Origin of the sequence: Desulfovibrio sp. Fe33 (assembly GCF_028532725.1) — a bacterium.
Taxonomy (GTDB): Bacteria; Desulfobacterota; Desulfovibrionia; order Desulfovibrionales; family Desulfovibrionaceae; genus Pseudodesulfovibrio.
This window is the reverse complement of sequence record NZ_JAQKGU010000001.1, coordinates 1-226,905: the sequence shown is the minus strand read 5'-3', so window position 1 is coordinate 226,905 and position 226,905 is coordinate 1. Positions and strand designations below refer to the sequence as shown.

At 60.9% G+C, this 226,905-nt stretch carries 220 protein-coding genes, 4 tRNA genes and 2 pseudogenes; 114 read left to right on the top strand and 112 right to left on the bottom strand.

Features of this window, described 5'->3' with window-relative positions; all coding sequences use genetic code 11:
* Nucleotides 1–31 precede the first annotated feature (31 nt).
* The 3 genes from PSN43_RS01120 to PSN43_RS01110 all read left to right on the top strand — a co-directional run bounded on the left by PSN43_RS01120 (nt 32) and on the right by PSN43_RS01110 (nt 2,354).
* Nucleotides 32–466, top strand: a complete 435-nt coding sequence (locus PSN43_RS01120; protein ID WP_272698870.1) for a 4Fe-4S binding protein — start codon at nt 32–34, stop codon at nt 464–466.
* Nucleotides 459–2,213: an aldehyde ferredoxin oxidoreductase N-terminal domain-containing protein gene (locus PSN43_RS01115; protein ID WP_272698869.1), complete on the top strand. Its 1,755-nt coding sequence runs from the start codon at nt 459–461 to the stop codon at nt 2,211–2,213. The genes PSN43_RS01120 and PSN43_RS01115 overlap by 8 nt, the downstream gene beginning before the upstream one ends.
* 65 nt (nt 2,214–2,278) lie before the next feature.
* Nucleotides 2,279–2,354 (top strand) — tRNA-Phe (locus tag PSN43_RS01110).
* Nucleotides 2,355–2,522: 168 nt separating this feature from the next.
* Here the strand turns inward: PSN43_RS01110 and PSN43_RS01105 are convergent.
* The 7 genes from PSN43_RS01105 to PSN43_RS01075 form a co-directional block, all read right to left on the bottom strand.
* Complete coding sequence (locus tag PSN43_RS01105) at nt 2,523–3,485, bottom strand: hypothetical protein (RefSeq protein WP_272698868.1); 963 nt, start codon at nt 3,483–3,485, stop codon at nt 2,523–2,525.
* 25 nt (nt 3,486–3,510) lie between these two features.
* Entirely contained in the window at nt 3,511–3,804 is a 294-nt protein-coding gene (locus PSN43_RS01100; protein ID WP_272698867.1) for a hypothetical protein, read from the bottom strand.
* On the bottom strand, nt 3,791–4,024 hold the full coding sequence (locus PSN43_RS01095) for a hypothetical protein (RefSeq protein WP_272698866.1): 234 nt from the start codon (nt 4,022–4,024) through the stop codon (nt 3,791–3,793). Before PSN43_RS01095 ends, PSN43_RS01100 begins: the two co-directional genes overlap by 14 nt.
* Before the next feature lie 273 nt (nt 4,025–4,297).
* On the bottom strand, nt 4,298–5,458 hold the full coding sequence (locus PSN43_RS01090) for a DnaB-like helicase C-terminal domain-containing protein (protein ID WP_272698865.1): 1,161 nt from the start codon (nt 5,456–5,458) through the stop codon (nt 4,298–4,300).
* Nucleotides 5,459–5,680: a helix-turn-helix transcriptional regulator gene (locus PSN43_RS01085; RefSeq protein WP_272698864.1), complete on the bottom strand. Its 222-nt coding sequence runs from the start codon at nt 5,678–5,680 to the stop codon at nt 5,459–5,461.
* A gap of 109 nt (nt 5,681–5,789) precedes the next feature.
* Entirely contained in the window at nt 5,790–6,359 is a 570-nt protein-coding gene (locus PSN43_RS01080; protein WP_272698863.1) for a hypothetical protein, read from the bottom strand.
* Nucleotides 6,359–7,381, bottom strand: coding sequence for a tyrosine-type recombinase/integrase (locus PSN43_RS01075; protein ID WP_272698862.1), 1,023 nt, complete (start codon nt 7,379–7,381; stop codon nt 6,359–6,361). The genes PSN43_RS01080 and PSN43_RS01075 overlap by 1 nt, the downstream gene beginning before the upstream one ends.
* A gap of 376 nt (nt 7,382–7,757) precedes the next feature.
* Between PSN43_RS01075 and PSN43_RS01070 the strand changes: the two genes are divergently transcribed.
* A tRNA-Phe gene (locus PSN43_RS01070) sits at nt 7,758–7,833 on the top strand.
* Nucleotides 7,834–8,048: 215 nt separating this feature from the next.
* Complete coding sequence (locus tag PSN43_RS01065; RefSeq protein ID WP_272698861.1) at nt 8,049–8,675, top strand: hypothetical protein; 627 nt, start codon at nt 8,049–8,051, stop codon at nt 8,673–8,675.
* Nucleotides 8,676–8,702: 27 nt separating this feature from the next.
* On the opposite strand, the gene tnpA is transcribed toward PSN43_RS01065, so the two are convergent.
* The 9 genes from tnpA to PSN43_RS01020 form a co-directional block, all read right to left on the bottom strand.
* Complete coding sequence (tnpA, locus tag PSN43_RS01060; RefSeq protein ID WP_272698860.1) at nt 8,703–9,134, bottom strand: IS200/IS605 family transposase; 432 nt, start codon at nt 9,132–9,134, stop codon at nt 8,703–8,705.
* Nucleotides 9,135–9,361: 227 nt separating this feature from the next.
* Nucleotides 9,362–12,499, bottom strand: a complete 3,138-nt coding sequence (locus tag PSN43_RS01055) for a type I restriction endonuclease subunit R (protein WP_272698859.1) — start codon at nt 12,497–12,499, stop codon at nt 9,362–9,364.
* A 20-nt stretch (nt 12,500–12,519) separates the two neighbouring features.
* Nucleotides 12,520–13,566, bottom strand: a complete 1,047-nt coding sequence (locus tag PSN43_RS01050; RefSeq protein WP_272698858.1) for a toll/interleukin-1 receptor domain-containing protein — start codon at nt 13,564–13,566, stop codon at nt 12,520–12,522.
* A gap of 2 nt (nt 13,567–13,568) precedes the next feature.
* On the bottom strand, nt 13,569–14,918 hold the full coding sequence (locus PSN43_RS01045) for a restriction endonuclease subunit S (RefSeq protein WP_272698857.1): 1,350 nt from the start codon (nt 14,916–14,918) through the stop codon (nt 13,569–13,571).
* Nucleotides 14,908–15,957, bottom strand: a complete 1,050-nt coding sequence (gene rhuM, locus PSN43_RS01040) for a RhuM family protein (RefSeq protein WP_272698856.1) — start codon at nt 15,955–15,957, stop codon at nt 14,908–14,910. Before rhuM ends, PSN43_RS01045 begins: the two co-directional genes overlap by 11 nt.
* A 44-nt stretch (nt 15,958–16,001) precedes the next feature.
* Nucleotides 16,002–16,715, bottom strand: a complete 714-nt coding sequence (locus tag PSN43_RS01035) for a RipA family octameric membrane protein (protein ID WP_442874858.1) — start codon at nt 16,713–16,715, stop codon at nt 16,002–16,004.
* Nucleotide 16,716: 1 nt separating this feature from the next.
* Nucleotides 16,717–18,369, bottom strand: a complete 1,653-nt coding sequence (locus PSN43_RS01030) for a class I SAM-dependent DNA methyltransferase (protein WP_272698854.1) — start codon at nt 18,367–18,369, stop codon at nt 16,717–16,719.
* A gap of 126 nt (nt 18,370–18,495) precedes the next feature.
* A complete protein-coding gene (locus PSN43_RS01025; protein ID WP_272698853.1) occupies nt 18,496–19,380 on the bottom strand; it encodes a hypothetical protein in 885 nt (294 codons plus the stop codon).
* Nucleotides 19,381–19,398: 18 nt separating this feature from the next.
* On the bottom strand, nt 19,399–19,878 hold the full coding sequence (locus PSN43_RS01020; RefSeq protein ID WP_272698852.1) for a hypothetical protein: 480 nt from the start codon (nt 19,876–19,878) through the stop codon (nt 19,399–19,401).
* A gap of 268 nt (nt 19,879–20,146) precedes the next feature.
* Between PSN43_RS01020 and PSN43_RS01015 the strand changes: the two genes are divergently transcribed.
* The 16 genes from PSN43_RS01015 to PSN43_RS00940 all read left to right on the top strand — a co-directional run bounded on the left by PSN43_RS01015 (nt 20,147) and on the right by PSN43_RS00940 (nt 36,099).
* A complete protein-coding gene (locus PSN43_RS01015) occupies nt 20,147–20,827 on the top strand; it encodes an ERF family protein (RefSeq protein WP_272698851.1) in 681 nt (226 codons plus the stop codon).
* A complete protein-coding gene (locus PSN43_RS01010) occupies nt 20,817–21,377 on the top strand; it encodes a hypothetical protein (RefSeq protein WP_272698850.1) in 561 nt (186 codons plus the stop codon). Before PSN43_RS01015 ends, PSN43_RS01010 begins: the two co-directional genes overlap by 11 nt.
* A gap of 99 nt (nt 21,378–21,476) precedes the next feature.
* Complete coding sequence (locus PSN43_RS01005; protein ID WP_272698849.1) at nt 21,477–22,034, top strand: hypothetical protein; 558 nt, start codon at nt 21,477–21,479, stop codon at nt 22,032–22,034.
* Nucleotides 22,035–22,142: 108 nt separating this feature from the next.
* A complete protein-coding gene (locus tag PSN43_RS01000; protein ID WP_272698848.1) occupies nt 22,143–22,271 on the top strand; it encodes a hypothetical protein in 129 nt (42 codons plus the stop codon).
* Between the two features lie 30 nt (nt 22,272–22,301).
* Complete coding sequence (locus PSN43_RS00995; RefSeq protein WP_272698847.1) at nt 22,302–22,439, top strand: hypothetical protein; 138 nt, start codon at nt 22,302–22,304, stop codon at nt 22,437–22,439.
* A 47-nt stretch (nt 22,440–22,486) separates the two neighbouring features.
* Nucleotides 22,487–24,787, top strand: coding sequence for an ankyrin repeat domain-containing protein (locus PSN43_RS00990; protein ID WP_272698846.1), 2,301 nt, complete (start codon nt 22,487–22,489; stop codon nt 24,785–24,787).
* An 88-nt stretch (nt 24,788–24,875) separates the two neighbouring features.
* Complete coding sequence (locus PSN43_RS00985; protein WP_272698845.1) at nt 24,876–25,865, top strand: AAA family ATPase; 990 nt, start codon at nt 24,876–24,878, stop codon at nt 25,863–25,865.
* A complete protein-coding gene (locus PSN43_RS00980; RefSeq protein WP_272699202.1) occupies nt 25,771–26,619 on the top strand; it encodes a DUF3150 domain-containing protein in 849 nt (282 codons plus the stop codon). The genes PSN43_RS00985 and PSN43_RS00980 overlap by 95 nt, the downstream gene beginning before the upstream one ends.
* Nucleotides 26,620–26,943: 324 nt before the next feature.
* The gene (locus PSN43_RS00975) at nt 26,944–27,924 is read left to right on the top strand and encodes a glycosyltransferase family 2 protein (protein WP_272698844.1); all 981 of its coding nucleotides are present in this window, start codon (nt 26,944–26,946) and stop codon (nt 27,922–27,924) included.
* Between the two features lie 184 nt (nt 27,925–28,108).
* Complete coding sequence (locus PSN43_RS00970) at nt 28,109–29,632, top strand: ArnT family glycosyltransferase (protein ID WP_272698843.1); 1,524 nt, start codon at nt 28,109–28,111, stop codon at nt 29,630–29,632.
* 466 nt (nt 29,633–30,098) lie between these two features.
* The gene (locus tag PSN43_RS00965; RefSeq protein WP_272698842.1) at nt 30,099–30,848 is read left to right on the top strand and encodes a hypothetical protein; all 750 of its coding nucleotides are present in this window, start codon (nt 30,099–30,101) and stop codon (nt 30,846–30,848) included.
* Nucleotides 30,849–31,098: 250 nt separating this feature from the next.
* Complete coding sequence (locus PSN43_RS00960; RefSeq protein WP_272698841.1) at nt 31,099–32,091, top strand: BMP family lipoprotein; 993 nt, start codon at nt 31,099–31,101, stop codon at nt 32,089–32,091.
* Nucleotides 32,092–32,247: 156 nt separating this feature from the next.
* The gene (locus tag PSN43_RS00955) at nt 32,248–32,658 is read left to right on the top strand and encodes a cytidine deaminase (RefSeq protein WP_272698840.1); all 411 of its coding nucleotides are present in this window, start codon (nt 32,248–32,250) and stop codon (nt 32,656–32,658) included.
* Nucleotides 32,655–33,443, top strand: a complete 789-nt coding sequence (deoC, locus tag PSN43_RS00950; RefSeq protein WP_272698839.1) for a deoxyribose-phosphate aldolase — start codon at nt 32,655–32,657, stop codon at nt 33,441–33,443. The genes PSN43_RS00955 and deoC overlap by 4 nt, the downstream gene beginning before the upstream one ends.
* An 89-nt stretch (nt 33,444–33,532) precedes the next feature.
* Entirely contained in the window at nt 33,533–34,879 is a 1,347-nt protein-coding gene (gene deoA, locus PSN43_RS00945) for a thymidine phosphorylase (RefSeq protein WP_272698838.1), read from the top strand.
* Nucleotides 34,879–36,099, top strand: a complete 1,221-nt coding sequence (locus PSN43_RS00940) for a phosphopentomutase (protein ID WP_272698837.1) — start codon at nt 34,879–34,881, stop codon at nt 36,097–36,099. The genes deoA and PSN43_RS00940 overlap by 1 nt, the downstream gene beginning before the upstream one ends.
* A 103-nt stretch (nt 36,100–36,202) precedes the next feature.
* Here PSN43_RS00940 and PSN43_RS00935 read toward each other — a convergent pair whose 3' ends face one another.
* Together PSN43_RS00935 and PSN43_RS00930 are read right to left on the bottom strand one after the other, a co-directional pair.
* Nucleotides 36,203–37,186, bottom strand: coding sequence for an SPFH domain-containing protein (locus PSN43_RS00935; protein WP_272698836.1), 984 nt, complete (start codon nt 37,184–37,186; stop codon nt 36,203–36,205).
* A gap of 2 nt (nt 37,187–37,188) precedes the next feature.
* Nucleotides 37,189–37,644: an NfeD family protein gene (locus tag PSN43_RS00930; protein ID WP_272698835.1), complete on the bottom strand. Its 456-nt coding sequence runs from the start codon at nt 37,642–37,644 to the stop codon at nt 37,189–37,191.
* Nucleotides 37,645–37,857: 213 nt separating this feature from the next.
* Here PSN43_RS00930 and PSN43_RS00925 point away from each other — a divergent pair, with 213 nt between their 5' ends.
* From PSN43_RS00925 to PSN43_RS00910, 4 genes are all read left to right on the top strand, one after another.
* Nucleotides 37,858–38,304, top strand: coding sequence for a hypothetical protein (locus PSN43_RS00925; protein WP_272698834.1), 447 nt, complete (start codon nt 37,858–37,860; stop codon nt 38,302–38,304).
* 216 nt (nt 38,305–38,520) lie between these two features.
* Nucleotides 38,521–38,823 (top strand): ArsR/SmtB family transcription factor, encoded by a 303-nt coding sequence (locus PSN43_RS00920; protein WP_272698833.1) that lies wholly within the window; start codon nt 38,521–38,523, stop codon nt 38,821–38,823.
* Nucleotides 38,824–38,973: 150 nt separating this feature from the next.
* On the top strand, nt 38,974–40,071 hold the full coding sequence (locus tag PSN43_RS00915; RefSeq protein ID WP_272698832.1) for a permease: 1,098 nt from the start codon (nt 38,974–38,976) through the stop codon (nt 40,069–40,071).
* Between the two features lie 22 nt (nt 40,072–40,093).
* Nucleotides 40,094–40,324: a thioredoxin family protein gene (locus PSN43_RS00910; RefSeq protein WP_272698831.1), complete on the top strand. Its 231-nt coding sequence runs from the start codon at nt 40,094–40,096 to the stop codon at nt 40,322–40,324.
* 95 nt (nt 40,325–40,419) lie between these two features.
* On the opposite strand, the gene PSN43_RS00905 is transcribed toward PSN43_RS00910, so the two are convergent.
* Complete coding sequence (locus tag PSN43_RS00905) at nt 40,420–41,763, bottom strand: glutamine synthetase family protein (RefSeq protein ID WP_272698830.1); 1,344 nt, start codon at nt 41,761–41,763, stop codon at nt 40,420–40,422.
* A gap of 405 nt (nt 41,764–42,168) precedes the next feature.
* Here PSN43_RS00905 and PSN43_RS00900 point away from each other — a divergent pair, with 405 nt between their 5' ends.
* Entirely contained in the window at nt 42,169–43,047 is an 879-nt protein-coding gene (locus PSN43_RS00900) for a THxN family PEP-CTERM protein (RefSeq protein ID WP_272698829.1), read from the top strand.
* Between the two features lie 231 nt (nt 43,048–43,278).
* Here the strand turns inward: PSN43_RS00900 and PSN43_RS00895 are convergent, their stop codons facing one another.
* From PSN43_RS00895 to purD, 8 genes are all read right to left on the bottom strand, one after another.
* Entirely contained in the window at nt 43,279–44,094 is an 816-nt protein-coding gene (locus PSN43_RS00895; protein ID WP_272698828.1) for a substrate-binding periplasmic protein, read from the bottom strand.
* A 33-nt stretch (nt 44,095–44,127) separates the two neighbouring features.
* Nucleotides 44,128–44,547 carry a universal stress protein gene (locus tag PSN43_RS00890; RefSeq protein WP_272698827.1) on the bottom strand — a complete coding sequence of 140 codons (420 nt, stop codon included), beginning with the start codon at nt 44,545–44,547 and terminating at the stop codon, nt 44,128–44,130.
* A gap of 101 nt (nt 44,548–44,648) precedes the next feature.
* A complete protein-coding gene (locus PSN43_RS00885) occupies nt 44,649–45,248 on the bottom strand; it encodes a glycosyltransferase (RefSeq protein WP_272698826.1) in 600 nt (199 codons plus the stop codon).
* A gap of 42 nt (nt 45,249–45,290) precedes the next feature.
* Entirely contained in the window at nt 45,291–46,037 is a 747-nt protein-coding gene (locus PSN43_RS00880) for a hypothetical protein (protein ID WP_272698825.1), read from the bottom strand.
* A 3-nt stretch (nt 46,038–46,040) separates the two neighbouring features.
* The gene (locus PSN43_RS00875) at nt 46,041–46,538 is read right to left on the bottom strand and encodes a hypothetical protein (protein WP_272698824.1); all 498 of its coding nucleotides are present in this window, start codon (nt 46,536–46,538) and stop codon (nt 46,041–46,043) included.
* Between the two features lies 1 nt (nt 46,539).
* Complete coding sequence (locus tag PSN43_RS00870) at nt 46,540–47,064, bottom strand: hypothetical protein (protein WP_272698823.1); 525 nt, start codon at nt 47,062–47,064, stop codon at nt 46,540–46,542.
* Between the two features lie 154 nt (nt 47,065–47,218).
* Nucleotides 47,219–47,701 carry a 5-(carboxyamino)imidazole ribonucleotide mutase gene (purE, locus tag PSN43_RS00865; protein ID WP_272698822.1) on the bottom strand — a complete coding sequence of 161 codons (483 nt, stop codon included), beginning with the start codon at nt 47,699–47,701 and terminating at the stop codon, nt 47,219–47,221.
* Between the two features lie 310 nt (nt 47,702–48,011).
* Nucleotides 48,012–49,289 (bottom strand): phosphoribosylamine--glycine ligase, encoded by a 1,278-nt coding sequence (gene purD, locus PSN43_RS00860; RefSeq protein ID WP_272698821.1) that lies wholly within the window; start codon nt 49,287–49,289, stop codon nt 48,012–48,014.
* A gap of 340 nt (nt 49,290–49,629) precedes the next feature.
* On the opposite strand from purD, the gene PSN43_RS00855 reads away from it, so the two are divergent.
* Nucleotides 49,630–49,890, top strand: a complete 261-nt coding sequence (locus PSN43_RS00855) for an RNA recognition motif domain-containing protein (protein WP_272698820.1) — start codon at nt 49,630–49,632, stop codon at nt 49,888–49,890.
* A 103-nt stretch (nt 49,891–49,993) separates the two neighbouring features.
* Here PSN43_RS00855 and PSN43_RS00850 read toward each other — a convergent pair whose 3' ends face one another.
* Complete coding sequence (locus PSN43_RS00850; RefSeq protein WP_272698819.1) at nt 49,994–51,547, bottom strand: transglycosylase SLT domain-containing protein; 1,554 nt, start codon at nt 51,545–51,547, stop codon at nt 49,994–49,996.
* A gap of 162 nt (nt 51,548–51,709) precedes the next feature.
* On the opposite strand from PSN43_RS00850, the gene PSN43_RS00845 reads away from it, so the two are divergent.
* Complete coding sequence (locus PSN43_RS00845) at nt 51,710–51,880, top strand: transcriptional regulator (RefSeq protein WP_272698818.1); 171 nt, start codon at nt 51,710–51,712, stop codon at nt 51,878–51,880.
* Nucleotides 51,881–52,416: 536 nt separating this feature from the next.
* Here PSN43_RS00845 and PSN43_RS00840 read toward each other — a convergent pair.
* Together PSN43_RS00840 and PSN43_RS00835 are read right to left on the bottom strand one after the other, a co-directional pair.
* Nucleotides 52,417–53,055: a LysE family translocator gene (locus tag PSN43_RS00840; protein ID WP_272698817.1), complete on the bottom strand. Its 639-nt coding sequence runs from the start codon at nt 53,053–53,055 to the stop codon at nt 52,417–52,419.
* Nucleotides 53,056–53,057: 2 nt separating this feature from the next.
* A complete protein-coding gene (locus PSN43_RS00835; RefSeq protein ID WP_272698816.1) occupies nt 53,058–53,501 on the bottom strand; it encodes a PACE efflux transporter in 444 nt (147 codons plus the stop codon).
* A 236-nt stretch (nt 53,502–53,737) separates the two neighbouring features.
* On the opposite strand from PSN43_RS00835, the gene PSN43_RS00830 reads away from it, so the two are divergent.
* Genes PSN43_RS00830 through PSN43_RS00810 form a run of 5 tightly spaced genes read left to right on the top strand, consistent with a single transcriptional unit; the run spans nt 53,738 to nt 57,173 of the window.
* Nucleotides 53,738–54,682 carry a DUF134 domain-containing protein gene (locus tag PSN43_RS00830; protein WP_272698815.1) on the top strand — a complete coding sequence of 315 codons (945 nt, stop codon included), beginning with the start codon at nt 53,738–53,740 and terminating at the stop codon, nt 54,680–54,682.
* Nucleotides 54,679–55,548 (top strand): ATP-binding protein, encoded by an 870-nt coding sequence (locus tag PSN43_RS00825; protein ID WP_272698814.1) that lies wholly within the window; start codon nt 54,679–54,681, stop codon nt 55,546–55,548. The genes PSN43_RS00830 and PSN43_RS00825 overlap by 4 nt, the downstream gene beginning before the upstream one ends.
* A complete protein-coding gene (locus tag PSN43_RS00820) occupies nt 55,536–56,414 on the top strand; it encodes an ATP-binding protein (RefSeq protein WP_272698813.1) in 879 nt (292 codons plus the stop codon). Before PSN43_RS00825 ends, PSN43_RS00820 begins: the two co-directional genes overlap by 13 nt.
* A gap of 23 nt (nt 56,415–56,437) precedes the next feature.
* Entirely contained in the window at nt 56,438–56,812 is a 375-nt protein-coding gene (locus tag PSN43_RS00815; protein WP_272698812.1) for a NifB/NifX family molybdenum-iron cluster-binding protein, read from the top strand.
* Nucleotide 56,813: 1 nt separating this feature from the next.
* Nucleotides 56,814–57,173 (top strand): response regulator, encoded by a 360-nt coding sequence (locus tag PSN43_RS00810; RefSeq protein ID WP_272698811.1) that lies wholly within the window; start codon nt 56,814–56,816, stop codon nt 57,171–57,173.
* Nucleotides 57,174–57,567: 394 nt separating this feature from the next.
* On the opposite strand, the gene PSN43_RS00805 is transcribed toward PSN43_RS00810, so the two are convergent.
* From PSN43_RS00805 to PSN43_RS00790, 4 genes are all read right to left on the bottom strand, one after another.
* Nucleotides 57,568–59,103: a YifB family Mg chelatase-like AAA ATPase gene (locus tag PSN43_RS00805; protein ID WP_272698810.1), complete on the bottom strand. Its 1,536-nt coding sequence runs from the start codon at nt 59,101–59,103 to the stop codon at nt 57,568–57,570.
* An 85-nt stretch (nt 59,104–59,188) separates the two neighbouring features.
* Nucleotides 59,189–59,770, bottom strand: a complete 582-nt coding sequence (locus PSN43_RS00800) for a flavin reductase family protein (protein ID WP_272698809.1) — start codon at nt 59,768–59,770, stop codon at nt 59,189–59,191.
* 240 nt (nt 59,771–60,010) lie between these two features.
* The gene (locus tag PSN43_RS00795; RefSeq protein ID WP_272698808.1) at nt 60,011–60,544 is read right to left on the bottom strand and encodes a MarR family winged helix-turn-helix transcriptional regulator; all 534 of its coding nucleotides are present in this window, start codon (nt 60,542–60,544) and stop codon (nt 60,011–60,013) included.
* Nucleotides 60,545–60,689: 145 nt separating this feature from the next.
* On the bottom strand, nt 60,690–62,681 hold the full coding sequence (locus tag PSN43_RS00790; protein WP_272698807.1) for an alkyl/aryl-sulfatase: 1,992 nt from the start codon (nt 62,679–62,681) through the stop codon (nt 60,690–60,692).
* A gap of 352 nt (nt 62,682–63,033) precedes the next feature.
* On the opposite strand from PSN43_RS00790, the gene PSN43_RS00785 reads away from it, so the two are divergent.
* Nucleotides 63,034–64,950, top strand: a complete 1,917-nt coding sequence (locus PSN43_RS00785; protein WP_272698806.1) for a methyl-accepting chemotaxis protein — start codon at nt 63,034–63,036, stop codon at nt 64,948–64,950.
* 84 nt (nt 64,951–65,034) lie between these two features.
* Here the strand turns inward: PSN43_RS00785 and PSN43_RS00780 are convergent, their stop codons facing one another.
* Nucleotides 65,035–65,589 carry a sensor histidine kinase gene (locus tag PSN43_RS00780; protein WP_272698805.1) on the bottom strand — a complete coding sequence of 185 codons (555 nt, stop codon included), beginning with the start codon at nt 65,587–65,589 and terminating at the stop codon, nt 65,035–65,037.
* Between the two features lie 39 nt (nt 65,590–65,628).
* Nucleotides 65,629–66,000, bottom strand: coding sequence for a hypothetical protein (locus PSN43_RS00775; RefSeq protein WP_272698804.1), 372 nt, complete (start codon nt 65,998–66,000; stop codon nt 65,629–65,631).
* A 167-nt stretch (nt 66,001–66,167) separates the two neighbouring features.
* Between PSN43_RS00775 and PSN43_RS00770 the strand changes: the two genes are divergently transcribed.
* The 8 genes from PSN43_RS00770 (at nt 66,168) to PSN43_RS00735 (ending at nt 73,037) form a co-directional block, all read left to right on the top strand.
* Nucleotides 66,168–66,698, top strand: coding sequence for a hypothetical protein (locus PSN43_RS00770; protein WP_272698803.1), 531 nt, complete (start codon nt 66,168–66,170; stop codon nt 66,696–66,698).
* A gap of 363 nt (nt 66,699–67,061) precedes the next feature.
* Entirely contained in the window at nt 67,062–68,066 is a 1,005-nt protein-coding gene (locus PSN43_RS00765; RefSeq protein WP_272698802.1) for a helix-turn-helix domain-containing protein, read from the top strand.
* Nucleotides 68,067–68,128: 62 nt separating this feature from the next.
* Nucleotides 68,129–68,668 carry an aminodeoxychorismate/anthranilate synthase component II gene (locus tag PSN43_RS00760; protein WP_272698801.1) on the top strand — a complete coding sequence of 180 codons (540 nt, stop codon included), beginning with the start codon at nt 68,129–68,131 and terminating at the stop codon, nt 68,666–68,668.
* Nucleotides 68,634–69,908, top strand: coding sequence for a chorismate-binding protein (locus PSN43_RS00755; protein ID WP_272698800.1), 1,275 nt, complete (start codon nt 68,634–68,636; stop codon nt 69,906–69,908). The genes PSN43_RS00760 and PSN43_RS00755 overlap by 35 nt, the downstream gene beginning before the upstream one ends.
* Nucleotides 69,905–70,675, top strand: coding sequence for an aminotransferase class IV (locus tag PSN43_RS00750; RefSeq protein ID WP_272698799.1), 771 nt, complete (start codon nt 69,905–69,907; stop codon nt 70,673–70,675). Before PSN43_RS00755 ends, PSN43_RS00750 begins: the two co-directional genes overlap by 4 nt.
* A gap of 156 nt (nt 70,676–70,831) precedes the next feature.
* Nucleotides 70,832–71,329, top strand: a complete 498-nt coding sequence (locus PSN43_RS00745; protein ID WP_272698798.1) for a rubrerythrin family protein — start codon at nt 70,832–70,834, stop codon at nt 71,327–71,329.
* A gap of 113 nt (nt 71,330–71,442) precedes the next feature.
* Nucleotides 71,443–72,165, top strand: a complete 723-nt coding sequence (gene ftsE, locus PSN43_RS00740; protein WP_272699201.1) for a cell division ATP-binding protein FtsE — start codon at nt 71,443–71,445, stop codon at nt 72,163–72,165.
* Nucleotides 72,162–73,037: a cell division protein FtsX gene (locus PSN43_RS00735; RefSeq protein ID WP_272698797.1), complete on the top strand. Its 876-nt coding sequence runs from the start codon at nt 72,162–72,164 to the stop codon at nt 73,035–73,037. Before ftsE ends, PSN43_RS00735 begins: the two co-directional genes overlap by 4 nt.
* A 329-nt stretch (nt 73,038–73,366) precedes the next feature.
* Here PSN43_RS00735 and PSN43_RS00730 read toward each other — a convergent pair whose 3' ends face one another.
* Nucleotides 73,367–73,528 carry a hypothetical protein gene (locus PSN43_RS00730; RefSeq protein WP_272698796.1) on the bottom strand — a complete coding sequence of 54 codons (162 nt, stop codon included), beginning with the start codon at nt 73,526–73,528 and terminating at the stop codon, nt 73,367–73,369.
* A gap of 175 nt (nt 73,529–73,703) precedes the next feature.
* On the opposite strand from PSN43_RS00730, the gene PSN43_RS00725 reads away from it, so the two are divergent.
* Nucleotides 73,704–74,585 (top strand): LysR family transcriptional regulator, encoded by an 882-nt coding sequence (locus PSN43_RS00725; RefSeq protein WP_272698795.1) that lies wholly within the window; start codon nt 73,704–73,706, stop codon nt 74,583–74,585.
* A gap of 72 nt (nt 74,586–74,657) precedes the next feature.
* Here PSN43_RS00725 and PSN43_RS00720 read toward each other — a convergent pair whose 3' ends face one another.
* Entirely contained in the window at nt 74,658–75,539 is an 882-nt protein-coding gene (locus PSN43_RS00720) for a LysR family transcriptional regulator (protein ID WP_272698794.1), read from the bottom strand.
* Nucleotides 75,540–75,745: 206 nt separating this feature from the next.
* On the opposite strand from PSN43_RS00720, the gene PSN43_RS00715 reads away from it, so the two are divergent.
* The gene (locus PSN43_RS00715; protein ID WP_272698793.1) at nt 75,746–75,922 is read left to right on the top strand and encodes a hypothetical protein; all 177 of its coding nucleotides are present in this window, start codon (nt 75,746–75,748) and stop codon (nt 75,920–75,922) included.
* Between the two features lie 428 nt (nt 75,923–76,350).
* Here PSN43_RS00715 and PSN43_RS00710 read toward each other — a convergent pair whose 3' ends face one another.
* From PSN43_RS00710 to PSN43_RS00670, 9 genes are all read right to left on the bottom strand, one after another.
* On the bottom strand, nt 76,351–77,115 hold the full coding sequence (locus tag PSN43_RS00710; RefSeq protein ID WP_272698792.1) for an enoyl-ACP reductase FabI: 765 nt from the start codon (nt 77,113–77,115) through the stop codon (nt 76,351–76,353).
* Between the two features lie 75 nt (nt 77,116–77,190).
* Nucleotides 77,191–78,351 (bottom strand): glycosyltransferase family protein, encoded by a 1,161-nt coding sequence (locus tag PSN43_RS00705; RefSeq protein ID WP_272698791.1) that lies wholly within the window; start codon nt 78,349–78,351, stop codon nt 77,191–77,193.
* The gene (locus tag PSN43_RS00700) at nt 78,351–78,944 is read right to left on the bottom strand and encodes a histidine phosphatase family protein (RefSeq protein WP_272698790.1); all 594 of its coding nucleotides are present in this window, start codon (nt 78,942–78,944) and stop codon (nt 78,351–78,353) included. The genes PSN43_RS00705 and PSN43_RS00700 overlap by 1 nt, the downstream gene beginning before the upstream one ends.
* A 5-nt stretch (nt 78,945–78,949) precedes the next feature.
* Nucleotides 78,950–80,059 carry a glycosyltransferase family 4 protein gene (locus tag PSN43_RS00695; protein ID WP_272698789.1) on the bottom strand — a complete coding sequence of 370 codons (1,110 nt, stop codon included), beginning with the start codon at nt 80,057–80,059 and terminating at the stop codon, nt 78,950–78,952.
* 62 nt (nt 80,060–80,121) lie between these two features.
* Entirely contained in the window at nt 80,122–80,946 is an 825-nt protein-coding gene (locus PSN43_RS00690; RefSeq protein ID WP_272698788.1) for a tetratricopeptide repeat protein, read from the bottom strand.
* 6 nt (nt 80,947–80,952) lie between these two features.
* Nucleotides 80,953–83,400 carry a DNA gyrase subunit A gene (gene gyrA / locus PSN43_RS00685; RefSeq protein ID WP_272698787.1) on the bottom strand — a complete coding sequence of 816 codons (2,448 nt, stop codon included), beginning with the start codon at nt 83,398–83,400 and terminating at the stop codon, nt 80,953–80,955.
* Between the two features lie 242 nt (nt 83,401–83,642).
* Complete coding sequence (gene gyrB, locus PSN43_RS00680; protein ID WP_272698786.1) at nt 83,643–86,036, bottom strand: DNA topoisomerase (ATP-hydrolyzing) subunit B; 2,394 nt, start codon at nt 86,034–86,036, stop codon at nt 83,643–83,645.
* The gene (dnaN, locus tag PSN43_RS00675; protein ID WP_272698785.1) at nt 86,037–87,206 is read right to left on the bottom strand and encodes a DNA polymerase III subunit beta; all 1,170 of its coding nucleotides are present in this window, start codon (nt 87,204–87,206) and stop codon (nt 86,037–86,039) included. It abuts the gene before it with no gap.
* 147 nt (nt 87,207–87,353) lie between these two features.
* Nucleotides 87,354–88,652, bottom strand: coding sequence for a DnaA ATPase domain-containing protein (locus PSN43_RS00670; RefSeq protein WP_272698784.1), 1,299 nt, complete (start codon nt 88,650–88,652; stop codon nt 87,354–87,356).
* A gap of 369 nt (nt 88,653–89,021) precedes the next feature.
* On the opposite strand from PSN43_RS00670, the gene PSN43_RS00665 reads away from it, so the two are divergent.
* A complete protein-coding gene (locus tag PSN43_RS00665; RefSeq protein WP_272698783.1) occupies nt 89,022–90,191 on the top strand; it encodes a homocysteine biosynthesis protein in 1,170 nt (389 codons plus the stop codon).
* 257 nt (nt 90,192–90,448) lie between these two features.
* Here the strand turns inward: PSN43_RS00665 and PSN43_RS00660 are convergent, their stop codons facing one another.
* The 6 genes from PSN43_RS00660 to queA form a co-directional block, all read right to left on the bottom strand.
* Nucleotides 90,449–90,895 carry a hypothetical protein gene (locus PSN43_RS00660; RefSeq protein ID WP_272698782.1) on the bottom strand — a complete coding sequence of 149 codons (447 nt, stop codon included), beginning with the start codon at nt 90,893–90,895 and terminating at the stop codon, nt 90,449–90,451.
* 374 nt (nt 90,896–91,269) lie between these two features.
* A complete protein-coding gene (locus tag PSN43_RS00655) occupies nt 91,270–91,812 on the bottom strand; it encodes a 2-oxoacid:acceptor oxidoreductase family protein (protein WP_272698781.1) in 543 nt (180 codons plus the stop codon).
* Complete coding sequence (locus PSN43_RS00650; protein WP_272698780.1) at nt 91,812–92,582, bottom strand: thiamine pyrophosphate-dependent enzyme; 771 nt, start codon at nt 92,580–92,582, stop codon at nt 91,812–91,814. Before PSN43_RS00650 ends, PSN43_RS00655 begins: the two co-directional genes overlap by 1 nt.
* Entirely contained in the window at nt 92,583–93,653 is a 1,071-nt protein-coding gene (locus PSN43_RS00645) for a 3-methyl-2-oxobutanoate dehydrogenase subunit VorB (RefSeq protein WP_272698779.1), read from the bottom strand.
* A gap of 1 nt (nt 93,654) precedes the next feature.
* Entirely contained in the window at nt 93,655–93,888 is a 234-nt protein-coding gene (locus tag PSN43_RS00640) for a 4Fe-4S binding protein (RefSeq protein ID WP_272698778.1), read from the bottom strand.
* A 42-nt stretch (nt 93,889–93,930) separates the two neighbouring features.
* Nucleotides 93,931–95,013, bottom strand: coding sequence for a tRNA preQ1(34) S-adenosylmethionine ribosyltransferase-isomerase QueA (gene queA, locus PSN43_RS00635; protein WP_272698777.1), 1,083 nt, complete (start codon nt 95,011–95,013; stop codon nt 93,931–93,933).
* A 158-nt stretch (nt 95,014–95,171) separates the two neighbouring features.
* On the opposite strand from queA, the gene PSN43_RS00630 reads away from it, so the two are divergent.
* The 6 genes from PSN43_RS00630 to PSN43_RS00605 all read left to right on the top strand — a co-directional run bounded on the left by PSN43_RS00630 (nt 95,172) and on the right by PSN43_RS00605 (nt 100,682).
* Nucleotides 95,172–95,858, top strand: coding sequence for a hypothetical protein (locus tag PSN43_RS00630; protein WP_272698776.1), 687 nt, complete (start codon nt 95,172–95,174; stop codon nt 95,856–95,858).
* Nucleotides 95,859–95,898: 40 nt separating this feature from the next.
* Nucleotides 95,899–96,360 carry a hypothetical protein gene (locus tag PSN43_RS00625; RefSeq protein ID WP_272698775.1) on the top strand — a complete coding sequence of 154 codons (462 nt, stop codon included), beginning with the start codon at nt 95,899–95,901 and terminating at the stop codon, nt 96,358–96,360.
* 1 nt (nt 96,361) lies between these two features.
* Complete coding sequence (gene coaBC, locus PSN43_RS00620) at nt 96,362–97,588, top strand: bifunctional phosphopantothenoylcysteine decarboxylase/phosphopantothenate--cysteine ligase CoaBC (RefSeq protein ID WP_272698774.1); 1,227 nt, start codon at nt 96,362–96,364, stop codon at nt 97,586–97,588.
* Nucleotides 97,589–97,590: 2 nt separating this feature from the next.
* Nucleotides 97,591–98,313, top strand: a complete 723-nt coding sequence (locus PSN43_RS00615) for a hypothetical protein (protein ID WP_272698773.1) — start codon at nt 97,591–97,593, stop codon at nt 98,311–98,313.
* Between the two features lie 349 nt (nt 98,314–98,662).
* Nucleotides 98,663–99,670 (top strand): NAD-dependent epimerase, encoded by a 1,008-nt coding sequence (locus PSN43_RS00610; protein ID WP_272698771.1) that lies wholly within the window; start codon nt 98,663–98,665, stop codon nt 99,668–99,670.
* Nucleotides 99,671–99,908: 238 nt separating this feature from the next.
* Nucleotides 99,909–100,682: a ParA family protein gene (locus PSN43_RS00605; protein ID WP_272698770.1), complete on the top strand. Its 774-nt coding sequence runs from the start codon at nt 99,909–99,911 to the stop codon at nt 100,680–100,682.
* 64 nt (nt 100,683–100,746) lie between these two features.
* Here PSN43_RS00605 and PSN43_RS00600 read toward each other — a convergent pair whose 3' ends face one another.
* Nucleotides 100,747–101,172 carry a hypothetical protein gene (locus tag PSN43_RS00600; RefSeq protein WP_272698769.1) on the bottom strand — a complete coding sequence of 142 codons (426 nt, stop codon included), beginning with the start codon at nt 101,170–101,172 and terminating at the stop codon, nt 100,747–100,749.
* 90 nt (nt 101,173–101,262) lie between these two features.
* Between PSN43_RS00600 and PSN43_RS00595 the strand changes: the two genes are divergently transcribed.
* The 3 genes from PSN43_RS00595 (at nt 101,263) to PSN43_RS00585 (ending at nt 104,687) form a co-directional block, all read left to right on the top strand.
* On the top strand, nt 101,263–102,180 hold the full coding sequence (locus PSN43_RS00595; protein WP_272698768.1) for a ParB/RepB/Spo0J family partition protein: 918 nt from the start codon (nt 101,263–101,265) through the stop codon (nt 102,178–102,180).
* A gap of 163 nt (nt 102,181–102,343) precedes the next feature.
* The gene (gene rfaE1 / locus PSN43_RS00590) at nt 102,344–103,357 is read left to right on the top strand and encodes a D-glycero-beta-D-manno-heptose-7-phosphate kinase (RefSeq protein WP_272698767.1); all 1,014 of its coding nucleotides are present in this window, start codon (nt 102,344–102,346) and stop codon (nt 103,355–103,357) included.
* 34 nt (nt 103,358–103,391) lie between these two features.
* Nucleotides 103,392–104,687, top strand: a complete 1,296-nt coding sequence (locus tag PSN43_RS00585; protein WP_272698766.1) for an ATP-dependent 6-phosphofructokinase — start codon at nt 103,392–103,394, stop codon at nt 104,685–104,687.
* A 376-nt stretch (nt 104,688–105,063) separates the two neighbouring features.
* Here PSN43_RS00585 and PSN43_RS00580 read toward each other — a convergent pair whose 3' ends face one another.
* The 3 genes from PSN43_RS00580 to PSN43_RS00570 form a co-directional block, all read right to left on the bottom strand.
* Nucleotides 105,064–105,468: a hypothetical protein gene (locus PSN43_RS00580; protein WP_272698765.1), complete on the bottom strand. Its 405-nt coding sequence runs from the start codon at nt 105,466–105,468 to the stop codon at nt 105,064–105,066.
* Between the two features lie 10 nt (nt 105,469–105,478).
* Complete coding sequence (locus tag PSN43_RS00575) at nt 105,479–105,733, bottom strand: helix-turn-helix domain-containing protein (RefSeq protein ID WP_272698764.1); 255 nt, start codon at nt 105,731–105,733, stop codon at nt 105,479–105,481.
* Between the two features lie 474 nt (nt 105,734–106,207).
* Nucleotides 106,208–106,687 carry a MarR family winged helix-turn-helix transcriptional regulator gene (locus tag PSN43_RS00570; protein ID WP_272698763.1) on the bottom strand — a complete coding sequence of 160 codons (480 nt, stop codon included), beginning with the start codon at nt 106,685–106,687 and terminating at the stop codon, nt 106,208–106,210.
* Nucleotides 106,688–106,880: 193 nt separating this feature from the next.
* On the opposite strand from PSN43_RS00570, the gene PSN43_RS00565 reads away from it, so the two are divergent.
* From PSN43_RS00565 to PSN43_RS00520, 10 genes are all read left to right on the top strand, one after another.
* Nucleotides 106,881–108,281, top strand: a complete 1,401-nt coding sequence (locus tag PSN43_RS00565; protein ID WP_272698762.1) for an MATE family efflux transporter — start codon at nt 106,881–106,883, stop codon at nt 108,279–108,281.
* A 31-nt stretch (nt 108,282–108,312) separates the two neighbouring features.
* On the top strand, nt 108,313–109,068 hold the full coding sequence (locus PSN43_RS00560) for an asparagine synthase-related protein (RefSeq protein ID WP_272698761.1): 756 nt from the start codon (nt 108,313–108,315) through the stop codon (nt 109,066–109,068).
* Nucleotides 109,065–109,826: a nickel pincer cofactor biosynthesis protein LarB gene (gene larB, locus PSN43_RS00555; protein WP_272698760.1), complete on the top strand. Its 762-nt coding sequence runs from the start codon at nt 109,065–109,067 to the stop codon at nt 109,824–109,826. The genes PSN43_RS00560 and larB overlap by 4 nt, the downstream gene beginning before the upstream one ends.
* Nucleotides 109,823–110,569, top strand: coding sequence for a LarC family nickel insertion protein (locus PSN43_RS00550; protein WP_272698759.1), 747 nt, complete (start codon nt 109,823–109,825; stop codon nt 110,567–110,569). Before larB ends, PSN43_RS00550 begins: the two co-directional genes overlap by 4 nt.
* A 17-nt stretch (nt 110,570–110,586) precedes the next feature.
* Nucleotides 110,587–111,252: a DUF3431 domain-containing protein gene (locus PSN43_RS00545; protein WP_272698758.1), complete on the top strand. Its 666-nt coding sequence runs from the start codon at nt 110,587–110,589 to the stop codon at nt 111,250–111,252.
* Nucleotides 111,253–111,264: 12 nt separating this feature from the next.
* Entirely contained in the window at nt 111,265–112,485 is a 1,221-nt protein-coding gene (locus PSN43_RS00540) for an ABC transporter permease (protein WP_272698757.1), read from the top strand.
* Nucleotides 112,486–112,772: 287 nt separating this feature from the next.
* Nucleotides 112,773–113,564 carry an HAD hydrolase family protein gene (locus PSN43_RS00535; protein WP_272698756.1) on the top strand — a complete coding sequence of 264 codons (792 nt, stop codon included), beginning with the start codon at nt 112,773–112,775 and terminating at the stop codon, nt 113,562–113,564.
* Between the two features lie 221 nt (nt 113,565–113,785).
* Nucleotides 113,786–115,210 carry a DNA integrity scanning protein DisA nucleotide-binding domain protein gene (locus tag PSN43_RS00530; protein ID WP_272698755.1) on the top strand — a complete coding sequence of 475 codons (1,425 nt, stop codon included), beginning with the start codon at nt 113,786–113,788 and terminating at the stop codon, nt 115,208–115,210.
* A gap of 16 nt (nt 115,211–115,226) precedes the next feature.
* Nucleotides 115,227–115,454, top strand: coding sequence for a competence protein ComEC (locus tag PSN43_RS00525; RefSeq protein WP_272698754.1), 228 nt, complete (start codon nt 115,227–115,229; stop codon nt 115,452–115,454).
* A gap of 168 nt (nt 115,455–115,622) precedes the next feature.
* The gene (locus tag PSN43_RS00520; protein ID WP_272698753.1) at nt 115,623–118,172 is read left to right on the top strand and encodes a methyl-accepting chemotaxis protein; all 2,550 of its coding nucleotides are present in this window, start codon (nt 115,623–115,625) and stop codon (nt 118,170–118,172) included.
* 51 nt (nt 118,173–118,223) lie between these two features.
* On the opposite strand, the gene PSN43_RS00515 is transcribed toward PSN43_RS00520, so the two are convergent.
* The 5 genes from PSN43_RS00515 to PSN43_RS00495 all read right to left on the bottom strand — a co-directional run bounded on the left by PSN43_RS00515 (nt 118,224) and on the right by PSN43_RS00495 (nt 122,653).
* Nucleotides 118,224–119,351, bottom strand: a complete 1,128-nt coding sequence (locus PSN43_RS00515) for a hypothetical protein (RefSeq protein WP_272698752.1) — start codon at nt 119,349–119,351, stop codon at nt 118,224–118,226.
* Between the two features lie 39 nt (nt 119,352–119,390).
* A complete protein-coding gene (locus PSN43_RS00510) occupies nt 119,391–120,437 on the bottom strand; it encodes a GGDEF domain-containing protein (protein ID WP_272698751.1) in 1,047 nt (348 codons plus the stop codon).
* 603 nt (nt 120,438–121,040) lie between these two features.
* Nucleotides 121,041–121,307: a hypothetical protein gene (locus PSN43_RS00505; protein WP_272698750.1), complete on the bottom strand. Its 267-nt coding sequence runs from the start codon at nt 121,305–121,307 to the stop codon at nt 121,041–121,043.
* 87 nt (nt 121,308–121,394) lie between these two features.
* Nucleotides 121,395–121,820: a DUF2784 domain-containing protein gene (locus PSN43_RS00500; protein ID WP_272699200.1), complete on the bottom strand. Its 426-nt coding sequence runs from the start codon at nt 121,818–121,820 to the stop codon at nt 121,395–121,397.
* On the bottom strand, nt 121,817–122,653 hold the full coding sequence (locus tag PSN43_RS00495) for an alpha/beta hydrolase (protein WP_272698749.1): 837 nt from the start codon (nt 122,651–122,653) through the stop codon (nt 121,817–121,819). Before PSN43_RS00495 ends, PSN43_RS00500 begins: the two co-directional genes overlap by 4 nt.
* Nucleotides 122,654–122,725: 72 nt before the next feature.
* On the opposite strand from PSN43_RS00495, the gene mobA reads away from it, so the two are divergent.
* Nucleotides 122,726–123,331: a molybdenum cofactor guanylyltransferase gene (mobA, locus tag PSN43_RS00490; protein WP_272698748.1), complete on the top strand. Its 606-nt coding sequence runs from the start codon at nt 122,726–122,728 to the stop codon at nt 123,329–123,331.
* Nucleotides 123,332–123,435: 104 nt separating this feature from the next.
* On the opposite strand, the gene PSN43_RS00485 is transcribed toward mobA, so the two are convergent.
* The 7 genes from PSN43_RS00485 to PSN43_RS00455 all read right to left on the bottom strand — a co-directional run bounded on the left by PSN43_RS00485 (nt 123,436) and on the right by PSN43_RS00455 (nt 127,576).
* Nucleotides 123,436–123,645, bottom strand: coding sequence for a hypothetical protein (locus PSN43_RS00485; RefSeq protein ID WP_272698747.1), 210 nt, complete (start codon nt 123,643–123,645; stop codon nt 123,436–123,438).
* Nucleotides 123,646–123,729: 84 nt separating this feature from the next.
* The gene (locus PSN43_RS00480; protein WP_272698746.1) at nt 123,730–124,368 is read right to left on the bottom strand and encodes a TPM domain-containing protein; all 639 of its coding nucleotides are present in this window, start codon (nt 124,366–124,368) and stop codon (nt 123,730–123,732) included.
* A 17-nt stretch (nt 124,369–124,385) separates the two neighbouring features.
* The gene (locus PSN43_RS00475) at nt 124,386–125,165 is read right to left on the bottom strand and encodes a TPM domain-containing protein (RefSeq protein ID WP_272698745.1); all 780 of its coding nucleotides are present in this window, start codon (nt 125,163–125,165) and stop codon (nt 124,386–124,388) included.
* A gap of 12 nt (nt 125,166–125,177) precedes the next feature.
* On the bottom strand, nt 125,178–125,777 hold the full coding sequence (locus PSN43_RS00470) for a LemA family protein (protein WP_272698744.1): 600 nt from the start codon (nt 125,775–125,777) through the stop codon (nt 125,178–125,180).
* A 103-nt stretch (nt 125,778–125,880) separates the two neighbouring features.
* Nucleotides 125,881–126,327, bottom strand: a complete 447-nt coding sequence (locus PSN43_RS00465) for a hypothetical protein (protein ID WP_272698743.1) — start codon at nt 126,325–126,327, stop codon at nt 125,881–125,883.
* Nucleotides 126,328–126,420: 93 nt separating this feature from the next.
* On the bottom strand, nt 126,421–127,032 hold the full coding sequence (locus PSN43_RS00460) for a YigZ family protein (protein ID WP_272698742.1): 612 nt from the start codon (nt 127,030–127,032) through the stop codon (nt 126,421–126,423).
* Nucleotides 127,033–127,261: 229 nt separating this feature from the next.
* Nucleotides 127,262–127,576 (bottom strand): cereblon family protein, encoded by a 315-nt coding sequence (locus tag PSN43_RS00455; RefSeq protein WP_272698741.1) that lies wholly within the window; start codon nt 127,574–127,576, stop codon nt 127,262–127,264.
* Nucleotides 127,577–127,699: 123 nt separating this feature from the next.
* On the opposite strand from PSN43_RS00455, the gene PSN43_RS00450 reads away from it, so the two are divergent.
* Complete coding sequence (locus PSN43_RS00450; RefSeq protein WP_272698740.1) at nt 127,700–127,987, top strand: hypothetical protein; 288 nt, start codon at nt 127,700–127,702, stop codon at nt 127,985–127,987.
* 43 nt (nt 127,988–128,030) lie between these two features.
* Here the strand turns inward: PSN43_RS00450 and PSN43_RS00445 are convergent.
* Nucleotides 128,031–128,400: pseudogene (locus PSN43_RS00445) on the bottom strand (LysE/ArgO family amino acid transporter).
* A 159-nt stretch (nt 128,401–128,559) separates the two neighbouring features.
* Here PSN43_RS00445 and PSN43_RS00440 point away from each other — a divergent pair.
* Both PSN43_RS00440 and PSN43_RS00435 read left to right on the top strand, forming a co-directional pair.
* Nucleotides 128,560–129,453, top strand: a complete 894-nt coding sequence (locus tag PSN43_RS00440) for a LysR family transcriptional regulator ArgP (protein WP_272698739.1) — start codon at nt 128,560–128,562, stop codon at nt 129,451–129,453.
* A 65-nt stretch (nt 129,454–129,518) separates the two neighbouring features.
* Complete coding sequence (locus PSN43_RS00435; protein WP_272698738.1) at nt 129,519–130,160, top strand: DUF2959 domain-containing protein; 642 nt, start codon at nt 129,519–129,521, stop codon at nt 130,158–130,160.
* Between the two features lie 80 nt (nt 130,161–130,240).
* On the opposite strand, the gene fumC is transcribed toward PSN43_RS00435, so the two are convergent.
* From fumC to phnG, 11 genes are all read right to left on the bottom strand, one after another.
* Nucleotides 130,241–131,629 carry a class II fumarate hydratase gene (fumC, locus tag PSN43_RS00430; RefSeq protein WP_272698737.1) on the bottom strand — a complete coding sequence of 463 codons (1,389 nt, stop codon included), beginning with the start codon at nt 131,627–131,629 and terminating at the stop codon, nt 130,241–130,243.
* A gap of 311 nt (nt 131,630–131,940) precedes the next feature.
* Nucleotides 131,941–133,044, bottom strand: a complete 1,104-nt coding sequence (gene phnE / locus PSN43_RS00425; protein WP_272698736.1) for a phosphonate ABC transporter, permease protein PhnE — start codon at nt 133,042–133,044, stop codon at nt 131,941–131,943.
* A gap of 5 nt (nt 133,045–133,049) precedes the next feature.
* Entirely contained in the window at nt 133,050–133,934 is an 885-nt protein-coding gene (gene phnD, locus PSN43_RS00420) for a phosphonate ABC transporter substrate-binding protein (RefSeq protein ID WP_272698735.1), read from the bottom strand.
* A 71-nt stretch (nt 133,935–134,005) separates the two neighbouring features.
* Nucleotides 134,006–134,827: a phosphonate ABC transporter ATP-binding protein gene (gene phnC / locus PSN43_RS00415; protein ID WP_272698734.1), complete on the bottom strand. Its 822-nt coding sequence runs from the start codon at nt 134,825–134,827 to the stop codon at nt 134,006–134,008.
* A gap of 156 nt (nt 134,828–134,983) precedes the next feature.
* The gene (locus PSN43_RS00410; RefSeq protein ID WP_272698733.1) at nt 134,984–136,147 is read right to left on the bottom strand and encodes an alpha-D-ribose 1-methylphosphonate 5-triphosphate diphosphatase; all 1,164 of its coding nucleotides are present in this window, start codon (nt 136,145–136,147) and stop codon (nt 134,984–134,986) included.
* 1 nt (nt 136,148) lies between these two features.
* Nucleotides 136,149–136,847 (bottom strand): phosphonate C-P lyase system protein PhnL, encoded by a 699-nt coding sequence (gene phnL, locus PSN43_RS00405; protein ID WP_272698732.1) that lies wholly within the window; start codon nt 136,845–136,847, stop codon nt 136,149–136,151.
* Between the two features lie 8 nt (nt 136,848–136,855).
* Nucleotides 136,856–137,638, bottom strand: coding sequence for a phosphonate C-P lyase system protein PhnK (phnK, locus tag PSN43_RS00400; RefSeq protein WP_336314019.1), 783 nt, complete (start codon nt 137,636–137,638; stop codon nt 136,856–136,858).
* Nucleotides 137,635–138,573, bottom strand: coding sequence for an alpha-D-ribose 1-methylphosphonate 5-phosphate C-P-lyase PhnJ (locus PSN43_RS00395; RefSeq protein WP_272698731.1), 939 nt, complete (start codon nt 138,571–138,573; stop codon nt 137,635–137,637). Before PSN43_RS00395 ends, phnK begins: the two co-directional genes overlap by 4 nt.
* Nucleotides 138,570–139,679 carry a carbon-phosphorus lyase complex subunit PhnI gene (locus PSN43_RS00390; RefSeq protein ID WP_272698730.1) on the bottom strand — a complete coding sequence of 370 codons (1,110 nt, stop codon included), beginning with the start codon at nt 139,677–139,679 and terminating at the stop codon, nt 138,570–138,572. The genes PSN43_RS00395 and PSN43_RS00390 overlap by 4 nt, the downstream gene beginning before the upstream one ends.
* 1 nt (nt 139,680) lies before the next feature.
* Nucleotides 139,681–140,277: a phosphonate C-P lyase system protein PhnH gene (gene phnH, locus PSN43_RS00385; protein WP_272698729.1), complete on the bottom strand. Its 597-nt coding sequence runs from the start codon at nt 140,275–140,277 to the stop codon at nt 139,681–139,683.
* A 9-nt stretch (nt 140,278–140,286) separates the two neighbouring features.
* Nucleotides 140,287–140,766 carry a phosphonate C-P lyase system protein PhnG gene (phnG, locus tag PSN43_RS00380; protein ID WP_272698728.1) on the bottom strand — a complete coding sequence of 160 codons (480 nt, stop codon included), beginning with the start codon at nt 140,764–140,766 and terminating at the stop codon, nt 140,287–140,289.
* Nucleotides 140,767–140,847: 81 nt separating this feature from the next.
* Between phnG and phnF the strand changes: the two genes are divergently transcribed.
* The 6 genes from phnF to PSN43_RS00350 all read left to right on the top strand — a co-directional run bounded on the left by phnF (nt 140,848) and on the right by PSN43_RS00350 (nt 146,322).
* Nucleotides 140,848–141,567, top strand: a complete 720-nt coding sequence (phnF, locus tag PSN43_RS00375) for a phosphonate metabolism transcriptional regulator PhnF (protein ID WP_272698727.1) — start codon at nt 140,848–140,850, stop codon at nt 141,565–141,567.
* Between the two features lie 217 nt (nt 141,568–141,784).
* Nucleotides 141,785–142,435, top strand: coding sequence for a DapH/DapD/GlmU-related protein (locus tag PSN43_RS00370; RefSeq protein WP_272698726.1), 651 nt, complete (start codon nt 141,785–141,787; stop codon nt 142,433–142,435).
* Complete coding sequence (locus tag PSN43_RS00365; RefSeq protein ID WP_272698725.1) at nt 142,432–143,151, top strand: DUF1045 domain-containing protein; 720 nt, start codon at nt 142,432–142,434, stop codon at nt 143,149–143,151. Before PSN43_RS00370 ends, PSN43_RS00365 begins: the two co-directional genes overlap by 4 nt.
* Entirely contained in the window at nt 143,148–143,717 is a 570-nt protein-coding gene (gene phnN, locus PSN43_RS00360) for a phosphonate metabolism protein/1,5-bisphosphokinase (PRPP-forming) PhnN (RefSeq protein WP_272698724.1), read from the top strand. Before PSN43_RS00365 ends, phnN begins: the two co-directional genes overlap by 4 nt.
* A 98-nt stretch (nt 143,718–143,815) precedes the next feature.
* Nucleotides 143,816–144,379 (top strand): Hsp20/alpha crystallin family protein, encoded by a 564-nt coding sequence (locus tag PSN43_RS00355; RefSeq protein WP_272698723.1) that lies wholly within the window; start codon nt 143,816–143,818, stop codon nt 144,377–144,379.
* 209 nt (nt 144,380–144,588) lie between these two features.
* Nucleotides 144,589–146,322, top strand: a complete 1,734-nt coding sequence (locus PSN43_RS00350) for a PAS domain-containing sensor histidine kinase (RefSeq protein ID WP_272698722.1) — start codon at nt 144,589–144,591, stop codon at nt 146,320–146,322.
* Nucleotides 146,323–146,352: 30 nt separating this feature from the next.
* On the opposite strand, the gene PSN43_RS00345 is transcribed toward PSN43_RS00350, so the two are convergent.
* The 6 genes from PSN43_RS00345 to PSN43_RS00325 all read right to left on the bottom strand — a co-directional run bounded on the left by PSN43_RS00345 (nt 146,353) and on the right by PSN43_RS00325 (nt 154,555).
* The gene (locus tag PSN43_RS00345) at nt 146,353–147,090 is read right to left on the bottom strand and encodes a LutC/YkgG family protein (protein ID WP_272698721.1); all 738 of its coding nucleotides are present in this window, start codon (nt 147,088–147,090) and stop codon (nt 146,353–146,355) included.
* Complete coding sequence (locus tag PSN43_RS00340) at nt 147,083–148,534, bottom strand: LutB/LldF family L-lactate oxidation iron-sulfur protein (protein WP_272698720.1); 1,452 nt, start codon at nt 148,532–148,534, stop codon at nt 147,083–147,085. Before PSN43_RS00340 ends, PSN43_RS00345 begins: the two co-directional genes overlap by 8 nt.
* A gap of 2 nt (nt 148,535–148,536) precedes the next feature.
* Nucleotides 148,537–149,283: a (Fe-S)-binding protein gene (locus PSN43_RS00335; protein ID WP_272698719.1), complete on the bottom strand. Its 747-nt coding sequence runs from the start codon at nt 149,281–149,283 to the stop codon at nt 148,537–148,539.
* Nucleotides 149,284–149,641: 358 nt separating this feature from the next.
* On the bottom strand, nt 149,642–150,766 hold the full coding sequence (locus PSN43_RS15940) for a methyl-accepting chemotaxis protein (RefSeq protein ID WP_336314018.1): 1,125 nt from the start codon (nt 150,764–150,766) through the stop codon (nt 149,642–149,644).
* Nucleotides 150,767–150,769: 3 nt separating this feature from the next.
* Nucleotides 150,770–151,669, bottom strand: coding sequence for a hypothetical protein (locus PSN43_RS15935; protein WP_336314017.1), 900 nt, complete (start codon nt 151,667–151,669; stop codon nt 150,770–150,772).
* 180 nt (nt 151,670–151,849) lie between these two features.
* Complete coding sequence (locus PSN43_RS00325) at nt 151,850–154,555, bottom strand: cation-transporting P-type ATPase (RefSeq protein ID WP_272698718.1); 2,706 nt, start codon at nt 154,553–154,555, stop codon at nt 151,850–151,852.
* Between the two features lie 240 nt (nt 154,556–154,795).
* Between PSN43_RS00325 and PSN43_RS00320 the strand changes: the two genes are divergently transcribed.
* From PSN43_RS00320 to PSN43_RS00300, 5 genes are all read left to right on the top strand, one after another.
* A complete protein-coding gene (locus tag PSN43_RS00320; protein WP_272698717.1) occupies nt 154,796–155,704 on the top strand; it encodes a universal stress protein in 909 nt (302 codons plus the stop codon).
* 140 nt (nt 155,705–155,844) lie between these two features.
* Nucleotides 155,845–156,495, top strand: coding sequence for a TetR/AcrR family transcriptional regulator (locus tag PSN43_RS00315; protein WP_272698716.1), 651 nt, complete (start codon nt 155,845–155,847; stop codon nt 156,493–156,495).
* Nucleotides 156,492–157,568, top strand: coding sequence for an HlyD family secretion protein (locus tag PSN43_RS00310; protein WP_272698715.1), 1,077 nt, complete (start codon nt 156,492–156,494; stop codon nt 157,566–157,568). The genes PSN43_RS00315 and PSN43_RS00310 overlap by 4 nt, the downstream gene beginning before the upstream one ends.
* A complete protein-coding gene (rbbA, locus tag PSN43_RS00305; protein ID WP_272698714.1) occupies nt 157,565–160,306 on the top strand; it encodes a ribosome-associated ATPase/putative transporter RbbA in 2,742 nt (913 codons plus the stop codon). The genes PSN43_RS00310 and rbbA overlap by 4 nt, the downstream gene beginning before the upstream one ends.
* A 1-nt stretch (nt 160,307) precedes the next feature.
* A complete protein-coding gene (locus PSN43_RS00300) occupies nt 160,308–161,447 on the top strand; it encodes an ABC transporter permease (protein ID WP_272698713.1) in 1,140 nt (379 codons plus the stop codon).
* Between the two features lies 1 nt (nt 161,448).
* Here PSN43_RS00300 and PSN43_RS00295 read toward each other — a convergent pair whose 3' ends face one another.
* Entirely contained in the window at nt 161,449–162,342 is an 894-nt protein-coding gene (locus PSN43_RS00295) for a LysR family transcriptional regulator (protein WP_272698712.1), read from the bottom strand.
* Between the two features lie 88 nt (nt 162,343–162,430).
* Here PSN43_RS00295 and PSN43_RS00290 point away from each other — a divergent pair, with 88 nt between their 5' ends.
* The 4 genes and pseudogenes from PSN43_RS00290 (at nt 162,431) to PSN43_RS00280 (ending at nt 165,252) form a co-directional block, all read left to right on the top strand.
* Nucleotides 162,431–162,832, top strand: a complete 402-nt coding sequence (locus PSN43_RS00290) for a CidA/LrgA family protein (RefSeq protein WP_272698711.1) — start codon at nt 162,431–162,433, stop codon at nt 162,830–162,832.
* On the top strand, nt 162,825–163,532 hold the full coding sequence (locus tag PSN43_RS00285) for an LrgB family protein (protein ID WP_272698710.1): 708 nt from the start codon (nt 162,825–162,827) through the stop codon (nt 163,530–163,532). The genes PSN43_RS00290 and PSN43_RS00285 overlap by 8 nt, the downstream gene beginning before the upstream one ends.
* A 415-nt stretch (nt 163,533–163,947) precedes the next feature.
* A pseudogene (locus PSN43_RS15955) lies at nt 163,948–164,118 on the top strand (tyrosine-type recombinase/integrase); the annotation flags it as partial.
* 228 nt (nt 164,119–164,346) lie between these two features.
* Complete coding sequence (locus tag PSN43_RS00280) at nt 164,347–165,252, top strand: virulence RhuM family protein (protein WP_272698709.1); 906 nt, start codon at nt 164,347–164,349, stop codon at nt 165,250–165,252.
* 395 nt (nt 165,253–165,647) lie between these two features.
* Here the strand turns inward: PSN43_RS00280 and PSN43_RS00275 are convergent, their stop codons facing one another.
* The 3 genes from PSN43_RS00275 to PSN43_RS00265 all read right to left on the bottom strand — a co-directional run bounded on the left by PSN43_RS00275 (nt 165,648) and on the right by PSN43_RS00265 (nt 167,562).
* Nucleotides 165,648–167,186: an anti-phage dCTP deaminase gene (locus PSN43_RS00275; protein ID WP_272698708.1), complete on the bottom strand. Its 1,539-nt coding sequence runs from the start codon at nt 167,184–167,186 to the stop codon at nt 165,648–165,650.
* Between the two features lie 218 nt (nt 167,187–167,404).
* Nucleotides 167,405–167,480, bottom strand: a tRNA-Glu gene (locus PSN43_RS00270).
* A 6-nt stretch (nt 167,481–167,486) separates the two neighbouring features.
* Nucleotides 167,487–167,562 (bottom strand) — tRNA-Lys (locus tag PSN43_RS00265).
* 200 nt (nt 167,563–167,762) lie between these two features.
* On the opposite strand from PSN43_RS00265, the gene PSN43_RS00260 reads away from it, so the two are divergent.
* Nucleotides 167,763–169,028 carry a phenylacetate--CoA ligase family protein gene (locus PSN43_RS00260; RefSeq protein ID WP_014322828.1) on the top strand — a complete coding sequence of 422 codons (1,266 nt, stop codon included), beginning with the start codon at nt 167,763–167,765 and terminating at the stop codon, nt 169,026–169,028.
* Between the two features lie 148 nt (nt 169,029–169,176).
* On the opposite strand, the gene PSN43_RS00255 is transcribed toward PSN43_RS00260, so the two are convergent.
* The gene (locus PSN43_RS00255; protein ID WP_272698707.1) at nt 169,177–170,160 is read right to left on the bottom strand and encodes an arsenic resistance protein; all 984 of its coding nucleotides are present in this window, start codon (nt 170,158–170,160) and stop codon (nt 169,177–169,179) included.
* 22 nt (nt 170,161–170,182) lie between these two features.
* Nucleotides 170,183–170,401 carry a hypothetical protein gene (locus tag PSN43_RS00250; RefSeq protein ID WP_272698706.1) on the bottom strand — a complete coding sequence of 73 codons (219 nt, stop codon included), beginning with the start codon at nt 170,399–170,401 and terminating at the stop codon, nt 170,183–170,185.
* Nucleotides 170,402–170,503: 102 nt separating this feature from the next.
* Between PSN43_RS00250 and PSN43_RS00245 the strand changes: the two genes are divergently transcribed.
* The 3 genes from PSN43_RS00245 (at nt 170,504) to PSN43_RS00235 (ending at nt 173,057) form a co-directional block, all read left to right on the top strand.
* Nucleotides 170,504–171,148, top strand: a complete 645-nt coding sequence (locus PSN43_RS00245) for a Crp/Fnr family transcriptional regulator (RefSeq protein ID WP_272698705.1) — start codon at nt 170,504–170,506, stop codon at nt 171,146–171,148.
* 288 nt (nt 171,149–171,436) lie between these two features.
* Complete coding sequence (locus PSN43_RS00240) at nt 171,437–172,501, top strand: RHS repeat domain-containing protein (protein ID WP_272698704.1); 1,065 nt, start codon at nt 171,437–171,439, stop codon at nt 172,499–172,501.
* A 130-nt stretch (nt 172,502–172,631) separates the two neighbouring features.
* Nucleotides 172,632–173,057 (top strand): hypothetical protein, encoded by a 426-nt coding sequence (locus PSN43_RS00235; RefSeq protein WP_272698703.1) that lies wholly within the window; start codon nt 172,632–172,634, stop codon nt 173,055–173,057.
* A 639-nt stretch (nt 173,058–173,696) separates the two neighbouring features.
* Here PSN43_RS00235 and PSN43_RS00230 read toward each other — a convergent pair.
* Together PSN43_RS00230 and PSN43_RS00225 are read right to left on the bottom strand one after the other, a co-directional pair.
* Nucleotides 173,697–174,632: a universal stress protein gene (locus tag PSN43_RS00230; RefSeq protein ID WP_272698702.1), complete on the bottom strand. Its 936-nt coding sequence runs from the start codon at nt 174,630–174,632 to the stop codon at nt 173,697–173,699.
* 10 nt (nt 174,633–174,642) lie between these two features.
* Nucleotides 174,643–176,067 (bottom strand): SLC13 family permease, encoded by a 1,425-nt coding sequence (locus tag PSN43_RS00225; RefSeq protein WP_272698701.1) that lies wholly within the window; start codon nt 176,065–176,067, stop codon nt 174,643–174,645.
* 153 nt (nt 176,068–176,220) lie between these two features.
* On the opposite strand from PSN43_RS00225, the gene ilvN reads away from it, so the two are divergent.
* From ilvN to PSN43_RS00205, 4 genes are all read left to right on the top strand, one after another.
* The gene (gene ilvN, locus PSN43_RS00220) at nt 176,221–176,700 is read left to right on the top strand and encodes an acetolactate synthase small subunit (protein ID WP_272698700.1); all 480 of its coding nucleotides are present in this window, start codon (nt 176,221–176,223) and stop codon (nt 176,698–176,700) included.
* Entirely contained in the window at nt 176,701–177,645 is a 945-nt protein-coding gene (locus tag PSN43_RS00215; RefSeq protein WP_272698699.1) for a bifunctional enoyl-CoA hydratase/phosphate acetyltransferase, read from the top strand. It begins immediately after the preceding gene.
* Entirely contained in the window at nt 177,642–178,727 is a 1,086-nt protein-coding gene (gene buk / locus PSN43_RS00210) for a butyrate kinase (RefSeq protein WP_272698698.1), read from the top strand. The genes PSN43_RS00215 and buk overlap by 4 nt, the downstream gene beginning before the upstream one ends.
* A gap of 279 nt (nt 178,728–179,006) precedes the next feature.
* Nucleotides 179,007–180,224, top strand: coding sequence for an HDOD domain-containing protein (locus PSN43_RS00205; RefSeq protein WP_272698697.1), 1,218 nt, complete (start codon nt 179,007–179,009; stop codon nt 180,222–180,224).
* Nucleotides 180,225–180,281: 57 nt separating this feature from the next.
* Here the strand turns inward: PSN43_RS00205 and PSN43_RS00200 are convergent, their stop codons facing one another.
* A complete protein-coding gene (locus PSN43_RS00200) occupies nt 180,282–181,043 on the bottom strand; it encodes a TrmH family RNA methyltransferase (protein WP_272698696.1) in 762 nt (253 codons plus the stop codon).
* Between the two features lie 236 nt (nt 181,044–181,279).
* Between PSN43_RS00200 and PSN43_RS00195 the strand changes: the two genes are divergently transcribed.
* Nucleotides 181,280–182,875: a lytic transglycosylase domain-containing protein gene (locus PSN43_RS00195; protein ID WP_272698695.1), complete on the top strand. Its 1,596-nt coding sequence runs from the start codon at nt 181,280–181,282 to the stop codon at nt 182,873–182,875.
* Nucleotides 182,876–183,211: 336 nt separating this feature from the next.
* Here the strand turns inward: PSN43_RS00195 and PSN43_RS00190 are convergent, their stop codons facing one another.
* Nucleotides 183,212–184,117, bottom strand: a complete 906-nt coding sequence (locus PSN43_RS00190; RefSeq protein WP_272698694.1) for an HD-GYP domain-containing protein — start codon at nt 184,115–184,117, stop codon at nt 183,212–183,214.
* A 284-nt stretch (nt 184,118–184,401) separates the two neighbouring features.
* Between PSN43_RS00190 and PSN43_RS00185 the strand changes: the two genes are divergently transcribed.
* Nucleotides 184,402–185,163, top strand: a complete 762-nt coding sequence (locus PSN43_RS00185; RefSeq protein WP_272698693.1) for a substrate-binding periplasmic protein — start codon at nt 184,402–184,404, stop codon at nt 185,161–185,163.
* A 128-nt stretch (nt 185,164–185,291) separates the two neighbouring features.
* Here the strand turns inward: PSN43_RS00185 and murI are convergent, their stop codons facing one another.
* The 5 genes from murI to hcp all read right to left on the bottom strand — a co-directional run bounded on the left by murI (nt 185,292) and on the right by hcp (nt 191,543).
* Nucleotides 185,292–186,131, bottom strand: coding sequence for a glutamate racemase (gene murI / locus PSN43_RS00180; protein WP_272698692.1), 840 nt, complete (start codon nt 186,129–186,131; stop codon nt 185,292–185,294).
* A gap of 102 nt (nt 186,132–186,233) precedes the next feature.
* A complete protein-coding gene (locus tag PSN43_RS00175; protein WP_272698691.1) occupies nt 186,234–187,484 on the bottom strand; it encodes an EAL and HDOD domain-containing protein in 1,251 nt (416 codons plus the stop codon).
* 48 nt (nt 187,485–187,532) lie between these two features.
* The gene (locus PSN43_RS00170) at nt 187,533–188,444 is read right to left on the bottom strand and encodes an HD domain-containing protein (RefSeq protein ID WP_272698690.1); all 912 of its coding nucleotides are present in this window, start codon (nt 188,442–188,444) and stop codon (nt 187,533–187,535) included.
* A 4-nt stretch (nt 188,445–188,448) separates the two neighbouring features.
* On the bottom strand, nt 188,449–189,687 hold the full coding sequence (locus tag PSN43_RS00165; RefSeq protein WP_272698689.1) for an HD domain-containing phosphohydrolase: 1,239 nt from the start codon (nt 189,685–189,687) through the stop codon (nt 188,449–188,451).
* Between the two features lie 248 nt (nt 189,688–189,935).
* A complete protein-coding gene (gene hcp / locus PSN43_RS00160; protein WP_272698688.1) occupies nt 189,936–191,543 on the bottom strand; it encodes a hydroxylamine reductase in 1,608 nt (535 codons plus the stop codon).
* Between the two features lie 319 nt (nt 191,544–191,862).
* On the opposite strand from hcp, the gene PSN43_RS00155 reads away from it, so the two are divergent.
* The 3 genes from PSN43_RS00155 (at nt 191,863) to PSN43_RS00145 (ending at nt 197,891) form a co-directional block, all read left to right on the top strand.
* Nucleotides 191,863–195,357 (top strand): PAS domain S-box protein, encoded by a 3,495-nt coding sequence (locus tag PSN43_RS00155; RefSeq protein WP_272698687.1) that lies wholly within the window; start codon nt 191,863–191,865, stop codon nt 195,355–195,357.
* Nucleotides 195,358–195,451: 94 nt separating this feature from the next.
* Nucleotides 195,452–196,621 (top strand): alcohol dehydrogenase-like regulatory protein ErcA, encoded by a 1,170-nt coding sequence (gene ercA, locus PSN43_RS00150; protein WP_272698686.1) that lies wholly within the window; start codon nt 195,452–195,454, stop codon nt 196,619–196,621.
* Nucleotides 196,587–197,891 (top strand): PAS domain-containing sensor histidine kinase, encoded by a 1,305-nt coding sequence (locus tag PSN43_RS00145; RefSeq protein ID WP_272698685.1) that lies wholly within the window; start codon nt 196,587–196,589, stop codon nt 197,889–197,891. Before ercA ends, PSN43_RS00145 begins: the two co-directional genes overlap by 35 nt.
* Nucleotides 197,892–197,912: 21 nt before the next feature.
* On the opposite strand, the gene PSN43_RS00140 is transcribed toward PSN43_RS00145, so the two are convergent.
* Complete coding sequence (locus tag PSN43_RS00140; RefSeq protein WP_272698684.1) at nt 197,913–198,428, bottom strand: thermonuclease family protein; 516 nt, start codon at nt 198,426–198,428, stop codon at nt 197,913–197,915.
* Nucleotides 198,429–198,489: 61 nt separating this feature from the next.
* On the opposite strand from PSN43_RS00140, the gene PSN43_RS00135 reads away from it, so the two are divergent.
* A complete protein-coding gene (locus PSN43_RS00135) occupies nt 198,490–199,326 on the top strand; it encodes an MBL fold metallo-hydrolase (protein WP_272698683.1) in 837 nt (278 codons plus the stop codon).
* A gap of 125 nt (nt 199,327–199,451) precedes the next feature.
* Here the strand turns inward: PSN43_RS00135 and PSN43_RS00130 are convergent, their stop codons facing one another.
* On the bottom strand, nt 199,452–199,697 hold the full coding sequence (locus PSN43_RS00130; RefSeq protein WP_272698682.1) for a hypothetical protein: 246 nt from the start codon (nt 199,695–199,697) through the stop codon (nt 199,452–199,454).
* Nucleotides 199,698–199,731: 34 nt separating this feature from the next.
* The gene (locus PSN43_RS00125; protein ID WP_272698681.1) at nt 199,732–200,565 is read right to left on the bottom strand and encodes a phage capsid protein; all 834 of its coding nucleotides are present in this window, start codon (nt 200,563–200,565) and stop codon (nt 199,732–199,734) included.
* 255 nt (nt 200,566–200,820) lie between these two features.
* Here PSN43_RS00125 and PSN43_RS00120 point away from each other — a divergent pair, with 255 nt between their 5' ends.
* The 13 genes from PSN43_RS00120 to PSN43_RS00060 all read left to right on the top strand — a co-directional run bounded on the left by PSN43_RS00120 (nt 200,821) and on the right by PSN43_RS00060 (nt 212,623).
* The gene (locus PSN43_RS00120) at nt 200,821–201,867 is read left to right on the top strand and encodes a tRNA dihydrouridine synthase (RefSeq protein ID WP_272698680.1); all 1,047 of its coding nucleotides are present in this window, start codon (nt 200,821–200,823) and stop codon (nt 201,865–201,867) included.
* 11 nt (nt 201,868–201,878) lie between these two features.
* A complete protein-coding gene (locus tag PSN43_RS00115) occupies nt 201,879–202,514 on the top strand; it encodes a cyclase family protein (RefSeq protein ID WP_272698679.1) in 636 nt (211 codons plus the stop codon).
* Between the two features lie 198 nt (nt 202,515–202,712).
* Nucleotides 202,713–203,954 carry a ChaN family lipoprotein gene (locus PSN43_RS00110; RefSeq protein WP_272698678.1) on the top strand — a complete coding sequence of 414 codons (1,242 nt, stop codon included), beginning with the start codon at nt 202,713–202,715 and terminating at the stop codon, nt 203,952–203,954.
* The gene (locus tag PSN43_RS00105) at nt 203,955–204,431 is read left to right on the top strand and encodes a hypothetical protein (protein ID WP_272698677.1); all 477 of its coding nucleotides are present in this window, start codon (nt 203,955–203,957) and stop codon (nt 204,429–204,431) included.
* 63 nt (nt 204,432–204,494) lie between these two features.
* On the top strand, nt 204,495–205,208 hold the full coding sequence (locus PSN43_RS00100; RefSeq protein WP_272698676.1) for a DUF6125 family protein: 714 nt from the start codon (nt 204,495–204,497) through the stop codon (nt 205,206–205,208).
* 285 nt (nt 205,209–205,493) lie between these two features.
* Nucleotides 205,494–206,312, top strand: coding sequence for a bifunctional DNA-formamidopyrimidine glycosylase/DNA-(apurinic or apyrimidinic site) lyase (gene mutM, locus PSN43_RS00095; RefSeq protein WP_272698675.1), 819 nt, complete (start codon nt 205,494–205,496; stop codon nt 206,310–206,312).
* 176 nt (nt 206,313–206,488) lie between these two features.
* Nucleotides 206,489–208,033, top strand: coding sequence for a murein biosynthesis integral membrane protein MurJ (murJ, locus tag PSN43_RS00090; protein ID WP_272699198.1), 1,545 nt, complete (start codon nt 206,489–206,491; stop codon nt 208,031–208,033).
* Nucleotides 208,030–208,791 carry a tRNA1(Val) (adenine(37)-N6)-methyltransferase gene (locus tag PSN43_RS00085; RefSeq protein ID WP_272698674.1) on the top strand — a complete coding sequence of 254 codons (762 nt, stop codon included), beginning with the start codon at nt 208,030–208,032 and terminating at the stop codon, nt 208,789–208,791. Before murJ ends, PSN43_RS00085 begins: the two co-directional genes overlap by 4 nt.
* On the top strand, nt 208,792–209,307 hold the full coding sequence (locus PSN43_RS00080; protein WP_272698673.1) for a C-GCAxxG-C-C family protein: 516 nt from the start codon (nt 208,792–208,794) through the stop codon (nt 209,305–209,307).
* 29 nt (nt 209,308–209,336) lie between these two features.
* The gene (locus PSN43_RS00075; protein WP_272698672.1) at nt 209,337–210,695 is read left to right on the top strand and encodes an AAA family ATPase; all 1,359 of its coding nucleotides are present in this window, start codon (nt 209,337–209,339) and stop codon (nt 210,693–210,695) included.
* Nucleotides 210,685–211,644, top strand: a complete 960-nt coding sequence (locus tag PSN43_RS00070) for a metallophosphoesterase family protein (protein WP_272698671.1) — start codon at nt 210,685–210,687, stop codon at nt 211,642–211,644. Before PSN43_RS00075 ends, PSN43_RS00070 begins: the two co-directional genes overlap by 11 nt.
* Complete coding sequence (locus PSN43_RS00065; protein WP_272698670.1) at nt 211,637–211,957, top strand: hypothetical protein; 321 nt, start codon at nt 211,637–211,639, stop codon at nt 211,955–211,957. The genes PSN43_RS00070 and PSN43_RS00065 overlap by 8 nt, the downstream gene beginning before the upstream one ends.
* Nucleotides 211,958–212,623: a hypothetical protein gene (locus PSN43_RS00060; protein WP_272698669.1), complete on the top strand. Its 666-nt coding sequence runs from the start codon at nt 211,958–211,960 to the stop codon at nt 212,621–212,623.
* Between the two features lie 374 nt (nt 212,624–212,997).
* Here the strand turns inward: PSN43_RS00060 and PSN43_RS00055 are convergent, their stop codons facing one another.
* A complete protein-coding gene (locus tag PSN43_RS00055) occupies nt 212,998–213,186 on the bottom strand; it encodes a Trm112 family protein (protein ID WP_272698668.1) in 189 nt (62 codons plus the stop codon).
* 133 nt (nt 213,187–213,319) lie between these two features.
* On the opposite strand from PSN43_RS00055, the gene PSN43_RS00050 reads away from it, so the two are divergent.
* Together PSN43_RS00050 and PSN43_RS00045 are read left to right on the top strand one after the other, a co-directional pair.
* A complete protein-coding gene (locus PSN43_RS00050) occupies nt 213,320–214,180 on the top strand; it encodes a PHP domain-containing protein (RefSeq protein ID WP_272698667.1) in 861 nt (286 codons plus the stop codon).
* Between the two features lie 95 nt (nt 214,181–214,275).
* A complete protein-coding gene (locus PSN43_RS00045; RefSeq protein ID WP_272698666.1) occupies nt 214,276–215,673 on the top strand; it encodes a peptidase U32 family protein in 1,398 nt (465 codons plus the stop codon).
* Between the two features lie 193 nt (nt 215,674–215,866).
* Here PSN43_RS00045 and PSN43_RS00040 read toward each other — a convergent pair whose 3' ends face one another.
* Both PSN43_RS00040 and PSN43_RS00035 read right to left on the bottom strand, forming a co-directional pair.
* Complete coding sequence (locus tag PSN43_RS00040; protein WP_272698665.1) at nt 215,867–219,124, bottom strand: efflux RND transporter permease subunit; 3,258 nt, start codon at nt 219,122–219,124, stop codon at nt 215,867–215,869.
* On the bottom strand, nt 219,124–220,254 hold the full coding sequence (locus PSN43_RS00035) for an efflux RND transporter periplasmic adaptor subunit (protein ID WP_272698664.1): 1,131 nt from the start codon (nt 220,252–220,254) through the stop codon (nt 219,124–219,126). Before PSN43_RS00035 ends, PSN43_RS00040 begins: the two co-directional genes overlap by 1 nt.
* Before the next feature lie 183 nt (nt 220,255–220,437).
* On the opposite strand from PSN43_RS00035, the gene PSN43_RS00030 reads away from it, so the two are divergent.
* Together PSN43_RS00030 and PSN43_RS00025 are read left to right on the top strand one after the other, a co-directional pair.
* Nucleotides 220,438–220,851, top strand: a complete 414-nt coding sequence (locus tag PSN43_RS00030) for an Hsp20/alpha crystallin family protein (RefSeq protein ID WP_272698663.1) — start codon at nt 220,438–220,440, stop codon at nt 220,849–220,851.
* Nucleotides 220,852–220,864: 13 nt separating this feature from the next.
* Nucleotides 220,865–221,233, top strand: a complete 369-nt coding sequence (locus PSN43_RS00025; RefSeq protein ID WP_272698662.1) for an Hsp20/alpha crystallin family protein — start codon at nt 220,865–220,867, stop codon at nt 221,231–221,233.
* 79 nt (nt 221,234–221,312) lie between these two features.
* Here the strand turns inward: PSN43_RS00025 and PSN43_RS00020 are convergent, their stop codons facing one another.
* The 4 genes from PSN43_RS00020 to tolR all read right to left on the bottom strand — a co-directional run bounded on the left by PSN43_RS00020 (nt 221,313) and on the right by tolR (nt 226,853).
* Nucleotides 221,313–221,993, bottom strand: a complete 681-nt coding sequence (locus tag PSN43_RS00020; RefSeq protein WP_272698661.1) for a response regulator — start codon at nt 221,991–221,993, stop codon at nt 221,313–221,315.
* 1 nt (nt 221,994) lies between these two features.
* Nucleotides 221,995–224,862, bottom strand: coding sequence for a PAS domain-containing sensor histidine kinase (locus PSN43_RS00015; RefSeq protein ID WP_272698660.1), 2,868 nt, complete (start codon nt 224,860–224,862; stop codon nt 221,995–221,997).
* Between the two features lie 89 nt (nt 224,863–224,951).
* A complete protein-coding gene (locus tag PSN43_RS00010) occupies nt 224,952–226,418 on the bottom strand; it encodes a hypothetical protein (RefSeq protein WP_272698659.1) in 1,467 nt (488 codons plus the stop codon).
* An 18-nt stretch (nt 226,419–226,436) separates the two neighbouring features.
* Nucleotides 226,437–226,853, bottom strand: a complete 417-nt coding sequence (gene tolR / locus PSN43_RS00005; protein WP_272698658.1) for a protein TolR — start codon at nt 226,851–226,853, stop codon at nt 226,437–226,439.
* Nucleotides 226,854–226,905: the final 52 nt, after the last annotated feature.

Here is a 226,905-nt window from a genome sequence, read left to right as displayed (position 1 = left end):
AACCCGACTTTCCCCGCCCGGAGGCATGACGATGAAAGCTCTCAGAGCAGCCCGCATGGAACGATGCATCGGCTGCCATTCCTGTTCGCTGGCCTGTGCGAGACAGGTCCACAAGGTTCTTTCCTGGAACAAGGCGGGCATCCGCATTTCGTCCTCGGGCGGGCTGACCACGGGCTTCGAAGCGCGCGTCTGCCTGGCCTGCCGCCCCGCCCCCTGCGCGGCGGCCTGTCCGACCGGCTCCCTTTCCCAGCGCAGGGACGGCGGCGTGATCCAGAAAAAAGACCTGTGCATCCGTTGCGGCCAATGCGCCGAAGCGTGCCCTGTCGACGCCATCTTCCTGGACCACCAGGTCAACCCGTACGTCTGCATCCACTGCGGCCAGTGCGTGGCCTACTGCCCCCACGACTGCCTCGAAATGGTCGAGCTGCCGCGCGCGTCGGCGAAGGAGGAAGAAAGCGATGATTAGGGACTTCTTCCGCGTCATGGTGGTCAACCTCACCACGGGCAGGACCAACATCGAGAACATCCCCGGCCGGGACGAGTTCCTCGGAGGCTCCGGCCTGGCCGCCCGGCTCTTCCAAAAATACGGCTTCGTCGACCGCGACTGGGACGACCCCGAGCAGCCCCTGATCTTCGCCATCGGCCCGCTGACCGGCTATTTCCCGCTCATGAGCAAGACCTGCTGCGCCTTCCGCTCGCCCTACCACAACCAGTACACCGAAAGCTACGCGGGCGGGAAATCCGCCCTGTCCCTGCGCTTCGCGGACCTGGACGCCCTGGTGATAGTGGGCAAGGCCGAACGGCTGACCGCCCTGTGCGTGGGGTCGCGCCGGGTGGAAACCCGCGACGTGGAGTATCTGCGGGGCTTCGACGCCCTCCAGACCGGCCGCGTGCTGCGCAAGATATTTCCCGGCTCGGGCCGCCGCTCCATCATGCGCATCGGCCCGGCAGGAGAAAACCTCTCCGCGTACGCCTGCATCAACGTGGACACCTTCCGCCACTTCGGACGCATGGGCGGCGGCACGGCCATGGGCGTCAAGAACCTGAAGGCCATCTGCATCCTCGGCGACCGGGGCTTCGCTCTGCCCGAAGGCAAGGCGTACCCCAAGCTCTACAAGCACATCTACGAGCAACTGACCACCACGGAGATGATGGCCAAATACCACGGCCTGGGCACGGCGGTGAACATCAACCCGCTCAACGCGCTCCAATCCCTGCCGTGGAAGAACCTGCAACAGACTTCGAGCCCGGACGCTGTCAAGATCTCGGGCGAGACCTTTGCCGACGACACCCTGTTGCGCAACGCGGCCTGTGCGGGCTGCCCTGTCGGCTGCATCCATGTGGGCTTCGTGCGCGAACAGTTCCAGACCAACAACCAGTATCTCTACCGCCAGGTGGGCTATGACTACGAGCCCATATTCTCCTGCGGCGGTATGCTCGAAGTGACCGACGCCTCCGAGGTCCTGCGCATCCTGGACGTCATCGAAAAGGAGGGGCTGGACTGCATGTCGGCGGGTGTGGCCCTGGCCTGGGCCACCGAAGCGCTGGAAAAGGGCGTCATCACCGAAAAGGAGACGCTGGAGCCGCTCAAGTGGGGCGACTCCGAAACATACATGCGGGCCGTGGAGCATCTCGGCCGGCCTGAGAACGACTTCTACCGGCTGTTGGCCCAGGGGACCATGAAATGCGCCCGGGTATACGGCGGCGAGGACTTTGCCTGCGTCCTGGGACAGGAGATGGCGGGCTACGCCACGGGCGAGGTTTTCTTCGTGGCCGAGGGGCTGGGCTTCCGCCACTCCCACCTGGACGCTGGCGGCTACGCCTACGACCAGAAGCACGACGAGAAGGACGTGGACAAGGCCCTGGGGTTCCTGCTCAAGGACGGCCGGGAGCGGATCGTGCTCAACTGCATGGTCGGCTGCATGTTCTCGCGAGGCGTATACAAGGAGGACCTCCTGGCCGAAGCCCTGACATCGGTCGGCTACGGCGAGCTGAACGGCTCCCTGGACGACATCGGCAAGCGGGTCCAGCGAATGCGCTGGCGTCTGCGGCTACAGATGGGCTACCGCCCTGACGAGGCGAAAATTCCCAAGCGATATACCGAGATAACCACCTGGAAAGGCCCGGTTGACGTCGAATACATGGAAGCCCTGCGCCGCGCCTACGCGGCCAGCATTCTTGAAATGGGGGCGGACCCGGAAGAAGAGAGCTGAAATATACTGAAAAAAGGACTTGCCAACCCCGTCCCATTTCGGTAAATCCCACTTCTCGACCGGTTGCTCGGGTAGCTCAGTCGGTAGAGCAGGGGACTGAAAATCCCCGTGTCGGCAGTTCAATTCTGTCCCCGAGCACCATAGAAATCAAAGGCTTACAGAACCATCTGTGAGCCTTTTTTCTTTTCCTCCCTCCGTGGTCCCCCATCTGTCCCCCATTTGAATAAAAAACCGCCACCCAAAAGAAAGGGCCAGCCTAGCGTTAGCAGGACCGGCCCCATGCCACGGAGGAGAAGCGCGGGCGGTGGACTATGCCGCCAAGTCGAAATCCTCCACAAGACTTTCAGTGTAGGCCCGTGCGATGCGTCCGCAGTCGGGCCGGTTGAACTTGATGGATTGATTCCCACGACGTTGCAAAACCGAGTGGCACGCCGTCTGAAAGATCAACTCGACGAGTGTGTCAATGCGCCCGGCAATCCCGATAAGCAATCCGGGCTCAGTGTCGAGCCAGAATTTCAGGGCAGGGTCAATCTTATGAGCCAGGGCGGTGCGGGTGCTTCGCTCAAACTCCGGGGCGAGAGGGCGGCCCATAGGGTCATCGGCAAGTGCGGCCAAGCCCTCATACGATTCGCTGAGGCTCAGGGCGTTGAGGAACGCCGCCTGTTCGCCCTTGGTCTTTTTCTCGCGGAACAGGGCACGGACCTCGGCCGCTCGCATTTCACGACGCAGCGCCTCATAATTCTCGGCCACCGGCAGGGCCACGGCGTTGACGAGCACATTCTGGACACCCTCAAAACGCCTACCAGGTCCAGCCAGGAACAGGATTCGCAACTTCTCGCTCAAGCCGTCCAGGGCGGTGACAATGGTTTCAACTCCACGCGCCATTGCCCGCTCCGGAATCAAGTCGCGGTCACGGACAGTCCTGCCCGCGTTCGTAAAGGCCGGTGTCATCACTTCGGCGCTGGTGGCGGCGATTGCGTCGTAGATCCCGCGCCAAGCATCGCGCTCATACCTGGAATCGGTATCAGTCAGGTTGGCAAACTGTTTCTGGTGGCGGCGTGCGCGGTCCTCGGCGGTCTGGCCCACGTCGGAGGGCACCCCGGCCAGGATGGAAGCGAAGAGGCTTCCGAGAGGGCCGATTTCCATGCCGCTTTGGGTAGCGTTGACGGTGCCGTCCTGCTCATATGCAAGCAGGTCAGGGAGTTGCACAGTCCCGTTCATTGTCGGCCCGACGACGCGGGCAGCCGATCCGTTGACTTCTCGTGTGAACATAGAATTTCTCCTTTATTTCAGTCTATTAGCTGTTGATATGCGTTGCGTTGTTTGCGTGGTATTCTTGGGCAATCCGCTCCCACTCGCCATTGGTCAGGCGCTTAAACCCGTGAAGGCAGGGGCAATCGGTCGAAGCCTCCACGCGGGCCATGAATGCCTCTTGGGTTTCGTCTGCCTTTCGGTGGAATACTTCGCCAGGGCGACCCTCGGCGTAGGTCAGCTCGCACCATGAGGGGGTGATCCAAAAACGGGGCATGTCTTGCGGCACGGCCTGGGCCTCAAGACGTTCAAGGCGGGCATGGATGTTACGCGGCTTCATCGGGAACCTCCGGGGCGGGGCGGCTGCCGTCCACGACGTTGACCACCACGATCGGGCCTGTGTGACCCGGATATGCGCCCTGGGCATCCTCTACGCTGGCGAACACCTGACCGTTGACGGAAAATCCGTCTGCCGTTGCAAAACCCACGATAGAGGGTGCCGGGGGTTGCTTGTCCTCCTGGACACGTTCCAACTTATCCAGGCGTGTTTTCATCTTCATCGTCCCTCCTGCGCGGCCTCAAGCGCCGCAATTCGTTTTTCCAAGTCGCTGCCTTCCATGATCCGCACAAGCGTCTGTGCGACGTATGCGCGGGCCTTGGTCTGATTTTCGTCCAATTCGCCATTTTCAAGCCGAGTCAGACATCCAGCGAGGTATGCGCGGACGCTCTCAATCGAAGTCAAGCGCAACCGTTTTTTCCGGGGGGTGGGGGTGTCGGTAGATTTTGTTGTCATCACTGTGTTCCTTGGCTGTTTACGGTGCCGTGAAAAGCCCCTAGGCGGCATCTTCAGCACTGTTGCGTTGCCACTCTCCTTGCGGGCGCAAATCGCAGCCGTTGACAGTCTTGAAGCGTCTTTCAAGGCCGTTGGGGTTGCGGTCTGTCTTCCAGTTCTTGGCTTTCACGATTTTGAGCTTGTTCGGCTCAAGGGCCAGGTAGAGGCGGGGTTTCTCCAGGCTGCGACCACCACCAAGGCCGAGGTCCGTACCCCGGTTCTTTTGCAGGGCAACAATAGCCAAGGCTCCGTCCAGTTTGTCGTGGATGGCCTTGAGCATCCCGCCAACCTTGAAGAAGTCCTCAGAGACTTCCAGGAAGTCGATGATGTTCAGCTTTCCCTTTCCGGGCCTGATTGCGTCGTGGAAATTGTCGGTGCGCTCCCATGCGTTGAATCTCCACTCAGACATGGGGCAATCGAATTTGCTGAGGCGCTTTTTCAGTTCTTGCGCGCCCATTTCGCTGTTGAAGTAATGAACTTCCATACGATCTTGATTCATGCGGACGGCGTTCAGCAAAAAGGCGGTCTTTCCCGCGTTTGGCTCACCGGCAACAATGGCGATGTTACCCGGCATCAACTCCACCATGAGATGGAGTCCGAAGGGCAGCCGGATATCAACGGGGTCTTCCTCATCGGCCATGAAGTTGATGGCTTCACATTCGCTCTCGACCCGTCGCCAGTTGCCAGAGCGCGACCCAACGCGCTCTATCTTGTTCTTTTGTCTTTCTCTTAAGAGTTTAGAGCTGACGGCGTTGCGCTGTAATCGATCAGTCAACCCGCACCACTGGCACAACTCGGAAGTTGTAAATGTTCCAGTAGATTGCGCGATAAACTCATCCACGAAAGCGCTGATATCTGCTGACGAAGTGCTGACGAAGTGCTGACGATCTGCTGACGCGGAGATGACGTGCGCTGATGCTGCTGACGATGCTGACGGCGCTGACGAATTGGGCTGATTGCTGACGGTGCTGACGCGCTCGGCTGCTACAATTTCCATCTGCGCTTGGGCGATGTTGAGCAGGTCTTCAAAAGGGATTTCTGGCCCTGTAGCTTTGGCAAACTCCTGGGCCATACTCACGGCCTGAGCCATTGAATGGCCGTCCCAAAGGAGCTGGTACAGCTTTGCGCCAACGGCGACAATGTAGGGATCAGGAGCGGGCATCTACGCCGCCTCGGACGTGCGGCTGGCAAGCCATGCCGTGAAGTCGGAACGCAAATAGGCGACCTTGCGACCAACCCGGATTCGTTTCGGGCCTTGGCCGAGGCTATCCAGGTTCGCTAAACGTCCGGTGGAAATCAGCCCCCCGGTGAGTTGGTGGACTGCGGTTCTGGCAATGATCGGCGGAAGGGTCCGCTCCAATTCTTGAATCTGATCGGGATGCATAATCACTCCTTCATCCGTTTGATTACGGGCTATAGAGTGACTGTTAACACACTGAAATTGTGATTGTATTTATGAATAAATTGCGAATGAATTTATTCATTGAATCAGGTCAGAGGCCGAGAGTCTTGCGAGATACTGAAACACATTCCCCATCGGACATTTGGACAGAGGGGACACAATAGCCGTCCGGGTCGATCGCTACGGCCTTCCGTACATAATCAGCCAAATAACTCTCGATTTCTTCACGGGTGATCTCCGGGCCCTTGGATTCAATCTTTTTCAAGGTTGCCAGCCATGCGCTGGTCAATTGCCTCTCTTGGTTTACCCAACTTTGAAATTTTGGATCATCCTTCATATAGCCAGAAAGGGCGCGAGCCTCTTTGTGTTCCATCCCTAATGTTTCTGCGGCGGCACGTTTTGCCTCTGTGTCATTGCGGAACACTGTCCCGACTAGAGCTAGGTTTTTCCCGTACTCTTGAGCAAGCACCAATTTGTTAACACCATCGGCAGCCTTTCGCCCTCCTTTACGGCGCAACCCACCCTCAAAAAATAGGGCAATGTCGGTAAAACTTTCTGGAGGCAAAGAGTTGCTGTGTCTTCTAAGAAACTTGGCAATGCCGGTCTTGTTTTTGTCATAGAGAAGCTGGAAAAGTTGTGCACGTGCGTGTTTTGAATCCATCACTCACCTCCTGCGCGTTTGATGTTAACGACTTTACCCCGGCCTCTCTTCTCGGCGGCGTCGGCTTTCTCGCCCCGCTCCATGGCCTTGACCGCGTTGGTCAGGTCTTCGCTCGCCAGCTTGGAATATCTGGTGGTCAGGACCGGCGTACTGTGGCCCAAGAGCCGTTGGACATGGAGAAGGCCCGCCCCCTGTTTGACAAGACGGCTGGCGTAGGAATGCCGCAAAACGTGAAAGCTGACTTTCATCTTCGGATCGGTCACGCCTTCATTCAACTTGGAGTCGGCCACGCCCCGGACAAAGGCGGTGGGGACTTGCGCGTGTTTGGTGCCAAGGCCGGTTGGGAACACAAGTTCGCCGTCGCCGCTCTGTTCCATGCCTGACAGGAGTTCATGCAACCGCTCGGTCATGGGGACAACTCGATCTTTCCCGCCTTTGGTGTTCATGGCGAGAAGGGTTCGGGCTTCAAGGTCAACCGCCCCCCAAGTTAGTGCGGCGATCTCCCCGAAACGGAAGCCGCTTTCTAATGAAACCAGAGCCATGTCCGCCGCCTGTTCATTCTTTGCGCGTACACAGGCCAGCAAACGCTCGGCCTCTTCCGGGGATAGATATCGTTGTTTTTCGTTGTCGATCTTCGGCAGCTTGAAGGACTTGAGGGTGGTGGGACATTTGCCCTCCACGATCCCGGCATCACGGGCCGAGGTCCATATCATGCTGAAAGTGCGGAAAACCGCTTGCATGGTCCTCGGTGCGCGTCCAGCCTTGAGCATGGCGGACTTGACCCTGTTGGCGTGGCTAATCGTGATCTCGCGCAATGATACGTCGCCCATATGCGGGTAGAGCCAGGTCTTGCAATGCTCTTCATGCTTGCGGCCCGTTTCCGACTTCCAGGTGGGCAGAGCGACAGGGAAATACTGGTCCTCGGCGAAAGACTTGAATGTGACGTTGCGCCGTGCTTCGGCCTCGGCAACCTTCTTTTCTTCGAGGCGCTTTACCTCGGCCTTCTCCCGCTGTTCATTCATCGTGCGGGGGCCTTCCCCCCTTTTGGCGGCGGCCAGGAGTCCAGCACGGACACGGGATGCTTTTTCTGCCGACCACTTCTCTTTTGGGTCGGAAGCCCAACCTAACCCCTCCTCGATGCGCTTGCCGTCAACGTAGAATCTGATGGAGAAATACCGATCTCGCTGAACGCCATTCTTGCGGGTGGGGTGAAGCCGGTATCTCACGCCCTTGAACGAAGTGCTTTTCCATTTCTCTTTCATGTCTGCCACCTTTTGTCCCCCATTTGTCCCCCATTTTGGAGGTGAGACAAGGTTGTGCTAGGTGATGGAACGTGAAATTCATATAATGGACAAATCAACGTATGACAAGGGCTATAGTCCATTTTGGGGGATAAAAAGTTAAGCCGAGTGAAACATAAATTAGGGGACTGAAAATCCCCGTGTCGGCAGTTCAATTCTGTCCCCGAGCACCATAGGAATCAAGGCCTTACGAAGAATTCTTCGCAAGGCCTTTTTCTTTTTTGGCCGTTTTGAACTAGGATAGCACTAGTTTTTAGGGAGACAGGACGCCTCGCAAGCCTTTTGGGGAGAACCATTTATGTCTGAGAACTCGACCTCATCCATCGATTTGTATGATGATATTCTGTCGAAAGACTTTTTTCATATGAGCTAGTTGCGGCGGAAGGCAATGGCAGAGGAGCCTCAAAGATATGCTCGTGCCACTGAGGCTATTAAACATATCAAATCATTACTGGAAGATATTGACTCCGAGACTTTCGAAGATTTGATACGATCCATTTCACTGCTAGGATCGCAAGCTTCTTCCTCTTTTATTCACCAATATAAGCATGACGCATGCACCGAGTACAGAAGCAAGCTATGCTCCATTCTTTTTACTCAGGAGTTTGCCGACACTCTTACTACCATCCATGAGTTCTCGAAGGATTACGTTTATGACGCTTTGTTATTGACTGATGAAGTCTCCATGGATTCGTACATCGAGGCCATCGATGACTATTGGCAGTTGTTGGATCAGTATCTACATGATGTACACGAACTTCCTGAAGATTTGAACGAAGTCAATATACTGTCAACTTACCCTAAGGTTACCAAGCTCTTTACTCAAAAAGGATATAGCGTAGCCACTGATGGGAATGAGGTTATCATGCGTGCTAGTCCTTGCTGTCCTGAGTTTGAATTCGAGAAGATGTTGGAGTCCGTACTGGAAAAAAATTTTTGCTTCGGGATCAAATTGAAGACGTTTTCACGGAGAAAAGTCATGCCCCTCCGGCAAAGCCGGGTCTTGAACTTGTGAGCAACTCAAAGCGACTTTAAGCACCGCCTAAAGGCGGAATTTCAATTGCTCCATCCGCTTTGTTTCATGCTCCTGCCTGCGGATGTACTCCCTTATCACTTTCTCATCGCGGCCGACTGTCGTGACATAGTATCCATGTGCCCAAAAGCTCTGCCCGGCAAACACTTTTGCCCGACCCTCTGCTTCTCGCGCTATGTGGATCGCACTCTTGCCTTTTATGTACTCCACAACTTTCGACACGGAATATTTGGGAGGAATCGCGATATACATATGTACGTGATCAACGCACAAATGCCCTTCCAGTATTTTTCTCTCACGCTGTGCTACCAGCTTATGGAACACATCTCCCAAATAATTTCTCAGTTTCCCAAACAATACCTTTCGTCGGTACTTCGGTATCCAGACAATGTAATACTTACAGTCCAATTTCGTATGACATAGGCTTGAATTGCTCTTCATGAAGCCTCTCCCTTGCTCACTTTGAGCAGCTCACAAATGGGGGAGGCTTCATGCTATTGCAGCATAAGCCAAACTCTTTCGGTAGAATTTAACTTCAGGAAAATACAGAGAAGAAACCTTAGTATCCCAGAATAAATCACAACGTATAAGTGAACGTTCAAAATCTAGATTATAGATTCCATCAATAAGAGCTGTCAGGGGCACTTCATGTCAGCCATGCCTAGCCTCTACGCCGCCTCACTCCAGTCATCCGCCAGACTCTCGGCCTGTCGCAGTACCTCAGCTACTGCCTCTTTCTGAGCATCCGGCGGATACTTGTACTTCTTCAGAATCCGGCGAACTAGGTTCCGCATCTTCGCCCGGACGGAATCCTTGTGCTGCCAATCAACGGTCACGTTCTTCCGCAGCTTTTCGGTCAGCTCCTTGGCTATCTTCTTGAGGACATCGTCGCCTAACTCCCTTACGGCGGATTCGTTTTCTTCCAGGGCGTCATAGAAGGCCAGCTCGCGGGGATTGAGGCCGAGCTTGTCGCCGCGCTTGAGGGCTTCGTTCAAGTCCTTAGCCATCTGTATGAGTTCTTCGATGACTTGGGCGGTCTCGATGGCGCGGTTGCGGTATTTGAGCAGGGATTCCTTGAGCCGCTCGGAGAACTTGCGCTCCTGCGTCGTATTGCGGCGTGAACGGGCGCTGATTTCGCCCCTGAGCAATTTTTCGAGCAATTCGACGGCCAGGTTGCGGTGCTCCATATTGCGGACGTCGTCGAGGAATTCTTCGGACAAAATGGAGATATCCGGCTTGTCGAGGCCTGCCAGGGCGAAGATGTCGTCCACGCCTTCGGGGACCACGGCGCGAGCGAGGAGCTGATTCAGGATCGCGTCCTTCTCCTGCCGTGTTTGTTTGCCCTTGGTGGCTGTCGTTTTGTCAATGAAGATCTTCACGGCCTGAAAGAAGGTGATCTCATCCCGTATAGCCACAGCTTCGTCCAGGGTACCGCAAAGGGACTGGGCGCGGGTCATGGCTACCACGACATCAAAAAACTCTTTCTTGCGCTCCTCGGTGGCGACGACAAAGTCCGCAGCAGGGGGTAGCAACTCGACAGCCTTGGTCTTGTAGGCTGAGTAATCGAACTTGTGGAAGATGTCGCGTGCCGTCTGGAGCTTCTCTTTCAGCACATAGAAGGCCTCGTACACGTCAATAGTCGGCTGACCTCCACGCCCTCCGCTTCGGGTGTAGGTGTGCAGCGCGTTTTTCAGCTCGCTGGCAATGCCGATGTAGTCGACAACCAGACCGCCTTGCTTGCCCTTGAACACGCGGTTCACGCGGGCGATGGCCTGCATGAGGTTGTGCCCCTTCATAGGCTTGTCGATGTACATGGTGTGTGCGCACGGCGCGTCGAAGCCGGTCAGCCACATATCGCGGACGATGACGATCTTCAACGGGTCATCCAGGTCCTTGAACCGTTTCTCCAGCGCCTTCTTCTGGGTCTTGCTGTAGTGGTGGTTCTGTAACTCTCGCCGATCGGATGCACTGGCCGTCATGATGATCCTGATTGCCCCGTCCGAGGGATCATAGGTGCCGTCAGCCAATTGGTTTCCTGCCCACTGCGGACGCAATTTCACGAGCGCATTGAACATCTCAACGCAGATATCACGGCTCATGCAGACAATCATGGCCTTGCCGTCCACGACCTCCAGGCGGGCTTCAAAGTGGTCGACCAGATCTTCTGCTACCTGCCGGATACGCGGTTCCGCGCCGACAAGCTTGGCCAGGGCAGCCCACTTGCCCTTGGTTTTTTCGGCCTGAGAAGTCTCTTCATCCTCCGTTACCTCGTCTACTTTTTCGTCGATCAGCGGCAACTCATCCTGATTGAGATCCAGCTTGGCCAGACGGCTTTCGTAGAAGATAGGGACGGTCGCGCCATCAAGCTGGGCCTGCTCGATGTCGTAGATGCTGACGTATTCGCCAAATACCGCCTGGGTGTTCTTGTCCTCTTCGGCTATGGGCGTGCCGGTGAAGCCGGTGAACGTGGCGTTAGGCAGGGCGTCGCGCATGTGCTGGGCATACCCGGCAACGAAGGCGTTTCGCTTTTCATCCAGCTTGCCCTTGAACCCGTACTGGGAACGGTGGCATTCGTCGGCTATGACGATGATGTTTCGTCGGTCGGACAGGACCGGGAATTTGGTCTCGTCCTTGTCGAGGGAAAATTTCTGGATGGTGGTGAACACGATGCCACCGGACTGTTTCTCATTGAGAATTTGGCGGAGTTCGCTCCGGTCGTCCGCTTGTATTGGACTGTCTGCCAGCAGGTCTCCTGCCTTGCAGAACGTCTCGTAGAGCTGTCCGTCCAAGTCGTTTCGGTCCGTAATGACAACGAGGGTCGGATTGGCCAGATCGGGATGGCGGATGAGCTTTCCGGCGAGGCAGCACATGGAGATGGATTTGCCGGAACCCTGCGTGTGCCAGATGACGCCGCCGCGTCCTTTCAATTCGTTCGGTGCATGTTCGGAGGCCGCTTTCACGGCTGCGGCCACGGCCTGGCGTACGCCGTGGAACTGATGATAACTGGCGATCTTCTTTATCGTGCTGGAGTCGTCGGCCTCGAACAGGACGAAATCGCGGATGTATTCCAGGAGCAGCGTCCGGTCGAAGAAGCCTTTCACAATGCCCTTGAGTTCATACTCGAAGGACGGGCGGTCCTCTTCCGACTTCACCGCTCGCCACGGCAGGAACCATTCACGATTGGCGGTCAGGGAGCCCACGCGGGCCTGGATACCGTCCGAGGCCACCAGCGCCTCGTTGAACATGGCAAGGTCCACTAATTCGTGCTTGTAGGTCTGGAGCTGATGAAAGGCCTCGTCCACGCCTACGTTCTCTTTAACGATGGATTTTAATTCGATGACGGCCAGCGGCAGGCCGTTGATATACACGATCAGGTCGGGACGACGATTGCCCTTGCTCCCCCGAATCGTGAGCTGATCCACAATCCAGAACGTGTTGGCGTCCACGTCGTGAAAATCGATGAGGAACGCCCTGTCTTCGATATTCTCCCCGTCCCGCTTGTAGCTGACCTCCACGCCCTCGCGCAACAGCCGATGGAATGCCTGGTTCGCCTTGACCGTGATCGGGTGGGACAGCTTCTGGACAAGGTGGAGCACCTCGTCGACCGTGCCCGCCGGGAGTTGGGGATTGATCCGCTCTATTGCCGCACGCAAGGGCTTCAGCAACAACACGTCATCCAGCCGAGCTCTCGCTCCGCTCCCGTCCACCTCGGGGTTTAAGTCGGGGCCGTGAACGCTGGTGTAGCCTTCCTCTTCAAACCAACTGATGGCGAGCTTTTCGAGAGCGTCTTCGTTGATATCGGGCATAGCGCTATTCCCTTTTGAGCTTAAGAACTGGCTTTTTCTATCTTACTGTAAGTTTTGATATATTTATCACCGGTTATACGCTCTAGAGTTTTCTGAAGTCCTGGACCGTATACATCTGGATGCTCTCCCTGAAAACCGTGACTCCCGCTGACTTGACTGTTGGCGTTAAAAGCTTCAATCAGCCGGTTTGCCTGGGCCAGTGATAATTGTTCAATATGAGGAAGTAATTGTGCGAGGGTGTTGCCTTCATTAAATGATGAACATTTTTCAACAACGCCAATATAGGCATCCAACACTTTTTCTTCATTTATCAGTAACGGTACAATCTTTTTGGGCGCTTCTTCCCATGAGCAACGAAGAGCCTGGAATTTTCCTATGAAGCCATATGGTGTCTTTCCCAAATCTATCGCGATCATGGGAACTTGAAGTCCATAAGCCACTCCAACCTCTTGATCTGTCCACGCACTGTCGGAAAAGTTATCCGTCATCAAAGCTATGAACGCATCCATGGAAAAGAGCGCATTTTCGATTTCTTCCTGCCATTCTTTCGTTGGATGGATATCCTCATGGGCCACAAAGCAATCTATCCCGTACGCTGCCAGCTCGGCCTTAAGCTTGGCTGTTTGAACTTTGTATTGAACTTTGTGGCTCAAAAAGACGCGGTATTTTCCTTCTTTCCAGATTCTGCTTTTTGCAACGGCTGGTATCGGTTTTGTTCTGCTTTTAGAGGCTACAGGTTGCTGGTACTCTTCGTAAGCAAGGATAGACAAATTTTCCACGTATTCTCGATCATTACGAGAAAACTTGCTCAAGGCTTCAGAAAGGTACTTTTCTACCTCTTCCTGCCTGTCGTAAATTGTACGATACACAGACTGCGGGATATTGAACTTGAAACTATACAAGTGCCCACCTGCGAAATCGTCGAAATAAGGCTCTGTGTAATCAACCCTAGCTTTCCTGATAACTTCTGCGATTTCCTGATTCCCTTCCAGAGAGCACTTTTCAGCTATCGTAAAAAGTACAGCGTCTAGATTACGTGCAAGGTGATATTTATCCTTCCAGCTCATTATTAAACCTCAAGTTCACCGGACATCAATTTAGGGAGTAACGTATCGCGGACTTTGCCTAAATGCCCAGAGGACTCAATAGCTAAAGCCTCTTTGTCTTGCAAAGGTAGAGCTAAAAGATTGAAGGCCTCTAAGACCGAACGAGTTGGGACAACAATAGGAAGAACTGCAATTTCTTTGGGCTTAACTCGTTGCCTACTTCCCGTTGAGCCGGTTGCTTTGTTGATTATCACCTCTTGCATCCTTGAAGACCGAAACAACTCATATAAAAATGGCCGATCAGAGGACTCCTTTGGGACAAAAGGCATAAATTCCGTTGAGCAAATTGCCGACTCTGTTCTTTGCACTTTAGGAAGCCAAACTCTTGGGAATTGAGGGTTGAGCTTGGATGCTAAAACACAATTAGGTGGAACTGCATATTTATTGCTTTTTATCTCGCCACCTGTCTCATTTAGCGGCAATTTGTCAGTATCAAATGCGGGGATACTGTAGTGCTCCCAGGTCCTGCCCGGTTCGTTGAAGGGCTTAACCGTTGTAGTCTCAAGCGTTGCAACTTTTTTAAGACTACCGACCTGCCATCCCTCAGGAATCAGGCCAAGCTCGGACTCCACCAGCTTGTCGGGGAAGAGGGCCGCTGTTTCCGCATCCATGCCTTCGGGCTGCCTGCCTTCCATCTTCGCCTTGACCGGGTCGAAGTCCACGAACCAACTCTTGAACAGCGCCTGCGCCATGGCCTCCAGCGTCTCATTCATGCGCCGGTTCAGCTCTATCTTGTCGTCCAGCGTGCCGAGGATGTGGGCAATGGCTTTCTGGGTTTCAAGAGGGGGGAGAGTTACAGGTAAGCCATGCTGATTCGTTATGCTTAAATAAGCACGAGTTGAACCTCCGCCTGCCCAGTTTCCAAGAATAGACTGGAACTCCGCCGAATCGAAGTAGTACTTGAGAAATTTGTTCGACAGCTTAGACTGATCTTTAACCCGATAGTAAGTCACTTGAGGGGTTAGCACGATTAAGGGATATTTATGTTTGGGAACAATTGCAGTTCTCCCAATCGTAGCCTTGTGTGTTAATAGAACATCTCCTTCTTCAGCAAATCCCTTTCGCAACTGACTTGCTTGACTTTGTTTTATGTATTTGCAGGTTCGAAAGGAGAGGCTTCCATTGTTTATGTCTGAAGCTGCAACGAATGGTACGCCACTAGAAACGAAATCATCACCCTTAGGATGAATTCCTCCATGATTTCCATCCATTGGTTTCTCAATAATACCCAATTTAATTAGGTCACCAATTGTATACTGCTGAACGTTGTCAGCATTTCTTTTTTTCAGAATTTTTTGCTCTTTACTTCCCATCACGCCCCGCCTTCCGTTCCCGCTCCAAAACCTTGGCAGAAGCCCTCAAGTCCTCAATGTAGGCCTTGTCCGCCTCCAGCTGCTCCTCAAGACGCCGCTTCTCGGCAAACTTGTCGTATTCCGTTTTTGCGTGGGCAACTGCGTCCTTGTGGCGCACGCTTCCCGCTCCCTCAAGGACGGGGAGATCCACATCACCCAGGAACTTGTCGAGGAAACCCTGCCAGTCTTCCATAAAAATATTCTGCCGACGCTGGGCACGGAATTCCGCCTGATCCAGGAACATCACCGTGATACGGTTGAGGGTGTCGATCTCTTTTTCGTCGAGGTAGTTCTTGGCCGTCTCGACATCCCTTTTCAGCACCCGCGAGCCTTTGTAATTGGTCAGCCCCATATCGCGCAGTTCCGCATTAGCTCGGTTCTTGACGATTTCTGCCGCAGTCAGCCCAGTGGCGGCATAGTGCATCTTGTTCTGCATCGTTGCGAAGAAGAGCTGGGTTTCCTTTTCGCCCTCCCGGTAGTCGTTCGCCAAGGAAAAGATGTTGCGAACCATCAGGTAAACACGGGCCTCGCTGGCTCGAATCTCCCGTATCCGCGCCAACAGCTCTTCAAAATAGTCAACGCCCCCAGATACGCCCTTGAGACGTTCATCATCCAGCGTAAACCCTTTGACGAGATATTCGTTCAACCGATCTGTCGCCCACCTTCGGAACTGGCTGCCCAGCTTGGAGCGGACCCGAAAGCCAATGGCAATGATCATGTCCAAATTGTAGTGGTCAATCAGCCGCTTAACATTTCGCCCTCCCTCGGTTTGAACTATTAGATACTTTCTAATAGTTGCCTCAGGAGACAGTTCTTCTTCCTCGAAAATATTGGTGATGTGGTGATTAATCGTAGGGACGGACACCCCATACAATTCCGACAACTGCTTTTGAGAGAGCCATACGGTTTCGCCCTCAAGCCTCACCTGAAGCGGTTTAGCCAGCCCCTTGCCTTGATAAACGAGCAATTCACCCTGAGGGCGTTCATTGTTAATCGGCATAATAAACTGAGATAGGCTGAGTTGCTTTTTGAAAGTTGTTGTAATTACTCACTGCTTGTTTCCACGGGCGCTATCACGGTATTCGCATTTGCTTCTCTGTAAATGCATTCGATGTCATCGGATAAAGGCTGTATCCAGCCGGTTAGATTGGTCCTCAATGAATATGGATCCCAGATCCAAAGCAGAGTCGCGACCAGATAAACGGGTGCTAGCAAAAGGACCATACCCCACACCCACTCTTCATGTGGGACAAGTTCTTTTAGAAGAGAACCAACAAATGTCGTAGACCAAATGAGCATGAACAAATAGGTTATTCGTTCGTTAATACGGCTTACAGAATAAAAATTACCTTTCTTTTCCTTTCTGTATAGGACGGTTTTGTATAAATTCCCAGAGAAGCATTCTTCCAAAAAATCAATATGCAACTCCCAGTTTTCCTGCCATTGCTTGCTTCCTTTTAAGGCAAGACTCCATAAATATGTAAAGCAAAGAGCAAAGAGGCTAAGGACTGCTAAATAATAGAACTGGCCATCAACGTCCGTACCCTTAGCTAGGATAATGCCGTATGCAGTCAGAAAGGCACCTTCAAATGCCCAAAAATAAAGGGCTCTTTTCCAGTAAAGATCTATTTCAAACTTACGTACATCGTGCGCTTTTTGGTAAGCTTCCTTTGCACGGTTCTTACCTTCGAGGGTTAAACCTTGACCAGTGGTCGTCCCCTCCTCGAACATTATTTCAGCGTATGTTCTTGGGGGCATATCAATCACCGAATCCTAATATTTTTAGATTCTCTCGAATCCGGCCATCCAACCGCTGCCCCTCGGCCATCTGTTCAAACAGTGTCGAGGTCAAAGCCGCCATCTTTTCTTCAAATGGGACGCCGTCGTCCTCTTCCTCGGGAGCGCCGACATATCGGCCCGGCGTCAGCACGTAGTCATGCTTGCGGATATCCTTCAATTCGACCGAGGCACAGAATCCGGCCTCGTCCGCATAGGGCGTCTCTGCCTTGTCGCCCATCTGCCAGTTGAGCAGGGTCTGCGCTATCCGCAGGATGTCCTTCTCGCGGTCAAAGTCGCGCAATACGCGGTCGATCATGTAGCCGCATTTGCGGGCATCAATGAACAGCACCTCGCCGGTACGGTCCCTCAACGTCTCGATGTTCTGTCCGTTGGATTTGTCCTTATTCAGGAACCAGATGCAGGCCGGGATCTGCGTATTGGTGAAAAGCTGTCCAGGCAGAGCCACGATGCACTCCACGAGATCCGCATCGACAATCTGACGGCGGATGTCCGCTTCACCATTGGTCGCGGTGGACATGGAGCCATTGGCCAGCAGCAGGGCCATTTTCCCCTTGGGGCCAAGGTGGTGGATCATGTGCTGCATCCACGCGAAGTTTGCGTTGCTGTCCGGCGGCACCCCGTACTTCCAGCGCACGTCGTCGGCCAGTTTGTTTGCGCCCCAGCCGCTGATGTTGAACGGCGGGTTCGCCATGATGTAATCAAAGCGCTTGTCGGCGTGCTGGTCGTTGCCAAACGTATCGGCAGGCTCCTTGCCGAAGTCAAACTCAATGCCCCGAATGGCCATATTCATGGCCGCCAGCTTCCACGTGGTCGGGTTGGATTCCTGGCCGTAAATGGACAGGTTGCCGACCCTCCCGCCATGGGCCTCGACGAATTCCTCACTGGAAACAAAAAAGCCGCCTGAACCGCAAGCCGGGTCATATACGCGGCCCTGGTACGGGCGGAGCATCTCGACGATCAGCGTAACAATGGATTTCGGCGTATAATACTGGCCGCCCTTCTTGCCTTCCGCCGCCGCGAACTGCCCCAGGAAATATTCATACACATGGCCCAGGATATCCTTGGCCTTCAGGCTTTCGTGCTCAAATGGGATGGTGTTGATCAGGTCCATGACCTCGGCCAGCTTGGAGCTTTCCACCTGAAGCCGCGCAAAGTCCTTGTTCAATACATTCTTGAGGACCGGGTTCTCCTTCTCGATGGCATCCATGGCATCATCAAGCAGGCTGCCCACGCTCTTGAATTCAGCCCCCCAAGGCAGCTTGGAACCAGGGTTGAGCTTCACGCATTCAAGCAACGTGGACCAGCGCCCTTTCTCCGGCACCCAGAACACGTTGGCTTCGGTGTAGTAGTCGCGCTCCTCCAGCTCGTCATTCAACAGCTCTTCATCTTCCAGGTCGTCATCGAGGAAGTACTCATGATCAGGATCAGCGAACTGAGCCTTCAGCTCCTCCTGCCGTTGCACGAAGCTGTCGCCGACATATTTTAGAAAGACCAACCCGAGCACGACGTGCTTGTACACAGCCGCATCCAGGGAAGGCAGGAGCTTGCAAGCAGCCTCCCAGAGGCGCTTCTCCATTTTCTTAAGAAAAACATGTTGTTCCAACGCGGTCATCTTCGTATCCTGTTAAAATTGATAACATTTGAAATGGCATAGTACATCGAATGAGAAAAGTGAATGCTCAAGGGCTTGCCCGGTTGGTCGAGACAGGGGTGCAAATAGGTGTCCCGAAATCGCCCCCTATTTCCCCTTCACATAGCACGTGATTTCAAGCGTATCTGCCAGGTTGGCCAGCAAGGTAGGCAACTCCCGCTCGGAGACCAACACCGCCCACGCCGTAGCAGGGCGTCGCATGGCTCTTTGCTCTGCACGCAGCAAGGCTTGATATTTGATACATTGAAAGAGTCCCCTGTTTAAATCCGCTTCGTTCGAAATCCTGGATTTCACTTCAACCCCAACCAGGGATGTTTCGGTTTCAATAACAACATCCGCTTTGTCGCCTGATGCAAATTGATACTCCTGGTGGACGTTCACGATATCATCAAGTTCAAAAAACGATGCCGCATTTCTGGCGCAATACTCTTTCAACCGCTTATGTTCTATGCTTTCGCCTTCATTCGACCACCCTCCCCGTGCGGGAGAAGCATTTGTTTTAAGCCGTGTACTTGTGGGACCTCTTTTAAGGGGTTTAAGGGAGCATGCTTCAAGAACATCATCCCAATACTGATATGCGAACACGTCAGCGTGAACTTCTTGGACGACAGAGAGCCTTTCCCTATTATTTAGGTCAGGAATGTCATCGCGCTCGCAATATCTTTCGAGGTAGTAATTGACTCCTGACCCAGGAAGGCCCGTCGCTGCATTCACTACAATAGCATTGAGCGGGGGCACTTCTTCTTTCCATTCTTCAGAGAGATCAATCAGTACGTCACCGATTGTGCCAGCGGGTTTCCCGTAGTTAACCGCCATCACAGAGTGACTCCAGCCACGCTTTACTACCTCGGCATCTAACTCTCCATATGTAAGAGACCTGCCAGCCTTGGCATACCAAACAAGGAGGGGAAAGATCTTGCGGGCGACTTTTGAGGTCCAGGTTTCGGCTATCAATTGTTCAGGAAGTGACATAGGGCCTCCTTTGGCAGTTTATTCAGTTTCATAGGTTGGAGTTCCAAATTGCATTCCTCCATCGCCAGTGATTTCACCGTAGAAGTCTTTTATTCCAGAAACGAAAGTGGAGCAGTTCGATATTACCTTATGATCTTCATCAGCCCCCAGCGGTCCAATATTAATTGACAACTCGACATCCTCTGAAGCGGCCTCTTTAATAGTTTTTAGCTCACTGACGGACCGGCCAAGCGCATCTGCTGCTTTGAACAGTTTAACAAATAGATCCATGATAACTTGGACCTCGTCTCTCGTTTTGGCTCTGCAAAGAGTCTCCTTGCAAACATTATCGTCAAAGAATAACTCTCCTTGCATATTTAAACACAGGCCCGCAGTTTCTCTATAGTCAAGCTGCTTGAGGTGTGCCAACAAGATCTCCCTTCCGTTATCATTTTGCATGGAGTTAAAAATATTTACCAGTGTTTCAACATATACCGGCACAGTGTTAGCATTCTTCATACGGCCTTCCTTAACAATACTTCGACTTAAACAATATCCAATAATCCGATATCGCTTTAGCCGTCCAGCTAAAAGAGATTATTGACTATACATGATAGCAGGAACTTTGGGCTCGACCTGTGGTTTCACCCTGTATGCTTTTCAATTTATTTGAAACATATATTATCAAACTGAACTTCGATATTTTTAGTTTCATTTTCCAAATCACCACATTGCCCCTGTGCTGCCCATCGCGGCACAGGGCTTTTGTCTTATCAAGGAGGTTTCGATGGAACTGCAGATGAGCTCTCCAGAAATCACGGAATTGGCTGAGGCAATGATTCAGATCCAGCAAAGTCTATCACCTGCACTCAAAGATGCTGAAAACACATTCACAAACAGCCGCTACGCCACGCTTCATTCGGTCATGAATGCGTGCCGCGAGGCTCTGCTTGAACACGGCGTCTGGTTGACCCAGTATCCTGTGTCGGTTGATGCTAATCAACTCGGCTTTGTTACCAAGATCGTCCATGCTGAAACAGGTCAATGGCAGGCGTCGTTATTGACCATGCCGCGGCCGAAGAATGATCCCCAAGGATACGGATCGGCTATGACCTATGCCCGTCGATATGGATTGTCGGCTTTGATCGGGATCGTAACGGAAAGTGACGATGATGGTAAATTGGCCTCGCATCAAAGAGAGCCGCACAACACCGGTTTTTCGCCCCGCAATCACGAGATAAATTCACCCGCTACACAGCCAAAATCAATGCCAAAGGATAATCCCCTTGGAGCTGTCAATCTTCCTCGTCTTGATGGCGTACAATACCGGAAGGGTACGGCCAATGGCGGCAAGCAGTGCGTGCTAGCAACCGGCGACACCCATTCCAAGAAGGAGTTTCTGCGCAAGGCCGGATTCCAGTGGAATGGCTCCCGCAAAGTCTGGTGGAGGTACGCAGATGCAGCCTGACGACACAAAAGCACAAGGATTGATACGGCTGCTGACCCAAGGCCTTCTGACGCATGCCGAACAAAAAACGGCCTGTGAGCTTGGGGATCGCAGCCAGTACATAGGCATGTCCGACATCGGCAAGGGCATGGAGTGCATACGGGCGTTTGTGGCTAGCAAGCTTGGCATAACCTCTATTCCCGCCGCATCCGCCATAAATAGATTAGCTACCAAGGAACTAGCCGAAATCCTTGGGCGTCAGCTTGTCCTACCGCGAGGCCATTGGCAGGAGTATGAGATCGAGAAGGCTCTTACAGCTAGTGACGTGAAGCTGCTCTCCTTGCTTCAAATCGGCGTCGAGCACGATGGCGTTCCCATCAAGGCACATTTGAACTTCACCCTGGTATGGGGCGTGCAGCGGCCTGCCATGCGGGTTCTGGAACTGAAGAGCAATGAGCGTATCCCAGATTCGCTGTATGCGTCGTACGAGGCACAATTGTACGGCCAGGTCGGGCTGCTCAAGTCCTGTTGGACCGAACCGTGCTTTTCCGCTCCTGGCACTGGCCTGTAATCGGTCACGTTCCCGCAGATAATTCAAGGCCTATTCAGTGTGGCGCTCCCCGAATTCCCGGACAATGTGGACATCGAGGCCTAGGTGTTATCCATCTCCATGGCCGAGGTCAGACCATTCGGGCCATATTTGCCGGATGAGGCCATGCTGGAGATATGTCTGCAAACAGCTGTGGGCATATGGCGTACTACGGAAGACGTGCACTCCGACAACCTGGGATTGAACGACCTGGATTACTGCCGGGGGTTCCATCCCTTGTGCGACTGGTGTAATGTCAACGCGGACTGCCCGAAGTTTCAGGCGGCGAGCATCCCCTCGGATTCCGCTTGCGGTCTGGAGCTGGAAGAGCTTGCCATGCTTAAGGAGCGAAAGACCGCTTTGGAAGGACGTATCGCAGATGCAGAAGAACGTATCCGACAGACATACAATTTGATCGGAACACAGGACTGGATCTCAACCGGAGACCACCGTTTCCGGGTCGCAACCGTAGCAGGCCGAAGGACGCTCGACCGCTCCTTGTTGGTGGACAAGTTGACCTTATTAACTGGCGATGAACTCCGGGCGCAGGCAGCTTTGGAGCAGTGCGAACAGGCTGGCAGAGCACACGAACGGCTGTACATCGGCAAGGTTCACAAGCCACTGAATCCTGCTGCGTAGTCCTGTTAAGCCCTCACATTCTGCTTAATGAAAAATATTGTCCGCCCGGATATTCGCCACCACTCGTCTCAATGGATAAGGAGGATAAAAATACCCCAAGGAGGATTTATGAAACCGGCAGACAACAAAGCGAATCAAAGCAATTCCAACAAAGGAAGTAAAGGCACCAACCGTCAGTACGATCAGGTGCAAGGGAATCGCGGAACGCAAAAGAATCCCAACAAAAAAGCCAAGTAAGAACCATTTCAAGCATAAGGAGAATACGTTATGGATACTTCGAACATGAGCCAGGAAGAACTCGACATTTGGTCGGACATCAACAACCCCAACAATGATGCCGATATGGACGACTGGGCCGACGCCCACAATCCGAACAACGACAGCTATATCGGCGACGAAGAATAATCACACTCGGGCGGGCTGGAGACAGTCCGCCCGTCAACCCGAATACCATGACACAAGAACGAACATACTACTCCCCTGTCGCGTCAGCCATCAAAACGTTTTTTAAGGCTTCTGATTTACAGCACTTCCTCGGAGGCTCTCAGAGAAAGCAACTCGAACGTTTTCTTAGAGACGAGGCCATAGTGGGACATGATGAGTTCGAAATTCTGATGGCTCAGCTTTTCGGCCACAAGGATATTCGATCAATCATCCTCAGTATTGTCTGCGTAGAACTTCTGCACGAAGCGAACTGGTGTCGGCGTATGGCTTTTCCCAGCACCAATTGGGTTGATTCGAAGCAGGCATGGGAATCGCTTTTCAGAGAATATCTTTCGAAAATCCTCGCACATACCGCTTTCAGAATTGCGTTCACCAGTTGCATCTGCGGCGGTCCTGTAGAAACACCTCTCCCACGTACCCCAACATGGTTTCTGCCTCGCAAGGGGAAATCAGCAGTTGGCCGCTTCCTGAACTGGTGGTGCCGCCGAGCCCAAATGGATAAGGAGACCTTCTGGCTCTCCAACGACAATATAATTAAAGAAGCACAGACTATTGCCAAATGGGAAATGGGATCTTCTTCTCCATCAATGGCGACGATTCTTGCCATGGCCGAAGCCCAGTACCTCTCTGGGAAAGTTACGCAAGAACTCCGCTGCTCCCTGAGGACTGGACTTATCATAGCCAGTACTGTGGACAACGCTCGCCGCTTTCTCTCACGTGAATACGAAAAGCAGGCCAACGAGCTATGGGACTCTTTTGAAACGGCATATCTTGAGCTTGTGAGAAGCTCTTTCACTCAATGCATACGGACATTCATCGACATGCCTGTTCATGCCGAGGCTTCATTCTATAACCGTACTAAAATTGCTAAGCGGATCATCATTGAGCAAGTGGAAGAACGACAGCCACCTTTAAAAATAATCGCTGAGCTACATGAAGAACGTTTTTGGTTCGCACCTTATGAAGAAGAGAAGAAACAGTTTGTCGAATGCCTGAAAGTACTTCCTCCTTATGGACGTAAAGGCACGCCATCCACATCCAGGCTTCATGATCTAAGAACCGCGCCAGACAAAGGCGGCTTTCACTCGTTCAGCCTTCCTTTTACGGACGGCCTCAAAGCCATCGAAAGCAATGACGTGGAAGGCGGGTACGACCTTCTCTGGGAAGCATTTTGCAATGCCCGCTATCGGGCTGGAAAACTCATGCCCCTTATACTTGAGATGACACATTCCACGGCATGCTATCTGCTTTCGCTCAAACAAAGCTCCGGAAAGTCCCGTCACAAGTACTGGCTACATATCAAGAAAATGCAATCTTGGTCCCAATGGCATGACCAATGTGCCGCACTCTGGGATGTTTCCGTCAGACAGGATGAATTCTCCAAACATGATCTCGACGACAATGAGTATCGACGACGAGTTCTTGAAATCGGACGACGCCGTTTCGAGGGATTGTTCGGCGATTGGATTCCAGAAATTGTCGCTTCTCCTGAGGCGCAAACAGATAGCAAAGCAAAATACAAAGGGCAGCTTGATGCCATCATAAAAGCCTACACGACAGACAACAACAAACTATGTTCAGCCATCAAGGACCATGACTGTGATCGGGCCATTCAATACATCACGAAAGGAATCAATCTCAATTTTCGCACTGTACTGGAAAGCAATGCATTTTATGAGACCATGGCACAGGAAGCCTGGGGCAACAGATATAAAGTTGCTGAAGCCATTCTGAGCCGTGACGACAACCCCATCTCAGCCGAGACATTGATGACACCCATGCGTCACATCCCGAAAGGCTTGCTCCCTGAGGCGCTGATTACGGATAAGGGTCAACTCAAACATACCGCTCTTCATATGGTCTTGGTTCATCGTAATCCCATTTTGCTGAAGCTGTTGATCAAGCGAGGCGTTGACATGAACCAACGGATTCCGACTGAATATGGAGAGCTGTCACCGCTGCTTTATGCGGTACTGAATTGCGCTTCCAACACCGCAGATCGCCCATGGCCAGGATGCTGTAGAGACGGCTATGGGACATCAGCTGGAGCGATTGAAAACGTCAAGATCCTCCTTGCTGAGGGAGTTGACGTGAACGATGTGCACCGTGACGGAATGACACCACTTTTTCAGGCTGTTTTGCTCAACGATATCGAACTTGTTCAACTCTTGCTCGCGCATGGAGCAAAAACAAATTGCCCACTTGATATGGGGCTTACTTTGACAGACGCCTGTAGTTCGTTGCCAATGCAAACCCTTTTGAACCAAGCGGCAAAGCTTAAGGAGGCGGGCGGCTACACATATCATTAACATGCCAGTTGGCATAAATAGTTCAGTTGGTCCAACCCCGGTTCTGCGCATGCAGGGCCGGGGTTTTCTCATTCTAAGGAGGAAAACAATGAATGATATTTTGAAAGAATTACAAACTCTGCAACCTGCTGACCATGATGCTGGCGAAGTCTTCAGTGGCAAGAAATCCAAACGTACTGTGCGCGGCTTTGCGTCCTCGTCTTCGTTCACCCCTGGCATCAACCCGGAATACCTGTTCCATGACTCCAGCCGGAATGCCGTAGTGTGGTTCATGGATTCATCCGATCCGCTCTACGTGTTTGGCCCTGCAGGGAGTGGCAAGACCAGCCTTATCAAGCAACTTGCGGCCAAGCTAAATTATCCAGTGTTCGACATCACCGGCCATGGACGGCTGGAGTTCCCAGACCTGGTCGGACATCTGACCGTGGAGGACTCGAATATGTCCTTCCAGCACGGACCGTTTGCACTCGCCATGAGATTTGGCGGGCTCTTTCTGCTGAACGAGATCGATCTGCTTGATCCGGCAACCGCCGCTGGCCTGAATGGCATCCTCGACGGCGACCCGCTGTGCATTCCTGAAAATGGCGGTGAGATCATCAAGCCTTATCCTCTGTTCCGGTTCACCGCTACCGCCAATACGAATGGCGGTACGGACGAGACCGGTCTCTATCAAGGGACGCTTCGGCAGAACCTGGCGTTCATGGATCGCTTCTGGCTGTGCGAGATTGGCTATCCAAGCCCCAAGGCGGAACGGGAACTGCTGTTCCACAAAGTTCGGGGGCTTCCCTCGGAAGTGCGCACCAAGATGGTCGAGTTCGCCAACGAGGTGCGCAAGCTCTTCATGGGTGAAGCGGACGGAAGCTTTCGCGACACCATTGAAGTGACGTTCTCCACTCGTACTCTGATTCGTTGGGCAGATTTGACTGTCCGATTCCAACCCCTTGCAAGGCAGGGCATCCAGCCCGTCACCTACGCGCTTGATCGTGCGCTTGGATATCGTGCCTCACCTGAGATCCGGACCGTGCTGCACGAACTCGCACAACGCATATTCCCCCATCAAAAGGAGAAAGCATCATGAAGGATACCAATATCACCGTCTTCGACAACCTCATGGCCCTGAATCTGAACGTAAGCATCTGGACTGCCCGCAAGAAGCTGACGCCCGCCGACTTCAGTGTGCGAAACTGCCGCCGGAGGAGCTTGCTTCGCTTGGCAGCAAGAAGATTTGCGATCCCAAGGAACTGCGCATCTTCGGCACCCTCAAGGCTCGCGCCGTTAACCTCCTGGACCGGACCGGCGTCCGCTTTCTCGGCGGCTGGGGCATCCCTGAAGATATGGCCGACGACATAGTTATCGAGTTGAACGCCATCCGCGACGACTTTCTGGCCGCAAAGGAGCAATCCCTCAGCCGCCACGACGAGGCTGTGCGTGGCTGGATATCTCAACATCCCGGCGGGAAAAGCCTTATCGGGAGTTCCCAGGTCAGTGCGGATTACGTTCGCAGTCGGTTGGATTTCCGGTGGCAATTCTTCAAGCTCGTCCCGCCCACGGATAACGTCGTCGGGCATGGCTTGCAGAACGAAGTAAGTGAACTCGGCGACACGCTTTTCGATGAGGTCGCCAAGGCCGCTGCCGACACGTGGAAGCGTTGCTTCGAGGGCAAGGACAAGGTCACCCACAAAGCACTCTCTCCCCTGCGTTCCATCCATAGCAAGCTGGCTGGGCTGAGCTTTGTGGAGCCCCGCGAGATGTCCGTCGTGGACCGGCTGGATACGGCGTTCAACAGGATGCCGAAGCTTGGTCACACTGAGGGGGTACCCCCCCATTTCTAGGGGAGGGCTGAAAGAAAAGCATATGCCGCCACATCCAGCCCTGCTCTTGGTGGATATCCCCCAAGAGCGGAATGTAACCGTTCGCTGTTGTAAGTTCAAAACCACCTGGCGGCATAGCCCTGGATCAACAATAACTATGTGAACTTATTTAATACAACACCTTGCCATTCAGCAAAACGAGGAATAACGTCTTTGCGCACCTCAACACAACAATACAAATAAACAATAGTTATTATTTATTCGCACTAACGCAGCCTGCTCCGACGCAGACGGACTCGAGGAAAGAGCGCGGCCTTCGGACAACAGCGAGCCTATTAAAGAAAAATGAATAATTTTAACAATCTATCAATCATAGTCAAAACATTTTTCCGCCCCGACATGTTGGAAAGATTCTTACAATCCACATCCGACTATCAAAAACAGCATTCAATCAGATTTGCAGAAGTCTTGATTGGCGACGATAGCGATGATGAGACTATAAGGAAAAACGCATCGGTCGTTCATAACTTTCCGGACATAAACACCAATTACCAAACCTACGAATTCAATATAGGAAGCGGGGATGGAAGGAACAGGCTCTTGAAAGAAGTCAAGACCCCATATTTCCTTTACTGCGATGACGACTTCATACTTGATAATCGCTGTGACATTGACAGTGCAATTAACATCCTGGAAAAAGACGACCTCGACATTTTAGGCGGATGGCTGGAGGATGAATACAAACTTGAAACAGGCAAGTATTCCGAAAGAGCCTTCATCGCCAAATTCATGGAGGCAGATGACACGCTCATGATGGATGTAAATGAATTTTACATTCCCAATTTTGCTTACACTGACTGCATGATGAACTTTTTCATCGCCAAAACAGATTCGGTTAAAACGTTTGGTTGGGATTCTGAAATGAAAACCCAAGAACACTACCTATTCTTTTACCAAGCGTTCAAACACAATTTAAAGATGGCAGTTTGTCGAGATCTCTTCGCAAAACACACGCAGCACAACGCCAACAAAACATATGACAAGTATAGAGAGAATATAAATAAAGATGAATTTGTCAGCAAGATGGCGATCAAAACAGGATTTGACAAATTAATAATCTCTTACTTCAAAAAAAATGGCGCTGTCAGATGGTCCATTAATGGAAAGAAAAAAACTTCCGAAGTTGAAAGATTTTACAAAAAGGACTCCGGCAAATCACATACGTTTTTTTCTTTCAAATCCATTCGGCGTTGGTTAATCCGAATCCGGTGGCGGAAGGATCAAAAAATAATACGGCTATTCGGGATCTACATTATCAACAAGTAAGGTAGGGTCTGTTTGATATACAATACATTTCGATCATATCCGCGTGCAGACATAAACAATCCTTTTTGAGGCTAGTGTCGGCTTTCTTTATAGTTCATTTTGTTTCGAATAATGCCACAGAATGGGAATGCCCCCTCCCATTCTTCTCCATCTGTTGACGAATGAGGAAAACTGAAAGGTACCAATGCAAGACTCGACAATCACTGAAATCAACAATAAAAACCGCCCTTTTCTTCTTTATGGCTGCCTACTGTTTCTCGCCGTTTTTTCCTTCCTCTTCCGTTACTTTGCGTCTGACACTGTCGAAACTGGTGGCGACGCCATCTACAAGTGGTCGCTGATCAAGCAATTTATCCTCTTCGGCGACATTCCTCTTGGACTCAATCACCACACATGCCGATGGGCGATAAACATTCCTTTGTCCCTCGTTGCAAAGTGCTGTGGGACAGAACCGACCGGCTACTATATCTGGCCTTTCATTGCCTCCACCCTTTCGGCCATTTTTAGCTTTCTGCTGGTGGAGAGATTACGCACGTGGCGCGTTGGCTTGGCTACAGGCATTCTTGTCATTCTTTCCGGCCCCATGCTGCGACAGGGGACACAGCTTCTGCCCATGGGAACGGCTTTACTTTTTCTATTGGGAGCCCTCTATTTTCTGGTTCGATGGCGGGACAACAGGCACGGGTTGAACCTCTTGGCCAGCGCCCTGTTCCTTTTCCTTGCCTACGGAGCCAAAATTACAATCGTCTACTACCTTCCTTCATTTCTTGTCCTTATCTACATGTTTTCGAAGGACAAACAATCGCGGCTTGTCAATATCCTGTTTTTTCTCGGCATCTTCCTGGCATGTTTCGCCATGGAGACCATGCTGTTCAACGCTCTGGCGGGCTCGTCGTTCGGCAGGCTGGAGCTTGTCCAATTATCGCACCACCCGATTCGAGCCGCCCAAATCGCCCCCCGATCCTGGCAATCACAATCCAATACCCTACTCCAATACCTGGCCAACTTTTTCGTATACTTCAAATACTCATCCAATTGTTCGGCAGCGCTTTATTATACGGCCTTCAGCGTGGCCGTCCTGGCACTAGTCCGGAAGTGGCGAAGCGTCTATATAACGGCCATACCATTCCTGTTCGGATTCATTGGACACGCCTACGCCATCACCTCCGTTTTCCCCTTTCACCGGCCTGAACAAATTCTCCCCCGATACCTAAGTGCCATATTCGAATTGGCGCTGATCACCATCATATTGTTCTTGTCGGCCCCTCGCTTCAGACAATTGACGGCAACATTGAAGCTCCCGTTCAGCCTGGATGATCGGAAAATACGGATGCTGCTCTTTTTGCTCCTTGCCATTCCCATTGTTGCCTACGCAGGCAAACACCTTCACATGGACAGCGGCTACGCAAAGACTGCACGCGCGATGAAAGAAGTTCGCGAGGCCAGACAAAACGGCGTTCCGGTGCTGATCCTGCTGCCGAGGGATAGCGACAAACGGGCTTATCGGAGGAACAAGCTTATCGTGAAATTCCGCGCCTTCTACACCGACGCCCGGCATTTCGGGAATACGCATTGGCCCACCGACCCCAATATTGATTTGGATGATTTCCCCATGGTTGCCAGGAAGGGAAAAACGTTCTTGTTGGTCGAACGAAACGGCTTCAAAGGCGACTTGGCAGACAAGGGACTCTATTTGGTCGACTATTGACCGGGTTGCAGACGGGTTGCGACCAACTGCAATTGAAGTCGCTGGTCTCCTAAAGGGGGTAGCCCCGAAACGCGCACCCGAATAGCCGGTTTAAGCGCAATGGTTCTAGTCCCTTCGAGCAGAATTCCCCTTGCCCGATTTATTAAGGCCGTCGCAGGCAGCCGAAGCGGCGGCAACTGAATCAGAAACGACCCAATCACCCTTGAAGACGTTTGACGGAACTTCCGTCGAGCGTCTTCACTTCTTTACGGAGACACTCGAGGAGGGACAGGCTTCCCTTGGCCCCCCCCCGCAGAAATTGCGGGGCAAAAAAGCTGTGAGCCGACTACCCAATGCAAACAATATTATGCTATCAGGAGCCGTATTCTGATTTTAGAGGGAAAAGCTCGGGAACCGTTCCGAAAACACAGCGAGGAGAGAAAAAAAGATGCGCAGGATAGCCCTTCTACTCTGTTTTGTCCTGGCGATGCCGGCAGCCGCACAGGCAGCGTCCGACATCGTCGCCACATACACCTATACCGACGGGGCCATGGTCACCATCTGCACCAGGGACGCCAAGCACGTCCGCATGGACACCTCGCCCACGACCTACACCCTGCTCACCGACGGCAAGGTCTATTCCGTAAACTGCGATGAGGGCCAGTGCCAGGTGTACGATATCGGCGCCATGGCTTCGAGCATGTCCTCCAGCGGCATGACCTCCATGTTCGGCGGCGGCGATTCCGACCCGGACTACGAAGTGCGCTATGAAAAGACCGGCAAGACCGAGACCGTGGCCGGGTACAAAGGCACGGTGTACAACGCCGTGATCTTCGAAAACGGCAAGATCTTCCGCCGCGACGAAATGGTCATGTCCTCTGACGCCGACATCAAGAAGCTCACCGAGGCGTGGATGGCCATGTCCGAGGCGCTGACCCAGTCCATGGGCCAGTCTTTCCAGGATTCCCTGAACGAGGCGAAAAAGATGGGCTACGGCGGCATCCTCCGCTACGGCAACGAGATGCGCCTGGCCAGGATTTCCAAGAAGAGCCTCGACGCCTCCTACTACAAGCTGCCCAAGAACTCGCATATGGTCCAGATGCAGCAGCCCCCGCAGCAGAACGGCGATATGGGCCTCGGCGACGACGCCAAGGAAATCGGCCAGGACGCCAAGGAATCCACCAAGGACGAGATCAAAAGCAGCATCCGCGACGCCATCAGCGACATCTTCAATTAGTCTGGCGCGAAATGCCGACGCCGCGTCCCGCAAAATCCTCTTGCGGGACGCGCTGTTTTTTCAAGCCCCGCCCGTAGCCGCCCGAAACGACGGCCGCTTCCGCCCTGCCAATCATCTTCGGGTTGGCGTCCCGGCCTTGATGACGTATTGTCACATACCGTCCCGCTGCATTGCGGGAGGCCGGGCCGTCCGGCGGCCGCCGCCGTTGCGGGGAAAGGGGAATTTCCCGCGAAACCGTTTGGAGGGAAGCATGTTCCGCACTCTGATCACGCCCACCCTGGTTGTCCTGGCCCTGACGCTGTCCGCGGCCACCGCGCTCGCCCTGAATCCCGCCGTCATCTACGATCTGGGCGGAAAGTTCGACAACGCCTTCAACCAGGCCGCGCACAAGGGAGCCGAGGAATTCTCAAAGGAAACCGGCACCCGGTATCAGGACTTCGAACCTAACGACGAATCCCAGTACGAGCTGGCCCTGCGCAAGTTCGCCTCCAAGGGCTGCGACCTTATAGTGGTGATGGGCACTCCCTTCGCCCCGGCGCTGGAAAAAGCCGCCCCGGATTTCCCCGACACCAAATTCGTCATCATCGACTCGGTGGTGGACGGGCCCAATGTGCAATCCGTGATTTTCAAGGAGCACCAGGGGGCGTTCCTGGTAGGCATGGTGGCGGCCCTGAAGTCCCGAACCGGCAAGATCGGCTTTGTGGGCGGCATGGACGTGCCGCTCATCCGCAAGTTCGCCCTGGGCTACGCGGAAGGCGCGCGCTACGTGAACGGGAAGATCGTGATTTTCGAGGACATGACCGGAACCACCTCCGACGCCTGGGGCGATCCCGACAAGGCGGGCGAGCTGGCTCGCGCCCAGTTCGCACGGGGCGCGGACGTCGTTTTCGCCGCAGCGGGCGGGTCGAACATGGGCGTGCTCCAGGCCGCCGCCGACATGAAAAAATTCGCCATCGGCGTGGACTCCAACCAGGATTGCATCCACCCCGGCAGCGTGCTGACCTCCATGGTCAAACGCGTGGACCTGGCCGTGCTCCAAACCATGCGCGACGCGCGCAACGGCGATTGGAAACCCGGCGTGAAGGTTCTGGGCCTGGCTGAAGGCGGCGTGGATTACGCGCTCGACAAATACAACGAAACCCTGATCTCCCCGGAGATGCGGGCCCGCGTCGACCAAGCCAGGGCGGACATCGTCTCCGGCAGGCTCAAGGTTACCGACTACCTTGAAATCATGGACAAATAACCTGTATTCACGCACGAGACACAAGCCGGCTCACGGCGGACGGAATCCCGATCCGGTTTATCCTCATGCCGCCCGGGCCATGGCCCGAATCAGATCGGCCAGAGGGTGGGAGAACGATCCGATGCGGACCGCATATCCTGCGCGGAGGAGCGTTAGATGACCCGAACAGACGAGCTCATACGAATGGCGACCAAGGCCCGCGACAACGCCTACGCGCCTTATTCCGGCCATCCGGTGGGCGCGGCCCTGGTCACGGAGCAGGGCCGGACGTTCTCCGGCTGCAACGTGGAGAACGCGGCTTATCCGCTGGGCTGCTGCGCCGAGCAATCGGCCATATCGGCTATGGTGCTGGCCGGGGGCGGCGTCATCCGCGAACTGGTGGTGGTCGGCCCCTCGGACGAACCCTGCACCCCTTGCGGCGGCTGCCGACAGCGAATCCGGGAATTCGCCGGGCCGGACACGATCGTCCGCGCCTGCAACGAGCGCGGCCCGCTGCTGACCATGACCGTGGACGAATTGCTGCCCGAGTCCTTCGGGCCGCACAACCTCAACCCGCGAAAACGATGAACGACGAATTGAAAGAACTGACGCTTGAGGCCGAAAAAGCCCGAGCCGACGAGACATGCGCCCTGCGCATCCTGGCTTCCATGGACCTGACCTCCCTAGGAGAGGACGACACCGACGGAAAGATTCGCGACCTGTGCGCGCGGGCGGTCACGCCCAAGGGGCATGTGGCCGCGGTCTGCGTGTACGACAAGTTCGTGCCGCTGGCCCTGTCCGAACTGAGCGGAACCGGCGTGCGCGTGGCCACGGTCTGCAACTTCCCCCACGGCCTGCCCGATGCGGCGAACGCCGTGGCCGAGGCCAGGGCGCAGGTGGCTGCCGGGGCGCAGGAAATAGACGTGGTCCTGCCGTACAAGCGGTACAAGGCCGGGCATCGCGACCAGGCCATCGCCCTCCTCCACCAGGTGCGTGAGGTCTGCGGCGAGGACGTCCTGCTCAAGGTCATCCTGGAAACGAGCCAGCTCCAGTCGCCGAAGATCATCGGCGAAGCCAGCCGGGACGCCATCGAGGCGGGAGCCGACTTCATCAAGACGTCCACGGGCAAGGTGCCGGGCGGGGCGACCCTGGAGTCGGCGGCGGTCATGCTTTCGGCCATCCGCGACATGGGACCGAAGGTCAAGCGGCCGCTCGGTTTCAAGCCGTCCGGCGGCCTCAAGACGGCGGACCAGGCGGCGGGCTATCTCTTCCTCGCCGACCACATCCTGGGCGAAGGCTGGGCCACCCCCCGGACCCTTCGTTTCGGCGCGAGCAGCCTGCTCGACGATGTGAAAAAACACCTCGGCCTTTAACCGGGACGAACCAAACGCCCGTCCTTCCAAGGCCGCATCCGGAGAAGCCGGTCGGCAGGTATGGGGAGGACTGGAGCAGGAAGCGCCTCATGACGTTCATACCGCAGGAAGTGATCCGCAAAAAACGCGACGGGCTCGAACTGGACAGGACCGAAATCCGGGCCATGGTGCGCGGCATCACGGACGGTTCGGTCAGCGAAGGCCAAGTGGCGGCGTTCGCCATGGCCGTCTATTTCCGGGGCATGACCCTCGGCGAACGGGTCGGCCTGACCGAGGCCATGCGCGACTCCGGCCGGGTGCTCGACTGGCCGTCTCTCGGCATCAAACGCGGCGTGGCCGACAAGCATTCCACGGGCGGGGTGGGCGACAAGGTCAGCCTCATCCTCGGGCCGCTGGCCGCGGCGTGCGGACTGTTCGTGCCCATGATCTCCGGGCGCGGCCTCGGACACACGGGCGGCACGCTGGACAAATTCGACGCCATTCCCGGCTATGACACGGCCCCGGACCTGGGACGGTTCGCCAAGGTCGTCCGGGATGCGGGGTGCGCCATCATCGGCCAGACCATGGACCTGGCCCCGGCCGACCGGCGGCTCTACGCGGTGCGCGACGTGACCGCCACCGTGGAATCCATCGACCTCATCACCGCCTCCATCCTGTCCAAGAAACTGGCCGCCGGACTGGGCGGGCTGGTCATGGACGTGAAGTTCGGCTCCGGCGCGTTCATGCGGCAATACGATGACGCGCGCGAGCTGGCCCGGTCCATCGTCACCGTGGCCGAAGGCGCGGGCGTGCCGACCACCGCCCTGCTCACGGACATGAACGAAGTGCTGGGGCGCAGCGTGGGCAACGCCGTGGAAGTCCGCGAGGCCGTGGAGTTCCTGACCGGCGCGTCGCGGGAGCCCAGGCTGGCCGAGGTCGTCCTGGCCTGCGCCGGCGAAATGCTGGTCATGGAGGGCGCGGCCCGGGACATGGACGATGCCGCTCGCAAAATGGAGGAAGCGCTGGCTTCCGGCGCGGCGGCCGAACGCTTCGGGCGCATGGTATCCGGGCTGGGCGGACCCGCCGATTTTGTGGAGCGGGCGGACGACCATCTCGACATCGCGCCCGTGGAACTGCCCGTGCCCGCAGGCACGGAAGGATTCATCACGGCCATGGACTGCCGTGCCGTGGGCATGGCCCTTGTGGGCATGGGCGGCGGCCGCACCAGGGCCGACCAGTCCATTGACCACGGCGTGGGCATGAGCGGCTTCGCCCGCATCGGCGCCCCGGTGACGCCCGAAACTCCCTTGTGCGTGGTCCACGCCCGGACCGAAGAGCAGGCGCGAACAGCCGCAGACAGCATCCGGGCGGCCGTGGCCGTCGGAGAGCGGCGGCCCGAGGAAAGGCCCGTCATCAGGGAACGGATCACCGCAAAACAAATGGAGGGAACCTGCTGATGCCGCGCGCGTTCATTCTGGTCCTGGACTCCCTGGGCATCGGCGCGGCCCCGGACGCAGACCGATACGGCGATGCCGGAGCCGACACCCTCGGCCACATCGCCGAAGCCTGCGCGCACGGCGAGGCGGACCGGAAGGAGGTGCGCGAAGGCCCGCTCGCCCTGCCCTGCATGACCTCCCTCGGCCTGGGGCTGGCCGCCGAGCTCGTCACAGGCAAGGTGCCGCCCGGCCTGGCCCCTTCCGTACTGCGCGGCAGGTTTGCGGCGGCCCGGGAAGTCAGCCGGGGCAAGGACACCCCAAGCGGGCACTGGGAGCTGGCCGGAACGCCCGTGACCTTCGACTGGGGCGTGTTCCCGCCGCAGTATCCGAGTTTTCCCGAATCGTTGACCAACGCGATCATCAAACAGGGCGGCTTGCCCGGCATCCTCGGCAACTGCGCGGCCTCGGGCACGGAGATTCTCGCCAACCTGGGGGCCGAACACATGGAAAGCGGCAAGCCCATCTGCTACACCTCGGTGGACTCCGTCTTCCAGATCGCGGCCCACGAGGAAACCTTCGGCCTGGAACGACTCCTGAACCTGTGCGAACTCGTCCGCGGCCTGCTCGACGGCTACAACATAGGCCGGGTCATCGCCCGCCCCTTCGTCGGCGAACCGGGACGATTCACCCGCACGCCCAACCGACGCGACTATTCCCTGGAGCCTCCGGGCGAGACCCTGCTAGACCGCCTCAAAGACGCCGGGCGCGAAGTCGTCTCAGTGGGCAAAATCGCCGACATCTTCGCCCACCGGGGCATCACCAAAGCGGTCAAGGGCCCGGATTCAGACGCCCTGTTCGACCTGGTCGAGGCCGAAGCCGCCAACGCACCCGACGGCTCCCTGACCTTCGCCAATTTCGTGGAGTTCGACTCTGAATGGGGCCACCGCCGCGACACCGCCGGATACGCCGCCGCGCTGGAGCGGATCGACGCGCGCCTGGCCGGATTTCTTCCCCGCCTCAAGCCCGGCGACCTGGCCGTCGTCACCGCCGACCACGGCTGCGACCCCACATGGAGAGGCACCGACCACACCCGCGAATGCGTGCCCATACTGCTGTTCGGTCCGGCCGTCCTGCCCGGCTCCGCGGGCCTGCGAGCCTCCTTCGCCGATGTGGGCCAGACCGTGGCCCGCCACCTCGGCATAGCCCCGCTGGACGCGGGCCGGGCGATGGACCTCGACTGAAGCGGGTTCGAACGGCTCAAAGCCGCCGGACCGTATCCACAAAAATAAAACGGCCCCGTCCGGTATTCCGAACGGGGCCGCCGCAATTCCGGCGTCCGCGCCGCTACCCGGCCTTGGGCGTGCCAGGGACCTGGGGAGCAGTCCCGCCCTTGCCCCGGCGCATGGCGGTGTTGATGATCTCCGTGGCGGTGGCGACCATGCCGCCCGCGCCCGCGAGATCCGCGGGGATAATCATGGTGTTGTTGGTCTTGGCGAGCTTGCCGAATTCCTCGATGTACTGCTGCGCGACCTTGAGGTTCATGGCCTCGGCGCCACCGGGCAGGTTGACGGCCTCGGCCACCTTGCGGATGCCTTCGGCGGTGGCGTCGGCCACAAGAAGAATTTCCTGCGCCCGCCCCTGGGCCTCGTTGATGCGCTTCTGCTTCTCGCCTTCGGAAATCTGGATCGCCTCCTGGCGCATTCCCTCGGACCGGTTGATGCGGGACTGGCGGTCGCCCTCGGAAGTGGCGATCTCAGCGCGCTTCTCGCGCTCGGCCTTCATCTGCGCTTCCATGGCCGCCATGACGGTGCCCGGAGGAGTGATATCCTTGATCTCGTAGCGCATGACCTTGATGCCCCACTCCTGGGCCGCCTCGTCCACGGCCTGAACCACGGAGGCGTTGATGGACTCGCGCTCCTCGAAGGTCTTGTCGAGGTCGATCTTGCCGATGGCCGAACGCAGGGAGGTCTGGGCGAGCTGGGACGCGGCGATGTAGTAGTTTTCGATGCCGTAGGCGGACATCTTGGCGTCGATGACGCGGATGTAGAGCACGCCGTCGATGGTCACCGACACGTTGTCGCGGGTGATGCAGGTCTGCGCCGGAACGTCCATGACCTCCTCCTTGAGGGAGCGCTTGTAGGCGATGCGGTCGATGAACGGGATGAGGATATGCAGGCCGGCGCCTATGGTCTTGGCGTACTTGCCGAGCCGTTCGACGACGAACTGGCTTTTCTGGGGCACGACCACGGCCGTCTTGATGATCAGGACGATCACCAGAAGGACGAAAACCAGGGCCGTGACCAGGGATGTCATGGTTGCGGGGTCCATATTCACTGCTCCTTTTTCACCACGAAGGCGTTCACGTCGTTTTCGTCGCGCGCGACGATGCGGACCATGGAGCCCGGCTCCACGGGTTCGTTGCTCCGGGCGCTCCAGAAGGAGCCCTGGAATTTGATTCTGCCGGACTGGGGCGGGCGGATGGGTTCAACCACTTCCGCCACCGCGCCGATGATGTCCCGCTCCTCGTCCTCGGCCCTCTCGCCGGAAAAGGTCTTGGCCATGACCTTCCGGAACAGAAGAATCAGGACCACGGAGGAAGCGCCGAAAACCACGAGCTGGGTCGGAACCGTGGCCCCGAAAAAGGCCGTGAGCCCGGCGATGAGCGCACCCAGTCCCAGGAACACCACGATGAAGGCCGGCACTACCAGTTCGGCGATGAGAAAGAACACGCCCACGCCCAGCCAGATGAGCCACTGCAAGTTTTCCACTGAGTTGAAATATTCCATGGGACCTCCCAGGTCATCACAAAAGTACCGGATTAAGCCGGGCTTGTCGATACGGGCCTGCCCCACCGGCGCGGCGACCGGAGGCGGAATGACGGAATGACGAACCGTTTTCTTCAGCCTGTGCACCGTTCTTTTGCACATTGTTGCGCCTGTCCGTCATCTGGGCTAGGGTGCATCCGTTTCCACAGCTCAACATTTCGAGAACCAATGACAATGAAGCTCCGCACCCTCTTTTCCATATTGATTTTTCTTGCCGCCGCCATCCCCGCACGGGCCGAAACCGACTACCTAGCCATGATGGCCCGCGAGTCCGAAGTCAAGGCCATCGCCACCGTGGGCAAAGTCCTGGTGGTAGGTAACAACGCCGACGGCACCCTCAAAAGCGTGACCTTCAAGACCGTCTACGCGGTCACTCCCTTCATCCCAAAGACCTTCACGGGCGGGTGCAAGACCCTGGAAAGCAACTGGCAGAAACGCGGCGAGGGCATGGTCTATTTCAACCCCAAGCCCGGCCAGAAGGTCTTCGTCACCGTGACCACCAACGGCGGGGCCATCACCAGCTTCACGCCCCTGAACGTGGAGCTGGACCACGTCATCCGCAACGAGCCGCACCGCCTGGTCTTCAGCCACGGCAAAGCCTCCATCGCCCCTCGCGACTAAACCTCCTTTCGAGGAAGCCAGCCCTTTCGCCCCTGAAGAATAAGAAGAGGCCCGAAAGCCTCTTCACGGCCATAGCCGGAGGATTCCGCCTCCGGCGGGCAACGATTGCCCCCCCTGTACGCGCCCTTGGCGCATTTTTTTTCGCCACCCCCTCGCGGCCCCCTTGACGCGGCCGGACATTTGGCTATATTGCCAAGTGTAGACCGTGGAGGAACGATGCCCAAGGAAATTCTGCCCGCCGACTGTTTCGAGGCGCGGGCCAAAGTGGTCAAGGCCATGGCCCATCCGTCGAGACTGATGATGATAGACGAATTGTCGCACGGGGCGCGTTGTGTCTGCGACCTGCGCGAGTTGGTCGGAGCGGACATGTCCACGGTGTCCAAACACCTCGCCGTGCTGAAAAAGGTGGGCATCGTCGAGGACGAACGACGCGGAAAGCACATCTACTACCGCCTCCGCGTTCCCTGCGTTCTCGACTTCTTCCACTGCATCGAGTCCGTGCTCAAGGCGGACAGGTAACCGGTTAAAGGAGCCGCCACGCGGTTTCGGCCGGATTGTCGGGAAATCTCGCCCCGGAACGGAGGAAGCGCCTCCGTCCCGGCCAGCCATCGGGGCGGGTGATATTTTTTTTGAAACAACATTTGGCGATTTAGCCAAGAGAAGGTGACGATGTCGAAACAATTGAACAACATTCCCTGCGCCTGCGGGTGCGGCAAGCCCAAGGCCGAGGCCGAATCGCCCAAAGACCAAGGCGGTCTTGTCCGCGTCCTGCTCCTGCAAGTCGCGGCCCTGGCCGCCTGGTACGTCCTTTATCGGCAACTGCTGCCCTTCTCCGAGTGGTTCGCCTATTCCCTGCTGGGGCTCGACCCGGCCAGCCATCTCGGGGCGGCCTTGCAGTTCTTCGTCTACGACACGCCCAAGGTGCTGATGCTCCTGCTGCTGGTGGTCTACGGCGTGGGCATCCTGCGCTCGTTCGTCACGGTCAACTGGACCCGTTCCTTCCTGGCCGGAAAGCGTGAATCCGCAGGCAACGTCCTGGCCGCGCTGCTCGGCGTGGTCACGCCCTTCTGCTCCTGCTCCGCCGTTCCCCTGTTCATCGGGTTCATGACGGCCGGGATACCGCTTGGCGTGACGTTCTCCTTCCTCATCGCCGCGCCCATGGTCAATGAAATCGCCCTGGTCCTGCTTTACGGCCTGCTCGGCTGGAAGGTCGCGGCCCTGTACTTCGTCACCGGCATCACCATCGCCGTGATCGCGGGCTGGATCATGGGCCGTATGCGCCTGGAATCCTACGTTGAGGACTGGGTCCGGGAAATCCGCGCAGGCGAGGCCGCCGACACTCCGCCCATGACCTGGAAACAGCGCTTCGCCTACGCCCTGGACTCGGTGCGCGACATCGTGGGCCGGGTCTGGAAGTTCGTGGTGCTGGGCATCGCGGCGGGCGCGCTGATCCACGGATACGTGCCCGAGGCATGGCTCGCCTCGATCATGGGCAGCGAATCCTGGTGGTCCGTGCCTCTCTCCGTGCTGCTGGGCATCCCCATGTACACCAACGCCGCCGGAATCATCCCGGTGGTGGAAGCCCTGCTCGGCAAGGGAGCCGCCCTCGGCACCACCCTCGCCTTCATGATGTCCGTCATCGCCCTCTCCTTCCCGGAGATGGTCATTCTGCGCAAGGTCCTGAAGCCTCGCCTCATCGCGGCCTTCATCGCCGTGGTGGGCTGCGGCATCCTGATCGTGGGCTATCTCTTCAACACCGTTATTTAACCGATTCCATAGGAGCAAAAATATGAAGATTCTGGTCATGGGGCCCGGCTGCCCCAAGTGTGAACAGGCCGAAAAAACCGTGCGCGAAGCCGTTGCCGAAGCGGGCGTCGCCGCCGACATCGAAAAAGTAAAGGACTTCCAGGAGATCGCCAAATACGGCATTTTCTCCACTCCTGCCGTGGTCATCGACGGCCAGGTCAAGGTGGTGGGCAAGGCCCCGTCCAAGAAAGAAGTCCTCGGCTGGCTGGAATAGCGCCAAGCCGTTTGCGGCCCATTTCCCGGCCGCTCAAATGAAAAACCCCCGTGAGCCTGCGCTCACGGGGGTTTTCAATTATCGCTGGAGGCCGCCTACAGAATGGGCAGGTACTTGTCGAGTTCGTACTCGGTGACCTGGGTGCGGTATTCGTCCCACTCGGCCAGCTTGTTCTCGACCAGGGCGGAATGCAGGTGCTCGCCGAGGATTTCCTTCATCAGCGTGGACCTCTGAAGGTTCATGGCAGCCTCGTAGAGGGAGCCGGGCAGCGCCTTGATCCGGTTGCGCTTGAGCTGGCGGTCGTTCATGGCGAAGATGTCCTCTTCAACCGGGTCCGCCAGAACGTAGTTTTCCTCGATGCCCTTGAGGCCGGAGGCCAACTGGACGGCGAAGCAGAGATACGGATTGGCGGCCGGATCCGGGCAGCGCAGCTCCATGCGGGTGGCGTTCTCCTTGCCGGGCTTGTACATGGGCACGCGGACCAGGGCCGAACGGTTGCGCCGCGCCCAGGCGATGTAGACCGGGGCCTCGTAGCCGGGGACCAGCCGCTTGTAGGAGTTGACCCACTGGTTGGTCACGCAGACGAATTCAGGGGCGTGCTTGAGAATGCCCGCGATGTAGGACTTGCCTTCGGCGGACAGATGGTATTCGTCGTTGGCGTCGTAGAAGACGTTGCGGCCGTTCTTGAAAAGCGACTGGTGGACGTGCATCCCGGAGCCGTTCTCGCCGAAGATCGGCTTGGGCATGAAGGTGGCGTAGCAGCCGAACTTGCGGGCGGTCTCCTTGACCACCACGCGATAGGTCATGGCCGTGTCGGCCATTTTCATGCCTTCCTGGTAGCGCAGGTCGATCTCGTGCTGGGACGGGGCCACCTCGTGGTGGGAGTACTCGACCTGAATGCCCATGGCGTCCAGGGCGAAAATGATGTCGCGACGGATGTTGTTGCCGAGGTCGAGCGGCGGCGCGTCGAAGTATCCGCCCGAATCCAGGGTCTCGGTGTCCTGGTCGTCGGCGAAGAGGAAGAATTCGAGCTCAGGCCCGACGTAGAAGGTGTAGCCCTTCTCGGCCGCCTGGGCCATGACCTTCTTGAGGACGAACCGGGAGTCGGCCTCGAACGGCGTGCCGTCGGGATTGACCACGTCGCAGAACATGCGGGCCACGGGTTTCTCGGCGGGCCGCCAGGAGCAGATCTGGAACGTGGTCGGATCGGGCATGGCCACCATGTCGGATTCGTCGATGCGGCAGAAGCCGAGGATGGACGAACCGTCGAAGCCCATGCCTTCCTCGAAGGAGGCTTCAAGCTCGTTGGGAGTGATCTGGAAGCTCTTGAGGGTGCCGAGGATATCCACGAACCAGTACTGGATGAAGCTGACGTTGTAATCCTTGACCGCCTTCATCACGTCGTCCGCGTTTTTGCAATTGAAAACAGGGATACTCATAAGACTCCTCCGGTTTGAATGTTGGAGCAACAGGCCGTTCGCCCCGCTGTGCGCGGCCGTCGGCCGAAACGGGCAATGCCGGTGCTTTGCACAATGATATGGATAGATGTTTACCCATTTTTTCGGTGCGGCATCAACAGAAATGTCCCGAAAATCGTTTCCGGCGCGGAAAGGCCGGGCCGGGCCGCAAAAACCGCGCGACAGGGAGTGCGGGGAATACGGTGGGCCTGGGCGCTCCCTTGCGTTGGGTGAAAAGTGTTAAAAAAAGACGCAACTTGTCGATAATATTTACACAAAATAAATTTGCCAAGCTTTTGTTTTATAATAAAGCTTTCTATTTCAAGGTGTTATCTTCTGGCATGTCTTATGCTAATGGCCGTGCAAAAACATGCAGGAGAACTCGCAATGACATCCGCCCCCTTCAAGATTTTCATGGCTTTATGCCTGGCCATACTTTGTGCAAACCCGGCTTCCGCCGCTCAGATCACCCAGTGGGAATACACGATTTCCTACGAATTCTATGATTACTGGAACCAGGAAGGCACTCAGGACGGCCTCACTTCCAGCAGCTTTACCAACGGATCGGGAGAAGTCGTGAACTCCTTGAGCTGGGGCGATGAGGGCCAAAGCTCCATCGGCTTCATCACCAAGACCGGCACGTTGAACACCGGCGCCACCGCCGAAATCGAAAACCACATGTATCACGACAACAGGTCCATTCGCGGAGACTACTTCCTCCAAGGCGGCATGATGGCCGCCAACCTGACGTTGCAGGGGATCGACCCGGTCACGGGTTCCGAGGCCTCCTTCAACACTGTTCTCGAATTCATGTTCTTTGAAACCGACAACAGCCACCCCTTCAACCCTGCGCGCAACAACGATGTGTTTGTCCTGGTCAACCCCGAAGCCTCTGTTGAGGACTTTACCTACATGGGGTATAATTACACCTTCGCTTTCACGAGCGGCCTCGGCCTGCTCGACATGGAGAGCCTGGCGGGAATGGATTACAACGGCTCTACCGTGCTGCAAACCCTTGAAGACATGGGCTATGGGGAAGTGACTTATCGGAATTTCCTATGGTGGGCCTTTGAGAACGGATGGGTCGCCGATCCGGAGTTCAACCTCTTTGGCTGGACCACCGTGGAAGACGCGACCACCTACGCCGGCTCCGCGCTGACCGTTGTCTCCAACGGCCCGGTTCCCACTCCGGAACCGTCCACCTTTGCCATCCTCGGCCTCGGCCTCGTCGGCCTGGCCTTTGTGAGCCGCCGTATGCGCCAGTAACGCCAACCGGACTGCCAACTACAACCCCGCATCTTCGGATGCGGGGTTTTTTTATGGACTATCATTTTACCTCCCCGCTTTCACGGCAGGCCGCCCCCAAGAGGGAAAAAAACCGCGCCGAAGGCGCATATATGGGATGCAAGGGTGCGAGCCCTTGCCCGCCGGAGGCGAAATCACCCGGCTATCGCAGCAAAGCGGCTTTCAACGCCTGACTTTCGTCTTCGCGGCCGGTCAGCGGACCTCGACCCTATCCTTGAGGCCGTACTTGAGGAGCAGATGATCGAGCTGGCCGGTGGTGCGCATAATATGCATTCCCTCGTCCAGTATGCCCGCCAGGAGCACAGACCGTGGACGGTTGGCCGGAGACAGGCCGAAATACAGCTCATGGCAGCCGTCCCGGCTGCACCCGGCCATGTATACCTTGCCTTCGAGACCGGCCAGCCGGGCGTAATAATCGACCACGGCGCTGCAACCGGGAATGGTCTGGACGCGGCCCTCTGCGAGCATGGCCAGCATTCGGGCAAAGGCGTCCCCGCCGTGCAGGGCGTGGAACCGGCCGGGGTGGCGGCCCAAGTCATCCTCGAACCACTGCGGATAATCGTAGCCCTGGACGAATCCGGTGACCACTTCGGCCAGGGAATCGGGACCGGCGAACCGCCAATCCCGATCCAATGTGAAGAAGCACAGGTCGGCCCGCCCCAAAGGGGTCCCGGGAAACACGAGTTCGGGAAGATTGTCCCGGGTCGCGCAGACGAGAATGTCCGCCCGGCCCGACAACACCTCATGCATCGCCCGCTTCCAGGGCAGCTCGCGGTACTCCACGTTGAATCCCCGCTCTTCGAGCACGGAACGCAGGACCTCAACGGCGTAGCCCTCCCGGTTGGAATTAGGCTCACCGGTGTAGGGCATCCAGCTATCCGAAACCGCCACCACACGCTCCAATCCGGCCGCCGGACGCGGCCACAAGATCGGAGCAAACAGGCAACAGGCCAAAAGGCAGACCAGGCAACGCCCCCGAAGGCTGAATTTCCCATCCATTGTCGGCATATCCTTCGAGCCTGCGCGGGAAAGCCCGCAGGACTACTTCACCACCAGCACGGGCTTGGACGTGATCTGGAGCACCTTGTGGGTGACGGAGCCGAGGAACAGGCCTTCCAGGTCGGACTTGCCCTTGGAGCCCATGACGATGACGTCGCAACGCTCATTGTCGGCCACGTTGGCGATGACGTCGGCCACGTCCCCGCCCACGACCAGCTCCTGGAAATCCACCTTGGCGTTGGACAGCCTGGCGCGGTAATGGGCCATGATGTCCTCGGCGTTCCGGTTCAGGTATTCGAGCAGTTCGTTGGCGTTGGGCTGCCCCAGGGCCGTGGGCACGGTCCGGCGCACGTTGAGCAGGATGACGGTCCCCCCGCTCCCGGCCAGCTCGATGGCCATGTCGGCGGCCGCATCGGACAGCCGCGAACCGTCGACCGGAAGAAGAATTCGGGAAATGTTCATGAGTCCGCTCCTTTGCATTTGGCGTTCAGGGCGCGCCTTCAATGAAGCACGCGACCCAAGGCTACACCATGGAGCCAGGCGCTGCCAACACGATTGTACAATCAATCGATCGATGTCAGGCCCATGAAGGCGAGCACGGCGGGGTCCCTTTCCGGTCCGTCGCCATCGACGACCACGGTCCGCGCGTCCGGCTGGAGCACGCCGAGATCGCGGTAAAAGGACTCGGCCCGGCCGGAGCGGAAGCATATTCCGTCGCAGGAACGAAACCCGGCCCGGAGCATGGGTTTGGCCAGAGCGGAGAACAGCCGCCCCTTGAGCCCGCCGTCGGCAAAGGCGGTCCCCGGCCCGTCCGCCAACGCGAAGACCTTCTTCTCCTCGCCCACCCAGGCCATGCGCGCGGCCAGGGAGCCGTAAACCATCGGCTTGAGGCCCGCGGACAGGACCAGATCGGGCCGGATGCGGAACAGGACCTGCTTGAGATGAAGCAGCGTGCCGATGTCGCTCACCGGCGTCAGTCCGCCCGGCGCGAGGGGATACATGGCGTATTCCGCGCCCAGGGACTCGAAACCGTCGGCGACGTCCGGCCCCCCGGCCGGAGCCACGGCGTTGACCTCATGCCCGAGGGAAACCATGGACGACAGCAGCGAACCGCAACCGGCCAGCAGGACCTCGGCGTCTTCATGGATGACGGCGATCTTCATGGGATTGCTGTAACAGACGATTTGCGTTTTGAAAACAGGGACCTACCAGATGGCTTCGCCCAGGGTTCCGCGCATCTCGTAGGGGAAAGTCTCTCTGCCCACGGTCATGTCCCCCTTGAGATCGAACCGCGTCCGGAAGAAATCGTCCGGATCAATGACGGCCGTTCCCGAGGATTTGTAGTTCAGGGGCAGGCGCATGGAAAAATCGCGCACGTTCATGTTCACGTTCTCGATTTCAGAGGTGAACGCGAGGTCCTCGATAACCTTGCCGCCGGGCAGCACCAGTTGCGCCGAACGCACGTCCATCCAGCCTTTCCTGGGCAGCCGCGCCCCTTCGGGCAGGAACAGGCTGCCCGAGGCGTGCACCACCCCTTTCAGGTCGCTGTTGCCGAGCAGGTAAGTCAGGTCCATGTCTCCCTCGAAATCGAACACCCCGTTGGAAAACAGCTCCAGGAGGCACTGCGCGCCGCCGGTGTCGAGCCTGACCCTGGCCAAGGGCGACAAGCCCACCGTCACATAGGCGTGTTCGAAATGAAGCCTGCCGGGGGTCTGGGCCGCTGAAATCTTGAAATCGCGAACCCGGAAGCCGAACGGCCCGTCGCGGTCGATGGAGCTCCAGGTCAGCCCCACCGCGGGCATGTTCGCATCCAGACGGGTCAGGGCCGACGCCCATACCTTGCCCCAAGGCGTGAACAACGCCACTCCCAGGGCGAACCCGAGGCTCATCAGCACCAAACGGGCCAGAATGCGGCCGGGAAGTGACGAGTGTTTCGAATTGGGCGCGGCCATGGACTACCTCGCCAACACGAGGAGCAGGTCGGCCAGGCGGGGCTCCTCAAGGTTGCGGGTCAACTTGAACTCGGGCGTCTGAAGACCGGCCCTGTCGCGCACGTCCTGCAAAAAATCCGCGAGCATTATGACGGTAAGACCTTCCAGGGCCACCCGCACCCCTTCCTGATTCTCCGCCGGACGCGTGGCGTAAATGGATCGCACGTAATCGTTCAGGGACCGGTCGTCCAAAATGCGCCGGACCGCGTCCTCGGGGGACAACTGGACCAAATCCCCCTGCTCGGCCCGAAGGGTGTGGATCTCCTGCACCAGCGGGACCACCAGCCCGTACTGCGCCTTCTGCTCCTTGATCTGCTGGCCGAGCGAGCCGGTGAACAGATTCGCGCCCACGAAGACCGCAAAGAACGCCCCGGCCGCCATGAACAGAACGTACTTGAACAGCCGCTCCTGCGAGGCAGGAGGCCAGCCGCTCCAGGGATATGTTGCGCGTTTCCGGGCCATGCTACTTGGGCTCCACGTTCAGGCTGAAGGATACGCCACCGCCCAGCTCGACTATCTTGTAAACGGAAAAAAGGTATCGGTCGTCGTCGGACAGCTTCTCCGCGTACCGCAGGAATCCGGCCTCGTCGCCGCTGAAAAAGCCCCGCACCCGTCCACGGGAGCCGGTCAGATCCACCATGTCCACACGGACCCCCTGGCTCTCGGGCAGGCTCAGGCCCGCCAGCACGGCCAACGGGTCCAGGCCTATGCGCCGGGACGCCAGCAGCTTGCCGTGTTCGAATTGCAGCCGACCGAAGGGAGAGCCGCCGATATCCGGTCCGAGCACGGACCTGTACAGCTTGTCGGTCTCCTCGCGAATCCGCTCAAGCTGGGCGTAGTGCAGGTAATAGCGCACGCCCTGGCCGCCGAGGAACAGGCCGCCGATGACCAGCACCCAGACCAGGTTCCTGAGAAACCGTCTGGAGGCCTTGCCCGCCCTGTATTCCGGCGCCCCACCGGCGCTTTGCTGCTTCGTGGATGTCGTCATGATGCCTGTCCCGGATCATTACGTGAAAGCCCTGTGCCGGGCAAGACGCCCGCCGACTTCAAACGCGCGGACGCCGGACGAACCGCACGGCCGGGCCGCAGGGTTTGTCCGGCGCGCCGCATTGCCGCTCCGGCGAAAGGTTCCAGGAAACCGGCTACAGGGACGCCGCCGCCTTTTCCACGGATTCCCTGAACCCGTCGCGGGCGGCCCTGATCTTTGCGGCCAGTTCCTCGTCGTGCAGGGCCAGAATCTGCGCCGCCAGCCAGGCCGCGTTCTTCGCGCCCACCTTGTCCAGGGCCAGGGTGCCCACCGGGAATCCCGGAGGCATCTGCACAGTGGCCAGCAGCGCGTCCATGCCGCCCAGCGCCGAGGCCGACAGCGGCACGCCCAGCACCGGCCGGGTGGTCTTTGCCGCGACCGCGCCTGCCAGGTGCGCGGCCAGGCCCGCCGCACAGATGAACACCTGCGCCCCGTCGGCCTCGAATTCCTCCACCAGCCTGGCGGTGCGCTCCGGCGTGCGGTGAGCCGACGAAACCGTGAACACATGGTCCACGCCAAGCTCCTTGAGAAGGTCCGAACACGGACGCATCTTTTCCTCGTCCGAGATCGACCCCATGAAAATAACAACCTGCGGCATCTTCATGCTCCTTCAACGCCTCCGGCGGCCGGAGGAAGCGGAGAGGGAAACCCTTGTCGCGGGGCTCCCTCTCCACTTCCACCGACCTCATCCCTTCTCCCCCGCCAGGCGTTTTCGGGGTCGCTCCATGAAGGGCGTGCCGGAAGGTGTCCTGTTATAATTACGAAATCCCGGGGCTCGCGCCCCTGCGCAATCCGGCCGGGCATCCGCTCCCGGCCCCCCCCCTTCCGTCGGCGCAACGCCGAAAATTCCGAGGGGGAGCGCAAGGGGGAAACTTCCGAAAAAGTTTCCCCCTTGCCTTTCTTCCAGATTATTTGGCGCGTTTCAAGCCTTTGGCGGCTATGTCGCGGCGATAAAAACTCTTGTCGAAGCGGACCTTGGCCACGGCCTCATAGGCCCGTTCCCGTGCGGCGGCCAGATCGTCGCCCAGGGCGGTGACGCAGAGCACGCGCCCGCCGGAAGTGACGATCTTCCCGTTCTCCAGCCGGGTGCCCGCCTGGAAGACCTTGACTCCTTCCATGGCGTCGGCCTCGTCGATGCCGGTGATCTCCATGCCCTTGGGATAGGAGCCGGGATACCCCTCGGCGGCCATGACGACGCCGCAGGCGGTCTGCGGGGTGGACCGAACCTCGACCTGGTCGAGCTTGCCGTCGATGCAGGCGAACATGATCTCAAGCAGGTCGGTCTCCAGGCGCATGAGCAGGGGCTGGCATTCGGGGTCGCCGAAACGGACGTTGTATTCGAGCACGCTGGGGCCGTTCTCGGTGTACATCAGTCCGGCGTAGAGCACGCCCTTGAACGGCTCGCCCTTGGCGGCCAGGTGACGCAGGATGGGCCTGATGCACAATTCGGCGGTCTCGGCGTATTTTTCCTTGGGCAGGATGGGGGCCGGGGAATAGGCGCCCATGCCGCCGGTGTTGGGGCCGGTGTCGCCGTCAAAGGCGGCCTTGTGGTCCTGGCTGGACGGGAGCATGGCGTAGTTCACGCCGTCGCAGAAGCAAAGGAAGGAGGCTTCCTCGCCCTTGAGGGTCTCCTCGATGACCACGCGTTCCCCGGCGGCGCCGAAGACCTTCTTGACCATCATCTGATCCAGGGCCTCCAGCGCCTCTTCCTCGGTGGAAGCCACGACAACGCCCTTGCCCGCGGCCAGGCCGTCGGCCTTGACCACGATGGGCGCGCCCTTCTCCCTGATGAAGGCGACGGCGTCCTCGTATTCGTCGAACACGCGGAAAGGCGCGGTGGGTACGCCCGCCTCGGCCATGACGTTCTTGGAGAACGCCTTGGAGCCTTCCAAATTGGCGGCAAAAGCGTTGGGGCCGAAGCAGGGGATGCCCTCCTGCCTGAGCGCGTTTTCAAGGCCGAGCACCAGCGGCAGCTCGGGTCCGGCCACCACGAGGTCGACTTCCTCGTCCCTGGCCAGGGCCACCAGGGCCGGAATGTCGTCGTCCTTGACGTCTATATTCTCGCCCACCTGGGCGGTGCCGCCGTTGCCCGGGGCGCAAAGGACGGTCTCCACTTTAGGGTTCTGAGCCAGCTTCCAGCACAGGGCGTGCTCACGGCCTCCGGAACCGACAACCAAAATCTTCATCGTTCCCCTCCAGTCTGTTTTCGGGATGTTCACGGTGTAAGGAAAATCGCGCCATTTTTCAAGGATTATGGACGACGGGTTCCTGCCCGCCATGCCGCGCCCCCATTAGCTTTCCGGGAAAGGAACGGGGTCGGACCGGCAAAAAACGCTCCACCCTGTTGACGAAAAATGCAACTCGTCGTAATGGCTAAGGTAATCCCGCACTCCCTGCGGCGAAACCGTGAGGGGCCGGGACGCGGAAATGGTGCGGGGAAGAACAGCCTTCGAGCCCTCGGCACGAAGACCCAAGATCGGCAACCTTCCCCGTTCGCTGGATTACTTTTGTTGGAGCCTCATCGTCATGAAAAGCATTTATGTCGGCAACATTCCCTTCGGCGCAACCGAGAACGACGTGCGCGACCTGTTCGCGTCCCACGGCACCGTCTCTTCCGTAAAACTTATTCAGGATCACGAAACCGGCCGCTTCCGCGGTTTCGGATTCGTGGAGATGGCGGACGCGGACGCTGCCGCGGCCATCGAGGCCCTGGACGGCTATCAGATGTCCGGACGCCCCCTGAAGGTCAACGAAGCCAAACCGCGCGCCCCCCGCCCCAGGTCCTGACCCGGTTCGGATACAGCTCGCCGCTCCCGGACGGCCCGCCGCCCGGGGTCTGGTCATGCGCCCGGACGCGATCCCCGCGCCCGGACTCGCGCCGCGCGCCCCGTCACCGGGCTTCGCGCCGCTTGCTCAGGACGTCCTCCGCCCCCTTGTAGGCCGCGTAGCACATCAAAACCTGGGCCACATAAGCCGTGGTCTCCCGGCCGATGAGGTCGTAGGCGGCCCACTCCGAGTTGCCGAACCAGAGGTTGGGATCAAGCCCCATCTCCTCCGCCCGCCTCCGCACCTGGGATATCCGGTTGGGACCGGCGTTGTACGCGGCCAGGGCGAAATCCATCCTCGCGTCCGGAGCCGCGTCCGCGAAATAGTTGTCCGTCAGGTAGCGCAGATACTTGACCCCGGCGTGGATATTGTTCTCCAGGGTGGACACATCCGGAATGCCCACCTCCGACCAGGCGGCGGTCGACGGCTTGATCTGCATGACGCCCACCGCCCCGGCCCGGCTTTTCAGGCTCATGTCGAAACGCGACTCCCTGTAGGCCAGGGCCGCGATCTTGAGCCAATCGAAATCGTACATCTCCGCATACTTGCGGAACAGGTCGGCCATGGGCCGAAGCTTGCCGATCTCCACCGGAGCGGTCGGGTCCCCGATGAAGCCGCCGTCCCCCTCGTAGTAACGCTTAAAGAGCATGTTGCCGAGCAGGGTCCCCTGGCGCACGGTGGCGGCGAATTCGGAAAGACTCCTGCGCAGTTCGGGACAGTCCTTTCGCACGGCCCAGGCGAGCGCGCCGCCGGAATGGACAAACGCGTCAGGATACAATCGCAAATCGGGATAGACCTTTTCCCACTGCCTGGCCAAAAACTCGTCGGCCACGGTGTAGGGAAGCATCCCCCTGGCGACCATCTCCAGCAGGTCCTCGGTGGCCAGGTAGGCGTCGGCCTCCCTGACGCGCACCGCCGCTTTCCCCTGCTTCTTCAGGGCCGCATTCAGGGCCGCCAGGTGTTCGGCATAGCTCGATCCCCTCAACACCGTCACCTTGAGGCCCGACAACGCCTCAGCCGATGCCGGTTCCCGGCTCCCGGGGCCGCCGACAACGATCTCCCGAATCCCGGTGCGGTACGGCTCGGAAAAAGCCGCCTCCTTTTCCCTCTCGGCGGTCACGGTCAGGGCGGCCGCCGCGATATCTCCCCGCCCCTCCCGCAGAGCCGAAAACAACTCATTGAAGGGCACCGGCACGAAAACAACCCGAACCTTATCCTTCCCGTGGGATTTGCCCAGATAGTCGGCGTAGGCGTGCATATTGTCCGCTTCAAGGCCCCGCATCTCGCCTTCCTTCATGAAGAAGTTGGTCCGGTTGTAGACCACCAGCACCCGGATTGGACGGCGCTTCTCAATGAGCTGCGGAAGGTCCCCCTTCCACGCCATCTGCACCCGTTCCCCGACAGGCTTCCTCGGCTCGGCGCTCCATGCCGGAACGGCCCACCCCGCCAGCGCAAGGCACGCCATGCACCCGAAGATCACCGCCCGGAACCGGCTCGACACGTCTTTCTGCCCTCCGCGGACGGCTGCGCGGGACAACGCCTCCGGCTCCAACCGCCTATGCGGCCAGTAGATTCCGTGGCGGATTCCCCTTCCTGACATGGTGGCTGATTCGATCATGGGGCTCCTTGGCTGGAGGATCGGAAACAACGGACAAAAGCCTGGGACTGTCTTCTTTTCTACCTTTTTGCCCGTGCCGTGGCAACAACGCCGATTTCCTGTTGACAACTCCTTTCAAATCAGGAATGATTCTTGATATCAAATGAGCAAGGGAGCATTTCAATGAAAGATAAAGTTCTGAAAGCCATGCGGGAAGCCGGAAAGCCGGTTCGTCCCGGCGACATCGCCAAAGTTCTCGATGTGGACGGCAAAGAAGTTTCCAAGGCCATAAAGACCCTCAAGGAAGAAGGGAGCGTGGTTTCACCCAAGCGGTGCTACTACGAACCTGCCTAGATAACCGATAGTCACACCCTCTGCCTTACCTCCTCTTGATGATGAAGCCCCGGTCTCTTCCCCCGAGACCGGGGCTTCCCGTTTCCGGAGGCTGCGCATTCCTCCCGGCCTGGCTGTTGTTCATGGAAGGAGGGGAAAAATACAGGGGTGGAAGCCGCTTCGCGGCGATGATCGGGTAATTTCGCCTCCGGCGGGCAAGGGCTCGCACCCTTGCATCCCATGTATGCGCCTTCGGCGCGGCGTTTCGTTCTGTGGTGGTCCGCCGCGAGTGCGGAGGCGGGATCAAAGCGGCTCCCGCTCTTTTGATTTCCTGAAGACAGAATTAGGCGTTGGAAGCCGCTTCGCGGCGATGATCGGATGATTTCGCCTCCGGCGGGCAAGGGCTCGCACCCTTGCATCCCATATATGCGCCTTCGGCGCGGCGTTTCGTTCTGTGGTGGGCCGCCGCGAGTGAAGGGGTGAATTCTGGACTCGAAAAAAACCGCCGGGCCTCAAGTGAGGGCGGCGGTTATCGAACGAGAAACGGAAAAACAGAACTAGCTTACGGAATCGGACATGGCCAGCCGAATGCCCAGGCCGACGAACAGTGTGCCTGCGGCGCGCTTGGCCCAGGTGCCAAAAGAGCCGTTCTTGCCGAGCTTGGCGGAAACGCGTGCGGCCGACCAGGCATAGGCGAGATTGACCAGGGTGCCGGTGCAGGTGAAGACCATGCCCAGCAGAAGGAAGGCGAGCGGCTTGTTGGGGGCGTCCACGGACACGAACTGGGGAAGGAAAGCCATGAAGAACAGGGCCACCTTGGGGTTGAGGGCGTTGGTCCAAAATCCCTGGGCGTAGACCTTGCTCGCCTTCACCCGGAAGAATTCATCATTCTCCTCGCCGCCGCCGTTGCCGTTCTTGCGCCACATGGAGATGCCCACCCAGATAAGATAGGCAGCGCCCACGTACTTGACTACGGTAAAGGCCATAGCCGAGGTGGCGAGAATGGCGGACAACCCCAGCGCGGCGGCGAAAACGTGAACGAAACAGCCCGTGCACACACCGAAGGCGGCCACGGAACCCATCTTCCAGCCATGGGAAGCGCCCCTGCTGACGACATAAAAGACATCCTGGCCCGGAGTGATGTTCAAGAGCAGACCGGAAAGGACGAAAAGAAGGAAGTCATGGACGCCGAACATGGCTAGTCTCCTGTCGTTTTGACCGTGGATGCGACGGGCATGGGAAAATACGCGTCGTATGCCCAGTTGTATATATAAGCGTAAACCAGGAAAAAGACGGCGAAACCTACTTCCGTGAGGAACCCGGCCCACAGGGAAAGATCAAGCCACCAGGCCACGAAGGGCACGGTCAGCAGCATGAGGCTCGCCTCGAAAAGCACGGCGTGCACGGCGCGCAGCCAGGGCGGACGCACATTCACCGGATGGCCCAAGCTTTCAAGCACGTGATCGAAAGCCAGGTTGAACAAGTAGTTGCAGACCATGGCTGTAAGAGAAATTATCATGGTCATGACGCCCACGCGAAAAAAATCGCGGCCGAGCGCCCAGGAGGCCAGGGGCGTACAGGTGACGAGGCCGATGACCTCGAAGAGTATGGTATGGCGGAGCCTATCCGCAGGAGTTCGCATGGCCCAGGTGAATACACCCGCTCGAACCGCTTGTCCATGCGAACGCCCGGCCCAGGCCTGATAATGGCAACTCGGGCCGCCGCTTACCTCTACCCGCACTCCGCCCAGCCTCCCCCCTTCCCTTCCCCGTTCGCTGCCGCCGAATATTTTTTTGGGCATATGCTCATTTTTGCTCTTGACTCCTCAACATCCGAGCGTATCTTCATTTGTGTAACTGTTCATACGAGTGAGGGCCAATGGGAAGACGAAAGATCAGGCGGACCGTGCAGCAGGAACCCGGTGCGACGCATTACAAGCCGCAGGGCATCCCCATGCACGAGTTGCAGACCGCGACCCTGACCCTGGAAGAGCTGGAAGCGCTTCGGCTGGCCGACGCGCAGGGGCTTACCCAGGAGGAGGGCGCACAGGCCATGGGCGTATCCAGGGCCACTTTCGGCAGGGTTCTCGGCTCGGCGCGGCACATTGTTGCCACGGCGCTGGCCGAGGGGCACGCCATCCGTATCGATGGCGGCCACTACACCCTTGCCGGTGACGCCTGGGAATGCCCCAAAAAGTCACGGGGCGAATCGTCCCAAACACTTGGAGATGACAGTATGCCAGGAATGGACGGAACCGGACCGCGCGGCGCAGGCGGCGGCGGACGGTGCATGGGCGGCCGCGGCCGTGGAATGGGTCGCGGAATGGGTATGGGCCAGGGCCGCGGAATGGGCGGTCAGGGCGCAGGAATGAGCCAAGGCGCAGGAATGGGCCAGGGCCGCGGAGCCGCCGCAGGTTCCGGAACACAACAGCAAATCAAGGACGCAACCATGAGCAGAATAGCAGTAACCACCGAAGGCCCCACCCTGGACGACCGCGTTGATCCCCGTTTCGGACGGGCGGGCGGCTTCGCCATCGTGGACCCGAAAACCATGACCGTGGTCCAGTACGTGGACAACGGCGGTTCCCAGGCCATGGCCCAGGGCGCGGGCATCCAGGCCGCCGAAAACGTGGCCAACGCCGGAGCCAAGGTGCTGCTGACCGGCTACGTCGGCCCCAAGGCGTTCACCGCCCTTCAGGCCGCGGGCATCAGCATCGGCCAGGACGTGGACAACATGACCGTTCGCGAAGCGGTCGAGAAATACATGGCGGGCCAGGTCAACATGGCCGACGCCCCCAATGCGCAGGCCGGAGGCAACAAGTGATCTACGCCGTCGCAAGCGGCAAGGGCGGCACGGGCAAGACCACTGTGTCTTCATCCCTGGCCGCCCTTTGGGACGGACCCGCCACCCTCGTGGACCTCGATGTGGAGGAACCCAACCTCCACCTCTTCCTCAAGCCCGAGCTGACCGACGTCGCCAAGGCATGGATCGAGGTTCCCGAGGCCGACGAGTCCAAGTGCACCCGATGCCGGGCCTGCGCCGAGTTGTGCCAGTTCAAGGCCATCACGGTCATGGCCGACACCCTGCTCGTCTTCCCGGAAATGTGCCACGGATGCGGCGGCTGCCTGGCCGTCTGCCCCGAGGGCGCGCTCTTCCCGGGCCGACGCGAACTGGGCGAAATCTGCAAGGGCACCGCCGGGCGGCACGACTTCGTCATGGGGCGGCTGCGCGTTGGCGAGGCCATGAGCCCGCCGCTCATGCGCCAGATCCGCCACCTCTTCCCCGAACTGAAAAAACGGGGCGACATCATCATCGACGCCCCTCCCGGCGTGAGCTGCCCGGCCATCGCGGCCGTGACCGACGCGGACTGCATCGTCCTCGTCACCGAGCCCACCCCCTTCGGATTCCATGACTTCAAGCTCGCCTGGGAAGCCTTCACCCCGCTGAACAAGCCCATGGGCGCGGTCATCAACAGGTCCGACCTCGGCGATACCGCCGTGCGCGACTTCTGCCGCGAGAACAACATCCCGGTCTGGGCCGAAATCCCCTACTCCCGCGACATCGCCGAAGCCTACTCCAGAGGCGAGGTCGTCGCGGACGCGCTCACCGAACTGGAGCAAACCTTCGTCGATCTGCGCGGACACATGCGCGCCGCGGCGGCAAAGGGAGGCGAATCATGCGCGAAATAGTAGTCATCAGCGGCAAGGGCGGCGCGGGCAAGACCTCCATCGCCGGGGCGTTCGCCCATCTCGCGGACAACGCCATTCTCTGCGATCTCGACGTGGACGCCCCGGACCTGCATCTGCTCCTCGACCCGCAGCTCAAGTCGGAAAAAGCCTTCAACTCCGGCCACGAGGCGGTTATCGACCCGGATCGCTGCATCGGCTGCGGCCAGTGCGCCGAGCTGTGCCGGTTCGACGCCGTGCGCGAAGCGGGCGACGTTTACCAGGTCGATTCCCTGGCCTGCGAAGGATGCAAGGTCTGTGTCGCTCTCTGCCCGGAAAAGGCCATCGACTTCCCGGAAAAGCACTGCGGACAATGGTACGTCTCCGACACCCGGTTCGGCCCCATGGTCCACGCCCAGCTCTTCCCCGGCGAGGAAAACTCCGGCCGCCTGGTCACCCTGCTCAAGCAGCAGGCCAGGGCCATCGCCGAAGAACAGGGACTCAACCTCGTGCTCTGCGACGGCACTCCCGGCATCGGCTGCCCGGTGATAAGCTCCATGGCCGGAACCGACCTGGCCGTCATCGTCACCGAGCCGACCCCGTCCGGACTGCACGACCTCAAGCGCGTGGCCGAACTCTGCGACCGCTTCCGTACCAAGGTCGCCGTGCTGGTCAACAAATGGGACATCAACCCGGACATGACCGAAGAAATCGAAAAGTGGAGCGTCGGCAAGGGCTATACCCTGGCCGGACGGTTCCCGCACGACCGCGCCGTGGTCGACGCCATGCTCGAACGAAAGGTCCTCACCGAGACCGACAACCCGGAGCTTTCCGAAACCCTCAAGACGTCCTGGGCCGGGGTCCTGGCCCTTTTGGATACATGCAATTAACTTATTTGTAAGGAGTTTTTACAGTGAATACGCGTATTGCAATTCCGTCCGCCGCTCCCGGCGGCATGGACGCCTCCATCGATGCCCACTTCGGCCATTGCGCCATGTACACCCTGGTCGACATCGAAGACGGCGCAGTGAAAGAGGTCTCCGTGGTCCCGAGCTGCCCCCACGTTCAGGGCGGCTGCATGGCCCCGGTGAACTACCTGGCCGACAACAAGGTCCAGGCCCTCATCTCCGGCGGCATGGGTATGCGCCCGCTCATGGGCTTCAACCAGGTCGGCATCCAGGTCTACCACGGCTCCGGCGCACCCACCGTGCACGCCGCCATCGAGGCGTTCCTGCATGACTCCCTGCCGGTCTTCACCGTGGAGCAGACCTGCGGCGGCGGACACTAACATGTCCATTGTGCTGGCAACCACCCGCCCGGACGAGCTGGCTGCCTTTTCCAAGGCCCTGGCCGACAAGACCGGACAGGACGTGGACGTGGCTTCCTCCGGAGCCGCTGCCCTGGAATGGGTGTCCGCCAAGTCCCCGGCGCTCGTGGTCATCGACGAGAACCTGCCCGACCACAAGCCCCTCGACCTGGTCCGCGAAATCCTCATGGTCTCGGCCATGACCCTCACCGCCGTCATCACCACCATGAGCGAAGAGGATTTCCACGAGGCGGCCGAAGGATACGGCGTCCTCATGCCCCTGCCCGCCAACCCCGCCGCCCAGGACGGCACCGAACTCGCCAACCGCCTGTCCGGTGTCTAGCCCCCGACGGATGATCGAATGAAAAAGTCCCCGCACAACAGTGCGGGGACTTTTTTTGCCTCCGGCGGCCGGGGGGAAGAGGAGAGGGAAACCCTTTGAAAAGGGCTTTCCCTCTCCTCTTCCCCCCGGACCCACTATCTCCTCTCCCTTCCTAAACTTTTTATCGCCGCTTCGCGGAGAAACACTATTTCACGTTTTCAAGGCATCCAATGAAAAACAAGCAGAAACTAAACTGAACCTGTTGGGTCAGTTTAGTTTAGCCGTGCTAGTGCGCGCCTGCCGAAGGCACACAAAAAGTTTGGGAAAAGGGAGGGATGGGGGTCTGGGGGAAGGGAGGGAAATAACCCTTTTCAAAGGGTTTTTCCCTCCCTTCCCCCAGCCGCCGGAGGCACCCTCAAGCGGTGCCTTCGCGGTCCATGCTTCGATAATTGATGGCCTCGGCCAGGTGATCGGCGCGGATGGTGTCGTCTCCGGCGAGGTCGGCGATGGTGCGGGATATGCGCAAGACGCGGGTATAGGCGCGGGCCGAGAGGCCCAGGCTTTCCACGGCCTGCCGCAGGAAACGGTGTTCAGCCTCGCTCAGGGCGCAGAACTCTTCCAGGGCCGCGCCGTCCAGCTCGGCGTTGAGGCTGAAGTGTCGGCCTTCGTATCGTTCCGCCTGGATGCGCCGTGCCGAGAGAATATGGCCGCGCATGGTGGCGGAGTCCACTTCGGAACGGGCCTGCCGGAGATTCTCGTAGGGGACGGCGGGCACGGACACATGAAGGTCGATGCGGTCGAGCAGCGGGCCGGAGATTCTGCTCCGGTAGCGTTGCACGGCCAGGGGCGTGCAGGTGCACGGGTGCATTTCGTCCGACAGATAGCCGCACGGACAGGGGTTCATGGCGGCGACGAGCATGACGTCGGCCGGGTATTTGAGCGTCATGAGGGAACGGGAGATGGAAACTTCGCCGTCCTCCAGCGGTTGGCGCAGAACTTCGAGCACGGATTTCTTGAACTCGGGCATCTCGTCGAGGAAGAGGACGCCCCGGTGCGCAAGGGAGGTCTCGCCGGGCTGGGGGTAGCGGCCCCCGCCCACAAGGCCCACATCCGAAATGGTATGGTGCGGGGTGCGGAAGGGCCGGGTGACCATGAGCGCCCGGTCCGCCGGAAGCAGCCCTGCCACGGAGTATATCTTGGTGACCTCCAGGGCCTCTTCAAAACCGAGGGGCGGAAGCACCGTGGGAATGCGCTTGGCGAGCATGGTCTTGCCCGAACCGGGAGGACCGATGAAAAGCATATTGTGCCCGCCCGCCGCGGCAATCTCGATGGCCCGCTTGGCGTGCTCCTGGCCCTTGACCTCGCCGAAATCGTTCAAATGGCGGGACCGCTCGTTCCAGAGCGTGTCGATGTCCACCTCGGCGGGCTTGATGGTCTCCTCGCCCAGAAGCATTCGCACCACCTGGCCCAGGTCCGAGGCTCCGAGTACCAGTAAATCCCCCGCCACCGCGCCTTCGCGGCCGTTGGCCTCGGGCACGATGATGCCGCGTCCGCCCTCCTTGCGCGCGGCAAGGGCCAGGGGCAGGACGCCCGGCACGGACTTGAGCTCTCCGCTCAGGGACAATTCCCCGGCCATGAACCAGCCGTCCACGGCCTGCCGGTCGATAACGCCCATGGCGCAGAGAATGCCCACGGCCAGGGGCAGGTCGTAGCCGCTGCCCTCCTTGCGCACGTCCGCCGGAGCCAGGTTCACGACGATTCGGGCGGGCGGCACCTTGAAGCCGCAGTTCTTCAACGCGGAGAAAACTCGTTCCTTGGCCTCGCGTACGGCCCCTTCGGCCAGGCCGACCATGGTGAAACAGGGCATACCGGAGCGGGAAAAGTCGACTTCGAGCTGGACCTTGAAGGCATCGATGCCCATGAGGGCGGCACAGGAGATGGTGGCGATCATGCGGAGTTCCAATGGGATATGCGTATTCGAGTTCCAAATACTTGCATACGTCTCAGATATTTGCGACCCTGTAAACACCCAATCGCTACCTGCCCGTTTTTACGCGGTCCTTGAGCTCCTTGCCGTCATGCCAGGCGCGGCCGATCTTACGGCCCACCGCCCAATAGTGATTGTCCGGCATGGAGAGCATGATCGGTTTAACTTTCTCTATGTCGGGAAACCCGTCTGTGAGAAAACGCTCTTCGGTCCAGGCTCCCCGCAATTCACCGATGAAGATCGTGTTGGTATCCATTTCCACGGTCTTCACCACCTTGAACTCCATGGACAAAGGACATTCCTTGATGAGGGGCGCATTTTCTAGTTCGCCGTAGTGAATGTCGAAGAACGTGGATTTGTCCACCTGCTTTCCCGACAGAAGCCCCATGACATCGGTCTCACGATGCATTCCCTCGTGAGGAATGTTGATGGAGTATTCACCGGTCTCGGCAATCCCCAGACTGGTGGCGTGGTTTTTATTGACCGCGATGGCCATCAGACATGGCTGATAGTTTACCCGAGTCATCCAGGCCAACGCCATGAAGTTGGGCCGCCCCTCGTAATGCGTTCCCACGATGCCCAGCGGTTCAGGCAAAATGAACGCGTTGTCGCCGATGTTGATTTTCGTCATGCTGCACCCCGTTGTTTGTACATACAAATGACAACCTAAAAAAACTTATATGTTTAACTCCCCGCTTTTGCCGCAGGAAGCCGCATAGCGGGAAAAAAACCGCGCCGGAGGCGCATACCGGGGATGCAAGGGTGCGAACCCTTGCCCGCCGGAGGCGAAATCACCCGACTATCGCCGCAAAGCGGCTTTCAACGCCTGATTGTCGTCTTCAGGGAATTAACCCTGGAAAAAACGTCAGACTCAACCGCCTTCCTCCAATGTGCGGTTCGCCTTACTCACCATAGCGGTGAGGTGCTTGCCTTCCTCCTCCCCGAGAATCTCACTGTAGCGGCGATAGAGAGATTTCCAAGCCTTGGCGATGGGGCCTTTCAATTGCAGCCCGGCATCGGTGGGCGAAACCCTGGAGAGCTTGCCTTCCAATTCCCGCACCACAAGCCCTTTTCGCTGAAGGCTGTCCACAAATCGCGTGACCGTGGACGGGGCCAATTGCAAGACTTGGGTCAACTCCTTCTGCGTAAGGCCGGGGCGCTCGTTCACCAACATCATCAAAAAGGCATGGGCCGGAGATATTCCGGTATCCCCAAACGCCTCTTCAGCCATGCGCCCAACGGTGCGCGCCAAGGAGTTGGCCGTAAAATACAGACAATTGTTCAAGTAGGTGGAGAGAGTTGGGTCACACTTCATTTGTATATACAAATAAAAAAACCGGGGCTCTTTTGTCAAGAAGCGGGAAAAATCGGCTGCGGAGCGGACCTTGAAGGTATCGATGCCCATGAGGGCGGCGCAGGATCTGGGGTTGAAAAACCGGCACGACGAAAAGCCGTGCCGGTCCTGATGTGAATGAAGGGGCCGGATGGCGGAGCCTGCTTCGGCAGGCCGGAACCGCCATCCTTTCACGGGTGGACACCGCCCGTTCGGTTTAACCTCCCGCCGTGTTGCCGAGTTCAGGCATCTGCATGGGGTGCTTGTTGTCCGGCTTTTCCCTGCCTTCGGGCAAGGTTCCGGGCATCAGTTCAAAGTCCGGCGTGAATTTCACCATGGAGCCACGGAGGAGATCGAACGGCGTTCTGTCTCCCTTGAATTCCGCTTTGCCTTCCTTGATGAGTTCGTCGAACGTGGAGGCTCCGCCCATGACCATTTCCAGGTCTGCCCTGTTGACGGTGATGGTCAGGTCGGGATTTTGGGACAACTCTCCCCTGATGTTGGTCAGCACCGAGTTGCTGAGCTCGATGGCGTAGGTTTCGTCATTGTCCGGCGTGACCAGGTTGATGACGAAATCCTTGCCCGCGACCTTGGTGCTGTCCATGCTGATGGCGAGGGAGTTCAGCCAAAGTTCGGTGGACATACCTCTGATCATGTCCGGGCCGGTGGTGGACGGCGGCGTTCCGGAGGGCATACCGTTGCGCAATTCGAAGGCCGCGGCCAGGAAGCTGTTGCGGACGCTCGGGCTTTCCTTCTGATAGCCGATCTGCTCGAAAACGTCGGCAAGCAGGTCCTTGGCTTCGGCGTTGTCCGGTTCCGCATAGACCAGCTTGTTCAGTATCTCCTGCGCCAGGAAATACTTGCCCTGCCCGAAGAGCTCCCTTCCCTTTTCCATGATCGGCTTTGCGCCGCCCATCATCTCGACGTACAGCGGAGCGGAATCTTCCGGCGACAACGGCATGAGCGTGGCCGGGTTGGCATCCCAGTAGCCCAGATAGCGATTCATGACGGCGCGGCTGTTGTGCTCCTCGGAGCCGTGGTAGCTGTGCGCCGCCCATTGCCTCTTGAGGGAATCCGGAAGAGTGTAGACGTTGTGGATTTCGTTGATGGTGACGCCGAGATTCGCCTGATGCAGAACCTCGTTGTTCAGGTGGGCGTAGACATCCCTCTGGGCGCGCATCACTTCCTGGATGCGGTCATTGCCCCAGCGCGGCCAGGAGTGCGCCGAGAACATGACCTGGGCATCCTGGCCGTACCGATAGAGGGCGACGTTGATGTGCTTCGACCACAACAGCGCATCGCGCACCAGGGCGCCCCGCAGGGTGTAGATATTGTGAACGGTGCCCGTGATGTTCTCCGCGGCCCAGAACGTCTTGAGGTCGGGGAACCAGGTGTTCATTTCAGCGGGAGCCTCGGTGCCGGGCGTGTTCTGGAACTCCATGCGCACGCCGTCCACGGTCAGCTCCTCGAAGTCCTTCCTGATGTAACGGGTGGGCGCTATCAGGCCGGTGGTCCCGGAAGCCGTGTTCTTGCCGATGGACTGATCGACATGGCCGAAGGGGCTGTGCGGGAGCAGCACCCCGTACTGAAAGTACATCCTGCGGTTCATGGCGTTGCCCGCGTAGACGTTCTCCGCGCAGGCGTGCTCCAGGAATCCCACCGGCGCGATGACGGGCACCTTGCCGCCGAGCACGCCCGCCTCTTCCACCACTCCGCGCACGCCGCCGAAGTGATCGGCGTGCGAATGCGAATAAATCACCGCCACCACGGGCAGCTTTTCGACCTTCTCGTTGATGAAGTCGAGCGCCGCCTTCGCGGTTTCCTTGCAGGTCAGCGGGTCGAAGACGATCCAGCCGGTATCGCCTCTGATGAAGCTGATATTGGCGAGATCGAACCCGCGCACCTGATATATCTTGCCTGGCACGACCTCGAACAGGCCGTAGGCCATGTTGAGAATCGCCTGCCTTTGCAGCGAAGGATGGATCGAATCGTATTCCACATCCTTCAACAGCCACGCGTAACTGCCCATGTCCCAGGCCACGTGGCCGTCTTCCGCCATGATCTGTTTGTAGTCCGGCTCGGCGATAAAACCTTTCTTGGCCTCTTCGAAGTCGCGCGCGTCATCGAAAGGCAGCGTCTTCCGCAACTCCTCCTGGCTGGCCACGGTGAAAGCCGAGGGCATCTTTCCCTTGGCATCGAAATGTTTCATCTCTTCCCCCTCTTCCGACTGGGCGCTGCCGCACGCAGCCAAGGCGCAAAGAGCACAACACGCCAATAACTTCGTTATGAATCGTTTCATGCACACCTCGCATTTATAATTGCCGAATGATAAATTTATAGCATATGCGATTTTATTCCCACAAGTGAAAATAAATAAACGGACCATCCTCCGATATTATTCATCTTTTGGCAGCCTCCGACAGCTCCCGGCCCCCGCCAGCCTTCGCTCGAAGCGATCGGCCGCACCGGCGCGGCCTTCGGAAAAATAATTGCCCATTGTATTGCGGTGCACCAAAAATGAACGAGGCCTACACGCTTAAACGATTCACCAAGGAGCTCCGATGGGTATCCGCGCCAAACTTTTTCTGCCCCTGCTGGGCATGGCCCTGGTTATGCTCGTAGGCGGGTATCTGGTCCTCAAATCACAGTTCGCCGACCTGGAGAACTCCTTTGTGACCCTGATCCTGCGAGGCAAAATCGAGGATGTCCGCCAGTCCATCACGCAAATTTCGGAAAGCGCGCTGCAACAGGCCGCCCTGTTCAGCCGAATGCCCGAAGTGGTCGACGCATACGCCCTGGCCAACCGGGGGAACATGGACGATGAGACCGATCCCGTGCTCCAGGAAGCCAGGGAGCGGCTGCGCGCGTCCCTTGCGCCCGTGCTCGCGGGATACAAGGAGAACATCGGCCAGAGCTTCCAGCTCCATTTCCATCTGCCCACGGCCCGCAGCCTGTTGCGCGCCTGGCGCGAAAAGCAGGCCAAGAAGGGCGACGAGTGGGTCGACATTTCCGACGACCTGTCAGGATTCCGCAATACGGTCATCGACGTGAACAAAACCCGCAAGCCGGTCCTGGGCATCGAACCGGGCCGGGGCGGTTTCACCATCCGCGGCCTCGCCCCCGTCACAGGGCAGGACGGGGCTCATCTCGGCTCCGTGGAGGTATTGCTCGGATTCGACAACATCCTCAAGACCATGGAAGGAGCCGGAGCCGTCAAGGCCCTCCTCTACATGGACGCCAAACTGCTCCCGGTGACCACCAGGCTGCGGGACCCGGCGAAAAACCCGGTCAAGGACGGCAAGTTCGTGCTCATCTACGGCCAGAAGAACGCGGCGGCCCAGGAGCTGGCGGACTCTTCCCTCCTGGGGCGCGGTATGCAGGCCGCCCAGGTCGAAGTGGAAGGGCATGACGGAGTGGCCGTGTTTCCGGTCAAGGACTACCGGGGCGACGCCATCGGCGTCATCCTCCTGTCCATGGACATCACGGACCAGCAGGCCATGATGTCCGCCGTGGCGTGGCTCGTCGGGGTGGGCCTGCTCATCGTCGTGGTCGTGCCCATCGTCATCATCTTCTGGGTCGTGGAGCGATCCGTGAAACGGCCCATCATCCAATGCGCCAATCTGGCCTCGGACATCGCCCGGGGCGACCTGCGAAGCCAGACCTGCGAGATGCGCAGCGACGAAATGGGCATCATCCTGTCGGCCATGTGCGAGATGAATGCTACCCTCGCAAACACCATCCACGACATCCGGGACATTTCCGGCGAGGTGGCCGAGGGATGTTCGGAGCTCTCCCTGGCCAGCGACAGCCTTTCCAAGGGGGCCAACCAGCAGGCCGCAGGCATCCAGGAGATCGCCGCCAGCCTGGAGGAAATGTCCGGCAGCGTTCAGCAAACCGCCGACATAGCCCGCAGGACCGAAGTCACCGCCTCCAAGGCCTCGACGGACGCCGAAACCGGCGGCGAGGCCGTGGCCCGCACTGTGTCTGCCATGCGCAAGATCGCCGACGAAATCGGCATCATCGAGGAAATCGCGCGCCAGACCAATCTCCTGGCCCTCAACGCCGCCATCGAAGCGGCGCGGGCAGGCGAGGCCGGCAAGGGATTCGCCGTGGTGGCGGCCGAAGTGCGCAAGCTGGCCGAACGCAGCGGCTCGGCCGCGGCGGGCATCAGCGAGCTGTCGTCCAGCAGCGTGGCCGTGGCCGAGGAAGCCGGAGAGCTGCTCAAACGCATGGTCCCGGACATTCAGCACACGGCCGAGCTGATCCAGGAAATCTCCGCCGCCGCCAACGAACAGAGCCAGGGCATCGCGCAGGTCTCCAAGGCCATCCAGGAGTCGGAGTCCGTGGTACAGCAAAACGCCTCCACGGCCGAAGAGGTCGCGGCCACCGCCGCAAGCCTGTCCGACGGCTCCCGATCCCTGCACGAGGCCATCGGCCGCTTCAACCTGGGCGAGGAAGACGGCCTGAAACGTTACTGACACCCTCCCAATACACAATCGGCCCCCGCGCGAATGGTCGCGCGGGGGCCGATTGCATTTTCTCCGGCGGACCGTACCGGGCGGTCAGGAATGTTCGGCTTCCATTGCCGGAAGCCTGACCGTGAACCGCGACCCCTCGCCCGGAGCGCTGTCCACGGAGATGGCCCCCCTGAGACGCTCCACGCTGCGCTTGACGATGGACAGCCCCAGGCCGAACCCGGCTCCGCCTCCCGAGCCTGTCTCATAGGGGTTGAAAATGGTTTCCAATTCTTCGGCGGGAATCCCCTGGCCCGTGTCCGACACTGTCAGAACCAGCTCGCCGCCGGATTCACGGTCGTAGCCGAGCTCCAGATGGACGCCGCCTTCCTTGGTGTAGCGCACGGCATTGCCCACCAGATTCAGGGCCACCAGCCGCAGGACCGCCTCGCTGCCGTGTACCAGGGAAGGGGTTCCCGAGACCACCCGGGCAGTCAGGAAAAGCCCTTCGCTCATGGCCTGAAGACGGGACATGTCCCGAACGGACTCAACCAGTTCGAACGGGGAAAAAACAACCTTGGCCGGAGACCGGGATTCCTGCCGCGAGAATTCGAGCACCCCGTCCACCAGAAGCCCAAGCTTCCTCGCCGAGATTCCGGCCAACCCGACCAGTTCACGGCGCTCGTCGTCGTCGCCGGACAGTTACATGAGCTCCAGGGCGTTGACGATGCCCACAAGAGGGCTCTTGAGCTCGTGGCAGGCAGTGGTCAGGAAGGTCTCACGGGATTGATACAGGGAGCGCAGCTCTTCGTGGGCCTTGGTCAGATCCCGGCGAGACTCCTCCAGAAGCGCGGCCCGCTTCTTCAATTCCCGGACCCTGTTGAAAGCGAAAAAAGCCAGGCAGACCAGGACGCCGAACAGGGTCAGGACCAGTTCATCCAGCTCCCATCGTTCCAGCGCACGGCTCCAGTCGTGCAGAGCCTCATAGGCGTCCACGCGAATGAGCAGCCATGTGCCCCCGACAAGCAACATGGCAAAGAAAACGATTTCCCGGACATTCCTTCCTACTCTCATGGCGCGATGAATACCACAGGACTCCATGCAGCAACAGCCCCCCCGTCCCTCCCACGTCCCGACACCGTTCCACGCCTCGCGCCCCGACGGGACGGGCACGCATACAAGCCTGGATTCCCGATTCATTCCCTGCTAAAACCAAAGGGCAAAACACCCATGGAGGACACATGCGAACCCTGCTGCTTGCCCTGATGCTCGCGTTGGCCCTGGCGGCCTGCTCCTCGAAAGACGAGGCCGCGCAACTTCCCGTTCCCGACGAGGCCACCGCCGCAGAATCCGCCGCCCCGGCCGACGGACAGCCCATTTCTTCGATTACCATCAAGGAAACGATCCCGGACGGTCCGGTCGGCCGGATGCAACTGACCAACGGCTCCACCCTTGAAATCGACGGCCTGGAAAAAATGGGCAACTATTGGATCTACCTCACCGGCAAGCTCAACGGCCGCTCCTCCACGGTCGTCAGCCTGACCCGCTTCCGGGACCTCATGAACTGGCAGTCCATCGTCTTCAAGGACCCGCACAACTTCACCATCACCAACAAACGGGGCAAGGAGTGGGTCTTCGAGGACGCCAACCTCTACCTGGGCACCGACAAGCACGACGCCTACTCCTTCTTCGTCCTGGACGACCGGTACGACCGGACGCTGACCGAAGTGAAGAAGAGCGAGGTGGCCAACATTTCCTTCAGCACCAAGTAACCGTGTCCGCGGCTCGGACGCGCTGTGTCGATGAGCGGTCCGCACCGCGTGCTCTTCTTGACGTCTAGAATTTTTCCAGATAGTAAACCGGTAAGTTTCGTTCCTTGATTTTCCTTTGTTTACAAGGGTGACGATTGGTGACGATTTCCACACAAGGAGGACAGGTGATCAGACTCGCATTTGGTTCCGCGCCCCGAAAAGTGGTTGTCAGGCTTGGCGAAACGCACACGCTCACTCATACCGAAAACATACGCCCGAAGACGGTTTCCTGTGTCTGGGACGCCCGGTTCCGCAGCCGGCCCCGGCGTCTCGCCCTGGCCACCAGAGACACCGCCCTCATAAACCCGAGGATGAACAGCTATCATGGCAGATATTTATACGCATAAGGATCTGGCCGCGCTCTGCGGCGTCTCCGAGACCACCATCAAGAGCTACCGGCGCAAGTTCCCCGGCTTCATCCCGGTGCTGACCCGCGGCAAGCCCATCCGCTTCAAGCCCGAGGCGGGCGAGGTCTGCCTCATGATCCGCGACTGCTTCGGCAAGGGCATGTCCGTCAACGAGACCTACAAGGTCCTCAAGGAACACTTCAAGGAAGACCGCCCTGCCCGGCAACGCCGCGCCCGGAACGACGAAACCGCCCCGGACCAGGCCGACGCCGTCTCGGCCGGAGTCTCGCAGGAATACCTTGAGCGTTTTTTCGCCACAGCCGGACAGATGATGCAGGGCATGGCCGGATTGGCCACGGCCCAGGCCAAGGCCGAACACCGGCTGCGCAAGGTCGAGACCGCCCTGGAAAAGCTCCTTGAGATCGAAGCCGAAAACAAGGCCTTCTTCTCCCGCATACTCGAACGGACCGCCCCGGCACAGGCGGCCTCCGCCTCCGACGCCGCATCCGATGCCATGCCCGCAACCGCCGCCACAGCCCAACCTTCCCCGGAACCGAAAATGCGGGCTCGCAAAATCGTCAACGTGCGCGGCCCCGAGGGCGACGTGGACTCCTACGCCCTGGAGCAGGACGAACAGCCCTCCCCCGAGCGCCCGTCCGACGCCTTTCTGGGCACGCCCATCGTCATCCGCAACGATCAGGGCGAATTCCTCGGCGTGCCCGGCAGGCTCCCCCTGGCCGGATTCCTGTCCATCCTGGTCGACGAGACCGACGGGGCCGACGCCAACTGGACCCGGAAGGAAAACACCTGGATATTCACCGTTACCGCGTCAGACGGCGACACCCACGCGCTTCATTTCACCTCCACAACCACGCCGCGCGGCAATCTCGTGATCCTGCTGGACCGGCTGGACGTGAATCACACGCGGACCAGCCCGGAATTTCTCCAGGAATTCTTCCGCCAGGTGAAGGACAAGGCCTGAGCCCCGCAACCGGGGCTTCCGTCCCGCCCGCGCACGCGGACGAATCGGGCAGACCGCACGCCATGAACATCCTGCTCATCGACAACGAGGACAGCTTCACCAGGAACCTGGAGCACCTGCTCGCGGACGCCGTGCCGGGCGCTGCGGTCGAAGTGACGCCATACGCCCGTTTGGCGGACGCCGATCTTGACGGCCGCGACCTGCTCGTCATCTCGCCCGGCCCCGGCGCGCCCGCCGAATACCGCGGCTACGACCGGGTGTTCTCCGCCGGAAAGCCCATCCTCGGGATATGCCTGGGTATGCAGATCATCAACGAACGGTTCGGCGGAAGCACGGGCAGGCTTCGCGGCTGCGTGCACGGCAAGACCGACGTCGTGTCCGTGGACGGCGCGGAACACGTGGTGGCCCGATATCATTCACTGCATGTGACGGCCCCCGGCGCGGGGCTGGACGTCCTGGCGACCAACAGGGACGGAATCATCATGTGCCTGGGCAGCAGGACGCGCCGGGTCATCGGCTGCCAATTCCATCCCGAATCCTTTCTCTCCCGCGACGGAGGCTGGTTCATTGACTTCGCTCTCGACCATCTCGGTCTCCGCTAGCCGAAAGCGGTTCGACCATCTAGCCGGGGAGCTGGCCCGCTCGCAGGGCACCGACATGCTCCTCTCCTCGGACGGCTTCCCCGCGCGGACAGAGTCCTTTATCGGCGTTGAGCCCACGGACGAACTGATTTTCACCGGCGAAACCACGCCTGACGACGCCAAGTCGTTCTGCTTCGGCACCCCCGGTCCAGCCTTCGGTTTTATCGGCTACGAATACGGAATGCTTTTGCGCGGCGTAGCGTCGGACAAGGAGCGCAGCGGCCCCCTGGGGCACCTCAGAAAATACGCGGCGGCCATGGAATTTGATGACGGCCATGTCCGAATCCAGGGCCGTTCCGCCAACCTGGTCCGTGACCTTGCCGCGCGCCTGGAACGAACTCCCGATTGCGCCCCCGCGCCGGTCATGCCCGCACTCCCGGAATCGCCTCTCGAAATTTCGCTGGATCGGGCCGGATATGAATCGGGCGTCCGCGAGACCCTGGAGCGCATCCTGTCCGGCCACACCTATCAGCTCAACCTGACCACCCGCTTCACCAGACGCTGTCCGGGACTCGATCCCCTGGCGTTGCTGCTGGCCCTGCGCCTCCACCATCCCGCGCCTTTCTACGCATGGTTTCCCTATGGCTCCGGACGGATACTGTCCACCTCGCCGGAGCGGTTCCTGCGTGTGGAAGACGGCCGAATCCTGTCCCAGCCCATCAAGGGCACTGCCCGCCTGGAAGGCGACCGGAAAGTTGCCGAACACCTGCTGAAGAGTTCGGACAAGGAGTCCGCCGAGCTGTCCATGATCGTCGACCTGATCCGCAACGACATCTCCGCGAACAGCGAATACGGCTCGGTCCGGGTGGAGAACCACAAATCCGTCTTCGCGGTGGACAACCTGTTGCAGATGTACTCGGACGTACGCGGAACGCTTCGGGCCGACAGGGATTGCCTGGACCTCTTCTTCGACGCGTTTCCGGGCGGCTCGATCACGGGCTGCCCCAAGAAGCGGTCCATGGAGATCATCGAGGAACTGGAGCCGCACGTCCGGGGCGTGTACTGCGGCTCCATGGCGGTCATCCGGGACAGAAGAAACATGGATTCCTCCATCGCCATCCGCACGGCGGTCTTCGACGGACAAACGGAACGCCTGGACTTTTACGCAGGCAGCGGCATCGTGGTGGACTCCGATCCGGCCAAAGAGTATCTGGAGACACTGGCAAAAGCCGAAAAATTTCTTTCACCGGGAAAACCATGATATTTTATCACAACGGCGACTACTCCAAGGAAGGCGTCCGGCAGGACCCCGCTTCCCCGGCCTTCCGCTACGGCGCGGGCTTCTTCGAAACCCTCTACTACAACGGCCGGGAAATCTGCCACCTCGGCCGACACCTTGACCGCATCCTCTCCTCCCTGCGCGACTACGGCATCCCTTACGCCGCCGTGGATTTCGAACAGGTCATCGGCGAGGTGCTGGAGCGCAACGGCCTCCCGGGCCGGACCGCCCGGGTCAATATCTTCTATCCCATCGAAAGCGAGAACGCCTCGCCCGTCATCATGGCCGTGCCCTACGAGGCCAAACCATACAAGGCCTACCGGCTATGCATCTGCGATGACCGCCACGTCTCCACCCTCAACGGCCAGAAAACCACCAGCTACATGTTCTTCCATCTGGCCCTGCGCCGGGCCAGGGCGCGCGGCTTCGACGACGTCGCCCTGTTCGACTTCGGCGACAACCTCCTTGAATCCGCCACCGGCGCGATCGTGCTTGAAAAAAACGGTCGATTCGTCTGCCCGGACTCCCAGTACCGCCTGCGCTCCATCACCCTCGAACTCGCCACGGACGCCCTGGACATACAGCCCGCACGCCTCCCCATGCTCTCCCTCGACTCGTACCGCCACGCCTACCTGCTCAACTCCCTCATAGGAATGCGCCCGGTGGTCGCCATAGGTGAAACCGCATTCGTGCCCGACGACAAGGCCTGCGACAAGGTTTCCGCCCTGGTGCTGAACGCATCGGAATAGCTCCGCGCGGCCGTTACGATGCGGAAATATCAGCGGCGGTCATCGGCCTTCAATCAAATGCTTTTTTTGCTTGCATTTTGAAATAGGAATCATTACTACTTTTTCCACGCATTCAATCGGTCCGAGAACCGAAACAAAACCATACAGGAGAAACAAATGACCAAGACCATGGAAAATCTGAAAGCCGCTTTCGCCGGTGAGTCCCAGGCCAACCGCAAGTATCTCGCTTTTGCCGACAAGGCCGAGGCCGAAGGCAAACCCGGCGTCGCCAAGCTGTTCCGCGCCGCTGCCGCCGCCGAAACCATCCACGCCCACGCCCACCTGCGCCTGATGAAGGGCATCGGCTCCACCGAGGAGAACCTCAAGGCCGCCATTTCCGGCGAGACCTACGAATTTGAAAAGATGTACCCGGAGATGATGGAAGACGCCAAGGCCGAGGGCGAGAACGCTGTTCTGCGCTATTTCGGATTTGCCAACGAGGCCGAGAAAATCCATGCCGAACTGTACTCCGAGGCCCTGGAAGACCCGGAAAAGTTCGCCGACGCCGAGTTCTACATCTGCTCCGTCTGCGGCCATACCATGGACGGCGAGCCCACCGACAAATGTCCCATCTGCGGTGCGGCCGTGAAGGCCTACGTCAAGGTCGAAGGCTAACCCTTCCACCGACGCGATGTTCATACGCCGCCCCGTTCCCGTCAGGAACGGGGCGGCGTTTCCATTTCCGGTCCTGTACAAACGCGGGTGAGACGGGTACATAAAGCAACATGATGGTCAATGTGGAACGCCTGTCCTACAATTTCGGGTCCTACTGGGCTCTCAAGGACATCTCCTTCACCTTGGAGAAAGGCGAATTTCTCTTCCTCACCGGGCACTCCGGAGCGGGAAAGACCACCCTCCTGCGCCTGCTCTATGGAGCCCTGCCCGTATCCCGAGGCCGCGCCTCGGTGGCCGGTTTCCAGCTCAACCATCTTCGGAAGCGCGACATCCCGAAGCTGCGCCGCAAAGTGGGCGTGGTTTTTCAGGACTTCAAGATCCTGCCCGAACGCACGGTCTTCGACAACGTGGCCATGGCGCTCGAAGTGCGGGGTATGCCGCGCACGCACCTGGAACGCCGCGTGCGCGCCATCATCCGCGCGCTGGGCCTTGAGACCAGGAGCTATTCCCTGTGCGAACGGCTGTCGGGCGGCGAACAGCAGCGCGTGGCCATTGCCCGGTCCATGGTCGCCAATCCCGAACTGATCCTGGCCGACGAACCCACCGGCAACCTCGACGTCGACCTGACCATGCATCTCATGGAAATCTTCAAGCAGTTCCACACCTACGGAACGTCCGTCATCATGGCCACCCACTCCACCGAGGTTCTCGAATGCGTGCCGAACGCGCGCATCCTCCATCTCCAGGACGGACGCATCACCATAGAAGGGGAGCCTGTCGACGACAGGCCGTTCGACGAGAATTTCGAAGACGATTTCGACGGGGAGGAGCTGTGATCGGACCGTTCCTCCGCCTGACGCTGCGCGGCGTCACCGACCTGCGCCTCCACCCCTTCGCCCAGTTGCTCACCCTTCTGGCCGTGGCCATGGTCACGCTGCTCACAGGCCTCATCCTGCTCGGCGTGCACAACCTCGACCAGGAGCTGCTCAAATCCAGGGGACGGGTGGAATTTCAGATATACTGGAAAAACAGCGCAGACCCGGCCCAGGTAAACGAGGAATGGGACACCATCCGCGCCATGGACCATCTGGCCGCCTTCAAGACCTTCACCCCCGCGAACGCGCTGGCCGAGCTTGCGGCTTCGTTGGGCAAGACAAGCGACTTCTCCGGCCTGGCCGACGACAACCCCCTGCCCTATTCCGGCCTGGCCGCCTTTGCCGTACCGCCCGAGGCACAGCGCGAAGGATGGGCCGCCGACCTGCTCTCCACGCTCAAGGACATGCCCGGCGTGGACAAGGTCAACTACACCCCGTTCCAGGCCGACCTGGCCCAGGGATGGCGCACCCTGACCCGCACGGTGATATGGCCGGTCCTGGGCTTCCTCGGCCTGGTGGTCGCCCTGGTGGTCCACAACACCATAAAACTCTCCCTGCTCACCCGCATGGACGAGGTGGAAATTCTCGCCCTGGTCGGAGCCAGCCCTTCCTACATCCGCTGGCCCCTGCTCATCGGAGGCCTGATTCAGGGCATCCTCGGCGCGGGGCTCGGCCTGGGACTGCTCGCCGCGACCCACTCGGCCATGGCTGACGCCCTCAACTTCCCGCCCTTCCTCATCCAACTCCAGTTCCTCCCCATGGACCAGCTTCTCATCCTCGGCGGGGCCGTGACTCTCGTGTCCGTCCTGTCCAGTTGGGTGGCCGTGAAATAACGCAGCAATCCGCTTCGGCCATCAACCGCCGCACCTTGTCCCGCGCCCTCTTTCAGACGACAACGCCGAAGGTGCCCGCTTTCCGCGCGACCGCCGGAGTGGACGCAAAACAAGACGGACCGGCCTCCACGCGCCATCACGGCCTCGCGGCCCGAAGCGCGCCGAAGACCAATCCCCCATTTCCTCATGGATTTGATTGCCGATAGGAATACATTGCTCAGCGCACCATAAAAGAGCCGCTCTTGTCTGAGAGGAAAGGATGAACAAACCCCAGACAAGAGCGGCTCTAACCCGCTGAGTATGCGGGAGCGGAACGCTCCCGGAAAGATCTAGAAGCCCCGGGTGAACAGCAGCAGCGCAAAGGCGGCCACAGCCGAAGTGACCGTGCGCACGCGCCTGCTGTTGTTGCGGCGGGGACGGATTTCCTCGTAACGGTGCGCCTCGTTGCGCATATGCATCATGGCCAGTCGGGTATCGTTGTCCATGCTCATAGCTTTGCTCCTTGATTGACGCCACCTGTCAGGCGGTCTTCCATGTCTGCACATCTACGGATGTTGTCGAAATCAATCCAATTGTTTTGTTTGATGCAGTCATTCGGATTTTCTGATGGCATATCTGATCTTGATCGGATATGATTATGAAGCACATCAAGGAGGCTGATTGCAGATGGAACTTTACCAACTCAAGACTTTTGTGGTGGTGGCCGAGGAAGGCCATCTGACACGCGCCTCGGTCCGGCTCCATACCAGCCAGCCTTCTGTGAGCGCGCACATCAAATCCTTGGAAGAAGAGCTTGAAACCAAGCTGTTTATCCGGACGCCAAAGGGAATGCGCCTGACCGAGGCCGGGGAACGGCTCAAGCACCGGGCCGAGAACGTGCTCAAGGCCGCCCGGGAGCTGAAGCTGGAGGCCCGGAGCATGGGCGACGAACTGGTGGGCGATCTGTCCCTAGGCCTGAACACGGACGCCGAATACCTGCGCATCGTCCCCCTGCTGACATCCCTGGGGGAAGACCACCCCAGGATCGTCCTTCAGATTCAGCAGCGCGCGTCCACCTCCGTGCAGGGCGCCATCCGCGACGGGCAGCTCGACTGCGGGTTCATCTTCGGCGAGCCGAGGTATCCCGAACTCTGCGCCATTCCCCTTGAGAAGACCCGCTTTTTCGTGGCCGTGCCCGACATATGGAAGGACCGCATGAGCCTGGGGCTGTCCGGGCTGTCCGATCTGCCGTGGATCATGGACCCCTCCGACAACCCGTTGCAGCAGCTCATCGACCCCTTTTTCAAGGCGCACGACATCAAGCCCTCAATCCAGTTGGAAGTGGACGGCGACGAAGTCATCCGGGTACTCGTGGCCGCAGGCAAGGGCATCTCGTTCCTCAGGAAGAACGAAATCCAGGCGGCCAACCGCATCGGCAGGCCCGTGCACACCTTGTCTTTCGAGGAGCTGTCCATCCAGGCGAACTTCGTCTACCTCAGGCGGCACGACGAAGACCCGGTCATGCGCGCGGTCATCGACCGCGTCAAACGGTGTTGGGAATTGGTCTAGGAATAGCCGCGTCCGCTCCGGACGCCTCAAGAAAACAAACCGCGTGGGCACCCGTAGGCCGGGCCGGTCTCGTCAACGCTCCCAGGTCCGCCGCACCAGCTCGATGATGGCGGCCAGGGAAGGCAGGCTGTCCTCTCCCTTGCGGAACACGAAATTCACCTCAACCGGATGCCGCCCCACCAGGACGCACTCGGCGGCCTGCCCGTTATCAAGCATGGCCTTCATCTCGTCCTCGCGCACCAGGGCCAACCCCTTGCCGTCCGCCACCAGGGCGCGGATGACCTCTTCGGAGTCCGCACCGATGGTTCGCGCCGGAACGATCCCGTACTTATTGAATATTTCAAGTTGCAGCTCTCGAAACGGGCTGTGACTGGCAGGCATGACCCAGGTGAATGCGGACAACGCTTCGGCATCGGCCACAGCCAGTTCGTCGCGCCACCGCGCCGCGCCCAGGATGGAATATCTCGGCTCGGCCAGCTTGATGCTTTCCAGATCATGATAGGGATTGCCGGAAAAGACGAACCCCGCGTCCAGTGTACGTGCCCGGATACCGCTCAATATCACGCCTGACGGCGACTGGATGAGCTTCAGGCTGAGCTTGGGAAAACGCTCGCTCATGAGGTCGATAAGGCTGGTGGCCTTGAGAAAGGCCGGATCGGTGCACAGCCCGAGCGCGACCTGGCCCGCCACCTCGCCGCCCAGGGTCACGGCCCGCGCCTTGAGCGCGTTGGCTGCGGCCAGCACTTCGATGGCGTCGTGCACCAGTTCGGCCCCGGCCTGGGTCAACTCGACGCCTCGCGGCACCCTGTCGAAAAGCCGCACGCCAAGCTCTTCCTCAAGGGCCTTGATATGCGCGCTTACCGCAGGCTGGGTGGCGTGTACCCGCCTGCCCGCACGGGTAAAATTGCCTTCCTCCGCCACTGCCACGAACGTTCTAAGCTGGTAGAGTTCCATGGGCTCTTCATACCCGCCCGCCCCAAAAGGGGCAATCGCTATCGCTCGGACCCGATATCATCCCGTCCGCCCGACCTTTCCGGCTGTCCATAAGGAATCCTTATGCATATGCTCACGCATCGTTATTGGACCAGATCACCCATTAGCGCATAGGACGAAAAGCAAGTTGGTCAACTTGCAACGGGATACTCAAAGAGGTCGAAAAGATGAAGAAGTCCAACATGAACCCGCTTGTTTATCTGTTCAAGCCCGAAGATTCCACGGGCGAGCCCTGGAGCAACGAGCTGTGCCGCGCCGCCAACGGCCCTCTCGGTCTTATCAAGCTCCTCTTCTGGACCGGCGTGTCCATGGCCCTGAGCGTGGCCATCAGCCAACTCGTCTAATCTCTTTTTTCAGCGGAAGCGAATCACCTGCTCGCTTCCGTATCAGACCTGATAAGGTCCTCTCCGGCAACGGCCGGACAGCGGAGACGCAAGTCACGGAAATCCGCTGTCCGGCCGCGGCTTTTTGTGGCCTAGTGCTTATAGGGCGGCCTCCGGCGGCCGGGGGAAGGGGAGAAGGAAACCCTTTGAAAAGGGCTTTCCTTCTCCCCTTCCCCCGGACCCCCATCCCCTCTTCCTTCCTAAACTTTTTCTGCCGCTTCGCGGAAACACTAAACAATTTTATACATTAGTTGCCTACATATTTGTAGGCAACCCATGGCTTCCCCCTCAACTCGCCCCTTCGCCAAAGGCGCGATAAGAAGTTTTGGAGGGTCCAGGGAACCTTTTTCAAAAGGTTCCCTGGCGGGGTCCGGGGCAACGCCCCGGCTCTAAACGCCCATAATATTATAGCCGGAATCCACGAAAACGACGTCGCCGGTGGTGCCGGACGAGAGGTCGGAGGCGAGGTAGAGGGCGCATTTTCCCACGTCTTCGATGGAAATGTTTCGGTGCAGGGGAGCTTTTTCCTCGATGCGTCCGAGGATGGACTTGAAGCCGGAGATGCCCGATGCGGCCATGGTCTTGACCGGCCCGGCCGAGATGGCGTTGATGCGCACGCCCTTTTCGCCCAGGTCCACGGCCAGATAGCGCACGCAGGCTTCCAGGGCGGCTTTGGCCACGCCCATGGCGTTATAGTTGGCCACTACCTTGCCGGAGCCGTAGTAGCTCATGGTCAGGACGGACCCGCCCACGGGGAAAAGCGGCTCGAAGGCGCGGCACAAGGCGACCAGGGAATACGAGGACACGTCCAGGGCTATCTTGTAGCCTTCGCGGCTGGTATCGATGAACCGGCCTTTGAGGTCTTCGCGGTTGGCGTAGGCGATGGAGTGAACGAGAATATCCACGCCGCCCCACTTCTCGCGCACAAGTTCCGCGCCGGACGCGATCTCCTCATCCGAAGTGACGTCGCACTTGTACATGAATTCCCCGCCGAGCTCCTCGCAGATGGGAGCCAATCGGCGTTCGATGGGGTCTGCGGCGTAGCTGAAGGCGAGGCGGGCGCCGTGTTCCTTCATTTGCCGGGCTATGCCGTAGGCGATGGAACGATCGTTGACCACACCGAAAATGAGAGCCTTTTTATCCTTGAGCAGCATGTAGTCTCCTTTGCTTGTCGGCATGGTACCCCTGCCCGCGGTTTCTGGCGAGGATAAATTGACCCGGACGGGGAGCTACATGGCCGCGTACACCGCTTCCAGGATGCGGGCCGAATTGGCGGCTCCGTCGAGGTTGAGATTGAGGGGCGCGGCCTTCCTGTCCAGACTCTCCCGCATGAGCGAAGCCAGACGCTCCGCGCCGAGATCATCCTCGGTGATGACCTTGAGGCCGCCTTTTTCCTCGATGCGCCGGGCGCGCATGTTCTGCTCGCGGTTCTGAAGAAAGGGGTACATGAGCCCGAAGGTGTTGGTCGCCAGCAGATTCATGGTCGTGTTGTAGCCGCCCAGGGAAACGGACAGCCTGGCCAGATCGAGATAGGCCAGGAACCGCTTGGTGAAGCGTTTCACGGTGATGTGCGGAAAGGCTTCGGCCTGGGCCTGAAGACGCGCGAACTCGTCCTCCTCGACATAGGGACCGGTGAACATGGCCAGTTTGTGCGGGTGGGTCCGCTGAAGGATGGGCGAAGCGGCCATGGCCCCGCGCAACAGGTCGCGGCCGATATGTCCGCCGCCCACGGAAACGACCACCAGGGGCGTATCGCCGAGATCGAGTTCGGCGGCGAGCCGCTCGGTCTCGGCCGGATCGGGCTTGCGGGCCACATAGCCGGTGTAATGGACTTCGGGAACGATGCCGTCCACGCCGGGAAAGGTCTCGTCGAGCCTGACGAGGTTGGGGTCCGAATGCACCAGGACGTGGTCGAAATTGGGATTGAGGTAGCCGTGGACGCGCTCCACCTGCCGCTTCATGTCGTTCTTCTCCACCAGGATGTCCCGCACGGAGCAGACCGACCGGCACTTGCCGTACTCGCCCTTCCGGACCTTCTTGAGGATGGGCAACAGCTCGAAGCGGAATTTCTTGCGCCCGAAGGGAAAGAGCTCGACCATGAAAATATCGGGCTGCTGCTCCGCCATGATCTGTTTGAACAGACGCAGGCGGCGCACCAAGACCTCGTCCACCTCGGCCCCCTCTTCCAGGGGAATGAAGCGGGTGAACTTGGCGTCCATCATCAATCCGGGAAGCTGGACTCTGGTCATGTTGGCCGGCGGATCGAAATCCACCTCGGCCCCGCCCGTAACCAGGACAACCTCGTGATCCTTCAGGGCCTTGACGATTTCCAGGGACCGGAACATGTGGCCGACGCCGAGCACGTGCTGGCAGTAGAAGACGATGCGCATTACAGCTCCATATTCAGCTCGCCCAGGGCGAGTTCGTTTTCAACGCATTCTATGCGGTGCAGGCGGTACGGCAGGTATTCCACCGCATCGTCGGGCATGAAGTCCGAGCCGGACAGGGCGTGGGCGAGGCATTTGAGGACCCCGTTGTGGGTAATAACCAGCACGGACTCGCCTGAATGTGTTTCAGAGAAATCGATGAGCGCGTCGCAGGCGCGGAAAAGGACCTCGTCGCGGCTCTCCCCGCCGTCCGGGCGAAAGCCGAATCCCTGGTATTCCTGCCTGCGGACCTCCTTGCGCATCTCCTTCAACTCTTCCTTGGTCAGGCCGGTCCACCGGCCCCAATCCTGTTCCCCGAGCCGTTCGTCCTCGAACACGGGTAGACCCAAGGCCTCGTTGATGATATCGGCCGTTTCCCTGGCCCTGGAAAGGGTCCCAGTCAGGATGCAATCCAGCCCCTCCCCGGCCAGGGCTTCCCCCCACTTGCGGGCCATTTCTCGACCTTCATCGCAAAGCGGGACATCGGTGTTGCCCTGAATGCGGCATTGCCGGTTCCATTCGGTCAACCCGTGGCGCATACAGAAATAGGTGGTCATGTCGTTCAGGCCCTCGCTTCGGCCAATCGGCGCAGAACCTCGGCTACATGGCCGTAGTTGCGCCGCGCGTTGTGTTCTTCGCTTACGTATCGCGGCGCGTTGTCGGCCAGCGCCGCGCACCGCTCCGGGTCGCGGATTAGCTCATCCACGCCCCGGGTGAAATGTTCCAAGGCCGCCGGGGTGATGATCCCGGTCCGGCCGTGGGCCACCACATGGGGCGCGCCCTCGTCGTCCGTGGCCACCACGGGCAGACCGCACTGCTGCGCCTCCAGATAGACCATGCCGACGCTCTCCTTGAGCCCCGGAAAGGCGAACAGGTCGCCGGCGGCGAAAAAGCCGCCGAGCCGCTCGCGGTCCACCAGCCCCACAAAGCGCACCCGCTCCCCGAGCAGGGCCTGCGCCTCGGACTCCAGTTTCGGCCTGCGCGGACCGTCTCCAGCCACGGCGAGGACGATATTCCTCCCCTGCCGCACGAGATCGGCGCAAGTCTTGAAGACCCACCGCACGCCCTCGGCCTTGACCCCGGCGCGCATCATGGCCGCAGTGACCACCACGCGTGCGTTCTCCGCCCCCCACTCCCGGCGCAGCGCGGCTCCGGCAGCCCCGTCGCGGGCAAGCAGGCCCTCAGGCAGACCGGGCCGGACATGGGTATAGCGGTCTGGGGGCAACAACTTGGCGCACCCTTTCAGATCATTGAAACGATTGCAAAAGATATGATCGGCACGGAGCATGGCCCGTCTGTTGAGGCGGAAGCCCGGCCATGTTGCCGCCTTTCGGCCCCGGTTCTCGGCGTAACTGGCCTGGAAAAGCGCGTAGGGAATCCCCAGCCTGGCGGCGCAAGCAGGACCGAACACGTCCGGCGCCTTGTAGTAAGTGCCGTAGGTCAGCCATGCCCCGCATCCCCGGGCGGCCTCGGTCATCCTCCCCATGGCCCGGTACGCGCCGGGCCAACTGAAAGGATGCTTCCATATCTCCTTGGCGGGGAAAAACGGCACGGAGACCACTTCATGGCCAAGCCCGGACAACGTATCACGCAGATCGCGGGCGATGGTCACGTCGCCGGAAACCGACGCGTTGTCCAAAGGTTTGAACGGGGTGCACAAGGCGATCTTCACGGGTCACTCTCAAATTTTCAGCGAAACGCCGTCAACGCACACCAACTGCCCCCGCGACCGGCCTACTGCCGGGGCGGCAACAGGGGCAGCGGCTCCGGTTCCACAACCGGCAAATGAGCCAGCCGGGTCTCCACAACCTTGGGGTTGGGATAGGTCTCCAGAATGGATTCAAGCAGCTCCCGGGCCTTGGCGTAATCCCGGTCGTTCTCGGCTATGTCGGCCTGAAGAAAGATCGCGAGCGCCCGTGTCTCGTCGGATATTTTCCCGAGCCTGAGCAGCGCGTTCAAGGTCTTGGACGCCTGGGACCAACTGGAAATGAAGGTGTAGCTCTGGGCCAGCTCATACATGCACTTGGCCTTGGCCTCATCGTCCGCAGCGGAATCCGCGCAGTTCTCAAGGGTTGCGGCCACCAGGTCGTAACTGCCCATGGACCTGTACAGCCGCGCCATACGCAGTTGGGTCCTGTAGACATGATCGGGGTTGTCCTGGGCGTGATTCAAACATTTTTCAAATGATTCAAGAGCCTTTGCCGTATTGCCAAGCTCAGAATAGACCTCACCCAACTGAAACATGATCTTCCAGGCCGTATCCGGGTCGTCGCCCAGCTCAAGGTACATGGCTTCAAGCAGGACCACGGCCCGATCGTAGTCGCCCTTGATGGACACCGCAATCTCGGCCAGCCGGTCCCACGCCTCCTTGCGATGCGCGCCCTGGGGCTCCACCTGAAGATAGCGTTCGAAATCCTTTTCCGCTTCGAGGTAGAACCCCTTGGAATAGGATTCGCGCGCCCGCTCGATGTCCTCCCGGCCGGGCGTGGAGGACGAAGAGCAGGCCGCGGCGGCAAACGCCGCCGCGGCCAGCAGTATCAACACGAGTATGGTTCGCATAGCCCTCTAGGCCTGGACCTCGGTCAGGTCTTCGTCGTCATCCATGACAAGGTCGAATCCAACAACCTTGTTTTCGGCGTCCATGCGCACCAGGCGAACGCCCTGCGTGGCGCGGCCGCGGGTCTGGCTGACTTCGCCGACCGACATGCGGATAACCTTGTTCTGGGAAGTGAGCAGGATCACGTCGTCGGACTCGTTGACCATGTGCGCGCCCACGACCTTGCCGGTCTTGTTGGTCAAGCGCATGTTCAGGATGCCCTTTCCGCCCCTGGTCTGGACCCGGTACTGATCGATGGAGGTACGCTTGCCGTAGCCGCCTTCGGACACGGTCAGAATCTGATCGCGCTCGGAATCGCCGGTTACGACGCAGGCCACAACCTCGTCATTGGGCCGCAACGCCATGCCCTTCACACCGGCGGTCGCGCGTCCCATGGGACGCGCGTCGTTGATGTTGAAGCGGATCGCGGAACCGTCCCGGCTGGCCAGGATGCAGTCCACGTCCGGCTCGATCTCCCGCACGGTCATGAGCTGATCGCCGTCGCGCAGGTTCACGGCCCGGATGCCGGTGGTCCGGCAGTTGCCGTACAGTCCGATGGAAGACCGCTTTATCATGCCCTTGCGGGTAACGAACAGGAAGAACCTGTCGTCGTCGAACTCCCGCAGGGACAGGCAGGTGGCTATATGCTCGTCCTTCTCCAGGGGCAGGAGGTTGTTGACGTGCCCGCCCTTGGCGTAGCGCGACCCTTCCGGCACCTGGTGGACCTTGATCTTGAACATCTTGCCCAAGTTGGTGAACAGCACCAGATGCTGATGGTTGGTGGTCAGCATGAAGGTGTGGATGAAGTCCCCGTCGCCGGTCTGCACGCCCGCAATGCCCTTTCCGCCGCGCTTCTGGGCGGTGTAGTTGGACAGCGGAGTGCGCTTGATGTAGCCCCGGCGGCTCAAGGTGATGACCGTATCCTCGTCCGGGATAAGGTCTTCGATGTCGATGGAGTCGAGATCGGCCTGAAGCAGCTCGGATTTGCGCGGTGTGGCGTAGTTTTCCTTGATCTCGGAAAGTTCGTCACGGATGACGCCCTTGAGCACGTCCTCGTTGGACAGAATGGACTTGAAGTATTCGATCTTCTTCATCAATTCGGCCAATTCTTCCAGAAGCTTGTCGCGTTCCAGTCCGGTCAGCTTCTGCAAGCGCATGTCGAGGATGGCCCGGGCCTGAATCTCGGAGAGCTCGAACCGGACCATCAACGCGTCGCGGGCCTCGTCGGGCGACTTGGACGCGCGGATCAGCTTGACGACTTCGTCGATGTTGTCGAGAGCGATGCGCAACCCTTCCAGGATGTGAACGCGCTTCTCGCACTTGTCGAGATCGAACTTGGTCCGGCGGATGATGACTTCGCGGCGGTGCTCCAGGAAGTGCCTCAGAACCTCTTTCAGGTTCAGCAGCATGGGCCGCTTGCCGACGACGGCCATCATGTTGATGCCGAAGCTGGTTTCCAGCGGCGTGTACTTGTAGAGCGAATTGATGATGATATCCGGAATGGCCCCGCGCTTGAGGTCCAGAACGATGCGGATGCCCTTGCGGTCGGACTCGTCACGCAGGTCGGCTACGCCGTCAATCTTCTTCTCATGGACCAGCGCCGCGATCTTTTCCACCAGGGTGGACTTGTTGAGCGCGTAGGGAATCTCCCTGATGATGATCGCTTCCTTATGTCCCTTGCGGGCTTCCTCGATCTCCACAACGCCGCGAATCTTGATGGAGCCTCGGCCCGTGGTGTAGGCGTCGATCAGTCCCTGGCCCCCGAATACGGTGCCGCCTGTGGGGAAGTCAGGTCCCTTGACCCGCATCATCAGGGACTCGATGGTGCAGTCGGGATTGTCCAGCAGGTGGATGGAACCGTCGATCAGCTCGCCTAGGTTGTGGGGCGGGATGTTCGTGGCCATGCCGACCGCGATGCCGGTGGTGCCGTTGAGCAGCAGGTTCGGCACCTTGGTGGGCAGGACGGAAGGCTCCTGAAGGGTGTTGTCGTAGTTGGGCGAGAAATCGACGGTGTTCTTTTCGATGTCCCCGAGGAACTCCGAGCAGAGCTTCGCCATTCTGACTTCGGTGTAACGCATGGCGGCCGCGGAGTCGCCGTCGATGGAACCGAAGTTGCCCTGGCCGTCGACCAGCATGTCGCGCATGGAAAAGTCCTGCGCCATACGCACCAACGCGTCGTAGACCGCGGAGTCGCCGTGCGGGTGGTATTTACCGATGACGTCACCGACCACGCGGGCGGACTTCTTGTAGGCCCTGTTGTGGTAGTTGCCCAGGTCGTACATGGCGTACAGGATGCGCCGGTGAACCGGCTTCAACCCGTCGCGAACGTCCGGGATGGCGCGTCCGATGATGACGGACAGGGAATACTCAAGATAGCTTTTCTTGAGTTCGCTTTCGATGGTGATTGTATCACTCATTCCTTACTTGCCTCCTGGGATGCCGGTCCCCGGCAGGGGCTGCTTCCGGCTGCCCGGACCTCCTTTGACAAAGGGGGCCGGGAATCTCCCAAACTTTTGTCTCGCCGCCGGGCCGGTTCGCCCGGACACACATCGGCGGCGCTGGTTTTTCGCAAACTGAAATCCGTCGGCTGTTCGCCTAGCCTCTGAACAAGGGCCGGGTCCGCCTCTTCGCGGCTCCCCGACTCCCGCCGAAGCCTTGACTAGATATCCAGATCCTGGACGGCCAGGGCGTTCTTTTCGATGAACTCCCTGCGCGGTTCCACGTTGTCGCCCATAAGGTCGATGAATATGTCGTTGGCCGCAGCCGCGTCCTCGACGGTCACACGGAGCATGGTCCGGTTTTCCGGGTCCATGGTCGTTTCCCAGAGCTGTTCCGGGTTCATTTCACCCAGACCCTTGTAGCGCTGGATCTGCCAGCCGCGATGGGCTTCCTCGATGACCGCGTCATACAGCGCGAAAATGCCGGAAACGACCCTCTCGCCCTCTTTCATGTCCAGGGCGAACTCGAACCCGCCGCAAGCCTCCTTGAGCTCTCCATAGGTCTTGTAGGCCGTTCTGTAGAGCTTGGAATGGAAGAACTCCATGGCCAGGCGCGTGCGATGGCCGTTGTCGTTCTCGAACGCGAGATACAGGCGGTCCTTATCCTGCTCATGGTCGTGTTCCGTCTCTATCTCGACCTTGTAGCCGTTGGTCTCGAAATTCTTCTTGAATATTTCGGGATCGTGCTCTTCGAAATAGGTGAACGAAATCCGCTCCGGGAATTCCATGAGCTTCATGTACAGGTCGGGCGCGATGCCCACGGTTTCCGCCTCGTTGAACCGGACGCGCATGAAGCGAATCTTCTCCATGGCCTCGATCAGCCGCTGTCCTTCCAGCACGGCGTTCTTCTCGGTCTTCACGGAAAGGTCGCCGCCGATGCGCTCGATCAGGAAGTTGTCCAGCTCGATGTCGTCCTTGATGAACCGTTCGAACTTGCCCTTGCTCGCCCGGTACAGCGGCGGCTGGGCGATGTAGATATGGCCTCGGTGGATCAGCTCTTCGTACTGCCTGAAGAAGAAGGTCAGGAGCAGGGTACGAATGTGCGAGCCGTCCACATCGGCATCGGTCATGATGACGATCTTGTGGTAGCGCAGCTTGTCGTAGTCCTTTTCGTCCTCTTCATGGCCTATGCCTATGCCGAAGGCGGTAATCATGGCCCGGATTTCCTTGTTTCCGAGCATCTTGTCCAGGCGGGTCTTCTCCACGTTCAGAATCTTGCCTCGAAGGGGAAGAATGGCCTGAATCTTGGGGTTGCGGCCCTGCTTGGCCGAGCCGCCTGCCGAATCACCCTCAACGATGAAGATTTCGGAGTCGGCGGGATTCTTCGACTGGCAGTCCGCCAGCTTGCCGGGCAACGCGTTGTCGGACAAGGCGCCCTTGCGGCGAACCAGGTCCCGAGCCTTGCGCGCGGCCTCGCGAGCTCTCGCCGCGTCCACGACCTTCTCGATGATGAACCGGGCTTCCTTGGGATTCTCCTCGAAGAAGGTGTTCAACTTCTCGTAGATGACGCCGGCCACCAGACCAGCGGCCTCGGAGTTGCCGAGCTTGGTCTTGGTCTGGCCCTCGAACTGCGGATCGGGCAGCTTGACCGAGATGACCGAAGTCAGGCCTTCGCGGACGTCGTCGCCGGTCAGCTTCTTGACCAGTTTCCTCGGCAGGTCGGCGTTCTGGACGTAGTTGTTGATGGCCCTGGTCAAGGCCGTCTTGTAGCCCGCCAGGTGCGTACCGCCCTCAATGGTCCGGATGTTGTTGGCGAAGGTGTAGGTGTTTTCCTTGTAGCCCGAGGTGTACTGAAGGGCGAATTCGACAATCATGTTCTCGGACTCGCCGACACCGTGCACTATCTCGCCGATGGTGTTCAGGTTGGTGTTGATGTCCTTGACATACTGCGTAATGCCGCCCTCAAACTTGAAGCTCTCGGCACTGCCGGACCTCTCGTCCTTGAACTCGATCTCCAGGCCCGAGTTCAGATAGGCCAGCTCGCGGAACCGCTTGCGCAGAACATCGTATTCGAACTGATTGACCTCGAAAATTTCCTCGTCGGGTCTGAACCGCTGCGTGGTGCCGGTGGAATCGGACGGTCCGATCTCCTCCAGCTCGCCGACCACGTGGCCGCGTTCGAACTTCATGCGGTAGGTCCGGCCGTTACGCCTGACCGTGGTCTCCATGAACTCGGACAGGGCGTTGACGCAGGACACGCCCACGCCGTGCAGGCCGCCCGAGACCTTGTAGGAGTCGTTGTCGAACTTGCCGCCCGCGTGCAGCGTGGTCATGGCCAACTGAACCGCAGGAACCTTTTCCTTCGGGTGGATGTCCACAGGGATGCCGCGGCCGTTGTCGGTGACCGTACAGGAGTTGTCCATGTGCAGGGTGACCTTGATCTTGTCGCAGTACCCGGCCATGGCCTCGTCAATGGAGTTGTCGATAACTTCGTAGACCAGATGATGCAGGCCACGGATGTCCGTGGACCCGATGTACATGGCCGGGCGTTTCCGAACGGCCTCGAGTCCCTCTAGAACGGTAATTGACTCGGCGTTGTACTGTTTCTCGCTCATTTATGCGTTTTCCTCGGTATAGTAGGTCTCTTCCTGGATCATCATGGGCATGACGATCACTATGTAATCCTTGTCGTCGACTCCGGTCAGCCCGCAGGGGGCCTCGGTGCCGGTGAGCGTGAATTTCACGGTCTCGGAATTGAAATGGTTGAGTATCTCGATCAGGTTCCGCGTGGGGAAGGCGATCCGCTCCATGTCGCCGGAGAAGACGGCGTCGATGGACTCCCGGGCCGTACCTGTCTCCTGGCCCTGCGCGGACACGGTTACTTCGTTCTCGCCGAACGTGAAGTAGGCGCAGCGGTTGGAGTCGGTATTGAACAGGGCCACACGGGACAGGGCGTCCACCAGGTCGAGGCGCTTGACCTCAAGGGTGGAGACGTTGTCGTCGTTCAGCCTGGCCAGGAAGTTGTTGTAGTTCGGATACTGGTAATAGGACAGCGGCAAGGTGAAGGTTTCCCGCTTGTCCCCGGTGCGGAAGAAGAGCCGCTTGTTGGAAATGGCCAACTCGATCTCATCGGCGGTCAGCCACTTCTTCAGTTCGGACAGATACTTCTTCTGGATCAGCACGCCCTCTTCGGGAAGCATCGCGTAAATGTCGTCGTTGACGAAATCGAGCATGGCGAACTGATGCCCGTTCAGGCCGCAGACTTCGACGATCTTGTTGCCGTCCTTCTCGCGCGGAACAATGTGGATGCACGCGATGGCCTCCATGGAGTCCTCATCGGAAATGCAGAAGGATATCTTGTCTATGATCTCATGAAGGAAATCGCCGGACCAGTAGACTGTGCCGTCCTCGGGAAAGGAGGAGAACTTCTGGAACCACTCGGGATCGTTGACCGGGAACTTGTACTTTCTGGCCTTCTGCTCAACCAGCACGTTCTGATTCGCGTCATCCGTATGGATGGTAAGCTCCCCCTGATCGGATCTGAGCTGCTTCACCAGGTCGTAGAAGGCGCGCCCCTGCACGCCGGCCAAACCTTCCCCTTCCAGGGCTGCCGGGTACGATCCCATGAACTCCAGATTCGAGTCGGTGCTCATGATGTTCAGGTTCCCGTTTTCGCACTGGAGCCAGATGGTCCGCAGGAAGGCTGCACCGGTTTTGGCCGGGATGATGTTCGCCGACTTCTGGAGTCCTTCGATGATTTCATCTCGGTTCACTTTCAGAAACATAAAAAATATCTCCTTGATTGAGATTTATTACCTCGGTTCCTTTGTTCCTTTTGGAATCAAGTCATTATTTTTATTGATTTTTTTAAGCACACTGTTTGTTATCATTTACGAACCGAAAGTGCGTGAATCGGTTCAATCCGCCAATTGTCACGACATGCGACATTTATTCTTCAACGTTTTCAACAGTTGTTTCAATTCGAAGTCATCTTCCTGTAATTGATCGATTTTTTTGACCGAGTACAGGACCGTCGAGTGATCTTTTCCGCCGAAGGCCCTGCCCAGCGCCGGGTAGGATGTGTTCAACATCTGGCGGCAAAGGTACATGGCCACCTGGCGGGCGTGGGCGATATGTTGGTGCCGTTTGGTGCCCGTAAGGTCCTTCACGTGAACGCTGAAGTGCTCGGCCACCACGCTGAGTATCTTCTTGGGCGTCAGGTCGTCCGTGGTCTTTTCCTCGGTGTTGGCCAGGATGTGTTCAAAATCCTTCTGCGAGAGGTCCTGCTTGACCAGTTCCTTGAAGGCGAAAAGCTTGAGCAGGATACCTTGCAGGTAACGGAAGTCCGTGAACCGCTGGGCCAGCGTAAGCACCTGTTCCTTCGTCAGAGTCAGCCGCTTGGCCCGGGCCTGACGCTGGATGTAGCCGACCCGAATTTCCAGGTCGGGCTCCTTGAGGGTGACGATCAGCCCCCACCCCAGACGCGACTGGAGGTTGTCGTCCAGGAAGTCGTAACTGGTGACTTTCTCCCGGCAGGCTAGGACCATCTGTTTTTTGTTGTCGTAGAAGTGATTGAATATATTAACCAATTCCTGTTGGAAATGGGGATGTTCCTTGATCTTGTGGAAGTCGTCGATGAACAGGAAATTGTATTCGAACAGGTGGTTGCGCGCCTTGAACGGGTCGCCCTTGAACCGGATTGAGTACAGGGAGTTTAGTTCCTCCAGGGAACCCATGAAGATGGTCGAATAGTCGTGCTTCTTGCTGATCTCGTTGGCCACGGACTTGAGCAGATGGGTCTTGCCGGACCCGCCCGGCCCGCAAATGATGAACGGGTTGAACAGGGAGCCCGTCTGCTTCGCCACCTCCTTGGCGGAGGCGATGGGGAAATAATTCTTCTTGTTTATCAGGAAGGTGTCGAAGGTGAATTCCTGGCCGAAGGGAAAGTCGATGCGTTTGACCACGTCGGCCACCTGGACACCGCGTGAGCGGTCGGCGGATTCGCTGTCCTTGTAGCTGACCACGTAGCCGTTTCCCAGGAACAGATTGAGCTGCGCCTCGAACTTGTCCTGAATGTCCGACTCGAACCACTTGGCGAAAAAAGAATGGGGAAAACCGATGGTGAGCCGTTTGTTTTCCTCGGAGTAGTCGAAGGACAGAGGGTCGAACCAGCGCTTTAATTCCTCGTCCGTGCAGGTCTGGAGGAAGTGTTGCCGTAGTGAATCTTTCACGATGTGATGGTGTTTTTTGTAACTAGTTGAAATTTAAGTATTATAAAAACAAAAAAACGAGTCTAAAAAAACTCCCGAAATTAATGTGATTCTATACTCCAAAATGGGCCGGAAGCCAAGCTTTTCCGCCATTTTTTCCCTTATTTGACGTATTCGAAACACCGTTTTCTACCGTTGCTCGAACATCTGTTGATAACATGAGGAAAACAAGGAGTTTTCCTCTTATTTTGGAGTTATCAACAGACGCTTTCCGGGCAGATCAACAAGTCGGTTTTCCTTCCGGCGAATTTGGATTACAAGAGGTTGACTTCAAGCACGGAACAACACCCCCGGCCGCTGTTCGCGCGAGGGGGCGAAGGCAGGATACAAATGGCAGAATTCAAAGTGAACAAGACGGTCAGCGAGATCAACGAACGCATTCGCCAGGGCAAGGCCGTGGTCGTCAATGCCGAGGAGATGGTCGAGATCGTCAGGAAGGAAGGGAAGGTCAAGGCCGCTCAGGAAGTGGACGTCGTCACCACCGGCACCTTCTCTCCCATGTGCTCCTCCGGTCTGATCTTCAACATAGGCCAGCAGCCGCCGGTCATGAAGGTTTCCAAGCTGTGGCTCAACAACGTGCCCTGCTACAGCGGCCTGGCCGCCGTGGACGCGTATCTCGGGGCCACAGAGTCCGCCGAGGACGATCCGTTGAACAAGGTCCATCCCGGACGCTTCGCCTATGGCGGAGCGCACGTCATGGAGGATTTGCTGCGCGGTAAGGCCGTGCATCTGCGGGCCGAGGCCTACGGCACGGACTGCTACCCGCGGCGCGAACTGGACAAGGATATCACCCTTGCCGACCTGCCCAATGCGGTCATGCTCAACCCGCGCAACTGCTACCAGAACTACAACGCGGCCGTGAACCTCACCAACAGGACCATTTACACGTACATGGGCCCCCTCAAGGCGAACGCGTCGAACGTGAACTACGCCACCTCCGGCGAGCTCTCCCCGCTTTTCAACGATCCGTACCTGAAGACCATCGGCCTGGGCACGAGAATCTTCCTGGGCGGCGGCATCGGCTACGTCATCGGCGAGGGCACACAGCACGTCCAGAAGCCCAAGCGCAACGAACGCGGCATCCCCGAAAGCGGCTCCGGTACTCTCATGCTCAAGGGCGATTTCAAGAAGATGGAAGCCCGCTACGTGCGCGCCCAGTCCATCATCGGCTACGGCGTTTCCCTGGCGCTCGGCGTGGGTATTCCCATCCCCATGCTCAACGAGGAGATGGCCTGGTTCGCCGGCGTGTCCAACGCCGACATATCCATGCCCGTCAAGGACTATGGCTACGATTATCCCAACGGCATCCCCCGCGAGGTCACCCGCGTGACCTTTGAGGAACTGCGCAGCGGTGAAATCACGGTCAATGAAAAGAAGACCTCTACCGTGCCGGTTACCTCCCACGCAATGTCCCTGGAAGTGGCCGACAAGCTCAAGGAATGGATACTCAAGGGCGAATTCCTGTTGACCGAAAAGCAGGAAGATATCCCGAGTTATTAATAAGAATGCCTCCGGCGGCCAGAGGGGAAACCTCTTGAAAGAGGTTTCCCCTCTGGACTCCCCTTCCAAAACTTTTTGTGTGCCTTCGGCAGGTGCGCACAGTGCAAGTTGGAAAGGCTGTCCCTCTTGGGACAGCCTTTTTGTTTGAGGGTGAAGATTCTTCTATTTCTTTCGCGAGGTGACTGCAAAAGTGTCGGAAGGGAAAGGATGAGCCCCATACGGGAGAATTTTGGGGGTGTGTCTATAGTGCACCCCAATCAGCGTGTTGTATGGAATGCCCCGTTGCTCCAGACATAAGCGCGATAGCAGGGAACGACGTTATCGCTGCACTGCGAAGGATGCACCGCCAGCAAAAGAACATTGGTTCCGTCCATGTCCACGACCTTCCATCCGTGAGCAAGAAACTCGTATGGTTTTCCGTCCACAACGACCCACAACAAGGTGCCGCCGGTGCCGCCCCACATGGTGAGGGATGTCGAGCAGGAAAATTGCGACGCATCCACAATAGTCTCAGGGCGGCCGTCGCCGGTGAAGTCATACAGTGTAATGGTTTGCTCGGTGGAGTGAAATTTCCCATCGTTAAAATCCGTACACATCTTCTTTTCACGCTGGACGATTTCCGTAGCGGTGATCGGTCCGTCCTCGGCCATTGCGCCCTGTGCGAAGCACAGTATGGCGGCGATAAAAAACAGAACGCATCTCATAGGGGCTCCTTATTTCTGTTATTGATATTGTTGGTGCGAGAATTCCCCGACGCCTTCTACAATGAGTCCCGAGGGCCGCAAAAATCGAAACTCCGTGTTTCGGCTCAGCCCGTGCGGATTATTGCCCTGGCATCAAATAGAGGCGGCATTCCGTTTTGGACGGCTATCGGTAACGCCGTCATCGTTCCTGATTAGGCTTGACCAGAGAAGACGCACCTATAACGGCATACCGGATAATTGAATGTTGCTCAATGCCATGCGCGTTATTTTGGCAAGGTGCCGCTTTTTCGCCCAATTGCGCTTTGGCCGCTAGGTCGCAAAAAGGCCCTGCCGGAACGACAGGGCCTTTTTGATGTGAATGGCTATCCGCGTATCTAGGCGACGTGCTTTGCGCCCGCCTTGATGGCTTCGGCGTTGGCCGGGATGAGTTTGTGGTAGCGCGGGGATATGACGTTTTCGAGAGAGCCGATCAGGGCATCCAGGGGGATGATTCCCGAGGCCTGGACGAAGGCACCGATGGCGACCATGTTGGCCATGCGGGTGTTGCCCAGTTCGTCGGCGATCTCGTTGCACGGCACGTCATAGCATTTGAGGCGTTCCGTATCGGCCAGCTCCATGTCGATGAGGGAGGAGTTGATGATATGGATGCCGCCGTCCTGCACGCGCTGTTGGAACTTGTCCAGGGACGGCCGGTTCATGGCAATGAGGGATTTGGGCCGGAGGATGATGGGCGACCCGATGTCCTCTTCGGAGAGCACCACGGTACAGTTGGCGGTTCCGCCGCGCATCTCGGGGCCGTAGACCGGGATATAGGTGACGTTGAGGCCGTCCTTCATGCCCGCGTAGGCGAGGAGGTTGCCGATGAGCATGACGCCCTGGCCTCCGAAGCCCGCGATGATGGAATCGATATAGCGCATCAGCAGACACCCCCTTCCTCGGAAACGTCTTTATAGATGCCCAAGGGGAAGTATGGGATCATTTCCTTTTCGATTCGCTCGTTGGCCTTGAGCGGGGTCATTTTCCAGTTGGTGGGGCAGCCGGAGAGCAGCTCGACGAATCCGAATCCGGTGTTGTTGAGCTGGAACTCGAACGCCTTTTTCAGGTATTTCTTGGCCTTTTTGATGTTGGCCACGGAGTTGAGCGCGCCGCGCGCGGCAAAGGCCACGCCGCCCAGGGAGGCGATGATTTCGGTCATGCGGATGGGCGCGCCTTCGTGCGTCTGGCAACGTCCGGCGGGAGTGGTCGTGGTGATCTGTCCGATCATGGTGGTCGGGGCCATCTGGCCGCCGGTCATGCCGTAGACGGTGTTGTTGACGAAGACGACGCACATCTTTTCACCGCGGTTGGCGGCGTGCATGATTTCGGCCATGCCGATGGAGGCGAGGTCGCCGTCACCCTGGTAGGTGAAGACGAATTTGTCGGGCCGGGAGCGCTTTACGCCGGTGGCCACTGCCGGTGCGCGGCCGTGCGGCGCTTCCACTGCATCCACGTTGAGGTAGTTGTAGAGGAAGACGGAGCAGCCGATGGAGGTGACCAGGAGGGTGTTTTCCGCCAGGTTCATTTCGTCGAGCAACTCACCGATGAGCCGGTGGGCGATGCCGTGATGGCAGCCCGGGCAGTAATGGGTGGGCCGGTCGATGACGCTTTCGGGCCTTTCAAAGACCAATTTTTCGTTCATTTCGGTCATTTATTTACCCTCCAGGCAGTTGAGGATCGGCTCCTCCAGCTCATCCGGGGTGGGCAGGTTTCCGGGGTAGACGGGGTAGAAGTCGGAGTCCGCGATGGTCCTGATGGCCAGGCGGACATCGTCGACCATCTGTCCCAGGTTGTGCTCAATGGTGAGGAATCGCTTGCCCTGCTCGGCCAGCGCCTTGAGTTCCTGTTCCGGGAACGGGTACAGGGTGATGGGCCGGAACAGGCCGACCTTTTTGCCTTCCTTGCGGAACTTGCGCACCGTGGACTTGGCGATGCGGCCGATGGAGCCGTAAGCGCAGACGATAAGGTCGGCATCCTCGGTCTCGAATTGCTCGGCCTCGGTCATGCTCTTCCAGGAGTCGTATTTGGCCTTGAGCAGTTTGTTCTGTCCGGCCAAGGCGCCTTCTTCGAGGAAGAGGGACTTGATGAGCCGTTTTTCACGGCCGCCGGTGCGTCCGTTGATGGCCCAGTCGCCGCCCGCGTTTTCGTCGACGTTCTCGGGTTCCCAGGGAACGATGGGTTCCTTCATCTGGCCGAGAATGGCGTCGCCCAGAATGAGCACCGGTGTACGGTGTTCGAAGGCGATGTCGAAGGCGCGGATGGTCAGGTCGTAGGCTTCCTGCACAGTGCCGGGAGCGAGGGTGAAGTGACGGTAGTCGCCGTGCCCGCCGCCTCGGGTGGACTGGTAATAGTCGCCCTGGGAAGGACCGATGTCGCCCAGGCCTGGCCCACCTCTGGTCATGTTGACGACGACCGCCGGGACTTCGCTGCCCGCCATGTAGGAGATTGCCTCCTGCTTGAGGGCGATGCCGGGCGAGGAACTGGAGGTCATGGCCCGGACGCCGGTGGCGCCCGCGCCGAGCAGCATGTTGGCCGCGGCCACTTCGGATTCGGCCTGGACGAAGTCGCCTCCGGCCTTGATCATGGCCGAGGACATGAACTCGGGAATGTCGTTCTGGGGAGTGATGGGGTAGCCGAAGAAACACTTGCACTTTGCGGCCAGTGCGCCGCGTGCGATGGCTTCGTTACCCTTGACGAAGATGCGTTCTGATGTCTTGCTCATGCTACTTATCCCCTTTTTTCTTTGGGGTCCTGTACACTTTGATCGCCACGTCGGGGCAGATCTGGGCGCAGGATGCGCAGCCGGTACATTTGTCCTTGTCGGCCTCGGGCACCTCGGCGACCTTGTAGCCGCTGACGTTGAACCGGTCAGACTGGACGATGATGTCGACGGGACAGACGGTGGTACAGAGCAGGCACCCCTTGCACCGATCTTCCTGGACCTCAATTCGAGACATGTTTACTCCAGTTCTGTTAATAATGAGAAAATGTTGCCGTAGTTACAGGATGAGCATCGCATCCCCGTAGGAGAAGAAACGGAAGTTGTTTTCCAGGGCGAACGCGTATGCATCCAGAATGGTTTTTCTACCAGCAAGAGCCGAGATCATAATGATGAGCGACGATTCTGGCAAATGGAAGTTCGTGAGGATACCGTCGACCACTCCGAAAGTATAGCCCGGCGATATGAAAATGTCCGTTTCTCCGTGGAACGGGCGGATGGAGCCCGCTTCGCGAAGCATCCCTTCCAGCGTGCGGGCGCTGGTGGTGCCCACCGCGATGACGGGGCGTCCTTCGGCCTTGGCCCGGCGGACGGCCTCCGCCGTGGCGTCGGAAACCTCGATGTATTCGGCGTGCATCCGGTGGTCGCGGATGTCCGGGCAGCGCACCGGGCTGAAGGTTCCGTAGCCGACGTAGAGGGTCACTTCGGCCCACTCGATGCCCCTGGCCCTGATCCGTTCGCGCAATTCCGGGGTGAAGTGCAGTCCGGCCGTCGGAGCGGCCACGGAGCCCGTTCTGGACGTGTCTGAATAGGTGGTCTGGTACCGCTCGCGGTCAGCCTTGCCGTCCGGCCGCTTGATGTAGGGCGGAAGCGGCAGATGGCCGAGGGCGTCGAACAGCGCCTTGAGGTCGCCCTTCCAGCGCAGCTCCACCTTCCAGCGGCCGAATTCGCCCGCCTTCACGGCGGTAAGATGAAAGTCGTCGGAAAACGACACGGTCGTTCCGCGCTTTGGCCCCTTGGAGGCGCGCAGCAGCCCTTCGGCCTCGGCCGTGAACCAGTCGCCCTTCTCCACCGGCTGCATGAGCGGCAGCGGCGTGAGCAGCAGAAATTCCACCTGGCCGCCGGTGGGTTTGTGGCCGAAGACGCGCGCCGGGATGACGCGGGAGTTGTTGGCCACCAACAGGCAGTCTTCCGGGAGGAAATCGATCAGGTCCGTGAATCGGGTCGGGGTCAGCGAGCGGTCCTCGCGGTTGAGGACCAGCAGCCTGGAGCCGTCGCGCCGTTCGGCCGGTTCCTGGGCGATGCGGTCCTCGGGCAGGTCGTAATCGTAGCTCGACAGGCGGTAATCTTCGGGTATTTCCATAAATATATGTCCAATCTCCTTGTGCGATTCGTTTTGTACAACACCTCGAATTTCAACGGAATCTTTTTCTTTTTCAATGATATCGGCAGTATATGGGTCAAAGGGAGCTTTCGGCGGCAGGGGCTTGATCTTGGCCGAATTCATGTTATTTCATATCCATGAATTGGCTTTCCGTGGCTGAGATAGCCAAACTCACCCGCATCCCCGCCCCGACTGCGCGCCGGTACGCCGCTCTGTTCAAGGATTTTCTCGGGGGCCGGAAGGTCGGACGCGTGACCAAGTACCCGGAGGATTCCGTGGTCGTCTTCGAGCGCATATCCCGACTCTACGGCGACGGTCTCGTTACCAGCGAGATCGACGACAGGCTGCACAGCGAGTTTCCCCGGACCATCGAGGTAGACACCCGCCCCTCGGGCGCGGGGCAGCCCGTTGCGTCCATGGACGGTTTCTCCGATCTGGCCGCCACCTTCAACGATGTCCTTTCCCGCGTCACCTCGTGCATGGAGGTCATCGCGGATCAGAAGGCGACCATTGAGCGGCAGCAGGAAGACATTCACAAGCTCAAGACCGCCTTCGTGCTTCTCGCCCGCAGTCAGAAACGCATCAAGCAGCTGCCCTCCGGCCCTGCCGTATTGCCCGAGGAAATAATCGAGCAGACCAAGGCGCTAGAGGAGAAGGATGCGGAGATTGAGGAAATGGCCCTCAAGCTGACCTTCGACACTTCGGATATCAAGGCAAAGCTTCAGATACTCGAGAGCGAACTCGTCCGGTTGCGCAAGGACCGGCGGGACATGGAAAGATACCTTCAGGACAAGATCGACCGGCTCAGGCACGCCGCGTCCTGATTGAGAGAATGAACCACACGCACAGCCCGGAGGGAGAATAATGCGCTCTTTCACCAAAATTCTTTTGGCACTGCTGATCGTCGGCGCGCTGGCCGCCTGCACCGCCAGAACCAGCTCTTCCACTTCCGGGTCGCCCCAGGTGTCCGCCGGACAGCAGCAGGAGCCGGACTACTATCTCGATTTCGACGACATCATGATCCCCAAGGAAATCGACTACGTGAACGACGGGTCCTACAAGCTCGACAACGCCAAGTTTCGCGCTGCGATCATGAAGTTCAAGGGCCGGGTCGAAATCACCGAGCTGGTGCAATACTTCATCAACAACATGACCAAGGACAACTGGAGTCTGGTTTCCAACAACAAGGCCAGCTCCGTGCAGTTCCTGACCTTCGAGAAGTACAACAAGAGCTGCGTTATCGAGATCGACGACTCCTTCGCCTCCGCCACCACTACCATTTTCGCGGTGGAAGTGAAGGACTCGGGCGACGTGAAGAGAAAGTAACATGCAGCCTCATTATGAATTCGCCGGGTTCATGGGCAAGCGCGTCCACCTCGGTGTGACGGGCTCCATCGCCGCGTACAAGGCCTTGGATCTGGCGCGCGCCCTGCAACGGGCGGACTGCATGGTCTCGGCCACCCTGACCAAGGCCGCAGCCCGGTTCGTTACGCCCCTCTCCTTCGAGGCGCTCGGAGCATCGCCCGTCTATACGGACATGTTCGACGAAGCTCCCGGAGCGGATACGGCCTTCGGTCATCTTGAGCCGGGACAGGCCGCGGACGCCCTGCTCATCGCCCCCGCCTCGGCGAATACCATGGCCAAGCTCGCCTTCGGGCTGGCCGACGATATGCTTTCCTGCCAGGCCCTCGCCTTTGCCGGGCCCAGGATCGTGGCCCCGGCCATGAACCCGCGCATGTGGGCCGCTCCGGCCACCAGGCGGAACTGGGACATGCTCGGCGAGCTCGGCTACATCCGGGTGACGCCGGACGACGGTTCGGTCGCCTGCGGCGACACCGGCACCGGACGCCTCGCGCCCCAGGAAGAGATTCTCGTCGCGACCCTCAAGGCGCTGGCTCCGCAAGACATGGCGGGCAAGCGGGTGCTCGTCACTCTTGGCCCCACCCGCGAGCCGTGGGACGCCGTGCGCTTCTGGTCCAACCCGTCGAGCGGCACCATGGGCGCGTGCGTGGCCATGGCCGCCTACCTGCGGGGCGCGGACGTGACCGTTGTGGCCGGGCCGACTTCCCTCGTTTTCCCCTGCGGCGTGACCGTGACGCCCGTGACCACCGCCCTGCAAATGTTTGAGGCGTGCACCGACCTTTGGCCGGATATGGACATGGCTTGCCTGACCGCGGCCGTGGCCGATTATCGCCCTGTGCCTTTCGGCGATACCAAGTTCAAGAAGGCGACCTCGGCCGGAGCGGGCATCACCGTCCAGTTCGAGACCAACCCGGACATCCTCAAGACGCTGGGCGGTTCCAAGCGCGAGGGGCAGAAGCTGATCGGCTTCGCCGCCGAGACGGACAACATTCGCGGAGAGGCGGCGAGAAAGCTCGAAAGCAAGAATCTCGACCTTATTGCGGCCAACAACATCTCCCGCCAAGGCAGCGGCTTCGGCGTGGCCACCAACGAGATGTATGTCATGGACGCCAAAGGCCGTAAGGAACAGTGGCCGCAACTGCCCAAGACCGAAGTTGCATGGAGACTATGGGATCACCTTCTTCTCGACTGAACGTGCGCGAATCGCTCCGGCCCTGGCTCGAATCCGGGCTTGAGTTCGTCTACGCTCCCGGCGGGCTGACCGTTGAGGCGCAGCCCGAATCCGCGCGCCCTTCCGAGCGTCCAGCCGCTTCGCAGCCCCTCCAGTCTTCCTCGCGTCCGGCCGCGGGGACAAGGGAGGCGGCCGCGCAGCAGCATCCTGCCGCCCAACCCGGGAGCGGCCGTCCCGTTTCCCGCCCCTCCCACTCCACCCAGGCTCCGCAGCCCGCTGCGCAAACGCAGTCCGGCGTGACGCCGAATTTCCCCGCGCCCTGGTCATCCTTCCTGCGCTTCACCAAACCCGGCGCAAAGGTGGTCATGACCTACATGGAGCTGGGACTTGATCTCGGCGGCCAGGCCGATCCCAGACGACGCTCCGTGCTCAAGAATCTCCAGGCTCATCTGAAGTGGCCCCCGGGAACGATCAATTACTGGCCTATGGCCGCGCTGATCGACGGCGCGCTCCAACCCGATGCCTCCATGTTCTGGCGCGGCTGGGAGTTGTGGCACACTCCGCATATCATCTGTTTCGGCGCGGAGACTATCCGGGTCATCCTTCCCGACGCCGATCCCGAGTCCGTCACGCATCTTTTGCAAAACGTCATAGTGCATCGGCTGCCGCCCATGTCCCGTTTTGTCGAAATGCTCCCCCACGAACAGCAGATGGCCATTGATAATATCGCCAACATGCGGCTGTGATCGGCCGTTTTGCCCATATGGGTGAAATTCGCGCATATTTTCGTTTTGACGCGAGAGAACGTCCGCGGCGGACGTGAGGTCGATTTTCCTTGGAAAATCGCTGTCCGCCGAAATGTGGCTAAAGTAAGTAACCCCTTGTATACCAGTATGTTATGCGTAATTTCCCACTTTTTTATGTTGTCTTGGGTTTTCAGGTGATTTGTCGACCCAAGCGGCAATGCGAAGTTATGAAAACTTGCCCTTAGGGCTGTAAGTAGAGTATGAGCTTTGTGCGGCGTGCGTTGTCCGCTTCCGCACCATGCATCGCAAGTAAACCACCTGGCTAAAACCAGGTATAAGGATCGTTCATATGAAAATACTCGTGACCGGAGCCGCAGGCTTCATCGGCTTTCATCTCTCCAAACGACTGACCGCCGAGGGACATGAAGTCGTCGGTCTTGATAACCTGAATGACTACTATGATGTGAACCTGAAAAAGGCCCGTCTCAAAATTCTTGAGCAAAGCCCTCTTTTCAAGCACGTGAACATCAACCTTCAGGACGAACAACCCATGAGCGAGTTGTTCAAGGCCGAGAAGTTCACCCATGTGGTCAACCTGGCCGCGCAGGCGGGCGTCCGCTACTCCATCGAGAATCCCAGGTCCTACATCGACTCCAATGTCGTCGGGTTCCTCAACATTTTGGAAGGTTGCCGCCACAACGGCGTCGAACACCTGGTTTACGCCTCCAGCTCCTCCGTGTACGGCCTGAACACCAAGATGCCGCTCAATCCCCATGAAGGCGTCGACCACCCCATGAGCTTGTATGCGGCCACCAAGAAGTCCAACGAGATGATGGCCCACTCCTACTCGAGCCTCTACAACATGCCCACCACCGGCCTGCGCTTCTTTACGGTATATGGACCGTGGGGCCGCCCCGACATGGCTCTTTTCCTGTTCACCAAGAACATCATCGAAGGCAAGCCCATCAACGTTTTCAACTACGGAAAGATGCGTCGCGACTTCACCTACATCGACGACATCGTCGAGGGCGTGGTCAGGGTCATGAAGCGGACGGCAGTGCCCAATCCCAAATGGGATGGCGACAAGCCCGATCCGTGCACCAGCTCTGTCCCCTATCAGATCTACAACATCGGCAACAATACCGTGGTCGAGCTTTCCCGCTACATTGAAGTCATCGAGGAAGTGGTCGGCAAGAAGGCTATTTTCAACTACATGCCCATGCAGGCCGGCGACGTCCCCGCCACCGAGGCCGACGTCTCCGATCTTCAGAATGATGTCGGTTTCAAGCCCGACACCACCATTGAGGTAGGCATCCGCAATTTCATCGAATGGTACAACGAATACTACGGAAAATAGCGGCGATCACCTCGATCATCACGATCATCAAGGGCGGCTTTAGCCGCCCTTTTTTGTGTCTTTTCTCCTTTTCCAAGCCTCGTCTCTTGCCTTTGTTTTTTATTCAGCCTACGACATTCGAAGCGACAAGAGGACGATGTTTCACGTGAAACATGCTGTTTTTCGGAAAGGAATGTTTCACGTGAAACAAACGACTTTATCTCGAACGCATCAAGTGCAGCTCGAAAGCGAGGGTCCTGTGGCGAGAAGAATCGTGATTGCGAACCAGAAAGGCGGGGTGGGCAAGACCACTACCGCCATCAACCTGGCGGCTTCCCTGTCCGTGATGGAAAAGCGCGTTCTCCTGGTGGATTGCGATCCCCAGGGCAATGCGTCCAGCGGGCTGGGTTTCTACCCGGGGGACAAACGGGAGAATGTCTATACGGTGTTGTTCGAACCGAAGAACATCCATAAGGCAATCTACGAAACCGGGGTCCCCTTCCTCGACATCCTGCCGGGGACTCAGGACCTGGTGGGCGCTGAAATCGAGTTGGTGGACAAGTTCGGCCGTGAATACTATCTGCGCGAACTCATCGAGCAGGTGGATGGCGAGTATGACTTCATTCTCATAGACTGCCCCCCTTCCCTCGGACTGCTGACCGTGAACGCCTTGTGCGCGGCGACGGAACTGCTTGTGCCCTTGCAGTGCGAGTACTATGCGTTGGAAGGCATCGCTCAGTTGCTCATGACCTATGAGCTGGTACGCAAAAGACTCAACCAGGGGCTGGATATCCTCGGCGTGGTTCTGACCATGTACGATTCACGCAACAGACTTTCGTGGCAGGTGAAGAATGAGGTGCGGAAGGCTTTCCCTCAACACCTGTTCGAGACGATCATTCCAAGGAACGTGCGTCTCTCCGAGGCTCCGAGCTTTGGTAAGCCCGTGATCAACTATGATATCAAGTCGCGGGGAGCGGAGGCGTATCTGGCCCTGGCTCAGGAAGTGGAGCGTAGCGCTACGGCCGGGGCTTAAGCAGGTTCTTTTCCATCCGCGCCGCCCCTGATGATCGGGCGGCGCAAACGTGAGCAAGCGGCGATCAGTACCGCCCTTCCTTGGAGGTGATCTTGTCCTCCTGATAGGGAGTACACTCGGTGGATATTTTGTCCTTGAAGTGCTTTTTGACCACCTTAGCCCGGCAGTTCATGCACTTGAAGGACACCAAGCCGGCGAGGTTGGCGCTCGTGAGACGGAATCGGCGAGGTTCGTCCTCGGACCAGTCGGCCGTTTCGTTGCCGCAATTATCGCAGGTCACGTCCATGTCCACGGGATACGGGAAGTCCCAATACTGGGTGAGTTCTTCCCAGTCGGAGACAGGCTCCGGCTTTTCCTGGACCGTGGGGGTCTCGCTGACGCCGAGGGCGGCCATGACCTGATCGCGGACGGCTGTCCACGCTTCGGCGGTCAAAAGCGCGCCGACGAGGTTGCCGTCCTTGTCGAAAAGTTCATTGATGTGCTGGGACATGTGCGCTCCATGTGTTCTGTTTTCGGAGCGTTATAGGCACTAGCGTCATTTAGAGCAAGAATGAAATTACAAGCCAGACAGGAGTCATATATGACATTGAGCAACAGGGGATTGGGACGTGGACTCGACGCGCTGCTCGGCGGCGTGCGCGAGGACGAGAAAGTCACTTCCGATGCTGCCGAGGTGCGCCTCATTCCGGTGGGAGCCATCAGACCCAACCCGCACCAGCCCCGGCGCGAATTTTCCGAAGAGGCGCTCAACGATCTGACCGCGTCCATTCAGACACGCGGTGTGCTCCAGCCCGTCCTGGTCCGCCCTCTCGGCGGAGGCAAGTATGAGCTGGTGGCCGGAGAGCGCCGGTTGCGCGCCTCCAAAAAAGCGGGACTGGAGGAAATCCCCTCCCTGGTCAGGGAAATGACCGACCAGGAAAGCCTGGCCATCGCCCTGATCGAGAACCTCCAGCGGGAGGATTTGAACTCGGTCGAAGAGGCACTTGGGTATCAGCGGCTTCAGCAGGAATTCGGCCTGAGCCAGGAAGAACTGGCCCGCCAGGTGGGCAAAAGCCGTTCGGCCGTGGCCAACTCCCTGCGGTTGCTCAACCTGCCTGAATCGGTCCAGGCGGACATTCAGCAAAACGTGCTGTCGGCCGGACATGGCCGTGCGATCATGGCTGTGAGCGATCCCGAGCCTCAGGCCGAACTGCATCGCCGTATCGCAGAAAACGGGCTGACCGTGCGGCAGGCCGAGGCTCAGGCGTCCTTCTTCAAGCAGAACGGACGGCTCCCCGGGGCCGACGAGGTCGGGGCGTCGCCCTCCTCTAGAAGCGCCAAAGCCGAACCTCGTCCCATCGACCCCCGTCTGGAGGCTTTGCAGGATGAGCTTTCCGATATGTTGGGACTTACGGTTAAAATCTCCGGCTCTCCGGAAAAAGGTAAGTTGACGGTGAGTTACAAGGCTGAAGATGATTTGCGGTCGGTTGCGGAAAAGTTTGGAGTCCAGTTCCAATAAGGATCAAAGCCCCTTTTAAGGACTCCATCGAACGTAATGCGAGCGGTGCGTGAAATTCTCGCGATCACACCGTTTTCCCCGGCCGCGAAGGCCATGATCGCCGCATGAGCCGGAAAGGTCGCGGCAAGATACCAACAGCAGGAAAACATTGGTTGTTTACGATATGTCACATGAACTGATTCTGAAAGCCGTCAAAGCCCTAGAGGGCCACAAGGTCATGATAATCGGTGATCTCATGTTGGATCACTACCTCATGGGCGGCGTCGAGCGCATTTCGCCTGAAGCTCCTGTGCCCGTGGTCCGCGTTGAGAAGGAATCCTTCCTTCTGGGCGGCGCGGGCAACGTGGCCAGAAACATCGCAGACCTGGGCGGCAAGCCCCTGCTTATCGGAGCCGTGGGCACGGACGGCAACGGTTCCGTACTTGAAGACCTCTGCAACCAGGCCGGATTGAGCACCAGGCTTATCCAGGACGGAAGCCGTCCCACCACGGTCAAGACGCGCATCATCGCGCACAACCAGCAGGTGGTTCGCGTGGATCAGGAACGGGTCGGTCCACTCTCCCCCGATGAGCTCGACACACTGTTCATCATCTTGGAAGAGAACCTCCCGGAATATTCCGTGGTCATCCTGTCCGACTACGGCAAGGGGTTCATTTCCAGGGAATTCATGGATCGCTTCATGCCGATGATTTCGTCCCGGTCCACCCCGCCGCTGGTTTTGGTCGACCCCAAAACCGTCAACTACGACCTCTACCAGGGCGTCGACCTGCTGACCCCCAATACAAAGGAAGCCAGCGAGGGCGCGAATCTTCCTGTTACCGACCGGAAATCCGTCATTGAAGCAGGCCGGGCCATCTTCAAGCGTCTCGGCTGTCGGAATCTTCTCATTACCTTGGGACCTGACGGTATGGCCCTGTTCGAGGGCGAAGGCTCAATTCGCCATATCCCGACCTTCGCGCGCAAGGTCTTCGACGTCACCGGCGCGGGCGATACGGTCATCGCCACCACCGGCCTGGCCCTTGCGGCCGGTATGGACCTGCTGACCGCCTGTACCCTGGCCAACTATGCCGCTGGCGTGGTCGTCGGCCAGGTGGGCGCGGCCACGGCTACCCCTGATGATCTCAGGGAAACCGTGATCGAGCTTCCTGAACCGCAGGTGAGCTTCTGGCAGGAATGACCGGCAGGCGCGATTCGCAATACGGAGCGCAATCATGAAACGACTCGACTTTATCACTGAGATACCAAGTCTCGGCGCAGCCAAGATCCAGTCGCCACTCAAAAACGCGAGATTCGTGGACGAATCCGTGCCGGTGACGCTGATGCTCACCTCAGGCGAACTGACCGAGCTGGATGCGGATATCCTGCAAAAGGATTTCGAAAAAGCCGGACCGCGCGAACGCATCTACTTCGACGCCTCCAAGGCCCGGTGCGCCGTGGTCACCTGCGGCGGCGTCTGCCCCGGCATCAACGACGTCATTCGGGCTATCGTCAACGAGGCCCACTATCACTACGGTGTACGTCATGTGCTCGGTATCAGCAACGGGCTTCGCGGCTTCATCCCCAAGTACGGCTACGAGGTCAAGGTGCTCACGCCCGAGTCGGTTTCCCATATCCACCAGTTCGGCGGCACGATTCTCGGCTCATCGCGCGGGCTGCAAGACCCTGTGGAAATAGTCGATTCACTGGATCGGCTGAATATCAACATACTTTTCGTCATCGGCGGCGACGGGGCCATGCGCGCCGCGCGGGCCATCGTCGACGAGATATCCGCCCGGAAGCGGAATATCGCGGTCATCGGCATACCCAAGACCATCGACAACGATATCAATTTCATAACCCGGTCCTTCGGGTTTGATACCGCTGTGGAAAAGGCGGCCGAAGTCATCCAGTGCGCACACGTTGAAGCCACGGGCATGGACATGGGCGTGGGGCTGGTCAAGCTCATGGGCCGGGAGGCGGGCTTCATCGCGGCCCAGGCGACGCTTGCCATGCAGGAGGTCAATTTTCTCCTCGTTCCGGAACAGCCGTTCTCCCTGTACGGCGAAGGTGGTCTCCTCCAGGTCGTCGAAACTCGTCTCAAGGAGCGGAAGCACACGATCATAGTCTGCGCCGAGGGGGCCGGGCAGGACTTGCTTGGCGGCGAGCCGGAACGGGACCCGTCCGGCAATCCCAAGCTGGGCGATATCTGCGGGCTTATCATTCGCGAACTTGAGGGCTATGCCGAATCAAAAGATTTCGAGATCAACATAAAATTTATCGATCCCAGCTACTTGATTCGCTCCATCCCGGCAAACGCCGGAGATCGGGTGTATTGCGGTTTCCTGGGCCAGAATGCCGTCCACGCCGCCATGGCGGGAAAGACCGATATGGTCATCACCAGGCTTAAATCAAGCATGGTGCATCTCCCGCTGCATCTCGTCGCCGCCGAACGCCGCCGCATCAACACCAATTCCGACTGGTGGTCGTCGGTGATGGAAGCCACTGGCCAGAGAGAGTTTCTGAAGTAGCGGGGGCCGTGTAGAATGCCTCCGGCGGCCGGGGGAAGGGGAGAAGGAAACCCTTTGAAAAGGGCTTTCCTTCTCCCCTTCCCCCGGACCCCCATCCCCTCTTCCTTCCTAAACTTTTTCTATCGCTTCGCGGAAATTCCAAACAATTTTATTCATTGTTTACCTACATATTTGTAGGTAATTCCTGATTCCCCCCTCAATTTGGCCCTTCGCCGAAGGCGCGATAAGAAGTTTTGGAGGGTCCAGGGAACCTTTTTCAAAAGGTTCCCTGGCGGGGTCCGGGGCAGCGCCCTGGCTTGCAGGGTAACCGAAACGTAAAAAAGCACAAAAAAAGGGGCCATCGAGACCCCTTGTAGATGCGTATGGATACGGCGGACTATTCATTCGCGGCGAGTTTGCGGCGGACCTGCTCGGAGACCTGCCCGGAGTCGCTTCCCTTTTCGGATTCCATGGCGACGGCCAGGAGTTCGAAGAGTTCGTCGTAATTGAATTCGAGGGTCAGGCTGCCATTGCTGACGATGCAGCTGTCTTCGCGCTCTTCAAGGCGGTAGGCGCGGCGTTCGCGGGCATGGCCGATGGCGGAGATGATGCTGTAGGCAAGCTTATCGTCTTCGGCGCGATAGAGCTTTTCCATGGTCAACATGCCGGTGCCGTCATCGAAATACATTTCTTCGCCGATGAGACGGCCGGTAACCTTGAGGTCCTCGCCGAAGTCATTGGGCAGGGTAACGTTCAGGATCGGGTCGCTCCCGTCATAACCGCCAAACGTTCTTTTCGACATGCCGTTCTCCTTAGTCCAGAGGGAGTTTGAATTGATCCGGCTCGGTTTTCTTCTTGCCCGTGGAAACCGAGGCATTCATTCCACTCTCTAAAAATTCCATCAGCGCCGGTTCGGGCACCCGCCATTGGCTTCCGATCTTCACGGCCCGAATGGCGCCGCTCGTAATCAGCCTGTATGCGGTTCTCTGGTGTACCCGTAAATAGTCCGCAACTTCCCGCACGGTAAGCAGCGTGGGCGGTCTGGGCGCATCTGAGTTGTCCATCATGTCACAATCCGACTTATGATGTTCATTCTTTGACATAGGGTGTCAAAGAATGTCAACAAAGTACACTGTTGTCGTTCTAAGCCTAGAGATTGTCTAGAGATTACCTTATAAAAAATAATTACAGGACGTTGTTGTGAATTAGGGATTTCATATCAGAATTCGGGCAAAAAAATAATGGGGAAAAAGCACGAATTGCGCATTGGAAAACAAAATCGGGGGAGAGAAAGATAAAAACCGTTGCCGCTGGAAATGTTGTTGGAATGAAGCTGTAGTTGCCGATAACTATCGTAAATTCAGAATGTTGAATGTGTTGAAGATGGAACTGGCCCGTCAGTTTCCGTGAAGCGTGATTGTTTGGAGAAGTCTGTGGGAGGGGCAGTTGTGCGGCGATGCGAAGCCCCGTCCTAAGGGGCGATATGGATGGGCTGGAAGTGCCGCAAAATCAGTTGTGGTTGGTTGTGGTGTGAGTTTCGCCTATTTTTGGATTTCGTCGACGAGCAGGACGGTATCGTCGTCCGAGTCGTCCACTTCGTCGAGCAGCACCAGGGTGGCGTCATCCAGGTCCTGTACGAGCTGGTCGGTCATCTGGGTGAGGATGCGCCGGAAATACCGACGATCGTTGAAGCTGAGGCGAGTGTTGACCACGGCCTGAATGTCGTCGATGGCGGACATGACGATCTTGCGCAGGCTGGCGCCGGTGAGGGTAAGGGCGATGACGGACTGTCTGCGGTCGTCAGGGTTGCGTTCCCGGACGAGAAAACCGTCTCGCTCCATCCGTTTGAGGGTGTTGGACAAGGTGGCCTGCTCCACATCCATGGACTCGTGCAGCGCCTTTTGGGTTATGCCGTCCTCTTCCCAGAGCCGGAAGAACACGTCGAGATATCCCGGCTTGACGCCGTGGGCGTCGAGCCGTTTCGACAGCCCTTTCGAATAAAGCCGTTGAAAGCGGGACATGGCCGGGAAAAAAAGATGCTCCGGTGTGATTTCCATAGTGTCTGCCGGTTTGAGGTTGTAGGGGCGGTTATATAGCCCGCTGTGTTTTATTTCACGCCAAAGGTAAGATGCAGCGTTTGAGCTTTACCGTCAACAGTTCCCGGTATAGTGTGCCGTGGCGAATCGGGCCATGGTGCTCGCGAGGCTGAAAAATATGAATCCGGTGAAACGTTGGAACGCGCAAGGCGGGTACAGAGAGGCCCTGAATATCGGGCTGCCGCTGGTCGTGAGCATGATCTCCAACACGGCCATGACCTTTACGGACCGCATCTTTCTTGGCAACTACTCTTTAGAGGCCTTGGGAGCCGCCCTTCCGGCCAATGTCATGGCCTTCCTGTTCCTCTCCTTTTTCATGGGCGTGTCCGAATACGTCAACGTCTTCATCGCCCAGTACACCGGCGCGTGTCGCCCGGAAAACGTTGGCCGCGCCCTTTGGCAGGGTATCTGGTTCTGCATTCCCTCCGGGCTGTGCCTCGCCGCGCTCGGGTTTCTCGCGGAGCCGCTGTTCCAACTGGGGGGACACCCCGAGGAACTGCGCAGGCTTGAGATCGTGTATTTCCAGATTCTCACGGTGGGCAGCCTCCCCTGCCTGCTCGGGTTGTGCCTGTCCAATTTCTTTGCCGGACGCGGGCTGACCAAACCGGTCATGCTTATTAGTATCGGCGGCATTTTCATCAATATCCCGCTTGATTATTGTCTCATAAACGGCGTGGGTCCGTTCCCAGAAATGGGCATCGCCGGTGCCGGACTGGCGACCGTGATCGGTTTTGTCGTGCCGCTGATCGTCTATACCCTGCTGATCTTCACGCCCCGGAACGAGCGGACGTTCAAGGTCTTGTCCGGCTGGCGGCTCGATCGCGAGATGTTCGGGCGGTTCCTGAAATATGGTCTGCCCGGCGGCGTACAGTTCTTCCTGGACATATTCGCCATTTCCTTTTTCGTCTTCATTGTTGGAAGGTTCGGGTCTGTTGAACTGGCTTCGACAAGCGCGGTCTTTTCCATCTACAATCTCGCCTTCATGCCCACCATCGGCCTGCACGTGGCCGCCAGCATCATGGTCGGCCAGGCCATGGGGGACAACAACCCGGACCGGGCGGCATTCGCCACCCACTCGGTCCTGCATCTGGCCTTGGCCTATATGATCGTCATGGCGGTGGTTTTCTGGGTCATGCCCGAGTATCTTCTCAACCTGTTCCGCGCCAGCGGCGACGCCGGAGCCGATTTCGACGCGGTTCTGGAAATGGGGAAAACCCTCATGCGTTACGCCGCCGTGTTCACCGTGTGCGACGCTGTGGTCATCGTGTACATGGGCGGGCTCAAGGGGGCCGGGGATACGCGGTTCATCATGCTTGTGATGGGAACAGCGTCCATCGCCAGCATCGTCATTCCCATGCTCGTGCTGAGCTGGCTGGGTATCACCAACATCCATTGGCCATGGCTGTTCCTGCTCGTCTACGTGGTCGTCCTGGCCGTCATCTTCACGGCACGGTTCATTCGCGGCCCATGGCGGCGCATCGACCTCATAGGGCGCGGTGACAGGTCTGAAATGGGTTGAACCGGGCTGTAGTGTGGGCTAGGCTCGGATAATGAGCCTCCAACATCTCGCCTCTCTCATCGCCGAACGCGCGGGTGAAGGCCGCGCTGCCGTTGCCCTGTCCGGCGGGGTGGACAGCGGACTGGCCGCCGCCGCCGCGTTTATGGCGCTCGGCGACAAGGCCGTGGCCTGCACTGTCGCCAGTGAAGTGACTCCCAAGCGGGAGCGGGCCCGCGCTGCGGAAGTGGCCGCCTGCATCGGCATCGAACACCGCGTTCTGGAAATATCCGCCCTCTCTTCAACAGCGGTCCGCCGCAACTCCGCCGACCGTTGTTATCACTGCAAGCGATTGGTTTTCAAAGCGGTGCGCGACAGTGTCGGCGACGCACTGCTTCTCGACGGGACCAATGCGGAGGATGACCCGGCAAGGCCTGGGCTGCGCGCGGTGCGCGAGTATGCGGTGTTTTCCGTCCTTGCGGAGGCCGGGTTGGACAAGCCGGGCATCAGGAGCCTTGCGCACGAGGCCGGGCTGCCCAATTGGAATGATCCGTCCGAGAGCTGTCTGGCCACCCGCATCCCGGTGGGCGTAGCGCTTTCGGCCGAAGAATTGAACCGGGTTGCCGCGCTGGAAACCTTCCTCCACTCGCTCGGGGCCTACACGGTAAGGGTCCGCCCTGATAATCTGATGGCAACCGTTGAACATCTCCCACAACTTTCTGGAATAATGTTGGAAAACCGTGATAAAATCGTGGCCGTGGCGCAGGTGATCGGGTTTGAATCATGCCGTTTCAAGGAGTGGAGCGAATGAGCCTGGACCATCTGTTGGATGAATTCGCAGCCGGGCGCGTATCGCGGGAAAATTTGAAGAAGGAGTTGCTCCGGCAGTCCTTTATCGAAACCGGTTGCGCCAAGATCGACCAGTTGCGGGAGCTGCGCACCGGCGGCCCCGAGGTGGTCTATTGCGCGGGCAAAAGTCCCGAACAGGTGGCGTCCATATTCGATCATCTCAACCGCCACAACGGGCGGGCGCTCGGCACCAAGGCCGACCAGGCTCATTTCGAGGCCGTGCGGACCGTGGCGAAGGCCCGTTTCGATCCCGTGTCGGGGCTGCTGTCCATCGGAGAGCCGCCTGTGCCGCTGGCGGGCAAGGTGGTGGTCGTTTCGGCCGGGACATCGGATATGTCCGTGGCCGAGGAGGCTGCCGGAACGGCAGAATTCCTGGGGAGCCGCGTGGACCGGCATTTCGACTGCGGCGTGGCGGGCATCCATCGGCTTTTTTCCGTCATGGACGATCTCAACGGCGCATCGGTGATCGTGGCCGTGGCGGGCATGGAGGGCGCCCTGCCCTCCGTTGTCGGAGGACTGGCCTTGCCGCCCATCGTGGCGGTGCCCACCAGCGTGGGATACGGGGCCAACTTTCAAGGTCTGGCCGCCCTTCTGACCATGATGAACTCCTGCGCCCCGGGCATCGGGGTGGTGAATATCGATAATGGATTCGGCGCGGGCTATCTCGCGCACAAGATCAATATGCTGGCGTGCGCCGCCGGGACGGACAACGACGAATGAACACGGTATATCTCGACTGCTCCACGGGTGTGAGCGGCGACATGCTGCTCTCGGCCCTGAGTCACGCCCTTGAGGAATGGCGCGGTCCGGGACGGGGCTTTGAGCATCTCGAAAACGAACTGGCCCGCCTGGGTCTGGATGGTTTCGGACTCGAATGGTCAGTGAAGCGGATTGCGGGCATCCGCACCATGCACGTTGACGTGCTTCAGACACGCGAACAGCCTTTGCGCCACTATTCGGACCTGTGCGCCATCATCGGACAAAGCGGCCTTGAAGGGCGGGCAGCCGACCGGGCGATGGAGGCCTTGAGGCTGCTCGGCGAGGCCGAAGCAAAGGTCCACGGCGTGGATTTGGAACAAGTGCATTTCCATGAAATCGGGGCTGTGGACACCCTTGCGGACATTTGCGGTTCAATGCTTCTCCTGGACGCGCTGGAGGCCGAAAGCGTGGTCTGTAGCCCGGTGGATCTCGGGTCCGGTTTCGTGGACTGCGCTCACGGCAGAATGTCAGTTCCGGCACCGGCTTGCGCGGAACTGGCCAAAGGCTTGATCTCCTTCGGATCAGACTGCTCCATGGAGCGGGCCACACCCACTGGCCTTGCCATCTTGCGGACTGTTGCGGACGGCTTCGGCCCCCTGCCCCTCGGCACTCTCCTCGGCGTGGGCTACGGCTCGGGCGGACGGTCATCGGACGAACAACCGACCTACGTCCGCGCCATGCTCCTGGAGAAGGTTTCGGAATAGCGGACGCGAGGAATCTTATGCGCGACGACATCAGGGTAATCATCGCCAGGTACTGCGAGGACGTGTCCTGGGCCGACGCCCTGGGGTTCGATCACGTGATCTACGACAAGGGCGGCGGCCTCGGTCCGGACGCCCGCGTCCTGCCGAATATCGGTCGGGAGGCGCACACCTATTTCAGCCATATTGTGGCCGAGTACGACGCCCTTGCTCCGGTGAACGTCTTTTTGCAGGGCGACCCTTTCGATCACCTTGATGATCGCGGGCGGGCGACGGTCGAGACCCTGCGGGAGCGGCTCGAGGATGCGGCCGACAGGCGCGTGCCCTTCAAGGGGCTGGCCTGGTTCAAGCTCAAAAGCGACGCGCTGGGCAGGCCGCACGACCTGCGGAAACCCGAAAACGAGGGGCGCTGGGCCGGTTGGGGACGCGATATCCCGGTGGGCGAGGTGTTCGAGCGCATTTTTGGCGCGCCCATGCCGCGCGAGATCGTCTGCCGCGCTCCAACGGGCAATTTTTGCGTGACCGGCGAACGCATACGGACGCGGCCCAAGGCCTTTTACGAGTTCTGTCTGGAACTCACCGAGGCGGACCCGCGCGACGAGCGCAATACTGGCCACGCCTTCGAACGGCTTTGGCAGCACATTTTCAACGGCAATACGGTCTGGAACCGGGACCGCTATGAATAGAGGAAGACCGAAATGCTGCCCCTGAACCTGACCATTGCGGTATCGTCCCTGTCGGCCCACAAGCTGCGCGCCGTGCTCGCCATGCTCGGGGTGTTCCTGGGGGCGCTGGCCTTTACCGGAGTGCAGCATGTCTCCAAGATCATGGTCCGACAGGCCGAGATGGAGACGGAGAAGCTCGGTCCCAACCTCTACGCCGTGCTTGCCGGGGCGGTCCGCTTCACCAGGGGCGGCGCAATGCGGATTTCGGGCGGATCGCGCAACTTTGTCCTGTCAGACGCCCAGGCCCTCATCGATTCCGTACCCTCGGTGGTGGACGGCACGCCCTTCGTCACCACGACCATGACCGTACGCGGCGGCGGCAACGCGGTCGATGCCCAGATAATGGCCTGCTGGCCGAGCTATCAGGAAATTCGCAGCTTTCATCCGGACACCGGCCGTTTCTTCAGTTGGCGCGAGGTGGAGGACCGGGCCAAGGTCTGCGTGCTCGGGCGCAAGATCGCGCAACGTTTGTACGGCAGGCCGGAAGCCGCCGTTGGGCGTGACCTCTACATGTTTCGGGCCAGCTTCCGGGTCATCGGCGTCATGGAGGAGAAAGGGCGCGACGTGTCCGGCACCGACCAGGACGAAACCCTGCTCCTGCCCCTGACGACCTACATGCGCCGGGCCAGCAATCAGCAGTGGCTTTCCGGGGTCTATCTGCGCCTGGCCAAGGACGCCGGGCTGGACATGGTCAACGAGTCGGTCAACGCGATCATGCGCGAACGGCACCGGATCGACCCGGGCGAGGACGACGACTTCAGCTCCATGTCCGCAGCCGACGCCATCAAACTGCAACGGCAGGCCCTGGACCTGATGACCACCCTGGGCGGAATCACCTCGACCATTTCGTTCGCAGTGGGAGGCATGGGCATCCTGTCCATCATGATCCTGGTGGTCCGCTCCCGCCGCGTGGAAATCGGCGTTCGCCGCGCCGTGGGCGGGCGCAGGCGGGACATCGTCCGGCAGTTCCTGTTCGAATCCGGGCTCATGGCGGCCGTGGGCGGCGGGCTGGGCGTGGCCGTGACCGTTATCCTCGTTCTGGTCGGCTGTACCCTTGCCGATCTGCCCGTCATCATCGACCCCGCCAGCCTGGCCACAACGTTGATCGGGTCATGCCTACTGGGCGTCGCGGCCGGAGCCTACCCCGCCTGGCAGGCCGCCAATATCGAGATTTTGGACGTTCTCAGGTCGTGAGTATTATTTAACATCATATCAGTATGTTGTGCTGATTGTTAGCTGGCTATATGGCCCCTGTCGAGGCGGAATCGGGCCATCCTTGACGCGCCTGGATTGCGGGGATGCAGCTCTCCCCCGCGCATGACGGACAAGGCCGCTCTTGCGCTCTCCTACGTCTGGGCCGGTCCGGCTCGGCCCTCTCATGAGCATACGGAACAGTGACCGAAGACATCTTTTTCACGGATGTTGCGCGGTTGTTCGTGGAGAGGTAATGTGAACGCCAAACACGAAGCCGAGGAGTCGATATGGCCGCATTCCCCCCCGTCACCCTGTTGGTTCGAAATATCGCCAAGTCCGCCGCCTTCTACAAGAACGCCCTGGGGTTCGACCTGGCCTGGGACGGACTGCTCGTCGGGCCTTACGGCCAGTCGTTGCGCCTTGTCGAGGGACGGGACACCACCGCCGGGGGGTGCGTGATCGTCACTCTGGAGGTGCCGGACGTTGTCCTCGCCGTGGCGGGCATTCTGGACAACGGCGGCGGCCGCGCCGAAAAGCTCATGAAGGATCAGCCCATCTACCTCGGGCCGGACGGCGAAATGCTCTCTCTCACCGGCCGGGGACTGCCCGGGCTGGAACGGGTCGGCCTCATCGTCTACGATTTCGACGGCGTCATGACCGACAACCGTGTGCTTACCGATCAGGAGGGGCGCGAATCCGTGTTCGCCAACCGCAGCGACGGCATGGGCGTCAACCTCATCCGCGCCCTCGGCATCGCCCAGGTCATCCTTTCCACGGAGGTTAATCCCGTGGTCAAGGCCAGGGCCGACAAGATCGGTTTGGAGGCTGTCCACGGCATCCGCGACAAAGGTGCCGCCCTGATAAATCTTGCCGAAAAGAACCATGTTTCCGTGGGCGAAGTGCTTTTCGTCGGCAACGACGTCAACGACGCCGACGCCATGGGGCTGGCCGGGTTCAAGGTCGCGCCCGCCGACGCCCATCCCGCGATTCTCGCCATGGCCGACCTGGTCACGGAGGCCAGGGGCGGTTACGGCGTGATACGCGAGCTGGCCGACGTTCTCGTCGCCGCCCGGGTCTAGCCCGGCACCGTTCGCTTCCTTTTCCCGGAGACCCCGCGTGGGCGCTCCGCCTGTCTTTCGCGCGCGTTCCGGGCGTGCCCGATTCTCTCACCTCCCGCCCTGCAAACGGCGGCTGATAGCTTTGTGACGGCAATTCCATCCTTTTCTGGACATTTTCAAGACATTCGGTCTACGGATGAGCCATTGTAGGGTGCAGAAAGTCGTCATCGGGAGCCGGGAGCATGTCACAAGCATCGTTCGAGAACATCTGCATATTTCACATTCTGGACGGCCTGCGGGACGGGTTGTCCCATTTCTCTCCTCCGAGCCGGGTGGCCGTGGTCTATGCGGTCGGACGCGGCGAACCGCCGCGCATCTGCGACCCGCAGGGGCTGCTCGAAGGCCATGAGCCCAAACTTCAGGATTATTTTCTGTATTCGAACCGCTGGCGCGGCAAGGAAGAGCGCATCGAGGGGTTGCGCGTCCTCAGCCAGGACGAGGTCGGGCTGGACCTTGCCGGACTCATCAATTTGGCGGCGCGCTCCAATTCCGTGAGCTACCAGATGTGGTTCACCGAAGAGCACCCGGACATGTGCTCCCTCGGTCCCACGCGGAGCTGGCTGGAATACGCGGCCGAGCTGTTTTCACAGCACTTCGCCACAGGCAGCGTTCTGGGGCTGGACACCGCCGGGTTCATGCTCCAGCACTGCGCCATTCACGCCATTCGGGACTACATCGTGGACGAGCGTTCCCGCCAGGGGTGGCTGGATACCCAGATCAGGGTCTATCCCTTCCTGGACGCGCTCATCGGCGTATCGGCCACCAAGGAGGAAGGCGCGGCCCCCAGGGGGCGCATCGTGGTGGTGGAGCCCACCCAGCTCGATAAGGTCCGCTTCATCTGCCGTTTTCCGGAACACGAGCAACCCAAGACCGCGAATTTCAAGCATGTCCGCAAACTTTTGCAGGCCGTGGAGGACTCGGGCAGAGTGCTGGTCTCGAACGGGACGTCCGTTCTCGGCATCGCCATCGGCCCCATGCCCGGCGCCTACCTGGCGGCCCAATTCTCCGGCTCCTACGGGTTCCTGTGGATTCGCGACCAGTTGGTGTGCAGCTTCGGCGACGGCCGGTTCCGCTCTTCCAACCTCCGGGCCAATCTGGTCCAACTGGAGGAACAGTTCCTGGAGACGGACATGACCATGGGGAAGCAGAACGCCCTGTTCAAGATCGTCACCACCATGGTCAACCGGGTGCGCGATCGCAAGCACGGCTGCACCCTGGTTGTTGATATGGGCCGCAACCCCCTGAACATGTCCGGGCAACATTTGGTGGAGCCGCTGGACCTGACCAGCACCAGCCATCTCAAGCTGGCCTGCTCCCTGGCCAAGCTGGACGGGGCCGTGCACATCGGCCGCGATCTCAAACTGCACGGCTTCGCCTGCCTCATGGACGGCCGCAGCGTGCCTGGCGAGAACCGGGCCAGGGGCGCGCGCTTCAACTCCGCCCTGCGTTTTACCGCCGAACATGAGGAGCTCGTGGTCGTGGTCGTGTCCGCCGACCGGCCCGTGTCCATCATCAAGGACGGGGTGGAATTGACCGCCCTGTGCCACTTCCAGCACATCTGCGGCTTGCGGCGCCCCCCGCTTCTGGCCGAGTGGGTCATGAACTGACCCCTGTTTTCGGATCATGCGCACCGACTGGATGTCCGATCCCCTCTTCTGGGTCCTTGCCCTGCCCGCACTGGCCGCGTCCGGCCTGCTCATCCAGATGGTCCTCTCCCTGTTTCGCTGCTGCGCATCCTTTCGGCTTCGCGGTCGCCCGGTCCAGCTCAAATGGTGGATGATTCCTGTAACATCCGCCGTCTGCGGACTCTTGTGGCTTCTGGCGGCCCTCTACGCCGTCCTTGCCGAATAAGCTCCCATCCATGGATAATCATTATGATTACCAACGTAACAAAAATACATCACACATGTAACATCACTGTTTCTCTCCTGTAACAAATCGGGTCGCCAAAATTAAAAACCCGAGTAGCTTCACTATCTTGGAGCTCTGCATCGAAACGGAGCCGAAAGAGGGGGAAAAATGCGACTCAGCGTCAAAATGATACTGTTCTGCCTGCTGGTGGGCATCGTTCCACTGGCCGGCATGGCGGGGTACAGTTTGCAGAACGCTTCGGTGAGCCTGAAGGAGCAGTCCTTCAGCAAACTGGTTTCCCTGCAGGAGGCCAAGTCCAATGAACTGGACGGCCTGACCGAGCTTTGGAACCGCGATATCACCATGTATTCCGAAGCCAAGTACGTATACAGCGCGCTGGTCCGGCTTCGGGACATCATTTTTTACGCGGCCAAACCGGGGCAGCGCATGAACCTGGAGGACGAGGACTACGCTCACGCCCTGAAGCAGGTCGTTCCGGATTTCGTCCCGTGGGTCAAGGTGCGCGGATACGCCGACGCCCTGATTCTGGACGACACCGGGCGCATCGTCTTTTCGGTGGCCATGGGCCGCGAGCTGGGTGAGGACATCGTCAATGGGCCGTTGGCCGGGAGCCGTCTCGCCGAAGCCTGGAAACGAGCCCTGAAGGGCGAAACCGTATTCGTCGACTTCGCCCCCTACTCTCCTCTCGACGGTTTGCCCTGCGCCTTTATCGCCGCGCCTGTCCGCCGCCATGGCGAGGGCATCGAAGGCGTGGCCGTGCTCCGCATCCCCATCGAAGCCGTGAACAAGGTCATGCGCGTCAGGGCGGGCATGGGCAAGACCGGCGAAACCTTTCTGGTGGGCCCGGACGGGCTTATGCGTTCCGATCTTCATTCCGACCCCGAGGCGCACAGCGTGGTCGCATCCTTTGCCGACCCCGGCCAGGGGATCATGGACTCCGAACCGGCCCGCCGCGCCCTCGCGGGCGAGCGCGGACGCATGAACAGCGTGGACTATCGCGGAAACAAGGTGCTGGCCGCCTATTCCCCGATCAACGTCGGCGGCGTAGTTTGGGGGCTGGTGACCAAGATCGAAGCCTCCGAGGCCCTGAACCGGATAAGAGGGCTGGAGAACGCGGCCCTGGCCGTGGGCAGTGTGTCCGCAGCGGGCATTGTCCTCGTTACCTTGATTTTCTTGCGTATCGTTCTTCTCAAACCGCTCCGGGAGCTGCGCGTGTACGCGGGCCGGGTGGCCGAGGGCGACCTGGCTGCGCGACCGGAGGGGCGGTTCAAGGGCGAGTTGGGCGAAGTCTCCGAGGCCATTGAACGTATGGTCCGCAACCTGGGCGAGAAGATGCATGAGGCCGGGGAGGCGTCGCGCCTTGCCGAGACACGGGCCGCCGAGGCGGAAGCCGCCGTCGTCCGGGCCGAGGGGGAACGCCGGGCGCGTACCGACGCGGCCCGGGCCCAGCGCGAAGGGATGCTCCAGGCAGCCGGAATGCTGGAAAATGTCGTTTCTGGAATGCGCGAGGCGTCGGCCACGGTGAACCAGGAGTCCGACCGGATCATGGAGGGGGCCAACAGTCTCAGTTCGCGCGTGGAGATCACCGCGGCGTCCATGGAGGAGCTGGCTGGGTCTATCCGCGAAGTGGCCAACAACGCCGAGACCGCGTCCAAGGATGCGGAATTCGCGCGTCAGCGTGCCCAGGAGGGTTCCGATGTGGTGCGCCGTACTGTGGAGTCCATCGGCGACGTGTATTCGATCACCGAACAGCTCAAGGGGCAGGTCTCCAGCCTGGGAGGCAAGGCCGATTCCATCGGCAAGGTCATGAACGTCATTTCCGACATCGCCGACCAGACCAACCTTCTGGCGCTCAATGCCGCCATCGAGGCCGCCCGCGCGGGGGATGCCGGGCGCGGCTTCGCGGTGGTTGCCGACGAGGTTCGCAAGCTCGCGGAAAAGACCATGGACGCAACACGCGAGGTGGGCGGGTCCATCGCGGCCATCCAGGCGGACGTGCGCGAAAACATCAAGGGCATGGACCGCGCCGCCGAAAGGGTGGATGTGGCCAACCGTCTTGCGGGGGAGTCAGGTCGGGCGCTCAGCGAGATCATGGAGTTTTTCGAGACCGTCACCCGGCAGGTGGAGGCCATCGCCACGGCCAGCATTCAGCAGTCCAACGTGGGCGAGGAAATCAATCGGGCCGTGAGCGAGGTGGACACCGTGTCCACGAAGACGGCCGGTGCCGTGGCCCAGACCGGCGGGGCCATCGGCGAGCTGACCGGCCAGATAGAGACCCTGTCCAAATTGTACGGGCTGTTCATGCTCCTGGGCGAAGGCGTGGTCCAACAACAGGTGGAGTCCCTGGCTAAGGCCCCGGATCTGGCCGTGCCGGAGAGGCGGTTCAAGGTGTTGCAGCGGGTGGTTCGGGATAATCCGAGCCTGGAGACGGCCTGGATCGTGGACCCCAGGGGCGTGCAGTCGACGGAGTTCGCCTCGGCGAGCGGCGATACCGGCGCGTTGCGAGGCGGACCGGGCACAAGCTGGGCCGACAGCGACTGGTTCCGCGAAACCACCCGCACCGGCGAGAGTTTTATTTCGAACATCTATTATTCCGAAGCGTTGGAGGACTATTGTCTGACAGTGGCGACGCCGGTCAAGGATCGCGACGGCAACTTGTTGTCCGTGCTGGCCGTGGACGTCCGCCACGCGGTCTAAGCGGTTTCAGCTTCGGAGATCGGGCCGGGAAACACAGCAAGGCCGCGATGGTCAGCGGTTGAAACGCGGGCGGCGGATGAGCATGGCCAGGCCGACGATTCCGGCCACTCCAAGGGTCCAGGCAAGCCCGGTGACGGGCAGGACCGACCGCTCCTCCACCTTGCCCGCCGGCGGGTTGACCACTTCGGCCCCGTCCGGCGCGTGCAGGCCGAACCGCGCAAGGGCCGTGCCGTCGAACCGCATCACCGGCTCGGTGGAAACGGGCAGCATCTCGCGCACGTCCTCCCCGTTGAGGACCTTCATGGCTACTCTGGCCGCGCTTTCGCCCACGTCCTTGGCGGGAACCATCAGTCCTCCCGCCGCACCTGATCCGAAGGCGGCGTCGTTGACGAGGAAGATGGGTGAAGCGGCGCGCGTCCGGATGAGGTCCGAAATCTGCTCATTCGACACGGGAGCGCCGTCCCGTTCTGCCGCGAACCGCAGGAAAAGAACCGCGCCCGACGGGGGCACGCTGGCCAGGGTGTCGCCAAGCTCTTCGAGATTCAGTTCATGCTCGTCCCCGGCCTCGAAACCCGGGAACATGATCTGCGCCCGGTCGAGATAGGGCTCCATGGCCCGGTTCACGGCTTCCCTTATTGGGGCCGATTCGGGCGCGCTGTCCACGATGGCCACCAACAGGCGGGTATCGGGGCGCATGGTGAAAATGAGATTCACGTTTTCGCGCACGGAGCAGGTCGAGGGAATGCCGGTGCAGTTGCCGCATTCGGAAAGTTCTCTCGGGTTGGGGCGGTCCATGGCGCAGAAGATCAACGGCGCGTTCGGGAACAGGTCCCTGTACTTGCGGGCGAAGGCAAAGGCGATGTCCCCCTCCGTCACAACGGCGTCGGGCGTCCTCTCGGCCATGGCTTCGGACAATTTGCCGTAGACTTCGTCAAAGGCGTCTTCGTCCGCGCTGTCGGAAGGAAGAAACGCCTGCTGCACCCCTGCCCTGCTGCCCAATCCTTCGATGAGGCCCGAAGCCAGCCGTTGGTTCCAGGGGGTGGGGATCGGGCCGGAATGAATCAGAAGAACGTCTGCGGCTAAGGCCGGAGCGCAGAGCCGGAATAAACAGGCCAGGCATAGTAAAGTGATGAATCGGAATCGTGTAACGCGTTCTTTTTTCAAAATATCCTCGATCATCAGTTTCCGATAACTGTCGATAATGCTGGCGTTCGTCGGTTATTTCCGGGCCGAGCAGACCCGGTTGCGGCCGGAGTTCTTGGCCTCGTACAGGGCGGTGTCGGCAGCCCCGATCAATTCGCTCGCGGACCAGCCCACCTTCATCCGGGCCACGCCCAGGGACACCGTGAAGCCGATGGGATCGTCGGCCAGCTTGCCGTCGGTGCGGACCCGGAAATCGTATCGCTCCACATCCGCCCGCAGGGCTTCGGCGTTGGCGGCGGCACGGTTCAGGTCCATGCCCTGCACGACCACCATCAGCTCCTCGCCGCCGTATCGGGCCGCGAAACCGTCGTAACGGACGGCGTGCTCGCACACGATATGGGCCAATGCGCGGAGCACGTCGTCGCCCGCCTGGTGGCCGTAAGTGTCGTTGACGTTCTTGAAGTGGTCAACGTCGATCATCATTACGGCCAGGGGCGTGCCGGTCCGGGCGAACTCCTCCGCCGTGTGCCTGAGATGCGCCTCCAGGGAACGCCGGTTGTGCAGTTGGGTAAGCATGGGATCGAAGTCGGCGGTCATCCGGAAGTGTTCGGCCTTGGCGTTGAGCACCCTCGCCTCCTCCCGGAATTCCTCGATGAGTTCCTTGAACATGCCGCGCACCCGGGACACGATCAGGGATTTCTGGCTGTCGTCCCGCAGGACTTCCACGGTTTCTTCCCGAAAGGTGTGCAGCCGCTTGTCCTGACGCTCGTTGGCCCCGTGCATGGACGAGACTATTTCGTTCATCTCGTTGATGAGCACCGCGGCGGTACGCTTTTCCTGGGCCAGGGCCTCTTCCAGTTCCAGAGCGCCGATGGTTTGCAGCAAATACCCGTCGAGCATGGCGACGACCGTTTCCAGCCGCTTTTCCGAAAAGTCGTTCTGCATGAGCTGTTCGCAAATCTCGAACTGTATTTCGGATTTCTTGTCGTCGGAGTAAATAGACAGGCGGGAAAGCAGGTTACGGATGAACAGGATGACGGCTATCCAGTCCGCTTCGTTGGGGGTGCCGGTTTCACGGAGATCCTTGAACAGGAGGTCGAGCTTGCTGGAGCGTGTGGACATCGTCGCTGTCTCCCGGTGTGAGCGGCTCTGAATGCGCCCGGCCTATCGGGGGCCGGGAAAAATGACGCCTATACAGTCTGATAGCACCGGTCGCCAATCCGGTTCAAGGATAAAGGAAGAAAAGTGCGGGCGCAAAAAAAGTGCGCCTTGCCGGGTTATCCGGCGGGCATCAGGACCTGACATTTCAAATTAGCACTTTATGACGGCCTGGTGCGGGTGTGTTGGCGCACGTTGCTCTTTCTTGGAGCGGGGCGACTCCATTCGCCATATGTCTTATCGAAACAATCGGCGTCTATTTCCTCCCATCCTCCGTCTTTGGTTTTTGCCAACCTCTTTTCGAGGACCCTTGCCTTTGATTCAAATATACCCTCCCCGAAAAATGGACGCAATAGGTCGGCCGGAAGAATCCGCCTCGTGGGGCGCAACCTCCGGTCGAACTTGAAGATAAAAGTGTATTTTTTTCGGGAAACGGGCCGAGTCACCGGCCAGGGACACGGATTTTGAAGAAGGTCCAATTATGACAAGATATTACCCCCGCGCCCAAAAGGCAAGCGAAAAGGGTCCCCGGGCGGGAACGGGCTGGAATGGTCCGGGGGCGTCGGGCTAATCGTCGCCGAAGGGGTCGCTGATGAGGTCCATGACCCTGGCGCGGTCGAGGCTGTGTGCGGAGCTTCCCTGCGCGGCCAGATCGAGGCCCAGCGCATTCAGCTCGGCTTCCGCTTCGGCGGCTTCCCGTCGGCCAAGATTCCTGGCCACGGCGGTCATGGCGTCGTCCAGGCTCTCCGTGGCCCGGGCCTTGAGTTCCTGTATGCGTTCGCGGGAAGTCCCGACAATGGTTTCACGGGGTTGGATGGATTGGATAGCGGGCATTTTCGTCTCCTTCTTGTTGGCTGGACCGACAATCAGCAAGACCCGTGCTGCGTAAAAAATATCACATTAATACAAAGTGTTGGCTGTTCAATCCATATCCCGGGCGGCAGGTTTTTCCGCTTTTTCGACCGGAACAAGGAACAGGGTCAGGATTACGAGAGCGAAAAAAGCGGCATAGACGCCCGCGAACCATGCCGGATCGATGTCCGGAAACAGTACGCGGCCTAGCCAGTATCTCACGCAGGAGACCGGCTCCCCGCTTTCCTGCCCGGCGGCGCGGCGCAGGGCCGCCTCCCATTCGGTCAGGGGGCAAAGCCTGCCCGCCGCCGTCTCGGCCAGTACAAAGCCCATGAGGGCCGCGTGGGACCATCGGAACCATCGGTTACGCGCGAATCGTCTTCCGGCCGCCGCCCCGATCCATATGGCGGGCTGCCCCAGGACGATGAAGGCCGCGACAGCGAAATGGACAGCCAGCACCACGTCCGCCCAGAAGGCCGGAGCGCCGCCCGTCATCGGCAATGGCCCGGCAAGCCCACCAGAAACCGGCGGAATCCGTCTGTGTAACCGGGAGACGTCAGGAACCCGTAGTTGTGGTCCCCGGTCAATCCCCAGAACAGCTTGGGGCCTTCGTACGACTCGTATAGCTCTCGCCCCATGGCATAGGGCACGAGATCGTCGTCCGGGCTGTGCAGGAACAGGGTGGGCGTCCGTACTCCGGACAGGGCGCGCATACTGTCGTATCGATGGCGGATCAGCCAGCGGACAGGCAGCCAGGGGAATCGCATTGCCCCCATGTCAGTCAACGAAGTGAACGTGGATTCCAGAATCAGTCCGCCCGGTTCCTCGCCCTGCTCCGCCAAGTCGGCCGCCAGGCGCGCGGCCACGCCTCCGCCCAGGCTGCGTCCGAAAATGATGATGTCGCGCGGCTCGATGCGGCGGGTATCCGCCAGCCAGTTCCACGCCGCCAGCGCATCGGCCCTGGTCGCCATTTCCGACGGCTTGCCGCCGCTCAGTCCATACCCCGAATAATCGAAGACCAGCACCGACAGTCCGAGGTCATGAAATATTCTGTACGAGTCCATCAGATGAGAAACGTTGCCCCCGTTGCCGTGGCAGAACAGCAGCACCCGTTCCGCGTCTTCACAGGGAATCCACCACCCGTGAATGCCCGTGCCCAGCGCGTTTTCCAGCCATACGTCCTCGAACGTCAGCCCGTTTACATCCGGCGTATCGGCCAGCTCGCTCCTTGGGCTGAAGACCAATCCGTTCTGGGAGCAGAACACCCAGGTGGTTATGCCGCCGTAGACGGTCCCTGCGGCCGCCGCTATCTTCAAAATCGTCCACATGTCGCCACCATACACAGCGCAGCCCTTTTATGCACCCTTTCCATTTCAACGGCCTTGATTTACCTTGCGCCCATGGACATCGCAGGCATCATCCTGGCCGGGGGACTCGGCACCCGCATGGGACACGTTAAAAAGGCGTTTCTGACCATCAGCGGCCAGACCATTCTGGATCGCCTTCTCGCCGTTTACCGCCCCCTGTTTACCGAAATCCTCATCTCCGCCCGCGATCTCGACGATTTTGCGGGCTACCCCTACCCTCTTGCGCCGGACAAATACGAGGCCCGATCCTCCCTGACAGGCATCCACGCGGGCTTGGCGGCCATGCGCGCTTCACACGGTTTCATGGCCGCCTGCGACGGGCCGTTTCTCCAGCCCGGACTGGTTCGCGCCCTCCTCGAACAGGCCGCCCCGGAAGACGACGTCGTCATCCCCATCAAGGATGACGGCTATGTCGAACCCCTCTGCGCCGTCTACTCCAAGCGGTGCCTCCCCTTTATCGAGGCGCAGCTTCAGCGTGAAAACTATCGCATCATAGGCTTCTTCGATCAGGTCCGGGTCAGGAAAGTGCCCATTTCCCTGCTCCGCCAGGCCGATCCGCACCAGATATCCTTTTTCAACGTGAATACGCCCGACGACCTAAAACAGGCCGAACGGCTGGCCGCGGAACTCGATATTTAAAGGGTGCCTCCGGCCGCCGGAGGCGATCACCGCGAAGCGGCTTTCCAAAAAAAAAGCTCCCGCAAAGCGGGAGCTTCTAAAAATCACCGAACACAGCACCCGGATCAGACCGCTCCGGCAGGGCCGGGACGGATGGAGGCGGAATCGGACGGAGGTTTGCTTTCACGCCGTTTTACGGCTTCGTGGCCGTTGCCGAGGGAATCAAGGAGTCCGACCAGCAGATGGGCATTGGGCGAATCCTTGGACAGACGCACCACGCTGAGGGCGGCAAAAACGACGAGCAGCAAAAGCGCTGCCGGAATGGCGGCACACATGACGGACCTCCATGTTTGACACAGAAGACCAGATCGTTGTTACGGGAGTATGGTAAGCCGGTGACCCTTGGGTGACGTTGCGGGCTACTTTCCGCCTTCGATGATGAGATTGGGCAGTTCGTCGGTGTCGTCGGGCCTGACCGGAAAGCGTTCGGTGAGCATTTCGCCGCAGCGGCGCACGCCGGCGCACAGGGCTTCGCCCGGCCTGCCCGCGCGGATGCCGTCGGTGACAAGGGCGACGACCTCCTCCCAGGCGAGGGGATTGACCAGGTCGTTGATGCCCTTGTCGGCCAACACCTGAACAGAATGCTCGAAAACCGAGACGTAGAGGATGATCCCGGTCTTGTCGCGGGTGTTGTGCAGCCCGTGGGCATGGAAGGCGGTGAAGGCGGCCTCGGCCACCTCATCGCGCATCTCCCGCTTGGAGATGAAGGGCTTTTTCAGGGCAGGAAAGGCGTCGAACAACCTGGAAAAACAAAGGAAAAGCGCGAGAAAGAGGGCAAGAAAAACCCACATGTCCTCGCGGCCCAGGGCCAGAGTAAAGCCCACGGCGGCGAGGGAGCCGCAAATGAGGCTGCCGATGAGTCCCGCACGGGGATAGTCGTAGCTCATGTCCGCGATGACCGGAACTATTTCGCCGGACGTCGAACGTTCTGCTTCCTGAACGCACCTGATGAGCGCGTCCTGTTCCGCCTTGGTGAGAAATGTCGCTGCGTTGCTCATGAATGAACCTCTTTGACCTACCAGCCGCCGGAAGCGCCGCCGCCTCCGAAACCGCCCCCGCCGAAGCCGCCGAAACCGCCGCCTCCACCGCCGAAGCCCCCGCCTCCGCCGATGCGCGGACCAGGGAAGAAGATAACGCCGGGACCGCTGCGCCCGGCCGTGCGCACGCCCTCGGATGCGCCGGGGATTCTGCGGCGGCCGAACTTCTCGGTCAGCAGGATGATGAAAATCATGGGGCCGATGAGGATGGCCAGAATGTTGAGCTTGCTCTTGCGCTTCTCGGGCAGGGCCGTGAACTCGCCGCGCACGGCTCCGGAAATGGCGGCCACGCCTTCGATGAAGCCATGGTCGAAGCGTCCCGCCCTGAATTGCGGGGTAATGACGTTGTCGATGATCTGTCCGGCGAGCACGTCGGTAAGCCTGCCCTCCAGGCCGTAGCCCACCTCGATGCGGATCTTGTGGTCCTCTTTGCTGACCAGAAGGATGACGCCGTTGTCGAAGTCCTTCTGGCCGACCTTCCAGGCCTCGGCGACCCGGATGGAGAAATCCTCGAGGGAATCGCCCTTGAGGGACGGAATGGTCAGGACGGCGACCTGGGTGGAGTCGGAACGCTCCAGGTCCGCCAGCCGGTCCTCGATGGTCTGCCGTGTCCGGGGGGTCATCATCCCGGCCAGATCATTGACCCGCGTGGTGTACCGGGGCACATCCAGGGCCAAGGCCCAGGAGGACAGGCCCAGAACCAGGGCCAGGATCAAGGCCGGGACAAGACCCGCCGGTCTGCTCGAAAGAAGTCGCACCGCCAATCCCGCCTAGGACTCGGACCCGAAGTTGACCTTGGGGACGGCCTTGGCGTCCGGGGCAGCTTCGAAGAACTCCTTGCGCTCCAGGTGGAGCAGCAGCGAGTTGGTCAAGGAGTTGGGGAACTTGCGGATGGAGAAGTTGAAGGTCTTGACCGCCTCGTTGTACCGTTGCCGGGCCACATTGATGCGATTCTCGGTGCCTTCGAGCTGATGCTGGAGGCCGAGATAATTCTGATTGGCCTTGAGGTCGGGATACCGCTCGACCACGACCATGAGCCGGGACAGGGCCGAGGAAAGCTCTCCCTGCGCCGCCTGGAAGTTGGCCAGGGCGTTCTTGTCGGTGAGCATCTCGGGCGTGATCTTGGTCTGAACGGCCTTGGCCCGCGCCTCGACCACGGCGGTCAGCGTGGATTTCTCATGAGCCGCCGCGCCCTTGACCGTCTCCACCAGATTGGGAATCAGGTCCGCGCGCCGTTGCAGGGCGGATTCAAGATTGCCCCAGGCCGCGAAGACCTCTTCCTCCTGCTGCTGCATGGCGTTGTAGCCGCATCCGGCCAGAGATGTGGCGATAAGCATGGCCGCGAGGGCCGTGACAAGTCGTTTGAGCATGGCTTGCTTTCCCTTTGTTTGGGGGTTGATGTCGCTTGGATACAGATGCGCCCGGAAGCGCAAAAGTCAAGGCTGTCCGAACGGATTGAGCCGATCCCGGCTGTTATTTCTTTTTCTTTGCGGGCCGCTTGAGGCGCTTGCCCGCCGCGAGGAGCCTGCGCAGTTCGGCGGCGGCCGCGACCGTATCGGACTCGTGGAGCAGGAAACGCTCCTTGGATGTCTGAAAGTGCCACCCGGCGGGCCGGGTCAGGAGCTTGGCCCCGCGCGCGAGCAGGTATTCCTCGGCCTCGGTCTCGGCGGCCACGCATTCCATCTCGGACAGGATTTCCTGCCGCTTCTGCATGTCCCGAAGGAATTGGGCTATTTCATAAACGGACCGCATCAGGTCTTCCGGCTGGATGTCCGTCTCCCTCTTGCGCCCGGACAGATACCGTTGCAGTTCGTTGAGGTCTGTTTTCAGCTCCTTGACCTCGAACAGGGCTTTGTCTTTTGAAATTTCAATTTTGTCGGTAAGTTGCTTATATATCGCTCGCAATTTCTGTGTGGACATGGAACCTGCTTTGCACCTTGCTGTTACCCCGGATTATCAAAAGCCTAGTTTAGGCTAGCCCATTTTCCGGACGGTTCGCAACCGCTCGCGCCATCATTTTTCATGTATTTTCGCACGTCCGGTGGTCAGCTCGGTCACTGCGGCGACAAAATCTTCCGCCCGCTCCTCGGGCAATTCCAGGGTGAACCCGGCCTCTTCGCTGAAGGCTTCCTCCAACACTTCGGCCTCGAAATCGGGCAACAGCCGCTTGAACAAGGTCACGGACGGATAGGGGATGGTCACGGCCAGTTGCGTTGTCACGACCATCTCGCGCAGGGGGAGCGTCTCCAGCCCGAGCTTGACCAGACCGGCATAGGCCCGGACCAGGCCGCCGGTGCCGAGCTTGGTCCCGCCGAAATACCGGGTGACCACCGCGACGATCTCGCCCACGCCCGAATGGAGCAACCCGTTCAGCATTGGCTTGCCCGCCGTGCCGCTCGGCTCGCCGTCGTCGCTCAACCCCACCGATGCCGTGTCGCCCGGCGGCCCCGCATTGAAGGCCCAGCAGTTGTGGGTGGCGTCCGGAAATTCCTCCTTGACGGCGGCAACGAAAGCGCGGGCGGATTCGGCGTCCGGGGCGTGCCCCATGGACGTGATGAACCGGCTGCGCTTGATGATCTCCTCCACCCGATGAAAGGCGGCTGGTATGGGGTAACGGTCCGACATGAAGGCGATGTAGCCCGCCCCCTCCGAACGGGTCAACCCCGCCCGTCCATGTGGAAGTTGCACCGCAACAGGTTCCGCTTCGCCAGCGTCAGGGCCTGATACCCGCTTCCTCCTCCATCAGGGCCTTGAGAACGAGCCCGAAGAAGCCTCCTTCATCACCAACATACCGCCAGCCAAGATGGGAGGAACACCCGGCACACTGAACCGCCTGCCAGCGATGGCCCGGGAACTAGGTGAACTCGTCGGTCTCCGGCCCTGCGGGCAGCAGGTTTTTCGCCGACGCGAAACAGCCCAGTTCGAACACCAGCCCGTAGGGATTGAAAAAGACGTGCCGGTGGCTGCCGTTCACCTCCATGGCGAAGTCCCGCCGGGTGATCCGGCTCCGGCACGCCCGGCAGACCAGCACCCCGCCGGTTTCGGCTTCCACGGCCTCAGCGCTTTCGCCGGGCCGCTCGTCCGGGGACTCAGGCCCGCCCGGGGGCGGCGTTTCGCGATCCGGCTCCCCGCGCAGCGCGCGAACCGTTTTCTTGCAGCGTTGGATCATAAGAGCCTCCGGCCAAACCATACGCTACCGGCTCCCTTAGGTCGAGGGCGGGGCGACATGTCCCGACAGGAGGACAAGACGGCCGGGGTTGACCGCTTTCGCGGGCGTCCGTACATCTTGAGCATGACCAGTCCAGCCGAATCCCCCCACCTGCGGCTGTGCGACGCCTGCTGCGACAACTCCGGCACGGCCAAAGAGATGATGAAGACAGGCGGCTGCACCTGCGACATCTGCGGCTGGGCCTGCAAATGCTGCGGCGGCGACGGCAGGCAGTTCGTCAACAAGGTCCTGGTGCGCACCATTCCCGACGAAGGATGGGCCTACCTCCAATGGCGGAACCAGCGCAGCCTCGTCCCCCTGGATTGGGAAAAGCTCTTCCTCCACGGCAGGCGCGAGGAGAGCGGCGAATGAAGCCGCTTCACGCCGCGAGCAGCCTGCCTGAACCGTCGCCGGACTAAGCGGGGAGCGCGGACCGGATCAGGGAAACCGCCACACCCCACATGGTCAGGCAAACCGCCCCGTCCAGGATGCGCCACGATACGTCACGGGAAAACAGGGGAGCCAGAACCCGCCCGCCCGTACCACGCCAGGAACGCGGCTCCTCCCCATGCCGCAATGCGCCCCAACGTCGGATTCGACGCCACGGCCGCGCCCACGCCCGTCACGCCCAGCCCGATGAGCAGCCCGTCGCACAGGATGCACAACGCCGCCACCGCCAGATGGTGATTGCGCCGCACTCCCTGCGTCAGCACGAACGCGTTCTGCGCGCCTATGGCCACGATCAACCCGCCGCCCATGGCGTATCCCTGTATGAATGGCGTCATTTCCGTTTGCTCCCGGCCCCCATCCCCATATCTTTGCCGAGCTTTTCCCGTCGCTGCGAGAGAAGAGGGCGATTGTTGTCGGCACGGTTGTAGGCGGGCAGGACGGATTGTGTAAAACTAATTGTTTTCAACAGTCATTAATATTGCTAATAATATTGGATGTTGGATTACAAGTTGGTCGAGGCCTTCGCGGCCGTTATCAGCGAAGGCGGGTTCGAAAAGGGTGCGCGAATGCTGCACCTTACTCAGGGAGCCGTGTCCCAACGGGTCAAGCTGTTGGAGGAACAGGCCGGATGCGTGCTGCTCGTGCGCTCCTCGCCGCCGCGGCCCACCGAGGCGGGCCGGGACATGCTCAGGCATTACCGGCAGGTCCGGCGGCTCGAAGAAGACCTGTCCGCAGGAGCGGGCCGAAACCGTGAGGGATTCGACACCCTGGCCGTGGGCGTCAACGCCGATTCCCTGGCGACATGGTTTTTCCCCGCCGTAAATTCCTATCTCGACGCCGAACCGGTGCTCCTCGACCTGTCCGTGGACGACCAGGCCGAGACCCTCAAGCTCCTCAAGGCGGGAGAGGTCATCGGCTGCGTCTCCGACCGAGCCGATCCGGTCCAGGGGTGCCGCGTGGAATATCTCGGCGACATGGACTACCGTTTGTACGGCTCTGCGTCATACAAAATGAAATGGTACCCTGACGGCCTTACATTGCGGGCTGCCGAAAGGGCTCCGATCCTCGTTTTCAACCGCAAGGACATCATGCATGAGGCATTGCTGGCCGAAGCCCTGGGCGAGCGTCCCGCCCTGCGCGCGCCCTTCTATCTGCCGTCGTCCGAAAAATTTCCCGAGGCCGTGGCTTCAGGCAGGGTGTCCGGAATGCTTCCGGACCAGCAGGCCGACCCCGGCCTCAAACGGGGCGAGCTCGTGGATCTGCTGCCCGGCCGCATCTTCACCGTCCGGCTGCACTGGCATTGCTGGAACCTGGAATCCGCGCGCCTGACCGGGTTCACCGACGCCTTGGTCCGCGCCGCGCGCTCCCTGCTCGTCCAACGTCCATAGGTTTGCCCAACCCGGACCTTTATTGTATGCACCGCTTACTACACGTCGAATCCAAGGAGTCCTATATGAAACGGCTTGTCCTGGTCCTGTCCGCCCTCACCCTTTTCGCCGCCTACGGCTGCTCGAAAACCTACTACTCCGCCATGGAGTCCATGGGTTACGACAAACGCGAAATCCTGTCCGACCGGGTGGAAAACGCCCGCGAATCCCAGAAGGACGCCAAGGAGCAATTCGCCTCCGCGCTGGAGCAGTTCCGGTCCGTGGTCGCCTTTGACGGCGGGCAGCTTCAGGAGGTCTACGACAGGCTCAACGGCGAATACGAGGATTGCAAGGACGAAGCCGAACGGGTCAAGTCCCGCATCGACTCCGTGGAGGATGTGGCCGAAGCCCTGTTCGACGAGTGGAACAAGGAAATCCAACTCTACTCCAGCGCCAAGCTGCGCCGCTCCAGCCAGCAGAAGCTCACCGCCACCAAGAAGCGGTACAACGGCCTCATCAAGGCCATGCGCAACGCGGAAAAGAAGATGTATCCCGTGCTGGAGGCCTTCGAGGACCAGGTCCTCTACCTCAAGCACAATCTCAACGCCAAGGCCGTGGCCTCCCTCGAAGGCGAACTGACCTCCATCCGCACCGACGTGGACGCCCTCATCAAGGAAATGGACAAGTCCATCGCCGAGGCCGACGCCTTCATCAAAACGCTGGAATAACCGGCGCGAAGTCGAACGACGAAGGGCCGACGGCGCAAACCGTCGGCCCTTTTTTCATGTGGCTGGGAAACTCTTCGCTCCTACTCCCGGGGACGGATCATCCTTTCGGGAACCACCACACGATCGAACTCCTCGGCCGTCACCAAGCCGAGTTCCAGGGCGGCGTGGCGCAGGCTTTGCCCCGTCTTGTGGGCGTGGTGGGCGATTTGGGCGGCCTTGTCGTAACCGATCACCGGAGTCAGGGCCGTGACCAGCATGAGCGAGTGGGAAACATGCGCCGCGATCCGCTCGCGGTCGGGCGCAAGCCCGGCCAGCAGGTGGTCCGTAAAGCTGCGCGCACCGTCGCTCAACAACCGCACGGAATGCAGCACATTGCGGATGATAAGCGGCTTGTAGGCGTTCATTTCCAAGGAACCGGACGTTCCGCCGAGGGTCACGGCCAGATCGTTGGCCATGACCTGCATGGAGACCATGGTCAGGGCCTCGCACTGGGTGGGATTGACCTTGCCCGGCATGATGGACGATCCCGGCTCGTTGGCCGGTATGACCAGCTCGCCCAATCCGGCGCGCGGCCCGCAGGAGAGCAGCCGGATGTCGGCCGCGATCCTGTTCAGGGAGTTGGCCAGGGTCTTCAACGCCGCCGACAGGTGCACCAGCGCGTCATGGCTGCCCTGCGCCGCAAAGCGGTTGCCTGCCGGGACGAAGGGCAACCCGGTCAGGTCCGCGATGCGTCCCACCGCCGCCTCGGCGAAGCCGGGCCAACTGTTCACCCCGGTGCCCACGGCAGTGCCGCCCAGGGCCAGTTCGTACACGCCGCCAAGGGCGTCTTCGATCCTTTTTTTATTGTCCTCCAGAAGCGAGGCGTATCCCGAAAATTCCTGCCCCAAGGTCAGGGGCGTGGCGTCCTGCATATGTGTGCGGCCGATCTTGACGATCGAGGCCCACTCTTCGGCCTTGGCTGAAAGCTCGCCGCGCATGGCCTGTACGGATGGGATGAGTTTTTCGACAATTCCTGTTGCGGCAGCCATATACATGACTGACGGAAAGTTATCGTTAGTCGACTGGCTCAGGTTGACGTGGTCATTCGGATGAACCGGCTCCTTGGAGCCCAGGGGCTTGCCCGCCAGTTGCGAACAGCGGTTGGCGATGACCTCGTTCACGTTCATGTTAAACTGGGTGCCGCTGCCCGAAATCCACACCGGCAGCGGAAACATGTCCGCGTGCAGCCCGGCGAGGATTTCATCACAGACGGTCACGATCAGGTCCCGCCGTTCCGGGGACAGCTTCCCGGCCTCCCCATTGGCCAGGGCGCACGCTTTTTTCAGGATGGCGTAGGCCCGGATCATCTCCCGGGGCATCAATTCGCCGTCGATGGTGAACAGGGTAAGCGCACGTTGCGTCTGCGCTCCCCACAACGCTTCCTCCGGCACCCGTACTTCGCCGAGACTGTCCGTTTCGATTCGGAACATGCGACCTCCCAAGTCTGCTTTCAGGCCATCCTAGCTCATGCGGACACCCCCCTCAACCAAAGTGTCGAACATGACGGCGTTTCTTTTCCCCGACCGCCCGGCACATTCGACCAAAACGCCCACCTCGCCCACCTGCCGAAGGCACCCCAAAAGTTTAGGAAAGGTGAGGAGATAGGGGGTCCGGGGGGAAGAGGAGAGGGAAAGCCCTTTTCAAAGGGTTTCCCTCTCCTCTTCCCCCCGGCCGCCGGAGGCCAACAACAAAGCCCTCCGCGTGAACGCGGAGGGCTTTGTTGTTGGGGTGCCATTCGGCGTTAAACGAACTTCCGGCGGAGAATGCCGCAAAGATAGTCGATGATGGTCACGGAAACGATGACCATGATCATCATGGTGCACACTTCGCGATAGAGGTATCCGTTGATCTTGTCGAACATCAGGAAGCCGATGCCGCCCGCGCCCACGAAGCCGAGGATGGTGGCCGAGCGGACGTTGGATTCGAAACGCAGCAGGGTGTAGCTGACCACAAGGGGCATGACCTGCGGGATGACCGAGAAGGCCATGATCTGAGCGGGCCCCGCGCCGGAGGCGGTGACGGCCTCGACCTGGCCGGGTTCGATCTGCTCGATGGCCTCGGAAAAGACCTTGCCCAGGATGCCGAAGGTGTGGATGGCCAGGGCCAGCACGCCCGCATACGGTCCGAGGCCGATGACGGCCACGAAGATGAGGGCCATGACGAATTCGTTGAAGCCGCGGCAGAAATCGAGCACGCGCCGCGCCCCGAACTGGCCAAACCAGCGGATGGCCCGCTGCACGGTCCCGTCGCCCTGTACCATCAGTTCCAGGGTATTCTTGGCCGCGAACATGGCCATGGGGATGGCCGCGATAAAGGCGATGAGCGTCCCCCATATGGCGATGGCCACGGTCTCGATGAGCGCCTTGGAGTATTCCACGAGATGGGGCCAGGCGGTTTCGGGCGGGAAATACCCCCCTTCCCTTTCGTCGCTGATGCGGTCGTATTCGCTCTGGACGATCCGTTCATGCTCCTCGGAGCTCATTTCCGCCATGCGGGCGTCGGCGCGTTTCTGGGCCTCGCGCTGCATGGTCACGGGATTCAATTCGCGTCCGGAGGCGGAGTATTCCGCCTTGACCTTCTGATACGCCTCCTCGAAGGCTATGATGGCGGGCAGACGTTCGGCCTGATCCATGGCCGCCTGCTTGTCCGCGTCGTTGAGCTGCCTGCCGAAGAGATACTCGAAGGCGTTCTGGCGTTTGGCGTACAACTTGAACGGATCGATGTCCGTGGAGATGTACGAGGAAACCAGGACCGCGAGGACGATGGTTATCAAGCCCCCCAGGGCGAGCTTCTGGAGGAAGCTCTTCCTGGGGGTGACCTGATCGAGTGTCAGTTCATGACTCATCGTTACTACTTCTTCTTGGCCAGTTCGGCCTTGAGGCGCTTGAGGTAACGGATCATGTCGTAATCCTTGTCGGAGGTGTGGCGGTAGCCGCCGTTCTGGAGAATTTCCAGAGCCTCGTGGTCATCGTTGATCTTGAGCAGGGAACCGGCGATGGCGACCTTCAGGCTCTCCGGCAAGTCCTTGCGCACGGCGATGGGGGCGCCGGGAATCATGTCGGACTTCTTGATGGTGTTGAAGTCGTCCAGGGAGGCGGAGCCCTTCTCGATCATGCGGTCGAGGTCGATGTTGTTGGTGGCGGCGACCTCAATGGAACCGTTCTTGACGGCCAGGATGGACGCGCCGTGGGAGCCGGAGAAACGGACCTGGGAGAAGTACTTCTCGGGGTCGATCTTCATGTCGCGGGCGAAGATGACGTTGGGCACCAGGTAGCCGGAGGTGGAGTTGGGATCGGTGAAGGCGAAGGTCTTGCCCTTGGCCTTTTCCATGGAGTCGATGCCGGAATCCTTGCGGGTGATGATGACGCCGGTGTAGCCGGGCTGGCCGTCCTTGTTCAGCTCCATGACCACGGCTTCGGCGTTGGCCTTCTCAGCGGCCTCCACGTAGCTCTTGGGGCCGTAGTAGGCCAGGTCGATGTGGCTGTTGGCCATGGCGGTGATGATGCCGTTGTAATCGGAGGCGGTGAAGATTTCGACCTTGACGCCGAGATCCTTTTCCAACTGGCGGGCGATGGGCTTGGCGCGCTTGGCGGAGTCGGCCGCTCCCTCGGTGGGGATGAAGCCGAGCTTCAGGGTGGCGGGCCATTCCTTGGGTCCGGCATTGGCCATACCGGGCAGGGCCACGGTCAGTACCAGGGCCGCCATCATCAGCGCTTTGGTCAGTTTCGAAAGCATTCGGGAATCTCCTGTGATTGTTGTGGTTGACGCAGTTCTTGCCGATCGGCGGCCGGGTCGCTGCCGTATAATCAGGCGGCGGAAAGCTCTTCCAGAGCTTCCTCAGCCTTATCACCATAGATGCGCGACACGGTCTCGGCGTCGAGATCGCGGGCCGTGCCGTCAAAAATCAATTCGCCCTTGGACATGCCCAGGATGCGCTTGCCGTAACGCTGGGCGAAGTCGATGTGATGCAGGTTCACGAGCACGGGAATGCCCTTTTCCTCGTGAATCTTCGCCAGGATCTGCATGACCGTCTCGGAGCTGCGCGGGTCGAGCGAGGCGATGGGCTCGTCGGCCAGGAAGACCTCCGGCTCCTGGGCCAGGGCGCGGGCGATGGCCACGCGCTGCTGCTGGCCGCCGGACAGGGCGTCGGCCCGACGGAACGCCAGGTCGCCGATGCCCACCTGCTGGAGGCAATCGAAAGCGAATTCCCGTTCGGCCTTGGAAAACTGACGGGCCATGGACAGACACCGCTTCACCGGGTGGGAGTTGAAGCGCAGGCGGCCGACCAGCACGTTCTCCAGCACGGTCAGACGCCGCACCAGATTGAACTGCTGGAAGATCATGCCCACGCGGCGGCGCACCTGCCGGAGCTGTCCGCCGTTGACCCGGGTGATGTCCTCGCCGAACAGGGAGATGGACCCGCTGGAGGGCCGGACCAGGCGGTTCATGCAGCGGAGCAGGGTGGACTTTCCGGCCCCGGACAGGCCGATGATGACGCAAAAGTCGCCGGAATTGATGGTCACGGACACGTCTTTGAGGGCCTCGGTGCCGTTGGGGTACACCTTGCACAGCCCATTGACGCCAAGGGCTTCGCGTTGCGCTCGTTTACGAAGATTTATCGATTTCATGGGAGCCTCCCGACTCGGTCTTTATCGTGTTTGTGGGGAGGCGGCCGGTCCGAAAACGGCGGCTTTCCTCACCATGGAGGGTCTACACGACCCCTGCAACAGGGGTATTGTGACCGCGTGACGTTTTGAAGGAATCGCCGCTTCCCCCCGTAACAATCAGGCCGCGTTTTTCGCTGTTATTTCAACGCGTCCGGAACATCCTGCGGACCACGTCCGTAACACTGCGGGCACGCCTTCGATCTCCCGCACCCGGACCAGGTCCGCGCGCAACCCGCAGCCGATGCGGCCCCGGTCGCCGAGCCCCACGGCATCGGCCGGATTGGCGCTTATCATGGCCACGGCGTCGGGCAGGGAGAAACCCAGCCGCTCGCGCAGGGCGAAGGCCCCGCCCACGAGACTGCCCGGCACGTAGTCCGAGGAAAGGATGTCCAGCAGCCCCTCCCCGGCCAGATCGCGAGCCGAAACATTGCCCGAATGGGACGCGCCCCTGACAAGGTTGGGCCCGCCCATGACGATGGAGATGCCCGCGTCCCGCGCCAGACGCGCGGCTTCGGCGGTGGTCGGAAATTCGGAAATGGCGATGCCCTCGGCCATGGCCTGCCGGACGTGCTCGGGCAGGGTATCGTCGTGGCTGGCCATGGGAATGCCCCGCTCCCGGCAGAGGGAGACGATGCGCGCGCGGTTCAGCTCGGCGCACGATTCCTGGGTGGCGATCATCCGCCTGGATACCTCGTCGAACTCCTCGTCGCTCCAGCTCATGTTGCGGTAGTAGGACCGGTACTTTTCGGTGTCCGTGAACTGCCGCTGGCCCGGAGTATGGTCCATGAGCGAAACGAGCATGAGCATGGGGTCGTCGATGTGCGGCAGAAGCAGGTCCACCACCTTGGGGTCGGAAAATTCGCAGCGCAGGTGCAGGCGATGATCCGCCTTGAGCACCCCGGTGCCCCGCGCCCGCTGGAGCGCCCGGATGGACATATCCATGATCTTCGAGCGTTGGGGACCGTCGTGGTATTCGCCGAGGGACACGGCGTCGAGCACCGTGGTGATGCCCGCGCCCGCCATGGTGTTGTCGTGGGCCAGCACCGAGGCCAGCGGATCGGGCCAGAACACGCCCGGACGGGGTTCCAGCTCCTGTTCCAGGTTGTCGGTGTGCAGCTCCACGAAGCCGGGCAGGAGATAATCGTTCTCCAGGTCAACGGCATTGGCCACGGAGCACGGGCCGAAGTCGATGGATTCGATAACCCCGCCCGCGATTTTCACCGAGCCGGAGACGATCTCGTCGCGCAGGACGATACGGGCGTTCTTGATGATGCGGTCCATGTTATGCGGCCTCCTTGAAGCTGCGCATTTCGAACAGTCTGTCGGCCACAAGGTCGCGCACTTCCTCGTCGTGGAAGATGCCGACCACGGCGGTTCCCCGGGCCTTGGCCTCGTTTATCAACTGAACCACCACCCGCCGGTTCTCGGAATCGAGGGAGGCGGTCGGCTCGTCGAGGAGCAGGACCGGATATTCCACGCTGAAGCCCCGCGCTATGTTCACCCGCTGCTGTTCGCCGCCCGAGAAGGTCGCCGGGGGCAGGGACCACAGGGCGGAAGGGATGTTCAGCCGCTTCAGCAGGAAGGCGGCCCTGTCGCGGGCGGCGACGGGATCGCCGGTCAGGGTCAACAGGGGTTCGGCCACCACGTCCAGGGCGGACACGCGCGGCACCACCCGCAGGAACTGGCTGACGTAGCCCATGGTCCTGCTGCGGATGTCCAGCACCTGCCGGGGCGTGGCGGTGACGATATCGACCATCCCGCCGTCGTGGCGGATGCGCACGGACCCCGCCTGGGGCCGGTAGTTGCCGTAGAGCGAGCAGATGAGCGAGGACTTGCCAGCGCCCGAAGACCCGGCCAGGGCCACGCACTCGCCCGCGTTCACATCGAGATCGAGCTTGGAAAAGACCGGGATGACGGTGCCGCCCTGCGTGTGCAGGGTGAAGGTCTTGTCCAGGCTGCGAACGGAAATCATGGTCGTCATGACTGCTCCTAGGCCTGCAGGATCGAAGAGACCAGCAGTTGGGTGTAGGGGTGTTGGGGATCGTCCAGGACCTGGTCGGTCAGACCGGTCTCGACCACTTCGCCGCGCTGCATGACCATCAGCCGGTGGGCCAGAAGCCGCGCCACGGCCAGGTCGTGGGTGACGATGACGACCGACAGCCCGAGCCGGGAAACCAGGTTGCGCAGCAGGTCGAGAAGACGCGCCTGGACCGACACGTCGAGGCCGCCCGTGGGTTCGTCCATGAAGACCATCCTCGGCGAGGTGATGAGGTTGCAGGCGATCTGGAGACGCTGCTGCATTCCGCCGGAAAAGGTCTTGGGGAAATCGTCGATGCGCCCGGCGTCTATCTCCACCTCGGCCAGCCACTTGAGGGCCTCGGCCCGGATGTTGCCGTAGTGGCGCGCGCCCACGGACATGAGCCGCTCGCCCAGGTTGGCCCCGGCGGTCACGCCGAGCCTGAGCCCGTCGCGCGGATTCTGGTGGACCACGCCCAGCTCGGTGCGCAACAGCTTGCGCCGGATCGGTTCCGCGCAGCCGTGCACGTCGATGTCGCCGAACTCCCGCGAGGCGTACCCCACGGTCCCGGAGGTGGGTTCGAGCCTGCCGGACAGGCAGGCGAGCAAGGTTGACTTGCCCGAGCCGGATTCGCCCACGATGCCCATGACCTCGCCGGGCCAGAGGTCGAAGGAGATGTCGCGGCAGCCTATCATCTCGCCGTATTTCTTGGTGATGCCGCGTACGCGGATCATGGGTTGCGGACAGGCGTTCATGCGTTCCTCCCGTTGTTTCCGGACGGAGCGCCCGTGAGTTCCGCCAAGTCCTCGCGGCCGGCCATGGGGCCGAGATGGCCCTGGCTGCGGCGGGTGGCGCAATAGTCTGTGTCCGAGCAGACGAACATGCGCTCGCCCGCGTCGTCGAGGATGACCTCGTCCAGATAGCTGTCTTCGGCCCCGCACAGGGCGCAGCACCCGTCCCAGGTCTCCACGGTGAACGGGAAGTCCTCGAAATCCAGGCTCTTGACCTCGGTGTAGGGAGGAATGGCGTATATGCGCTTCTCGCGTCCCGCGCCGAAGACGTGCAGGGCCGGGGAGTTGTCCAGCTTGGGGTTGTCGAACTTGGGGATGGGCGACGGGCTCATGATGTACCGCCCGTTGACCTTGACCGGATACATGAAGTTGGTGGCGATGCGCCCGTGGCGGGCGATGTCCTCGTAGAGCTGGACGTGCATGACCCCGTATTCCTCAAGGGCGTGCATCTTGCGGGTCTCGGTCTCGCGCGGCTCCACCCAGCGCAACGGCTCGGGGATAGGCACCTGGTAGACCATGATCTGGCCCTCGGCGAGCGGCGTCTCGGGGATGCGATGGCGGGTCTGGATGACCGTGGCCTCGCCGGTCCTCTCCGTGGTCTCCACTCCGGTGACCTTGGCGAAGAACTTGCGGATGGAGACCGCGTTGGTGGTGTCGTCCGCGCCCTGGTCGATGACCTTGAAGACATCGTCGGGACCGAGGATGGAGGCGGACAACTGGATGCCGCCCGTGCCCCAGCCGTAGGGCATGGGCATCTCGCGTCCCGCAAAGGGCACCTGGTAGCCGGGGATGGCCACGGCCTTGAGGATGGCCCTGCGGATCATCCGCTTGGTCTGCTCGTTCAGATATCCGTAATTGTAGCCCGCCTCGGTGGAGGCGGGAGCCTGGGCGACGGTCATGCGGCCTCCCCGGTCTCGGCCTTGGACTCGGCCCGTTTGAGAATTTCGGCCCGCATGGCCCGGACCATCACCAGGTCGGCCTGGAAGTCCACGTAATGCGGGAGCTTGAGGTGCTGGACAAAGCCCTGCGCCTCCACGTTGTCGCTGTGGTAGAGGACGAACTCCTCGTCCTGCGAGGGAGCGACGATGTCCTCGCCCAGCTCGCGCGCCTGGAGCGAGCGGTCCACCAGGGACATGGCCATGACCTTGCGCTCGTTATAGCCGAAGGACAGGCCGTACCCGCGCGTGAACCGGGGCAGCTCGTCCTTGGAGCCCTTGAAGCTGGTGACCATTTCGCATTCGGACACAGTGATGTCGCCGATCTCCACTTCGAAGCCGAGCTCGTCCGGGCAGATGGACACCGCCACCTCGCCCATGCGGATTTCACCCGCGAACGGGTGGTTGTCGCCGAATCCGCGCTGGCTCGAATAGCCGAGCGCCAACAGGAAGCCCTCGTCGCCGCGCGCCAGGTTCTGCAACCGCACGTCGCGGGAAGCCGGGAAAGTCATGGGGTCCTTGGTGATGTCGCCCACGGGCTTGGTCCCGTCCTCCGTGGGCCGGTCCACCAGCCCTTCGTCGGCCAGGAGATCCATGACCCGCGACAGGGGCGTCTCCTCGTCGTTGTCCGCGGCCTCTTGGGCGGCGGCTTCGGGCGGGGTTCCGGCGGCCAGGGAGAAGTCCAGGAGCCGGTGGGTGTAGTCGAAGGTCGGTCCGAGCACCTGGCCTCCGGGAACATCCTTGAAGGTAGCCGAGATGCGGCGGCGGACTTCCATGGACGCGGTGTCCACGGGCAGGGAATCATACAGCCTCGGCAGGGTCGTCCGGTAGGCCCGCAGGAGAAAGATCGCCTCCACCAGGTCGCCGCGCGCCTGTTTCACGGCCAGGGCCGCCAGCCACGGATCGTAGAGCGACCCCTCGCTCATGACCCGGTCCACGGCCAGACTCATTTGTTGAAGAATCTGCTCCACAGTCAGTTCCGGGACGGACGCATCCCCCCGGCGCTCCTCGGCCATGAGCCGATGGGCGTTGTCGATGGCCTTTTCGCCACCCTTGACGGCTACGTACACCTTACATCCCCACCTGGATCGTCCTCGGAAGCGAGACGATCTCCGTTTGCGTTGCCAGAATCACGTCGTACCCCAGCGGGAAACGCCGGGCGTTCCGTTGCAGGGACCGCCAGAAATCGGGGTTGAGCCCGTCCACGTGCAGCCGGGTCTCGCCCTGGATGCCGGGTCCGCTCAACGGAATGCCTCGGCCGACATTCATGGATTTGACCTGGATGATGAGAGTGGCCGAGCGGTCCGGGTATTCGAGGTCCCCGGGATGAAACTGCTCGAGATCCGGCAGATCCTGCCCGTCGAGAACCAGGCCGAAGGCCGCGCCCGCGGGCTTGGGCGTGACGGCGCAGCCGCAGTGGAAGCGCAGGTATGTCTGGATATCCAGGGGGGCGGACGGCCCCATCCACAGGGGCGTGTCCATGTCCACCAGGGCCAGGCAGACCGCGGCCGCGGCCGGATGCAGCCCCTTGGGCGGCTTGGGCCAATTGCCGAGCACGGTGACCGTGCCGGGCCGAGACATTGTCAGCAGTATGGCCCGGAAAATTCGCTGGTTTTCAAGGGCCGGGTCGCGCGGCTCCCTGGCCGCGTCAATGGCGTGTCCTTGCATGGGTACTCCCTAGTCTTCGCCGCGAACCATGGTGAAGAAGTTCACCCTGGTGGCTGCGGTTTTGGCTGCCCGCTCCCGGCGTCCCTCAGCGAGGGCGTCGGCCAGCGGGTCGATAACGGCCCGGCGCAGGGCGGGGCCCGATTCCGGGTCCTGAAGCAGCGCGTCGAACAACGCCGCCAATTCGGCGTGCCGCCGGTCGCGTCCGGCCACGTACCCGTGGCCCACGCTGCCGTCCTCAAGACGGACCGAACAGCGGCACATGGTCATTTCGCCGAGGTTGAACCGTTCACCCCCGGCTTCGGCCCTGGCCCGGACCATGGTCATGCCCACCTCGGGCGGGCGCAGATATTCGTATCGGGGCTCCGGTTCGAGCCGCGCGAAAGCGGCTTCCAGGCCCTCTGTTCCTGTCCGGGCGAGAACCCCCATCCAATCCTTTCTGGCTCTGGTTATCCGGTCCATGGGGGTCTTCATGTCACTGTCGGGTTTCATTTCTGTGAAATCCTCTCTGGTTGTCTAGACAACCGGCCGGGCCTGTGCTCTGCCGGGAAAAAAACGATTCGAGGTGCGTCCATGCTCACGCGCGGAAAAGGGGTCGCCCTGTGGCGGCAAATCCATGAGAAGCTGAAGTCGGCGATCTCCACCGGCCGCTTCGGACCGGGAGATCGGCTGCCCTCCGAGAGCAGCCTGTCCGGGGAGTTCGGCGTCAACCGCCACACCATCCGGCGCGCCCTGTCCGTGCTTGAGGGGGACGGGCTGATCCGCGTGGAGCAGGGACGCGGCTCCTTCGTGCGCGAGCCGGTCATCCACTACCCGGTCAGCCGCCGGACGCGGTTCAGCGAGAACCTCTCCCGCCAACGGCGCGCGCCTGGCAACATCCTGCTCCAGGCCGTGGACACGGAAGCGGACGCGCAGGTGGCCGAAGCGCTCGGCATCGAGCCGGGCGAGGTGGTCACCCGCATCACCAGCGCGGGCGAGGCGGATGGAAGGCGCATCAGCTACTCCACGGCCTTCTTCCCTCGCGCCCTGTTCCCGGGCATGGTCCGCATCTACCGGGAGCTGCAATCCGTCACCCGGACGCTGGAGCACTTCGGCGTCGCCGACTACTCCCGCAAACGGACCAAAATCATCGCGCGAATGCCCACGACCGAGGAGGCCCGCGAGCTGCGCCAGCCCAAAAGCCGCCCGGTGCTCGTCACCGAAGGCGTCAACGTGGACGAGTCCGGCGTACCCGTGGAATTCGGGGTCTGCCTGTTCGCCAGCGATTGGGTGCAGATTCTGGTTGAACCGTGATACGATCATGTCCGTGTCCGGGGCTTGTCCGGCCCGGAATTCGGGCCGCGTTCGGCCTCCTGGTAGGACAAGGGCGGGTGCGGCACACTAGACAAGTCCGCCACCTGTGCGCATAAAACCGCTATTTCAACTTGTTGTAACCTTGCCGTCGTATTTGTCGCGGAAATGATGCGCTTCCGTGCTTTTCCAAACCCGGCGCATTTGTCAGTCAGGACCCATGAACAATAATTCGAACCCGCAAGAGAAGGTCAGGCTCGGCCCGGCCCCCGTGATCCACCCCACGGCGGACATCCGCGACAGTTCCCTGGGAGCCTACACCGAGGTCCTGGACAACTGCCTGATGCTCGAATCCGTCCTGGGCGACTACGCCTACCTGAGCCCGGGCTGCGACGTGGCCCACGCCGACATCGGCAAGTTCGCCTCCATCGCGGCCGACGTGCGCATCGGGCCGACCAACCACCCCATGTGGCGAGCCTCCCAACACCACTTCACCTACCGCAGCGAGCGCTACGGTTTCGGCCCGGACGACGAAACCGTCTTCGAATGGCGGCGCGCGCAGCGAACCCGCATCGGCTGTGACGTATGGATCGGCCACGGAGCCGTCATCCTGCCCGGCGTGACCGTGGGCCACGGCGCCGTGGTCGGGGCCGGGGCCGTGGTCTCCAGGGACGTGCCCCCATACGCGGTGGTGGGCGGCGTCCCGGCCCGGATGATCCGCGAACGGTTCCCCGCGCCCGTGCGCCAACGGCTCCTGCGCCTGGCCTGGTGGGATTGGCCGCACGAGTACCTGCAAAAGGCCCTTCCCGACTTCCGCGAACTGACCGTCGAAGCCTTTCTCGACAAATATGAGGGGAACGCGGAAGCATGAGCGATTCCACGACCGAAAGATACGGCGTCTACTTTGCTCCGGGACGAGGCTCTGGGCTCGACCGATTCGGCGCGGCCTGGCTCGGCCGCGACAACGAGACGGGACGGCCCGTCGACGCGCCCCTGCCGGAGGGCCTGCCTTCCGAAGAATGGCGCGCGCTCACCGAAACACCGCGCCACTACGGATTTCACGGCACCCTCATGCCGCCCTTCGTTCCGGCGGACGGCATGAACGAGGCCGAAATCACCGACCGGCTGGACAAACTGGCGGGCAGGCTTGCCCCATTCGTCCTGGCCCCGCTATCCGTACGGGAAATCGGCTCGTTCCTGGCCCTGGTCCCGGTGGAGCAGGTCTGGCTGGCCGAAACCGCCGAAGCGTGCCTGCGGACCATGCACCCCCTGCGCAAACCGCCCTCGGCCACGGAAAACGAAAAGCGGCGCGCTTCGGGCCTGACCCCGAAGCAGGACCGGCTTCTCGAAGAATGGGGCTATCCCTACGTCCTTGACGAATTTCGCTTCCACATCACCCTGACCGGACGGGTCGCGGACCCGGCCCGGCGCAAACGGCTGGCGCACATCCTGACCGATCTCGCCGCGCCCGTCACCGGCCGCCCGCATCCCGTCGAAGAACTCTGTCTTTTTTACCAGCCGGACAGGTCCGCCCCGTTCCGGCTGATTCACCGGGCCAAGCTCGGCAACACCAAGGAGAATTCATGACCCGAGGCAATCTGATCTACGTCATCGGTCCTTCCGGCTGCGGCAAGGACTCCATCATGCTCTACGCCCGCAAACACTGCCCCGGCAGCGAGGCGGCCTTCGCCCATCGCTATATCACCCGCCCGGCCGACGCCGGGGGAGAAAACCATGTGGCCCTGCTGCCCGACGAATACCGCGCCCGTCTGGACCTCGGCCTCTTCGCCCTGAGCTGGGACAGCCACGGCAACCGCTACGGCGTGGGCATCGAGATCGACGCCTGGATGGAGTCGGGCCTCAACGTGGTGGTCAACGGCTCCAGGGCCTACCTGCCCGAGGCCGTGCGCCGCTACCCGGACCTTGTTCCGGTCCTTGTCTCGGTGGAATCGGACATCCTCCGCCAGAGGCTCATCCTGCGCGGACGCGAATCCGCCGCGGAAATCGAGGGGCGCCTGGAGCGGGCCGGAAACTACTCCGTCAGCCACCCGGCGCTCAGGCGCATCGACAACAGCGGCGAACTGTCCGACGCCGGCCGCGCGTTGCTGGAGCTGGCCCGGAAAAAACCGGTCCGTATGCGCCGGGCGGTTTAAGGGCAATTCCCGCCGGGCCGGACCCTTGACTGTTTCCGGACAGGACTTATCAGGGATGTGTCAAAAGGTAATCTTCAACTTCTTCCAAGGAGGACGCTATGGCTCTCACCAAGCTGAACCCCTGGAATTGGTTCAAGAGGGAACACGAGCAGACTCTTCCGGTCCGTCGCAACGAACCGGGGGAAAGCGTACCCGCCACACCGCTTGACCAGTTCCACGCCGAATTCGACCGCATGGTCGAATCCATGTTTTCCGGTTTCGGACTCTCCAACCCCGTTTTCCGCTCCGGCGCGATGCCGTCCCGCATGGGGGACGTCGCCATCAGGCCCAAGGTGGACGTCTACGGCACGGACAAGGAATACGTCGTCCAGGCCGATCTTCCGGGCGTCGACGAAAAGGACCTGTCCGTGGAAATCGAGGGCGATGTCCTGATCCTGTCCGCCGAAAAGCACAGCGAAGAGAAGATCGAGGACAAGGGCTACTACCGCGTGGAGCGCGCTTCGGGCGCCTTCCGCAGAGTGCTCAACCTGCCCGAGGATGTGGACCGCGACAAGATCGCCGCCAAGCTGGAAAAGGGCGTTCTGTGCGTCACCATGCCCAGGACCGGCAAGGCGACGAACGCGGCGCGCAAGATCGAGGTCAAGAACTCGACCCCGGATTGATCCCCCGGCGCGCCCAGGTCCCGCGCCCAATGCTGACCCGCCCGGCCTACCGGGCCGGGCATGTCCCCTAGTGAACGGCCCCCGCCATTTTGCGGGGGCCTGCTTTTTTCGGCCCGCCGCGCGATTCTCCTACGGAGACCATTTGCACAACCGGGCGATTCGGGGGTATGCCCAAAAGGCGGGTTCCGTTGCGACATATAGGGGGATGCATGGACCTGATAATCATCGCTTCCATCGGGATACAGCTCACGGCCGCCGTGCTGGCCCTGTTTCTTATCCCGGAAACCGGCCGACGCATGTCATGGATTCTGATCGCCGCGGGCCTGATCGGCATGGTTCACCGACGGATGCACACCCTGTACATGTACTGGCAGGGCAAGGCCGTGCTGGACCCGGCCTTCGAATTCATCGGCCTGCTGGTCTCCATCATCATCCTGCTTGGCGTCCTGCAAATACGGCCCATTTTCCGGCAGCTCAAGGCGGCCAACGAAAAGCTCGCCCGAAACGAGGAACGCTTCCGGACCGTGGCCGACTTCACCTACGACTGGGAATACTGGCGCGGGCCCGAAGGGAACTTCCTGTACATGTCGCCCTCCTGCGAGCGGATCACCGGGTATCCTCGATCGGCATTCATGAAGGACCCGAACCTGATGGTCAGGATCGTGCATCCCGAAGACCGGCCCATGGTCAAGGCGCACCTGTTCAGGGAGCACAAGGCCGTGGAGACGGACACCATGGATTTCCGCATTCTCCGGCCAGACGGCACCCAGCACTGGCTGTCCCACAGGTGCGTTCCCGTGACCAACGAAGAGGGCACGTTTCTCGGCGCCAGGGCCAGCAACCGAATCATAGACCAACGCGTGGAGGCCGAGCAGCGGCTGCGGGAAAGCCGCAGGCTGTACCGCGACCTGGTGGAGCAATCCCCCTTCATCGTCCTTGAGGCTGACACCAGGGGCAAGGTCTTCTTCATCAACCGCTACGGACTGAATTTTTACGGGCTCTCCGAGGGGGAACTGATCGGGCGCGACGCCATCGGAACGCTCCTGCCCGAAACCGACGAGCAGGGACAGGACCTGCGCGCCCACTTCCAGGAGCTGCTGGATCGAAAATCCGGGCACACCTTCACCGAAGCGGAAGTCCTGCGCCGAAAGGACACCAGGGCCACCCTTTCCCTGGGCACCTCGGTCATCGTCGACGACATGGGCCAGGCGACCGGCATCCTCTGCATCGGCCTCGACATCACCGCGCGCAAGGCGGCGGAAAAACTGAAGGAGGACGTGGAGCGCATCGTCCGCCACGACCTCAAGTCACCGCTCATGGGCATCATAGGACTGCCCCGACTCATGCAGGCCGACGAGAACATCACCGACCGGCAGCGGGAAATGCTCCAGGTGGTGGAAGAGGCGGGAATGCAGATGATGGACCTCATCAACCAGTCCCTGACCCTGTACAAGCTCGAATCAGGCACCTACCGGCACGAGCCGCAGCCCGTGGACTGGCTGGGCATCATCATGCGCGCCGTGCGGGACACCACCCTGCACCGCGAGGCGGACTGCCGGGTGGAGGCCTCGCTGGACGGGCAGCCGGTGCGGGACGACATGCGCCTCGACATAGAGGGAGACGGCACCCTGTTATACGGAATGACCGCGAACCTGCTCAAAAACGCGGTGGAGGCCTCGGGCGGACAACCGGTGCGCGTGGATGTCGCGAGCGGCGACCCCTGCGTGCTGGAAATCCACAACAGCCTGCCCGTGCCCGGCGAGGTCCGGCGAACCTTTTTCGACAAGTACTCCACCCACGGCAAGCACAACGGCACGGGACTCGGCACCTATAGCGCCAAACTCGCCGCCGAGGCGCATGGAGGCACCATCTCCATGGACACCTCCGACCGAACCGGCACCGTGGTCAGGGTCTCCCTGCCCAAAGGCAACCCGAAATCATAGCCCATTAAGAGGGCAACGCGCTCCCTGAACCTACCCAGTGACAACGAACAGGTGCATCTCACGCGGCCCGTGCGCGCCGTGAACGAGCTGCCCCTCGATATCCGCGGTCTTGGAAGGGCCGGAAATGAAGGTGAAGGAAGCGGGCAATTCGCCGCGCGCTTCGAGCAGGGCGTACCCCTCGGACAGATCGGCGACCATCCGGTCGAGGGTCACGACCGATATGAGAATGGACGGCGCCAGCGAAACGGCCCGGCCGTGTCCCGGCCCGGTCAACAAGGCGATGGCGGCGCAATCGGCCGCGCACCAGTCCGCGCCGGTCAACCCTATGTAGGCCTGCTCGGCGATGCCGCGCAGCCGCTGCTTGCCCGCAGCCTCGTCCTCGCCCGGCTCGAAGCGGGCCACGTCCACGGCCACAGGGTCCCCGGCCAGCAGCTCGGGCAGCTTGAGCCCGTGCAGCAGGGGATCGTCGTGCATGAGGACATGTTTGTCCCCGCCCCATTCCGTTTCCGAGACGCGGGCCAGGTTCGCGATGCGGCGTCCGGCATCTTCGAGGTCCTCGGCCGTGTGCACGTTGAGGTTCAGGGGAACGGCGCTCCGCCGGAGTTCTTCGAGAAGCTCCAGCCGCCCGGCCCGATCGCGGTCGGCGCGCTTGAGAAGCTCTTCCAGCTCGCCCTCGGGACGGCTGGAAAAGAGCGTCGCCCCGTTAGGGGCCTGATCCCGGCCCAGCGCCTTGCGGATGCGATCGAGAAATTGCTGTTCGTTATTCATTGTCGGCTCCATTGAGACGCTTCGAGTGGTCGGTCTTCCACCGTTCGGCAAAGGTCTTTTTGGCGATGGGCGGGAAATCGCGGGTGGCGGTCCATTTCGCGAGCGGACCGACGCCCTTCCCGAGCACGCCGTTTTTCACGAACGGGACCTGCACGATGCGCCCCGCCTTGACCAGCAGGTCGTACGCGGTGCGGCTGGACATGGCCGCGCCCCACGCCTTGAAGGCGCACGCCTCGGACCCGTCCACCGGCTCGACGCCCCAATCCTCATCGCCGTAGGCGAGCATGTAGCGCAACTCGGAAAGCATACGCGGCAGGTCGTTGTGAACCGGGCAGATATCCTTGCACGCCCCGCACAGGGACTCGCCCCGACAGAGGTCCGCGTGCTTGTTGACTCCATCGAGAAGCGGCATGAGGACCGCTCCGATGGGACCGCAATAGGTCCCTTTGTAGGCATGACCGCCGATACGCCCGTAGACCGGGCAGATGTTCAGGCAGCCGCCGCAGCGGATGCAGGAGAGGACCTCGCGGAACCGCGGGTCGGCGAGCATCTTCATGCGCCCGTTGTCGATGACGACCAGATGGAACTCCTCGGGACCGTCGGTCTCGCCGGGCTGGCGTGGACCGCCTATGAAGGAGACGTAGGTGGACACCTTCTGGGCCGAAGCGCCCCTGGTCAGCAGGCGAAGAAGCATGTCGTGCTCGGCCAGGGTGGCGGTGACACGCTCCATGCCCATGAGGGCCACGTGGACCTTCGGCATGGTCGTGCACATGCGGATGTTGCCCTCGTTGGAGACCAGGCAGACGTGGCCGGTCTCGGCGCAGGCGATGTTGCAACCGCTGATGCCCATGTCCGCGCTCAGCAGCTTTTCGCGCAAGGCCTTTCGGGCGGCCTTGGTCAGGGTCGGCGGGTCCTCGGAATAGGGGATTCCGAGCTTCTCCTGGAACAGCTTGCCGATCCGTTTCCTGTTCATGTGGATGCAGGGGGCGATGATGTGCGAAGGCGCTTCGCCCGCCAACTGGATGATGTACTCGCCGAGGTCGGTTTCCACAACCTCCACGCCGTTCTCCTCCAGCAGGGGGTCCATGCCGATCTCGGCCGAGGTCATGGACTTGCCCTTGACCGCCAGCCGGACGTTGTGCTTGCGGGCCACTTCCAGACAGTAATTGCGGGCGTCCTCGGCGGTGGCCGCGAAATAGACGTGCCCGCCGCGCGCCCGAATCTTCTCGGAAAGGGTCGCCAGGACCGCGTCGAGGTTGTTCAGGGTGCGCAGGCGCGCCTCCTTGGCCAGACGGCGGTGTTCCGGGGTTATTTCGTCCCGCCACATCGCCTGCGCGCCTTTGCCCATGCCGTTCTGGACCATGCGGATGGCCGCGTGCAGCTCACTGTCGCCGATGGCGGCGCTGGACAGCTCGGAGTAGGTCTTGTCACAGGTTTCGTGCATGGCTATTTCCCCTCCCCGGCCAGGATTTCGGCGATGTGCAGGGCGCGGACATGCGAGCCCAGACGCGAGAGGCGGCCTTTGATGTTCATGAGGCAACTCACGTCGCAACCGACAACGGCGTCGGCTCCGGTGTCGAGAATGGTCTGGACCTTGTCGTCCACAAGCGCCGTGGAAATCTCGGGATACTTCACCGAAAACGTCCCGCCGAAACCACAGCAGCGGTCGGACTCGTCCATCTCCACGAGGGTCAGGCCGGGAACGTTCTCCAGGAGCAGGCGGGGCTGCCTGCGAATGCCAAGCCCCCGCGAGAGGTGGCAGGAGTCGTGGTAGGTCACGGTCCCGTCGAACCGGGACCCGATCTGCGACCCGGGATCGGTCACGCCGAGGACGTCCACCAGATACTCGGTGAACTCGAAGGTCTTGGCCGCGACCCGGCGCGCCCTGTCCAGCAGGACGGGATCGTCCCGGAACAGCTCCAGGTAGTGATGGCGGACCATGTGCACGCAGGAGCCGGAGGGGCAGATGATGGCCTCACTGTTTTCAAAAATGTCGAGGAACCGGCTGGCAGTTTTTGCCGCTTCCTTGCGGTATCCGGAATTGAAGGCGGGCTGTCCGCAGCAGGTCTGGTCCGGGGGATAGTGCATCCGCACGCCGAGCCGTTCCAGCACGCTGACCATGGCGTCCCCGGTCTCGGGCGACAGGGAATCCACCAGACACTGGATAAAGAGGGTCACATTTGGTTGGGTCATTTTTACAAAATCCGTAAAGTAAGGTGTTTTGCAGGAGGCGGATGTTGCACCCATCCAGAACAACATGCAAGGGCTTTCATTAAGACCCTGTAAATCAATGTGTTAACTTATGTTACAAAATTGGCTTATGATTTATCTCCTTTCTTTTCAATATGTTCCGCCAAACAAAAGCCGTTTGCGTGCAATACGGACATGAATTTCGTGTAAATGCGACGAAAAAAACAAAGCAATCGGCCTTTACGGTTCGACAACCGTCATCCTGTATATTCGGCAACCAACCGAATATTTTGAATAAACGAAAACGGGCCGTTCCTCTCGCCCGAGAGGAACGGCCCGATCGTCGTCCGGTATGTGCGGCCTAGAACCGCTCGAAATCGGCGTCTGCCTCTTCGCCCATGTCCAGGTTCATGCCGGCCTCGATTCCGCCAGGCACGGGGTTGCCCGCCTCAGGCAGCGCGGCGGCGGGTGCGGACCGCACCTGGACGCGCTTCCGCCTGCCCCTGCCCGCGTTGCCCACGTTGAAGAACGACATGGTCTCCTGAAGCTGCTGTCCCTGGCTGGACAGCTCTTCGCTGGTGGAGGCCATCTCCTCCGAGGCCGAGGCGTTTTGCTGGATGACCGTGTCGAGCTGGCTGATGGCCTGGTTGATCTGGGTCGCGCCCGCGTTCTGCTCGTTGCTGGCCGCGGTGATCTCCTGAACCAGGGAGGCGGTCCGTTCGATGTCCGGGACCAATTGGCCCAGCATCTTGCCCGCCTTTTCGGCCACTTCCACGCTGGAAGAGGAAAGCTCGCTGATCTCCGCCGCCGCGGAACCCGACCGCTCGGCCAGCTTGCGCACCTCGGCGGCGACAACGGCGAAGCCCTTGCCGTGCTCACCGGCCCTGGCCGCCTCGATGGCGGCGTTCAAGGCCAGGAGGTTGGTCTGGCGGGCGATCTCCTCTATTATGGATATCTTCTCGGCGATTTCCTTCATGGCGTCCACGGTCTGGCCCACGGCCTCGCCGCTGACGCGGGCATCCGTGGCCGCCTTGGTCGCCAGGGCCTCGGTCTCGCGGGCGTTCTCGGCGTTCTGGCTGATGTTGGAGGCCATCTGCTCCATGGACGAGGAGACCTCCTCGATGGACGCGGCCTGCTCCGTCGCTCCCTGGGACAAGGACTGCGACGAGGCCGACAGCTCCGCGCTGCCTCCGGCAACGTTGTGGGTGGCGGCGTCCACGTCGGCCACCACGGTCTGAAGACGGGAGACCATGTTGTTCAGGGCCTGCGCCAGAACGCCGATCTCGTCGTGGCGGTCGATATTCAGGGTGCTGGTGAAATCTCCCTCGCTCATGCGCTTGGCGAAATCCACGCCCTGCATGACCGGGCGGGTAATCATGCGCGTGAGCGCCCAGGCCAGGACGATGCCTATGAGAAAGGCCAGGGCCAGCCCGACGGCCATGATCGTGGAGGCGGTCCCCAGCGAAGCCATGGCCACGTTGGCCATGTTCTAGGTGGCCTCCACTCCCGCGGTGGCCGTATTCTGGGCGGCCGTGAGAACGGCCTGCGCCGCGCTGTTGCGTTGGACGTTCAGTTCGCCCAACGCCTCGAAATTGGCCATGAACCGCCGCATCGCCTCGGCATAAGCGTCGCCGGACGCGCGGATGTTCTCCAGTTGCCTGAGGTTGTCGGACTGCCGGGTGACGACCTTGATCGTATCGTATTTTTCCCGCATGTGCGTGAAATCATCTACTGCGGCCCGCATGACCTCGGGGTTGCGCATGGCCTGCGACTTGAAATTCCTGATCCGGACACTGTTGCACAGATGAATGATGTCGTTGACCATGTCGATCTTGCGCACCCGCTCGGCAATGGTGGCCGTGGTCGCGCCGGAATCGAGCTCCCGTCCCAGGGCTACATGCTGCGAATCCAGAAAGTCCTCGCAGTTCTTCATGAACACGGCGGCCGCGCCATCCATGGCCGTCCGGTTTTCCGTCATGGCCACGACGAGCCGCCGGGTCTCGTTCACAAGCCCATCGTAGACGGCGACGCCCTCGCTCGCGGTCTCGACATCCTTCTTGAGCTTGACCAGCCGGGGGTACTTGTCTGCGTGCGCCTTGGCCTTGCGCAGGTCCGCCTCGGTTTCTTCCAGCCGCTTGCGCCCCTCGGTCCAGAAGGCTTCGGATTCGCTCAGCGAATACCCCCGAACCGCATACATGGTCAGCAGCACGACCCGTTCGAGGTCGTTGGCGATGCCCACCTCCGGAACGAATTCCTCGGCGAGCTGCCGCGAATCCTCGCTCACCATCAGCATGTTGTAGATGGCGACGCCGCCGAGCACGGCCGCAATGAGTATCAGACATCCAAAGCCCAGTCCGAGCTTCAGCCCAAGATTAAGATTTTTGAACATGAGACCTCCCGAACATCATGGAAATACAGATGGTTCCTCCGACAGTCACACCGAGAAGACCCCCATGCCAAAAACGGAGATCCTTCCGTTATCGGGACACTAACGGAAGCGAAACTACGGAGATATTATATTTGTGTTATAAATATGGAATCGGCAAACGAACCGGTTTCCATGGAAACGTCAGATATCCGAGGCGGAAAGCTTCTTGTCCAACTCCACGAGGAAGTAGACGCCCAAGCCGCAGCCCACGATCCTGAGCCACTGCCACGGGCCGAGAGGCGCGCTGGAGAAAAGCCGGTGCATGACCGGCGCGTAGGTGTAGAAAAGCTGAAGGGCCGCCATGGTCCAGAAGCCGCCCAGAACCCACTTGTTGGTGGCCAGTCCCAAAGCGAAGGGCGAGCGCGTGAAGGACCGGGCGTTGAGCAGATAGAAGGCCTCGACCATGACGAAGACGTTCACCGCCACGGTTCGCGCCGCTTCCATGGACGCCCCGAACGCAAGCTCCCACTTGAACAGGCCGAAGGCGCTGACCAGCAGGAGCAGGCTGACGATGCCGATGCGGCGCAGGATGATCCGGTCCAGCATGGGCCGTTCCGGACGGCGGGGCGGGCGGTCCATGATGCCCGGCTCCATGGGTTCGAAGGCGAGCATCAGCCCGAGGCAGCCGGCCGTGGTCATGTTGATCCACAAAATCTGCACCGGCAGAATGGGCAGGGCCACGCCGAACAGGACGGCCGCCAGAATGACCAGTCCCTCGCCCGCGTTGGTGGGCAGGGTCCAGGCGATGAACTTGAGCAGGTTGGCGAACACGCCGCGCCCTTCCTCCACCGCAGCCGTGATCGTGGCGAAGTTGTCGTCGGTCAGGACCATGTCGGCGGCCTCCTTGGCCACCTCGGTCCCGGTGATGCCCATGGCCACGCCGATATCCGCCTGCTTCAGGGCCGGGGCGTCGTTGACCCCGTCGCCGGTCATGGCGCAGATCTCGCCGTTTCTCTGAAGGGCCATGACCAGCCGGAGCTTCTGCTCGGGAGAGACCCGGGCGAAAACCGGAATGCCGGGAACCTGCCGGGTCAATTCCGCATCGCTCAATTCCGCTATCTCGCGCCCGGTCATGACCGGGCAATCCTCACCGGCCAGGCAATCCCCGCCCCGCAGGCCGAGCCGCATTCCGATGGCCTCGGCCGTCCGCGCGTGGTCGCCGGTTATCATCTTGACCTTGATCCCGGCGCGCAGGCAGGCGGCGATGGCGGTCCTGGCCTCTTCCCGGGGCGGGTCGATCATGCCCTGCAACCCGAGAAACACCATGCCCATGCACGATTCGGAGCGTTCAAGCCGGGCGTCTTCGGGCAGTTCCTTGCTGGCGAAGGCAAGCACCCGCAGCCCCTTGGCGGCCATGGCGTGCTGGGCCTCGATCACGGCCGCGACATCCAGCCCGCCGACTTCGCCCGAAGGAAGCATCGCGGACTTGCAGCAGTCCAGAACCCTTTCCACCGCGCCCTTGAGGCAGGCCACGCGCCCCACTTTCCCTCCGGGCAAGGTGTGCAGCGTGGCCATATAACGCCACCTCGACTCGAAGGGCAGCACGTCCACCCTTGCGTACTCCTCCTGTTCGCGTCCGGCGTCCAGACCGTACTTCCCGGCCGACACCAGCAGGGCGCCTTCGGTGGGATCGCCCTCCACCTGATGACGTCCGTCCCGAAGGCGTATCCTGGAATCGTTGCACAGCGCACCGGCGCGCAGGCATTCCACAAGAGCCGCATCGGGCGCGCCGCCGCCCTTCACCGGCTCCACCGCCCCCTCGGGGGCGTAGCCCAGGCCCGAGACCGCGTAGGACGCGCCCCCAGCGAAAATTTCCTGCACCGTCATCTGGTTCTCGGTCAGGGTGCCGGTCTTGTCCGAACAGATGACCGTCGTCCCGCCCAGGGTCTCCACGGCCGGAAGCCTTCGGATGATCGCCTTGCGCCCGGCCATGCGCGACACTCCCATGGCCAGGATGATGGTCACGGCGGCGGGCAGCCCTTCCGGAATGGCCCCCACGGCCAGGGCCACGGCGGCCATGAACATCTCGCTCGCGGGCTCGTCGCGGAGCACTCCGAGGACGAAGGAGGCCGCAGCCAGTATCAGAATGGACGCCAGCAGCACGTGGCTGAACCGGCTGATCTTGCGGGTGAGCGGCGTCTCCAGCTCGTCCGCCGCGTCGATGAGTTCGGAGATGCGGCCGATCTCGGTACGGTTGCCCGTGGCCACGACCACCCCCGCGCCCTGCCCGGAGCTGACCAGCGTGCCCGCGTAGGCCATGTTCCTGCGCTCGGCCAGCACCGTGTCACGGGGCAGCGGCGCGGCGTCCTTGTCTACGGGCAGCGACTCGCCGGTGAGCATGGATTCGTCCACGCGCAGCTCCCTGTCCGACAGCAGCCGCAGGTCGGCCGGGACCTTGTCTCCGGTGCGCAGGAGGACCACGTCGCCGGGAACCACCTGGGCCGCGGGAACCCGGACCGCTTTCCCGGCGCGCAGGACCAGGGCCTCGGCGCTCAGGCTCGAAGCCAGGGCGTCCAGCGCCCTGACCGCCTTGGACTCCTGGATGTGTCCGACCACCGCGTTGACCAGGACAACGCCGAAAATGACGCCCGAATCGATCCACTCGCCGAGGATGGCGGTCACCACGCCCGCCACAATGAGGATATAAACGAGAGGCTGATGGAACTGGAGCATGAACCGCGAAAGGGCGGTCCGGCCCTTCTTCCCGGAAATGAGATTTTCCCCGAACCGCTGGAACCGCCGCTCCACTTCGAACTCGTCGAGCCCCCTGGCCGGGTCCGCGTCCAGGAACCGGGCGGCCTCGCTTCCTTCAAGATGGTGCCAATGTTTCTCCAGCAGCGTTTCCATAAGAATACCTCTCCATTCACACGGCCGCCTGACCGGCGGATTTTTGTCCCATGTTGAACCCTGAAGCAAAGAAAGCCCTTCGTCAAGACGCCTTCACCGTTTGACATCCATCGTCTGCGCTGGCATAAAATGAGAACGACTATCAAACCATCCACACGCCGAAACAGGCCGGATTCTCGGCTCCCGTGCGGACGAACCCCCACGCGACGCATCTGCCGACCGGACCGAAAAGGAGTCCTCATGTTCGAGAACGTACTGCTGGATCTGGGTGCTCGAATGAACGCCGACCTGATCGCCTCCACCGTGGAATTCTGCATGAGGGCCGATGCCCGGCTGACGGTTCTCAACGTCTTCGAGGAACCGCCGGAAGCCGTATCCGACTACTTTTCCGCTCTCGATCTGGACCTGCGGACGGTTCTCCTCGAACACCACCAGGCCGAAATAGACCGGCTCCTCCCCGAAGAGGCCAAGGCCCAGGACAGAACGACCGTGGAACTCCGCTGGGGCAAGGACTTCATGGAAGCCATCAAGCTGGTGCGGGACGGCGGCTTCGACCTGCTCATCACCGGCTCGACGGCCCCCGGCGGCGCGCCCGGCAGCATGGCCATGCACCTCATGCGCAAATGCCCCTGCCCGGTCTGGATTCATCGCGGCAACCTCTGGAAGGGCGCGGTCCGCATCCTGGCGGCGGTGAACACCTCGGACGTGTCCGCCGACAACCGCGCGCTGAACGAAAAGATCCTGGCCCACGCGGCCCGGCTCAATGAAATTCTGCGAGGCCACCTGCACGTCATCACCTGCTGGTCCGGCTACATGGAATCCGTGCTGACCAGTCCCCGGTTCAACAAGAAGGAAAAAACCGAATACCTTGAACACGAGCAGAGCCACACCGAGCGCGAGCTGGAAAGCCTGTTCGCGGCGGCCGGGCTGACCGACGAGGCCAAGGCCAAGATCATCCACGGCAACCCGGCCAAGGTCATCCCGGCTTACGCGGCCGACCAGAAGATGGACGTCGTGGTCATGGGCAGCGTGGCCCGCACCGGCGTTCCCGGCCTGGTCGTGGGCAACACCGTCGAGCGCATCGTCTCCACCGTGGCCAACTCCGTCCTGGCCATCAAGCCGGACAAGTTCGTTTCCCCGGTACGATAGACGCAGAACGCGGCCGGGGGGAAACGCCTTTCCCCCGGCGCTCCCCCCCCTGCGGCGTCCGTACCGCCATCCGCTCCACCAAGCAAAACCGCTCGCGGCCCCGCCTTGACTTTTCTTTGTGAATGCCCATTAACTAAGGCATGAGGAAACGTCTCGAAAGCGATGTCCGCCGGGGACAGATTGCCGACGCCGCCCTCAAGCTGGTGGTCTCGGAGGGAGTCTCCGCCCTGACGGTCAAGAATATCGCCAAGGAAGTGGGGGTCACGCCCCCGGCCCTGTACCGGCACTATGCCGGAAAGACGGAAATCCTGGCCGCCGCGCTGGACCACATTGTGGGCATCTACACGGAAAACCGCCACCGGGTCTCTCGGGAGACCGGCGACGCTGTGGAATTGCTCAAAGCCCTCTTTTTCTCCCACGTGCGCCTGTTCGAGCGGCATCCGGCCGTGCCGGTCTTCTTCTATTCGGACCTGCTTTGGCGGGAGGAACCCATCCTGGGCAGACGGCTCAACCGGCACCTGAAGGAAATGGAAGACGAATTGACCGAGGTCTTCCGCAAAGGCCAGGAGGCGGGGCGCATACGGACCGACGAGCCCCCCAAACGGCTCTTCATCGCTTTCCTCGGCCTCTTCACCTCGCTCGGCCTGCTGGCCGGACGCGATCTGTTCCATCTGGACATCGAAAAACAGGCCGAAACCAACTGGCGTATTTTCGAAAACTACATCACCAATACGGACCTCCGTCCGGAACGGACGGAGACGAAATCCGACAACGAAGAGGTGGTCCCATGAAACGCGCATTCGGGCCGTTGCTGACGGGCCTGGCGATACTATCCATCCTGGCGGGCGCAGGCGTCTGGTACTGGCTCAGCCTGGACAAGGTCGAAGAAGGCTTTGCCGAAGGCAACGGCCGCATTGAAGCCACGGAGATCAGCGTGGCCGCCAAGTGGGGCGGCAAGGTGGCCGAAGTCCTGGCCGACGAAGGTGACTACGTGGAGGCGGGCGACGTTGTGGCCCGCATGGACATGCAGAGCGAAAAAGCCCAGGTGGCCGAAGCCCGCGCCGACCTCGCCAAGGCCGAAAGCGCCCTGGAGACGGCCAGGGCGCAGGTTTTCCAACGTGAGGCCGAAGTGGCCACGGCCAAGGCGGACCTGGCCAGGCAGGAGAGCCTGCTCGATGTGGCCCGTAAGAGCGACAGGCGCATCCAGACCCTGGTCAAGAGCGGCGTGGTCTCGCAGCAGGACGCCGACAACAGCCGGGGCGATCTCCAGACCGCGCTGGCTGCCCGGCGCGCCGCCCGGGCCCAGGTCAAGGCGGCCGAAGCCGCGACCGAGGCCGGACGCGCCCTGGTCGCCCAGGCGCAGGCCGACATCAACGCGGCCCGGGCCGTGGTGGTCCGCCTGGAGCAGACCTTGGAAGACGGTATATTGCGCGCGCCCAAGCCGGGACGGGTCCAGTACCGAGTGGTCGAACCCGGCGAAGTGGTCGCCTCCGGCGGCAAAATCGTCAGCCTGGTGGACTTGACCGACGTTTACATGACCTTTTTCCTGCCCGAGATCGAAGCCGGGCGCACCGCCATGGGCGACGAGGCGCGCGTGATCCTCGACGCCGCGCCGCAGTACATCATCCCGGCCAGGATTTCCTATGTCGCCAGCGTGGCCCAGTTCACGCCCAAGGCGGTGGAGACCCGCGACGAACGTCAGAAACTCATGTTCCGCATCAAGGCGCGCATCGACCCGGACCTGCTCCGCCGCTACGCCAGGTATGTCAAGACCGGCCTGCCCGGCGTGGCCTACGTCCGCATCGAGCATGACAAGCCATGGCCCGACCGCCTGGCGGTGAAACTCCCGGAGGAGAACAGGTGACGCCGACCCTGAACGGCGCGGGACATCGGCCGGATCCCGTTGTCCGATTCTCGTCCGTGACCCATCGCTACGGCTCCACCCTGGCCGCCGACGACGTCAGCCTGGAGCTGCCCGCCGGGAAGCTGGTCGGCTTCATCGGCCCCGACGGAGTGGGCAAGTCCACCTGGCTGGGGCTCATCGCCGGAGCGCGCAGGGTACAGACGGGCGAGGTCGAAGTCCTGGGCGGCGACATTCGCGACCGCCGCCACAGGGAAGCCCTGTACCCGCGCATCGCCTACATGCCCCAGGGGCTCGGCAAGAACCTCTACCCGACCCTGTCCGTGCGGGAGAACATCGATTTCTTCGGTCGTCTCTTCGGCCAGTCGAAGCCGGAGCGCGCCCGCCGCATCCAAAATCTGCTCCGAAGCACCGGCATGAGCGCATTCGCGGACCGACCGGCCCGGAAGCTTTCCGGCGGAATGAAACAAAAGCTCAGCCTGTGCTGCTCCCTGATGCACGACCCGGACCTGCTCATCCTGGACGAACCGACTACCGGCGTGGACCCGCTCTCGCGGCGGCAGTTCTGGGAACTCATCGAGCGCATCCGTGCCGAGCGGCCGGGAATGAACGTGCTCATCGCCACAGCCTACATGGAAGAAGCCGAACGGTTCGATTGGCTGGTGGCCGTGGACCAGGGCAGAAAACTTGCCGAGGGAACCCCGGCGGAGCTGCTGAAACGCACGGGAACGGAAACCTTGGAGGGGGCCTTCCTGGCCCTGTTGCCCGAGGAGCGCAAACACGGACACCGCGAGTTGCGGATTCCCCCGCTGAACAGGGGCGAAACGGTGATCGAGGCCCGAGGCCTGACCATGCGTTTCGGCGACTTCACCGCCGTGAACGACGTAACCCTGTCGGTCGGCCGGGGCGAAATTTTCGGTTTCATCGGCTCCAACGGATGCGGCAAATCCACCACCATGAAAATGCTCACCGGACTGCTGGATCCGACCCTGGGCGAAGCCCGGCTCCTGGGCCGCAAGCTGGACGCGGGCAATATGGCCACCCGACGGAGGGTAGGCTACCTGTCCCAGGCCTTTTCCCTGTACGGCGAACTGTCCGTGCGCAGCAACCTGGAGCTGCACGCCAAACTTTTCCATCTCAGCCCGGACGAGGCGGCCCGGCGCATCGGCGAACTGGGGGACCGTTTCGACCTCGCCCGGTACGGCGACACCCTGCCCAACGACCTGCCGCTCGGCATCCGGCAGCGGCTGCAACTGGCCGTGGCCGTGCTGCACAAGCCCGATGTCCTCATCCTGGACGAGCCCACCTCGGGCGTGGACCCCGTGGCCCGCGACGAATTCTGGGGGCTGCTCATCGACCTGTCCCGCAAGGACGGGGTGACCATCTTCATCAGCACCCATTTCATGAACGAGGCCCTGCGCTGCGACCGGGTTTCCCTGATGCACGCGGGCAGGATACTGGCCACGGACTCCCCCGACGAACTGCGCAAGAAGCGGAACGCAGCAACACTGGAGGAAGCCTTCATCGACTACCTCGAAGAGGCGGCGGACGTGGATGTGGAGCCCGGCGACGAGGGGTCCTTCGCGGCCCGGGAAAACACGCGGCCGGGCAAGGCCCACCCCCGGTTCAGCCTGGCCCGCCTGCTCAGCTTCTCCGTGCGGGAAACCATGGAGCTCAGGCGCGACCCCATCCGGATGGGCATGGCGCTGTTCGGCACGATGCTGCTCATGCTGGTCATGGGCTACGGCATCAACCTGGACGTGGAGGACCTGACCTTCGCCGCCCTGGACCAGGACCAGACGCTGGCCAGCCAGAATTATCTCCTCGAATACGAGGGCTCGCGGTACTTCTCGCCTCAAGAGCCGGTGTCGGGGCCGGCCGAGTTGGACAGGCGCATGGTCGCGGGCGATGTGTCCGTGGTCATCCAGACCCCGCCGAACTTCGGCCGCGACCTGGCCCGGGGCGACGTGCCCGAAGCCGGGGCGTGGATTGACGGGGCCATGCCGAGCCGGGCTGAAATAGCCCGCGGCTACGTGCAGGGCGTACACCGCGAATACCTGACCAAGCTGGCCGCCGGGACAGACGGCGCCCAATCCCTCTACGACATGCCGGTGCGCTACAGATACAACCCGGAAATGAAGAGCATCATCGCCATGGTGCCCAAAGTCATCCCCCTGCTCCTGGTGTTCATTCCGGCCATGCTCACCGCGCTGGGCGTGGTCCGTGAAAAGGAAATGGGCTCCATCCTCAACGTCTACACGACGCCTGTGACCAAGCTCGAATTCCTGGTGGGCAAGCAACTGCCCTACATCGCCCTTTCGCTTATCAACTTCGTCTTCATGTTCGCCCTGGCCGTGACCCTGTTCCACGTTCCCTTCACGGGCAGCCTTCCCGCCCTGGCCGCAGGCGCGCTCGTCTACGTGACGGCCACCACGGGGCTGGGCCTGCTCGCCTCCACCCTGACATCAAGCCAGGTGGCGGCCATCGCGGGCACGGCCATCTTCACCCTGCTTCCGGCCATCCAGTTCTCCGGGCTCATCGATCCGGTCTCCAGCCTGGAAGGCGCGGGCAGGTTCATCGGGTCCCTCTATCCGACCACGTACTACCTGCTTATCAGCGGGGGGGCCTTCTCCAAGGGACTGGGCTTCGCCGATCTGGCCGGATTCTTCTGGCCGCTGCTGGCGGCCATCCCCGCGACCACGATCCTGAGCGTGCTCTTCCTCAGGAAGCAGGAGGCATAGGATGCGGAACGCGTTCCTCGACAGCCTGTCCAACATCATGACGCTGGGAATCAAGGAATTCCGCAGCCTGCTGCACGACAAGGCCATGCTGTTCCTGATCCTGTTCATGTTCACGGCCACGGTCTACGCCGACGCCAAGGCCAAGCCGGAATCCCTGAACCGCGCCACCGTGGCCGTGGTGGACGAAGACCAGTCCCAGCTCTCCAGCCGGATCATAGCCGCCCTGCACCCGCCCCAGTTCATGGAACCCGAACTCATCTCCCTGGCCGAAATGGACAAGGGCATGGATTCCGGACGCTACACCTTCGTCCTGGACATTCCGCCCGACTTCGAGCGGGACGTCGCCGCCGGACGGGCTCCGGCCCTCCAGCTCAACGTGGACGCCACCAGGCTGTCCCAGGCCCAGACCGGCACCAGCTATCTACAAAACATCGTTGACGGAGAAATCCGCGCTTATGTTCAGCGTTTCCGCGCCCCGGCGGCCACGCCCGTGGACCTGAACATCCGGGTCTTCTTCAACCCCAACGTCAGCCAGTTCTGGTTCGCGGCCATCAACTCCATCGTCAACAACATCACGTTGCTCGGCATTCTCTTGACCGGTGCCGCGCTCATCCGCGAAAACGAACACGGGACCATCGAGCATCTTCTGGTCATGCCGGTCACGCCGCTGGAAATAATGCTCTCCAAGGTCTGGTCCATGGGGCTGGTGGTCCTGCTTGTTTCGACCATGTCGCTCCACGTCGTGGTCCAGGGCGTTCTCGGCGTGACCATCAACGGCTCCACCCTGCTGTTCGCCTGCTGCACCCTGCTCTACCTGTTCGCCGCGGCCTCCATAGGCATCTACATGGCCACCCTGACCAGGACCATGCCCCAGTTCGGCCTGCTGGCCATCCTGGTCCTCCTGCCCCTGGAAATCCTGTCCGGCGGCACCACCCCGCGAGAGAGTATGCCCGAAGCCATCCAGTGGATCATGTCCCTGGCCCCGACCACCCACTATGTGTCCCTGGCACAGGCCATCCTCTTCCGGGGAGCCGGATTGCCGGTGATATGGCCGTCTTTCCTGGCCATGGCCACCATCGGGGGCTTCTTTTTCTGGTTCGCCCACCGCAGGCTGCGCAGCATGATCGGCACCCTGCGCTGACCTACGAGGACCGTCCCCCGCCGTAGAGATCGCGGACCACGTCCAGCCACGCCCGGGCCGCGCTGGACAAATAGCCGCCCCTGCGCCAGATCACGGCCATGTCCCAGTCCGTGTACGGCTCCTCCAGACGAACGAGGCGCACGGCGTCGCCGCGCCGCTCCTCCGCGATGAGCCGCGGCAAAAAGGCCACGCCCAGCCCCGCCTCGGCGAGCTTGCAGATAAAACCGATCTGGCTGCTCTTGGTGATGACCGCAGGCTCGAATCCCCGGCGGCGGCACGCCCCCAGGATAATCCGGTTCAAGGCGAACCCGTCCTCGAAGAGGATAAACGGCACGTCCCGCACGCGGTCCAGGGGCATGGATTCCAGGCTCGCCTGGGGATGGTCGGGCGAAAGCAAGGCCACGAGCGGCTCCCTGCGAACCGGCAGCCACTCGAAATCCTCGGGCACGGGCAGCAGGGAAGCGGCCAGCTCCACACCGCCGGCCCGCAGGACTTCCTCCAACTGATCGCTGCCGTGCTCCACCAGCCGTATCTCCACGCCGGGAAACCGCTTGCGGTACTCGGTGAACACCGGCGCGAACAGCGCGCTGGCCCCGATCTGCGGCAGGCCGAGCACAAGGGTGCCCCTGGTCAGGCCGCGCAACTCGTCCAACTCGCGAAGCATGTCGCCCCGTTCGGCAAGAAGCCGCTTGCCCCGGCGGAAGACCACCTCGCCCGCGTCGGTCAACGTCACGCCCCGCGCTCCACGTTCCAGCAGCCGGGAATCCAGCTCGTTCTCCAACTGGCGCACAGCCTTGCTCACCGTCGACTGGGTGGTGAACAGCCTTTCGGCCGCACGGGAAAATCCCTGCTGCCGAACCACTTCCACAAACATCTGAATCTTTCGAAATTCCATGGCTATTCCAATATGGAATTATATCAAGTTCCACAAGTCATTTGCTTCATCACTAAACCGGCCCTACTTTCCCGCAACGAGGTTCAAAATGAGTACACGCACCATAGCCGTTCCGTTCCGTAGAAAATTCCACCACAGCCGGCTGGCCCAGGTAGGGCTGCTTTTCGCAGTCTGGCTGGCCAGCGAAGGATTCGTCCGGGCCCTCCACATTCCCATTCCCTCGGGCATTATCGGCATGTTCATCGTGTACGTCCTGCTGGCCTGGCACAAGGTCAGCCCACTGAGCCTGCGCCGGGGCGCGCAGTGGTATCTCGGCGAGATGCTCCTGTTCTTCATCCCCGCCGTGCCCGCCGTCACCGCGCATCCGGAGTTCTTCGGCCTGCTCGGTCTCAAGATCCTGGCCGTCATATTCCTGGGCACGCTGTCCGTGATGAGCGCCACGGCCATGACCGTCGATCTGTTTTATCGTTGGAGAGTTCGTCATGAATGATGCTTCATTCTGGACCGGCACCGTGGCGCAGGCCTGCGGCTGGTCCCTGCTGACCATAGGCCTGTATTTCGCCGTCAAACGCGTCTATCGGCGATGGGGACGCTGGTGGCAGATGCCCCTGGCCCTGACCCCGTTGCTGGTCATCGGCGTCGTACTGGCGTTGCACGTTCCCTATCGCGACTACTACCATTCCACGGGCTGGCTCATCGTGCTTCTCGGCCCGGCCACCGTGGCCTTCGCTGTTCCCATTTACGAGCAGCGGCAACTGATACGCCGCTACTGGGCCATACTCGGCGCGGGCATGTTGGTGGGCACGGCCACGGCCATCCTGACAAGCTGGGCCTTCGCCTCCCTGCTCGGCATCGACGGGGCGCTGCGCCTTAGCCTGCTGCCGCGGTCCATCAGCACCCCGTTCGCCATGGACGTTTCCCGCGACATCGGCGGCACGGCCGACCTGACCGCCGTCTTCGTGGTCATCACCGGCGTGCTCGGCTCCATCCTCGGCGAGTTCATGGTCGCCCGCCTCCCCCTGCGATCCCCCCTGTCGCGAGGGGCCATGCTCGGCGTGGCCGCCCACGCCGCAGGCACGGCCAAGGCGCACGAAATCGGGGCCGAAGAAGGCTCCGTGGCCGGTCTTCTCATGATTCTCGTCGGGATGCTCAACGTCTTCGGCGCAACCATCTTCGCCGCCCTGAGCTAGCCCTGCTCAATCCCCCCATACAGGCTGGCCGACACTAGCGGCTTCCCTCCGATCCAATTCGCAAGGGAGCCCGGAGGACAGGGTCTACCCCGCCCTGTCCTCCGGAAAACAAATTCCCCAGGCCACACCCCGACCGATTCACAACACCGCTCCCGGCCTTTCATTCCACCTGTCGACAACAGAACTTCCCCCCAACCGGCTAAATCGCCGGAATACCCCACGGAAAAGGCAATATTCCCCACCCAAAGGCGCTTTTAGGGAAGGATCGTCGCGATCATAAACAGGGCAAGCCCCCAGGGGGCGGAGCCCATATTTATCGCCAGCCATGCCCCACGGGTCTTCAACCGCGAGAACAACTCCGGCCGCAGACGGCGGCAACACCTCATAAAGATTCTGTGCGAAAGCAAGGGGAGAGCCTTTTACTTTCCATGCCATCCGGCACGTAACGGCATCTATACTTGTGCAAGAGGGGGTGGACATCCCCACCATTCAAGCGATTCTTCGACACAAGAACTTGATGACCACGACGCGGTACATACACCGGCTGGGCATTACCAAGAACGTCTTAAAAGACGGGCTTGGTTAACATGCAACAAAGCCCATATGTGGACGCTTTCGGACTTTTCCTTCGCCCGCGCGTACTTGTTGAGAATGGCAGCCTGTACTATGCTCGGTCATCAAATCAGAAGGACGCCCCATGAGTGACAACGCCCCTGCCCCGCAATCTCAAATAGACATCTTTCCGGCCCCGGATGGAAACATCCGTGTCGAGGTTCGCTTCTTGGATGAAACGGCCTGGCTTAGCCAGAAGCTCATGGCTGAGCTCTTCCAGGTTTCGATTCCCACGATCAACGAGCACCTGAAGAACCTGTTCGCAGACGGGGAGCTGGCTGAAGGGGCAGTTGTTAGGAATTTCCGAATAACTGCTTCGGACGGGAAAGAGTACCTGACCAAGCACTACAGCCTGGATGCCATCATTGCTGTGGGCTACCGCGTCCGCTCGTCCGTGGGCGTCCAATTCCGTCGATGGGCTACCGAACGGTTGCGGGAGTACATGGTCAAAGGCTTCACCATGGACGACGAGCGGCTGAAGAATCCTGGCGGCTGGGATTACTTCGATGAGCTGCTTGAGCGCATCCGGACGATCCGGGCCTCGGAGAAACGATTCTACCAGAAGGTCAGGGATCTGTTCTCGCAGACCAGCGCCGACTATGACGGCAACTCAGAAACCGCCCAGACTTTTTTCAAAACCATCCAGAACAAGATGCTCTTCGCCATCACCGGCAAGACCGCCGCAGAAATCGTGATGACGCGGGCCGACGCCGCCCAGCCCAACATGGGCCTGACGAGCTTCAAAGGGGATGTCGTCCGCAAAGGCGATGTGGTTACTTCCAAGAACTATTTACAACAAGATGAACTCGCCAAGCTGGACCGGCTGGTGACCATGTTCCTGGATCACGCCGAGGATCGTGCCGAAAAGCGGCAACGCATCACCATGCAGCAGTGGGTTGAGATCGCCGATAAATTCCTTGAGTTCAATGAATGGGAGGTGCTGACCAACGCGGGTACGGTCTCTCATAAGCAGGCCGAGAAGCACGCCCATGGCGAGTACAAGGCGTTTAATGAGGCTCGTAGGCAACGGGAGCTGGAAGAGGCTGAAATCGAAGCCGAGCGGGATTTTGAGGAGTTGGTGAAGGGGATTGAGCGGAAAGGCGATTAGATTGTTTCTGAACAAAAAAGGTTATAGCAAAAGCCATAACCCTTATTGAAGTTTATTTGAATATACTGCGTTGAATTGGTCTCACCACTCCAGTGCCGCTGAGTGGGCTAAAATTCTTTGAAGCACTTCACCCTCTCGTTCATCCTCACGTTTTTGGATCGCAGAAGCAAAGCTGAATACCTTGCAATAATTATTTTCGTTTTGAGCTTTTCGCGAGATTGACAGACTATTTTGATCACCTGACCCATTCGATGGTGGGTCGAGTGGGAGTCTGTACTGGTCGTCCTGCTTACTCGGCTTACCCATGACTTCCTCCCTTGTTTATTCCTTCACAATTTATGTGATGAATATAAAAAAAACAAGCCCACTCTCTTCACGCGCCGAAAGTACGCCTCCTAGTCGGGCAACCTTTTTTGGTCAAGTTTGATTTCGGTAAGATACTCGACAATTTTTGCTTCGTAATCGGTAAACCGGTCGAGGGAGTGTCCTAAAAAAGGTTTAGATTTTCTGGTATTTATTTCTTCTACACCACAGGTTTGCTCGTTTTTGCGGTCCATTTGTCGGAAAAGCCTTGAGTATTTTGTGGGACCAACTCCCTCAAATGCGACAATTTCTAATTTTTTTGGCGTGTTAGATGGCTTGTCGGCTGTGCTGATGGAGTCGTTATGCAGTTCTGTTGCTAAGCTTTTCTCATATGGTTCAATGTAGAAGACGCGACTGATCCCCGCAGCGACTATGTGGCGCGCACAATTGTGACAAGGGTATGTGGTGCACAGGAGAGTAGCGCCTTTGGCTCCAGAGCTTCCCGTTCTAGCTAGAGTAGTTAGTGCATCCATTTCGGCATGAATAGCTCTTGAATATTCAATAATATTATTAATGCCAACAGTCTTACAAATCCTATTAAACCTTTCTTCCGTTAACGCGTTCTCTTCTGGAAGTTTTTCATTAATTAACTCAAGCATCTTTTGTTTCATGACTTTCTTTTTTACGTCATTTCTACAGGTTTCAGTCCCCCATCTAAAACAACGCCCATCGGGAGAATCTGTTGCTGTATACAGGCCTCCTTCATAGCGAGGGACATCATTCCTACCTGTCGCGATTACGTCCCCCTCCTTGATAATTGCAGCACCGACTTGTCTTGAAATACATCCTGAGCGTAAGGATGAACAATATGCTATCGCCATTCCGTATTCTTCAACGGTGGGAGTGATTGTGTTGGCACCTAATATAAGATCTACAAATCGTACAAGGCTTGCTTTTATTTCCTTGCTGTCAACGTCGGTGTTTCGAAAGAAAAAATCGGACAAATGAATTGTGTCGAGTAGCTGCTGTCCTTTTTTTTCTTCTTCTGACTTGTCCGTTTCAATGATCGTATGAGCTGTTGAAGGGCTCATACCTTTTTCGTGCTGTAGACGCTGAATACGAATATCTTCAGGACAAAGCACTCCAAATAAATAAAACATATCGCCATATACTTTTCTAAGAAGCCGTTCTTCATGAGGATGTTTGAGGCTATCAATTATCGTCGCGTACCTCCTTTCTGTTGGATCATTCAATATCCCAGTAGATGGATGGGTTTTCTCACGACCTAACTTTATGTCCTGGATAGCAAGCATTGCCAAGACATCTTCTCCATATTTTCTCCTTAGACCGGTTCCTTCTTGTTGAAGTAGTTGGATACGTTCGGCATGATCATTTACATGAATGCTTTTTGTTGAGTGCTGTTTGATAATGGCGCTGAGTTGGATGTGGCGAACGGTGTATTCGCGCTCTTCTAGTTCTTTTCCTAATCTCTCTGCTATTTTTGTAGTCCCACTCCCCGCAGCGCCACAAAAAGCAATAACCAACTCATTAGTTTCTCGATCAATGATTTTGTCATACGGCTTTTGGGTTTTGCCTTTTCTTGCTTGGTCAAGTTTCATTGCGCTGTCCATCGGAACTCCTTGGGCTTCCTTTGTAATCAAATTTTGCCGCATAATTCTATATTTTATCGTTGTTGCCAAGGGTGCCGATCCATATTTATAAAAGAAAAGAAGCAAAAAGGCCCCGAAGAGAATACTCTCCGGGGCTTTTCAGCACCAATTTACACGAAATTTTACACGCAGACAAAAAAACGGGCTACAGCTTCCGCTGTAACCCGTTGATTTGTCAGTGGCGTCCCCAAGGGGGTTTGAACCCCTGTTGCCGGCGTGAGAGGCCGGAGTCCTAGGCCACTAGACGATGGGGACGCATTATGGTGGGTCGTACTGGGCTCGAACCAGTGACTCTCTGCTTAAAAGGCAGATACTCTACCAACTGAGTTAACGACCCAACGACCCGTTAGGGAACGTATGAGTATCCATTTGGCTTTCCGGTGTCAAGCACATTTTGAAACTTCGTCCCTCTTTAACATTTATCTTGCAACTTGCCGGAATCTCTGCAAATTTAAAGTTTTTCTTGCAAAAAAAATCTACCGTGTTATATTCCCGCTCCCATCCGTTATTGGAATTAAGCCACCAAGGAGCACAAATATGACACGAAAAGACCGCACCGAAGGGATTTACTCCCGCCGCGAGGTCCTCGACGAGTCCGAACGCAGGCAGTATTGCCAGTTGCAGTTGAAAGAGCTGCTCTCCTACGCCTATCGATACTCCGAGGACGTAAAGAAGCGGTTCGACCGCGCACAGTTCAACGTGGACAAATTCCGCACGCTGAACGACCTCAAACATATCCCCATCATAAAGAAAAAGGAACTCATTTTCCTCCAGTCCATGGGTCCCCGCCTCGGCGGGCTGCTGACCAAGGACCTTGGCGAATTGCAGCGCGTGTTCCTTTCCCCCGGCCCGATCTTCGACCCCGAAGACCGTTCCGAGGACTATTGGGGCTGGACCGAAGGCTTCTACGCCGCGGGCTTCCGCTCCGGCGACCTGGCCCAGATCACCTTCAACTACCATCTGGCGCCCGCGGGCCTCATGTTTGAAGAACCCCTGCGCAACCTTTCCTGCGCCGTGGTTCCCGCCGGTCCGGGCAACACCAACTCGCAGATCGAGATCATGCAGAAGCTCCGCGTTACCGGCTACGTCGGCACGCCCAGCTACCTCATGCACCTGGCCCAGAAAGCCGAAGAGGCCGGTCTCTCCCTGCGCAAGGACCTCTTCCTCGAAGTCGCCTTCGTCACCGGCGAAAAATTCTCCGAAAAGATGCGCTCCACCCTGGAAAAGAAGTTCGACTGCATCATGCGCCAGGGCTACGGCACCGCCGACGTGGGCTGCATCGGTTACGAATGCTTCCACAAGTCCGGCCTGCACCTGTCCAACCGCGCCTACGTCGAAATCTGCCATCCCGACACCGGCATTCCGCTCAAGGACGGCGAAGTCGGCGAAATCGTGGTCACCGCCTTCAACCGCACCTACCCGCTCATCCGACTCGCCACCGGCGATCTCGGCTACCTGGACCGCGCTCCGTGCGCCTGCGGCCGCACCTCCCCGCGCCTGGGCGGCATCGTCGGCCGCGTAGACACCACCGCCCGCATCAAGGGCATGTTCGTCTACCCCCACCAGGTCGAGCAGGTCATGGCCCGGTTCGAAGAGGTCAAGCGCTGGCAGATCGAAGTCACCAACCCCGGCGGCATCGACGAAATGATCCTGTCCATCGAGGCGGGCCAGTTCAACCAGGAGGACGAGCTGCTCCACCTCTTCCGCGAGAAGATCAAGCTGCGCCCCATCCTCAAGGTCCTCGCCCCCGGAACCCTGCCCCCGCAGATCCGGCCCATCGAAGACAAGCGCACCTGGGACTAAACGCCCATCGACACAACATAAAAGACCAGCCCGGCATCACTGTCGGGCTGGTCTTTTTTTTGCCTCCGGCGGCCGGGGAAAGGAGAGGAAAAACCCTTTGAAAAGGGTTGTTTCCTCTCCTTTCCCCGGCCGCCGGAGGCGCCTTCTCTTAAGCCGGTTGCGCGAGCTCTTCCGGCAGGCCGAAGACCTTGTGGGTGAACCGGACGTACCAGGCGGCGGACTGGACCTGAATGATATAGGCCATGGCGATGACCAGAGCCGCGTCGGAGCCTTGCGCGCCGAAGGCGTTGATGGCGATGGCCAGGGCGATGGACAGGTTGCGCATGACCGAGCCGTAGACAAGGGCGATGGCGTCGCCGCGCGGGAGCAGCGACCGGCCCACGAGAGTGGATATCAGGAAATTGGCCCCATAGAGCAACACCAGCGGCACGAGGATGTCCAGCAGCACGCCGGGGGCGGCCGCAATGGTCTTCGCCTTGAGGGCCAGGGCCACGAAAACGATGCCGAGCACGCCCACGGTGGACAGGCCGGGAAATTTCGGCCCCAGCTCCCGCTGGAACCGCTCCTGGCCGTATCGCTTCACCAGAAACCGCTGGGTCAAATAGCCGAGCGCCATGGGCAGGAAAACGATGAACAGAATCTGCTTGAATACGGCCGAAACCTGCATCTCGATGGCCGTTCCCATCAGGGCCTGGACATAGAGCGGGGTGGCCAGAGAACCGGCGACAAGGCCGATGACGGTCATCTTGACCGCCGCCGACATGTTGCCTTTGGCGAACCCGGTCCACGAAATGGTCATGCCGCTGGTGGGAACCAGCCCGGCCAGAAGCAGCCCCAGGGCCATATACGGATTATCGCGGAAGAAGAGGAGGCCGACGCCGAAGGCCAGGAAGGGAGTCAGCCCAAAATTTATGAGCTGTGTCAGGATTTGCGCCTTGGCGTCGCCCCCCTCGAAAACCTTGCGAACCTTGAGGGTGACCATCATGGGATAGACCATGAGAAAAGTGAACGGGACGATGGCCCCCTTGAGCCAGCCGGTATCCGCCCACAGGCCGTAGGCGAATCCGGCGAACATCATCGCGGGGATGGCATAGATCAGATTCTTGGTAAGTTTCTGCAATATCTTGAACATGGGAAAACTCCTCGCCGAGGGGCTATTCCTGGCCCGAACCGGCCATCTCGGTCTCGCGGCAATCCGGGTCGGAGCAGCAGGGGGCTTCGCCGTCGCGATACACAACCACGCCGTTGCGCACGGGTTCGACGATGTACCGCCTGGAACATTCCCCGCAATTGACGTAGAAGGGTGCGTAGCTGTCGAACTCGCCCGTTTCCCGACCGGCATTGCAATAGGGGCAGTGGATGGTGGCGCTCATGGGGGACCTCCTCGCTTTTTGTCGTTCTGGCCCCAAGATAGGCGCACGGCCGACCGGCGGCATTGATCTCGATCAACATTCAGCATTTTTTCGGACGTCTCCATGCAGCCACTCGACCTCAAGAACGAAATCAGCGCTTTCCCGATCTTCGCCAAACTCGACGAGTCCCAGCTCGACCGGCTGGCCGCCCACGCCGAAGTCCTGCGTTTTCCCAAGAAGTCCCTGTTCTTCAGCGAGGACAACTCCGCTCAGGGGCTGCACGTGCTCCTGTCCGGCCAGGTCAAGCTCTTCAAGCTCGCCGAAGACGGCAAGGAGCAGACCATATTCGTGTTCGGGCCGGGCGAACCGTTCTGCCTCTGCTCCTCCTTCTCCGACGGCAAACTGCCCGCCAACCTCGGCGCACTCGAAGACAGCCGGGTCCTTTTCATCCGACCTCCCGAATTCGAACGGCTCGTCCGCGAAGATCCGACCATCCTCCTGACCATGATGCGGGTCATGTCCCGACGACTCAAAGAAGCCATGGACATGATCGACTCCCTGTCCCTCAAGCAGGTCCCGTCCCGACTCATGGCCTACTTCGAAAGCCGGCACCGCAACGGCCGCGTCTCCCTTGATCTTTCCCACCGCGAACTCGCCAAAATCATCGGCATCACCCCCGAAGCCCTGTCACGCACCCTGCGCAAAATGGCCGACAACGGCGACATCCGCATGGACGGAGCCGAAATCATCCTGCCGCAAGCCGAATAACGGCTTGATGAGATAGGGCGGAACGGGCGGCAGAAAATGCCTCCGGCGGCCCCTTCGGGGAGACCAGGGCGCTGCCCTGGACCCGGCAGGGAGCAAAGCCCCCTGCACCCCCATCGCCCTCGCTTCGCTCGGGTAGAGTGACGACGGCAGGCGTAGGCAGGCCGCCTGACCCGGGCCAAGCGTGATGGGCGCACAGTCTGTGACATCGGGTATAACCGTGAGGACCGCCGCTCCCGCGACTATCCCCCGCACCTGAACACCAATTACCAGGACTTTGAGTATTCGCTCATGGACAACTGGCTCCAGACGGCGGACAACAACCGCTACACCCACGACAAAAACGGGTTGCGCTCCGTCAAGTCTTGTAACGGTGCCCCCGTGGAGGCATACCGCTGGCATGACATGCTTCGTATGGCTGGCTTCCATGACGGGCAGCACAGCTTTGAGTTCATCTACCATGACGGAGAGCGTGTCCCCTTTGCCATGCGGCGCAGTGACGGCACGATTTTCGGCCTGTTCAGCGATCAGGTCGGTTCATTGCGGCTGGTTGTAGACATCTATAATAATGTGATAAAAGAAGTCATGTACGAGCCCTTTGGCGGTATCATCTCGGACTCCAACCCGGACTTCCGCATCCCTATCGGGTTTGCCGGGGGGCTGCATGACCGGGACCTCGGCTTTGTCCGATTCGGCTGGCGCGACTACGACACCTTCACGGACCGTTGGACCGCGCCCGATCCTCTTGGAGACCAGGGTGGCGACCCGGATTGGTACGCTTACTGTCTCGATGATCCGGTCAATGGCGTGGCCCCCATGGGATTAGCGTTCTGGCTCTCCGTTTTTTGGGGAAAAGAGGGCGAGTGGAAAACAAGACAAATTTGGAGCGCGAAGGAAAACGCTTGCGAAAAATGCCAGGCTCTCAATGGCACGATCATCCCGGATGGGGCTGACATTGACTCCTTGCGGCCCCATCCCAATTGCAAATGTGAAGCAAAGGAAGCCCGCGAAGGATTCGAGTTTGGTGAATGGGAATGCATATGGACGGGGCCTACGCTCGGCTATGAATATGTGGTTTTCAGTTCCCCAATTACTGGAGCGGCTCTTTCTGTTCGGTGGTCCAAAAAATATGCCATCCTTGAAGAAAGGACCAAAACAAAAGTGCGAATCTGTGAGGGTGAGCGAACTATTCTAAAAGAACTGAAGGAAAACCGAAAGCGCTATGAGTATGAAGTCAGGTGGAATAAGGGCATTTGCTGGGTTGGTGGGGACGATCCGTCACAATGTGAGTATTACCTTATCACAACCCCTTGGACCGGAGAAACAATCCGGCATCCCCCTCCGCCTGGGCCGTAGCCTGCTGATCGCATGTGCAGTAGGGTTCCTTTTCGCGTCCAATGTTGCGGCGGGCCAAGGGCTGTGTCCGGCAGACTTCATGGGGCCACCTCCGGGTACTGTCTACCATTACCTTTTCCAGTTCAGCCCGATGACTTTGACCCTTACGGGAATACGCAAAGACGACAAAGGCGGATGCCTGGTAAAAGAAGAAGTGACGGCTACCATACCGGATGCCGGGGTTCAAAAGACTGTTCGTGAGTACATTCAATATATTGATGGTACTCGGCTGATGGAGGCCCCTTTGTCAAAGGGAGGGAGCATCCCGCCGCTCATACGTCTGGACGTGGACGGTGCGCAGTGGGGAATTCCTGTAACCCTGGTTAATACAGGTGAACAGGTCTCCACGGATTGCAACATTGTATCGGTCAAGAAACAAAAATTGTTCGGAAAGACCCGGACCGTCCTTACAGTTAAGGGAAAGTATTGTGTGCCACGCAAATATGCCTCGGGCATAGGGCTGATTGAAGAAGCGGATATGCGCCTGACCCGTATAGAGCATGGCGCGGCACAATAGAGATTCTTCCCGCAATCGAGACAAAGACCAATAGACAGCCGTCCTGTCGGCTTCGATGGGGCGGCTTCTTGGTTTGTGACACAATTTGCTGCACAACCTCCCATATTTTATAGGGAACCATCGTTGTCTCTTGATGTCCGCCAGGAATAAGCCAAGTTTCATTCCTTGAGTCGGAGTCGGTTCCGCCTATCCCCTCGCCATCGCCTGCGGTGGTCACAGCACAAGCAAAGGCGGCATGGCAAGAATCACGTACCAAAACAGTGCCGGTATCCATCCGGCGAGACACGCAGCCATGCGCATAAGAGTGGGTTTAGGTTGCCTGGTTGAACCAACTTGTTAGTTCAACCGGCAAAAGCCCTTTCTGCGTTATCGGCCTGGGGGCCTGATCAGATTCCTGGAGCCGGGACAGAAACGGTAAAAGTGTTACCTATGTTCCCAGGCAGAAGTGTCACCCATATTCCTGGTTGCACAAAACCCTTTGAAAAGGGCTTTCCCTCTCCTCTTCCCCCCGGACCCCCCATCTCCTCTCCCTTCCGAAACTTTTTGTGGCCGCTTCGCGGGGGCGAGTGTTGAAGTACGCCGGATGGGATGAATGGAATTGAAAAAAGTGGGATTTATAGAGGCGGCTGTTGGGGGTGCCTATTTGACGATCATGACGGAGTTGCGGGCTTTTTCCGCGACTTCGTGGGACACGCTGAATCCCTTGGCGAACCATGGTTTGAGGGATTCCGAGGCCAGGATGAGGGAGAAGTCGTAGCCGATGGTGATGATGGTCTCCACCGGATCGCCCACCTCTACGAGGATTTCGGCCGGAGTGGTGCCGAGGGAGCCGAGTATTTGCGCGGCCTCCTGCGCGGCCTTCTGGGCCGAGGGCAGGTCCGCCTCGGTGGGGGCCACGGACAGGATGGAGAGCGGATGGTGGCTGGACTGGAAGTACCGGCTGACAATGGGGAGCATGGCCCGGGACTGGTCGGTGTCCTGGACGCAGACCAGGTGATTGCGGCCTGGTTCGAGGTGCCGGGCAACGATGACCGAGCAGTGCGCGTGGGCGGCGATCTTGAGGGCGAGGGGCTTGGGGGAGAAGAACTTTCTGAGGCCGGTCATGGGTTCGGGCGAAGCGCCCACGACGATCACGTCGGCGTTGAACCGCTTGGCCTCGTCGGCCACGGCGGAGGTCACGTCCGAGGCGGTGCGCAGCCTGAGGGAGACGATGCCGCCGCAGGGGTTTTCATAGTCGCGGACGTATTCGCCCGCCGGATCGCCCTTGATTTCGCTGTGCTTCCATTCCCGGCGGGCGCCGGGCTCGATTTCGCCCAGCTCCACCAGAATGTCGCGGGCGGCCTTGAGCTGGCGAAGGCCGGGCAGTTCCAGGCCCCAGTCCAGGACGTTCTCGCGGGCCACGCGCACTTCCATGCCGCCGGAGTTGAGGCCGCTGTCCAGGGGGCGGACGTAAAGCAGGGTAATGTCGGCGCAGTTGGCCTTGCTCAGGCGGACGGCGTAACGCAGGCTGGCGTAGGCCTCGGGGCCGCCGCCGATGCAGATGAGGATTTTCAGTTTTTCGTCGTCCCTGGTCATGGGCAACTCCTTACAAGCCGATGAGGGGCCAGTACAGTTTGGATGCCGTCAGGAGCACGATAAAGGACATGAGCGCAATGCGCCACCCCACTTTCATGAAATCCGAGGGGCGCAGGTAGCCCGAGGAATAGACGATGGTCGACGCCGGGGTGCCGATGACCGTGAAGTAGGCGAACGCGCTGGATATGGCGGTGACCATGCCCACGGCCATGGGGTTGGTTTCGGTGCCGATGGCGATGGTCAGCACGATGGGGCCGAGCACGGCCACCGCGGCACCGTTGCTCATGGTGTTGGTTATGAAGGTGGTCAGGAGCATGACCGCGGCGAGAAGCCCGAGGCCCGAATCGAGTCCGAACGGAGCCAGCCCCCCCATGAACAGGTCGGCCACCCAGGCGGCCGCGCCCGTGTCGCGCATCTGCACGCCCAGCGAGATGGCGGCGGCGTAGAGCAGAACCACGCCCCAGTTGACCCCTGAGTTGAGGTCCTGCCAGCGGACCAGCCCCGTGACCAGAAAAAGGACCGCGCTGAGAATGGCGATGGTGCCCATGCCGAACCGGGAGGAAAAGCCCACCCAGCCCACCAGGGTCAGGATGAAGAGGAGGATGGCCACGTAGTGGCGGCCGGTGAGCGCGCCTTCGCTGCCAACCTGCTCCTTGAGCTTTTCCACGGCGGGACCGAGGTCGTGGATGTCGGTTTTGAAGGTCCGGCGCAGGATGAAGTGCATGAGCGGCAACTGGATGAGGAAGATGGGGTAGGCGTAGATCATCCATTGCAGGTAGGAAACCGAATACTTGTGGGTCGCCGGATCGCCCGGGACGTAGAAGAAATCCCGCAGGTAGTCGATCATGATGGCGTTGCGCGCTCCGCCCGACGGCGTGCCGATTCCGGCCATGGCGCAGGCGTAGGAGATGGAGAACAGGAAGAGTACGGCCAGGGCGCGTTGCTGGTCTCGGTCGTCGGTGGCCAGTTGGATCAGCGACAGGGCCACGGGCAGCATCATGGCGGCCACGGTGTGTTCGCCGATGAACGAGGCGAGCAGGCCGGAGAAGATGGAGATGCCGAAGGCGATGGAATAGGTGTTCGAACCCGTCACCCGCACGATGAGCAGGGCGAGCCGCTTGTCCAGCTTTTGCTTGACCAGCGCCACGGCGAGCATGAGGGAGCCCATGATGAACAGGACCGAGTCTTTCATCAGGGATTTGGCCACCAGGGAGGAGTCCAGGCCGAGCAGGAAGACCTGGCCCAGGACGATGAGCAGGGCCACGGCGGGCAGGGGAATCGGTTCGGTGATGAACAGAATGGTCGCCCCCACCGTCATGACGAGCACGCGCCATCCTTCCGGCGTCACGCCTTCGGGGGCGGGCAGGAGAAGCATGACGGCCTGTATGGCCAAGGTGATGAAAAACCAACGTTTTTCTCGGAGATAGTGAATCACGATGGGGGGAGTATACACGGCCCGGGAAAGAGGGGCCAGCCCAAAGCGCGGGGGCGTGACAGGTTATAGCGGGATTTGCAACCGGCCGAGTATTGGGTATTGTGTCCGAGTCCGAAAAGTTCCGCATCCCAACTGCAACCAAGGAGATTGCCCTTGAGACGCACCCTGTCCGCCCTGTGCCGCAACGAACCCGGCGTCCTGGCCATGATGGCCCGGGAGTGCGGCAAATATGACGCCAACATCCTCTCTCTGGCCGCCGGGGAGACCGAAAATCCCCAGGTGTCCCGCATCGTGCTCTGTGTGGAGGGCGAGGACGAGGCCATAGACAAGGTAGGCCGCTACCTGGAGTCCCTGGATGTGGTCATCCAGTTGGACGATCTCTCCCGCAACGATTTCGTGGACCGTGAACTGGTCATGATAAAGGTGGCCATGGACCCGGCCAGGACCGGCCAGCTCATGCAGGTCTTCGAGGTCTTCCGGGCCCACGTTGTGGGCATGGGGCGGGAGACCGTCACCGTGGAGATGTCCGGGGACCAGAATCGTGTGGAAGGACTCATCAGGATGGTCGCGCCCTACGGAATCAAGTCCATGTGCCGGTCCGGCATGATCGCCCTCAAGCGCGGGGACGAGTAGGTGTCCGGTTTCACTCCCATAACCTGTTTGAAAGAATTGGTGCAGGCCGCCCTGGATATCTCCCGTTCCGGGGCCATGCCGAAAGTCGCCATCGCCCGCCCCGCCGAAGGATTCGTGCTCCGTGCGGCGCTGGAGGCGTACGAGCGGGGGCTGGCCGAACCGATCCTCGTGGGCGACAGGGAGGAGACGGAGCGTGTGGCCGGGGAGCGGGGACTCGATATTTCCCCCTTTCGTCAGGTCTCCGCCGCCGATCCCGCCGACGCAGCGGGCGAGGCCGTCCGGCTTTTCCGCGAGGGCGAGGCGCAGCTCATAATGAAGGGCCTCGTGCCCACGGCCACGCTGCTCAAGGCCATTCTCGACAGGCGGACGGGGGTGGCCCACGGCGAGCGCATCCTGAGCCACGTGTCGGTTTTCGAGTCCCCGGTGGACGGGCGGCTCATGCTCATGACCGATCCCGGCGTCAACATCTCCCCCACTCTGCAACGCAAGGTGGACATTCTCAAGAACGCGTTGGACGTGGCCCGGATGCTCGGTATGAAGACCCCGCGCGCGGCCATCCTCGCGGCCACGGAGAAGATCAATTATCCGGCGATGCCCGCCACCCTTGACGGTGACATCCTGACCAAAATGGCTCGTCAGGGGATGTTCGGCGACGCCCTGGTGCTCGGGCCGCTCTCCCTGGATATCGCGGTGTCCCGCGAGGTCGCGGCCACCAAGCGGTTCGAGAGCCCAGTGGCCGGGAACGCGGATATTCTCGTCACCCCGGACATAGAGGCGGGCAACGTCCTGTACAAGTCCCTTTCCACGCTGTGCGGCTGCATAATGGCCGCCGTGGTGGTGGGCAGCCGGGTGCCGGTGGTGGTCCCGTCCCGAGGGGATTCGGACGCGAGCAAGTTTCACTCCATCGCCCTGGCCTCGGTCCTGGCGCACAGGAGCCGGGCATGAGCATTCTCGTCATCAACCCCGGGTCCACGTCCACCAAGGTGGCCCTGTTTCAGGACGGCGGCATCCTCGCCGCCGAGGAGCTGCAACATTCGCGCGCGGATTTGGCGGGCTTCGCCCGCGTGGCGGACCAGTTCGATTTCCGGATGCGCGTCGTGGCCGAGTTCCTGGGCAAGACCGGCACGGACCCGAAGCGCATTCGCGCGGTGGCCGCGCGCGGCGGCCTGCTGCGTCCGCTGGAGGGCGGCGTGTATGCGGTGTCGGACGCCATGGCCGCCCATCTGTTCGAAGCCCGTTACGGAGAGCACGCGTGCAACCTGGGCGGGCTTCTAGCGTTGGCGCTGTCCCGGCAGTGGAATGTGCCCGCCTATGTGGTGGACCCGGTGGTCACTGACGAGATGATGGACCGGGCCAGGCTGACCGGGCTGCCTGGGCTGGAACGCCGGAGCATCTTCCACGCCTTGAACCAGCGCGGGGTGGCCCGTATCGTGGCCGGGCGGCTGGGGGTGGAATACGAGACCGCGAATTTCATCGTCTGCCACATGGGCGGCGGCGTCTCCATCGGCGCGCACCGCCGTGGCCGCGTGGTGGACGTCATCAACGCCCTGGACGGCGAAGGGCCGTTCACGCCGGAACGCACCGGAGGGCTGCCCCTGGTGCCTGTCCTCGATATGGTTCACAGCGGGGAGCGCGGTTATGACGAGCTGCGCCAAACCATCCTCAGCCGGGGCGGGCTGACCGCCCATCTCGGCACCAATGACCCGCGCGAGGTCCTGGCCCGCATGGAGCGGGGCGACGAGCACGCCGGGCTGGTCTTCCGGGCCATGACGTACGGCATCGCCCGGCACATCGTCTCCATGGCTCCCTGTCTTGTCGACGACGAGGGCTGCCTCGATCTGGCCGCCGTGGTCCTGACCGGCGGTCTCTCCCGGAGTCGTCCCCTGGTCGAGGAACTGTCCCGCCAGGCGGGTTTTCTCGCTCCGGTGGAAGTGGTTCCGGGCGAGGTGGAGATGTTCGCCCTGGCCGAAGGAGCCTCGCGGGCCCTTTGCGGCGTGGAGCCGGTCCGAACCTATCGCGACGATTAGGCGCGACCCGTTATAATCGCCAGGAAATCATGGCCTCGATTCGCGCTTGTGGTGTAATGCCACGGCGAATTTCGGTCGTGGTCTCGAAAGGGCGTCGGGCGGGCAGATAAGGTATCTTCATTGCCTGCGCGGGGTTGTCCTGGGATATGCCCCGCCGCGCCGATGTCCGGCCCATCCGAAATCCTGCACGAGACAGCCCGTTTGCCCAAGCCTGTTCACAATACGGGTGCGATAGCGTATAAACGGGAGGAGTATTGTGCGCTCCGGGAGGATGCCGTTGTGACCAGGAAGAGCATTGACGAATTGAAGGCGGGCATGGTCCTGGCCTCCGACCTGATCGCCGGGGACGGCAGACTGCTCCTTAAGGGCGGCGTCGAACTGGCGGACCGCCATATAAGGCTCCTACGCCGTGCGGGGGTGGAGGAGGTCGAGGTGCTCCCCATGCCTTCCGTGCTGTCCGAGGCCGACCTCCAGGCCGTGGAGGACTACGTCCGTGAATTCTTCCTCTACGTGAACCCGGATCACCCGGCGGTCGCCGCCATGTTCCGCATCGCCCTGGAGCTGACCGCGGTGGCCGTGGCCGAGGGGCGACGGCTTCCGGACCCGGCTGAACGAAGGGCCGCCAATCTGGAGCATGTGGAGGACCTGTTCGTCAGGGGGCTGGTCACGCCCGAGGCCATCGTCCGGCATGAGACAGAGCTTGCCGGGTTCCCGGACATATTTTTTCGGATCAAGGAAATCCTTGAGGACGAATCCGCCTCGGCCGACCGCATCGCCAAGGTGGTGAGCACCGACTTGAGCCTGTCCGCCAAGCTCCTCAAGCTCGTCAACTCGCCCCTTTACGGTTTTCCCCGGGGCATAGACTCCATCAGCCGGGCCGTGGCCCTGGTGGGCGCAAAGGAATTGTCCACCCTGGCCCTGGGCGTCTCGGCCATCAACTATTTCAAGGATATCCCGCCGGAACTCGTGGACATGCAGGCCTTCTGGCGGCATTCCATCTCCTGCGGCATCTTTGCCCGCCTGTTTGCCGGGACGCAGAGCGGCCTCTCTCCCGAGCGGTTCTTCATCGGCGGCCTGCTGCACGACGTCGGCCGTCTGATCCTGTTCAAGAAACTGCCCTACGCGGCCACCGAGGCCATGCTTTTCGCCCGCGAGAACTGCCTTCCCATGGTGGAGGCCGAGCTGTCGGTCCTGGGGCTCCGCCACACCGACATAGGCAAGCCTCTCCTGGAATCCTGGGGGTTTCCCGAAAGCCTCTCCGTCATGATCGACTACCACCACGACCCCATGGGGTACCCCAATCCTCTCGATCCGGCCATAATTCACGTGGCCGATAATCTGGCCAACGCCGTGGGCATAGCCCGGGGCGGCGTATACGTCATGCCCGGGCTGGACGAAGAGGCCTGGGATATTCTGGGTCTTGAGCCGGAAGCCCTGTTCGAGGCCGTGGGACAGTACTCGGCGCAGATCGACGTCGTTCTGGACGCGTTCCTCTAAGCCGTTCCGCCGGACCGGGGAACGCCCGCGGGCGTTCCGATCGGTTTCGTCGCGCTTCTAGCCCAATCGACGGGCGAATTCCGAAACGATGATGGCTCCCGCCTGGGCCACGTTCAGGGAGTCGAATTCCCTGAGGAAGGGAATGTGGAGGCTGTGGTCGGCGAATTTGGCGACTCCGGGGCGGATGCCTTTTTCTTCGTTGCCGAGAATGAGCACGGCCGGGGTGCGCAGCTCCGCGGTGTAGACGTTGTCGGAGTCGGACGTCATGCGGGCGCAGTAGAGGGTGAAGTCGTAGTTGACGCAATCCTTCATGGCGTTGGCCATGTTGCCGACCTTGGCCACGGGGAGCTTGTTCAGGGCTCCGGCCGAAGAGCGCACGGCTCCGGCCCCGAGATAGGCGCCGTGATGCTGGCAGACGATGAGCCCGGCCCCGCCGAGCGCGTGGACGGTGCGGGCGAGAACGCCGACGTTGCCGGTGTCCTGCACCTGGTCCAGGGCCACGACGAGGGGCAGCGGCGCTTCGCTCGCCTGTTCGAGGAGCCGTTCCAGCGGCGTGTACTCCAGGGCCGCGCACCGGGCGGCCACACCCTGGTGGTTGCCGCGGAACATGTAGTCCAATTCCTGGGCCGAGACCGACTTGTAGGGCACCTGGGCGGCACGGCAAATGTCGAGAATTTCTTCCATCGCCTGGTCGCGCCGTCCCTTACGGAAGGCGACGAAGTCCACTCTTTGTGGAGAATCCTGTAGAAGCTCCTTGACCGGCTTGTTGCCAACTATGTAGATTTTCGAATCCTTTTTATCCCGGCCATGATCTTGCATTATCGATTCCTTGTGATAAACACGGCAAAAAGTTGCACATGGTTGCCTTTGGCAAGGGGGTCTAGTAGGCGTTTATCGCTCCTATTGCAATCCAAGGCAAGCTGGGCTAGCTGGAAGTCTCGCACTTCCGGCAATCAAGATTTTTTCTAGACTTTTCAAAGCCGGACTTATCTGGTAATGGTGTGCCGAACTCGGAGGATCGCTTGAGAGTTTTCAACTGTGCATATTTACTCGTGATGGGATTGCTCATCGCGAGCCTGGCCGCGGGTTGTTCCACCAAGACGACCCCTGAGACGGCCCTGCCCGTGGAGGAACAGGTCGCGGAAAACCTCGTGCCTGAAGATGCCGAGGCCCTCGAACCCGAAATCGAGGCCGCTCCCGAAGTGGCCCCCGACGAGGATTTGACCCAGACCGAGCAGGCCGTGCTCAATCAGCGTTTCGGCCTGCTGTTCGACCTTGAGCCCCACGAGAACGAGGAAGTCGAGCTCTTCTTCACCTACTACAACCACAAGGCGCGCAAGACCATGGAGCGTTGGCTGAAACGCTCTCAGCCCTATCTGCCCTATGTGCGCCGGGTCTTCACCCAGTACGGTCTGCCCCAGGACCTGGTCCTGCTTCCGTTCGTCGAATCCGGCTACAACGTCCGGGCCTATTCCTGGGCCGGTGCGGGCGGAATGTGGCAGTTCATGCGCGGCACGGGCAGTTTGTACGGGCTCAAGTCCGACTGGTGGATCGACGAACGCCGCGATCCCTACAAGGCCACGGACGCCGCGGCCCGCCATCTTCGCGACCTGTACGACAAGTTCGGCGACTGGTATCTGGCCCTTGCCGCCTACAACGCGGGCGAAGGCAAGATCTCGCGCGCCCTGAAACAGGCCAATTGCGACGATTTCTTCGAGTTGACCGAGAAGAACCGCAAGCTCTCCGGACGCAATCGCCTGAAGCTGGAAACCCGGCACTACGTGCCCAAGTTCATCGCCATTTCCAAGATTTTCCAGAACCTGGACACCCTGGGCTTCGAGCCCGTGTCCTGGGACATGGAGCTTGAGATCGTTCCGGTCAAGGTGCCCGGCGGCACCGACCTGCTCGCCCTGGCGCGGGCAGGCGGCATGACCTGGAACGACTTCCACGACCTGAACCCGGCCTTCCGCCGCCAGGTCAGCCCGCCGCACATGGAGGCCACCGCCTACCTGCCTTCGGACAAGGCCGACAAGATGGTCGCCTACCTGTCCGAGCCCGGCGCCCAGCCGTATGCGGGCTACACCCGCCATCGCGTACGGTCCGGCGACTCCTGGTGGATCATTTCCCGCCGCTACGGCGTGCCCATCAACGTGCTCAAGAGCGTCAACAACACCCGCTCCAACACCCTGCGTCCCGGCCAATACGTCATGGTTCCGGGCCACGGCTCCCGCGGGTCGTCGACCGCCTCAGCGCCCGCGCCCGCTTCCTCGTCCGAGGCGCAGACTCGCGCCATCGCCGCCAAACGCGGCAATTACGTGGTCCGTTCCGGCGATACCCTGTGGTCCATCGCCCAGTCCTTCAACACCACCGTGACCACGCTCAGGAAGTCCAACGGGCTGAGTTCCAGCCGCCTCAAGGTCGGCCAGAAGCTCTATATCCCCAACAGCTCCAGCGCGGCCACCAAGCAGGCCGTCAAGGACGCCGTGAAGGTCAAGACCGAGGTCGTCCATTACAAGGTGCGCAGGGGAGACAATCTCTATTCCATCTCCCGCAAGTTCGGCGTCAAGGTGTCCGACCTCTGCCACTGGAATTCCATCAGCGCCAAGACCACCATCTACGCGGGCCAGAAACTCAAGGTCTACGTCCAGTAATCAGAAAATCCGATGGAAAGCCCCTGCAGGTACATGCCTGCAGGGGCTTTTTTGTGCCTCCGGCTCCACGTCCCACGGTCCTCCCGGATGGTTTGCGCTGTCTGCCGGGACATGCGGCGCTGGAAGGGGGGCGGTTGGAAGCGGAGGGCTTGATCCCTCGAAAGGACGGCGCGGCGGATTGGAGGCCGCAATTCCAGGTCGTTGCGTCGTAACCCGAACAGATGGCTAGCCATTCTTTTCGGGCGTATTCCTTTGAGGTGTGGAGGAAAGAGGTAAGGTTCCGATCCCCTGTCGGACGGATTGGCCGGGAGAAAAGCGGCTCGCCGCCCTGGGGGATTAGATGATTTCGGCCCCGCTGAGGACCGCGACGAATCGTTTGAAGACGTTCATGTCGACGTTTTCGCGCATTTCGTTTCGGATGAGGGAGAGGGCTTCGTAAGGCTGCATGGCTTCGGCGTAGGGACGGTCGGTGGTCAGGGCGTCGTAGATGTCGGAAAGGGAGATGATGCGGACAGGCATGGGGACGTTGTCACCCTTTATTCCCGCCGGGTAGCCCGACCCGTCCAGTGCCTCATGGTGGAACAGGATGCAGTTGATCGTGTTCTGGGTCATGGGCAGGTGCGCGCACATGGATACGCCGTGCACCGGGTGTTCCTTGATGATTTCCCGCTCCGCCGTGGTCAGCGGCCCCCGCTTGTTCAGGATGCGTTTGGGAATCTTGGCCTTGCCCACGTCGTGCAGCAACGCGCCCAGCCCGTATTCGAAGACCTCGCTCTCGGTCATGTCGTAGGTCTGGAACAGGGCCACGGAATACACGAATACGTGCATACAGTGGGTGTAGGTCTTGTAATCGTGGGAGATGAACGGGGCCACCGCGGACAGCGAGTTGTCCTTGGCCAGGAACTTGATGGAGTTGCGCACGATGTCCGTGATGCGGTCGAAGTGCCTGGCCCGCAGGGCGCTCGGCAACTTGCGGTCGAATACGTCCTGGAGCACCACGGTCGTGGCTTCGAAGAAAATTTTCGACCGCGCCTCGATGGGCAGGGTCTCGTCCAGCAGTATCCGTCCGAGGTTGCGTTCGATATACTTTTCGTACTCGTCGCGCTCCGAGCCCTGGACGTACACTTCCTTGACCCCGTTCTTGTGCAGGGTCAGGCGGTGGCGGGTGGTGAATCTCTGGCCGGAAGAGGTGTAAAGAACGAAGTCCCCACCTTGCCAGAGGTAGACTGAAAAGTTCCCCAAAGCCTCCGGAAAGAGCATCACCGGGGATACGGGAAAGTAGGATACCGGCCGAGCGGCTCGAGGATTCGTATCCATTCCCGGATTCATATATTAATCATCCACCGAATGCTAGTAAAAATCAGGAGATTATCTAGAAGATTGGGGGCAACCCTTGCTCATATGAGCGATCCATTCTGTGACATTCTCCATAATTCGGTGAAACAGATAATGATTCACCTGGTTCTTGTGGAAAACAGTGGAAAAAGATAGAGTAATCTACATCTGTCAATCTCAGGAGACCGCCCATGAAAAAATGTCTGTCAGCCTGCCTGCTTTTACTCCTTGCTTCGACCGCCTGGGCAGGTGCGCCCCTCCGTTTCGTCGCCGACGCGGATTTCGCGCCCTATTCCATGGTCGTGAACGGAGCGCCTTCGGGCATCGATGTGGACGTTCTCAACGAGGCCGCCCGCCGCGCCGGGATCGACATAGAAATTGGCATGAAACCGCTGAAAACAGCCCTGGAAATGGCCGGAGACGGGAGTTGCGACGGGGTCGTGGCGTTGTTCCGCAGCCCGGAGCGCGAGCGGTACGTTCTGTTCCTGGACGGCGTCCCGATCCATCACAGCGACTATGTGCTCTTCGCCAAGGTGGGCAACCGGTTCGCCTTCAATTCCTACGATGATCTGGCGGGCAAGGTCATCGGCGTGGCCGCCGGGCTGGATCTTGGCCCGGAATTCGCCGCGGCCCGCGCCAAGGGCGACATGATAGTCAAGGAATACCCAGATCTGCGCGGTATTATCGCGGGGCTTCTCGGCGGTGAAATCGACGCCTTCGCCGGGAACATCGACGTGACCTACTACCGCCTCAAGGACATGGGCCTGACCAGTTCCGTGGTCTATCTTCCAAGGAAGCTTCTGGCGGGAAAACCCGCCTTCATCGTCCTCTCACGCGCCTCTGGCCTCGAAAACAAGGACCAGGTCGCCCAGGCCCTGGAAGGGGCGCTCGGCAAGATGCTCAAGGACGGTTCCTACAATACCATAGCCCGCCGCTATCTGTTGCGGTTCTAGCCGGACCGGGCGGGATATTCCCTCCCGTCCATTCTCACCCTTGAAAATATCCTTCGGTCGCGTACGACCGGCGCTGTCGAGCGCGGAGTGAGCGGCCGGTCTCGGAACCTGGAGGTCTGGGCCGCGTCTTACAGGTCGATCAGCAGGACGTCCCGTTCCGCTATGGGCGTGCCCAGGAAGCGGGAGCCGGTGCGGGCGAAGCGCGCGGCGTCGTCGGTGGTCAGGTAGGTGGTTCCGCCGCAGCCGTTTTCGGGCCGGGCAAGGCCGAGGCGGCCGAGTTCCGCATAGACTGTCTCGGCGGTGGTGGCAGCGGAGTCCACGATAGTGGTTCGATCCGGGACCACACGGCGGATGGCCTGCGCGAGAAGGGGAAAGTGCGTGCAGCCGAGAACGAGCGTATCGGGGATGACGGGGTGTTCCGTGCCGGACGCGGGCTTGAAGATGGGGTCGAGGTAGCGGGCGGCCACGGCTTCGGGAATCTGTCCTTCGGTCCAGCCTTCTTCGGCCAGGGACACGAACAGGGGACAGGCGTGGCCGAGGATGCGGGCTTCGGGCCGAATGGAGTGGATGGCGCGCTGGTATGCGCCGCCCGCGATGGTGGATTCCGTGGCGATGACGGCGACGGCCTGGTTGCTCGTGGCGGCGCAGGCGGCGCGCGCGCCGGGTTCGACCACGCCGATGACGGGCACGCCGGGATTGGCCTCGCGCAGGGCGTCGAGGGCCACGGCCGAGGCCGTGTTGCAGGCCACGACGAGCAGCTTGATGCCGCGCCGCGTCAGCTCCCCTCCGCACTGCACGCCGTAGCGGGCAACGGTCTGGGGCGACTTGGTGCCGTATGGCAGCCGCGCCGTGTCGCCGAGGTAAAGGACATCCTCGCAGGGCATACGCTCGCGCAATGCTTTGAGCACGGTCAATCCGCCCACGCCCGAATCGAATACGCCGATGGGCAATTTCGCCTTGTTCCGCATGGTCCCGCTCCTTGAATGCAATCCCTTTACGCGCCCCGGAGTGACACATTTCCCCGCGAATGTCTAAGCCAATCGCGGGGCCTTTCCTGGTGCCGGGCGGGGTTACTCCGACTTGGAGTATCCGAGGGCCTTCTGGGTCCAGTTGCGCGACTGAATGTAGAGCAGTTCCGTATTGAAGGCGTTCAGGGAGAGCTTTTTCAGGTATTGCGCGGTCTCGGTCCACTGGCCGCGTTCATAGCTTTTGGCCAGGAGGAGGAGTTCGGCGAGGTCCCCGGTGCCGTTCAGGGCCGAAACCACCTGTTCCTCCAGGGGAAGGGACTTGAGGACGTCGCGCATGTTCATGCCGAGCATGGCGTCGAGCAGCGAGAAGAGGCCGATCATGAACAGGGTGTCCGCCTCGCACTCGGACTTGTTGGACCCGGAACAGACGGATTCCAGGAATTTTGCCCTGTGCACGGCCAGATAGGCGAGTTCGCCTGCCCTGGGCGACGGGTTGAGATCGGCGATGACGACGCTGCGAAGCCACTGCTTGGCGCGGATCATGCCCATCATGTCGATGGCCCGTTTCGCCGAGGATATCTTGGTGGACAGGCCGAATCCCGCCGAGTTGATGAAGCGGAAGAGGCGGTAGGTCAGGTTCGGGTCGGACTGAAGGATGGCCGCCAGCCGCGCGGGTTCGAAGTCCGGCTTGGCCAGCTCGCCGAGAATCTGGAGTTTGGTGGTCTCGACGGCGGTGAGCTTGCGTCCGGGAATGATCTCAGGACGGCTGAAGAAGAATCCCTGGAACAGGGAGAAGCCCATGTCGCGCAGCAGCCGGAAGGTTTTGTTGTCCTCGACCTTTTCGGCGAGGGTGGTCACGTGCCGGGGCAGCGTGGCGAGGGTTTTCCTGATGCGCGCGGGGTCGGCTCCCAAAGCCAGGATGTCGAGTTTGACGATGTCGGCCAGTTCCACGAACGGGCGGAGTTCCTCCTGGCCGAGAAAATCGTCCACAGCCACGGTGTAGCCCGCGTCCTTGAGCCTCCTGGCGGCGGCCAGAACCTTCTCGTCGGGCCGGACGTGTTCCAGGATCTCGATTACACAGCGGTCCTTGGGCAGGGCGAACCCGGCGTCTTCGCCAAGCAGTTTTTCCGGGAAATTGATGAGCACGCGGGTATCCTGGCTCATGCCTTCCGTGGCCAGGGTCAGGCCGTCGGCGATGACCGAGGCCGTGGCCTGCGACTCGTCGTTGATGACGGCTACGTCGTTGCGGCCGGAACGGAAAAGCAGCTCGTACCCCCAGACGGATTCGTCCTGCCTGAAGACGGGTTGACGGGCGATGAACATGGTCTCAAAGGTTTGAGGTTTGGCACGCATTATAAATAATCTCCTCACGCAGTCCGAATTCAAGATGGACCGTGGACGTTAGCATGTGGGCTTTCGAACGCGGTTGAGACGGAGTTTTGCCGGAAATGCATCCATGTCCTCGACGCATTCGGCCAGAATCTTGTCCAGGAAGGCCAAATTGCGATCAATGGCCTTCCAGTACAGGTCCTTATCTACTTTTAATCGCATTTGGAAGTAATTGATAATGAAACGATCCACGCCCCCGAGCGCCTCGTCCAGGCGCTTGCGGGCGACGTCCCGGTAGAAAGACCTGGTACGGAGCGCCAGGTCGAACGCGGTGTCGTAGTCGAAGAGCCGGGCTTCCCGGAATTCCTCGAAGAGCAGGAGCAGCTTCTCCGGATAGCGGCGGTCGGCGATCTGGGCCAGGATGTCCGCGCTGCCCACGAACTGGCCCATTCTGCGCATGGCTTCGGATCGGAACGGAATCTCGGAGGGGGGCATCGACAGGATGGTGCTGCGGATGCAGTCGGCGATGTCGGCGATGTCTTGCGCGGGGAGAAATTTTGCCAGGTTGTTCCGCATGAACCTGATGGACCGTTCCTCGTGCCCCAACAGGTATTTGGCCCCGGTCCCCCGGGTATCGCTCGCTTCCTGGATGAGGCCCACGTCGTGGAACAGCGCTGCCAGGAGTCCCCTGAGGCGGTCGTCGTCGGCGCAGGCCTCGCCGCCGGCCGCCGCCCCGTAGATCAGGCGGGCCGCCGCAAGGACCACGGCGCAGGTGTGCTCGAAGTCGTGGTATGGGGTGTTGCTCGCCCGGTAGCCGGGATAGCGGCCGGAAAAGAGCCGTTCCACATCGTCGAAAGCGCGGCGGAAGACGGTCCAGTCCTGTCCGGGGGAAAGCTCCCGCATGAGGTCTTCGGTCTCGCGCAGGACACTTTCCGCGTCCTCGGGGTTCGTGAAGTCGTATAGGTCCGGTTCGGCTTCCGACATGCGTCTACCTTCCCGGAGAGTCCGCCCACTTGTTGCGGATGGCCTTGATGACGTCGAAAATTTCCATGAAGATTTCCACCACCTCGGGATCGAAGTGGGTCCCGGCTCCCCTTTCCAACGTTTCCACGCACTGGTCGTCCGTGTGCGGGTCCTTGTAGGACCGGGGCGAGGCCAGCGCGTCATACACGTCGGCCACGGCGCAGATGCGCGCGGACAGGGGGATGGCCTCGCCGTTCAGGGGCGCGCATCCCATTTGAAGGTCGTCGGTCCAGATCTGGTCCCGGGGAATGGAGGGATAGCCGCTGCCCGCCCATCGCTCGTGGTGGTACAGGGCGATGTCCATGGACATGCGGTCAAGCTCGGAGGTCTGGTTCCTGAAGAGCCGCGCCCCGTAGATGGTGTGCCATTTTATGACGTCGTACTCGCGGTCGGTGAGCTTGGCGGGTTTCTTGAGGATGGTGTCGGAAATGCCGACCTTGCCCACGTCGTGGAGCATGGCGGCCAGCCGGAGATTGTCGCGGGTGCGCTTGATATCCTTGGCTCCGTGCCCCCGGCGGGCGGCCCAGGTGGCGTATATCTCGGCGCAGTACGCCCCCACGCGCTGGACGTGCGCCCCGGTCTCGGAGGGGTCGCGCAGCTCGGCCATCTGCATCATGCGCAGAATCAGTTCGCGGTTCATGATGCCGCGTTCGATGGCCACGGAGGCGTTGTTGCAGAAGATGGGAATATAGGTCCGGGCCTCCTCCGAGAAGGGGACCACCGCGCCGGATTCGTTCTTGGCGTTGATGAGCTGCATGACCCCGACAAGCCTGCTTTCCTGGGCGATCAGGGGGATGGCCAACATGCTGGTGGTTCGGAAGCCGGACTTCTCGTCGAAGGATTTGTTCAGGGAATAGGGCAGGGTCGGGGCCAGTTCGTAGGCGTCGTCCACGGCCAGGCTTTGCCGTGTCTTGGCCACGTAGCCCACGATGGACTGTTCGCTGATGGGTATGGCGAAGTTCTGGTACAGCGCGGCGTTGGCCGCTTCGGCCTTGAAGAGCGTGTCGTTCTGGACGTAGCTGAAGATGAGCCGGTCATCCTCAACAAGATAGATGGATCCGGCATCCGCTCCGGAAAATTGTCTGGATTCCTGGAGAATCTTGTCCAGAATGGTGTCAACGTCCTTGAGTTGGTTGACTTCATCCGTGACCTTGAGAATCGCCAGTACGGCGTCGTCGCGGCCTTCGAGTCGCCTGTCGGCCATTTTCCCTCCCTTTATTAGGCTCTGCGCAACGTCTCACCCATTTCCGGTAAAAATGCAAATGGTCTCAAATTTTCGCGAATTTGCACAAAATGAGCGAAAAAAGATGGCATGTGGCTGTGGAAAATCGGTTCACAGGGGGGGGCGGCCCGACAGGCAGCCGCGTAAGTGAGGAGGCGGGATGGCCGGAGACCGGCCCGAAAAACGTCCGGCCCGGCTGCTTTCGCTGCCGGGCCGGATCGAAATGGCGTTTAGCCGAGGATTTCGGCCAGGTCTGCTTCGGGAGTGGTGATGGGGGCGATGTTGTAGTTGCCGACCAGGTAATTGAGAACGTTGGGGGTTATGAAGGACGGCAGGGAGGGGCCGAGCTTGATGTTCCGGATGCCCAGGGCGAGCAGGGAGAGCAGGATGGCCACGGCCTTCTGTTCGTACCAGGAGAGCACCAGGGACAGGGGCAGGTCGTTGACGCCGCAGTCGAAGGCCTTGGCCAGAGCCAGGGCGATCTGCACGGCGGAGTAGGCGTCGTTGCACTGGCCGATGTCCAGCAGGCGCGGGATGCCGCCGATGTCGCCGAGCTGCTTGTCGAAGAAGCGGAACTTGCCGCAGGCCAGCGTCAGGATGACGGTGTCGGCCGGGGCCTGCTCCACGAATTCGGTGTAGTAGTTGCGGCCGGGCTTGGCGCCGTCGCAGCCGCCGACCAGGAAGAAGTGGCGGATGTCGCCCGCCTTGACCGCCTCGATGACCTTGTCGGCCACGGACAGGACCGCGTTGCGGGCGAAGCCGGTCAGGACCGACCCCTTGTCGACGTCCGCGTCAAAGCCCGGCATGGCCAGGGCCCGTTCGATGACCGGGGTGAAGTCCTCGTTGCTGACGTGGACCGCGCCGGGCCAGCCCACCAGGCCGGTGGTGAAGATGTTGTCGATGTAGTTCTTGGGGTCCTGGATGCAGTTCGTGGTCATCAGGATGGCGCCGGGGAATTCGGCGAATTCCTTTTTCTGGTTTTGCCATGCGGTGCCGTAATGACCGGCCAGGTGCGGGTATTTGTGCAGTTCGGGGTAGCCGTGGCAGGGGAGCATTTCACCGTGGGTGTAAATGCTGATGCCCATGTTCTCGGTTTGCTTGAGCAGAGTCTCCAGGTCCTTGAGGTCGTGGCCGGAGACGAGGATGGCCTTGCCCGCCGTGGGTCCAAGCTTGACCGCGGTGGGAACCGGGTGCCCGTAGGCGGAGGTGTTGGCGTCGTCCAGAAGCTCCATGGCCCGGATGTTGATGCGGCCGCATTCGAGCCCGGCTTCAATGGCCTGCTCCAGAGTCAGGTCGGTGGCCAGGGTGGCGGCCAGCAGGGCCTGAATCTTGGCGTAGAGCTCGTTGTCCTCCTTGCCGAGGATGGCCGCATGGTCGGCGTAGGCCGCCACGCCCTTGAGGCCGTAGGTCAGGGTGTGCTTGAGGGACTTGATGTCGGGGTTGGGCTCGGGGTCGTTGTCGACGCCGAATTCACGTCCCTGGGCCACGAGGCCAGGGAGGTCGAGGGCGGGCATGAGGACCGCCGGGCCGTCGAATTCGACGCCGGGGACTTTGGCCTTGAGCCTGTCGCGCAGGGCCGCGCATTCATTGATGAGCTTGACGAAACGGGCGTCGTCGAAATTCACGTTGGTCAGGGTGGAGAAGATCGCCTTCACGGTGAAGCGGTTGACCTCCGCGTCCTCGATGCCCTGTTCGCGGGCGGCCATGGCCACCTGGGAAAGGCCCTTGGTGAAGTGGAGGAGTAGGTCCTGGAGAGAGGCTGTGGAATCGGTTTTGCCGCACACGCCGATCTTGGTGCAGCCGCCCTTGGCCGTCTGTTCACATTGATAACAAAACATGGTGTCGCTCCTTTGTTTCGATGAAAAGTCCTTGTTGCCTCCGTTTGTAGGGCGGGCGGCGGCAACAAGGTATGACTTGAGTCAAAAACAGGGGAAAGATGTAAAAAAAGAGGCCGGGAAAACGAAAATCGAAAAGGCTGGCGGGGCCGATTCGCGGAGAAGGCATTCCCCATCATAAAGCGAACTATAGTCGAATTTAAGTCACACGTCTTCGGCGTTATAAATTTATGAATATACGGCCTGACCCGCCTCCGCCGACTTTATTAATTCCCGCGTATTTGTTAGACAACGGACGATTCTTTTTGGTGCAGGGATTGTCATGAAGAGACTGATTCGCCCATGCCGGGCCCGTGGCCCCCTCCTGCTCGCCTTCCTGGCGCTGGCGGTCCTGCTCGCGCCCGCGACCGGACGCGCCGCCCGGTCGAGTAATATTCTCCTGCTCAATTCCTACCATCAGGGGTTCCTCTGGAGCGACGAGGTCTGCGACGGCCTCGTGGACGTCCTGCGCCCCCGTGAAACGGGCATCACCCTGCACAGGGAGTACATGGACACCAAGCGGGTGGCGTTCAATGACATCTACGAGCGCCAATTGCTGAACGTCTACGCCCACAAGTACAGGGATGCGGGACTTGATTTGATTCTGGCCACGGATAATGCGGCTTTTGATTTCCTGCGCCGCCATCATGACAAACTCTTTCCCGGCGTGCCGGTTGTTTTCGGCGGGGTGAATTTCTTTCAGCCCGATCAGATCCGTGACCATCCCCTGTTTACGGGCGTGGCCGAGATTCTGGATATGCGGCAGACCATCGACTGCGCCCTGCGCCTTCATCCGGGCGTCAAGACCGTGTTCGTGGTCAACGATTTTTCCTGCACGGGCAAGGCTGTGCGCAACGCCATCGAAGATCAGCTCTTCGGTCTCGGTCCGGCCGTGGCCGTGGAGTTCTGCGACGACGAGGGGCTGCCCGGGGTCCTCAGGCAGGTGGAAAGGCTGCCGAAGGATGCCGTGGTTCTGCTGGCCGCCTTCAACAAGGACTGCGAGGGGCGGTATTACGGCAGGGACGAGGTGGCCCAGGCCGTTTCGGCTCGCGCCAAGGTGCCTGTCTACGGCATCGTCGATGCGGACCTGGGACACGGCATTGTGGGCGGCATGTTGGCCAACGGCCGCGACCAGGGGCAGGCCATGGCCCAGATCGCCCTCCACGTGCTGTCCGGCCGCCCGCCCGGCGAGATTCCCGTCCTGCGGGGCAGCTCGGTCAGCCCGAAGTTCGATTACGACCAGCTCAAGCGGTTCGGCATCAAGCTGGCGGGGCTGCCGGAGGGAAGCACGGTCGTCAACCGGCCCGATTCCTTTTATCGCGAACATTCCTCCCTGTTCCTGGTCGCCGTCACCTTCGGCGCGTTGCAATTCCTGATAATTCTCGCCCTGATCCTGAATATCTCGCGCAGGCGACGCGCCGAAAAGGAGCTGCGCACGGCCCAGCGGACTCTGGAGGAGCGGGTCAAGGAGCGCACCAGCGAACTGCGGGCGTCCGAAGAGGTCATGCGGACCATTTTCGATTTTTCCTACGACGCCATCATCATCCACGACGGCAAGGGACGCATTCTCGAAGTCAACCAGCGGATGATCGAGATGTTCGGCCTGGAGGGCATGGACCCGGCGGGCGTGTCCCTGGCCCGGGACCTTTCCAGCAAGAGCACTCCCCTGCGGTTCATGGCCGCCACCCTGCGCGAGGTCCTCGAAGGCAAGGCGCACCACCTGGAATGGCGCGCGCGGCGCTATCGGGACGGCCGGGAGTTCGACGTGGAGGTTCACCTGTCCCGCATCACCTACCGGGGCGAGACGGCCATCCTGGCCAACATCCGCGACATTTCGGCCCGCAAGGAGTCCGAGAACGCCATCCGTCAGAACCTGGTCAAGTTCGAGGCCATCCTGGAAAACTCCCTCATGGGCATCGCCATGACCGTGGGCCGCAAGATCGTGACCATCAACCGGCGGGGCGCGGAAATCTTCGGCTATACGCCGGAAGACATCCGCGACAACACCCTGAACCTGCTGCTCGGCCATTACCAGACCGAGGACGATTTCGCCCTGGCGGCCAAGACCGCCCTGACGGAACGCGGGGAATTCAACACGGAGCAGGCGTTCCGGAGCAAGAGCGGTTCCACGGTGTGGTGCCGCATGTACGCCAAGACCGTGGACCCCGGCGACCTGTCCAAGGGCGTCATCTGGGCCTGGGACGACGTCACCGAGAACCGCAAGGCGCAGGAGGACCTGCTGCGCACCCGCGAGGACGCCGAGGCTGCCAACCGCGCCAAATCGGAGTTCCTGGCAGCCATGAGCCACGAGATACGCACCCCCATGAACGCCATCGTGGGCATGACGGAGATCACCCTCCAGACCAACCTGACCGACGATCAGCGCGACTATCTCAGGACGGTCAAGGACTCGGCCCAGCACCTCCTTTCCATCATCAACGACATCCTCGACCTGTCCAAGATCGAGGCGCGCAAGCTTGAGCTGGACCACGTGGACTTCGACCTGCCCTTCCACGTGCGCACGACCATCAAGGGGCTTGAGGTGCAGGCCCGGCAGAAGGGGCTGGACATGGTCCTCGAAATAGACGAGGGCGTGCCGGGCTGCGTCAAGGGCGATCCCCTGTCCCTGAGGCAGGTGCTCGTCAACCTGGCGGGTAACGCCGTGAAGTTCACCCATCGGGGGGCCATTTCCATCCGCGTCCGGCCCGCCCTCGGGCCCGGCCCGGACGAAGAACGGACCGTGGGCGTGACCTTCGCCGTGGAGGATACGGGCATCGGCATCCCCCGGGAGTTCCTTGAATCCATCTTCCAGAGCTTCTCCCAGACCACCCGCGCCTTCGGCGGCACGGGCCTGGGGCTGGCCATATGCAAGCAGCTCATCACCCTCATGGGCGGGGCCATTAAGGTGGATTCCACCGTGGGCAAGGGCAGCACTTTCTCCTTTACGGCCTGGTTCGAGCCGGGCTTCTCATGTCCTCTGCCCGTGGAGGATACCCGGCGGCCCGAGCCTCCGTCCCGCCCCGTGCGCGTGCTGGTGGCCGAGGACAACGACGTCAACGTCATGGTCACCACCCTCAAGCTGGAGGACCTGGGCTACACCTACGCCGTGGCCAAGACCGGCCTCGAAGTCCTGGACCTGCTCAAGCGCGAGCCCTTCGACCTTATTCTCATGGACATCGAAATGCCGGTTTTGGACGGCATCTCCACCACCAAGGCCATCCGCTCCGCGGTGCCGGGCGGACCGATCCCGGACCCGAATATCCCGATCATCGGGGTCACGGCCCACGCCTTGAAGGAATTTCGCGACAAGAGCCTTGATGCGGGCATGGACGACTATGTGGCGAAACCCGTGGACTTCCACGAGCTGTCCGTAATCATCAACCGGCTTATCGGGGCCGTTCCCGCCCCGCCGCCTCCCGCGTCCGGGGCCGACCCGGCCGGGACCGAATCCCTGGATGCGCTGCCGCCCTGGACGCCGGATTCCGCCATGGAGCACCTGGGCGTGGACGCGGCCATCTTCGTTGATTTCCTGGTGACGGCACGGACCGAGCTCAACCTCCTGCTCGACGAACTGGGCCAGGCTCTCGGCTCCGGCGCGGCGGCCAAGGCCCTCGAACTGGCCGGCACGGCCCGTTCCGTCTGCACGGCCATAGGCGCGAACGCGGCGGCTTTGGCCGCGTCCTCGCTGGTTTCCGCCTGCGGCGGCGAAGGCGATGCGGAGGCCGCTTTCAAGTTGTTCCGCGACGAAGTCGGGAACCTCATGAAAGTCATGGACTAATAAGCCCCGTGCCTCTATCCTTCCAATAGTTGGCGGACAATTCGTTTCGCCATCACCCTGGTACGCGCTCTCTTTGGCGGCGAGGAGGCAGAATATGCCCGGCGGGAATCATTCCGAATTGCGGAAGTTCGTGGCCCCGGAGTTCGTCTTCGGCGACGGCGCGGCCATGCTTGCGGGCCAATACGCCGCCAACCTGTCCGCCCAGAAGACGCTGGTGGTCAGCGGCCCGATTCTTGAGTCCATAGGCTGGACCGGCCGGATAGTGGATTCCCTGACCCGGGAAGGCGTGAACTGCGTCGTATTCACCGGCGTTTCCCCCAACCCCCGGCACGAAGAGGTCATGGAAGGCGCCGAGGTCTACCGGCGCGAGGGGTGCGACGCCATCGTGGCCGTGGGCGGCGGTTCGCCCATGGACTGCGCCAAGGCCATCGGCATCGTCTGCACCAATGACCGCCATGTGCTCGAATTCGAGGGCGTGGACAATGTGGACCGTCCGGGACCGCCGCTCATCTGCATCCCCACCACGGCCGGAACCGCCGCAGACGTTTCCCAGTTCTGCATCATCAGCGACCAAGACCGAAAGATCAAGATCGCCATAGTCTCCAAGACCATGGTGCCGGACGTGGCGCTCATCGACCCGAGGCTCACCGTGACCATGGACGGGCATCTTACCGCCCACACCGGCCTGGACGCCCTGACCCATGCGGCGGAAGCCTACGTCTCCAACGCGTCCTCGGCCGTCACCGACCTCAACGCCCTGGAATCCATGCGGCTCATCAGGACGCACCTGCGGGCGGCGGTGGAGCGCCCCGACGACATGCTCGCGCGCACGGGCATGATGCTCGCGTCCACCTATGCGGGGCTGGCCTTCTCCAACGCCATTCTCGGCGCGGTGCACGCCATGGCCCACAGCCTGGGCGGCCTGCTTGACCTGCCACACGGCCTGTGCAACGCCATTCTCCTGGACCGCGTGATCGACTATAATTTCGACGCCGAGCCTGAGAAATACCGCTGCATGGGCGTAGCGCTGGGCGCGGACATTCCCCCCGACGCCCCGTCCGGGGAGGTGCGGGCGCGTACCTTGGACGCGGTCCGGGCGCTTAAGCGGGATGTGGGCGTGAACGAGACCCTTGCCGGGCTGGGCATCAAGCCGGAGGACCTGCCCCTGCTGGCCCGCAACGCCTTGGCTGACGTGTGCATGTTGACCAACCCCAAACAACCCTCGACAGATGACCTCATCGAAATTTTCAGGCAGAGCCGCTGACCCGGAGCCGGAACGGGCCGAAGAACGCGAGAAGCTCATCGGCCTGGGCAGGCGGTCCATCAGCAAGAGCTATTACCCGGAGCTCAGGAGCAGGCTGGACGAGCTTGAGCATTTTCGCGCCCTGCTGGACCGGGTCAACGACGCCATCCTCGTGGTGGACGCGGACACCGGGATCATCCTGGATGTCTCGGGTTCGGCCGACTCCCTGCTCGGCTGCGATTCGGACCGGCTCCGCGGCGTGCGCTTCAGCGATATCCTGCCGCTCCACATAGGACGCTTCGCCAACAATCTCTTTCACAACAATACCAGAATGCTGTGTCTGGAAACCGAATTCTTCAGCCCGGTCGATCCGGACAGGCCGCCCGTTCCGGTGGACCTGACCCTCAGCCTGGTTTCCTTCCGGGACAAGCGCCAGGCCATCATCGTGGCCAGGGACATCAGCGAGCGGAAGCAGAACGAGCGCGCCCTCAAGCGTAGTCACGACCAGCTTGAAAACCGCGTTCGCGAACGGACCCGGGAGCTGGACCGCGCCAACCGGGCCAAGTCCGAATTTTTGTCCACCGTTTCCCATGAGCTGCGAACTCCGCTGACCGCCGTGCTCGGCTTCGCCAAGATCACCGGCAAGAAGCTCGGCAACTCGATCTTTCCGGCCATCGAGGCCTTTGCGGACCAGGATTTGAAAAACGAGATGGCGATGGTCCGCAAGAATCTCGAGATCATCGCCAGCGAGGGGCGGCGGCTTACCCTGCTCATCAATGACGTCCTCGACCTGGCCAAGATGGAGGCCCAACGCGTCGAGTACGCCATGGCCCCTATTCATCCCGAGGAGTTCATCAACAGGACCGTGGAGGCCACCTCGTCCCTGTTCGATGCTTCGGGGCTTCCCCTGCGGCTGGACATCGAGCCGGAACTGCCCATGGTCGAGGGTGACGCGGGCAGGCTCATGCAGGTAATGGTCAACCTTTTTTCCAACGCGGTTAAATTCACCTCGAACGGCAGCGTCTCCTGCGCGGCGTGCGCCGTCGACGGCAGCCTGCGCATCAGCGTGGCCGACACCGGCGTCGGCATTCATCCGGAATGCTTCGAATCCATTTTTGAGGAATTCACCCAGGCGGGCCAGTGTCAGAGCGACCGTCCGGCGGGCACCGGTCTCGGTCTGGCCATCTGCAAGCACATCGTGGAGGGACACGGCGGGCGCATCTGGGTCGAGAGCAGGGTGGGGACCGGCAGCACGTTCATATTCACCCTGCCTGTCCTGAAAAAGGTTTAGCAGAGACCCGAAGCGCCGCCCCTATCGTTTCGGATGGGTCTTGCGCCACTGGGCAGGGGTCATGTCGAGCCCTCCCTTTCTCCAGAAGCCGTGCCGTTTCGCACGGGCTTCCTTTTCGGCCAGCTTGAAGCGGGAATAGTGGCGGGCGTTCGGCTTGATCTTGACGGGGATGGCCAGACCCGCGCGCACGATCTCCTCGTTGAGCATCCGTTCGCCGTCGTACACGTAGGCCAGGGTGCGGCCATACCGGTCCCGGCGCTGCCTGTCGAACTCCAGGCGCAGGGTCTTGCGGTGGCAGAAACGAAGGGAGAACTCCCTGGCCTTGCGGCTGAACTCCTGCCTGTATTCAGGCGCGTCCACGCCGATGAGGCGCACTTCAAGGGCGTCGCCCCGGTATTCCACGCGCAGGGAGTCGCCGTCGAGGACGTTCAGGAAGCGTACGGAGATGTCGGCGGCCAAGGCCCCGGAGGAAAAGCAGGCGAAGAGGAAGGTCGGGACGAGCAGCGAAAGGAGGAAATGGGAGTTGCGGCGAAACATGCGTTGAGCATAGACTCTTTCACTGCATCATTCCAGTACATCGCAACCCCGGAGGCTACCCGTGGAACTGACTTTTCTGGTGGACAACAATGCGTTGGTGGGCAGCCAGTTCATGGCCGAGGCCGGACTCTCCATGTTTATCGAGGCCGACGGGCGGCGGGTGCTGTTCGACACCGGGTATTCGGACGCCTTTCTGGTCAACGCCGGACGCAAGGGCATCGACCTGCTGCGTCTGGACTGGATAGCCCTTTCCCACGGTCATTTCGACCATACCTGGGGGCTGGACATGCTGGTCCGCCAGTATTTTCAGGCGGCGGTCAACCGGAGGCCGCACGGCCGTCCCGGGCTGGTCGCGCACCCCAAGGCGCTGCTGTCCAAGCGCAAGGCCGTGGTGCCGGAACTGGGGATGCTGATTGGAGAGGACCGGCTGTCCAGGCTGTTTGATCTGACCCTTTCGCGGGAGCCCGTCAGGCTGTCGGACTCCCTGACGACCCTGGGCGAGATCGAGCGGGTCATGGACTTCGAGCCGAGGTCCACCCTGGGCGAGCGCTTGGAGGAAGACGGCTACGTGCCGGACGACCTCCCGGACGACACGGCCCTGGCGTATGTCACGGATACCGGCCTGGTGGTCATCGCGGGTTGCGCCCATTCCGGCATCTGCAACACCGTGGAGCAGGCCCGGAGGGTCACGGGCGTGGACCGGGTGCGCGCCGTCCTGGGCGGCTTCCATTTGCAGAAGGCCGGACCCGAACGGCTGGCCCCCACGGCGGACTACCTGGCGGGCCTGGACCTGGAAGGGCTGTGGTGCTGCCACTGCACCGACCTGGCCGCTAAGATCGGCCTGGCCGCGAAATGCCCGGTCAGGGAAGTCGGCTCGGGCCTGACCCTGACGTTCTAGGGCCGGATTCCCCTTACTCTTCAGCCTGTTCAGAAGGGCTGCTTCCGAAACCGAAAAGGGCCTCCCGAAGGAGGCCCGTGTCTGCGGGGGATGCCCCCTGGATGTTTCGCGCTGCCTGATTTCGGCTACGCGGAGGTCACGGTGACCGTGCCGCCCGAGTTGGCGGCCACCATCAGGTCGATGGCCGCGGCCCGGTTCGCGCCGGTGCAGGCGATGACGATGTCGCCGGTCTCCAGGTTGTAGTCCTCCGCCGCCTTGTCGAAGTAGCCGGAGGCGGCCACCTCGGCCGCGTCGTCCTCGGAACGGTAGATGAACAACTGCTGGCCGGGCACTCCGCCCATGAGCCGCATGTCTTCGCTGATGTATGCCATGGTTGGTATCTCCTTGTTGTGGGTTGGCTGCGGGCTATTCGATGGCCGCGTCGTCGTCGCACTGGATTTCGACCACGCCGTCCGGGTCGATGAGGCAGGCTCCGGCCGAGAGCATGTGGTCCACCAGGTGGGCGGCCTTTTCCGGCACCCAGTCCACGAACGCCTGGACCTTCTGGCCTTCGGCCAGGCCCGCGGCGTTGCGGTGGTAGACGTAGCATTTGCGCATTCCCGCTTCGTCGAGCGGCAGGCCGGTATGGAACATCCAGGTGATGCCCAGCCAGGTGCGGGACTCGGTGCCCTTGAGCCAGGCGTACTGTTCGCCCGCGTAGTCGCTGGACTTGAACTCCTGGATGTTCAGCAGCTCGTTCCACTGGTGCGGGCCGACCACGGCGAAGCGGTGGCCGTCGTCCGGCACGTCGTTGGAGTTGAGGGTTCCGAAGGCCCGGAGGATCTTGTCCTTGGTCAGGCCCGAGGAGGCCTGGGCCACCACGTTGGACGCGCCGCCCAGCTTGGTGATGAGCAGTTCGTCGATCTTGCGGCCCAAGGCCCAGGCGCCCGCGTTGGCGGCCACCTGCTTTTCGTCGCTCTTGTCCTTGAGCTCGTCGAGCTTGTCGATGTACTCGGCGGCGTACCAGTCGGACAGGGTGCAGGACACGTTGGAATGGTTGAGGTTCATGAGCGGCACGTTGCCGTGGCGGGTCTTTCTTCCGGCCGCGCCTTTGCCGACCTTCTGGAAGACGCACTTGGATCCTTCCACGTCGGTCTGGAGGCGCACGGTCTGGCGCATTTTGGAGCCCTGGGCCTGATAGGCCTGGTGCACCATCTCGACGTACTGGGTGACAAAGGCGTTGCTGACAGTTGTGGACATTGGTTTCTCCTTGTCCGTTGCTAGGTTGAACAGGCCGGGTGTCCGGGCTGCGTCCGCCGTCGGGTGTCCGCGGGCCGCGGGGCGAACCGTTCGCCTCCGGTCCCGGGCCGGGGGCGGGACCTCCGGGCCGGATGTGCAAAACTAGCACGGGTTTTCGTCAACACCCGGTTTTGTTGAAGAATGTCAGGAAAAAACAGCCGAGAGGTATAAAAAAGCAACTTGACAGGGTCCCCAATCCAGGCAGATTCGGGCGTGATGCACACGATCGAAGAAACCCTCGAAAAAGACTTGTCCCGGCGGCTCGACCGGCCGCTGGAGATCGGCGGCAAAACCGTGTCCAGCCGCCTTTGGCTTGCGCCTCTCGCCGGACTGGGCCATGTGGCCTATCGCGAGGTGCTGGACGGATACGGCGGATGCGGTCTCATGTTCACCGAAATGTGCGGAGCCAAGAGCGTGCCCACCGAGAACCCGCGTATTTCGCCGGTCTTCCGCTGGCGCGATGAGGAACTGCCGCGTCTGGTCTGCCAGGTGGCGGGCGCCACGCCGGAGGAGATGGTTCCGGCCGCCCGGCGCGTGGAGGACTGCGGCTTCTTTGGCTTCGACATCAATATGGGCTGTTCCGTATCCGGCATCGTCAAGAAGAACGCGGGCGCGGCCCTGCTGAAGGACCCCGACGCGGCCCTGCGCGTCGTCGAGGCCGTGCGCAGGGCCATCTCCATTCCCCTGTTCGTCAAGTTCCGCACGGGCTGGACCCCGGACATCGAACCCGCCGTGCGGCTCGCCCGCCGGTTCGAGGACGCGGGCGTGGACTGCCTGGTCTTCCATCCGCGCGTGGCCCCGGACAAGCGCACCCGCCGTCCCGTGCGCGGGCACATCAAATCCGTCGCGGAAGCGGTGTCCATCCCGGTCTTCGGCAACGGCGACGTGATTACTTCGGCAGACTGCCTGAACATGCTCGAAACCACGGGCTGCGCGGGCGTCTCCATCGGCCGTATGGCCATCGCCCGGCCGTGGCTGTTTGCCGAATGGACCTCGAACATCGCTCAGCCCGAGACCGTTTTCCGCGACTATGCCATGCGCATGGCCGATGCCCTGGACCGTCATTTCGACCCGGTCCGCGCGCTCAAGCGCTACAAGCTGTTCACCATTTATTTCGCGGCCAATTTCACTTTCGGCCACGCGTTGCAGTCCTGGTTCCTCAAGGCCAAGTCCATGGATGAAATACGATCCGTGGTCCGGGAGCATATTCGGCCCGGCCTGCAACTTGCCAAACAACCCAACCTGAGTCTCTACAACATCTGATGGAGGGGACCATGCAGACAATTGATTTAAGCCACGCCATCCGGACCGGAATGCCCGTCTACCCCGGAGACGAGTCGCCCAATGTGCGGCGCACCCATTTCATCAAGAAGCACGGCTTCGCCCAGACTTCCCTGACCCTTCCCAGCCACGCCGGAACCCATGTGGACGTGCCTGCCCATCTGTTTGTCGACGCGCCGACCTTGGACTGGCTCGGCCCGGACAACTTTACCGGATGGGGAGCCGTCGTGGACCTGACCCGGCTTGACGGCCCGGTGATCGGTCCGGCGGACCTCGCACCCCTGGCTTCCATGGAAGGGATTGACTTCGCTCTGCTTCGTACCGGCTGGGACAGCCGTTGGAATACCGAATGCTATTACCGGGACTATCCGGTCCTGAGCGAAACCGCCGCCAAGTTCCTGGGTGGGCTCGGCCTCAAGGGGGTGGGCATGGATACCCCTTCGCCCGACCCGGTGAATTCGACGGATCTGCCCGCTCACCACGTACTCTTCAATCATGGGCTGGCCGTCGTCGAGAATCTGGCCGCCCTCGGCGACTTGCCCTTGGAAAGCTTCATTTTCTGCTGCCTGCCCCTGAAAGTCCTGGACGGCGAAGGGTCGCCCTGCCGGGCCGTGGGAATCGTGCTGTAGCCGACGGCAGGGAAGTGCGGGCTTTTGCAGTTGGTTGCCTGCCGTGCCCGGGGCGCGTATAGGTGCGGTCATGAAATCCATGACCGCGCAGCGCGGGGCGGGACGGCTCAAGCCGCGCCCCGGCCGGTGGAGAACGGACGGGAATCAACCCGGCCATGGCCGTCCGGTGCGTCGAATCCGACAAGCAATGAGGAGATCATGATCGAGAAAGTCCAACGAATCAGGTCGGCCCGCGTCCTGTGCCTCTGCCTGTCCGGCCTGCTCCTGGCCCTGGGGGCCTGCGTGCGGACCGCGCCAGGCACCCCGTCGAACGCGATGACGCCGCCGCTTTCCGTGACCTTTCTGCCGCAGAAGGGCGACTTCATTTCCAACACGGGCTCTCCGATGTCCCTTGCGGAGGTCGTTGCCGAGGCCCGAAAGTACGACTACATCCTCATCGGCGAGGGGCACCGCAACCCCGTTGACCACAAGGTGCAGCAGGCCCTGCTCGAAGCCCTGTCGGGAAACGGCGACGGCCTGTCCCTCGGTCTGGAGATGGTGGCCGTGGACAAACAGCAGGAGCTGGACGACTTCAGCAAGGGCCAGGTGGATCTGGACGCCCTGCCCGCCGAGTTGGAATGGTCCGGGAATTGGGGTTATGATTTCGGGTTGTTCCGCGGCCTCTTCGCCATCGCCAAACGCAACGGCGTGCCGGTGGCCGGGCTGAACGCGCCTTCCTCCGTGACCCGCAAGATTTCGAAGGAAGGGCTGGACGGCCTGACCGACGCCGAAAAGGGGCTGCTGCCCGTGGAGATCGTGCCGCCCGCCACGGATCAGCGGGCCTTTCTGGACGCTGTCATGACCCTGCACAGGGACAAGGACGCGAACGACTCCGGGGAGCGCGAGCGGTTTCATCTCGTCCAGTCCATCTGGGATTCCAAGATGGCCGCCGAAGCGGTGCGGCTGCGCAGGCAATACGACTGGCCCGTGCTGGTGGTGGCCGGGGCCGGGCACGTGGAGTACGGCTGGGGCATCGCCAAGCGCATTCGCTGGTTCGACCCGGCGGCGCGTATCCTGACCGTCATGCCATGGCGCGGCGGCGAATTCGACTCCGAGGCCGGAAATCTGTTCTTTTATTCGCCCGACACCTATCGTTCGCGCATGGGCATGACCCTGGCGGCGCAGCCCGACGGCATCCTGGTGGAATCCGTGGCCCGCGGCTCGCGTGCGGACAGGGCCGGGTTGCGGCCCGGCGATCTGCTGATTGAAGCGTCGGGCGTCGTCCTTGAGGGACTGTTCAACCTGCACCTGGCCGGGACCAAGGCGCATGACGCGGACGAGCCGCTGGTGTTCAACGTCCGGCGCGGCGACACGACGTTCGCCGTGGACATGGGCAGGCTCGGCAAGTCCGGGCCCAGGCCCAAGGCCGCTCCCGAGAACCCGAAAACGGAGGCGAAGTAGATGCGCCGTATTCTTCCCGCACTGTTCTGTCTGTTCCTTTTGGCCGCTCCCGCCCTGGCCGGGGACTTGTCCGGGCTGTTCCCCGACGCCGTGGGCGACATGCCTCGCGTGCAGTTGGCCACAGGCCAAGATGCGCAGGCCGAGGTGGACCGGCTGCACGGCAAGGCTCTCGAAGCCGAGGCAAGCGGCGTCGCGCGTTACGCCCGCGGCGACGAGCGGCCCGCCGAGGTCTGGGTGTCGCGGGTCTCCTCCGAAGCCGAGGCGCGCCGTCAGACCGGGCTCATGGTTCACAAAATGTTCGAAAATCCGCAATCGCCCTTCCAGAATCCCGGCAGGATCAATCACGGCGACACGGCCGTCTATCGTTTCACCGGCATGGGGCAGGTGCATCTCATCTGGTACTCGGGCGATCTTGTCTGGTGGGTAAGCGCGTCCCCGGCCGATGAGACCGCTTTTCTCGAAGCCTTCTGCCTCTAGCCCCGCGTCCCTTGCCTCATGGGGCCGTTACCGTGTAGTGCTGAGGCAAATCGGGAGGCTGTCGTGAACGAGACGAATGCGGACAAGGTCGAGGCTCTGGCGGAAATCATCCGGCAGTTGGCGGCGCACTATGGGCTGTGGCTGGCCGAAAGCGTGCACCAGCTCGGGCTGGAGGCTGCCCTGGACGCCGAAGCCGAGGCCGGAGACCGCCTCCGGGCGGTCCTGAAGGGCAAGCTCGAACGCGCCCTGGGGCGGGAGTCGGACGGACTGCTGGCCGGGATGGACCCTGCTATGCTGGATCGGGCGGCGCAGGCCCTGCGCACGGGCTGGCTGGCTGTGGACGGGGTCTGGTTCCAGTCCGTGGAACGGCTGGCGGGGATGGATGCGGCAAAACGGGTCAACGACACCTGTTGGACCCGGTTCGCGCCCCTGGAGGCCCGCCGCGCCAAAGCCATCCTTCATCTCCCCGGGCGCGGCGGCATTTCCGCGCTCAAGGCCGGGCTCGCCGCACGCATGTATGGCCGCCTCAACAAGTGGGAGTTCATCGATGAAACCGAGACTACCCTGACTTTCCGCATGAACGAATGCCGGGTGCAGACCGCGCGCAAACGGCGCGGCCTCGACGATTACCCCTGCAAGTCCGGCGGAATCGCCGAATATACCGCCTTTGCGCGGGAGATCGATCCCCGCCTGCGTTGTGACTGCATCGGGTGCCCGCCCGATCCCCATCCCGAAGAATGGGCCTGCGCCTGGCGCTTCACCTTGGCCGAAGAATAGACGCCGACAACCGGCCGCATAAAAAAATCCCTTCGCCGAAGACGCTTACAAGGGATGCAAGGGTGCGAGCCCTTGCCCGCCGGAGGCGAAATCATCCGACTATTGCCGCGAAGCGGCCTTCAACACCTGATTTTCCTCCTCAAGGAGTTAAACGAATAGCCCCCTTTTCATAGTTCTCTGGCTGGGTCCGGGGTGCGCCCCGGCCTATCCGTCGAGGTCCTTCCGCCGCATCGCCGGCGCGGCGGACGCTTTTCACCCGGACGGATTTCGGGTACTCACCAAACCATGCCGGAATTGCCTGAAGTGGAAGTGATTGCGCGCGGCTTGAACGCCGATGTCGCCGGTCTGAGGATCGAGTCCGTGGAGGTGCCCGGCCTGACGCGCTTGAGCGAGCCGGCCGAGACGCTGGCGCCCAAGGTGTTGGGCCGTGTGATCGAGCGTGTGCGGCGTCGGGCCAAGGTTTTGCTGGCCGATTTGGACGACGGTTCGACCCTGGCCTTTCATTTGAAGATGACCGGCCGGGTCGTGCACGGACCGAGACGCGGCGTGGAGAAGCACGACCGGATTCTGTTCTTTTTGAGCGACGGGTCGCTTTTGTCCTTCGCGGACATCCGCAAGTTCGGTTACGTGCGCTGTTTCCCGGCGGGCGAGCTGGAGCGGTGGGATTTCCTGCTGAAGGTCGGGCCTGAGCCGCTTGAGACCGCGCCCGAGGTCCTGGCCGAACGGGTGGTGAAAAGGAATTGCGCCATCAAGGCGTTGTTGCTGAATCAGTCGGTCGTGGCCGGTGTCGGAAATATCTATGCCGACGAGTCCCTGTTTCGCGCGGGGATCCATCCCGAAACCCGGGGCAGCCGGGTGGGGCGCGCCGGGGCGGTGCGGCTGTTTACCGAGTTGCAGGCCGTGCTCAGGCAGGCCATCGCGGAAAACGGCAGTTCCATTTCGGACTATGTGAACGCGCATGGCGATGCCGGGGCGTTCCAGAACAGCTTCAACGTCTATGGGCGCAAGGGCAAGCCGTGCAAACGGTGCGGCGAAACGTTGCGGGCCGTGACCGTGGCGGGCCGAACGTCCACCTTTTGCCCTTCCTGCCAGCGGCGGCGGTGAGTCCGACGCCGTCCGCACAGTGTACGGAGAGGCGGGCCGCCCGCGGCGATGCGGGAACAGTTGTGGATAACCGTGTTCGCAATCTTGGCGAGAACCATCGTTTTCTAAAATTTTTCTAGAGATTACCCTGTGCAAAAAAACGAACAGCGGCAAAGCGATACGGGACGGTGGACCAAGTGAGCGATCACGGCAGGCGCATAGCCCGGAACGCGGCGGTGGTGGCGGGCGCAACCCTGGTTTCGCGTATCCTGGGGTTTGTCAGGGACATTATCGTGGCCTTTGCTCTGGGCGCGGGGTTGTTCGCCGACGCCTTTTTCGTGGCCTTTCGCATCCCGAATCTGCTGCGGCGGCTTTTCGGCGAGGGGTCGCTGACCATGGCCTTCATCCCCATCCACTCGCGGCTTTTGGAGGAGGAGGGGGAGGAGGCCGCCCAGGCCATGGCGCGGTCCGCCGCGATCTGGCTGGCCGTGATCCTCGTCGGCATCACCGTGGTGGTTGAACTGCTGGCCCGTCCTCTGACCATGGCCATTGCCCCGGGATTCCTGAGCAATTACGAGCAGTTCGCCGTCACCGTGGATCTGGTGCGCATTTGTTTCCCCTACGTTGTGCTCATCTGCGGGGTGGCTCTGTGCATGGGCATCCTCAACTCCCGCAATCATTTCCTTGCCCCGGCCCTCGCCCCGGTGGCCCTGAACCTGGCCCTGATCGGCGCGGCCCTGTTCGGCTATCTGGCCGGGTTGAACGTGGCCTATTGCATGGCTTACGGCGTGCTCGTCGGCGGGGCGGCGCAATGGCTGCTTCAGCAGCCGTTTCTCTCGCGGACCGGCTTCTCCTGGCGCGGGCCGTGGTCCTGGCGCAACCGGGGGGTGGCGCGCATGGGTATGCTCATGCTCCCCACGGTGTTCGGCGCGGCCGTATACCAGTTGAACATTCTGCTCGGCACCCTTTTGGCCTCGTTCCTGCCCGTGGGTTCGGTGTCCTATCTGTATTACGCCGACCGGCTGGTCCAGTTCCCGCTGGGGGTGTTCGGCATTGCCATCAGCACGGCGGCCCTGCCGTCCCTGTCGAGGCTGGCCGCCAGGGGCGAGATGGGTGAGTTCGACGAGGCCATGTCCGCCTCTCTCGGGCTGACGCTGTTCATCAGCCTGCCCGCCGCCGCCGGACTCATAGGGCTGGCATCTCCGGTCATCGGCCTGCTCTTCGAGCGCGGAGCCTTCTCCGCCGAGGCCGTGACGGCCACGGCGCACGCGCTGGTGGCCTACTCCGTGGGGCTGCCGTTCATTGCCTTGTCGCGCCCCCTGGTGGCCGGGTTCTACGCCCTGGAGGATACGCGCACCCCGGTCAAGATCGCGGTGCTCTGCCTCGCGGCCAACGTCGGACTGGGCGTGGCGCTCATGCAGCCTTTTGCCCATGTGGGGCTGGCCCTTGCCGTGAGCGCGTCCTCGCTGCTCAATTTCGTCCTGCTCTACGTCCTGCTCGTCCGCAGGCGCGGCGCTTCCCTCCTGCCCCTGTGGACGGCCGCGCGCATCTTTCTTGTTTCGGCCCTGATCGGCGGGGGCGCGTATTACAGCGCGGGCTGGCAGCCGTGGTGGGTTCTGCTCATTCCGGCCTGGGTCGCGGTCTACATGTTTCTGGCGTTGGCCCTGGGGCTGAAGGAGGCCCGCCTGTTCGCGGACATGTTCCGGTCGCGGCTGCGGCGCAAGCTGGCGGGGAGCAAATGACCGCTTCGGACGCCAACGCCATTCTTGAGCGGCGCGAGTATTTTCCGCGCGGCCTGGTCCAGCCTGAAGGGGGCTATCGCTTTTCCATGGATTCGCTGCTGCTGGCCTGCTTCGCCCACGTCAACCGTGGACAGGCAGGCCTGGACCTGGGGTGCGGCTGCGGCGTGGTGGGCCTTGGAGTGCTCCTGCGGCAGCCCGGCGCAACCATCACCGGAGTGGAATTGAATCCGCTTGCCGCAAAAGCGGCCAGGGAAAACGCGGCCAATCTGCATCTTGCTGAAAAAATGGAGATAGAGCAGGGTGACGTGTCCGATTGGCGGCCGGACAAGGTGGTGGATTTCGTGGTGGCCAATCCGCCCTACCGCAAGCTCGGCAAAGGCCGGGAGAGTCGCGGGGAGGAGCGGAAAACGGCCCGGTTCGAGGCGGCGGGCTCCTTTTATGGGTTCGCCCGGTGCGCGTCGGTGGCCCTCAAGACTCGCGGAAGGTTCGCCTTTGTGCATCTGCCCGAACGGTTGCCCGAGCTCCTGGCCGATCTGGCCGAGGCCGGATTGACCCCGAAGCGCTTGAGGCTGGTGCACGGCAAGGTGGACCAGGAGCCTCGCATTGCGCTTGTGGAGGCGGTCAAGGCGGCCTCGCCCGGACTGCATGTCGAACCACCGCTGATACTGCATGAGGGAACGGGGCGAAACTCCGGGTTGAGCCGCCAGGCGTTGGAGTTTTGCCCATTTTTGGTCTGCAATTCCAAAGAGAGCGAATAGATGACGAAGGGGTTTGTGGAGAACAGGGTCGCCGAGCTGTTCGGCGAGAACAAGTTTCTTTGCGGGGAGACCGTGGCCAGGGTGATCGCCGATGCGGGGGGACGGGATTACCGGGATCTGGTCCGCGCGGTGACGGGGTTTTGCAGCGGCATGTCGCGTTCCCGCGGCCCGTGCGGGGTGGTTGCCGGTGCGGTGATGGGGCTGGGCCTGTACGTCGGGCGCAGCGAGATGAGCGAGGACCACGAGGCGTGTTATGCCCTGGTCCAAGAGTTTTATACCCGGTTTCATCAGCGGTTCGGTTCGTCCAACTGCTATGAATTGATCCGGTGCGATTTCAACGATCAGGACGACATGGTCCGTTTCCGCCAGGACAATGTGCGGGAATATTGCCGGACCATCGTGGAGTTCGGGGCGGAGACCGCCCTTTCCATTCTTCGTGAACAGGGCTACCTTCCCGAAGAGGAATGCGCCGAAGCGGGCGCGGGGCTTACGGTCGTTTGCGCTGAAGCATCGTAAAGCGGAAGATAACGTGATTACTGGATGGTATGATTAACAGGATCATTATCGATAACTTCATGGCTCACGAGCATACCGAGCTTGAGCTCGGGCCTGGCGTGACCATCCTGACCGGTTCCAACAACACCGGCAAATCCGCCGTGGTGGAGGCGCTGCGCTGTCTGGCGACCAATCCGGCGCGCAGCCCCAACCCCGCCCTGTACATCCGGCACGGGGCCAAGGAAGCCCGCGTGGAGGTCGAGGTGGACGACGGCACCCGGGTGGCCTGGGTGCGCACCAAGCGGTGGGCCAAATACGAGCTGTGGGCGCCGGGAGCGGAAGAGCCGGAGGAGTACCACAAGCTTCAGGGCAAGGTGCCCGAGGACGTGGCCCGGGCCCTGCGGCTCGATCCGGTGGAGCTTGAGACACGGAAGGACTTGGTGGACGTGCACCTGGGCAACCAGCGCGACCCCGTGTTCCTGCTCAACCAGCCCGATTCGGTCATGGCCGAGTTTTTCGCCGCATCCACCGAATCCGCCCACCTGCTGGCCATGCAGAACGTGCTCAAGATGCGGGTGCGCGACGCCAAACGGGAGGAAAAGGGCTTGGAGGGGCAGGTTGCGCGCGTCGCTGCCGACCTCGACCGGCTTGCCCCCCTGCCGGAGTTGACGCTGCGCATGGACGGAATCGAGGAGCTGGACCGCACTGCGGCCCGCCTGGAACAGGAGGTCCCTGCCCTGGAAGCGGCTCTGGCCGAGTTCCGCGCCCTGGACGGACGGCTTTCCCGCGAACGGTCCGCAGGCGCGGCTCTCCAGGGAGTCCTGGCCCCGCCCGAAGTCGAGGATGTGGGCCGTCTCGGACGGCATATCGGGTCCATGGCTTCGGTGGAAGCGCAGCTTGGCCGCGCGGGCCGCACGGCCGGAGCATTGGCCGAACTCGACGCGCCGCCCCGGGCCGAGGAAGCCGCCCCCCTGCATCGCCTTATCCGGGAGCTGGACGACACCGGGGATATCCTCCGCGCGGCCTTGTCCCGTAGGGCGGTTATGACCAGCCTGTCCGAACCGCCGGAACCCGCGGACGCCGGGGGATTGGCCGCCGTGGTGGATGACCTGCTCATCCTGCGCGCCCGGTCCGCCCGTTTCACCCGCCTGACGGAAATCCTGGGAGGCATTGCCGAGCCGCCCGCGCCGCAGCCTTTGAAAAGACTCGATGAAGCCGTGTCGCAACTCGGCGGCCTGGAAGAACAATTTTTGCTGAAGCGGACCGAACTGGACGGCCTGGAAAAGGACTTGTCGGCCGTTGTGGCCGCCATGGACGAACGCATCAAGGCCGTGGGCTGCTGTCCTGTCTGCGGCGGCGACCTGACCACCGACAACTTCCTGGATCACGGGTGCCGCCATGAGTCTTGAGCATATCCGCGCCAAGGGGTTGTTTCTGGTGGCCGATCCCCACTTGGCGGATCATCCGCCGGGCCAGCGGCTGGAGGGGTATCTCGACCAGATTCTGGCCAAGCTGGCCGCCTGTCTGGAGCGGGCCGACGAACTGTCCATGGCTCCGGTTCTGCTCGGCGACCTTTTTCATTGGCCCCGCGACAATTCCAACAGGATGCTCGTGGAGCTTATCCGGCTCTTCGGCTCCCGCAAGGGCGACAGGACCGTACACGTCCTCGTGGGCAACCACGACAAGTACCAGTCGCGGTTCACGGACGACGTGTCCCTGGCGGTGCTGGAGACGGCGGGCGCGGTTCGGCTCATGAAAGAGGAGGGGCCACAGTTCGTCCTAGACACGGACGACGGTCCGGTTCTGGTCTGCGCCAGCCCGGACGGCGCGCCTCTGCCCAAGTCCTACGAACGCCGCGAGGACGACCCGGACACCGTTATCTGGCTGACCCACCACAACATTCGTTTCCCCGAGTTCATCGACAAGGCGTATTCCATCAAGGAGTTGCCGGGCATCGACTGGGTCATCAACGGCCATATTCACCGGCCGCAGGCTACGGTGACCAAAGGGGGGACCATCTGGGCCAACCCCGGCAACATCACCCGACTGACCTTCACCCGCCGGTCCATGGCCCGGGAGCCTTCCGCCGCCATCTGGACGCCCGGCTGCGTGGAGCTGGAAAAGTGGGTGGTTCCGCACCTCGCCTTCGACCGGGTTTTCCCGGACCAGGAGTTGCCCCCCGAGGAGCAGGAGCTTGAAGGCGAATCCAATTTTATCAAGGGGCTGGAACGGCTGGCTTGGCAGCGTACCCACGAGGGCACGGGCCTGAAGCAGTTCCTGACCGAAAATCTGAGCAGCGAAACCCCGGAAGGCAAGCTCATCTGGGAACTCTACGAGGAGGTCATAAGCGGTGAATAACGACGCCAACCAAAACGGAACGGCACGGGACGCCCGCGTGGAGCGGGAACTCAACGACCTGCGCCGTCAATACGAGCAGTTGCGGGACCGCAAGGTGCGCACCGAAGAGGCCGTGGCCCAGCTTACCCATCAGTTGGAGACCCTGAAAAAGCAGGCCGAAGCCGAATACGGAACCAGCGACCTCAAGGAGCTGCAACAGCTTCTTGAAGAAAAACGGCAACAAAACGAAGAGGTTGTCGACACATACCGCAAGCATGTCCAACAGATTCAGGCCGATCTCGCCCAAGTGGAAAACGCGGTGGAGGGCGACTAGGTGAGCCTGTCCGACGATCTCAGGGAGCTGCGCCTGGAGCGCCGCCGGGCCGAGGGCCGTCTGCATCGGCTGTCCGCCCTTGGCGAGCAGTTGCACGCGGAACACGGCCGTGTGCGCCGTGAGCTCGGCGGGGTGCGGGAATTCCTGGACTTGGCCCCCAGGGCGCGCGACACCCTTGAGGAGTTGTCCACCGCGCTGTTCGGCCGCATCCTCGACGAGGTGGAGGCCAACCTGACCCACGCCATCCGCGAGATTCTCGGCCAGGACCGGGTGGTCGTCACCGAGCGGGAGGTCAAGAACAACCGGCTCCAGATCCATTTCCTGATCCGCAACCAGGGCCGCGAGGACGAGATCGAGGACATCATGACCGGCCAGGGCGGTTCGGTCTGCAACATCCTTTCGGTGGGCCTGCGGCTTATCGCCCTGTCCCAGTTGCCCGAGTCGGGCCATCGGCCCTTCCTCGTCCTCGACGAGCAGGATTGCTGGCTCAAACCCGGCCTCATCCCCAAATTCATGAAGCTGATCCAGGAGATCGCCGCCCGCCTGGAAATCCAGCTTCTGGTCATCAGTCATCATCCCCTCGACCTCTTCGCAGGGTCGGCCGACCGTATCTTCGAATTGGTTCCCGACCGCGAGGCCGGGGCCGTGGTCAAGCGCGTCAAATAGCCCTCGACGGTCGATTTCGGCTGTTGCCCCTCTGGACAAATCGGTCCGGGTGCTTATCTTAATAGTGCCAAAGATGGCCATAAGGGATACGCCCGCAAGGGATTGACCCATGAGATATATGGCAGGCAACCGCAAAGGAGGATTCCACCCGTTAAAGCTCTCGAAACCATAAAACAGCGAACCGAGTCGCGCTCCCGCAAAGCATAGTGTGCGCATGGACCCCCGAGGCCGACCAGGCCAGGGACCGCCGGGAAATCCGGTCAGCGCACTTTTTTTGCGCCTTTTTTCCGTGGGGAGGGTGACGCGCCACTAAAAAACGCGCCGCTCCCAACGTCGGGAGGGCGCGCTTTTGCAGGTGGCTCGCTCGGGCGCGGCTACTTGGAGCCGGTCCAGTCCTTTTCGGGGACGGCATGGTCCACGAGCATGATGGGAATGTCGTCCTTGACCGGATAGACCACCCCGCAGGCGGGGCAGGCGAGGCCGTCCCCGGCGGGCGTGAGCGTCAGCGCGCCTTTGCACTTGGGGCAGGCCAGGATGTCGAGCAGTTCTTTTTCGAGGGGCATGGCGTTCTCCTTTGGATGTGGGGGAGAATAGCCGCGGTGAAGGGAATTGGCAACCACCCGCCCTTTACCTCAGGACGGAGAGACTGTACCGTTCCCATTTGCGCAACCGGAAATCAAACAGGAAAGCACTGCCATGAGCATAGATCTGCATACGCATACCACGGCATCGGACGGGACGCTGACGCCCACGGAACTGATTCGGCTGGCTGCCGACAGCGGCCTGGACGCCATCGCCGTGACCGATCACGATACCTTCCAGGGCGTGGCCGAGGCCATGGAGGCGGGCAGGCGGTTCGGGGTCGAGGTCATTCCCGGCACGGAACTGAGCCTGGAATCGCCGGAGGGCGCGGGCTGGATTCACGTGGTCGCCCTGTGGCTGCCGGAAAGGGCCGACGAACTGCAAAAGGCGCTGGATTGGGTCATCGAGGGCCGGGCCGAACGCAACCACAAGATCGTGGACAAGCTGCGCACCCTCGGCGTGAACATTACCTATGAAGCCGTGGCCGCTCGCGCCACGGGAACCATCGGCCGTCCGCATTTCGCCCAGGAGCTGATGGCGTTGGGCGTGTGTTCGTCCATGGATGAAGCCTTTCGTGTATGGGTCGGCGACAACGGGAGGGCCTACGTGCCCAAGCGCAAGCTCACTCCCGAGCGGGCGCTTTCCATCCTCAACGATATAGGGGCCACCTCCATTCTGGCCCACCCGTTCGCCTTGAGGCTGAACTACCCGGAGACCGAGAAGGTTATCCGCCGTCTCAAGGATCTCGGCCTGGACGGCATGGAGGTCTACTATTCCGAACATTCCGAGGCCGACACCAAGGCGTACGGCGAAATGGCCGACCGGCTCGGACTGCTCAAGAGCGGCGGCTCGGACTTCCACGGCGCCAACAAGCCGGATATCAAGCTCGGCGTGGGCCGGGGCAATCTAAATCTTCCCTACGATCTCCTCGAAAAAATGAAGGAATATCGCCGGTCCAAGGGGCTGCCCGTCTAGGGCGGCCTTTCCCCCTTCCGCCGGGCGCGTATCGGAACAGGCCCGGCTCAACATTCCCCTTGGCGAAACGAATCCCCATCAGGTACTTTGCGCCCATGCCAGACACCAGCCCGTTCATACCGGAACTGCTCGCCCCCGCAGGCAACATGGAAAAACTCGAGACCGCCATCCTCTATGGCGCGGATGCCGTCTATCTGGGCGGCGAAGGTCTCAACCTGCGCGCCGGAGCGGGCGGGTTCGACCGTCAGGCCCTTGAACAGGCCATCCAGCGCGCGCATCGGGCCGGGGTCAAGGTCTACTACACCCTCAACGTCTACCCGCGCCAGTCCCACATGAAAGCCTTGCGCGAGCAGATCGATTTTCTCGGCGAGCTTCGGCCCGACGCGGTCATCGCCGCCGACCCCGGCGTTATCCGGCTGCTGCGGCGTGAGCTTCCCGAAATTCCTGTGCACATCTCCACCCAGGCCAACACCTCCAATGCGGAGGCCGTGCGTTTCTGGCAGGAAAACGGGGCCAAGCGCGTCAACGTGGCCCGCGAGCTGCGTTCCGCCGAGCTGGCGGAGATGCTCGACGCCTGCCGCAAGCAGATGCCCACCATGGAGCTTGAGGTCTTCATGCACGGGGCCATGTGCATGGCCGTGTCCGGACGCTGCTACATGTCCGCGCTGCTCAACGACCGGCCCGGGAACCTCGGGCAATGCTCTCATCCTTGCCGATACGAGTACCGGCCCACGTCCATCTCCTTCGAGGAGCGTACCCGGCCCGGCGAAAACCTTTGGGAAATCCGCGAATATTCCGCCGGACTGACCGAGGAATTCACCTTCGACGCGCCCGAGGATTTCGCGTTCTCCTCACCGGATAAGGACGGCCCCGCCTCCCAGCCCCCGGCCGACCGCGCCCTGTCCGCCGCCCTGGATACCGACGCTTGGACCAAGTTCTTCGCCGCCGAGGACCTTTGTCTGCTCCACTACATCGAGTGGTTCCGGCGCATGAAGGTCGCTTCCCTCAAGATTGAAGGCCGCACCAAAAGTTCAGCCTACCTCGCCCAGGTGGTGGACGCCTACAAGACCGCCCTCACCCATGCGGCCAATGGACGTTTCCAGCCCGAAATATATCTCGACGAGTTGGTCAACGCCGCCTCCCGGCCCCTGACCACCGGGTTCTTCGATCCGGCCAACCGGGGCGCAATCGCCCTGCCGCCGGACGACACCGAAAAACGTCCCGTCCTGGCCCGCGTCCTCGCTCCGCTGGCCTCCGGCCGCTGGCTCGTCCAGACCAAGGCCCGCTGGGACGCATCGCAAGGCGTTGAAATCCTCGTGCCCGGTCTGCTCCGCCCCGCAATCGCCGCCAACGATTACGGCCTTGTGGACGAAAAAGGCCAGGGTATAGATGTCTCTCACCCCGGCCAACGCGCCATCCTCATCTGCGATCACCCGGATATCAAGAACGGCCTGTTTCTGCGCAAGCCCTGGGATATGAACCGAATCGACTAGCTTGGAGGAGGGGCCTCGCCGGCCGGGCGTCTCCGACGGCCAGGGCGCTGCCCTGGACCCGCCAGAGAACCTTTTGAAAAAGGTTCTCTGGACTCTCCAAAACTTTTTTTCGCCGCTTCGCGGAGTTGCGGGGGCGGGAAGTTGGGTTGGGTTGGGGATGTCTCGGCGATGGGCTGCCGGGGGTATTCCCCGTCTACGGTTTGTCCTTCTCTTCCTTATTGTTTCCGCCATACATTGCGTAATAGCCGCTCGGCACGACCACCAGCGTGAACAGGGTCGAGGCTATGAGCCCGAAGATCAAGGCCCAGGCAAGCCCCGAGAATATGGGGTCCAGGGTGATGGGCCATGCGCCCAGCGCGGTGGTCAGGGCGGTGAGCACGATGGGTCTCATGCGCACTGCGCCGGACCGGACGATGGCCTCCCTGAGGGGGACGCCGTTTGCGGTTTCGCCCTGGATGAATTCTATGAGCACCAGTGAGTTGCGGATGACGATGCCGCCCAGGGCGATCATGCCGATCATGGATGTTGCGGTGAAGAAGACCGGGTCGTTGAATCCGCCCACGGTTCCGCCCGCCGCGAGGTTGAGCAGCCAGAATCCCGGCAGGATGCCGAGCAGGGTGAGGGGGATGGCGGACATTATCAGGGCGGGCATGACAAAGGAGCCGGTCTGCCCGACGAGCAGGATGAAGATGCCGACCAGCGCCGCGCCAAAGGCCAGGCCCAGGTCCCGGAAGACGTCGAGGGTGATCTTCCATTCGCCCTCTCCCGCCCATTGGGTGGTGAGTCCGGGCTGAATGGGGTCTTTTCTGAGCATGGACTGGAGGTCGATGACGGCTTCGCCGGGCGGCACGCCCGCGGTTTCGGCATAGACGTAGGCCACGCGCTTGAGGTTCTTGTGGTAGATGGGCTGTTCGGCCGGGACCTTGCGGAAAGCGCCGAGTTCCGCCAGGGGCACCATGGCGCCGGAGGCGGTCTTCATGCGCAGTTCGCTCAATGAATCCGGGCCGGTGCGCAGCCGCATGGGCAGGACTAGGCGCACGGGCAGGGACTGGCGTTCGTGGGGCAGGTGGACGTTGGCCGGTGCGGAGCCGGACAGGGCCAGGCGCAGGGTATCGACCACCGCCGCGGTGGTAACGCCGTGCAGCGCGGCTTTTTCCTTGTCCAGGACGAAGTCGTACATGACTCGGTCGGTTTCGGAGGAGTCGTCCCGGTCAACCAGGCCGGGCAATTCGCCCATGACTGATTCCACATGGCGCGCGCCGTCGATGATGTCCTGGTAGGCCATGCCGGGTCGGCCGTATATTTCGGCGGTGAGCGTGGCTATGACCGGCGGTCCGGGCGGAACTTCGATGAGTTTCATGCGCACGCCGTTCCGGTCGGCGATGGCTTGCAGGTCGTTGCGCAGGCGCAGCCCGATGGCGTGGGACTGCATGTCGCGTTCGGACTTGTCCCTGAGGTTGACGCGGATGTCCGCGAGGTTGGGCTGTTCGCGCCAGTAGTAGTGGCGGACCATGCCGTTGAAGTCCATGGGGGAAGGCTCGCCCGCATAGGTGATGAAGTCGGTCACTTCCGGCACGGTGCGGAGATAGGCTTCGAAATCGCGTACGGTGCGGTCCGTCCGTTCCAGGGTGGTTCCTTCGGGCATGTCCACAAGGATCTGGAATTCGTTCTTGTTGTCGAAGGGCAGCATCTTGAGCGGCACCAGCCGCATGAGCACCAGCACGCCGCACAGTCCGAGGCCGGTCAGGATGCCGAGCAGGAGTAGCCAGCGGTTGCGCGCCCGGCTCAGGAACGGGGAGATGATCGCTCCGTACCAACGCAGCAGCCGCGTGCCCGCCTTGCTTTCGGATTCTCCGCCGGATGCGGATTTCTTGTATTTCCGGTTGCGCAGCAGCAGGTAGGCCATCCACGGGACCACGGTCAGCGCGGCCAGGGTGGAGAAGGTCACGGTCAAAGGCACGTTGGCGGCCATGGGAGCCATGTACGGCCCCATCATGCCGGTGATGAAGAAGAGGGGCGCGAAGGAGACGATGATGGCCAGGGTGGACAGGATGACCGGAGGCAGGACTTCCTTGACGGCGGCCAGGGTGGCCTCCAGCGGGTCGCGCAATCCCATGCGGATATGCCGCTGGATGTTGTCCACGTTGGTGATGGGATCGTCCACCACCAGGCCGAGGGAAAGGATGAGGGCGAAGAGCGTCACCCTGTTGATGGTGTAGCCGAAGAGATAATTCACGAACAAGGCCAGCGAGAAGCTCATGGGCACGGCCAGGGCCACCACCAGGGCCTCGCGCCAGCCCAGGGTGAAGGCCAGCAGGGCGATGACGGTGACGATGGCGAAAAGCAGCGAGGAGAGCAGGTCGTTGACCTTGCCGTGGGCGGTGGCTCCGTAGTCACGGGTCACGGTCATGGTCACGCCTTCGGGCAGGACGTCCCGTTCGAGCTGGCGGGCGCGTTCGATGACCGCGTCGGCCACGCCCACGGCGTTGACGCCTTTCTTTTTGGACAGGCCGAGGGTCACGGCGGGCCGGGATGCCTGTTCGGGGCCGCGGCCGAGCTCGGCCATGTACAGGTCTGAAAAGCCGATGCGCGAATAGCTGGCCGGTTCGGCCGGGCCGTCGATCACGTCGGCCACGTCGCGCAGGTAGACCGGCCTGTGGTCGAACACGCCCACCACCAGGGAGGCCGCGTCTTCGGCGGACAGGAGAAAGGACTGGCTGACCAGTTGGGTGTCGCCGTCTCCGGAGACGAAATGGCCTGCGGAAAGGGAACTGTCCGCGCCCTTGAGGGCCTGGTATATTTCCTGGGGCGAGACGTGGAATCCGGCCATGCGGTCGGGATGCAGCTCCACGCGGACCTCACGGGAACGGCCCGAATGCAGGGTCACGCGCGAAACGTCCTCGACCTCGGCCAGCCGGTGGAAAAGTTCCTCGGCCATGCGCCGCAGGTCGAAGTCGGAATAGCGGTCCTCGAAGCCGTGTTCGGCGTGCAGGGTCAGGGTGACGATGGGAACGTCGTCGATCTCCACCGGCTTGACCACCCAGCCCGCCACGATGGAGGGAGCCATGTCCTGGTTCTTGAGAATGGTGTTGTGGAGCTTGATGAGCGAGTCCTCGCGGTCTTCGCCCACATGGAAGCGCACGGTGACGGCGGTCTGGTCCTTGCTCGACGTCGAATAGACGTATTCCACCCCGTCGATCTGCCAGAGCAGCCGTTCCAGAGGGGTGGTCACGAGCTTTTCCACCTCCTCGGCGGACGCTCCTGGCACCTGGACGAGAACGTCGGCCATGGGCACCACGATTTGGGGCTCTTCCTCGCGCGGTGTGACCATGATGGCCGCCGCGCCCACGAGCAGCGAGGCCAGCGCGAGGATGACGGACATCTGCGAGGTCAGGAAATAGCGGACGAAGGACGGCAGAAATCCCCGGACCCTGGATTGATCGGGCTGCATCAGCGGCTACCCTCCCGGGACAGGCCCAAGGTTTCGCCGCCGGACAGGCCGGACAGGATTTCGGTCTTGCCGCCGAAGGTCTCGCCGGTGCGCACGTAGACCGGCTGCCACGCGTCGCCGGATTTGACCATGACCGTTTCGAGCTGGCCCACTCGGCGGACCGCCGCCGAGGGAACCAGCACGGTTTCCCGGTCGCCCAGGGGCACCAGCAGTCTGCCGAACATGCCGGGGTACAGGCCGGGCCGGTCCGGCAGCCGGACCTTGACCAGGAAGGAGCGGGTCACGGGGTCGGCCAGGGGCTCGATCTCCTGGACCACTCCGGTCAGCGGCTCCTTGTCGTTGAGCGCCGTGATGACCACGGACATGTTGTCGCCGAGTTTGATGCGGCCGATGAGCGCTTCGCGGACCATGGCCTCAAGGTGCATGGAGCCCCCGGTGTGCAGGGTGAGCAGTTCCTTGTTGGGGAAAGCCAGGTCGCCCGGCTCCACCAGGCGTTTGGCCACCTCTCCCGGCTCCTGGGCGGTGATGGTCGTGTATCCCAGGGAAATTTCGGCCTCCTGGACCACTTTGTCCGCTTCGCGGGCGCGCGCTTCGGCGGCTGCCACGCCCTGTTCGGCCTGATTCAGGGCGGCTTTGGCCTGGAGGTAGGCGGCTTCGGCCTTTTCCACTTCCTCGGCCGTGACCACTTTCTGTTCGAAGAGCTGATTCATGCGCCGGTAGGTTGATTCAGCCTTGGTGTGCGCGGCCCTGGCGGAAGCCAGGGCGTCACGCGCCTGGGCGGCCATGCTCCTGGCGGAGGAAACCGCCTGCCGGGAACGGTCCAGCCGGGTTTCCGAGGCGCGGCTGTCCAGCACCAGCAGTTTGTCGCCCTTGTTCACCCGGTCGCCGGGCCGGACAAGCACTTCGAGCACCCTTCCCGTGACCTGGGCCTCCACGCGGATGTCCGTCTTGGCCTGCACCGTGCCCACGGCGTCGAACAGCCTGGGCAGCACCGCCCGTTCCGCCACGGCCGTTGCCGCGGGTTCGTACCCCGCGCCTTTTTTCACGGCCACGGGCGTTTCCTGGCCGCAGGCCGCCAGGAGCCCCAAGACAACGAGGAATGATGATATGTTCAGGATTATTGTTCTCATGACCGGGTCCATACCACACAATCCCCCGTCCCCGCCACGGCCAAAATGCCGCGGGCGAGGGCGTCTCGGAAGGTGCTAAAAGAGAAAAACGGGGGGTGGAATAAATTTTTTTCCACAGGCAGGCTTGACGGCCATGGAAACGTGCCTATTTAGTTCGCGTACAAAGAAAAGGAGGTGCCGTTCATGGTTATCGATTTCAATACGCTGTATAATTTCCCGTCCAGGTTGGATCGTGTTTTTGAAGAGTTCTTGCGATCCCCCATGGGCGACGACCGACGTCTGGCCTACCCCCCGCTCAATTTGAGCAACGACGACGAGAACATTTACGTCCGCGCCGAAGTGCCCGGAGTGACCATTGACGATGTGGAACTGACCCTCACCGACAAGACGCTGGTCATCAAGGGAGAGCGGACCGCTCCGGAAGGCAAATTCTATAGGCAGGAGCGTCCGAGTGGTGTTTTCCACAGAGTTATCAACATTGGCGTGCCGGTGGACAGGGAAAGAGTGACCGCCGCCATGAAGGACGGTGTCCTGACCGTGACCCTGCCCAAGTCCGAAGAGGTCAAGCCGCGCACCATCAGCATCGACGTCGCCTAACAAGGAGGGTGTCATGAGTGAAGTCGTGAAGAAAGAGGAACGCAAGGAGCTGACCCGCTTCCGTCCGGCCACGGACATCCTGGAGCGCGAGGACGGCTTCCATATATTCATGGATATGCCCGGCGTGAGCAAGGAAGACATGTCCATCGACCTGGAAGAGGACGAGCTGACCGTAACGGGCCGTTCGAGCCAGTGCCAGGCGGTCGGCGAGAAGTTCGTGGAGATGCAGTTCGGCGAGTGCGAGTATGTTCGCTCCGTGTCCATCTCCGACATCGTGGACCGGGAACGCATCAAGGCTTCCGTGGAGAACGGGGTCCTGGAACTCTTCCTGCCCAAGCTGGAGAAGGTCCAACCCAAACGGATCACCATCGAAGCGCAGTAATTCCATCAGCCATTCCCCTAATAAAAGGCCCCCGGCGACTTCGGTCGCCGGGGGCCTTCGCGTTTACAGGGGGGAGACGTCAGATGGCCCAGGTCTCGATGTTGATGAGTCCCAGCCGGGCGGCGTACCGGACCAGCTCCACCGAGTTCTTGAGCCCGAGCTTTTTCATGAGGTTGGTGCGGTGGTTCTCCACGGTCTTGGGGCTGATGAACAGTTGCTCGGCCATGCCCTTGGCGGTGAGCCCCTCGGCGAGCATACGCATGACTTCCTGTTCGCGGGGGGTTAGTGTGGAATAAGGGTCGTTCTGTCCGTCGTCGGCGTCGTCCTTGGTCTGGAGCAGTTTGAAGACCACCTCCTGAGACAGGGCCCCATCCAGGAAGATGTTCCCCTTGGCAACGGTATGGAGGCCCTTGATGAGCTGCCCCGCTGCGGATTCCTTGATGATGTAAGCGGTGGCGCCGGCACGGAAGGCCTCGATGATGTAGTCGGCCTCGGAATGCATGGAAATGATGACGAATCGGGTCTGGGGCAGTTCGTCCTTGAGCTCGCGGATCATCTGGATGCCGCTCTTGTCGGGCATGGAGATGTCCACCAGGACGATGTCGGGCCTGTTGGTCCGCGCCAGGGCTATGCCCTCGCCGCCGGAGCCCGCTTCGGCGCAGACCGCGAAATGCTGGTCTCTGCTGATGATGGTTTTGAGCCCCTCCCGGAAGAGGGGGTGGTCGTCGACGATCATGATGTCCATGATATTTGTTCCCATGCTAACCGTGTCTCCTCGCGCTTTCGATCGGAACCTTGAAGAGGATGCGCGTGCCGGTTCCGGTCAGGGTCTGGATCTCCATGGAGCCGCCGATAAGGCGGGCTCTCTCCTCCATGCTTCGAAGGCCCATGCGTTTTTCCGCGTCGGCCTTGGCCAGGCTTTCCCTCATTAAGAATCCCCGGCCATTGTCCTCGATGCGGATGAGGATGTCCGGGTGGCTCTTGACCAGCCGGATCACTGCCCGGGTCGCCCGGGCATGGCGGCAGATGTTTCTGACGGCTTCCTGGACCATTCGGTAGAGATTGATTTCCACGTCGAAGTCCAAGGAAATATTCTCGATTCCTGTGGCAAAAAAGTCAACGTCGAACCCATATCGGCTTCCCGCCTCATGGCATAAATTATCCAGGGCCTGGACCAAACCGAGCTGGTCCAGCGCCGGGGGACGCAGGCCGTAGGCGATTTCCCGGACCGATGCGATGGTGTGGCGCAGGACTTCCGTCACGGCCCGGCCCCGTCCGGTCAGTTCCGGATCGGCACCGGGATGGCCGTCGAACAGGGTCTCCATCTTGAGCATGATCGAGGACAGGTCCTGGGCCACGTTGTCGTGCAGGTCGCGGGCGATGCGCTGGCGTTCGTCTTCCTGCACGCGGATGAGCTGCTGGGTGAGCGCCTGGATGCGTTCCTGGGCCTGGCCGCGCTCCTCGGCCACGGCCTTGAGACGGACGTTAGCCTTGGACAGCTCCGCCGTGCGTTTGCGGACCCGGTTTTCCATCTGGGCGTGGGCGATGAGCAGTTCCGATTCCAGGGCTTTGTAGCGGGTGATGTCGGTAAGGATGAACATCAACGCTTCGCGCCCGCCCCACATGATGGGCTTGACGTTCATGTTGATCCATTTGGTCCCGCCGTTCTTGGTCACTATGCGGAAGAAGCCCAGCGGGGTCTTGTCCTTGCCCATTCCCATCCGGGCGAGCCTCGGGGTGTTTTCGTTCCGGTCGTCGGGATGGACCATGTCCGCGAAATTCAGCTTTTCGAGTTCGTCGGCCGTGTAGCCGGTAATGCGTCTCATGGACCTGTTGACGTAGCGGACCGAACCGTTCTGCATGACGATGACCCCTTCCTGCGAGTTCTCGGCCAGCACGCGGTAGCGTTCCTCCGAGTCCATGAGGGCCTCTTCGGCCCGTCGTCTCGGGGTCACGTCCAGCAGCGAGACGATGACGCGGGAGAGGGTGTCCTGGTATTCGTCCGGGACGTAGAAGTGGACCATGACCCAGATGGTGTCCCCGTCCAGGGTGCGGTTGGTGCTCTCGCCGCAGTATTCCCGGCCGCCTTCGGTGAGCATGATGATTTCTTCGGTGAAAGCGGCCATGGAACTGTCGGTCAGGACCTTATCCAGGTTGCCCAACAGCTCCTCTTTGGAGTGCGCGCCGAGCAGGGGCAGGGTGGCCTTGTTCACGTCCACCACTGTGACCAGGGAGGCGCACTTGGCCAACGATTCGGGATTTTCGTAGAAGTAACTCCGGAAGTCGGTGACGCCTTGCTCCTTGAGTTCGTCCAGGTAGAACTTGAGCCGGGTCAGGTCCTCTTCCCAGAGGGAAATGGGGGAGTCCTCGAACAGGGTGCGGAAGCGGGCTTCGCTGGCCTCCACGGCGGCCCCGGCTTCCCGGCGGATGGTGACGTCCCTGGACACGCCCTGGAATCCGATGGGGCGGCCCGAGTCGTCGAGCAGCCGTTTTATCACGGTCTCGGCCCAGAAGGTCTGGCCGTTTTTATGGAGGTGCTCCAGCTCAAGGCTGCTGACCATGGTGAAGTTTCCCTCGTTTTCGGCGTCCTTGCGCCGGGCCAGCGCCTCTTCCAGCCTGGAGATCGAATCCTCGGCGACCAGTTCCCTGATCTGGCGTCCCTGCACTTCCTCCGGGGTATAGCCGCTGATGTCTTTGATGGACGGCGTGGCGTAGATCATGCGGTAGTCGTCGTCCATGGTCCAGATGGCGTCGGCGGTGTTCTCGGCCAGGAAACGGTATTTTTCCTCGCTGGCGCGCAGACGCTCCTCGGCGCGTTTGCGCGCGGTGATGTCCGTGGCGATGCCTTCCACGGCCACGGGATGGCCGTGTTTGTCCCGAAGCAGGATGTGCCGCTGGCTGGCCCAGCGGACTTCGCCTGATTTGTGAATGAATTGAAACACGTATTCGGCGCGGACCCTGCCTTCGAGCAGTTCCTCCATGACCTCGTCCAGATAGTCGCGCCAGTCCGGGTGGACGATGTGCCAGAGGAGCAGCGGATTGTCCTGATATTCCTGCACGGAATAGCCGGAAAACCGCACTACGGAAGGGCTGAGGTAATCGTATAGGCCGGTGTGCAGGTTAAGACGGAAAAAGATGTCGCTGGTGCTTTCGGATATGAATTTCAGGCTCTTCTGTGCCGTGCCGAGGGCCTCGCGGATGCGGATAAGGTCGGACAGGTCCTGTTTGATGGAGATGACGTGGGTGATTTCTCCGGAATCGTCGGTGACGGGATCGAACCATCCCTTGACCGAACGCAGAGTCCCGTCCTTGGAGCGGATGACGTATTCGCCTTCCCACCGTTTGCCTTGCCTGACCGTGGGCAGGACCACGTTCCAATAGAGGTCCAGGGTCTCAGCGGGAAGGATGTGTTTCTGGTCCAGGCGGTTGTCCAGGATTTCCTCGATGGAGTAGCCCCAGAGCCGGGCGTAGGCTTTGTTGCCCCATACGGGAAAGAGGTTCTTGTCGTGGACCGAGACCGCCATGCCGGAGGCTTCCACCAGGCGGCGGAACATGCCGGGAGTGAAGTCGAGCAACCGTTCGCGGGTTTCCGTGTCGGGGCGAGGTATAGGTTCGCGGTCGGTCTTCACTGGGCGTCCGGTTGCTGAGTGTGGCGGGCATGGCCTCAACGCTGAATATATCTTAACGTATTCGCAAACCGAATGGAAGGCGCGGCCGGTTATTGCGCCGCCGGAGGCGGACCGATGCTACTTATCCAGGACGCGGCCAGGGAGGCGTGATCGTCGGCCACCTGTTCAACCCAGGAGGATTGCCCTCCCTCGGCTTCGAGAACTTCCCGGCTCGTCTTGGCCGGGGCCACGACGATGGTGAAGGCGAGCTTTTCCTTGTCGCGCAGGGCTTCGAGAGTTTTGATGAGGGGCCGCCATTCGGCCGTCTTGCGGCCGGTGACGAGCCAGAGCACGGGCAGGTCGAGGCGGGCAAGGGCCTTGGGGTCCGGCAGGTCGCCGGGAGCAAGCCCGTCGGTGAGCATACAGACCAGGAAACCCGGCTTCGCCAGCATCGCGGCGCTGAGCGCGGCGGGCACGCCCGGCCCGGCTCCCCATATCCCGGCCTTGTCCGCGCCGATGGATGAGTGGGCCTTGAGAAATCCGTAGGCGGCCGCGGCGTCTTCGGCCAGTGCGCCGGACCCTGCCGGGGCGGGCGGCTCGGCCGCGCATCCCCGCGGGCTGAAGGTCAGGGCGGCCAGGTCGTGCATGGACAGGGTCCGGGTGAACGCCTGGACCATGCCCGGATCGGCGCATTCCGGCCCGTGGACGACCACCACGCCCGCATGATTCCCGTCGTAGGGCGGGCGGGAGAGACGGGCCGCCAGCGGTCCGGCCGGGCCGTCGAAGGAAAGTTCTTCCTCGCGCACATGCACCTTGACCGGATAATGCGCGATGCGGTCCTCGTCCGTGACCAGGATGAACCGTTCGATGCGGTCGTTCTTGGCCAGGAAGGTGACCGAGCCGGTCACGGGTTCGTCGGCGTCGACGGAGGGCCCGATGGTGTAGACGTATTTGCCGAACGCCTGCTTCAGTCGGCGCAGGGTCTTGTTTTTGGAGTCGTAGATCAGGAATCGCCCATACTTGGTGTTGCGGGCGTCGATGATGGAGATGACCCGGTCGTCCTTGGTTCGGAACTGGCCGGAGAACTCCTGCGAGGAGTAGGAAAAGTAGTCGCCCATCAAGGCCCGGCCGAAGCGGGCTTCGGCCCCCCTGTGCACGGTGGCGTCCTTGCGGACGTAGATTTTTTCGGGCAGTCCGTCCTCGGCCGGCTTTTCGGGGGGCAGGGTCTTGGTCGGGCTGATTTCCACCACTTCGGTCTCCGGTTCCGGCTCCGGGGCGGTCTCGGGTTCGGGTGCTGGAGCCTGTTCGGGCGGCGCGTCGTCCAGGACCACGGTCTTGTCCATGGGCAGGGGCGCGGCTGCCGGAAGCTCGTCCGGGGGCGGCTGGGCGGCGGGCGGCTCTGGAGCGGGAGCGGGCGCGGGCATGGGGATGATCGGCTCCGGCTCCCGGACGTCGGTCAGCTCCACCTCCATGAGTTCAATCTGCGGCAGGGGGGGCAGGTCCACGGAATGAAGCAGTCCGACCGCCACCACGGCATGGAAAAGGATGGAGAGTGCCCAGCTCAGCGTCCGTTGCATGTCGTTTCGTCCCGTTCCCTATTTTTTCTTGTCCGGCTTGGGCTCTTCGGCCACGATGCCGAGCTTGTCGATGCCCGCCGCCTTGATCTCGCCCATGACCTGGACGACCGTGCCGTAAGGTACTTCCCGGTCCGCGCGCAGGAAAAGCTGCTTCTTCTGGGTGGCCACCAGCCGCTTGAGATGCTCCTCAAGCTCGTCCAGCCCCACCTTGTACTCGTCCAGAAAGATGTTGCCGTCCTTTTTCACGGTCAGGACCAGATGCTCGGAATCCTGCGGCAGGTTGCGGACCGTCCGGGTGGCGGGCAGGTCCACCTCGACCCCCTGGGTCATGAGCGGGGCCGTGACCATGAAGATAATCAGCAGCACCAGCATCACGTCCACGAAGGGCGTGACGTTGATCTCGTTGAGGAACCCGCCGCCGGTCTTGATCGCCATGACCGACTCCTACTGGCGCTCGGGCTTGTCGGCCCAGGCGATTTCGCGTTCG

Coding starts and splice junctions, on each gene's coding strand:
- PSN43_RS00055 (WP_272698668.1), bottom strand. CDS start 213,186: ATGCCCCTCGAAAAAGAACTGCTCGACATCCTGGCCTGCCCCAAGTGC.
- PSN43_RS00235 (WP_272698703.1), top strand. CDS start 172,632: ATGACTTTGACCCTTACGGGAATACGCAAAGACGACAAAGGCGGATGC.
- fumC (WP_272698737.1), bottom strand. CDS start 131,629: ATGTTCCGAATCGAAACGGACAGTCTCGGCGAAGTACGGGTGCCGGAG.
- PSN43_RS01005 (WP_272698849.1), top strand. CDS start 21,477: ATGGCCGAGGTCAGACCATTCGGGCCATATTTGCCGGATGAGGCCATG.
- PSN43_RS00460 (WP_272698742.1), bottom strand. CDS start 127,032: ATGTCGGACCGTTACCCCATACCAGCCGCCTTTCATCGGGTGGAGGAG.
- PSN43_RS00515 (WP_272698752.1), bottom strand. CDS start 119,351: ATGATCGAGGATATTTTGAAAAAAGAACGCGTTACACGATTCCGATTC.
- PSN43_RS00985 (WP_272698845.1), top strand. CDS start 24,876: ATGAATGATATTTTGAAAGAATTACAAACTCTGCAACCTGCTGACCAT.
- PSN43_RS00820 (WP_272698813.1), top strand. CDS start 55,536: ATGCGCGAAATAGTAGTCATCAGCGGCAAGGGCGGCGCGGGCAAGACC.
- PSN43_RS00455 (WP_272698741.1), bottom strand. CDS start 127,576: ATGATCCAACGCTGCAAGAAAACGGTTCGCGCGCTGCGCGGGGAGCCG.
- PSN43_RS00855 (WP_272698820.1), top strand. CDS start 49,630: ATGAAAAGCATTTATGTCGGCAACATTCCCTTCGGCGCAACCGAGAAC.
- PSN43_RS00465 (WP_272698743.1), bottom strand. CDS start 126,327: ATGTCCACACAGAAATTGCGAGCGATATATAAGCAACTTACCGACAAA.
- PSN43_RS01075 (WP_272698862.1), bottom strand. CDS start 7,381: ATGAATGAACAGCGGGAGAAGGCCGAGGTAAAGCGCCTCGAAGAAAAG.
- PSN43_RS00725 (WP_272698795.1), top strand. CDS start 73,704: ATGGAACTTTACCAACTCAAGACTTTTGTGGTGGTGGCCGAGGAAGGC.
- PSN43_RS00890 (WP_272698827.1), bottom strand. CDS start 44,547: ATGAACATTTCCCGAATTCTTCTTCCGGTCGACGGTTCGCGGCTGTCC.
- PSN43_RS00355 (WP_272698723.1), top strand. CDS start 143,816: ATGGCTCTCACCAAGCTGAACCCCTGGAATTGGTTCAAGAGGGAACAC.
- PSN43_RS00655 (WP_272698781.1), bottom strand. CDS start 91,812: ATGCGCTATATCGATTCCATCATCGCGGGCTTCGGAGGCCAGGGCGTC.
- PSN43_RS00995 (WP_272698847.1), top strand. CDS start 22,302: ATGGATACTTCGAACATGAGCCAGGAAGAACTCGACATTTGGTCGGAC.
- phnF (WP_272698727.1), top strand. CDS start 140,848: ATGCTCACGCGCGGAAAAGGGGTCGCCCTGTGGCGGCAAATCCATGAG.
- PSN43_RS00530 (WP_272698755.1), top strand. CDS start 113,786: ATGTCACAAGCATCGTTCGAGAACATCTGCATATTTCACATTCTGGAC.
- PSN43_RS00925 (WP_272698834.1), top strand. CDS start 37,858: ATGAAGCTCCGCACCCTCTTTTCCATATTGATTTTTCTTGCCGCCGCC.
- PSN43_RS00915 (WP_272698832.1), top strand. CDS start 38,974: ATGTCGAAACAATTGAACAACATTCCCTGCGCCTGCGGGTGCGGCAAG.
- PSN43_RS00835 (WP_272698816.1), bottom strand. CDS start 53,501: ATGCGAACTCCTGCGGATAGGCTCCGCCATACCATACTCTTCGAGGTC.
- PSN43_RS00660 (WP_272698782.1), bottom strand. CDS start 90,895: ATGAGATGCGTTCTGTTTTTTATCGCCGCCATACTGTGCTTCGCACAG.
- PSN43_RS00245 (WP_272698705.1), top strand. CDS start 170,504: ATGCAGCCACTCGACCTCAAGAACGAAATCAGCGCTTTCCCGATCTTC.
- PSN43_RS00610 (WP_272698771.1), top strand. CDS start 98,663: ATGAAAATACTCGTGACCGGAGCCGCAGGCTTCATCGGCTTTCATCTC.
- purE (WP_272698822.1), bottom strand. CDS start 47,701: ATGCCGCAGGTTGTTATTTTCATGGGGTCGATCTCGGACGAGGAAAAG.
- PSN43_RS00720 (WP_272698794.1), bottom strand. CDS start 75,539: ATGGAACTCTACCAGCTTAGAACGTTCGTGGCAGTGGCGGAGGAAGGC.
- PSN43_RS00935 (WP_272698836.1), bottom strand. CDS start 37,186: ATGGACCCCGCAACCATGACATCCCTGGTCACGGCCCTGGTTTTCGTC.
- PSN43_RS00550 (WP_272698759.1), top strand. CDS start 109,823: ATGAACACGGTATATCTCGACTGCTCCACGGGTGTGAGCGGCGACATG.
- phnN (WP_272698724.1), top strand. CDS start 143,148: ATGACCCGAGGCAATCTGATCTACGTCATCGGTCCTTCCGGCTGCGGC.
- phnH (WP_272698729.1), bottom strand. CDS start 140,277: ATGCAAGGACACGCCATTGACGCGGCCAGGGAGCCGCGCGACCCGGCC.
- PSN43_RS00625 (WP_272698775.1), top strand. CDS start 95,899: ATGCGCTCTTTCACCAAAATTCTTTTGGCACTGCTGATCGTCGGCGCG.
- tolR (WP_272698658.1), bottom strand. CDS start 226,853: ATGGCGATCAAGACCGGCGGCGGGTTCCTCAACGAGATCAACGTCACG.
- PSN43_RS00750 (WP_272698799.1), top strand. CDS start 69,905: ATGATATTTTATCACAACGGCGACTACTCCAAGGAAGGCGTCCGGCAG.
- PSN43_RS00115 (WP_272698679.1), top strand. CDS start 201,879: ATGCAGACAATTGATTTAAGCCACGCCATCCGGACCGGAATGCCCGTC.
- PSN43_RS01055 (WP_272698859.1), bottom strand. CDS start 12,499: ATGCCCGATATCAACGAAGACGCTCTCGAAAAGCTCGCCATCAGTTGG.
- PSN43_RS00370 (WP_272698726.1), top strand. CDS start 141,785: ATGAACAATAATTCGAACCCGCAAGAGAAGGTCAGGCTCGGCCCGGCC.
- PSN43_RS00770 (WP_272698803.1), top strand. CDS start 66,168: ATGCGAACCCTGCTGCTTGCCCTGATGCTCGCGTTGGCCCTGGCGGCC.
- PSN43_RS00165 (WP_272698689.1), bottom strand. CDS start 189,687: ATGGCCGACAGGCGACTCGAAGGCCGCGACGACGCCGTACTGGCGATT.
- tnpA (WP_272698860.1), bottom strand. CDS start 9,134: ATGAAGAGCAATTCAAGCCTATGTCATACGAAATTGGACTGTAAGTAT.
- PSN43_RS00290 (WP_272698711.1), top strand. CDS start 162,431: ATGAGTACACGCACCATAGCCGTTCCGTTCCGTAGAAAATTCCACCAC.
- PSN43_RS00045 (WP_272698666.1), top strand. CDS start 214,276: ATGCCAGACACCAGCCCGTTCATACCGGAACTGCTCGCCCCCGCAGGC.
- PSN43_RS00395 (WP_272698731.1), bottom strand. CDS start 138,573: ATGACCGTCGCCCAGGCTCCCGCCTCCACCGAGGCGGGCTACAATTAC.
- PSN43_RS00805 (WP_272698810.1), bottom strand. CDS start 59,103: ATGATCGCCACCATCTCCTGTGCCGCCCTCATGGGCATCGATGCCTTC.
- rhuM (WP_272698856.1), bottom strand. CDS start 15,957: ATGCCGATTAACAATGAACGCCCTCAGGGTGAATTGCTCGTTTATCAA.
- PSN43_RS15940 (WP_336314018.1), bottom strand. CDS start 150,766: ATGGCCAACGTGGCCATGGCTTCGCTGGGGACCGCCTCCACGATCATG.
- PSN43_RS01120 (WP_272698870.1), top strand. CDS start 32: ATGAAAGCTCTCAGAGCAGCCCGCATGGAACGATGCATCGGCTGCCAT.
- dnaN (WP_272698785.1), bottom strand. CDS start 87,206: ATGTTTCTGAAAGTGAACCGAGATGAAATCATCGAAGGACTCCAGAAG.
- PSN43_RS00170 (WP_272698690.1), bottom strand. CDS start 188,444: ATGTCGGAAGCCGAACCGGACCTATACGACTTCACGAACCCCGAGGAC.
- buk (WP_272698698.1), top strand. CDS start 177,642: ATGAGCATTCTCGTCATCAACCCCGGGTCCACGTCCACCAAGGTGGCC.
- PSN43_RS00870 (WP_272698823.1), bottom strand. CDS start 47,064: ATGACGACATCCACGAAGCAGCAAAGCGCCGGTGGGGCGCCGGAATAC.
- PSN43_RS00690 (WP_272698788.1), bottom strand. CDS start 80,946: ATGCGAACCATACTCGTGTTGATACTGCTGGCCGCGGCGGCGTTTGCC.
- PSN43_RS00520 (WP_272698753.1), top strand. CDS start 115,623: ATGCGACTCAGCGTCAAAATGATACTGTTCTGCCTGCTGGTGGGCATC.
- PSN43_RS00075 (WP_272698672.1), top strand. CDS start 209,337: ATGATTAACAGGATCATTATCGATAACTTCATGGCTCACGAGCATACC.
- PSN43_RS00790 (WP_272698807.1), bottom strand. CDS start 62,681: ATGAAACATTTCGATGCCAAGGGAAAGATGCCCTCGGCTTTCACCGTG.
- PSN43_RS00500 (WP_272699200.1), bottom strand. CDS start 121,820: ATGACGGGCGGCGCTCCGGCCTTCTGGGCGGACGTGGTGCTGGCTGTC.
- PSN43_RS00910 (WP_272698831.1), top strand. CDS start 40,094: ATGAAGATTCTGGTCATGGGGCCCGGCTGCCCCAAGTGTGAACAGGCC.
- PSN43_RS00760 (WP_272698801.1), top strand. CDS start 68,129: ATGAACATCCTGCTCATCGACAACGAGGACAGCTTCACCAGGAACCTG.
- PSN43_RS00350 (WP_272698722.1), top strand. CDS start 144,589: ATGGACCTGATAATCATCGCTTCCATCGGGATACAGCTCACGGCCGCC.
- phnK (WP_336314019.1), bottom strand. CDS start 137,638: ATGAACGCCTGTCCGCAACCCATGATCCGCGTACGCGGCATCACCAAG.
- gyrA (WP_272698787.1), bottom strand. CDS start 83,400: ATGAGTGATACAATCACCATCGAAAGCGAACTCAAGAAAAGCTATCTT.
- PSN43_RS00705 (WP_272698791.1), bottom strand. CDS start 78,351: ATGCGCATCGTCTTCTACTGCCAGCACGTGCTCGGCGTCGGCCACATG.
- PSN43_RS00545 (WP_272698758.1), top strand. CDS start 110,587: ATGCGCGACGACATCAGGGTAATCATCGCCAGGTACTGCGAGGACGTG.
- PSN43_RS00990 (WP_272698846.1), top strand. CDS start 22,487: ATGACACAAGAACGAACATACTACTCCCCTGTCGCGTCAGCCATCAAA.
- ercA (WP_272698686.1), top strand. CDS start 195,452: ATGCCCGGCGGGAATCATTCCGAATTGCGGAAGTTCGTGGCCCCGGAG.
- PSN43_RS00920 (WP_272698833.1), top strand. CDS start 38,521: ATGCCCAAGGAAATTCTGCCCGCCGACTGTTTCGAGGCGCGGGCCAAA.
- PSN43_RS00960 (WP_272698841.1), top strand. CDS start 31,099: ATGTTCCGCACTCTGATCACGCCCACCCTGGTTGTCCTGGCCCTGACG.
- PSN43_RS01045 (WP_272698857.1), bottom strand. CDS start 14,918: ATGGGAAGTAAAGAGCAAAAAATTCTGAAAAAAAGAAATGCTGACAAC.
- phnE (WP_272698736.1), bottom strand. CDS start 133,044: ATGAGTCATGAACTGACACTCGATCAGGTCACCCCCAGGAAGAGCTTC.
- PSN43_RS00130 (WP_272698682.1), bottom strand. CDS start 199,697: ATGGCATACATCAGCGAAGACATGCGGCTCATGGGCGGAGTGCCCGGC.
- PSN43_RS00510 (WP_272698751.1), bottom strand. CDS start 120,437: ATGTCCACACGCTCCAGCAAGCTCGACCTCCTGTTCAAGGATCTCCGT.
- PSN43_RS00795 (WP_272698808.1), bottom strand. CDS start 60,544: ATGGGCATCGATACCTTCAAGGTCCGCTCCGCAGCCGATTTTTCCCGC.
- PSN43_RS00200 (WP_272698696.1), bottom strand. CDS start 181,043: ATGCAAGATCATGGCCGGGATAAAAAGGATTCGAAAATCTACATAGTT.
- PSN43_RS00450 (WP_272698740.1), top strand. CDS start 127,700: ATGACCAGTCCAGCCGAATCCCCCCACCTGCGGCTGTGCGACGCCTGC.
- mobA (WP_272698748.1), top strand. CDS start 122,726: ATGGACATCGCAGGCATCATCCTGGCCGGGGGACTCGGCACCCGCATG.
- PSN43_RS00785 (WP_272698806.1), top strand. CDS start 63,034: ATGGGTATCCGCGCCAAACTTTTTCTGCCCCTGCTGGGCATGGCCCTG.
- PSN43_RS00050 (WP_272698667.1), top strand. CDS start 213,320: ATGAGCATAGATCTGCATACGCATACCACGGCATCGGACGGGACGCTG.
- PSN43_RS00040 (WP_272698665.1), bottom strand. CDS start 219,124: ATGCAGCCCGATCAATCCAGGGTCCGGGGATTTCTGCCGTCCTTCGTC.
- PSN43_RS00645 (WP_272698779.1), bottom strand. CDS start 93,653: ATGAGCAAGACATCAGAACGCATCTTCGTCAAGGGTAACGAAGCCATC.
- murI (WP_272698692.1), bottom strand. CDS start 186,131: ATGCGGAACAAGGCGAAATTGCCCATCGGCGTATTCGATTCGGGCGTG.
- PSN43_RS00540 (WP_272698757.1), top strand. CDS start 111,265: ATGCTGCCCCTGAACCTGACCATTGCGGTATCGTCCCTGTCGGCCCAC.
- mutM (WP_272698675.1), top strand. CDS start 205,494: ATGCCGGAATTGCCTGAAGTGGAAGTGATTGCGCGCGGCTTGAACGCC.
- PSN43_RS01105 (WP_272698868.1), bottom strand. CDS start 3,485: ATGTTCACACGAGAAGTCAACGGATCGGCTGCCCGCGTCGTCGGGCCG.
- PSN43_RS00840 (WP_272698817.1), bottom strand. CDS start 53,055: ATGTTCGGCGTCCATGACTTCCTTCTTTTCGTCCTTTCCGGTCTGCTC.
- PSN43_RS00580 (WP_272698765.1), bottom strand. CDS start 105,468: ATGTCGAAAAGAACGTTTGGCGGTTATGACGGGAGCGACCCGATCCTG.
- PSN43_RS00650 (WP_272698780.1), bottom strand. CDS start 92,582: ATGACCGAAATGAACGAAAAATTGGTCTTTGAAAGGCCCGAAAGCGTC.
- PSN43_RS00070 (WP_272698671.1), top strand. CDS start 210,685: ATGAGTCTTGAGCATATCCGCGCCAAGGGGTTGTTTCTGGTGGCCGAT.
- PSN43_RS00745 (WP_272698798.1), top strand. CDS start 70,832: ATGACCAAGACCATGGAAAATCTGAAAGCCGCTTTCGCCGGTGAGTCC.
- PSN43_RS00810 (WP_272698811.1), top strand. CDS start 56,814: ATGTCCATTGTGCTGGCAACCACCCGCCCGGACGAGCTGGCTGCCTTT.
- PSN43_RS00140 (WP_272698684.1), bottom strand. CDS start 198,428: ATGTTTCGCCGCAACTCCCATTTCCTCCTTTCGCTGCTCGTCCCGACC.
- PSN43_RS01010 (WP_272698850.1), top strand. CDS start 20,817: ATGCAGCCTGACGACACAAAAGCACAAGGATTGATACGGCTGCTGACC.
- PSN43_RS01020 (WP_272698852.1), bottom strand. CDS start 19,878: ATGAAGAATGCTAACACTGTGCCGGTATATGTTGAAACACTGGTAAAT.
- PSN43_RS00525 (WP_272698754.1), top strand. CDS start 115,227: ATGCGCACCGACTGGATGTCCGATCCCCTCTTCTGGGTCCTTGCCCTG.
- PSN43_RS00535 (WP_272698756.1), top strand. CDS start 112,773: ATGGCCGCATTCCCCCCCGTCACCCTGTTGGTTCGAAATATCGCCAAG.
- gyrB (WP_272698786.1), bottom strand. CDS start 86,036: ATGAGCGAGAAACAGTACAACGCCGAGTCAATTACCGTTCTAGAGGGA.
- PSN43_RS00940 (WP_272698837.1), top strand. CDS start 34,879: ATGCCGCGCGCGTTCATTCTGGTCCTGGACTCCCTGGGCATCGGCGCG.
- PSN43_RS00975 (WP_272698844.1), top strand. CDS start 26,944: ATGAATAATTTTAACAATCTATCAATCATAGTCAAAACATTTTTCCGC.
- PSN43_RS00845 (WP_272698818.1), top strand. CDS start 51,710: ATGAAAGATAAAGTTCTGAAAGCCATGCGGGAAGCCGGAAAGCCGGTT.
- PSN43_RS00470 (WP_272698744.1), bottom strand. CDS start 125,777: ATGCTCAAACGACTTGTCACGGCCCTCGCGGCCATGCTTATCGCCACA.
- PSN43_RS00565 (WP_272698762.1), top strand. CDS start 106,881: ATGAATCCGGTGAAACGTTGGAACGCGCAAGGCGGGTACAGAGAGGCC.
- PSN43_RS00715 (WP_272698793.1), top strand. CDS start 75,746: ATGAAGAAGTCCAACATGAACCCGCTTGTTTATCTGTTCAAGCCCGAA.
- PSN43_RS00280 (WP_272698709.1), top strand. CDS start 164,347: ATGGCTGAGCTCTTCCAGGTTTCGATTCCCACGATCAACGAGCACCTG.
- PSN43_RS00900 (WP_272698829.1), top strand. CDS start 42,169: ATGACATCCGCCCCCTTCAAGATTTTCATGGCTTTATGCCTGGCCATA.
- PSN43_RS00195 (WP_272698695.1), top strand. CDS start 181,280: ATGGGATTGCTCATCGCGAGCCTGGCCGCGGGTTGTTCCACCAAGACG.
- phnG (WP_272698728.1), bottom strand. CDS start 140,766: ATGAAACCCGACAGTGACATGAAGACCCCCATGGACCGGATAACCAGA.
- PSN43_RS00930 (WP_272698835.1), bottom strand. CDS start 37,644: ATGGAATATTTCAACTCAGTGGAAAACTTGCAGTGGCTCATCTGGCTG.
- PSN43_RS00125 (WP_272698681.1), bottom strand. CDS start 200,565: ATGTCCACAACTGTCAGCAACGCCTTTGTCACCCAGTACGTCGAGATG.
- PSN43_RS01115 (WP_272698869.1), top strand. CDS start 459: ATGATTAGGGACTTCTTCCGCGTCATGGTGGTCAACCTCACCACGGGC.
- PSN43_RS00250 (WP_272698706.1), bottom strand. CDS start 170,401: ATGAGCGCCACCATCCACTGCCCCTATTGCAATGCCGGTCGGGAAACG.
- deoA (WP_272698838.1), top strand. CDS start 33,533: ATGACGTTCATACCGCAGGAAGTGATCCGCAAAAAACGCGACGGGCTC.
- PSN43_RS00340 (WP_272698720.1), bottom strand. CDS start 148,534: ATGCACGAAACCTGTGACAAGACCTACTCCGAGCTGTCCAGCGCCGCC.
- PSN43_RS01000 (WP_272698848.1), top strand. CDS start 22,143: ATGAAACCGGCAGACAACAAAGCGAATCAAAGCAATTCCAACAAAGGA.
- PSN43_RS15935 (WP_336314017.1), bottom strand. CDS start 151,669: ATGTTCAAAAATCTTAATCTTGGGCTGAAGCTCGGACTGGGCTTTGGA.
- coaBC (WP_272698774.1), top strand. CDS start 96,362: ATGCAGCCTCATTATGAATTCGCCGGGTTCATGGGCAAGCGCGTCCAC.
- PSN43_RS00155 (WP_272698687.1), top strand. CDS start 191,863: ATGAAGAGACTGATTCGCCCATGCCGGGCCCGTGGCCCCCTCCTGCTC.
- PSN43_RS00600 (WP_272698769.1), bottom strand. CDS start 101,172: ATGTCCCAGCACATCAATGAACTTTTCGACAAGGACGGCAACCTCGTC.
- PSN43_RS00295 (WP_272698712.1), bottom strand. CDS start 162,342: ATGGAATTTCGAAAGATTCAGATGTTTGTGGAAGTGGTTCGGCAGCAG.
- PSN43_RS00560 (WP_272698761.1), top strand. CDS start 108,313: ATGAGCCTCCAACATCTCGCCTCTCTCATCGCCGAACGCGCGGGTGAA.
- PSN43_RS00105 (WP_272698677.1), top strand. CDS start 203,955: ATGCGCCGTATTCTTCCCGCACTGTTCTGTCTGTTCCTTTTGGCCGCT.
- PSN43_RS00120 (WP_272698680.1), top strand. CDS start 200,821: ATGCACACGATCGAAGAAACCCTCGAAAAAGACTTGTCCCGGCGGCTC.
- PSN43_RS00030 (WP_272698663.1), top strand. CDS start 220,438: ATGGTTATCGATTTCAATACGCTGTATAATTTCCCGTCCAGGTTGGAT.
- PSN43_RS01050 (WP_272698858.1), bottom strand. CDS start 13,566: ATGAGCTGGAAGGATAAATATCACCTTGCACGTAATCTAGACGCTGTA.
- PSN43_RS00345 (WP_272698721.1), bottom strand. CDS start 147,090: ATGAATAACGAACAGCAATTTCTCGATCGCATCCGCAAGGCGCTGGGC.
- PSN43_RS00440 (WP_272698739.1), top strand. CDS start 128,560: ATGTTGGATTACAAGTTGGTCGAGGCCTTCGCGGCCGTTATCAGCGAA.
- PSN43_RS00775 (WP_272698804.1), bottom strand. CDS start 66,000: ATGAGAGTAGGAAGGAATGTCCGGGAAATCGTTTTCTTTGCCATGTTG.
- PSN43_RS01090 (WP_272698865.1), bottom strand. CDS start 5,458: ATGCCCGCTCCTGATCCCTACATTGTCGCCGTTGGCGCAAAGCTGTAC.
- PSN43_RS00285 (WP_272698710.1), top strand. CDS start 162,825: ATGAATGATGCTTCATTCTGGACCGGCACCGTGGCGCAGGCCTGCGGC.
- PSN43_RS00010 (WP_272698659.1), bottom strand. CDS start 226,418: ATGCAACGGACGCTGAGCTGGGCACTCTCCATCCTTTTCCATGCCGTG.
- PSN43_RS00485 (WP_272698747.1), bottom strand. CDS start 123,645: ATGTGTGCCGCCATTCCGGCAGCGCTTTTGCTGCTCGTCGTTTTTGCC.
- phnD (WP_272698735.1), bottom strand. CDS start 133,934: ATGCTTTCGAAACTGACCAAAGCGCTGATGATGGCGGCCCTGGTACTG.
- PSN43_RS00630 (WP_272698776.1), top strand. CDS start 95,172: ATGAATTGGCTTTCCGTGGCTGAGATAGCCAAACTCACCCGCATCCCC.
- PSN43_RS00260 (WP_014322828.1), top strand. CDS start 167,763: ATGACACGAAAAGACCGCACCGAAGGGATTTACTCCCGCCGCGAGGTC.
- PSN43_RS00965 (WP_272698842.1), top strand. CDS start 30,099: ATGCCGGCAGCCGCACAGGCAGCGTCCGACATCGTCGCCACATACACC.
- phnC (WP_272698734.1), bottom strand. CDS start 134,827: ATGAAATCGATAAATCTTCGTAAACGAGCGCAACGCGAAGCCCTTGGC.
- PSN43_RS00315 (WP_272698716.1), top strand. CDS start 155,845: ATGAGGAAACGTCTCGAAAGCGATGTCCGCCGGGGACAGATTGCCGAC.
- purD (WP_272698821.1), bottom strand. CDS start 49,289: ATGAAGATTTTGGTTGTCGGTTCCGGAGGCCGTGAGCACGCCCTGTGC.
- phnL (WP_272698732.1), bottom strand. CDS start 136,847: ATGACGACCATGATTTCCGTTCGCAGCCTGGACAAGACCTTCACCCTG.
- PSN43_RS00175 (WP_272698691.1), bottom strand. CDS start 187,484: ATGCGTGCCAAACCTCAAACCTTTGAGACCATGTTCATCGCCCGTCAA.
- PSN43_RS01085 (WP_272698864.1), bottom strand. CDS start 5,680: ATGCATCCCGATCAGATTCAAGAATTGGAGCGGACCCTTCCGCCGATC.
- PSN43_RS00575 (WP_272698764.1), bottom strand. CDS start 105,733: ATGATGGACAACTCAGATGCGCCCAGACCGCCCACGCTGCTTACCGTG.
- ftsE (WP_272699201.1), top strand. CDS start 71,443: ATGGTCAATGTGGAACGCCTGTCCTACAATTTCGGGTCCTACTGGGCT.
- rfaE1 (WP_272698767.1), top strand. CDS start 102,344: ATGTCACATGAACTGATTCTGAAAGCCGTCAAAGCCCTAGAGGGCCAC.
- PSN43_RS01030 (WP_272698854.1), bottom strand. CDS start 18,369: ATGACCGCGTTGGAACAACATGTTTTTCTTAAGAAAATGGAGAAGCGC.
- deoC (WP_272698839.1), top strand. CDS start 32,655: ATGAACGACGAATTGAAAGAACTGACGCTTGAGGCCGAAAAAGCCCGA.
- PSN43_RS00895 (WP_272698828.1), bottom strand. CDS start 44,094: ATGCCGACAATGGATGGGAAATTCAGCCTTCGGGGGCGTTGCCTGGTC.
- PSN43_RS00730 (WP_272698796.1), bottom strand. CDS start 73,528: ATGAGCATGGACAACGATACCCGACTGGCCATGATGCATATGCGCAAC.
- PSN43_RS00905 (WP_272698830.1), bottom strand. CDS start 41,763: ATGAGTATCCCTGTTTTCAATTGCAAAAACGCGGACGACGTGATGAAG.
- PSN43_RS00035 (WP_272698664.1), bottom strand. CDS start 220,254: ATGAGAACAATAATCCTGAACATATCATCATTCCTCGTTGTCTTGGGG.
- PSN43_RS01100 (WP_272698867.1), bottom strand. CDS start 3,804: ATGAAGCCGCGTAACATCCATGCCCGCCTTGAACGTCTTGAGGCCCAG.
- PSN43_RS00970 (WP_272698843.1), top strand. CDS start 28,109: ATGCAAGACTCGACAATCACTGAAATCAACAATAAAAACCGCCCTTTT.
- PSN43_RS00880 (WP_272698825.1), bottom strand. CDS start 46,037: ATGGCCGCGCCCAATTCGAAACACTCGTCACTTCCCGGCCGCATTCTG.
- PSN43_RS00275 (WP_272698708.1), bottom strand. CDS start 167,186: ATGGACAGCGCAATGAAACTTGACCAAGCAAGAAAAGGCAAAACCCAA.
- PSN43_RS00185 (WP_272698693.1), top strand. CDS start 184,402: ATGAAAAAATGTCTGTCAGCCTGCCTGCTTTTACTCCTTGCTTCGACC.
- PSN43_RS01035 (WP_442874858.1), bottom strand. CDS start 16,715: ATGCCCCCAAGAACATACGCTGAAATAATGTTCGAGGAGGGGACGACC.
- PSN43_RS00255 (WP_272698707.1), bottom strand. CDS start 170,160: ATGTTCAAGATATTGCAGAAACTTACCAAGAATCTGATCTATGCCATC.
- PSN43_RS01095 (WP_272698866.1), bottom strand. CDS start 4,024: ATGAAGATGAAAACACGCCTGGATAAGTTGGAACGTGTCCAGGAGGAC.
- PSN43_RS00800 (WP_272698809.1), bottom strand. CDS start 59,770: ATGACGAAAATCAACATCGGCGACAACGCGTTCATTTTGCCTGAACCG.
- PSN43_RS00585 (WP_272698766.1), top strand. CDS start 103,392: ATGAAACGACTCGACTTTATCACTGAGATACCAAGTCTCGGCGCAGCC.
- PSN43_RS00765 (WP_272698802.1), top strand. CDS start 67,062: ATGGCAGATATTTATACGCATAAGGATCTGGCCGCGCTCTGCGGCGTC.
- PSN43_RS00145 (WP_272698685.1), top strand. CDS start 196,587: ATGACCTCATCGAAATTTTCAGGCAGAGCCGCTGACCCGGAGCCGGAA.
- PSN43_RS00080 (WP_272698673.1), top strand. CDS start 208,792: ATGACGAAGGGGTTTGTGGAGAACAGGGTCGCCGAGCTGTTCGGCGAG.
- PSN43_RS00665 (WP_272698783.1), top strand. CDS start 89,022: ATGGCAGAATTCAAAGTGAACAAGACGGTCAGCGAGATCAACGAACGC.
- PSN43_RS00850 (WP_272698819.1), bottom strand. CDS start 51,547: ATGATCGAATCAGCCACCATGTCAGGAAGGGGAATCCGCCACGGAATC.
- PSN43_RS00085 (WP_272698674.1), top strand. CDS start 208,030: ATGACCGCTTCGGACGCCAACGCCATTCTTGAGCGGCGCGAGTATTTT.
- PSN43_RS00300 (WP_272698713.1), top strand. CDS start 160,308: ATGCGGAACGCGTTCCTCGACAGCCTGTCCAACATCATGACGCTGGGA.
- PSN43_RS00875 (WP_272698824.1), bottom strand. CDS start 46,538: ATGGCCCGGAAACGCGCAACATATCCCTGGAGCGGCTGGCCTCCTGCC.
- PSN43_RS00365 (WP_272698725.1), top strand. CDS start 142,432: ATGAGCGATTCCACGACCGAAAGATACGGCGTCTACTTTGCTCCGGGA.
- PSN43_RS00955 (WP_272698840.1), top strand. CDS start 32,248: ATGACCCGAACAGACGAGCTCATACGAATGGCGACCAAGGCCCGCGAC.
- queA (WP_272698777.1), bottom strand. CDS start 95,013: ATGGAAATACCCGAAGATTACCGCCTGTCGAGCTACGATTACGACCTG.
- PSN43_RS00640 (WP_272698778.1), bottom strand. CDS start 93,888: ATGTCTCGAATTGAGGTCCAGGAAGATCGGTGCAAGGGGTGCCTGCTC.
- PSN43_RS00240 (WP_272698704.1), top strand. CDS start 171,437: ATGGACAACTGGCTCCAGACGGCGGACAACAACCGCTACACCCACGAC.
- PSN43_RS00710 (WP_272698792.1), bottom strand. CDS start 77,115: ATGCTGCTCAAGGATAAAAAGGCTCTCATTTTCGGTGTGGTCAACGAT.
- PSN43_RS00320 (WP_272698717.1), top strand. CDS start 154,796: ATGTTCGAGAACGTACTGCTGGATCTGGGTGCTCGAATGAACGCCGAC.
- PSN43_RS00505 (WP_272698750.1), bottom strand. CDS start 121,307: ATGCCCGCTATCCAATCCATCCAACCCCGTGAAACCATTGTCGGGACT.
- PSN43_RS00495 (WP_272698749.1), bottom strand. CDS start 122,653: ATGTGGACGATTTTGAAGATAGCGGCGGCCGCAGGGACCGTCTACGGC.
- PSN43_RS00325 (WP_272698718.1), bottom strand. CDS start 154,555: ATGGAAACGCTGCTGGAGAAACATTGGCACCATCTTGAAGGAAGCGAG.
- PSN43_RS00110 (WP_272698678.1), top strand. CDS start 202,713: ATGATCGAGAAAGTCCAACGAATCAGGTCGGCCCGCGTCCTGTGCCTC.
- PSN43_RS00025 (WP_272698662.1), top strand. CDS start 220,865: ATGAGTGAAGTCGTGAAGAAAGAGGAACGCAAGGAGCTGACCCGCTTC.
- PSN43_RS00335 (WP_272698719.1), bottom strand. CDS start 149,283: ATGACCCAACCAAATGTGACCCTCTTTATCCAGTGTCTGGTGGATTCC.
- PSN43_RS00700 (WP_272698790.1), bottom strand. CDS start 78,944: ATGACCACCTATTTCTGTATGCGCCACGGGTTGACCGAATGGAACCGG.
- PSN43_RS00410 (WP_272698733.1), bottom strand. CDS start 136,147: ATGGACCGCATCATCAAGAACGCCCGTATCGTCCTGCGCGACGAGATC.
- PSN43_RS00595 (WP_272698768.1), top strand. CDS start 101,263: ATGACATTGAGCAACAGGGGATTGGGACGTGGACTCGACGCGCTGCTC.
- PSN43_RS00830 (WP_272698815.1), top strand. CDS start 53,738: ATGGGAAGACGAAAGATCAGGCGGACCGTGCAGCAGGAACCCGGTGCG.
- PSN43_RS01065 (WP_272698861.1), top strand. CDS start 8,049: ATGGCAGAGGAGCCTCAAAGATATGCTCGTGCCACTGAGGCTATTAAA.
- larB (WP_272698760.1), top strand. CDS start 109,065: ATGAGCCTGGACCATCTGTTGGATGAATTCGCAGCCGGGCGCGTATCG.
- PSN43_RS00480 (WP_272698746.1), bottom strand. CDS start 124,368: ATGAGCAACGCAGCGACATTTCTCACCAAGGCGGAACAGGACGCGCTC.
- PSN43_RS00885 (WP_272698826.1), bottom strand. CDS start 45,248: ATGAAGATCGCCGTCATCCATGAAGACGCCGAGGTCCTGCTGGCCGGT.
- PSN43_RS00230 (WP_272698702.1), bottom strand. CDS start 174,632: ATGACCAGGGACGACGAAAAACTGAAAATCCTCATCTGCATCGGCGGC.
- PSN43_RS00310 (WP_272698715.1), top strand. CDS start 156,492: ATGAAACGCGCATTCGGGCCGTTGCTGACGGGCCTGGCGATACTATCC.
- PSN43_RS00020 (WP_272698661.1), bottom strand. CDS start 221,993: ATGGGAACAAATATCATGGACATCATGATCGTCGACGACCACCCCCTC.
- PSN43_RS00435 (WP_272698738.1), top strand. CDS start 129,519: ATGAAACGGCTTGTCCTGGTCCTGTCCGCCCTCACCCTTTTCGCCGCC.
- hcp (WP_272698688.1), bottom strand. CDS start 191,543: ATGTTTTGTTATCAATGTGAACAGACGGCCAAGGGCGGCTGCACCAAG.
- PSN43_RS01080 (WP_272698863.1), bottom strand. CDS start 6,359: ATGGATTCAAAACACGCACGTGCACAACTTTTCCAGCTTCTCTATGAC.
- PSN43_RS01015 (WP_272698851.1), top strand. CDS start 20,147: ATGGAACTGCAGATGAGCTCTCCAGAAATCACGGAATTGGCTGAGGCA.
- PSN43_RS01025 (WP_272698853.1), bottom strand. CDS start 19,380: ATGTCACTTCCTGAACAATTGATAGCCGAAACCTGGACCTCAAAAGTC.
- PSN43_RS00570 (WP_272698763.1), bottom strand. CDS start 106,687: ATGTCCCGCTTTCAACGGCTTTATTCGAAAGGGCTGTCGAAACGGCTC.